Source organism: Arthrobacter sp. ISL-48, assembly GCF_018613805.1.
In the GTDB taxonomy this organism is placed as follows: Bacteria; Actinomycetota; Actinomycetes; order Actinomycetales; family Micrococcaceae; genus Arthrobacter.
In genome coordinates, this window is record NZ_JAGGPL010000003.1 from 1 (window position 1) to 229564 (window position 229564).

Consider the following 229564-nt stretch of genomic DNA (forward strand, 5'->3'; position numbering starts at 1 on the left):
GCTGGTCCATGACAGTTCTTGCTCTTCCAAATGTGGCACGAAAACCGGGCCCCTCTCTGTGCTGATGGCAGGCGGCACACAGGATCCGCGTAAAGGCACGCTGTGTGGCGCCCGCTGCGGTGTGTACCAGCCGTTCACCATCGAAACGTTGATCTTTTACTCAGCCACTGGCAGCTCCGGGAATGCGCTTTCCATTCCTTCCTTGCTGCGTGCTGATCTGGTGACAGCTTAGCTCCATTCCACTCTTCGGGCGGCGCAAATCTCACGTTTTGGACGCAATTTCAGCTTTTATGAATTGCTCTGGGCCGGGGTTGAGTTAATCTGCTCGAATCGGGCCGCGAGCAATCATGAGGGCCAATGGAGGCGGCATCTGTCCGAATTGGGCAAGGTATGATATTTGGAGGCTTATGCCGGATGGCCAGACCCTTTAGAGGGGTTGCCGGAGCCTTTCCGGCCGTTATACGGACCTCCGGAGATACGAATCTCCGGAGCGGACGGCACCAGTTTCCGTGAGTGCCGGTGTAACACCGCCGCACAAGCTGCACAGCACAGACAGAACTGCCAACAGAACGGGTGACTGCCACCGTGAGCACAACCGATACGCCGCTGAACGCTTCCCGGGCCCGAGGGGGAGCGGGATTGGCCCGTAAGGCCAAGGCGTATCTCGCCCTCACGAAACCCCGGGTCATCGAGCTCCTCCTGGTCAGCACCCTGCCCACCATGATCTACGCGGAGCGAGGCTTCCCCTCCCTCGGCCTGATCCTGGCCACACTGATAGGCGGTGCCTTTGCCGCCGGCAGTGCCGGAGCGTTCAACTGCTACATTGACCGGGACATTGACAAATTGATGCACCGGACCGAAAACCGTCCGCTGGTAACCGGAGAGGTGACGCCCCGCGAGGCGCTCATTTTCTCCTGGCTTCTGGGGGTGGCCGCCATTGTCATCCTGTGGTTCGGTGCCAACCCGCTGGCTGCCTGGCTCGGCGTGGGCGCGATCTTCTTCTACGTCGTGATCTACACGATCATCCTCAAGCGCCGCACCGCACAGAACATTGTGTGGGGCGGCGCAGCGGGCTGCTTCCCGGTGCTCATCGCATGGGCCGCCGTGACCAACTCCGTGGAGTGGCCGGCCGTCATCCTGTTCATGGTGATCTTCCTCTGGACGCCGCCGCACTACTGGCCCCTTTCCATGCGCTACGGCGAGGACTACCGCAACGCCAAGGTGCCCATGCTCGGTGCCATTGCAGGAGCGAAGGTAGTTTCGGTCCAGGTGGTCCTGTACGCATGGGCCATGGTGGCGTGTTCGCTGCTGATGGTTCCGGCCGGCCGTGCCGGGTGGGTCTACACCGTCACTGCGGTGCTGGCTGGCGCATGGTTCCTGTACGAATCGCACTCCCTGTACAACCGCGCCCACCGTGAGGACATCTCGGACAAACGCGCAATGAAGGTTTTCCACGGCTCCATCAGCTACCTCACACTGCTGTTCATTGCGCTGGCCGTCGATCCGTTCGTCGGTTCCGCAGTCATGGGCTGACCACCCCACCAAAACCCTCTCTCACCTTCCGCCCGGTTTCACCAAACCCTCTCTCAGATCCTGCAGGGTTTCACCAAACCCTCTCTCAGATCCTGCAGGGTTTCACCAAACCCTCTCTCAGATGCTGCAGGGAAATCCAAAACCCTCCTCCACCTCTGAGCTGCTCCTCGGGAGTCGGAACTGAATTTCTCAGTCCAACTTCAAGGGAGCGGTTCAAAGTCCGGGAGGGTTTTCCATGCACGCCGGAAGTGAGAGAGGGTCGCCCGCAGGCGTGCAGGAAGTGAGAGAGGGTCGCCCGCAGGCGTGCAGGAAGTGAGAGAGGGTCGGCCGCAGGGGTGCAGGAAGTGAGAGAGGGTTGCCCGCAGGCGTGCAGGAAGTGAGAGAGGGTCTTGAAGGGAAAGCACCCTGGCCCTTGGACCGGAGCGCCTCTGTTCAGGGCTATTTGCTGCGGCTACTTGACCGGGCTTGAGCGGGCGACGTCGGCGGTGTTGGTTGCCGCGCCCATCAGCAGCGCGGCCCCCAGCATGTGGGCGCCCACCAGCAGAACGGGGATGCCGTTGTAATACTGCGAGAAGCCGATGATCGCCTGCAGGACTGTCACGGCGAGCAGCATGAGCGCCGCGGCGCGAAAAGGCCCGGAGATCCGCCCGGTAAAGACCATCACCAGCGCGAAAACGGCTCCGGCGGTGATCAGGTAGGCAGGAACGGCATGAATGTGGGAGAACAGGTCCCAGCCAAGGCCGTTGCGTGGCGCATCGGCATCGCCGGCATGGGGGCCGGCGCCGGTGACTACCACGCCGAGCATCACTGCGATGGACGAGAAAAGCGCGACGGCGGCCGTCACCGGACGCAGCACCCCTGGCAGGGCGGGAAGCCGGACGGTAGCAAACCGCCCCGTCCTGCCGTAGGCGCGGTTGACGAGCAGCGTGGCTAACACCACGAGGGCCATGGACACGAGGAAGTGCAGGCCCACAACCCAGGGGTTGAGGTTGGTCAGGACGGTGATTCCGCCGATCACGGCCTGGGCGGGAATGCTGGCCAGCAGGCCCAGCGCAAGCAGGAAAAGATCCTTGCGTTCCTTGCGGAGGTTCCAGAGGTAGACCAGCATCAGCGCGGCCACGGCGGCCAGGGCAAAGGTCAGCAGCCGGTTTCCGAACTCGATGAAGCCGTGGATCCCCATTTCGGGGGTGTTGACCAGGGAGGTGTCAGTGCAGCGGGGCCAGGTAGGGCATCCGAGGCCGGATGCTGTCAGCCTGACGGCGCCGCCGGTGACCACCAGAAGGGTCTGGCCGACCAGGGATGCCAGGGCCAGGCGGCGGATCCGGATGTCGACGGTGCGGGGCAGCCTGGAGGCAAGGCGGCCGGCAAACTGGGGAAGGCGTGAAGCCGTGCTCACGGATATCTCAATTCCACTTGAACCAACGGATGGCTGCCGCCCCGGCAATGAGGGTCCAGAGCAGCAGGATAAGGGCGGCCCCGCCGTTCAGCGTTCCGTACAGGAACGCCGCCCGCAAGGCCTCGCCGAGCGCGCCGGAGGGCAGATAATGGACTACGCCCTGGGCTGCGGCCGGCAGCCGGTCCGCAGGAATGACGATCCCGCCCAGGGCGCCCAGCAGGATCCACAACAGGTTGGTGATGGCCAGGGTGGCCTCGGGGCGGACGGTTCCCGCAACCAACAACCCCAGTGCGGTGAAGGCCGCAGCACCAAGGACCAGGAGGGCCAGGCCGGGAAGCCAGCCTGCGGCCAGCGGCCGCCAGCCCAACGGCAAGGCCACGGCGGTGACCACGGCAAGCTGCACAGCCAGCACCACCAGAACAGCCAACACCTTACCCGCAATGAGGCCGGGGCGTCCCAGGGGTGTGGTGGACAGGAATCGGAGAACGCCGTACCGGCGGTCGAACCCCGTGGAAATACCCTGTCCCGTGAACGCTGTAGACATTGCGCAGAGCGCCAGGATGCCAGGGACCGCAACATTGATGCGGCTCGCCCCCATTCCGTCCAGGAAGGGGGTTACGGTGAGGCCCACCAATGCAAGGAGCGGCAGCACCACGGCCAGGATCAGCTGCTCGCCGTTCCTGAGCATCGTCACGGACTCATACTTTCCCTGCAACAGGATCCGGCGCAGCAGCGGTGCCGCCGCCTGTGGTGCAGCACCGTGAGAGGCGGACGACGGTACGGGTGGGGACGACAGCTTGCTCACCGAATGTCCTTTCCGGAAATGTCAAGGAAAACATCTTCCAGGCTGCGTGCCTCCAGGCTCATGGAGCCAGGCATCACGCCGTGGGCGGCCCACCAGGATGCCAGCGACGCGAGGTCCTGGGGCGTGAGGGCACCGGTGGCGACATAACTGCCTGCGCGTGTCTCACTGACTGCAATGGATTCGGGGAGGACGCCGGCAAAGTCCAGGCCTGCCGGCGCCTCAAAGAAGAGAGTCCTGACGTGGTCAGTGCCGGCTTCCACGACAGGGTCCCGCTGGAGGAGCTGGGACACGGTTCCTTCAGCTACGTTCCGCCCCGCGTCGATGATGTAGACGTAGTCAGCCAGCCGCTGCGCATCATCCATTAGATGGGTAGTGAGGATGATGCCCATGCCACCGGTGCGGAGTTCGGAGATCAGGTCAAACACGAGTTGCCGCGACTGGGGGTCCAGGCCTGCGCTGGGCTCATCGAGGAACAGGACTTCGGGATCGCCGATCAGGGCCGCGGCGAGGGCCAGCCGCTGTTTCTGTCCGCCGGAAAGCCGGCGCACGGTGGTCCGGCTGAAAGTGTCGATGCCCAGCCGCTGAACCAGCTCGTCCAACCGCCGGGGACGTGAGTACATGCCGGCGATGTGCTTCAGGAGGGGGATAGGACGGGCCGACGGCGGGAGGCCGCCATCCTGAAGCATGATGCCAACGCGTGACCGCAGTTCGGCGCCCGCCCGGGCGGGGTCGTGGCCCAGCAGGGAGATGCTTCCGCCGGTGCGTTTCTGAAGACCCTGGGCGCACTCGATGGTGGTAGTCTTGCCAGCTCCGTTGGCTCCAAGGAGGGCGGTGACCTGGCCGGCTTCGGCGGCAAGCGAGACGCCGCTGACCACCCTGAGCATCTTTCCATCCAGGCTGGCCAGCGGACCTACATCCTTGATTAACCCGCTGATGGACAGGACGGGGGATTCTGGGGAACGCACCCCAACATTCTACGGGATGTAGTACTAGATTCCGGATCCTGGCCCCCGACGCAGGTCAGCCTCGCCTTACTGGAATGGGGGACTAAATTACGACATGATTGTGTTGTGTATTCCATGAGCAATGCTACTGCTGTGCCTTTTGCCGGGCACGGTGCGCCACGCACCACCACTGAGCGGGGCCATCTAGGCGCCGTGCCGCTGGCGGACGCGGACGAGCGTACCCGCGACCGGGTCCTCGGTGCTGTGCTGGAGCATGGACCCATTAGTGCAGCGGAACTGGGCGACATGCTGGGCTTTACGCCCGCCGCCGTCCGCCGCCACCTGGATCACCTTTCCCGTAGTGGCGTCATCGAGGTCAAGCGGGTGGCCAGGGCCGGCGCCGGCGCGGGCCGCCCCGCGCGCCGCTATGTCCTCAGCTCGCAGGGTCAGTCCACCCTCGGTAATGACTACCTTGATATCGCAACCGTGGCGCTCAGGCAGCTCCAGGAAGTGGCCGGCGACGAAGCAGTGCGGGCGTTCGCCGTCGAGCGTTTTGCGGACATGGAGCGCCGGTACGCACCGGAGATCGAGCAGGCGGGCCCGGATATCACGGCTCGTGCGCGCGCACTCTCCGAAGCCCTCAGCCGCGACGGTTTCGTGGCGTCGGCCGCCTCGATCGAGGCGAAAGCCCCCTTGCCCGCTGCACTTTCGAGCGTCCAGCTGTGCCAGGGCCACTGCCCCATCCAGCAGCTCGCAGCCCAGTTCCCCGTCTTCTGCGACGTGGAGACAGAAGTGTTCGCCCGCCTGGTTGGCGTTGACGTGCGCAGGCTGTCCACTCTGGCGCGCGGGGGCCACGTCTGCACCACCCACATACCCACGGGCCGGCTGGCTGCCGGCGGACCAAAGGTCCCGCCTGCAGCCCCCGCCAGCCCGGATGAAGTAACCAACCATCTGCAAGAAAGGCCGTGATGACGGACCAACTATCAGAGAAAGCGGTAGCCGAAGACACTGTGATCTCGGAGATTCTGGAAAAGAATCCCGAGCTCCACGGCATCGGCACGTACGAGTACGGCTGGTCCGACAAGAACGACGTCGGTGCCAACGCCCGTCGCGGTATCAGCGACGAAGTGGTCCGCGATATTTCGGACAAGAAGAGCGAGCCGGAATGGATGCTGGACCTTCGCCTGAAGGGCCTGAAGTACTTCGATCGCAAGCCCATGCCTACCTGGGGCGCTGACCTCTCGGGCATCGACTTCGATAACATCAAGTACTTTGTCCGCTCCACGGAGAAGCAAGCCGCCACCTGGGAGGACCTGCCCGAGGACATCCGGAACACCTACGAAAAGCTGGGTATCCCGGAAGCTGAGCGCAGCCGCCTCGTCTCGGGCGTGGCCGCACAGTACGAGTCCGAGGTTGTGTACCACCAGATCCGAGAGGACCTGGAAGCCCAGGGCGTCATCTTCCTGGACACTGATACGGCACTGCGCGAGCACCCGGAGATCTTCCAGGAGTACTTCGGCACCGTCATTCCGGTGGGCGACAACAAGTTCGCATCCCTGAATACGGCCGTCTGGTCGGGCGGATCCTTTGTGTACGTGCCCAAGGGCGTCCACGTGGACATCCCGCTGCAGGCATACTTCCGGATTAACACGGAAAACATGGGCCAGTTCGAGCGCACCCTGATCATCGCCGACGAGGACTCCTACGTCCACTACATCGAAGGCTGCACGGCTCCGATCTACACCTCGGACTCGCTGCACTCCGCCGTGGTGGAAATCATCGTCAAGAAGGGCGCCCGCGTCCGTTACACCACCATCCAGAACTGGTCCACCAACGTGTACAACCTGGTGACCAAGCGTGCCATCTGCGAAGAAGGCGCCACCATGGAGTGGGTTGACGGCAACATCGGTTCCAAGGTCACCATGAAGTACCCGGCCGTGTACCTGGTGGGCGAGCACGCCAAGGGAGAGACCCTGTCCATCGCCTTCGCCGGCGCAGGCCAGCACCAGGACACCGGTTCCAAGATGGTGCACATCGCGCCGAACACCAAGAGCTCCATCATCTCCAAGTCTGTTGCCCGCGGCGGCGGCCGTGCCGCCTACCGGGGACTGGTCCAGGTCCGCGAAGGTGCCAAGCATTCAGCCAACACCGTGCGCTGCGATGCGCTTTTGGTGGACACCATCAGCCGGTCGGACACCTACCCGTACATCGACATCCGCGAGGATGACGTCGTCATGGGCCACGAAGCCACCGTTTCACGGGTCAGTGAAGAGCAGCTCTTCTATTTGATGTCCCGCGGCATGCGCGAAGACGAGGCCATGGCGATGATCGTCCGCGGCTTCATCGAGCCGATTGCCCGCGAACTTCCGATGGAGTACGCACTTGAGCTGAACCGCCTGATTGAACTGCAGATGGAAGGGTCCGTCGGATAACGATGACTGAAATCACTACTGAAAAGGCTCGCATCGGCGCGCCCTCGGCCCAGCCGTTCATTAACGGCTTCACGGAAGAGGGCGAAAGCCTGTCTCCGATTAATGCCGCCAACTCCAAGGCCCCGCTTGCCGGCGAAGCCGTCAAAAGCCATTCGCATGGCGGCGGCGTTGGCATCCCGGACAGCTCACGCGCTGGCCGCCTGACGTCCTACAACCTGGTCGACTTCAAACCCCTCACGGGCCTTGAAGAGGACTGGCGGTTCACCCCGCTGAAGCGGCTCCGCGGGCTCCACAGCGAGGTCCTTGCCGGCGCGGCCCCCACCGTCACCGTCAGCGGTCCGGACAGCATCATGGTGGAAACCGTGGGGCGCAGCGACAAGCGCATCGGCTCCGCCGGCATCCCGGAGGACCGAGTGTCCGCCAACGCCTGGGAGAACTTCCGCGAAGCCACTGTCATCACCGTTCCCACCGAATTCGTAGCGGACGCCGAGATCAACGTGGTCATCACCGGCCAAACGTCCGAAGCGGCCGCCCAGCACCTGGTCATCGTGGCGGAAAAGTTCTCCAAGTCAGTTGTGGTCCTGGATCACCAGGGTTCGGCAGTCGTCTCCGAAAACGTTGAGATCGTGGTTGAGGACGGCGCGGACCTCACGGTCGTCTCGCTCCAGGAATGGAACGACGACGCCGTCCACGCCTCCTCCCAGCAGGCAAGGATCGGCCGCGACGCCAAGCTCAAGCACGTTGTGGTCAGCCTGGGCGGGGACCTCGTCCGCGTCACACCCTCGGCGCGCTTCACAGAGCCCGGCGGCGAAGCTGAAATGTTCGGCCTGTACTTCGCCGACGCCGGCCAGCACCTGGAGCAGCGGCTCTTCGTGGACCATGCGGTGGCCAACTGCAAGTCCAACGTGCTCTACAAAGGCGCCCTGCAGGGCCGCAACGCCCACGCAGTGTGGGTGGGCGATGTCCTGATCCGCAAGGAAGCCGAAGGCACCGACAGCTACGAGGCCAACCGCAACCTGCTTCTGACTGACGGCGCCCGCGCCGACTCGGTTCCGAACCTGGAAATCGAAACCGGCCTGATCAAGGGCGCCGGCCACGCCAGCGCCACAGGCCGCCTCGACGACCAGCACCTGTTCTACCTGATGGCACGCGGCATCCCGGAGGATGTTGCACGCCGCCTGGTGGTCCGTGGCTTCCTCCACGAGATCATCCAGCACATCAAGGTTCCCGCCCTCGAAGAACGGCTGACCGACGCTGTTGAGCGCGAACTCGCCGTGACGAACAACTAGACGGCGCGGGACGACAGATGACTGAGGGGCCCAAGGGCGAATTCGTCTGCAAGGTGGATGAAATCCAGCTCAAGCAGGCACTGCGGATCCTGATCGATGACTATCCCGTAGCCATCGTCAAGGATTCCATGGGCGAGATCCACGCCATCGGGGACACGTGCTCGCACGCGGACATCTCACTGTCCGAGGGCGAGGTGGAAGGCTGCATGATCGAATGCTGGGGCCATGGCTCCCAGTTCGATCTACGAAGCGGGGAACCGCTGCAACTGCCGGCCTATGATCCCGTTCCCGTGTTCGCCGTCGACATCCGTGGCGACGAGGTCTACGTGGACTTCACCAACGTCCTCAACGGCGCCGAAGCGCCGAACTTCAGCTAGCACCACTCTTCAGCACAGCACCAGAACCAAACTTCCAGACAGAGACCGCCCGGCCGCCGGAAGGCGCGGGGCAAAGGAGAACAAGACATATGTCTACTCTTGAGATCAAGGACCTGCACGTCAGCATTGAGACTGAGCAGGGCACCAAGGAGATCCTGAAGGGCGTCAGCCTGACCATCAAGACTGGCCAGACCCACGCGATCATGGGCCCCAACGGCTCCGGCAAGTCCACACTGGCATCCACCATCGCCGGACACCCTCGCTACAAGGTCACCAGCGGCTCCATCACCATGGACGGCGAAAACGTCCTGGACATGAGCGTTGACGAGCGTGCGCGCGCCGGGTTGTTCCTGGCCATGCAGTACCCCGTGGAGGTCCCGGGCGTCAGCATGACCAACTTCCTCCGCACCGCCAAGACGGCCATCGACGGCGAAGCACCCAAGCTCCGCACCTGGACCAAGGAAGTCAAGGACGCCATGCAGCAGCTGCGCATCGACGCCGACTTCGCCCAGCGCAACGTCAACGAAGGCTTCTCCGGCGGCGAGAAGAAGCGCGTGGAGATCCTCCAGCTGGAGCTCTTCAAGCCGAAGTTCGCCATCCTCGACGAGACCGACTCCGGCCTGGACGTGGACGCGCTCAAGGTGGTCTCGGAGGGCGTCAACCGCGCCCATGCCGAGGGCAACATGGGCACACTGCTCATCACGCACTACACCCGCATCCTGCGCTACATCAAGCCTGACTTCGTGCACGTGTTCGTTGACGGCCAGGTTGTTGAAGAGGGCGGCCCGGAACTGGCTGACCGCCTCGAAGAAGAAGGCTACGACCGCTACGCCACCGGCGCCGGGGCAGCCACCATCGCTGCAGCCACAGCAGCAGCACAGGCCTAGTTAGGACTTGCCATGACCGAAATCAAAGCGGCCCGCACGGGCCTCGAGGACGTTGAAGAGGCACTCAAGGACGTCATCGACCCCGAGCTCGGCGTGAATATCGTTGATTTGGGGCTGCTGTACGGCCTCAAGTACTCGGACGACGACGGCGCCCTGCTGATCGACATGACGCTGACCACGGCCGCCTGCCCGCTCACCGATGTCCTGGAGGAGCAGGTGGGCAAGGCCCTGGACGGCGTCGTGGACGACTGGCGCCTGAACTGGGTCTGGATGCCGCCGTGGGGTCCAGAGCGGATCACCGACGACGGCAAGGACCAGATGCGGGCACTCGGCTTCAACATCTAGAACTGCCAAAAGTACGACGACGGCCGGTTACCTTCCCAGCGAAGGTGGCCGGCCGTCGTCGTTCCCCACCGGACCCTAGGTGCCACTATGTGACCTTGGAAAGGCACCTACCGAGCAATCGATGGCTAGGGAGTGGCCACCGCGAAGGTGTCGCACTGGTTGATGTCGCCGGTCTTGTAGCCCTGGGAGAACCATTTCTGCCGTTGGGCGCTGGAGCCGTGCGTCCACGCTTCCGGCGAAACCCGGCCGGTTGCTGCCTTCTGGATCCTGTCATCGCCCACCGCGGACGCCGCCGAAAGGGCATCGTTGAGATCCTGTTGCGTCAGGGGTTCCAGGAACGGCTGGCCGGTGCTGGGGTCCGCTGTCGTGCTGGCATACCGGACCCACAGGCCGGCATAGCAGTCGGCCTGCAGCTCAGTCCGCACGGCACCTGACTCAGGGCCCTGCGGATCCTGTTGGGCGCGGTCAATGGTGCCAAGCACGTTCTGGACATGATGGCCGAATTCGTGGGCCACGACGTATTCCTGCGCCAGTGGTCCGCCGGAGGAGCCGAAGCGGTCCACGAGCTCCTGGAAGAAGCCCGGGTCGAAGTAGGCGGTGGTGTCCGCCGGGCAGTAGAACGGGCCCACCTCGCTGGTGGCGGCACCGCAGCCCGTGCCGGTCCCGCCGCTGAAGATCACCGTTTCCGGCTGCGGGTACTGGACGTTGTAGTCCCGGAGGTAGGCGGGCCAGAAGGCGTTGAGGCTGTTCACCGTGCCCGTGATCCGGCAGTCCAGGCGCGCGTCGGCGTCGGCTCCGGTAGCACAAGCGGGGGCGGTGCCCTGGCTTTGGGGTTCCTGTCCCGCGCCGGCCAGGCCTTCCAGTAACTGGGGGTTAAAGCCCAGAAGGGCGGCAATGAGCAGGATGAGCCCGCCGCCGATGCCGCCGCCGACTTTTGCACCGCGGCCCATACCGCGCCGGTCCTGTACCTGGGAGGGGTCCAGCTGGACGTTGTCATTGAAGCTCATAGAGCCACAATAGCGTTCGCCGACAGGGCCGAAGCGGCGTCGGGCCGGTAAAGTTGGTTCGATGCCTTTTCTCAACAAGATCCACCGCTGGGCCGAAGAACGGCCGCAGGACACCGCCGTCGTTGTCGCCGGCAGGCGCCTGGGTTGGGCCGAACTCCGCGACGCTGCCGCGGCGGCCGTGGCCTGCTCGGACGGCGTCACGGTCCTGGCGGAAGCCAACTCCGTAGACTTCGCCGTCAGGTTCGCCGCAGCGGTAGCGGGCTGCCGGCAGTGTGCCGTCCTGGACCCGGCCTGGCCTGCCCAGCTGCACGGCGAAATCCTCCAGCGGCTGCACGAACACGTGCGGCCGGCCGCCGTATCCAGTCAGGATGCACTGGCGGACGGGCCGGCCGAATCAACCTTCCTGATCGGACTGACCTCCGGCACCACGTCGGTGCCCAAGGCGTTCAGCCGGTCACGGCGGTCCTGGCAGGAATCCTTTGACGCCTCGATTGAATTCTTCGGGCTCCGGCAGGAAGACGTAACCCTTGCGCCCGGGCCCCTCGCTGCCAGCCTTAACCTCTACGCCCTGGCGGAATGCCTGTACGCCGGTTCGGAGTTCCAGACACTGGAGAGTTTCGACGTCGGTGATGTCCACGCAGCCATCACGCACGACCGCGTAACCCGGCTGGTGCTGGTCCCCACCATGCTGCGGCTGCTCAGCGAGCGGGGGCTGACAGGCTGCGTCGACGCGTCCGGCGTGCGGACCATCATCTGCGCCGGATCCAAACTGGATGCGCGCACCCTCGAGGCGGCACGGCGCTGGGCGCCGAATGCCACGATCTTCGAATACTACGGCGCCTCAGAGCTCAGCTTTGTCTCCGGCATGGGGCTCCCTGCAGGGGGGCTGTTGGACGCTGGCGGAACGGGGATCGGCCGCCCGTTCCCCGGGGTGGAGGTCCGTATCCTGGACGACGCCGGGGCTGTCCTTCCCGACGGCGAACCGGGCAATATCTGCGTCCGCAGCGGAATGGTGAGCAACGGCTATCTTTGGGGCGATGACGGCGAAGCCCTCCGCTCCTTCGGCGGCTGGTTCACCGTGGGTGACCAGGGCTATCTGGCTGAGGGCGAGCTGCACATCCTGGGCCGGCGCGCCGATATGATCCTGACGTCGGGAAAGAACGTCTATCCGCACGAGGTGGAGTTGGCCCTTGGTTCCGTGCCCGGGGTTGCCGCCGCCGTCGCTGCCGGGATGCCCGACGACATCAGGGGCCAGCGGGTGGTCGCGGGCGTTGTGGCCTCGCACGGCGGGATCACAGCCACGCAGCTCAAAGCCGGGCTCGAAAACATTCTGCCTCGTGACAAGCGGCCCCTGCAGTACTTCGCCTTGGCCGAACTGCCCACCACCGACCGGGGCAAGGTCAGCCGGAACATCCTCCTGGACTGGATCAATTCCCAGGACAACAGGGTGCGTGCCCTTGGCCAGTAACCTCCTATCCAGTAACCTCCCGTTTGAGGCTCTCCCGGCAGACAGGCAGCCAGTGATCATCGGGGCGAGGCGAACCCCGGTCTGCCGCGCCAACGGTGCCCTGAAGGAGCTGCGCGCGCACCAGCTGCTGGCGCCTGTCCTGGCGCAGCTCCTTTCGGACAACCAGGTCCCCCCGGAAACGGTCACGGACGTCATGATCGGCAATGCCGTCGGTGGCGGTGGCAACGTTGCCCGGCTCGCGCTGCTGGAGGCCGGACTTCCCGTGAGCGTGCCCGGAGTTACCGTGGACCGGCAATGCGGTTCGGGCCTCGACGCTATTGTCCTGGCGTCCAGGCTGGTTGCCGCCGGCGGCGGCCCGGTATATCTCGCCGGGGGAGTGGAGAGCATCAGCACGGCGCCCCTACGGGCACACAGGAACGACGACGGCGATCACGAGTTTTTCGACCGGGCCCAGTTCGTGCCGCACAACTTTGGCGACCCGGACATGGGCGTCGCAGCGGAAAACGTGGCAACCCGGTTCGCCATCACCCGGGAGAGGCAGGATGCCTTTGCGCTCCGCAGCCATCAGCGCGCCGCCGCGGCAACCCGGTCAGGTTCCTTCGCCGAAGAGATCACCGCGCTGGAGACCTCCTCGGGGACCATCCGGACGGACGACGGGCCGCGCCCGCGCCTGACCGCGGGCGTGCTCAAGCGGTTCCCCGCCGCCTTTGTTGAGTCCGGGACCGTCACTGCCGGGAACTCCTGCTTCGACGCCGACGCCGCCTCCGCCGTCGTGATCACCTCCCTGCAGCGCGCCCGTGAACTCGGAGCTGTGGACGGGCTGCTGGTCCTTGCCACCGACGCTGCGGGAGTGGAGCCCCGGCTGTTGGGCATCGGTGCTGCGGCAGCAGCCGAAAGGCTTTTGGCAGCCAGGGGGCTCGTCGCAACCGATGTGGGCCTGGTGGAATTCAATGAGGCCTTCGCTTCACAGGCCCTCGCCTGCCTCGATCATCTGGGCATTGACCCGCTCCGGGTGAACGCCGACGGCGGTGCGCTGGCTTTGGGCCACGCGTACGGAGCGTCGGGGGCTGTGCTGGTGACACGCCTGTTCGCACAGGCCCGTCGGTCCGGTGAGCAGGGCCGGCTCGCGCTGGCGATGATCAGTATTGCCGGCGGTATGGGAACTGCGGCGCTGCTTCGGTACGAGAGATTGGCAGCGGCCTACTGACGAGATGCAGCCGAAGCGTGCCCTCGAGGCGGAATTCTCCTATCTTTGGAACCGCGTTGAGTAACCATTGGCGGATAGCCGGAAACTATGTGGATATCCTGCAGCTCCGGCCTTTGAGGGGGACATCGTGCTTTCCGAGCGTGAGCTGGCGTTTATCGCCATTCACAAAGACAGTTATCCGTTAGTTTTCAGATTTGTCCGGCGGCGCGTCGAATCCGTCGAAATAGCCGAGGAAATCGCTGCCGACGTTTTCCGTGTCGTGTGGCAGAAATCGCCGGAAAAGCGCCCGGAACCCGCGTGGCTGCTCACCGTGGCCCGGAATCTCATTGGGAATGCCTACAGGAGCCGCGAGAGGCAGCAAGCCCTCCACGAAAAGTTGCGGGCCGCCGTCGCGCTCCGCTTTGGCGAGGGTTCCGAGAACGTGGCTGTCCAGGACGCCATGGACCGGTTGCGTGGCCAGGAAAGGGAGATCCTCCAATTGGCCTACTGGGACGGCTTGGGATGCTCCGAAATTGCGCGGGTGCTGCAGTGCAGTGAGTCCGCGGCCAAGGTCCGCCTGCACCGGGCCAGGGCCGCGTTCCGGAAGCAAATGCCGGCTAACGCAGAATCGACCGCACAGAAGATGGGTGCCTGAAATGGATCCGATCAAGAACCAGATTTCCGGAATCGACCCGTTGAAGGTCGAGCCGCCTCTGATGCACGACGGTGAGAAAGCCCTGCACCGGATGCTGGCCGGGCCCATGGTCTTCAGTGATGGTCCGACGGCGGATGTCCCGTCGCTCGATGACCGCAGACACAGACGATTCCGTGTTGCGGGGGCGCTGGCGTTGGGAGCGGCGGCTGTCACTGGTGGCATCCTGATAGCTTCCAACTTCAGTGGAGTGCCTTCCACCCCGGCACCGGCCGCCACCGTCACTTCGACGCCATCCGCACCTTCGGCGACACCGCCAACAACTGTCGTGCAGCAAACCTTCGTCTTTCCCGACGGACACATCTCCTTCAAGTATCCGGAAGGCTGGAGCGTCAGGACCGAACAAGGCCCCTATGTGAGCGGGCAGGACAAGGCTGGGGCAGTCTTGGCCGTCGTAAGCGACAGCTCTGGCGCCGACGTGGCCAGGATCGGCAGCGGGATGTACGGCGATGGTGCGGGTGGCACGGTCAAGCGGACGGTTTTGGACCACGCCCCGGTACCGGGCATCACCGATACGTCAGGGACTCCAGTGGAGTTCGGATTCGCGTCAGACCAGGTCCTTCCTGTGCCGTACGAAGGAATGCCGGCTCCGACCGGGACTGACGACGGGCCCCTTTACTACTTCATGGATGTCCGCCGGGCCTCTGGATTCCAGTCGGGGCAGACCAATTCAGGATCCAACCAGGTTCCCCTGCCCAACGGGGCCATGTCGGCCTACGTGGTGTTCGACGGTGAGAAGCAGCCCATGACGACACCCGAGGCGGCCCGGGAGTGGATGGCGACCGAAGAGTACGCCCGGCTAAAGGCCCTGCTCCTGAGCCTGAGCTACCAGTAGCCCGAACCGGGCTGCCACGTCAGTCCTCGGCCTCGCCGAGACCGCGCGCGGCCAGGGCCTCGCCGGTCTGGCGGGCGAACGCCACGGTGGTGATGAAAACGGGCAGGACCAGGGCCCGCGGATGGCGTTCCAGCCCGCGGGCCCGGGCGGAATCCCGGACGTCCGCGAAGGTCCCGGCGATATAGGGGATGCTCCGCAGCATGATGGCGATGGTCAGGGCGAAGCGCTCCGGATCAGCACCGAAGCGGCGCAAGGGAGCCGCGAGCGAAGCCACCCCGTCCAGCAGCCGCTGCATAGGTGTGGTGGCTGTTAGCAGCGACGCCGCCACCACACAGACCAGGATGTTCAGGACAATCCGGGCCGCCGTGGGCGCACCCAACTGCCACCACTGGAACAATCCGATGACCAGCAGCACCAGGGCAAGTGGACGGACGGCGCCGAGGAGCCTGAGCGGCCCGGCGCCCGTCAGGAGAAAGACGCCGCACAGAACGGCCAGGACCATCGCGGACACCAGCCAGTCCACCACCAGGAACGACGCCAGGCCGGAGCCCAGCACCAGCAGGAACTTCAGCCACAACGGCGCGCGGTGGACCAAAGAGGTGCCCGGGACGTAGTTGGCCAGCAGGAAACCGTGTCCCCTCACGGCGCTGCCACGTCCGTGGCACACAGGGAGCGGTAGTGCTCGACGGCGGCGGCAGCGTCGCCGTCGAACGCTATCCGCCCGGCCTCCACTACAAGCACGCGGTCCATTTCGAGGGCAAGGTCGAGATCGTGGGTGGACATCACAATCTGCTGATCCAGGCCTGACAGCGTGCGGCGCAGCAGTTCCCGGTTCCGCAGATCCAGCAGCGTTGAGGGTTCATCCAGCACCAGCACGGTGGGATTGACGGCCAGCACAGCCGCAAGCGCCATTAACTGGCGCTCCCCACCGGAAAGCTCATAGATGCTCTGATCGGCCAAGGGGAGCAGACTGAAGCGGTCCAGCGCTGCCTCCGCGAGCCGGCGCCGCTCGTCTCCCTTCCGCACCGAGCGCCGCAGAGACAGTTCAACGTCCTCCCGGCCGGTGGGCATCACCAGCTGGGAAAGGGGATCTGTGAAGACGAACCCCACCTGTTGCCGGACGGGCCGCACCTTCCGGACGGTATCCAAACCGTTGACCGTAACAGTCCCCGAAGTGGGCACCACGAGCCCGTTCATCAGGCGCAGGAGGGTCGACTTGCCGGAGCCGTTGGCGCCGATCACGCCGATCCGCTGCTCCGCCAGGCTCACCGTAATGTCCTGAAGCAGCACCTTGGGGTCCGGACGGCCATCCACGGCCACCCGGACACCCACGTTGCTCAGGGAAATGACGCTCACGGCTGGATGGTGCTCTGCTGGGCGAGAGGCCGGACGCGGCGGACGAGAAGGTCCGGGAATGCCTTGTGCAAGGCCAGTGCCACGGCGACGGCCAGGACGTTCTTGATGAAGTCCCCCGGGTAGAAGGGGAGGTCAGCGAGGAACGCCTTGGAGAAGCCCAGCTTGGCGTTGATCATCATGCCGAGTACGCCGAGGGCGTGGACAACGACGACGCTCGTGAGCGTGGCCGCCGCGAAAAGAAAGACGCCGCGGTACTTCAGTGTTCGCCGGATGACGATGGCCGAGAGCCAGCCTACGGCCGCTGCTGCAAGGGGGAAGGCGATAATGTAACCGGCCGAGGGGCCGGCCAGAATTCCCAGTCCGCTGCGTCCTCCGCTGAAAATGGGGAGTCCCGCCAGCCCCAGCAGTGTGTAGAGTCCCACGGCGGCGAAAGCCCTGCCGGCGCCCAGCGCCAGGCCGGTGAGCATCACGGCGAGGGTCTGAAGGGTGATGGGGACGCCGAGGGCGCCGACGGGGATGGCGGCCACGAGTGCCGAGGCGGCAACCATCGCGGCGAAGACGGCAATCAGGCCCAGGTCGGTGGCGTTCCATCGGCGGCGTTCAGCCGGGGCGGTGCCGGTGACGGCAGTGTCAGTCTGGCTCATGGGGGTCCTGTCGGGTTTGTACAAGTGAACTGTGGGTAATCCTGACGTTACCGGGCCTGTCTGGCCGCCATTTTGTAGGGGCCCTACTAAGCGGGAGGTCCGATGGTGACGGCTGGGCACAAAAGTTCCATTTCAAGACGGCGCGAGGGCGGTTATGGCGTGAAGCTGCGGCCGGTAGACTTGTCTAGGCCGTTCTCCGGTCACTCTGCCCTGCTGCTTCCGGACGCTTCTTCCAGACGTCGTCCGTCGAGCTGCAGCGTTCCCTTGTTGTGAAAGGCCTTACCTGCTGTGATTACCGTCCAGGATCTTGAACTCCGCGCCGGCGCCCGGCTCCTTATGGACCAGGTGAGCTTCCGCATCGACAAGGGAGACAAGATCGGCCTGGTGGGCCGGAACGGTGCGGGCAAGACCACGCTGACCCGGGTACTCGCGGGAGAAGGACTCCCGGCGGCCGGAAAAGTGACGCGCACTGGGGAGATCGGCTACCTTCCGCAGGATCCGCGCACCCCGGACATGGAACAGCTCGCGCGGGACCGTATCCTGTCCGTCCGGGGCCTGGACATCGCCGTGGGCAAGCTCCGCATCGCCCACGAGGAAATGGCCAGCGAGGACGCCGCGGTTCAGCGCAAGGCGATGAACCGCTACGACCGGCTGGAATCCGAATTCCTGGCGGCCGGTGGTTATGCTGCCGAAGCAGAAGCCGCAGCGATCTGCTCGAACCTTGCCCTGCCGGACCGCCTGCTGAACCAGCCCCTCAAGACGCTGTCAGGCGGGCAGCGGCGCCGTGTGGAGCTCGCCCGTATCCTGTACTCCGATGCCGAAACCATGCTCCTCGATGAGCCCACCAACCACCTCGACGCCGACTCGATCGCCTGGTTGCGCGACTTCCTGAAGAACCACCAGGGCGGCCTGATCGTGATCAGCCACGACACGGAACTGCTGGAAGCCACCGTGAACAAAGTCTTCCTGCTGGACGCCAACCGGGCCCAGATCGATTTCTACAACATGGACTGGAAGCGCTACCTCACCCAGCGTGAAACCGACGAGCGCGCCCGGAAACGGGAACGCGCGAACGCCGAGAAGAAGGCCCAGGTACTGTTTGACCAGGCCAACAAGATGCGCGCCAAGGCCACGAAGGCAGTGGCAGCGCAGAACATGGCCAAGCGTGCCGAGCGCCTGCTGAGTGGACTGGAGGCCGTCCGCGAGAACGACCGCGTGGCTGCCCTCCGCTTCCCGGATCCGTCGCCCTGCGGCAAAACCCCGCTCACGGCCGAAGGCCTCAGCAAGTCCTATGGCTCCCTCGAGATCTTCACCGACGTGGACTTGGCCATCGATCGCGGTTCCAAGGTGGTTATCCTGGGACTCAACGGTGCCGGCAAGACCACGCTCCTGCGGATGCTGGCGGGTGTAGACAAACCTGACACGGGCGACGTCATTGCGGGCCACGGCCTGAAGGTGGGCTACTACGCCCAGGAGCACGAGACGCTCGACGTCGAGCGTACTGTCCTTGAGAACATGCGATCGTCCGCCCCGGACATGAAGGACGCCGAAGTCCGCGGCATCCTCGGTTCCTTCCTGTTCTCCGGCGACGACGTCGAGAAGCCAGCCGGAGTCCTCTCCGGCGGTGAGAAGACCCGTCTTGCCCTGGCGACCATTGTCGCGTCCAGCGCCAACGTGCTCCTGCTCGACGAGCCCACCAATAACCTGGACCCCGCCAGCCGAGCCGAAATCCTCGGTGCGCTCCGCAACTACAGCGGCGCCGTCGTCCTGGTCAGCCACGACGAAGGCGCCGTCGAAGCCCTCAATCCGGAGCGGGTTGTCCTGCTGCCTGATGGGATCGAGGACCACTGGAACGAAGACTACCTGGACCTGATCACACTGGCCTAGGAGTCATTGCCAACGGAGACCTGACCCGGGCATCACGTGATTCAGGTTTGTTCGGGAGGCTCTCCGCCCACGCTTGGCCGATCTGCCTCAACATCCGGATCCACCACCGGCGAAAGGGCATCAGCGAGGAACCCCCGGGGGCTTTCCTCATCCGGTACTTCCGGGCCATCATCAGCTGGATTATCGCTCATGCCCTCATCGTAAACCCCGTCAATCAGCCGGCCGGCACAAGGGCGCGCCTGACGTTGCTGACCGGCTCACGGAGCATTCAGAAGCCCTGGGCGTCGAGGATGGCGTCTTCCTCTTCCTCTGCCGTAGGTTTGCCGCCCCTTCGCCGTACAGGAGCGCGACGCCGGGATGCGGCGGCCGTTGAGTGCATGGGCTCCAGCCCCGCTTCTTCGGCTTCCAGGGCGTCCTGGGCATCAATCGCGGCATTCCTGGCCTGCTGCCGGGCAGCGTAGCCGAACCCCACGAACATGAGGATTCCGAAGGCGAACCACTGCAGCGAGTAGGACAGGTGTGTGCCTTCCTCGGTGGCGGGCATCGGGAAGGCGGCCGGCATGTCAGGGACGGGAGGCGTCTCGGATGCGAGCAGGCCGTAGGCACCGGTCAGGAGCGGGTAGCCGAGTTCGCTGGAGTAGGTGGGAAGGTCAATGGACGCCAGTTGCCCGTCGGGAGCGCCCCGCTGCAGCTGCGGCTCGCCGGGTTTGAGCCGGACGATGGCCGTGACCTCGCCGGCGGGAGGCTCTGGGACGGAGTCGGGATGTCCCGGGGTGTTGTTCCCGATGGGCAACCATCCCCGGTCGATCACCACGGTCTCGCCGGTGTCCAGTTTGAAGGGGACTACCACTTCGTACCCGGGCTGGCCGTTGAGGGTTCGGTTCCGGACAACCCTTTGGCCTTCGGTGGCATACCGGCCCCTGAGCTCAACCTGGGTCCATTCCTTCTCCGGATCCATTCGCGTGAATTCATCCCGGGCTTGCACGAAAGGGACGGGAGCGGCGGAGTAGTTGGACACCACGCGGTTGATTTCGGCCAGGGTCTCGGCCCTGCGGTCCATCTGCCAGCGTCCCAGGAAGACGCAGGCCGCGGCGAAGATGGCGGCCAGCAGGAGATAACCCAACCACTTGCTGGAAAAAAGGAAGCGGTACATTCAGCGGTCCTGCCCCAACGGAGTCGGCTCGGACGCCGGCACCGGTGCCAGCTCCACGGTTTCCTTCCAGAGTCCGCGCGTCTGGAGATAATCCTGAAGCCAGTCACGGTGCTCGTTGCAGGCCAGCCAGATCTTGCGCCGCTCGGGCGTATGGATCTTGGGATTGTTCCACAGGAGCTGCCAAGAGGCCTCCGCACGGCAGGCCTTCCGGGAACACGTGGCAACTGCCGGTTCGGGACCGTCCGCCCCGGCAGCCAGGTCAAAAATGTTCATGAAGCGCGCCGTTCCTGTCCGCGGTTGGGTTCGTCGTCGTCATCATCGATGAGTTCGCCCTGCACGACTGTGGAGGTGCCGCCGTCCTCCTCCGTGGTCCATTCAGGGCCCTCAAGCTCCGCCAGGGGCGCTGACTCAAGGAGCGAATCGCTATGGCTCTCCGCCTTGTCGCCGCCGTTGGCGATGATCACCGCAATCCACGGCAGGAAAACAGCACCGGCAACCATGACGATCTTGAACCAGCCGTCCACCACAAAGATGAGGATGAGGCATACCAGGCGGATTCCCATGGCCAGGGCGTACTTGATCATGCGCTTGCGCATGTCCTCTGAATGGGCTGCCGCGGCGTCGGTAATCGAGTGGACCCCGGAATCACCGGAGAACGGCTCACGGTCTCCGGGCATGGGCTGTCCGGCATGGTTTTCAAGGGTCACAGCTGATTGATCACGCTCCAAGGCTTGTCTCAATTCTCTCACCATCAGCAGTGGCGCCCAAACGGAGGCTAAGATCGGGAGGCAGCAAAATCACACCCCCTTCTTACAGCGGCGCAGCGTGCCGCAGAATCCCGGAGCCTTTTATGTCTAAAGCAGTTACCGCGGGCCGCAGCGTCCTGATCACGGGAGGCAACCGAGGCATCGGGCTGGCCATCGCTGAGGCGTTCTTGGCCAACGGCGACAAGGTTGCCGTGACGTACCGGAGTGAGTCGCAACTGCCCGACGGTATTCTTGGCGTTAAGGCCGACGTCACGGACGAAAAGTCCGTGGATGCGGCGTTTTCCGAGGTGGAAGCCGCGCATGGGCCAGTTGAGGTCCTCGTGGCCAACGCGGGCATCACCAAGGACACGCTTCTGCTGCGTATGTCCGAGGACGATTTCACGTCCGTGATCGACACTAACCTCACAGGCGCATTCCGGGTCATCAAGAGGGCTTCCAAGGGGATGATCCGCCTTCGGAAGGGGCGTGTGGTCCTGATCTCCTCGGTCTCGGGACTCTGGGGGGCTCCAGGACAGATCAACTACTCGGCGTCCAAGGCCGGCCTGGTGGGCATTGCGCGCTCCCTGACCCGTGAACTGGGGTCCCGCGGTATCACGGCCAACGTCGTGGCGCCGGGCTTCATTAACACTGACATGACCGCTGAACTGCCGAAGGCAACCCGGAAGGAACTTCTGTCCAGGATTCCGGCCGGCCGCTTTGCCGAAGCCTCCGAAGTGGCGAATGTGGTCCGCTGGATTTCCAGCGATGAGGCAGCGTACATTTCCGGGGCTGTCATCCCCGTGGACGGCGGAATGGGCATGGGCCACTAACGGCAGCCTGCGCCGTCGAAGCCCGCTCCGCAGGAGCTTCGCGGGGCGGATGCTAGCCGACCAAGCAAACTAGTTGCCCGGGGCTTTCTTTGTGGGGGTCAAACAAGCGGATCGGCGGGCTGCGCTGGCATGATGGACTGCAGACCCAGACGCACTTAGACGTTTCGAACAAAAGGAGCCCATATGGGAATGCTGGACAACAAGACGGCAATCGTGACCGGATCGTCGCGGGGAATTGGCGCCGAAGTGGCGAAGAACCTCGCCGCCGAGGGTGCCGCCATCGTCGTCAACTACCGGCAGAAGGCACCGCGCGCCAACAAGGTGGTTGCGGGGATTGAAGCCGCCGGCGGACGTGCCGTAGCCGTGGGCGCCGACCTCACCACCCAGGAAGGCGTGCAGGCCCTTGCCAGCGCGGCCATGGAGAATTTCGGCTCCCTGGACGTGCTGGTCCTCAACGCGTCCGGCGGCATGGAATCGGGCGTCGAGGACGATTACGCCCTCAAGCTCAACCGTGACGCGCAGGTGAACATGCTCAACGCCGCCGTTCCCCTGATGGGGGAGGGCTCCCGCGTGGTCTTCGTGACCAGCCACCAGGCCCACTTCATCAACTCCGTTCCCACCATGCCGGAATATGAGCCGGTCGCCCGCAGCAAACGCGCCGGTGAAGACGCCCTGCGTGAACTTCTGCCGAACCTTGCGGACAAGGGCATCTCGCTGGTGGTTGTGTCCGGCGACATGATCGAAGGCACAGTGACTGCAACGCTGCTGGACCGTTCCAGCCCGGGCGCCATCGAGGCCCGCCGCGCCGAAGCGGGAAAGCTTTACTCTGTTGAAGAGTTCGCTCAAGTGGTGGCTGGCATGGCCACGGCCGACGTCGAATCGGGCCACACCGAGTACGCCGGCGGCGCCGACTACTTCGGCAAGAGCGCCACCTAAGCCGACACCCGCCAGATGGCATTTCACGGCTTTGTCCTTCAGGCACAGCCGTGGAATGCCATCTTCCGGCCGTCAGGACATCAAACCCCGGCGATGTGACGTACGGCGTCGAGGTAAGGCATGTTCACGGCGGAATCGGCAACGGCCCGGACGGCGGGCTTGGCGTTGAACGCCACGCCGATCCCGGCCGCGCCAAGCATGTCCAGGTCGTTGGCTCCGTCGCCTACTGCGATGGTGTGTTCCATCGCGATTCCTTCGGCGGCGGCCCACTCCCGCAGGTACTTCTCTTTTGCCTCACGGTCGATGACTGCGCCGAGCACCTTGCCGGTGAGGACTCCGTCCACAATCTCCAGCTCGTTGGCGATCCAGTAGTCCAGGCCAAGGTCCTCGGCGATGGGACGGAGGATCTGGTTGAAGCCGCCTGATACCACCGCCACCACATGGCCGGCCGCCTTGAACGCTGCCACCAGTTCGGCTGCGCCCTCACTCAGTTTCACTTCCGCCCGCACGGCGTCGACGACAGCGGCCGGCAGTCCTGCGAGCACTGCCACGCGGGCGTGCAGGCTCTGGGCAAAGTCCAGTTCGCCGCGCATCGCGGCTTCCGTAACGGCTGCCACTTCCTCCCGCTTCCCGGCATAGGCGGCCAGGAGCTCAATCACTTCCTGCTGGATCAGCGTCGAGTCAACGTCCATGATCAGGAACTTGCGGGGGGCAGTCCGCAGCCCGGCCGGGACAATGGCGGTATCGAGTCCATCCAGCGAAGCCTCTGCCACCGCCCTGCGAAGGGCTGTAATGCCGGCTGTCGTGGCGTCGGCCAGGGCCAGGTCAGCCGTGTGGACCTCGTAACGGTTGTCCCCGGCCTGGGTTTCCGACTGGACGGCAGCGCCGGATCCGGTGAGAAGGGAACGCAGCTGCTCCAGCTCCGCGGGGGTCAGTTTGAGGCCATAGCTGACCGCAGTCACGTTCGAAGTCATGGCTGCAATCTTAGCCAGCGTAGGACTGCTGCCCGAATTTGTGGCGCCGCACGGACATGCCCGCAGTTCCGGGAGGGCTGCCAGGCATCAGTTATCAGTCCGCCGTCGTTTTGTCCTAGTGTCTACTCCTATGAGTGATGTTCTTGAACTGGCCGCCGTCAGCGTTGTACGCGGAGCAAAAACGCTCCTGAACAAGGTGGACTGGCAGGTCAAGGAGGGCGAACGCTGGGTCATCCTTGGCCCCAACGGCGCCGGCAAGACCACTCTCCTGCAGATCGCTGCCGCCCGGCTCCACCCCACCAGCGGCATGGCCGGCATCCTGGAAGAAATCCTGGGCGCGGTGGACGTGTTTGAGCTCCGTCCCCGCATCGGCCTCTCCTCCGCCGCCCTCGCCAACCAGATCCCGGAGCATGAGAAGGTCCTCAACGTGGTGGTGACCGCTGCCTATGGTGTGACCGGCCGCTGGCGGGAAGGGTACGAAAGGGATGACGAGCGCCGGGCTTTCTCATTGTTGAACGAGTGGGGCATGGGGCCGCTGCTCAACCGTCCGTTTGCATCCCTGTCGGAGGGAGAGCGCAAGCGAGTGCAGATCGCCCGCGCCCTCATGACCGACCCCGAACTCCTCCTGCTGGACGAGCCCGCCGCCGGCCTGGACCTGGGCGGCCGCGAGGACCTCGTGCACCGACTGAGTGAACTGGCGCGGGACGATTCGGCGCCCGCGATAGTCCTGGTCACCCACCACCTCGAAGAAGTGCCGCCGGGATTCACCCACGCCATGCTGCTCCGGGACGCCAATGTCGTCGCCGCCGGCCCCATCACCGAGGTGCTGACCGCCCAGCACCTGAGCCGGACCTTCGGACTCGACCTGGATGTGACGGTCAACGGGGGCCGGTACACCGCCACCGCGCGGCGCTAGCCGCAGCAAACCACGGTGGAGCCTCTCGGCAGCGTTATTGTCTTCTTTGCGGGCCTGTGGGCCGGCACCATCAATGCCGTCGTCGGCTCCGGCACCCTGGTGACCTTCCCGGTCCTGATCGCCCTGGGAGTCACCCCGGTCGTGGCGTCCATGAGCAACGCCATGGGACTCGTGGCCGGCACTGCGGCCGGGGCGTGGGGATACCGCCGGGAACTCAAGGGCAGGGGCGTGCAGCTGCTCAAGCTCCTGCCGGCGTCGCTGCTGGGCGGCATTTCCGGTGCGTGGCTCCTCCTGCATCTCCCCGAGATGGTCTTCCATTACGTGGCGCCGGTCCTGCTAATCCTGGCCCTGCTGATGGTGGTGTTCCAGCCACGGCTGCAGTCGTGGGTGCGCAACCGCGAAGAGAATCCCGAGCACGCCATCCGGGACAAGCGCCACGGGGTGTTTCTGGTGGTGCTCGTCTACCTGGCCGGTGTCTACGGCGGCTACTTCGTGGCAGCGCAGGGAATCCTGCTGGTGGGAATCCTGGGTGTGTTCCTCACGGGAACCATCCAGAATGCGAACGCCATGAAGAACATTCTGGTGCTGGGCGTGAACCTGGTGGCCGCCGTTTCCTATCTGCTTTTCGCCTTTGACCGGATTAACTGGCTGGTAGTGCTCCTGATCGCCGTGAGCTCCACGATAGGCGGGCTCCTCGGCTCCAGGATTGGCCGGCGGCTTTCCCCCCTGGTGCTGCGGGCAGTCATCTTCGCCCTCGGGCTGGTGGCCTTGGGCTTCATGATCGCCAATCTGCTGAAATAATCAGCCGGTGACAATCCACTACCTTGAATCCTCAGGGGACCCGCGTGTCTCCGACTACACGCAGCTGACAGACGTGCACCTGCGGAAACTCCGTGAACCGGCCGAGGGCATGTACATCGCCGAGTCTTCGCGTGTGCTCCGTCGCGCACTGGCCGCGGGCCACAGCCCCCGTTCGTTTTTCCTGGCGGAGAAATGGCTGGATGACCTGCAGGACGTCCTCAGCGCATACCCCGATGTACCGGCTTTCATCGGCAGCGCCGCCCTGCTCGAGGAGATCACAGGATTCCACCTGCACCGCGGGGCGATGGCAGCCATGCAGCGGCCTGATCCTGTGCCCCTGCACGAATTGCTCCGCGGAGCCCGCCGCGTGGCAGTCCTGGAGGACATCGTGGACCACACCAACGTGGGGGCGATCTTCCGCTCGGCAGCGGCGCTGGAGATCGACGCCGTACTGATTTCGCCACGGTGCGGCGATCCGCTCTACCGCCGGAGCGTCAGGGTCAGCATGGGTACGGTCTTCCAGGTGCCCTGGGCGCGGCTGGACAGCTGGCCGCAGGATCTGAATCTCCTCCGGGACGAGGGCTTCACCGTCGCCGCGCTGGAACTGACACCGGACGCCGTGGACGTGGATAAGCTGGCCGCACGCAACCCGGACCGCCTTGCCCTCGTGCTCGGCACCGAGGGCGCCGGCATGAGCGCAGAGACCCTCGCCGCCGTCGACCTGGCCGTTAAAATCCCCATGAGGAACGGCGTCGACTCGCTCAACGTGGCCGCCGCATCTGCTGTAGCGTTCTGGGAGCTCCGGCCCCGGCCCTAGACGGATCTCCCCGGTTCGTCAGGGTCCGCCGGATCCGCTATTATTGATAGCTGGCCGCCCTGCGTCTTCTGATGCGGGCGACTGCCATCCCATTCATACCTGGCAGCTGGCAAAATCCAGTTGTGCGAACAAAGGTCCCATTATGAAGTCTGATATCCACCCGAAGTACGAAGCTGTTGTTTTCAACGACCTGGCTTCCGGCGTCAAGTTTTTGACCAAGTCCACCGTGTCTTCCAAGAAGACCATCGAGTGGGAAGACGGAAACACCTACCCGGTCATCGACGTCGAAATCTCCTCCGAGTCCCACCCGTTCTACACGGGCAAGCAGCGCATCATGGACTCTGCAGGCCGCGTCGAGCGCTTCAACGCTCGCTTCAAGGGCTTCGGCGGCAAGAAGTAACTCGCTTCCCCAAGGTTCCTTAGAAAGCCCGCACCGGCAACGGTGCGGGCTTTTTGCGTGCCTGGTTCTGCGTCGGCGGCTGTCTGCGGCAGGATGGAAGGCATGACCCAGCAAGGCCCCGGCCCAGTACCCGGCGATCACACTTTCCGTCACAGTTTCCCGGCAAGCCACCACGGCGAGTACAAGGTCCCGGGCGGCAAGTTGGTGGTGGTTGACCTCGACGTCGTTGAAGGCGCCCTCGCCAACGTCTCCCTCAGCGGGGACTTCTTCCTGGAACCTGACGAAGCACTGCTGGACATCAACGGCGCCCTCACCGGGCTTCCGGAAACGACGACGGCCGCAGAGCTTTCTGCCGCCGTGACAGCCTCGCTGCCTCCCGGCTCCGTCCTGTTCGGCTTTTCCGCCGACGCCGTTGCCATCACCGTGCGCCGCGCCTTGGCCAAGGCCACCTCCTGGGCGGACCACCACTGGAACATCATTGCCCCCACTGTGCTGCCGACATCCGTCAACGTCGCCCTGGACGAGGTACTGACGGAGGAAGTCGGCGCCGGCCGCCGCAACCCCACTTTGAGGTTCTGGGACTGGGAAGAACCATCAGTCGTCATTGGAAGCTTCCAGTCCGTCCGCAACGAAATAGACCCCGACGGCGTGGCCCGGCACGGGATCAGCGTTGTCCGCAGGATCAGCGGCGGGGGAGCGATGTTCATGGAGGCCGGCAACTGCATCACGTACTCCCTGTACTTGCCGCAGACCCTGGTGGACGGCATCAGCTTCGCGGACTCCTACGCCTTCCTGGACGCCTGGGTGATGGCCGCACTGGAGAAGCTGGGGATTACCGCGTTCTATGTCCCGCTCAACGACATCGCCACGGAGCAGGGCAAGATCGGCGGGGCCGCCCAGAAGCGGCTTGCCAACGGCGGCATGCTGCATCACGTCACCATGAGCTATGACATCGACGCCGACAAGATGGTCGAAGTACTGCGCATCGGCAAGGAAAAGTTGTCGGACAAGGGCACGCGCAGCGCCAAAAAGCGGGTGGACCCCCTGCGCCGGCAGACCGGCCTGGCGCGCACGGAAATCATCTCCGCCATGATGGAGGTATTTACCGAAAGGTACGCGGCGACGCCCTCAGAACTCACCGAGGGGGAACTGGCTGCCGCCCGCGAGCGGGTGGCAGCCAAGTTCGGCACCGAGGCATGGCTGAACCGGGTCCCCTAAGAACCATCCGTTGCTCCCCACGGCCGTTTTGCCCTGTCAAAGGGGCAGTTACGGAGCAATCGACGGGGACTTCCGGACGACGGACTGGGCCGTGAGCGCCCGGAGGAGGTGGCTGCGCTGCTCCACAATGATCCGACGCAAGGCCCGGGGAGCGTCCGCGTTCTTGGCCAGCCAGGCATCTGTCCTGAGGATCACCGGTTGTTGTACCGGCAGCGTGCCGTCAGCGGGCAGGTCCTGCGCAAGCGGAAACATTCCCCGGACGATCCGGCTGGCGATTTCGATGCTCCGCCCGTCCCACACACTCCGAAGGCAGGTGAAATAGGGCTCCACGTAGGGTTGCAGCAGTTCGCCTGGAGCCGTCAGGAAGCCGGCAATCGTGGCGCTGAGGAGCTCGTTGGACAGTTCCTCCCCGTGGACAGCGGCATGCCAGGCCGCCGCTTTCACGTTCGGATCCGGGCGGGCGGCGAGCGCCGTAGCGTGGCCGACGCGGCCGGAAGCGGTGTTGTCCCTGGCAAGTTCGGCGTCAAGCTCCGCAGTGCCAGCCTGCCCATTGGCCGCGAGGGCGTGCCAGATGTTCCAGCGCAGGTCGGCGTCAACAGCAAGTCCCTCGGCAGCGGCAGTGCCGTCCAGGAGGCCCCGGAGGCGCGGGAGGAGGGTCGCTTCGTGCCGGCTGACCGATGCCAGTGTCCGGGCCCAGGCCAGCTGATGGTCTGAACCGGGCGCAGCCCGTATCAGCTGCGTTTCCGCGGCGGCCAGGAACGACGCCCGTACGCCCTTCCGCTCGCTCGCGGCTGTGTAACGTTCGACGGCGGTGGAGGCGTTGTCGAGGATGTTCAGCAGGACACCAATCCCGGTTTCGGAAGGCCCGAAGGCATTCACCGCGTCGACGTACCGGGAGGCGGGGCTCTCTCCGTCCCGTGCTGAGTTCCACAGGGCGGTCCAGCAGAGCGCGCGGGCCATGGGATCGGCGATCCGGCCCAGCGACTCGAGTACCGTGGCCTCTGACAACGGGTCCAGGCGTACCTTCGCGTAGCTGAGGTCGTCGTCGTTGAGCAGCAGGAGCGCGGGCCGCGGCCGGCCGGCGAGCTCCGGGACAAGCGTCCGAGTTCCGGCAACGTCAGTTTCCACGCTGCCGGTCCGGACCAGGGCACCGCCGCCGTCGTAGTCATAGAGGCCCACGCGGAGCCGGTGCGGCCGCAGTTCCTCCCGTCCGGTGACGGGGTCCAGGGCATCCTGGACGACCGACACCGCGCCGAGGACGCCGTCGTGCACTTCAATTTCCGGCGACAGGGTGGAAATGCCCGAAGTCTGCAACCACTGGGCCGCCCAGCCGGCAAGGTCCCGGCCTGAGGAGGTACTCAGCGCCTTGAGTAGATCGGCCAGGGTGGTGTTGCCGTACGCGTGGTCACGGAAGTACTGCCGCGAGCCCGCGATGAAGGCATCAAAGCCGACGTAGGCCACCAGTTGCTTGAGTACCGACGCGCCTTTGGCGTAGGTGATGCCGTCGAAATTCTGTTTGGCCGCCTCGAGGTCCGGAATGTCCGCCACGATCGGATGCGTGGTGGGCAGCTGGTCCTGGACGTATGCCCACGCCTTGCGTTTGTTCGCGAAGTTGACCCACGCGGTGTCCCAATCCGTGGCCCGGTCCACTCCGAGCGTCCCCATATAATCGGCCAGTGATTCCTTGAGCCACAGATCGTCCCACCATTGCATGGTGACCAGGTCGCCGAACCACATGTGCGCCATTTCGTGCATCAGTGTGTTGGCGCGGCCCTGGTACTGCGAGTCCGTGGCGCGGGACGTGAAGACGTAGCTCTCCGTGAACGTGACAAGGCCCGGGTTTTCCATGGCGCCCAGGTTGTATTCGGGGACGAAGGCCTGATCGTACTTTCCCCACGGGTACGGGAAATCGAAGAGACGGTTGAAGAAGTCCAGGCCGCTCTTGGTCAACGTGAAGAGCTCAGCGACGTCAAAGGACCCGGCCATGGATGCGCGGCAATAAAGTGCCAGCGGCACATCCAGCTGTGTGCCGTCATCGAGCGTCGCCTCCCACCGGTCCTGCGCGGTGAAGTACGGCCCGGCCAGGACGGTGGTGATGTACGTGGACATTGGCTTGGTAGGGGCGAAATCCCAGCGGCTGGTGGCAGGATCGCTGGTCAGCGGCGTACATGCGGACTCCTGGCCGTTTGACGCGACTTCCCAGCCGGAGGGTGCCATGACATGGAAGGTGAACTCGGCCTTGAGGTCGGGCTGTTCGAAATTGGCGAAGACCCGCCGTGCTTCGGCTGGCTCGTACTGGGTGTACAGGTAGCACTGGCCGTCGGCCGGATCCACAAAGCGGTGCATGCCCTCCCCTGAGCGGCTGTACAAAGCAGTGCCGGTGACGGACACCTGGTTCTCTGCCTGCAGGTTGTCGAGCCGGATCCGCGCACCGTCCACGATGTCGGCTACGCGCAGCCCTTTTCCGTTGAGGAAGACGCTGTGGACACCGCCGCCGATGAAGTCCAGGAAAGTGGACGCGCCCTCGGTCGCGGAAAAGTTGATGACACTGCGGCTCGTGTAGCCGGCAACGTCGGGATCTGCCGCCTGGCGCACGTCCAGCCAAACGTCATAGGTGTGGGTGGTGATCAGGGCTGAACGTTCGGCGGCTTCGTCGCGCTGCAGATTCTCATGTGGCACCCCGCTATCTAATCACGGCCCTACGCGGTCATCACCAGGGCCGCCGCGAGGCCCAGCAGGGCGATCAGCAGCCAGGCAACAAGGGCGGCCAGCAGCGCACGGGATCCTGTGTGCAGCAGCGTTCGGATCCGCACTGCGGACCCCAACCCGAACAGCGCCGCGCCCAGCAGGATGTCCTGCAGCCCGGCCCCGGCATCAAGCCAGCCGGCCGTCAGCCAGCCCGTGGACCGGAGTCCCACCATCGCCATGAAGCCAACCACGAACAATGGCACCACAGGCGGCAGCGCCGCCGCCTCCTGGGGCGCCGCCGCGCCGGCAGTGCCCGAGGCCATCCGTCGGGCCGCCTCCTCACGGCGCCGCCTGCTGGTGCTGTGCCGCTGCTGCACGCCAGCCACGGCAACCATGGGGGCCAGCAGCAGGACCCGGGTGAGTTTGACGATGACGGCGATGCCCAGTGCCGCAGTGCCGGCGGTCTGCGCCGTCGCCACCACCTGGCCGACGTCGTGGACGGAGGCGCCGGTCCAGGCCCCGAAAGCGCGGGGGCTGAGCTGCAGGGGATGCACCAGCAGCGGCAGGATTCCAATAGCCAGCGTCCCGCAGAGAGTCACGAGGGCCACGGGCAGCACGGTATCGACATCCCGGATGCGCCGCACCGCCGCCATGGCACCGATCGCGGATGCGCCGCAGATCGAAAAGCCGGTGGCCACCAGGAGCGACGTCTGCTGCGGGAGACGGAAGAGCCGGGAAATGACATACGTGCCGGCAAAGCTCGCCACCACCACGCCGGCCACCAGGACCAGCGCCAGCCACCCCAGGCCCAGGACATCCACGATGCTGACCTTGAGGCCCAGCATCACGATTCCGGCCCGCATGAAGTGCTTCCCGGCGAAGTCGAGGCCGGGCCTCGCCCGGCCGGCTATCCAGACAGCCGTGCAGGGCAGGTTTGCGGCGAGCAGGCCCAGGACGACGGCGAGTGTCATGGCGGGCAGCACGGGCACCACCGCATGGACGGCGAACGCGGCGGCCAGTGCAAGGGCCGCGGTAATCAAGCCGGGAAGGAGGCGGTCCGCACCGGACTTCCGTCCGCTGTTCTCCCCACTTTTTTCCCCACCTCCGGTGGATCCGCGGCTTATGTTCACTGGCACTCACCTACTTTGCCGGACGGGACACGGATTAGACGAACCGGAGGTACCGCCGGAACACGCCACAATGGATGGCAGTAATGATTTCGAAACAAAAAGATGGTTGGCTAAAGGACATGTCAGACCTATTCCAGGATTACTCCGAGGCCGCCGGGAGAACCGGCGCCTACGACGAGATGTTCGCCCCTGGCCAGGAAGCCCGTGATTCGTACGCCCAGGTGGCGGACGCCTTGCGCCGGCTCTCCCTGGCCGACGTCAGCGCCCGGGCGGACTCGATGGCGCGGACGTTCCTGGACCGCGGTGTGACCTTTGACTTCGCGGGGGAGGAGCGGCCGTTTCCGCTCGACATCGTCCCCCGGGTGATCCCCGCCGACGAGTGGGATGTGCTCGAGCGCGGAGTGGCCCAGCGCGTGCGGGCGCTCGAGGCATTCCTGGACGACGTGTACGACAAAATGAATGTCGTGACTGACGGGGTGATTCCGCGCCAGTTGGTCACCACCAGCGCCCACTTTCACCGCCAGGTCCATGGCTTCGAGCCGGCCGGCGGGGTGCGCGTCCATATTTCCGGCATCGACGTCGTCCGCGATGCCGCCGGCACCTTCCGCGTCCTCGAGGACAACGTACGGGTTCCCTCCGGCGTTAGCTATGTTCTGGAGAACCGGCGGGCCATGGCCAAGGGCCTGCCCGAGGCATTCGGCCAACAGCTCATCCGGCCCGTGGAGGAGTACCCCCGCCGGCTGCTGTCCGCCCTGCGCAAAACGGCCCCGTCCGGCGTCGACGACCCCACCGTCGTTGTGCTCACCCCCGGCGTCTTCAACAGCGCCTACTTCGAGCACACCCTGCTGGCCGGCCTCATGGGCGTCGAGCTCGTCGAGGGCCGGGACCTTATCTGCCGCGGCAATCGGGTCTATATGCGGACCACCGCGGGCGAACAGCGGGTGGACGTGATTTACAAACGGATCGATGATGAATTCCTCGACCCGCTGCAGTTCCGCTCGGACTCCATGCTCGGCTGCCCCGGCCTGGTAAATGCCGCACGGGCAGGCGGCGTGACCATCGCCAACGCCGTGGGCAACGGCGTCGCGGACGACAAACTCGTATACAGCTACGTCCCGGACCTCATCCGCTACTACCTGAACGAGGAGCCGGTCATCGCGAACGTGGACACGTTCCGGCTCGAGGAGAAGGAAGCCCGCGAGTACGTCCTGGACAACCTGGCGGAACTTGTGGTCAAACCCGTCGACGGTTCCGGCGGCAAGGGACTGGTGATCGGGCCTGACGCCTCCAAGGACGAACTAGAGGCGCTGCGTCGGCGGGTCATCGCCGACCCCCGCGGCTGGATCGCGCAGCCGGTGCTGCAGCTTTCCACCGTGCCCACCCTCGGTGGTGACAAGTTCGGTCCGCGGCACGTCGACCTGCGGCCCTTTGCAGTCAACGACGGCGACGACGTCTGGGTCCTGCCCGGCGGACTGACCCGCGTGGCGCTGAAGGAAGGCTCGCTGATCGTCAATTCCAGCCAAGGTGGAGGCTCCAAAGACACCTGGGTGCTGGCGGACTCGCCCCAGGTCCCGGTGGAGAGACTGCCGCGGCCGTCCATCTCCATCCGCGAGCGTGTGTCGGTCTGGCCCGTTGAAAGCAACTGGCGCGACCGCCAGTCGGAGCAGCAGCAGTGAGCCGCGGTCAACCCGGAGGTTCCATCCACACAAACTTAGGACCCGCAGGAGGTAGCCGCGAATGCTTAGCCGTATAGCTGAGTCCCTTTTTTGGATCGGACGCTATGTTGAGCGCGCTGATGGAACGGCACGCATCCTTGACGTTCACCTTGAGCGCCTGAACCACCTGCCCATGGAGGAACGCCGGAGTGTCGCGCAGGAACTCCTGGCCGTGATGGGTGCCCGGCCGCAGAGCGATGATTTCGGCCTGCCTGAGCTGCTGCACGCGCTGGCCTATGACAAGACCAGCGCAACCTCCATCGCCGGTTCGCTGGGCGCCGCGCGCGAGAACGCCCGCCGGGCCCGTGAGACAGTGTCCTCCGGCCTGTGGGAGAGCCTCAACACCACCTACTACGGGCTGAGCCAGCACCGCAAGGACGTCGTGGGGACGTACCGCTTCTGCAACTGGACCCTCGAACGGACGGCAATGGTGAGCGGCCTTGCCGACACCACGGTGAGCCACGACGAAAGCTGGCTCTTCCTGGTTCTGGGCCGGTCGCTGGAGCGCGCTGACATGACCGCGCGCATGCTCTCCACCCGGGATGTCCTTTCCGCCGGCATGTCCTGGGTCAACATGCTCCGGTGTGCCGGCGCCTACGAATCGTTCCTGCGCACCCGGCGTGCAGCTTTCGGCGACCAGCACGCCGCCGAATTCCTCCTCCTCGACCGGTTGTTTCCCCGTTCCATCGTGTACGCCCTGCGTGACGCCGACGAGTGCCTCGCCAAGCTGGACCCCTCAGCACAGCGCGTGGGCTTCATCAACGATGCGCGCCGGATCGTGGGCCAGGCCCGCACCTTCCTCGAGTTCCACCGGACGGACGATCTGATGTCCGAACTGCCGGAACACATGGAAAGGGTGCAGAAGGCCGTCTCGCAGGCCTCGGACGCGATTTCCCGTAAGTACTTCAATCAGGCAGACGAACTGGCCTGGGTGGGAGAAGTTTCATGACCCGGCTAAGTATTGTCCACAAGACGGCCTACAAGTACAACAAGCGCGTCACGCTGTCCTATAACGAGGCCCGAATGACGCCTCTGACGGACCCGCAGCAGGTGGTCCTGGAATCCGTGCTCAAGGTATCGCCGTCGCAGGCGGCAGTCGCCAGCTACCGGGACTACTGGGGCACCAGGGTGACGGCGTTCGACATGCAGATGCCGCATGATCACCTTGAAGTCGTCTCCAACATCACCGTCGAAGTGCACCGGGCGGAAAAGATCCCGTCCGACGCCGACATCGCCGGTTGGGACGTGCTGTCCGCTCCGGAGACCCTGAACACGTTCAGCGACTGGCTCCCGCAGTCACAGCTCAGCGCCCCGGGCGACGAGGTCTTGGGGATTATTCCTGGAGTGGTTGAAGGGAGGAATCCGCACGACGCCGCCCTGGCGATCTTTACGTGGATGCGCGGAGAGATGACCTATATGTCAGGCTCCACTGCTGTCACCACCAACGCCGAGGAGGCCTGGGGGCAGCGGCAGGGTGTCTGCCAGGACCTGGCCCACCTCGCCATCGGCGCGCTGCGCAGCTGCGGCATCCCGGCGCGCTACGTTTCCGGTTACCTGCACCCGCGGTCGACGGCGGACATCGGCGAGACGGTGGCCGGCCAGTCGCATGCGTGGCTGGAGTGGTGGGACGGTGGCTGGCGCAGCTGGGACCCGACCAACCACAAGCCTGCCGGCGACTACCACGTCACCGTGGCCAGGGGCCGGGACTACCGTGACGTGCCGCCGTTGAAAGGCATCCTCTCCGGCGGAGGAGGGTCGGCGCTGAGCGTCAGCGTGGAGATCACCCGGCTCGCGTAGTTCGCCGGGAGGTCGGCAGCTCGGTTCGCAGGACAGGTGTCCTCGCCCTACCAGGGGCTGGGCTTGTAATCCTTCAGGAAGACCCCGAACTGGTCTTCGCCCTGCTCACCCATGACGATGGGATCGTAGACGCGGGCCGCACCGTCAACGAGGTCAAGGGGCGCATGGAACCCCTCCTCCATGAGCCGGACCTTGGTGAAATGCGGGCGCTCATCCGTAATCCAGCCTGTGTCCACGGCAGTCATCAGGATTCCATCGGCATCCAGCATCTCCTGCGCGCTGGTCCTGGTCATCATATTCAGCGAGGCCTTGGCCATGTTGGTGTGGGGATGGCCAGGGCCCTTATAGGCCCGGGAGAACTGGCCTTCCATCGCCGAGACGTTGACGATGTACTTCCGGCGGGCCGTGGAGCGTTTCATGGCGTCGCGAAGCCTGCTGACCAGCAGGAACGGAGCGGTCACGTTGCAGAGCTGGACCTCAAGCATCTCCAACGGATCAACCTCGTCCACCACTTGGGTCCAGCTGTTGATGGCCGCGAGGTCCGGGACCAGCCCGCCGGCGTCGATGGCGGTTCCGGAGGCGATCCGCTCAAGTGAGGCGGAACCAGTGGAGAGCGCCAGGGACGTGATGGCGTCGCCGGCCAGGACAGGGTGCTCTGTGACGGTGCTGGCCAGGGCGAGGGGGTGCTTGTCGTGGGCATGGCCGAACGTCACGAGCTCCGGTCCGCCGTTGGCCGCCTCAAGCGCGGCCGGAAGTGGCTCGTCCTCTGCATCCACCAGCGGTTTGTAGGCGTTGCCCGAGCGGCGCACTGTCTGGGCCGCGTTGTTGATGATGATGTCCAAGGGGCCAGCCGCATTCAGTGAATCGGTCAGGGCCATGACCTGGGAGGGGTCACGGAGGTCTATTCCCACGATCCGGAGCCGGTGCAGCCAATCTCCGCTGTCCTCCATGGCGGCGAAGCGGCGTGCGGCATCCTTGGGGAACCTCGTGGTGATGGTGGTGTGGGCCCCGTCCCGCAGCAGGCGCAGGGCGATGTACATACCGATTTTCGCCCGCCCGCCGGTCAGCAGGGCGCGTCGTCCGGTGAGGTCCGTCCGGGCATCGCGCTTGCCGTGGTTGAAAGCCGCGCACTCGGGGCACAGTTGGTGGTAGAAGGCGTCCACCTGGGTGTAATGCTGCTTGCAGATGTAGCACGGCCGGGAACGGATGAGGTGACCGGCCACCTTGCCCGTGGCCGACGTCTCCAGCTTGTTGCCGCGGGTCTCGTCGTCGATGCGGTCCGGTGCGGCCGTGGCGGTCTGCGCTAAAACCGCCCGGTCGGCCTCAGAGATCAGATCGCGCTTGGTCACCCGCCGGTGCCGTTTGACGGCTTTGAACATTTTCCCGGTGGCACGGCGCACCGAGACGTAATCCGGGTGTTCCTCGTCGTAGGCGTGGATGCTGTTCAAAACCTTGAGGCATGCCTGGATTTCCTCAGGCGTCAGATCGGGGGAGCTCATTGTACCGATTTTACAGCCTAGGGAACTTGCGGCGTGTCGGGCCGCAACTCCCGCCCGTCAGGGAGCCCGCCGTTCAGGAACGGAGGGCGTCCTGCGGGGCCTGGGCTGCGGCAACGACCCGAGCGTCGGCCGCCTGTTCCACTGATTCCCGGAGTTCCGGATAGTTTGCGGTGGCCGCTTTGACTGCGTTGGGAACCAGGTGCAGGTTCTTGGCCGAGAGGGCGCGTTCCTCTTCTCCAGGCTCCGGGACTTCCTGGCCCTTGGACAGCACAGTGATGCCGGAGTCGGTCACCTTGAAGCCGCGGGCCCGGTCCAGGTCAGGGTCCAGCCCGATCGCCGCGCCGGCCGGGACCTTGACGTTCTTGTCGATGATGGCCCGGTTGACGACCGCGCCTTCACCGATGTTGACCTTGTCCATCAGGACGGAGTCGATCACCCGGCTTCGCGTTCCCACGAAGACATCGTGGGAGAGGACAGAGCCTTCCACCACCCCGCCGGAAATGACCACGCCGTTGGCCACAATCGAATCAAGGGCGGTGCCCACGGCGTTGTTTTCCCCACGGACGAACTTGGCAGGCGGGGAAATGGTCTGCCGGGTGTAGATGGGCCACTCCGAGTTGTACAGGTTGAACACCGGGAGCGGGGAAATGAGGTCCATATGGGCGTCATAGAAGGAGTCGATGGTGCCGACGTCTCGCCAGTAGGTGCGGTCACGCTCTGTGGAACCGGGGATGTCGTTGAGGGTGAAGTCGTAGACTCCTGCTTCGCCCTGGTTGACGAAGTACGGAATGATGTCCCCGCCCATGTCGTGCTTGGTGTCAAGGCGCTCGGCGTCGACGTGGAGGGCATCCACCAGGGCGTCGGCGTCGAAGACGTAGTTGCCCATCGAGGCCAGGAACTGGGTGGGATCCGCGGCCAGGCCAGGCGTGGTGGCAGGTTTCTCCACAAAAGCGGCGATTTTCTGTGGATCGTCCTGGTCCACCTCGATGACACCGAACTGGTCCGCCATGTTAAGCGGCTGACGCACTGCGGCTACGGTGGCCTTGGCCCCGCTGAGAACGTGCTGTTCCACCATCTGGGCAAAGTCCATGCGGTAGACGTGATCGGCTCCGACAACCACCACGATGTCCGGATTGGCGTCGCGGATCAGGTTCAGCGACTGGTAGATGGCGTTGGCGCTGCCAAGGAACCAACTCTTGCCGACACGCTGCTGGGCTGGCACGGAGGCCACATAGTTGCCCAGTTGGGTGGACATCCGCCAGGTCTCGGAGATATGGCGGTCCAGGCTGTGGGATTTGTACTGCGTGAGGACCACGATCTGCAGATAACGGGAATTCACGAGGTTGGAGAGGGCAAAGTCGATGAGCCGATAGCTGCCGGCAAACGGCACGCCGGGTTTAGCCCTGTCAGCCGTCAATGGCATGAGACGGTTTCCCTCGCCGCCAGCGAGGACAATGGCCAGGACTTTTTTATTCAACGGCATCTAATTGCTCCTGTACGCCTTCGTAACTTCCCCAACAGTCCGGCACGCCCGGACTCCTTCACACTAGAACAGTTCAACCGTAACGACTACCTTGGGTAGCGTGCGAATAGACATTGTGACTAAAGAGTTCCCGCCGGAGATCTACGGCGGTGCGGGCGTCCACGTAGCCGAGCTGAGCCGGGTCCTGGCCAGGCACGTCGACCTGCAGGTACGTGCCTTCGGCGCACCCCGCGACGCCGATTACCACGGCGCCGGGGTGACCTCCTATTCCGTGCCGGAGGATTTGGGGGCCGCGAACGCCGCAGTCCAGACACTGGGGGTAGACCTCCGGATCGTTCCGGACATCGAAGGCGCAGACCTCGTCCATTCGCACACCTGGTACGCCAACATGGCAGGGCACCTGGCGTCCCTGCTGCACGGCATCCCGCATGTGCTCAGCGCGCACAGCCTTGAACCGCTGCGGCCGTGGAAGGCCGAGCAGCTCGGCGGCGGCTACGCCCTGTCCTCCTGGGTGGAAAAGACAGCATACGAGGCCGCGGCAGCCATCATCGCCGTCTCGGAGGGCATGCGCCAGGACATCCTGCGCAGCTACCCTGACGTTGACCCCGCAAAGGTGCGCGTGGTCCACAACGGTATCGACGTCGCGCTGTGGCACCGTGATGAAGGCGAAGACGCCGTACGGGCACTCGGCATCGATCCGCACAAGCCAAGCGTGGTCTTTGTTGGACGCAACACCCGCCAGAAGGGTGTGCCGTACCTGCTCCGGGCCGCAGCCAAACTACCTGCCGACGTTCAGTTGGTGCTATGCCTTGGCGCTGCGGATACGCCAGAGCTCGCCGCGGAAACCTCTCGACTGATCCAGGAGCTTCAGAACCAGCGGACCGGCGTCGTTCTTGTCGAACGGATGCTTCCGCGGCACGAGCTCATCCAGGTACTGAGCCACGCCACGGCATTTGCCTGCCCGTCCATCTACGAACCGCTGGGCATCGTGAACCTGGAGGCCATGGCTTGCGGTGCGGCCGTGGTGGCCAGCGCCACCGGCGGCATCCCAGAGGTGGTCCAGCACGGTGAGAACGGCCTGCTGGTGGATCTGGAGCAAGTCTCCGACGGAACGGGTACGCCCCTTGACCCGGAAAAGTTCGTTACCGAGTTCGCCGCAGCTCTGACCGAGGTCGTCTCCGATCCCGCGCGGGCGCGGGCCATGGGCCAAGCCGGCCGCCGCCGTGCCGAGGAGCACTTCTCCTGGGACTCCATCACCGAAACAACCCTTGAGGTGTACCGCTCGGTGCTTTCCTAGTCCAAAGCGTTTCTGAAAAGCGGATGCATTCTCAGGCAAGACAAAGCACGACGGCGCCGCTCCCCACCGAGGGGAGCGGCGCCGTCGAGCTTGGGGCCGGCTAACGTCAGACAGCTGGCATTACTCAGCCACGGGCATTCCGGGTTCGGGCGGCCGACTTGGCTGCTGAGGCTGCGGCAGCGGTACGGGCAATGAGTACCTTCTCGTCCACCGGCGCCCGACCGCTTGCCCTCTGTGACCGCAGATAGGCGCGTGCCTCATCCTGCCGGGTCCTCTCCGCGCCCGTGGCAATCACAGCGCGGATGTGGTCCTGGCCATAGCCGAAGGCGTCCACCAGGTCCAGGGCATGCGGGCGGATCTTCACGAGCAGCCGGTTGATGTAGCCCCCCACAGTACGGGCCCTCTGCATGGAAAGCCGTCCGTTCATGAGGTACCAGGACAAGTTCTTCTCGATCAGCGAGAGCCCGAAGAGGTCCCGCAGCCACGTCAGCACCGTTCTGGTTCCCGGGTCGGTGACCTCTTGCAACGCCTCCGTGAAAGCCTCCCACTGCAGGAGCTCGGCGTGGGCCTGCGCCGCTTCAATCAGCTCGTTCTGGTGCTGGTTGAACAGTGCCGCCCCCTTCTCATGCGACAGCCGGCCGGCACCCTTCAGGGCAACGCCGGCTTCCGCCACCATGGTCTGGACACGGTCAGTCAGGAGAGCACGCTGGCCCTCCTCGTCCCTCAGCGCCAGGGCGGCCTTCTGCACTGAACCCGAATCCGCCATGAACTGGGCAACCTGCCTCAGCCCGGTGCGGTGGAAGGCCGCGTCCGTAGCCTGGCTGACCACGTAGCGGGCCAGGACACCGAAGTCGACGTTCCTGAACTCCTTGGCGTAGTCAGCGAGAAGCCTTTTGGCGACAAGCTGGAGCAGCACAGTGTTGTCCCCCTCGAAGGTGACATAGACGTCCAGGTCCGCCCGCAGTGAGGCGAAGCGGTTTTCGATCAGGAAACCGGCGCCGCCACATGCCTCCCGGCACTCCTGCAGGGTGTCAAGCGCGTGCCAGGTACTGAGCGGCTTGAGTGCCGCCGCCAGGGTTTCAAGGTCCTGCCGGTCCTCATCGGTGTCGTGCGCACCGGAAAACACGTCGTCGAACTTCTGGAGCAACTGCTCGTGCGCGAATCCGGCTGCGTAAGTGGTGGCCAACCGGGTGAACAAGCGCCGCTGGTGCCGCTGGTAGTCCAGGAGGACTTCCTCGTCCGTGTGGGACGACGCGTTGAACTGGCGCCGTTCATTGGCGTACCGGATGGCGGCGGTGAGGGCGATCTTCGACGCGGCGACTGCCGCACCGTCCAGGGACACCCGTCCCTGGACGAGCGTGCCCAGCATGGTGAAAAAGCGCCGGCCGGGGCTCGCGATAGGGGAGGTGTACGTGCCGTCCGGGTCCACATTGCCGTAGCGGTTGAGGAGGTTCGACCGGGGGATGCGAACATGGTCGAAGTGGAGCCGGCCATTGTCGATGCCGTTGAGGCCGCCTTTAACACCGTCGTCCTCGCCGCCGATGCCCGGGAGGAATTCCTTGGTTCTGGGGTCGCGGAGATCCACGTAGAACGCATGGACGCCATGGTTGACGCCATGGGTCACCAGCTGGGCGAAGACCACCGCCCCAAGTCCGTCGATGGCCGCGTTGCCGATATAGTCCTTCCACGCCGCCCGAAACGGCGTGTGAAGAACGAATTCCTGGGCTTCGGCGTCATAGGTGGCAGAGGTGGCGATGCTGGCAACGTCCGAGCCGTGGCCGGTTTCAGTCATGGCGAAACATCCCGGGATGTCCAGGCTCATGATGCCCGGGAGCCACCTGGCATGATGCTCGTCTGTGCCGAGGTGCATTACCGCCGAACCGAAGAGGCCCCACTGGACGCCGGCCTTGATCTGTAGGGAGGGGTCGGCGGTGACAAGTTCCTCGAACCCGGCAATATTGCCCCCGTGGTCATCCGAACCGCCCAGGGCCGAGGGGAAGGCCCGGTGGACAGCGTCGTTTTCCACAAGGTACTTCAGCTGGCCGAAGGTACGCGCCCGGTGGTCGGTGTGGGTCGTGCCCTCGATCTTGTGGAGTTCCGGGCGCGCAGCCAGGTCGCGGGCCTGCAGGCGGACGCCGGCCCATTTGCCCAGGAGCTGCTCGCCCAGCACAGCAACATCCACGCTGGGCCGCCCCGCTTCAGTGTTCGAGGCGCCTCCGACACTGGGCCGCTGCCCCTTGCCTGTGGGCCGGTCCACTACTTCAGTCATATCAAATGTCCTTCGCTGGTTCTGACAGATGGGTGTGTTCTAAGGGTTCGTGGTGCCCTGCGGTGGGCATTACCGTGACCCGGACGGATCAAGCTCTGGTGCGATTCCTACGCACAGCCAGTCAGTGATCTGCCGGGCCATGGCTTCCTGGTCCGGCTTCGCCGGCGATGCCGGTGTGCTGAGCCACTGTTCGCCAGCGTTCCGGACCAGGCCGATGGCGGCCGTGGGCCAGTATCCGATCACAGCCTCTTTGCCGTCGCCAAGGTGGGTCCTCATAGGAGTGGCGATCATGTCCCCGATGGATTCGAAGAAGTGGCCCAGTGCGCCTGACATGGCGGCGGAGCGCTGCGGGCTGTCCGTCTCGGCGGCTGAGTAGCGGGTCACGAAGGTGTACACGTGTGGGCTGGTCTCGGCCATCTGGAGGTATGCCGACACCATGGCAAGGAGGCCTTCCCGGGGTGTCTGGGCGCTCTGGGCAGCCTCGCCGATGCGGCGCTGCATCTGGCTGAGGACCACTTCCCCTACCGCCTGCTGGAGGCCCGCCTTGTCCCCGAAGTAGCGGTAGAAGACGGATTTCGATGTGCCGGCAGCCGCAGCAATTTCCTCCATGGAAGCGTCGCTGCCCAACGCATGGACAGCGAGCCGAGCGGACTTGATGAGTTCCCGACGCCGTTCCTCGCGGTGGGACTGCCAGCGGGCAGATCTGCCGTCGGCACTGCCAGGCACTGCCGGCGCTGCTGCTTGTGATGGGGGCTTGTTCACGATACCCAGCGTATCAGGTACGCTGGGTATCGGTAATCGCAATGACCAGAGGAGACACCCATGTCCATTGATGGACAGTCCGCCACAGGACCCCAGGATTCCAGCGCCCTTGCTGCTCCCGGAGCTACCCGGACGCTCCGCCGTGCCGTCATCGTGGGAGGCAACAGGATTCCTTTTGCCCGGTCCGGAGGCGCCTACACCAAGTCCTCCAACCAGGACATGCTTACCGCCGCCCTGGACGGTCTCATCGCCAGGTTTGGACTCCAGGACGAGCGAATCGGCGAAGTCGCGGCGGGAGCGGTCCTCAAGCATTCCAGGGACTTCAACCTCACGCGCGAAGCTGTCCTCGGTTCGGCACTGTCTGCTGAGACGCCGGCGTATGACCTGCAGCAGGCCTGCGCCACGGGCCTGGAAACCGTCCTGGGCCTTGCCAACAAAATCAAGCTGGGCCAGATCGACTCCGCCATCGCCGGCGGCGTCGATTCCGCCTCCGACGCACCGATAGCGGTCAGTGAGGGACTGCGCGAAGTGCTCCTCGACCTCAACCGTGCAAAGAGCCTCCCGCAGCGGCTGCAGGTGCTCAGTAGGCTGCGCCCCAAGGACCTGGCCCCCGATGCTCCCGGCACCGGCGAGCCACGCACCGGGCTGTCCATGGGAGAGCACCAGGCCCTCACAACGGCCCAATGGAATATTTCCCGGGCGGCGCAGGATGAGATCTCCTACAACAGCCACCGCAACCTGGCGGCGGCGTACGACGCCGGATTCTTTGACGACCTCCTCACCCCCTACCGCGGGCTCACCCGGGACTCCAATCTGCGGGTGGACACCACCCTGGAAAAGCTTGCAACGCTGAAGCCTGTCTTTGGAAAGAGCCTGGGGGCTGAAGCCACCATGACGGCGGGAAATTCCACGCCACTGACAGACGGCGCGTCCACGGTCCTGTTGGCCTCGGAAGCATGGGCAGACGCACATGACCTGCCCAAGCTCGCTACGGTGGTGGACGGCGAAGCAGCCGCTGTGGACTTTGTCCACGGTAAGGACGGGCTGCTGATGGCCCCCGCGTTCGCCGTTCCTCGGCTTCTGGCCCGCAACGGCCTGACCCTGGCGGACTTCGATTTCTTTGAAATCCACGAAGCGTTTGCGGCTACGGTCCTGAGTACGCTTGCGGTTTGGGAAGATGAGGAGTTCGGCCGCAGCAGGCTGGGCCTTGACGGAGCATTCGGCACCATCGACCGCGCCCGGCTTAATGTCAACGGCTCCTCCCTCGCGGCAGGGCATCCCTTTGCCGCTACGGGTGGCCGCATCGCAGCGACCCTCGCCAAAATGCTCCACGCAAAGGGAACCGAAAACGGCCGCCCCGCACGTGGCCTCATTTCGATCTGCGCCGCCGGCGGCCAAGGCGTCGTCGCAATACTCGAAGCACTTTAGGGGACCTGATGACAGACAAATACACGCAGTTGGTCAGCCACGGGTTGGGTAGGAACGTCGCCAGGAAACTCGGCCTGCCCCAGCCGGCACTGCTGCGCAGGTACAAGCCCGGGCAGGCCCTGATCAGCGGACCCATCCTGGTACAGGGAGCCTCTGCCGGCGCCGAGGAACTGGCTGCCATCCTGCTTTCTTGGGACCTGGATGTCCGCCGGCACGCGGTGCCCCGTGAAAAGCTCGGCGCCATCATCCTGGTGATGGACGAGCTGGCCGGGCCCGAGGATTTGGAAAAACCCGTGCTGTCAGCGGCGTCTTCGCTTCGCGACCTTGCCCCGAGCGCCCGCTTTATCACCGTGTCCCGCCCGGCGGACGGGGCCGGTACGCCATCGGGCGCTGCGGCCAGGCAGGGTGTCGACGGCTTCCTGCGCTCGTTGGCCAAGGAACTACGCGCCGGTGCTACAGCCAACGGCATCCTCCTGCCGGAGGGGGTTTCGGCCACAAGCCCGAGCGCAGTGGCCGCGCTGCGGTTCTTCCTTTCAGGCCGCTCGGCCTTCGTGGACGGGCAGTTCCTGACGGTCAGCACAGCAGAAGGCCGGCTTCCTTCGGACTTTGAAAAGCCACTGGCCGGGAAGGTCGCAGTCGTCACAGGGGCTGCCCGGGGCATCGGTGCGGCAATCGCCCGTACCCTCTACAGGGACGGGGCCACGCTGGTGCTGGTCGACGTCCCGGCAGCAGGGGACCACCTCGCCGGCGTGGCCAACGAGGTCCACGGCACGGCCCTTCAACTGGACATCAGCCGGGAGGACGCCGGCCAGCGGATTATCGACCATGCGGTGCAGCGTCACGGCCACCTCGATATCGTTGTCCATAACGCCGGCATCACCCGGGATAAGCTGCTGGCGAACATGGACCACTCGCGCTGGAGCTCGGTCCTGAATGTCAACATCGCCGCCCAGCTCAGAATTAACCAGGCCCTGATGGCGTCGGAACACTTCCGCGACTCACCACGGATTGTGTCGGTCGCTTCCACCAGCGGGATAGCCGGCAACCGCGGCCAGACCAATTACGCGGCCTCGAAGGCGGGAGTCATGGGGTTGGTCCGCGCCACGGCCCCCCTTCTGGCTCACCATGGCGGCACCATCAATGCGGTGGCGCCGGGCTTCATCGAAACGGAAATGACCGCCCGGATTCCGTTGGCACTGAGGGAAGTGGGGAGGCGACTCAACTCCCTCCAGCAGGGCGGCCAGCCAGCCGACGTCGCCGAAGCGATCGCCTTCCTGGCCAGCGACGCCGCTGGAGGCATCAACGGTACTGTGCTGCGCGTCTGCGGACAGAACGTGGTGGGGGCATGAATACCGTCCACCCGGTCATCCTGGGGGAGATGCCCTCGCTCTCCAAGCTCTACCTCAACGCCGCCGCCCAGGCGGCCCGACGCCGGGTGCTGGGCACCGACAACGGTTCCAGCCTGCCGGACGCCAGCCATGAAGTACGCGGCGTCACGGCCGACGTCGCCAAGCTCACCGCCTATCAGCATCTCATCGGGGAAACAGCAAGCGACGTCCTGCCAGCCGGCTATATCCACGCGCTCACGTTCCCACTCGCCATGAGCGTCATGAACCGTGACGATTTTCCTCTTCCTCTCCTGGGCATGATCCACCTCAGCAACCACGTGGAGCAGCGGTCGCCGGTGCTCTTCACGGAGCCATTGGACGTTACCGCGCGCGTAGAGAACCTCCGGGGCCACCGCACGGGCACGCAGCTGGATGTCGTGGCTGAGGTCCGCGGGGCGGGCGCGCCGGACATCCGCTGGATTGGCGTCTCCACGTACCTTGCGAAGGGAATGTTCCTGCCGGGCATCGACAAGCCGTCCGCACACAACGGCCAGACTCGCCACGAAGAGTTCAAGGCCCCGGATCCGACGGGACTGTGGCAGCTCGGGGTTGACACCGGCCGCGCGTACGCGGCCGTCTCCGGCGACTTCAACCCCATCCACCTCAGCGTGCTCTCCGCCAAGGCATTGGGCATGCGCCGGTCCATAGCCCATGGGATGTACCTCGCCTCGAGGGCGCTCGCGGATGTCGGGCCAGCCAGGGGCGAGTCATTTGGCTGGGACGTTGAATTCGACGCGCCGGTGTTCCTGCCAGGCCGGGTTGCCTTGGACATTAGTACGGCGCAGGGCCTGCACGGGGCATGGCAGGGGTCGGATTTTGTAGCGTGGAACCCGCGCTCGGGCCGCAGGCACTTCCGCGGCTCGGTGACGGAACTCTAGGACGCCGGCCGCACTGCCTTCAGAATCCGGTGCAGGCTCAAGAGGATGGAATCGGACGCGGTGACCGCCATTTCGTCCGGATCCCGTTCCGCTGTGGCCGCCATGCAGGCCTGTACCGCCGCTTCTGCAGCACTGTACCGTTGCCGCTGCACGGCAGCATCTTCGTCCTGGAACGAGGACAGGAGCTCGCCTGCGGCGTTCAAGGCATCGGCCAGCGGGCCACTGTCCTGGAACGGAACGGTGTACGGTACATCGTCGTCCCAGATGGCATCTGACAGTACTTGTGTCATGTCCTGGATGTGGAACGTCACACGCTCGAGCTCCCGCAGATTGCGGTAATCAAGGTCCACGTCACGGGGGTGGAGTTTCCGGCGCGGATTTGCGCGCCGGCTGGCGTCGGCTTCCTGGACCAGATGGCGTACGGTCCTTGCAGCGGCGGCCAGCTCGTCGGAGCGTCGGGACCATTCCTCATGTTCCGGCGGCCACTTCTCGTTCATCGCAGCCCCCATGTCGGTCAGCTGCTTTCCGAGAGCCAGCCGGAGCTCGCCCAGGCTGACGGCCGCCGCGTTGAAATGCAGGGGAGGAAAGACGAGGAAGTTCACCGCGATTCCGACTGCAACCCCGACCCCCATTTGGATGAGGTATCCGAAGGAGAAATCGTCCGGATGGCTTCTGCCCACGAGCAGAACCAGGAGGGCCGCTGTCGGAATCCAGTCCCGCCCCGAACCCAGGCGGGGCAGGCCGCCGAGCAGCACCCCCAAACCCATCAGAATGGCGACCGTGAGCGGGGACGGGTCACCGATGTTGACCAGCAGGAAGGCGAGCCCGATTCCCAAGGCCAGGCCCACGAGCGTCTGCAGGCCTTGCCGGACAGATCCCGCCACATTGTGGTACATGGAAACCAGGGCACCCAGGGGCGCGTAGTACGGATACTCAGCCGCGGAGCCGGGCATCAGTGGAGCGACGAGGAAGGCCAGGCCCGCCGCCAGGGCAGCCTTGGACGCCAGCTGCAGGCGCTGGGCCCTCAATGCGGCGAAGACACCTGCAATTGCATCCCTGAAGACGCGGGTCCCCCTGGCGGGCCGGGCAGCCGGCCGCGGTTGAGTATTACCCATCCGCCCTACCTTAGGGGCCGGATTCTGCTAGGACAAGGCGGACGCCGCCCGCCGGACTTCTGCAGCCAGGCGATGGGCTTTACCGGGAGTGCGGCCATCCTCCTGCCGCTGCGGAATGTAGCCAAAACCGAGGCCGTAGGCGGGGTCCGCGAACCCCAGTGCGGCATTTGCGCCCTCATGGCCAAATGCGAGGTGGCTGCCGAAGTTCCGGGAGGGATGCGGCTTCATGAAGACCACAGCAAAGGCGTTATCCAGCCCCGAGGAGCGGTCCAGTCCCCACACCTGCTCCTGTGACATCACTCTGACCGTTTCCGCGGCGAGCAGCGGAGCGTCACCGCCGACGCCGGTGGTCGCCACTGCGTAGAGCCGGGCCAGGCCTTCCGCTGACCCTACTCCGCCGGCGGCGCTCATTCCGGCCGCCCGCACAACACGCTGATTGGGGAGTTCCATGACGGTGCTGACCGGGGCGTTGCTGTTCAGTCCATCCAGGCTCAGCGGATCCAGCCATGGCTGCGGGGAATCGACGTTGTACAGGACATCCCGATAACGGGGCTCCAGCTCCTCCGGCAGGCCGAGGAAGAAGTCGATGCCGTAGGCTTTCCGGATTCGACGGTCATAGAGCTGCTGCAGTGACTCTCCGGCGACGCGCCGGCACAGCTCCTCCATCAGGATCCCGATGGTGAGGGCGTGATAGCCGAAGCTCCGGCCAGGGCGCCACGACGGCCTGGCGGAGGCCAGCCGGGCCGCTGCCTTTGGGGTAGTGAACTCCTCCAGGGCAAAGCCTCCCTCCACCCCTATGAGTCCGGCCTGGTGAGACAAGGCTTCCCGCACCAGGAGCCGGTCCTTGCCGTGGACCCCGAACTCCGGCCAGTAATGGGAGACGGGCCGGTCGAGCTCAAGCAGCCGGTCCTGGACCAGCAGGGCGATCACCATGGCGGCTACGCCTTTGGAGCAGGAGTAGGCCCCGGTAATCGACTCCGGAGTGACGTGCGGTCCTCCTGACAGGTCAACCACCTTGACGCCGTCCCGGTATGCGGCCAGCTGGGCACTGTACTGCGAGTCGTCAGCCAGCAGGGAGGCAAACAGATCACGAACGCCTTCAAAACCGGGTGCTGCAAAGCCTCGGGAAATCTCCATGGCCTTATCCTATCGGCTTAGAAACCGCTTTCCGGCCGCTGCCGCTTCCGTTGCCGGCCCCGTGGCCTGCGAGGACTTCTTCTCCCGGTTTCACGGTGCCCGGGGGAGTCCCGTCCCCGAAGGGCCGGCCGCCCAGCGATTCCCGGCCATGCGCTTCCAGCCAGCCTGAAACCTCCGGGCCCTGCGGCACGATTCCGGTGGGGTTGATGTCTTCGTGCACGATGTAATAGTGCTGCTTGATCTGGACGAAGTCGATGGTGTCGCCAAACCCGGGGGTCTGGAACAGGTCCCGCGCATATCGCCAGAGGACGGCCATCTCGCTGAGTTTCTGGCGGTTGCATTTGAAGTGGCCGTGATAGACCGCATCAAACCGGGCCAGGGTGGTGAACAGCCGCACGTCAGCCTCGGTGATCGTGTCACCCACAAGGTAGCGCTGGGTGGACAGGCGCTCTTCGAGCCAGTCGAGGGCCGCCCACAGCCGGGCATAGGCCGAGTCATAAGCCTCCTGCGAACCTGCAAAGCCGCAGCGGTAAACGCCGTTGTTGACCTCGGTGAAGACGCGCTTGTTCACGGCGTCGATTTCCGGCCGCAGATGTTGAGGGTAGAGCTGCGGTGCGCCGGGCCTGTGGAACTCCGTCCATTCGGTCGAAAAGTCCAAGGTGATTTGGGGAAAGTTGTTGGTTACCACCATCCCGCTGGCGACTTCAACGATCGCAGGAACGGTGATGCCGCGCGGGTAGTCCGGGAACCGTTTGAAGTAGGCGCTTTGAAGCCTCTCGATACCGAGCACAGGGTCCGCTCCGCCCGGGTCGAGGTCGAAGGTCCAGGACCGAGCATCGTGGGTGGGCCCCGGTTGGCCGAGGGAGATGGCTTCCTCCAGGCCCAGGAGCCGGCGGACAATGACAGCTCGGTTTGCCCAGGGGCAGGCCCGCGCCGCGATGAGCCGGTAGCGGCCGGCCTGAGCAGGCCAGCCTGGTTCGCCGTTGGCACCCGGTACGCCGTCGCGGGTGATCCTGTCCTCAATGTAGTTGGTGTCCCGGTCGAATTCCGCGCCGCCCGTGACGTACGCGCCCCGGGTGCTGTGCTCCGCGCCGTTTTTGGCGTCTGCGGTTTCCGGTGTGTGCCGGGACTGTTGGTTCATGCGGATAAGCCTAGACGCCGGCCGCCAGAATCACCGAGATGGGCTGCCAGGCAATGATCCAGGAGCCTGCCACGAGTGCCGCGAATAGGGCGATCCAGATGAATGAGGGGACGGAGGTGGCGCGATAGAGCAAGTAAGCGTCCGAAGTGGCCAGCCTGTCCCTACGGTGCAGGTGCACCTGGGTGAGCTTTAGCAGGTCCCGTACTGCAGCGACCAGCAAGGCAATGCCCAGGATGATCGCGACATGGCCGGTGAAGGCGTGCGGCACCCAGAGGATGAGTGCCGCGCCTCCGGCGATGGCGGCCGCAGTGATGAGGATGCCGGCGAGATTGCGGATGAACAGGAGGGAGGCCAGCAGGATCAGCGTACCCGCGGTGAGGGCTGCGGGCCCCCACCCGCCGAAACCAGTGGTGACCAGTGCGGCGCCGGTTATCGCAGGAACCGGGTAGCCCCAGAATCCCGACCATACCGTGGGCAGCCGGCCGCGGCTGTAACTTGTTGTTGTCCCGGAATGGTCCAGCCTGAGACGGATGCCGGCCAGTCTCTGGCCGCTCAGCACAGCGGCGAAGGCATGGCCAAGTTCGTGGGTCGCGGTGGCCAGCAGGCCAAAGTACTTCCAGGTGGCCCGTGGAATTGACAGTGCCGTGGCAATCAACAGCACCAGGGACAGTTCGACGAGGGAGACTTGGGGAATGTCCGTCCGGCTGAAGGCCTCAATGACGCGCTGCCACAGTTGCTGGGGCAGCGGGGTCATGCCCTGCCGGTCAGGGAGTAGTTATTGTCAGCCATAGACCTCTACGGTACTAGAGGGACGGTTCACGCCCGCCTGCTGCCCTCATCGGGCCGCCCTACGAATCGAGGAACATCGTGACGAGTTTGAAGGAACGCCTGCACGCGGACGTTGTCGCGCACATGAAAGAGCGGAACAAGACTGCCCTGACAACAGTGCGCAATGTCCTGGGGGAAATCGAAACACGTGAAAAATCGGGCAAAACGCCCATAGTGCTGGAAGACGCCCAAGTGACGGCTCTGCTGCAGAAGGAGGCGGCCAAGCGCCGGGACACTGCCCGCATCTATTCCGAGGCCGGCGAGCCGGAAAGGGCCAAGGCCGAAATCGAGGAGGCCGAGGTCATTGAGGCTTACTTGCCGAAGGCCCTATCCCGCGACGAGGTCGAGACAATCGTCGATGCTGCCATCGCAACACTTAGGGCTGAGGGGCAGGAGCTGTCGACCCGCTCGATTGGCCTTGTGATGAAGCCCGTGACGGCCAAGATCGCCGGGCGCTTCGACGGCAAGGCCGTCAGCGAGATCGTCCGCAGCCGCCTCAGTTAAGACGAAAGGCACGTCCACTTTCAAGTGGGCGTGCCTCGTCGTTACCTCGCCACATGGGCCGCAGCCCTTGAGTGAGGGTGTGTCCGGTGACCCGGATCAGCCTTCGCACTCCGTGCAGTAGCTATGGCCGTCCTTCTGCCGGGCGATCTGGGAGCGGTGCCGGACCAGGAAGCAGGAGTAGCAGGTGAACTCGTCTTCGGCCTGGGGGATGACCTGCACAACCAGTTCCTCGGCCACGAATTCGCCACCGGGAACGCCTGCGCCGTCGAGTCCATCGGCCTCATCCAGTTCGAGGACGACGCTGCGGGCGTCCGGCGCATTGGCGGACTGGAGTGCCTCGAGCGAGTTGTCCTGCGACTCCTTGACGTCGGAGCGGAGTTCGTCGTAATCGGTTGCCACTTAGGTGTTTCTCTTTTCTTTGGTTCTGTCTGTCGCGTATGCAACGTACAGCATCCAGCTGGTATTCCCCAATAGGCGGGAATGATGTTGTCCCTGATAGCATGCGCATCCGGTCTTTTTGTGACCAAAAGCACTCGCCGGCCCCGGGAATGTCCATGAAACAGCCCGGCGGCTGCGGGCGCCTGGTCCGAACGACTCAGTTCGCCTTCCTTCGCCGGTGCGGGAAACCAATCCGGTCAAGGTCGTTCGCCGCCAGCACCGTGGCCCCCGCCGCCCGTGCCCGGGCCTGCCCGGCGAGCGGCACAACGTCCGCGTAGCGCGAGGAGAAGTGCGTCAGCAATAGGGTTCCGGCGCCGCCGCCGGCAGCCAAAGCACCTGCCTGCCCCGCGGTGAGGTGACGGTACTGCCTGGCGAGCTCGGCGTCGTCGTCGCTGAACGTGGACTCGGCGACGAGCAGATCCACGCCGTCCGCGAGTTCCTCAGCGCCGAGGCACTGAGCCGTGTCCATGACGAAGGCGAAGCGCTGGCCGGGGCGCGGCACACTAACGTCCTCGAATCGGATCCGACCAAGGCTGCCCTCGCGTTGCAGGCGGCCGACGTCGGATCCGGCAATGCCTGTTGCGGCAAGCCGGTCCGGCAGGAGGGTGCGGCCATCGGGTTCGACCAGGCGATAGCCGAAGGTCTCGATTCGATGGTTCAGTGGCTGCACCTCCAGTCCCGGCGCGACCTCGCCACTGGCCCCGTGGGGATTCAGCCGCAGATCAAGGCCGGGCGATGCGAGAGATACGAGGGCACGGACGACGTCCTCGCCGGCAGCAGGAAAATGGAGGTGGACAGGGTGCTTCACTCCATCCAGAACCATCCGGGAAAGCACTCCCGGCAAACCGAAGCAGTGGTCGCCATGGACGTGCGTGAGGCAGATGCGCGTAATCTGGCTGGCAGAAACCCCGGCCATGATCATCTGCCGCTGCGTGCCCTCGCCCGGGTCGAAGAGCAGGCCCTGGCCATCCCACAGCAGCAGATAGCCATTGTGGTTGCGGGTCCGGGTGGGGACCTGTGAAGCAGTGCCGAGGACGACGAATTGGCGCATGACATTGAGTCTGCCACGCGTCACATCGTTACTCCGAGGACGCCCAGGATGTCCCCCCGGACAGCAGTGGCAGCAATATATAGGGACACCGGAATCGTGCTGTATATCATCGCTGGAATTGCCGGAGCAACGGGCGCCACGGTGAATGCGGCAGGGCAAGCAGTACCGGGTCCTGGCGCGATTCCCGTCTTTATAGTCCTCGCACTATGGGGACTGGCGACGATCATCCCGTCCCTGGCCCTGACGGCTCGGCGGCTGCACGACGTGAACCCAGCGGATGGCTGATTCACATCTCGGCCTAGGGCTATTCCGCATCCTGGTGATATTCACCACTGCCTGGAAGAGTACAAGAAAACCCCCGGAGTCCAATGGATTCCGGGGGTTTTTCCCATCGTGCGCGGAGGGGGACTTGAACCCCCACCCCCTTTCGAGGACTAGCACCTCAAGCTAGCGCGTCTGCCATTCCGCCACCCGCGCAGGTGGTATTCGGGACCACGTTCCCGCCTTTCAGCGGTTCGCTTTTCTCCGAAGCAGCGAGAAAAACTCTAACACGATCTTTGACGAAAGATGGAATCGGGGCGAGTGGGTAGGCTGAAGGCAGCCGAGTCCGCCCTGGTTCTTAGCAGCCGGTCCCCTGCATGAGGAGTATTCGATGTCTGACGTCCGCCCCGAGGATGAAGTTGTCCGTATCTGCCAGGAGCTCATCCGGATTGACTCGTCCAATTATGGTGACGGCTCAGGGCCGGGGGAGCGGGCCGCCGCGGAGTATGCGGCGGGGCTGATTGAGGAAGTCGGCCTGGACGCCGAGATCTTCGAATCCGCCCCGGGCCGGGCGAGCGTCGTCACACGGATGGCTGGCGAAGACCCGTCAGCCAGTGCCCTGGTGGTCCACGGGCATCTCGACGTTGTTCCCGCTTTGCGGGACCAGTGGTCAGTCGACCCCTTCGGTGCCGAACTGAAGGACGGCCTGATCTGGGGCCGGGGCGCCGTGGACATGAAAGACATGGACGCCATGATCCTCTCGGTCATGCGCGGCTTCGCACGAACGGGAAGGAAACCCAAACGGGACATCGTCTTCGCCTTCTTCGCCGATGAGGAAGCAGGCGGCGAGTACGGGGCGCGCTACGCCGTGGACAAGCGTCCCGAACTGTTCGAAGGTGCAACTGAAGCCATCTCGGAGGTAGGCGGCTTCTCAGCAACCATCGGCGGCCAGCGCACCTACCTCCTGCAGACCGCTGAGAAAGGCATTTCCTGGCTCCGCCTCGTGGCACACGGCAGGGCCGGACACGGTTCGCAGATCAACACGGACAACGCCGTCACCCGCCTCGCCGCTGCGGTGACCCGCATCGGCGAATACAAATGGCCTATCGAACTCACCCCCACTACACGGCAGTTCCTGGACGGCGTGACGGAACTGACGGGTGTGGAATTCGATCCCGACAACCCGGACAAGCTCTTGAGCCAGCTGGGGACGGTGGCGCGCTTCGTCGGGGCAACCCTGCAGAACACCACCAACCCCACCCTGCTGAAGGGTGGCTACAAGCACAACGTCATTCCCGAGTCCGCTGAGGCCCTGGTGGACTGCCGGACGCTGCCGGGCCAGCAGGACCATGTCCTTGAGATCGTGCGTGACCTCGCAGGCTCCGGCGTGGACGTCAGCTATGTGCATAATGACGTGTCGCTGGAAGTCCCGTTCGCGGGCAACCTGGTTGATTCCATGATTGATGCCCTGCAAGGGGAGGACCCGGGCGCCAAGGTGCTCCCGTACACACTTTCCGGAGGCACGGACAACAAATCGTTGAGCAGGCTGGGAATCACCGGCTACGGCTTCGCCCCGCTCCAGCTGCCCGACGAGCTCGACTTCACCGGCATGTTCCACGGAGTGGATGAACGGGTCCCCGCCGACTCGCTCAAATTCGGCGCCAGGGTGCTCGACACCCTGCTCACCAATTACTGAGCAGGTCAGGACATGACACCGGAAGAGGTCCTGCCTGAGGACCTGTTGGCTGGTATCCGCGGTCGGGCGGCCGGCTACGACCGGGACAATGCGTTTTTCCACGAGGACCTGGAGGGACTCGCCGCGGCCGGCTACCTCAAGCTTTTTGTCCCGCGGTCAGACGGCGGCCTGGGGCTTGGGCTCGAGGCCGCGGCACAGTGCCAGCGGAGGCTGGCAACGGCGGCCCCTGCCACCGCCCTCGCCGTCAACATGCACTTGGTGTGGACCGGCGTCGCGCACGTCCTTTCGGCGAGGGGCGATGACTCCCTGGACTTCGTCCTGGAGGAGGCAGCACGGGGCGAGGTCTTCGCCTTCGGCAATTCCGAAGCCGGCAATGACTCCGTGCTCTTTGATTCGCGTACTGTGGCCACCCCCTTGCCCGGCGGCTGGTACAGCTTCAGCGGGACGAAAATCTTCACCAGCCTTTCCCCTGCCTGGACTCGGCTGGGAATTTTTGGCAAGGACCCGCAGGCGCGTGAAGGGGACGGGGAACTGGTGCACGGATTCATCACCCGTGAGACACCCGGCTACACGATCCTTGACGACTGGAACGCGCTGGGCATGCGGGCCAGCCGGTCCAACACCACCGTTCTGGACGATGTTCGTGTCCCGGCAGACCGGATTTTCCGTAAGCTGCCCGTGGGTCCCAATGCCGATCCTCTGGTCTTCGCCATCTTCGCTTGCTTTGAAACCCTCCTCGCCGCCGTCTACACCGGAGTCGGCGAGCGGGCGCTCCAACTGGGCGTGGACGCCGCGAAGCGCCGCACCTCGTTCAAGAATGCAGGTAGAAGCTACGCCCAGGACCCTGACATCCGCTGGAAGGTGGCGGAGGCGGCGATGGCCATGGACAACCTCTACCCGCAGCTGTCCTTGGTGACCCGGGACGTCGACGCGTTGACAGACCATGGACCGCAGTGGTTCCCCAAACTCGTGGGCCTGAAGATCAACGCCACCGAAACGGCACGACGGGTGGTGGATCTCGCCATCAGGGTCAGCGGTGGCTCAAGTTACTTCCAGGGTTCGGAACTCGAACGGCTGTACCGTGACGTGTTGGCCGGGATGTTCCACCCGTCGGACGACGAATCAGCGCACAACACGGTGGCAAATGCCTGGCTTGGACCGCTGGAGAACTGAGCGGACGCCGGGTGGGGGATCAGACAGTCCGCTGGACCTGCATGACCCTGCGGCGGAGCCAGAAGCGCCTGCCGCCGCCCACGTAGAGCTTGCTGCGCTCCAGCTCCCACTTGCCGTACTCGGAATGTTCCACGAGCCGGCGCCTCGCTTCAGGCAGTGAATCTTCAGGGCTGACCGTCAGTACGAGGTACTCGTACTGCCTCAAGTAGTCCCGTTCCCGCTGGACCGAGCTGGTGAGAAATTGTTCCTTCATTGCTCTCCATTTTCGTCCTTTTCCAGCTAACGTGAAGTCATGAGCATCGATCCGCGTGTCGCGCTTCAGTCCTTGACCACCGCCTTGGAAGAACACCTTATCGCAGCGTCCAACCGGCGTGGCGATGGAGACCCTGCCGTGGAAGCGGCATTTTTTGCAGTTGCGGATGCTTTCGAAGTCTATGAGGACGCACTCTACGAGGCCTACAACGAAGTGACACCGCTTCAGGTCTTTGAGGACGAAGAGGACGAACAGGAAGACGGCGATGTTGACGACGACGAGGACCTGGAAATCCTGAAGGATTGACCTGCAGGCCGGCCAGGCCGCGAGCAGCCCGGGCAGGCTCAGCCCGGATCAGGACGGTTCGGACACATCCTCCAGCGCCCGGGAAATTTCCGGAGGCAAAGGGGTCAGCTGGGAGTCCAGGATCTCCTTGAGTTGAACCGGAGTCCGGGCACCTACAATGGCCGTTGCCACGCCATGCTGTGACAGCAGCCAGCTCAGCGACACGTCAAGGGACGTCCGGCCCAGGCCCTTACCGGCCATTGCTACTGCCTCGACCACCCGGGACGGCTGCTGCGACAAATAGGGCTCCACATAGGGGGCCAGGACGACGTTGGCCCCGCGGGAATCCGCCGGGATGTTGCCGCGGTACTTCCCGGTCAGGACACCGCGGCCCAGCGGACCCCAGGCCATCAGGCCCAGCCCGGCGTCCTCGACGGCGGGAATGAGTTCCACTTCCGGCTTCCGCTGAAGGAGGGAATACTCAGCCTGGGCAGCGACCAGGGGGAAGCCGGCAACAGCCGCCGCCTTGGCTGTCTGCCAGCCGCTGAAGTTGGAGACTCCCACATACCGTGCCCGCCCGCTCCGCAGCGCGAATTCAAGGGCGGAAAGGGTCTCGTCCAACGGGACGTTGCCGTCCCACGCCTGCGCAAACCAGACGTCCACGTAGTCCGTCCCGAGCCTGGCTAGGCTGGCGTCAAGCCCGGAGAGCATCGCACTGCGTGAGGTGTCCACGGTCCGCCGGCCGTCCGACGTCGTCATTCCTGCTTTGGTGGAGATGGAGATCTCCGTGCGGGAGACGACATCGCCCAGCAGGGATCCGATCATCGCCTCTGACCGCCCGTCGGCGTATGACGCCGCCGTGTCGATGTGCTTGCCCCCCGCGTTCAGGAAGGTGCGCAACAGTTCCGTGGCGTCCTGTTCGTCGGTTTCGCCGGCCCAGGACATGGTGCCGAGGGTGAGGGCGGAGACCCGCAATCCACTGTTGCCGACGTAACGCTGCTGCATAGCTGCAAGCTTACGGGGAATCGTCAGGGTCCATGACGTAGGGTCTTAGCGTGAACTGGTTTGAGGCGGCCTTGCTGGGCCTAGTACAGGGACTGACCGAATTTCTACCGATCTCATCGAGTGCGCACCTGCGGATCGTGGGTGAGTTCCTGCCCAATGCTTCCGATCCGGGCGCCGCCTTCACCGCCATTATTCAGTTGGGCACAGAAGCCGCTGTGCTTGTCTATTTCTGGCGCGACATCGTCAGGATCGTTAAGGCGTGGGCCGGTTCGCTGGCAGGCAGGGTGTCGCGGCAGGACCCGGACGTGCGCATGGGGTGGCTCGTGATTCTGGGCAGCCTGCCGATCATCGTGCTGGGGCTGCTGTTCCAGGACCAGATCGAATCGGTACTGCGAAGCCTCTGGATCGTGGCCACCACACTTATTGTCTTTGGCCTCGTGCTGGCCGTGGCAGACGCCGTCGGCAAGCAGGAAAGGGACCTTGACCGCCTTACCTACAAGCACGGCATCCTCTACGGTCTGGCCCAGGCCATGGCACTCATTCCCGGCGTCTCACGATCCGGTGGCACCATCACCGCGGGTCTGCTGATGGGCTACACCCGTGAGTCCGCCGCCCGGTATTCCTTCCTCCTGGCCATTCCGGCCGTGTTCGGAAGCGGGCTTTTCCAGCTATACAAAGTGCTCTCCAAAGAGGGCATCACTGGTCCCTATGGACTGCCGGAGACCGCACTGGCCACCGTCATCGCGTTTGCCGTCGGTTATGTCATCATCGGGTGGTTCCTCAAGTTCGTTTCCACCCGCAGCTACCGCCTCTTCGTCTGGTACCGGATCTTCCTGGGGCTCGCGCTGTACCTCCTGCTCGGTTTCAATGTCATCCACGCCTAGCACTAGGCTTGGCCTGTGAAATCCTGGATCTCCCGCCCTGTCCCTGGACTGCCTGGCAGCATGCCGGCCATCCGGCTGTTCGACACCGCCCAAGGCAGCGAAGTATTGCTTCCGGTTGACGGGGAGCAGTCGATGTATGTCTGCGGAATCACGCCCTATGACGCCACCCACATGGGGCACGCCGCCAGTTACGTGGCTTTTGACCTCCTCAACAGGGCATGGCGGGATGCGGGACAGCGCGTGTCCTACGTCCAGAACGTCACCGACGTTGACGATCCCCTGCTGGAACGAGCCACCGCCACCGGGGTTGATTGGAAAGAGCTCGCGGCCAGCCAAATCGAGCTGTTCCGGACGGACATGGCGGCCTTGAACGTGCTGGCGCCGGACAACTATGTGGGCGCCGTGGAATCCGTTCCGCTGATCGTCCCGCAGATCGAGCGCCTCGTTCGGCTCGGCCTTGCCTACAGGGTGCCGGGCGCTGCGGGGGAGCCCGACGGCGACGTGTACTACGACGTCGAAGCCGCCGGCAAGCACTCCGTCACCGCCGATGCTTGGACCCTTGGCTCCATCTCCGGCCTCGGGGAATCCGAGATGCTCGAGTTGTTTGCTGAACGGGGCGGTGATCCCGGCCGGGCGGGCAAGCGGCAAGCCCTGGATCCCCTCCTGTGGCGGGTGGCCCGTGACGGAGAGCCCAACTGGCCCGGCGGAGAGCTCGGGGCAGGCCGGCCAGGCTGGCATATTGAGTGTACGGTCATCGCCCAGAAATACCTCCCGGCCCCGTTCACTGTCCAGGGCGGCGGCTCGGACCTGATTTTCCCCCACCACGAGATGGGCGCGGGCCACGCGTACTCACTGGCAGGCGTCCCCCTGGCCCGGCACTACGCCCACGCCGGCATGGTGGGGCTGGACGGGGAGAAGATGAGCAAATCGAAGGGCAACCTCGTGCTGGTGTCCCGGCTGCGGGCAGCGGGGGAGGAGCCGGCCGCCATCCGGCTCGCCATCCTGGCCCACCATTACCGGTCAGACTGGTCCTGGACCGATTCCGGCTTCAGCCAGGCCAAGGAACGGCTCTCCTCCTGGCGCAGTGCCCTGGCCAGCGCTCCGGAGGGATCCGCCCACGGGCTCCTTGCACAAATGCGCCATGCACTGGCCGCCGATTTGAACGCGCCCGCGGCGCTGGAGGCCGTGGACCGCTGGGCGGAGCAGGCAATCGCCGGTGCAGCAGCGGGAGCCCCGGCGGCCAGTCGCCAGGATGAGGAACTCATCCGTGACGCCGTAGACGCACTTCTCGGCGTCGAGCTCTGAGGCTTCCGCTCAGGGCCTGTCCTGGCCGCGGCGTTTGAGGTACCGCTCAAACTCGCGGGCGATGGATTCACCGCTGGCTTCCGGAAGGTCGGCCGTATCCTTCGCCTCTTCCAGCTGGCGCACGTAAGCCGCAATCTCCGGGTCCTCGGTGGCAAGCTCGTCCACCCCGCGTTCCCAGGCGTCGGACTCCTCCGCCAGCTCATGGGTGTCCAGGGGCACTTGCAGGAGCTCTTCAATCCGGTGCAAAAGGGCCAGCTGCGCCTTGGGGGACGGCGCCTGGGCCACGTAATGCGGAACGGCGGCCCACAGGGACACAGTGGGTATGCCAGCCAACAATGACACTTCGGACAGAACCCCCACGATGCCGACCGGTCCCTCATATTGGGAGGCTTCAAGGTCCAGGCGCTCCCGGAGAGGAGCATCGTCCGAGGACGTGCTGACAGGGATGGGCCGGCTGTGGGGAACATCCGCCAGCAGCGCTCCCACCAGCACCACATAGTCCACCTTGAGCGCTTCGGCATGGACCAGGAGCTCAGCGGTATAGGCGCGCCATTTATAGGATGGTTCGGTGCCTTGCACAAAAATGACATCCACATTGGAATTCGGCGCACTGGCCTTATAGATCCGGGTGGACGGCCACTTGATCTTGCGTTCACCCGCCGCGTTCCGGCGCACGGTGGGTCGTGTGAACTGGAAGTCGTAGTACTCGTCCGCGTCAATGGACGCGACCTTCTTGCCGCCCCAGAGTTTGTTGAGGTACCGGAGCGAGTCGCTTGCTGCCTCCCCGGCGTCGTTCCAGCCCTCAAAGGCGGCCAACATCACAGTGACGCGCTCCCCGTCAGCCACTGGCAGCAGGAACCGGTCCGGCTCGGGCTCGGCACCCGGTTCCGCGGTGTCTCCGTCGAAGCTATTCATTTCTTCACCCTACGTCCAAGAACCGGCGTGACGCATCGAATGAAGCGCCAAAAAGGCTATGAGCGCCGCCTGGCGGTACCGGAACAGCCGATATTCGCCGAGGGCGTACCGCGGAGCTGGCGTTCAGGGTGGCACCGTAGACTGAAACAATGCGACCGCCAGCCACCGTTTCCCCGCTCCGAGCCGTTCTTTGGGATATGGATGGCACCATCGTGGACACTGAGCCGTATTGGATCGAGGCTGAACACGCGCTCGTCGAAGCCCATGGCGGATCGTGGTCACATCAGCAGGCCATGCAGCTCGTCGGGCAGTCACTGACGTTTTCCGCCGGGATCCTTCAGGAGGCAGGCGTGCAGCTCACAGTCCGGCAGATCATCGACACACTGACCGCCGAGGTCATTAACAACGTTCGGCGCAGGGTCCCCTGGCGGCCTGGTGCCCGCGAACTGTTGGATGACCTGCACCGGGCCGGCGTCCGTTGCGCCCTGGTCACCATGTCCGAGGGCCCCCTGGCGCGCGAAATAGTGGCGAGCCTTCCGCGGCCGTACTTCGAGTTCCTTGTCACGGGGGACACCGTCACCCGTGGCAAGCCGCATCCGGAGGCCTACCTCAGGGCCGTTGAGCTTTTGCAGCAGGCTGATCCGGGGCTCACCATCGATCACTGCGTGGCTCTGGAGGACTCGGCGCCTGGCGTGGCTGCGGCCGTAGCATCCGGTGTTGCCACGGTGGCCATCCCGCACATCGTCCCGCTGCCAGAAGACCCAAGGCACACCACGTGGGATTCACTCCAGGGCCGTACCGTGTCCGAGCTGGAATCGATAGCCGCCCGCGGGAGCCTTAAGACTGGCGGTGCTTCAGCGCTGCCCTCACCTGCTTCAAGGAGCCTGGCACTTGACTGAAACCAACACAACCTCCCGGCGGGAAGGAATTCCGCTGGGCAGGATCGCGGGAATTCCTGTCATTCTGGCTTACTCGTGGTTCGTCATTGCCGCCTTCACCGTGATTGCCTACGGCCCCGTGCTCCTAGACCGGAATCCGGTCCTCGGCGCCGGCGCCTACTGGGTGGCGTTTGCATATGCCGTACTGCTCTTGATCTCGGTGCTGGTCCACGAACTGGCCCACGCACTGACGGCAAAGCTGTACAGCTGGCCCACCCAGAAGATCGTCCTCAACCTCTGGGGCGGACACACGCAGTTCGAGAACTTCACGGCCACGCCCGGTCGGTCCGTCCTGGTGGCACTGGCGGGACCCGCGGCGAACTTCGTGCTCGCCGGCGGGGCCTGGCTGGTCCTAACCTCAGCCGACCTGGGCGGCGTGGCGGACATCCTGACCAACATCTTCATGTGGGCCAACTTGCTGATCGGCATCTTCAACGTATTGCCTGGACTCCCACTTGACGGCGGTCGCCTCGTCGAGTCGGCCGTCTGGAAGGCCACGGGCAGTCAGGCCAAAGGGACTGTCGCCGCCGGCTGGGCCGGACGAATCATCGTTGTGGCGTTGGGCTTCTGGTTCCTGGTCCGGCCTCTCCTGGCCGGAGAGCCACCGGAATTCAGCCTGCTCATGATCACCATCCTCGTCGGCGGCTTCCTCTGGATGGGGGCGTCGGCCTCCATCCAGCAGGGAACGATGCGTGGCCGGCTGCACCTCGTTAGCGCCGCTGCATTGGCTGTGCCGGCCGTCGGGATCCCTGGCACGGCAACGGTGGCGGACATCCTGCGCCTGTCACCGGCAGGGACGCCCTCCGTCGTGGTCTGCGGGCCGGATGGACGGCCGCAGGGCGTAGTGGACCCCGGTGCCCTTGCGGCAGTCCCCGCGAACGCTGCCTGGTCCACGCCCGCAACCGCCGTGTCCTACGCCCTGGGCGCCGGGGCCTATGTCCCGGAGTGGTCAAAAGGGCAGGAGCTCATTCAGTACCTCGCCCAGCTGGAGGGCCGTGAATATGCCGTGGTGGACCACCTCGGGAGGGTGACCGGCCTGCTCGGACAAAATGCTGTGGTGGCCGCCATGACCGGCAAGGGCGTCCGGCCCAATAGGTATCCGCAGGGCCAGAACCGGTAGAGTTACCTGCCGGTCGTGCATCGCCGCCGTATGTGGCCGAAGGGGGCCCTTGCCTGACCCGGGCTGGCTTCAGTGCGCGGCCCCACAGTTTTACAGGAGCGAGGAAAATCATGAGCAGCGAAACTGCCGCCAACGAAGCCACAGCAGCACCCGAAGCCGGTGTTGCCGCCAACGGGTTGCAGCCGGTGGGAGCGGCCCGGCGCCGGGGACCTTTCCGCGAAGGGGAGCGGGTCCAGTTGACCGACGAACGCGGCCGCATGAACACCATCACCCTGGAGAGCGGCGGCGCCTTCCACACCCACCGTGGCTTCCTGAACCACGATGAGATCATCGGCAAGGTCGACGGCTCCGTTGTAGTGAACAACGTCGGCCAGCAGTACCAGACCCTCCGCCCGCTCCTTTCTGATTTTGTCCTGTCCATGCCCCGCGGCGCTGCCGTGGTCTATCCGAAGGACGCCGGCCAGATCGTCACGATGGCCGACATCTTCCCCGGTGCAAGGGTGGTGGAGGCAGGGGTGGGTTCCGGCGCGCTGTCCATTTCGCTGCTGCGGGCCGTAGGGGACAACGGATACCTCCACTCTTTTGAGCGCCGCGAGGAATTCGCGGACATTGCGCGGGGAAATGTTGAAACCATCTTCGGCGGCCCGCACCCGGCCTGGAAGGTCTCTTTGGGTGACTTCCAGGAGGAAGTGGTCCGCAGCGAGGCGCCCGGTTCCGTTGACCGCGTGGTGCTGGACATGCTGGCGCCCTGGGAATGCCTCGACGCCGTCGCCACGGTGCTCGCCCCCGGTGGCGTGTGGATCAATTACGTAGCCACTGTCACCCAGCTGTCCCGGACCGCGGAAGCCATCCGGGCGGACGGCCGGTTCACCGAACCTGACGCGTGGGAGTCGATGGTCCGCGGCTGGCATCTGGAGGGCCTGGCCGTCCGCCCCGATCACCGCATGGTGGCCCACACCGGCTTCCTGCTGGTCACCCGCCGGCTTGCCGACGGCGTCACGGGGATCTCGGTCAAACGGCGTCCCTCGAAAACGGACTTCAACGAAGCGGACGTCAACGCCTGGACGCCCGGAGCAGTGGGGGAGCGGCTGGTGTCGGACAAGAAACTGCGGCGTGCTGCCCGGGACGCCATTGCCGGCACCAACGTCAAGGACGAGCCGGAGATCACGAACTAGTCCACATTTCGGGAGTCTTCAGCTGTACCTGCCAACTTGGGGCTAAGGTCTTAAGAAGAGCGCAGGAAGGGGCTGATGCATCATGGAGACGCCGAACCAGGACTCCGGACGCACACCGGCAGAGCAGTCTGCCGCCAACGATCTGTCCGTAGCGGACCGGCAGGTGAACATCCTGCGGGACAAACTCAGGCACATTGACCGCCAATTGGCAGCCGCGACCCAGAACAACGCCAAGCTGGTCAGCATGCTGGAAACCGCTAAAGCCGAGATCCTTCGGCTGAAAAACGCGCTTGACCAGGAGGGACAGCCGCCCTACAGCTTCGGCACGATCGTGCAGCTCAACCCCAAGCGCCAGCCGTCAGCCGGCAGCAGCGGGCAGGCGGCCACCGAGGAATCAGCGGACATCTTCAACGCCGGCCGGAAGATGCGCGTGGGGATCAGCCCCCTGGTCAACATCACCCAGCTGGCAGTCGGCCAGGAAGTGCTGCTGAACGAGGCCCTGCTGATCGTTGCCGGCCTCGGATACGAACGGGCCGGTGAGCTGGCTACGCTCAAGGAGCTACTCGGCCAGGACCGTGCGCTGGTGGTGGGCCGCGCGGACGAAGAGCGCGTCATCCGGCTTTCCGGCGCCCTCCTCACGGAAAAACTGAGGGTGGGCGACGCCCTTTCCATCGATTCGCGCACCGGCTATGCCCTGGAAAAGGTTCCCCGGTCCGAGGTGGAGAACCTGGTCCTGGAGGAAGTTCCCGACATCACGTACGAGGACATCGGAGGCCTGGGACCGCAGATCGAGCAGATCCGGGACGCCGTGGAACTGCCATTCCTGCACCCGGACCTCTACCGTGAGCACGGCCTGAAGGCGCCCAAGGGCATCCTGCTGTACGGCCCGCCGGGTTGCGGCAAGACCCTGATCGCCAAGGCCGTGGCCAACTCGCTTGCGGCCCGTGCTGCCGAGCGGTCAGGCAACACTGACCTGAAGAGCTACTTCCTCAACATCAAGGGCCCTGAGCTGCTGGACAAGTATGTCGGCGAAACCGAACGCCACATCCGGCTGATCTTCTCCCGCGCACGGGAGAAAGCTTCGGACGGCAGCCCGGTAGTGGTGTTCTTCGACGAAATGGACTCCCTTTTCCGCACCCGCGGAACGGGCATCTCCTCCGACGTCGAAACTACCATCGTGCCCCAGCTGCTGAGCGAGATCGACGGCGTGGAGCGGCTGGACAACGTCATAGTGATCGGTGCCTCCAACCGCGAGGACATGATCGATCCCGCGATCCTCCGCCCGGGCCGCCTGGACGTCAAAGTCAAGATCCATCGCCCCGATGCTGAGGCAGCGGCGGACATTTTCAATAAGTACATCACCACTGACCTGCCGTTCCACGAGTCCGACCTCGCGGAGCACGACGGCGACGTCCAGGCCACGGTGGACGCCATGATCCAGCGCACAGTGGAAGCCATGTACTCCACAGAGAAGTCCAACGAGTACCTGGAAGTCACGTACGCCAACGGCGACACCGAGATGCTCTACTTCAAGGATTTCAACTCCGGGGCCGTGGTGCAGAACGTGGTGGACAGGGCCAAGAAGTATGCCATCAAGGACCTCCTCACCCTCCACCAGAAGGGCCTCAGGATCGAGCACCTCCTCCGCGCCGTAGTCGATGAATTCCGCGAACACGAAGATATGCCCAACACCACCAACCCTGATGACTGGGCCCGCATCTCAGGCAAGAAGGGCGAGAGGATCACTTACATCCGCACCATCGTCCAGGGCAAGGCAGGCCAGGAACCCGGAAAGTCCATCGAAACGATGCCGAACACGGGACAGTACCTGTGACGCCAGCACAGCAGCCCGCCGTGGGGGGAGCGCTCCCCGCCGGCGGGGCAATGCGTGTTATGGGTGCGGAGACGGAATACGGGATCCATGCCCCGTCAGCCCCGAGCGCGAACGCCACCATGATGTCCGCCCGGGTCGTCCAGGCGTACGCCCAGGTGACTCGCCAGCGCGCAGCGGGCGGCGCCGAGACACGGTGGGACTACACCGACGAGGAACCACTGCACGATGCCCGCGGCTGGACCCTGGAACGGGGAGCGGCCCACCCCAGCCAGCTCACGGACCAGCCGCCCGTGCTCGACGCGGAAGCGGTGGCGCTGGCGTACGGCCGCGAGGAACTGGAGCTGGACGGCCAGGATGAGTCCGGCACGCTCCTGATGAACATGGTCCTCGGGAACGGCGCCCGCCTGTATGTGGACCACGCCCACCCGGAGTATTCGAGCCCTGAGGTGACCAACCCCAGCGACGCTGTGACGTGGGACGCCGCGGGCGACCTCGTGGCACTGGCCACCGTGCGGCGGCTGGCGGCGGACCCCGAACTGCCCGCCGTCAACCTCTACAAAAACAACACGGACAACAAATCCGTCTCCTACGGCTCCCACGAGAACTACCTCATGCCGCGTTCCGTCCCGTTCGGGGACATCGTGCGCGGGCTGACGCCATTTTTCGTCACCCGGCAGATCATGTGCGGCGCCGGCAGGGTGGGCATAGGCCAGGACAGCTCCACGCCCGGTTTCCAGATCAGCCAGCGCGCTGATTTCTTCGAGGCGGAAGTGGGCCTGGAAACCACCATCCGCCGGCCCATCATCAATACCAGGGATGAGCCGCACGCCACCGCCGACAAGTACCGCCGGCTGCACGTCATCATCGGGGACGCCAATCTGAGCCAGGCTTCGAACTTCCTGAAGTTCGGCACAACCGCCATGGTGCTGAGCCTCATCGAGGCGGGCCTCGCGCCGAAAGTGGAGGTGCACGAGCCGGTCTTGGCCCTGCAGACGGTCAGCCACGACACCTCGCTGACAGCCATGCTCAGGCTGCTGGACGGCCGGCGGGTCACGGCCCTGGACCTGCAGTGGATGTACCACGAGGCAGCATCCAAGCTCGCGCAGGACACCGGGGTCGGGGATGCCGTCGACGGGGACGGCCACACCCACCAGGTCCTGGAGCGCTGGGCCGCGACCCTCACCCAGCTGGACTCGGACAGGGCGGGCGCGGCCTCGTCAGTGGAGTGGCTGGCCAAGCTTTCCCTCCTGGAGGGGTACCGCGACCGGGACGGCCTGGCCTGGGATGATGCCAGGCTCGGCTTGGTGGACCTGCAATGGGCGGACATCAGGCCGGAGAAGGGCCTTTACTACCGCTTCCTCGCGAGGAACCGGATGCAACGGATCGTCGACGACGTCGACATCGCTGCGGCGGTGACCGAGCCGCCGTCGGATACGCGGGCTTTCTTCCGCGGCCGGTGCATCAGCAGCTTCGGTAAGGACGTCGTGGGGGCCAGCTGGGATTCGGTCATCTTCGATGTGCCGGGGTATGGCCGGCTCCAGCGGGTGCCTACCAGGGAGCCGCTGCGGGGCACCCAAGCCCTCACCGGTGGTCTGTTTGCGCGCCACCGGACGGCCGCTCCCTTCCTCGCGGAGCTCCTTGGCCACACGACTGCTCCGCCTGCGGCGTAAACCGCGCCAGCCGGCCCAGGTCGTGGCAATATGGGCGTATCGGAAGATCCGTCCGGATCCGATGACTCACAGAGGGAGAGATCACCATGGCAGGCCAGGAGCAGCAGCAGCCACAATCGCGCGACAGCCAGGTCGAAGAGGACGTGCCGGAGGCCCCTCCCGCGCCCCCTGAAGCCCAGGCTTCGGCGTCCACCCAGGGCGTGGATGACCTCCTCGATGAGATCGACGGCGTCCTGGAATCCAACGCCGAAGAGTTTGTCCGCGCATTCGTTCAGAAGGGCGGGCAGTAACCCGGTTCCGGATGCGGGCGGAAGCCGCGGACGGCCGAAATCTGTACAGACGTTGAAGTACCAGTTCAAGGAGTGCATCAGTGCAGGAATCAACCGCCAACCAGGTAGCCGCCAACGCGACATCGTCATTTTCGGAGCATCTGCAGCGTGACCGGCCGGACCTGCTTCCCTACGCCCGCCCGCTGCCGGCCGGATCCGGCCCGGCCACCCCGCTGCAGGTGCCCCATGCCACCACCATCGTTGCGATGAGCTATGGCGGCGGCGTGCTGATGGCCGGAGACCGGCGGGCCACCATGGGGAACATGATTGCCAGCAGGCACATTGAAAAGGTATTCCCGGCGGATCAGTACTCCGTCCTTGGCATCGCGGGCACTGCGGGAATCGCCATTGACCTAACCCGGCTGTTCCAGGTGGAGCTGGAGCACTACGAAAAGATCGAAGGCACCCTGCTCAGCCTGGACGGCAAGGCGAATAGGCTGGGCGCCATGATCCGGGGAAACCTGCCGATGGCGATGCAGGGCCTGGCAGTGATACCCCTCTTTGCCGGCTTTGACACCACTGCAGGTGTGGGCCGGCTTTTCTCTTACGACGTCACCGGTGGCAGGTATGAGGAGCGCGAGCACCATACCGTCGGCTCCGGCTCCGTCTTCGCCCGGGGCGCCCTGAAAAAGCTCTGGCGGCCAGGCCTCAGCGAGGCTGAAGCTGTTTCCGTCGCCGTGGAATCGTTGTACGACGCGGCCGATGACGATTCCGCCACCGGCGGTCCCGACCCCGTCCGCCAGCTATGGCCGGTCGTCTACACCGTAAACAGGGCCGGCGCCCGGCGCGTCCCTGAGACCGAGCTCGCAGCCGTCGCCGGGAACATCATCGAAGCGCGGTCCTCCGCCCGGCGGGAGGCCTGACATGACCCAGCAATTTTATGTATCGCCTGAGCAGCTGATGAAGGACCGTGCGGACTTCGCACGGAAAGGCATCGCTCGGGGCAGGTCGGTGGTGGTGATCAGCTGCGAGGACGGCATCGCCCTGGTGGCCGAGAACCCTTCGCCGTCGCTGCACAAGATCGGCGAGATCTACGACAAGATCGCGTTCGCGGCGGTCGGCAAGTACAACGAATTCGAAAGTCTCCGCCAGGCCGGCGTGAGGTATGCGGACGTCCGCGGATACTCCTATGACAGGGAGGACGTCACGGCCCGCGGCCTGGCCAGTGTTTACGCCCAAAGTCTTGGAGCTGTTTTCACTGCCGAGCAAAAGCCGTTCGAGGTGGAGCTCGCGGTGGCGGAGGTCGGCCCCAACCAGGAATTGGACCATCTCTATCGGCTGACTTTCGACGGTTCCATCGCGGATGAGAACGGCTTCATCGTGATGGGTGGCCAGGCGGAGAAGGTGTCATCCGCCATCGCCGAAGGCTGGCGTGCTTCGCTGCGGTTCCGCGACGCGATCCGCCTGGCGATGCGTGGCCTCATCACTGATACGGAGGCCGCGAAAGCCAAGGCGTTGCCTGTCCAAGCCGTGGAAGTTGCTGTCCTTGACCGGACGTCAGAGAGCTTCCGCGGCTCCCGGCGGGCCTTCCGGCGACTGAACGAGGCGGATATCACGGCGCTGCTTTCTGAGGAGGACTGAGATGGACAAGAGGATCTTCGGTATCGAGACCGAATTCGGCATTTCCTATTCGAGCCCGGATTCGCGTCCGCTGGCACCCGAGGAGGTGGCCCGCTACTTGTTCCGCAAGGTAGTCAGCTGGGGACGGTCATCCAACGTGTTCCTGACCAACGGCTCGCGCCTGTACCTCGATGTCGGGTCGCACCCTGAGTATGCTACGGCCGAATGCGATGACCTCGCCCAGCTCATCGCCCACGACCGTGCCGGCGAGCTCATCCTTGACGACCTCGTCGAGGAGGCGCAGACGCGGCTCGCGGCTGAGGGTTTCAACGGCACCGTGTACCTGTTCAAGAACAACACTGATTCCGCCGGAAACTCCTACGGCAGCCACGAGAACTACCTGATCCCTCGGCGGGGCGAATTCTCCAGGCTCGCTGAAATCCTGATTCCCTTCCTGGTCACGCGTCAGCTGGTTGCCGGGGCTGGAAAGATCCTCAAGACGCCGCACGGGGCAACTTACGCTTTTTCGCAACGCGCCGACCACATCTGGGAAGGCGTCTCTTCGGCCACCACGCGGTCGCGCCCCATCATTAACACCAGGGACGAGCCACACGCAGATGCGGAGTTCTTCCGCCGGCTCCACGTCATCGTGGGCGACTCCAACATGTCGGAAACCACGGCACTGCTGAAGGTAGGAACCGTGGACCTCATCCTGCGCATGATCGAGGCCGGAGTGATCATGCGCGATATGCGGATGGAGAACCCCATCCGCAGCATCCGGGAGATCTCCCACGACCTGAGTGGGCGGGCACTGGTGCGGCTCGCAAACGGCCGGCAGCTGACTGCACTGGAGATCCAGCAGGAGTACCTGACCAAGGTCACGGCCTTCGTCCAGGAGCACGGGGCACACAACCCTCATGTGCCGCTCATCCTCGACCTCTGGGGCAGGACCCTGAAGGCCATCGAAAGCGGCGACACCAGCTCGATCGACACGGAAATTGACTGGGCCATCAAAAAGAAGCTCATGGACAACTACCGCGAACGCCACGGCCTGGGCCTGGATGCCCCACGGATCGCCCAGCTGGACCTCACGTACCATGACATTTCGCGCAGCCGTGGACTCTACTACCTTCTGCAGTCCCGGGGTGCCGCCCGCCGCATCGTGGATGACACAGTCGTCAAGGACGCGGTAGACGCGCCGCCGCAGACCACCAGGGCCAAATTGCGTGGTGACTTCGTCCGCCGCGCGCAGGAATTGGGCAGGGACTACACCGTCGACTGGGTGCACCTGAAGCTCAATGACCGGGCGCACCAGACCATCCTGTGCAAGGATCCCTTCCGGAGCGTGGACGACCGCGTGGACGCACTTCTGGACTCTATGGGCTGACACCCAGCTTCAGGGGCTATTCTGGATAGGGCCGTTCCTTGGCCCCGCTGCGGTGCCGAGCCATTGATTCCGGCACCGCGTCCACCCTGCCCCGACGAAAGTTCTCTTACGTGCGCCGAATCCTAGCAATCCTTATCCCCGGTCTGCTGCTGCTTACCGCCTGTGGCGGTTCGCCCGCAGCAGCACCGGAGCCCACCAGCCAGTCCGCTGGCGATACTGCCAAGTTCGACTCCCTGAAACTGACGGACAACGGGGACAAGAAGGCTCCAGCCGTCGATTTCGCCAAGCCGCTGGACGTCTCGGAGCCCACTGTCAAGGTGGTCACCGAGGGAAGCGGCGATCCGGTCAAGGCGAACCAGGTCGCGAGTCTTTCGATCCTCGCAGTCAGCGGGACCGACGGTTCCACCCTTGAGGACACCTACGCCAAGGATCCTGAGCCGCTCGAGCTTGACGACAAACTCAAGACCGGCAACGCCATGATCTATAACGCGTTCGTGGGTGCGAAAGTCGGTTCAAGCCTGGCTCTGGCCATCCCGGGCCAGGCGGCCGCCCAAGGTACACCGGCCCAGCCGACGCAGCTTCTCGTGATCAAGGTGCTCTCCGCCTCTGATGTCACCCCTGCCCTCCAAAAGCCCGAAGGCGACGCTGTCACGCCGCCGGCAGGCCTGCCCACTGTCAAGGAGAACGACAAGGGGATTCCAGAGATCAACGTCGATGGTGTTGCCGCTCCCACGGCACTCGTGTCCCAGGACCTGATCAAGGGCAAGGGCGCAGAGGTCAAGGCAACCGACACGCTCACCGTCAATTACGTGGGCGTCAACCTTGTAGGCGGTGCCAAGTTCGATTCGAGCTTCGACCGCGGAGAAACTGCCAGTTTCGCACTGACAGGGGTCATCCCGGGCTGGACCCAGGGGCTGACAGGCAAGACGGTCGGCTCCCGTGTCCTCCTGGTGGTCCCCAAGGACCTCGCTTACGGTGATGCAGGCCAGGGCGAGGCCAAGGGCGACCTTGTCTTCGTGGTGGACGTCCTCGCCGCGCACTAGCCGCCAGTAACAACGCATCCGACTCAAGACATCACCCGCACAACAACCTAAGGAGCAACCATGTCATTTGGTCAGCGCAATTTCGACCGCCAGAAGCCGGAAATTGACTTCCCCGAAGGCGATGTCCCCACCGAACTGGTCATCACAGACCTCATCGAGGGTGACGGCGCCGAGGCCAAGGCCGGCGACACGGTGTCCACCCATTACGTCGGCGTGGCATGGTCCACCGGCGAGGAGTTCGACGCTTCCTGGGGCCGCGGCGCCCCGCTGGACTTCCGCGTCGGCGTCGGCCAGGTCATCCAGGGCTGGGACCAGGGCCTGCTGGGAATGAAGGTGGGCGGACGCCGCCGCCTCGAGATTCCCTCCGAGCTTGCCTACGGCTCCCGCGGTGCCGGCGGGGCCATCGCTCCCAACGAAGCGCTGATCTTTGTGGTCGACCTCGTGGGCGTCCGCTGACCTGTAGCTTCACAGCAGCAGAGAGCGCGGTAACAATCAGGATCTGTTTTCCTGTTGTTGCCGCGCTTTCTGCTTTCCGGAACGGATTTTAGTAACGTTGCCAGAGTGTCCGCATCCCGTACTGAACGCCTGCTCAATCTGCTGATCGCACTCCTGAACACCAAATACGGTCTGCGCCGCAGTGAGCTGCGGGAAAAGGTCTACCACGACACTTCCGGCAACGACGTGTCCTTCGGCCGGATGTTTGAGCGGGACAAGAACGAGCTGCGGCAGTTCGGCTTCGATGTGGAGACCGTTACAGACCTTGGCTGGAGCGAGGATGACCCCGCCACCACGCGCTACCGGATCGGCAAGGAGTCGAACCGGCTGCCGGATGTCCAGCTCAGCCCAGGGGAGTGGACAGTACTTCTCCTGGCATCACAGCTGTGGGAGCGCGCCGCTTTGGGAACCGCCGCCGAGAATGCGCTGCGGAAACTTCAGGCTTCCAACGGTTTGGCCGACGTCGAACTGCCCGTCGGCGTCCAGCCCCGGATCAAACCCGCAGGGCAGGCGTTCGATGACCTCGTCGCCGCCATGCATGCCCAGCACCCCGTCAGCTTCACTTACCTGGCCGGCACCACGGGCAGCGAAGAAAAGCGTACGGTGGAGCCCTGGGGCCTGGGGAGCCGCTTCGGCCAGTGGTACCTGGCGGGCTACGACCGCTCACGCCAGGCGCTGCGCCACTTCCGACTCTCCCGGCTGACGAGCGCCGTCTCCGTGCTGGACACGGAGAAATACTCGCCCCCGAAGGACTTCAATATCCGCGAAGATCTGGACAGTCTCCCGGAACTGCCGCTCCGCACCGCCGTCGTGGATGTCCGGACGGGGCGACTGCTGGGACTGCGCCAGCGCGGCCTCCCGGCGGACGGCAAGCTCAAGGGGCAGCCCGACGCCGGATATGAGCGGCTGCAGCTTCACTTCAGGGACGCGGAGGTGCTTGCCGAGGAACTTGCCTCCTACGGCCCGGACGCAATGGCGGTGGCGCCAGACGAACTCGTGGCAGCTGTGCGGCGAAGACTGCATGCCGCTGCCGATTTCTGCGCGGCTCCCGTGCCAGCATTCGAATTTGCCGATGCCCCGCGCGCCAGGGCGGCCCGAAAACGGACCTCAGAAGACCAGCTCAAACGCATGCTCCAGCTTGTGCCGTTCCTGGTCCATAACCAGGGGCTGCACATCCAGGAGGTGGCTGGGCGTTTCGGGATCACCCGCAAGGAGCTCGAGGAAGACCTGCAGATCCTCATCTGTTCGGGCCTGCCGGGGGGATACCCGGATGACCTGCTGGACATCCAGTGGGAAGACGACCACGTCTACATCACCCAGGACCTGGATCTCAAAAGGCCGGTCCGCTTCACTGTGGAAGAGGCCTGCGCGCTCCTGACGGGCCTGGAGACACTGAACGGTCTGCCCGAAATTGCCGAGGGCGGTGCCCTGGAATCCGTCACCTTGAAGCTCATGGCAGCCGCCGGGGAAGAAGGGCTCCGGGCCGCAACACTCGCTGCACCCGAGGTTGGCCCTGCGGAGTCCGCCATCGTCGAGGTTGTCCGCAACGCCATCGGCGCGCGGGCCCAGCTTCATCTGGTGTACCTGTCCCCGCAGCGGGACAAGGTTTCAGAGCGCGAAGTGGATCCGCTGCGCCTGTACTCGCTCGACAGCACCTGGTACTTCGAGGCCTACTGCCACTCCGCCCAGGGGCTCAGGAACTTCCGGCTGGACCGGGTCCAGGAACTGCATCCCAACGGGAAGCAGGCATCCACTCAGCTTGCTCCCGGCGAAGGATTTCCGGCCAAGCTATTCACCCCGAACGACGACGACACCACAGTCACGGTCCAGCTCACCAGGAAGGGCGCGGGCTTGGCGGACGACTATTACGCCGAACGCACCGCTGAACTGCCCGACGGCGGGCTGGCGGCCGAGATCCGGTTCGGTAACACGGCCTGGCTGCCCATGTTTGTTGCCCAGCACGGGGGTGCCGTCCGCATCTTGGAGCCCGCAGAACTGGCGGAATCGGCGCAGCAGTGGATCGAAGCGTCATTGGCCCGGTACGGCGGTTAGACTTCTCAGCATGCCTTGGTGGACCTGGATTGTGATCTGGATAGCGCTTGTAGCACTGTCCCTGCTGTTTTATGTCCTCTTGGGCATCCGGCTTTTCCGGCAGTTCATGGCAACGGTCAAGGACCTGGGCGCCGCGGGAGAGAAACTGGGCCACCTGGCTCCGGCTTTGCCTGAGGCAGATGCTGCTCTTGGAGCTGGTGCGGAGCAGCCCGGTTCCGCCATTTTTGCCTCGCCCGCCCGGATGCGTCATGATTACCACACATCCAAGTCATCCCGCCGGGAAGACCGACGCCAACGGCGGGTCCAGCGCAGGACCGACAGGGGCCAACCGCAGTCGCTTGGCGATCTGGACTTCACTTAGAAGTAGGATGTATTCAGAGGAAAGGAACTCCCGTGGGAAGACTCTTTGATGGCCCGTGGCCAATCGTAATCATCATCGTCGTGGCTCTGTTGCTCTTTGCTGCGCCGAAGCTGCCTGCCATGGCGCGCAGCCTTGGCCAGTCCATGCGGATCATTAAGTCCGAGGTCAAGGAAATGAAGAACGACGGCAAGACCGAATCCACCGATGCAACCGGGCCGGTGGAAGGCAGGGTCGTCAACCACCCCCAGGCCAAGCCCGGTGAGTCGACAGACGGTACTGACGTTCCGCCGTCGAACCGCGTCTAACAAACGGTGGCACTGACGAGGGGCCGTAAATCCAACCCCGAGGGCCGGATGGCTCTTTGGGACCATCTCAAGGAGCTTAAGAACCGGCTGATCAAATCGGCAATCGCGGTACTTGTTGCTGGCGTGGCCGGCTGGTTCCTTTACGACCCGGTAGTCACCAACCTTTCAGCGCCCCTGATTTCGATTGCCCATGAGACCGGGCGCACCGCCGTCCTGAACTTTGCGACCATTGCGGATCCGTTTGCGTTCAAAATCCAGATCGCCATCCAAATAGGGCTGGTCATTTCCAGCCCTGTCTGGATTTACCAGGTCTGGGCCTTTATTACCCCGGGACTGACGAAGAAAGAACGCGGCTACACGCTCGGCTTTATGGCGGCCGCGGTGCCCCTGTTCCTGGCCGGTGTGTATGTGGCTTGGTTGGTGTTCCCCACAGTGGTCCGGGCGCTGCTCCAATTCACGCCGTCGACCGGGGCCAACAACATCTCGGCAACGGACTATCTGACGTTCGCCACCCAAATGTTGCTCATCCTCGGGATCTCGTTCCTGGTCCCCGTGATACTGGTCGGCGTCAACATGGCTGGCGTGGTGAGGGGCCGGACTATCCTCAAAGCCTGGCGGATTATCGTTTTCCTGGTCTTTGTCCTGGCGGCGCTGGCCGCACCGGGAACGGACGCGTTGTCCATGTTCCTGCTTGCTGCGCCGCTGTTGATTCTGTTCTTCGCGGCCATCGCGCTCTGTATCTTCAATGACAATCGGCGTGATCGGCGGGTGGCCAAACAAGCCGCCGAGACGGAGGCCACCGCGGACGTCGCGACGCCGGGCAGCGAACTGAAGAACCTCTAGCCCACGGCGCACTAGGCTTGGTCTATGTCCTCTATTTCCGGGCCGCTCTCTTCGGGGCCATTCTCTGCCGGCCCCACCAATCCAGAACCGTTGTCGCCTGCTGAAAGTTACCGGGCCAGCGCGGAGCGCACAGCCGAGGCAGGCACGTACCTGGGCGGCTTTGCCCGCACCCTGGACTTTGAGCTCGACGACTTCCAGCGCCAGGCCTGCCTTTCCCTCCAGGCGGGCAGGGGAGTCCTTGTTGCTGCCCCCACCGGCGCCGGCAAGACAATCGTTGGCGAGTTCGCCATCTATCTCGCGTTGGAGCGGAACCTCAAAGCGTTCTACACCACGCCCATCAAGGCGTTGAGCAACCAGAAGTTTACCGAGCTCTCCGATAAGTACGGGTCGGCAAATGTAGGACTACTCACCGGTGACACGAGCATCAACGGCGACGCCCCGGTAGTGGTGATGACCACGGAAGTGCTCCGGAATATGCTGTATGCAGATTCCGATACGTTGGATGACCTTGGCTTCGTGGTGATGGATGAGGTCCACTACCTCGCGGACCGCTTCCGGGGCGCGGTCTGGGAGGAAGTCATCATCCACCTTCCCAGTGAGGTCCAGGTGGCCTCCCTGAGTGCCACCGTGTCCAACGCCGAGGAGTTCGGGGCCTGGCTGGACACGGTACGCGGCGACACGGACATTATCGTGTCCGAGCACCGGCCCGTGCCGTTGTGGCAGCACGTCATGGTGGGCCGGGAGATCGTTGACTTGTTCGCGGGCGAAACCACCTTCGACGAAATCGCGCCGCCGGCAGAGGCAGGCGATGTCTTGCCTGCCGCCATGCCGGTCCGCGAGGACTCGGCAAGGGACAGCTCCGCTCGACGCGCGTTTGAGGTGAACCCGGACCTGCTGGTGATGGCGCGGAGCGAAAGCCAGCAGAGCTTCCGCGGACGCTTCGGTCACGGGGGACGCAGCCAGCGCCGCCAGCACCGCCAGCGTGGCGATGACAGGCCGGCGCAGGGGGCCCAGCCTGTCGGCGTGCGGAGGGCCAGCCGTCCCCAGGTGATCGCAAGCCTGGACCGGCAGGATCTGCTGCCGGCGATTACCTTCATCTTCTCCCGGGCGGGTTGCGATGCCGCGGTGGCGCAGTGCGTATCATCCGGCTTGTGGCTGACCACGGAGAAGGAACAGCGCATTATCGCGCTGCGTGTTGACGAGGCCGGGCAGGACATTCCCTCGGATGACCTGGACGTCCTGGGGTTCTGGACCTGGCGGGATGGCCTGCTGCGGGGCTTCGCGGCCCACCATGCGGGCATGCTTCCAACATTCAAGGAAGTGGTAGAGAAACTCTTTGTCGAAGGTTTGGTCAAGGCCGTTTTCGCCACCGAAACCCTGGCCCTTGGGGTCAACATGCCGGCCCGTTCCGTCGTCCTGGAAAAGCTGGATAAATTCAACGGTGAAGCCCATGTAGACATCACGGCAGGGGAGTACACACAACTGACCGGCCGGGCCGGCCGCCGGGGGATCGACGTCGAAGGCCATGCCGTGGTGCTCTGGCAGCCGGGCACTGATCCGGCAGCGGTAGCGGGCCTGGCTTCGAGGCGGACCTATCCGTTGAATTCCAGCTTCCAGCCCACCTACAACATGAGCATCAACCTGCTGGCGCAATTCGGCCGGGCACGCGCCCGGGAGATCCTCGAATCCTCCTTTGCCCAGTTCCAGGCGGACCGTTCCGTGGTCGGCCTCGCCAAGCAGGTCCGCAGCCGGGAGGAATCGCTGGTGGGTTATGCGAAGTCCATGACATGCCACCTTGGCGACTTCACCGAGTATGCCCGGTTGCGCAGAGAACTGTCCGACGCCGAGAACGTCACGTCGCGCACGAAGTCCCGGGCACGGAAGTCCCTCAGCGACGACTCCCTCGCGCGGCTGCTTCCAGGCGACGTAGTGGATGTACCCGGCGGCCGGGCCCCGGGCCCTGCCATTGTGCTGAGCTCAGACCACAGCAGCCGTGAGCCGCGGCCGGCAGTCCTGACGCTGGACAACCAACTCCGCAGGATCGGCACGGACGACCTTGAAGGGCCCATAGCGCCCCTCACTCGTATCCGGATCCCCAAATCCTTCAACGCGAAGGTCCCCAAATCGCGCCGCGACCTTGCGTCTTCTGCCAGAAACGCCCTCCGGGAGAACCGTCCGCCTGCGCCCACCAGCAGCCGCAACAACGACTTTGGTTTGGCAGCTGCCCTGCCCAACCAGGAAAAGCGGATCGCCGAACTGCGCCGCGCGCTCCGGGCGCACCCCTGTCACGGCTGCAGTGAGCGTGAGGATCATGCCCGGTGGTCCGAGCGCTGGTGGAAGCTGCGAAGGGAAACCGACGCTTTGGTACGCCAGATTCAAGGGCGGACCAACACCATCGCCAAGACCTTCGACCGCGTCTGCGATGTCCTCTCCACTTACGGCTATCTGGAGCCCGCGGCGGACGGGCGGCTGGCCATCAGCCCCGACGGCCAGAGGCTGCGGCGCATTTACGGCGAGAAGGACCTGCTAATTTCGCAGTCGCTCCGGCTTGGCGCCTTCGATGACCTGGACGCCGTCGAAGTGGCCTCACTGGCAAGTATCCTGGTGTACCAGGCCAAACGTGAGGACCGTGGGCTTCGGCCCAGGATGCCCAGCATTTCCCTTGAATCGTCAGTGGACGTGGTGATCCGGGAGTGGTCCGCGCTGGAGGATGTGGAGGAGCAGAACAAGCTTCCGCTGACCGGCGAACCCGAGCTCGGACTGGTCTGGCCCATGTACAAATGGGCCCGCGGCAGGCACTTACAGGAAGTGCTGAGCGGGACTGACCTTGCCGCCGGTGACTTCGTCCGGTGGGTAAAACAGGTCATTGACCTCCTCGACCAGCTGGCCAAGATTCCGGGGCTGGAGCCTCGCCTCGCCAGGCTATGCTCCGAAGCCATCTCACTGGTCCGGCGGGGCGTGGTGGCATACTCGTCAGTCCTTTGATTCGCCCTTCCTGTTCCCCGTCCTGTACGCCCTGTCCTGTTCGCCCGTCCCTCGGGGCAGGTAGCCGCAGGCTGCCGAGCCCCACCTTCGCTGAGGAGTTTTGCCCGCCATGACCCATGCACGTTCGTCCAATCCGTCCCCGGACAAGCGGAATGTGGTGCTCTACCGCAACGGTTCTGTGTACACCGCCGCGGACCCGTTCGCCACCGCCATGCTCGTCGACGGCGACACTGTTGCGTGGGTGGGCTCGGAGCAGGCGGCATCGTCCATCGCTGACGATTCCATGGAGATCATCGATCTTCGAGGCGCTCTGGTGGCGCCGGGATTCGTCGACTCCCACCTGCACCTCACCGAAACCGGCATTGCGCTGGGCTCCCTGCAGCTGGGAGAGGTGCGCTCCGCCGGGCAACTGTTGGATGCAGTGGCGTCGTCAACGTCCGAAGGACCTGTGTTGGGGCACGGCTGGGATGAGTCCACCTGGGAAAATCCTGCCCTGCCAAGCGCCGAGGAGCTCGAGCGTGCGGCGGGTGGCAGGCATGTTTACTTGTCCAGGGTGGACGTTCATTCGGCCCTGGTGTCCTCCTCGCTTGCAGCCACTGCGGGCCTTGCCGGCCTGGATGGCTTCGCCGCCGGGAGCCAGGTCAAGCGAGCCGCCCACACTGCTGCACGCCAGTCCACACGGCGCCTTCCCGACGACGCCCTGCGGATGTACCAAAAGAACGCTCTGGGGAACGCCGCGGAGAACGGTTACGTTGCCGTGGTGGAGATGGCCGGTCCTCACATCGGAGGGCTTGCCGATCTCCGCCTGGCCGATTCCTGGAACAGCAGGCAGGACCAAGGAGCCGTCCCGGAGGTCCTTGCATACTGGGGATCTTTGGCCAACACCGAGCAGCACGCCCGGACCGTGCTGGACGAACTTGGCGTCACCGTTCAGGGCCTTGGGGGCGACTTGAACATCGACGGCTCCATTGGCTCCCGGACGGCGGCACTCCGGTCCGACTACAGTGATGCACCGGGGGAACGGGGCAGCCTGTACCTTTCGGTGGACGAGGCTGCGGCCCATCTGGCGGCCTGCTCGGTGCTGGGCATCCAGGGCGGCTTCCATGTAATCGGCGACGCCGGCCTCGATGCGGCACTGGAAGCGCTCGACCGCGCCGCCGCTGACGTGGGTGAACAGCGGATCCGTGCTGCCGGCCACCGGTTTGAACACGTCGAAATCGCCGATACCAGTGCCGTCGAACGCCTCGCACAGTACTCGGTTACAGTCAGTGCGCAGCCCGGATTCGACGCAGCCTGGGGTGCTCCCAGCGGGCTCTATGAGCAGCGCCTTGGCAGCCGCAGCGGTGCAATGAATCCTTTCGCATCCTTCTACTCCGCAGGAGTTCCCATCTGTTTCGGCAGCGACAGCCCGGTGACTCCACTGCGGCCCTGGTCGAGTGTCCGGGCCTGCCTCGAACACAACAACCATGAGCAACGGATCTCGGCGAGGGCCGCATTCCTCGGACACACTCGCGCAGGCTGGCGCGCCGCGAAGTACCATAACCCGATGGCTGGACAGCTCGTCCCCGGTGCTCCTGCCACTTTCGCGGTGTGGGACGTGGAGGAACTGATGGTTCAGGTGGCGGATGGCCGCGTGCAGTCCTGGAGCACGGATCCGCGGGCCCGCACACCGTTGCTGCCAGCCCTGGATACCGGCAAAGACCCGGTCTGCCTGCAGACGGTGCGGGACGGCGTGGAGCTTTTTGCCAGTCCAGCACTACGCGCCTGACGATGCTCCGCAGGGCGTCACCCTATAATGGGTAGTTGCGCCTGCCAGCCAGCCAACCCGCTGTCCATCAGTCGCCCCGACCGCTCCCACCCAGGAAAGGCTCCCAGTGCGCGTCCTTACCATCATTCCTACTTACAACGAGCTGGAATCGCTGCCCAAGACCCTCCAACGCCTGCGGGCAGCGGTGCCGGCTTCGGATGTGCTGGTGGTGGACGACAACAGCCCGGACGGAACCGGACAGCTGGCTGACCGCTTCGCTGCCGAAGACGCCCAGGTCCACGTACTGCATCGCCAAGGCAAGGAGGGCCTGGGCGCCGCCTACATCGCCGGTTTCCGCTGGGGACTCGACGAGGGGTATGACGTCCTGGTGGAAATGGACGCTGACGGGTCGCACCAGCCCGAGCAGCTTCCCCAGTTGCTGGACGCCGTGGAGCAGGGTGCCGACCTGGCCATGGGCTCCCGGTGGGTGGCCGGAGGCAGCGTGGTGAACTGGCCCCTGTACCGCCAGGCGATCTCCCGGATCGGCAGTACCTACTCGCGTATCATGCTGGGCCTCAAGATCAAGGACGTGACCGGCGGATACAGGGCTTTCCGCAGGACGACACTTGAGAAGCTGAACCTCGACCAGGTGGACTCGGTGGGCTACGGCTTTCAGGTTGACTTGGCCTGGCGCGTCGCAAAAATGGGGCTCAGGATCGAGGAGCGTCCCATCACCTTCGTGGAGCGCGAGCTCGGCGCATCCAAAATGAGCGGCAACATTGTTGTCGAGGCCATGATCAATGTCACCAGGTGGGGTCTGGCAGCCCGCTGGAACAAGCTGACGGGCAAGAAGCCTTCCACCGAGGCGTAATTAGCGGTAGAACGAGCTTTTGCCGTCCCGCACCAGCCGGACGGCAAAGGGCCGCCCCGCACCATGTCTATGGTGCGGGGCGGCCCTTTGCGGTTGGTGAAGCGTCAGCTAACGGGACTGCGCCATTGGGACTAGGCGCTGCGCCGTTCGCCACGGCGTTCACGCAGGATGGTCAGACGGTCCTCGAGGATCTGCTCCAGCTCCGGGAGGGAGCGCCGTTCCAGCAGCATATCCCAGTGGGTGCGGACAGCCTTTTCGTTGCTGGTATCCGGGCGTTCGCCGTCGACCAGGAGCGCTTCCTTGCCGGTCTTGGAGACCCACACCGGCGGAATCTCCGCTTCCGAGGAGAAGGTAACAAAGACCTGCTCGCCGTCCTCGCACCTGTATTCGACACGCTGACGCGGAGCTGGCTCAACGCCGGACTCGGTCTCCATGCTCTGCGCGCCAAGGCGCATACCCCGCAGGCTGCGATCGCTCATGTTTTCTCCCTCTGGTCGGTTCGCGGAGCTAGGCTCCACGCTAGCCGGCGGCGACCAAACGCCGCCGGACTACTGTGTGCACTGTGCTGCATCATAAGATTCAACGCATTGCGAAGCTTTCTTGTTCCAGCGGATCTGCTCCCGCCGGACAAATATCCCATTATACGGGTGCCCACTGGAGGGACAAAATTCTCACGCCTCAGCCGGGCGGCGAAATACACGCGAAGTGCTCACAAAACAGCGGGAGGGGTCTTCATCAAGTGAAGCCCCCTCCCAACCAGCCACAACCGATTGTCGTATCCGACTGTCCGGATTACGGCTGTTTGACCGTTTCGTCGTCGAACAATCCGCCGGCACTACCCGGATCAGGATTGGTGCCGCCCAGGGCGTTGCCTATGCCCTTAAGGGCTTCGCCAACCTCGCTGGGGATGATCCACAGCTTGTTGGATGACCCCTCGGCAATTTTGGGAAGCGTCTGCAGATACTGGTAGGCCAGCAGCTTTTGGTCTGGATTTCCCTTGTGGATGGCGTCGAAGACCTTTTGAATGGCCTGGGCCTCACCGTCGGCGCGCAGGATGGCCGCCTTGGCATCACCCTCGGCGGCCAGGATCGAGGCCTGGCGCTGGCCCTCGGCAGTCAGGATGGCTGACTGCTTCGTTCCTTCCGCGGTGAGGATTGCCGCACGGCGGTCACGTTCGGCCCGCATCTGCTTTTCCATGGAATCCTGGATGGAGTGCGGTGGATCGATTGCCTTCAGTTCCACCCGTGAGACACGGATGCCCCATCGGCCGGTGGCCTCGTCGAGCACACCCCGCAGCTGTCCGTTGATCTGGTCACGTGACGTCAATGCCTCTTCCAGGTTCAGTCCGCCCACAACGTTACGCAGCGTGGTGGTTGTCAGCTGTTCCACGGCCTGGATGTAGTTGGCTATCTCGTACGTCGCCGCACGCGGATCCGTGACCTGGAAATAGACGACCGTATCGATCGACACCACAAGGTTGTCTTCGGTGATGACCGGCTGCGGAGGAAAGGACACTACCTGCTCGCGCAGATCCAGGAGCGGCAGGAGCCGGTCCACGAAAGGGATCAGGATGGTCAGGCCGGGATTAAGCGTCCTCTGGTACTTGCCCAGCCGCTCAACAACTCCCGCCCTCGCTTGGGGAATGATGCGCACCGAGCGGACCAGAACAATAATCACGAACACAATCAGGACCACCAGCACAATGGCCACAGCGGCACCTCCAGCGTTATCCATACATCTCCTTATTCCCCAGTTGTTAGTGAAGCTGTATCTATGCCGGGTCAGCGGTTTCCGGCGGGGCGGAGACGACAGCCGTCGCTCCGTCGATTGCGGAGACCACTACTTTTTGGCCGGCGGCCAGGGCTCCGCTTGCGGAGCGTGCGCTCCAGACGTCGCCGCCGATCTTCACGAGACCGCCCGTTGAGCTGACGGCTTCCATCACCAGGGCCTGTTCGCCGATGAGCCGGTCCACATTGGTGCGTTGCTCCGACGGTCCCTTTTTCAGGTGACTGAGGGCAACCGGACGGACAAATGCAATCATCAGCAGCGACACCACGCAGAAGACGATGATCTGCAGCCAGAGGTCCGCGCCTGCAAAATCCGCCACAAGGGCGGCCAGGGTTCCCCCGCCGAGCATGATGAAGAAGAGGTCGAGGGTGATCATTTCGATCACTGCGAAAGCGAGGAAGACTGTGAGCCACAATGCCCACCAGTTCCCGCCCAGCCATTCAAACATTCCGTCCCCCTTCGCCCTCCGGAGGGCCTGCCTGCCGCGGCGGCGGGTCCTCCGGTAACTGTCCCTCCATCCTAGTCCGCAGGCTGTGACGGCGGCACAAAGCGAGGTGCCACTCCCGGATAGTGGCCAAGTCGTTACCCTGCCGGACCTGCCAGCCGGAAGACGGTAATCCTGAACCGGGCTTCCACCTCGATGACCGGGGCCAGGCCCTCCAGCTTCCCGACGATGGCTGCACGGTCCACATGATGTCCCGCCGGTCCCATGAAGGCCAGATCCGCTGCCTCGCCGAGAGTCAGCACCAAGGGGATATCCAGGTTATCGGCGGACTCGACCACGAAATGAGCTGACATCGAATCCGCCAGCCTGTCGTCTTTGTCCGCCCCGATCCCCAGCATGCCGGTCTGCCTGGCGAGGGAGGCCAGGTGGCCTGCCCTGGGAGTGACAACCACCAGTCGGCCGCCCGGCCGGAGGACCCTCGCGAATTCCGCCGCGTTGCGGGGAGCAAAAATCACGGTGACGACGTCGACCGCGGCGTCTGCCACCGGAAGCGGCTGCCACACGTCACAGGCAAGGTTGACTGCATCCGGGTTGAGGCGCGCTGCCCGCCGAAGGGCGAATTTTGAGATGTCCAGCCCGACGGCGGTGACGCCGGCAGCGGCAGCGCCCACGGTGTCCAGGAGCACCCTGAGGTAGTGGCCTGTCCCGGTTCCCGAATCCAGGATGGTGCGGTTGCCGCCGGACAGAACGGGAGCGACGGCGGCAGCAACGGCTTCCGCCAGCGGGCGGTAATGACCGCTCTCGAGAAAGGCGAACCGGGGCGCCACCATCTCGGACGTGTCGGCCTCGAAGACGGTGCCCTTCCCGACGAGCAGATTGAAATAGCCTTGCTTGGCTGCATCGAAGCTGTGCCGGGACCCGCACACCAGGGCCGGCCTTCCGGCTGCCAATACGGCGTCCCCGAAGTCGAGCGGAGCCCGGCAGATCGGGCACAGCAGCGGGAGGAAAGGGGCGGAGGGCATACGCTCCATCTTAGGGCGGTCGCGCTGGCGCATGATGAAATGGAGGCCGAACTGCGTGCCGAGTAGCTTCCCGGGAGAAAAGCGCACGTTAGGCTCACAGGGTGAAACCCGAACACCTCCCGCTGTTGAATTCCGTCTCCGCTCCGGCTGTACACCCGGACGGCAGCAGGGCTGTTATCTCGGTAACCAGGCCGGATTTCGGCACGGACTCCTATGTCGGCCAGTTGTGGACTGTCCCGCTGGACCCGCAAAAACCTCCCCGCCGGATCACGAGGGGTTTCCGGGATACCTCTCCGGCGTTCTCACCGGACGGGAGTGTACTGGCCTTCCTCCGGATAGCGGGACCGTCCGCAAAGCCACAGCTTTATCTGGTGGAGGCTGGGGGAGGGGAACCGCAGCGGCTCACCGACAGGCTGCTCGGCGTCGAGTCTTTTGCCTGGTCTCCCGGCTCCCGCCGGATCGTCTTCACTTCGCGCGAGCCGGCGGGGGGCCGCTACGGCAGGAGCGAAGGCGCCGGCCGGGAGTCGGAGGACCCGCGACTGATTACCACCTTTCAGTACAGGTTGAACGGGGTGGGCTACACGAGGGACAAGCCCGCGCAGCTCTTCATCCTGGATGTTCCCGAGCCTGGTGGCGAACCCCCGGTACTTTCCAGGGGTCGATCTGAGGAGGGCCCGCATGGCGGGACTCCTGAAGGTCCGGCCGCTCCGGACCGTGGAAAGGACTCCTTCGGCCCTGTGCCCCCAGCCCTTCACTTGACGTCACTCGAGGCCGACCACAATAGTGCGGGCTTCAGCTCCGATGGTGCCGCCGTCTTTTTCGTGGCGGCCCCGCCCGGGAATGACCCGGACCTGTCGACGACCATCTACCGGGTTCCGGCCGATGGAGGGGAACCCCGGCCGGTGATGCCGTCCGGTGATGCCCTGCGGCAGATCCAGCACGTCCGGCAGTCCAAAGACGGCAAGTGGCTCTTCTTCATAGCGAGGGAGCTGGGAGATTCGGGTACGGACTTCGTCGCCCGCAACTCCGTCCTGTATTGCATGCCGGCGGAAGGCGGCGAAGCGGCTGCGTTGACGGATCCGGAAATGATGGACGTTGCTTGCCCTGGTGGCCGGATTGAGCTTCGCGGCCCCGACGGGGCTTTGGTCCTCAACAATGCCCAGGGCACGGTGGAGCTCCTCATGCTGGGTGCGACCGGAGACCATGCCCTCCTGGTACATGGCGAGCGGGCGGTGACGGGCGCAGCGTGGGCCGGCGGTTCGATGCTGATTGCCCTCAGCGATCCGTCCACAGCGGGAGACCTCGCAGTGCTCGACGACGGGCAGCTGCGGCTCCTCACCGACTTTTCGGCCCCACTCCGGACCCAGGGGGAAATAGTGGTTCCACAGGACGTGACCTTTGAGTCGGGGGACGGCTACCCGGTCCATGGCTGGATAGTCAAGCCTGCCGGCAAAGGCCCGCATCCAGTGCTGTTGAACATCCACGGCGGGCCTTTCGCCCAATACACGGCAGCATTCTTTGAGGAAGCGCAGGTTTACGCCGAGGCCGGGTACGCGGTTCTGATGTGCAATCCCCGAGGCTCCGCGGGCTACGGCCGGGAGCACGGACTGTCTATCAAAGGCAGGATGGGAACAGTTGACCTGCAGGATGTGCTGGCGTTCCTTGAGGGCGCCCTGGAGAGATTTCCGGTGCTGGATGCCGGACGGCTGGGCATCATGGGTGGATCCTATGGTGGATACCTTACTGCGTGGGCAATATCCCAGGATCATCGGTTTAAAGCTGCAATTGTGGAGCGCGGGTTTTTGGACCCCGTCAGCTTTGAAGGTTCCGCCGACATCGGATGGTATTTCGGCATCGAATACATGGGTGCCTCACCTTCGGAGATGGCTGCCCAGAGTCCCATGGGACGCGTAGATATTGTGCAGACCCCCACCCTGGTCATCCACAGCGAAGATGACCTGCGGTGTCCGCTCGAGCAGGGCCAGCGCTATTTCACAGCCTTGAAGCGGCGCGGGGTGGAGACCGCGCTGCTGGTTTTTCCTGGTGAGGACCATGAACTGTCGCGGTCCGGGACGCCGCACCACCGCCGTCAAAGATTCGAGCACATCCTGCGTTGGTGGTCCCGCTTCCTGCCAACGGCTGCCAACCCCGCACAGCCTGGCTGGTAGATACGCCTGGCCGGACGACGGGTCAGGGGCGTTCAGTGGCTCAGGGTTCAGTGGCTCAGGGGCGTTCAGGCAGGAAGTCCAAGGCAGCACGCGCCTTGCCGATGCCCGGCTCCGCCCAGCGCGCTGCGTACTCGGCGTTGCTGCTGAGTGACCTGAGCTCGGCGCGGTCAACATAGAGGATGCCGTGCAGGTGATCGGTCTCGTGCTGCACGATCCGGGCCTGCCAGCCACGGAACTCACGTTCCGCCGGTGCGCCGCCGGGAGTTTCGAACTCGAGCAGCACCTGCTCATGGCGGACCACCACTGCCTGCAGTCCGCTCAGCGAAAGGCAGCCTTCAAAAAATGCGGCATTGTCGGTTCCAAGGGGGCGGTAACGGGGATTGAGGATCGGCAGGAAGTCCAGCGGCGTGCGGTTGCGCACCACAGCCGCCTCCGGATCGACGTCGAACTGGTCCTCCAGCACCGCAAGCTGCAGGGGAACGCCCAGTTGCGGTGCGGCCAGCCCGACGCCCGGGGCTTCATGCATGACGCGCCTCATGAGGTTAATGAGCTGCTCCAGTTCGTCGGCCCTGATCTGGCCGTTAAAGGCAACGGCGTGCTGTCGGAGCACAGGATGGCCGGCTTGGACTATCGGCGGCAGCGTTTCGGCCGAGAGGAGTTCCTGCACGGCTTCCTGGATCTGCGCCGTGCTGAAGGGCGTAGGCGGGGAGGCTGGGGTCATGGGGAAAGCCTAGCCGCGGAAGACCGGCGGCGGCCGCAGCCTTCCGCTAGTCTCGATGCCATGGCTGAACTGAATGCTGAAATGGAACTACCCGGAAAGACGCCCCTTGACCGAGTGCTGGACTTTGTCCGGACCCTGGAAGCGGGAGGAGGCGCCGACGGCATCAGGCCATTCCTCTCCGAGGATTTCATCCTGGTCGAAGCTCCGCACCTGCTGGCCCCGGAAGGCTCCACCCGCACCCTCGAACAAATGCTTGCAGGCGCGGACCAAAGCGCGCAGGTGGTCGCCGACCAGAAATTTGAAATCCGGCGCACAACGTGTGAAGCCGGCCGCGTCGTGGTCGAAGCGGACTGGTCCGCTACATCAATGATGAACCTGAAATATTGGGACGCGGGCGAGACGATCCGCGCCCGGACCTCCTCGGTGTTTGAGGTCCGGGACGGCCGGATCGTCAGCCAGGACAGCTACGATTGCTATTTCACGGGCGCCTGACCGGCCCAGCCAGCCTGAGGTGCACGTCATTGCATGGTGAACCGCCTGGCCACCAGCCTGTTTACGGCCGGGATTGCCGCAACCGCCCCGATGGCGGAATTCCGCAAACCCAGGACGGCCCCGGGCAACGGCCGGCCCAGCATCATGTTGACCTCGGACTGCCATCTCGCTACATCCGCTGCCCGCCGGCGCCGGAGCTCGAAATCCTGTAGACGGCGCCCAACGTGTGTCCCCTCCAGGGCCGCGCAGATAATCGGCGCCAGCTCCTCGGCGTCCAGCCAGCCCAGGTTCATGCCCTGGCCCCCGATAGGGCTGATTTCGTGGGCTGCGTCTCCGATCAGCGCTATCCTGCCTGTCACGAGCCTGCCGGCGATGCTTGACCGGACACTGAAGCTGCTGAGCATCGAGTTGGTCGCGGCCTCCGGAAGGACTCCGGTGCGCCGCCGCACCAGGGCAGCGAGACCGGTGGCACTGAGGGCAGCCATCGGTTCGCCGACCCGGACCACCCAGCGCCGCAGCCCACCTGGCAGCGGAAAGGACTCGACGATCCCGCCTTCCTCAAGGAACAGCACCGCGTCCTGTCCGAAGCTTCCTGCGGCGGCATAATCACCCATGACGTAGTGGTCGGGGTAGGTTTTGCTCCGGACAGGGATACCCACGAGGCTCCGCATCAGAGACCGGGAGCCATCCGCCGCCACCACCAGGGCGGCGGAGTGTTGGCAGGGGAGATACGCGGCGTCGGCCTCCACGGTGACCTTGCCGCCGTCGTCCTTTATCCCTGTTACCCGCGCCCCCCTCACCAGGGCGGCGGGGTCAAGCTCGCGGACGCGCAGCTCCAGAATTTCCTCGGTGCGGAACTGTGGAAGCGCCAGGACAAACGGAAACCGCTCGGAAACCTCCGCGAACGACAGGGAACCCACTGTCTTTCCACCGCTCACAGCGATGCCCCGCCGGATGGCTATGCCCTCGCTGACCAAAGTGGAGGCCACGCCTACGCGGTCCAGTGCTGTGAGCGCCGGCGGGTGGATGCCGATGGCGCGCGAATGCCGGTCCCGCTGAAGCCGCTGCTCCAGGACGCGTACGCGTACTCCCTCCTGCAGTAGCAGCGCCGCCAGGAACAGGCCTACCGGGCCGCCCCCCACGATGAGCACATCAGTCATCCGGACGGTCCTTGCGGAGGGCCAGCAACTGGTGGAAGGGGGAGCGGGGCTCCGAATGCCACCCAGCCGGAGCGAGCTCAGCTAGTTCAGCCGGAGTGTAGCTGCGCCGGATGGATGTCAGGCCGTCAGCCCTGATGAAGGATCCCCTGAATGGAAGTGCGGCGACGAAGAACAGGGCGTAGGCTGCCGGGCTGCGGCGGAGGTCATTGTGCAGGGCTTTCCGGCGCGCCAGCGCCCGGGAATCGGCGAGGAGCTGCTGAAGCTCCTCCGGCTGCAGGTGGTGGAGGACGTGGTTTGAAATCACGACGTCGTAGCGTCGGCCTTCCCTCAACAGGGTCGAGCTGTGTGCCTGCCGGAATTCGACGCCGGCAATGTGGGGCCTTCGGCCCGCGAACGTGTGGGCCCGGCTGTCCGGATCGATCCCGGTGACATGAAGCTTCACCTTGTCCCGGGCGGCCCAGCCAGCCAGCGTGACTGCAAGGTCGCCTCCTCCGGAGCCGATGTCCAGGACCGACGTGGTAGATTCCGCGGACAGCAGGGGGCGCAGTTCAATGGCGTAAAGCCGGCGCCAGCCGGAAAGGGCCCTGTTCACCACGGCGAACTGCCGGTAGGTCCTTTCCAGCCGGACGGGGTCGCAGTCCGGCAGGTCCATCGTTTCCACGGCGTCGGAGGCGCGCCGCCGCATCAGCAACACCGCGCCTCAGGCCAGCGACGATTCCGCCGTCGGCTGCCCTTCAGCCCGCTCCTGGTCAGGTTCCGACACTTGAGGCTTACCACCCGTAGCCTGGCGGAGCTTTGTGAAAAGGCCGGTCTCCACGGTGAGTCCGGGTCCGAAGGCCATGGAGCAGATGCGCTCGGCGCCGTCCTCCGGGGCCTGTTCCAGAATGTGCTTGAGGACAAACAGGACGGTGGCGCTGCTCATGTTTCCGTAGTTCCGAAGGGTCTCGCGGGCCGGTACGAGCTGCTGGTCTGTGAGCTCGAGCCGCGACTGGACCTTGTCCAGGATGCTTCGTCCGCCTGGATGGATGGCCCAGTGCCGAATATCGCTGTAGGGGCGGCCTTGCACGGAGGGGTCACGGGCCAGGAGCGGCTCCAGCGCCCCCACGATGTGGTCGTCGATGATGTGGGGGACATAGTTTCCGAGCACCATTTCAAACCCGTGGTCGCCGATGTTCCAGGCCATCGATTCCTCACCGACGGGCGTCAGCACGGTTTCAAAACAGTCAAGCTGCAGCAGCGCTTCCGGCGTCTCCCGTGCCGTAACGACGGCGGCGGCAGCGCCGTCCGCGAACAGTGCCGACCCCATGATGGTGTCCGGATCGTTGGAGGTGCGGACGTGCAGCGAGCAGAGTTCGGCGCAGACCACCAGGACGACGGCCTGCGGATCGGCCTCGCAGAAGGACTTGGCGGCGCGCAGGGCTGGAAAGGCGGCATAGCACCCCATAAAGCCCAGATGGTAACGCTGGACTGCCGGATCCAGCCCCAGGGCACGGACAATTTTGTAGTCAGGGCCGGGGTTGAAGAAGCCGGTGCAGGACACCGTGATCAGATGAGTTATGTCGCGTAAGTCCAGATCGGGACAGGCATCCACGGCTGCCTGCGCCGCGTTGACAAAGAGCTTGGTGGCCTCGCGTCCAAAAATGTCGTTGCGGACCTTGGTGCTGGGATTCAGGAGGAGCCCTGTGGCCGGGTCGAAGAACTGGGGATTATCCGCCCGGGAATCCATGGTCAATTCCTCGACTGCCGTATAGCGCGTATCGATGGCAGCGGAGTCGAAACATGTGCTCACGAGCCTGGAACCCAACCTGGTGAGCCCTGGCTGCGCCGCGAAAACATCCCTGGCTTCCGTCTGGATCAGCAATGTCGGCGGAAGGGCAGTTTCCAGTGAGCGCACATAGACCGTCATTCGTTCATTCTTGGCGAGCCGGGCTGATAAGACAATGGCCGGGCCGGCCAGATGGGGTTTGGACTGGGCAGACCCCTATGTTTGACCTGAGAGGTGACCAGACTGGTCAGGAATGGAGAAGCGCCGCTCACGAACCCGCACCTAGAATGACAGCCATAGACATCAGGCTCGCTGCTCGAAGCTGATTGGACCGAGGCTGATGGGACCGAGCCAGGCGACACCGACTGCGAAGGCGGGTCCGACTAACAGATGGAGACACGATGAGCATCGCCACGAGGACAGACACGCAGCCGCCTGCGCAGCACGTTGCCGACAGCCACGATCTGATCCGCGTGCAGGGCGCGCGGGAGAACAACCTCAAGGACGTCACCGTCGAGCTGCCGAAACGGCGCCTGACGGTATTCACCGGCGTCTCGGGCTCGGGCAAGAGCTCCCTGGTGTTCGCCACCATCGCTGCCGAGTCGCAGCGCATGATCAATGAAACATACAGCGCCTTCGTCCAGGGCTTTATGCCCTCGCTGGCCCGGCCCGAGGTGGACTTCCTTGAGGGACTAACGACGGCGATCATCGTTGACCAGGAGCGGATGGGCGCGAACCCCCGTTCCACGGTGGGCACCGCCACTGACGCGAACGCCATGCTCCGAATCCTCTTCAGCCGGCTGGGCACGCCATACGTCGGCCCGCCCACGGCGTTCTCCTTCAACGTTCCGACCCGCAAGGCCAGCGGCGTCATGTCCACGGACAAAGGCGGACGGGTCGAGAAGGCCGTCGTCAACCAGGCCGTCTACCTCGGCGGGATGTGCCCGCGGTGTGAGGGAATGGGCAGCGTCAATGACATCGACCTCACAGCGCTGTACGAGGACGGGAAGTCGCTCACCGACGGTGCTCTCCTTGTTCCCGGCTACTCGATGGACGGCTGGTACGGGCGGTTGTTCGAGGGTGTTGGCCTGCCGATGGACAAGCCGATCTCGAAATTCACGAAGAAGCAGCTGGACACGATGCTGTACGCGGAGCCCACCAAGATCAAGGTGGAGGGTGTCAACCTGACCTTTGAGGGGATCATCCCGAAGATCCAGAAGACGATGCTGTCCAAGGACCCCGAGGCGATGCAGCCGCATGTGCGCCGGTTTGTGGAGCGCGCGGTGACTTTCCAGACCTGTCCGGAGTGCGAGGGGACCCGGCTGACCCAGCAGGCCCTGTCCTCCAGGATCCATGGCAAAAACATCGCCGAGCTGTGCCAGATGCAGATCAGCGACCTCGCCGGGTGGGTCCGTGAGCTCAAGGACGCTTCCGTGGCACCCCTGCTCAAGGGGCTTCAGCACCTGCTCGACTCGTTCTCAGACATCGGCCTGGGCTACCTCAGCCTGGACCGGCCGGCCGGCACACTGTCCGGGGGAGAGGCGCAGCGCACCAAGATGATCCGGCACCTTGGCTCCTCGCTCACCGACGTCACCTACGTCTTTGATGAGCCCACCATAGGGCTGCACCCGCACGACATCGAGCGGATGAACCAGCTGCTGCTCCAACTGCGCGACAAGGGCAACACCGTGCTCGTGGTGGAACACAAGCCGGAGACCATTGCCATCGCTGACCATATCGTCGACCTCGGTCCCGGGGCCGGCAGCGCGGGCGGCACGGTCTGCTTCGAAGGCAGCGTCGAGGGCCTGCGGGGGAGCGAAACCATCACCGGGCGCCACCTGGGGGACCGCGCGTCCCTCAAGGACTCGGTCCGCAAGGCTACCGGAGCGCTGGAGGTCCGCGGCGCCTCGATGAACAATCTGCAGGGGGTCGACGTCGACATTCCGCTGGGTGTGCTCATCGTGGTCACCGGGGTGGCCGGCTCGGGCAAGAGCTCGCTCATCCACGGTTCGGTGGCCGAACGGGAGGGCGTGGTGGTGATCGACCAGGGCGCAATCCGAGGGTCCCGCCGCAGCAACCCGGCCACCTACACCGGCTTGCTTGAGCCCATCCGCAAGGCGTTCGCCAAAGCCAACGGCGTCAAGCCGGCGCTGTTCAGCTCGAACTCCGAAGGCGCCTGCCCCACCTGCAACGGCGCCGGCGTCATCTTCACCGAACTGGGCGTGATGGCCACCGTCGAGTCCCTCTGTGAGGAGTGCGAGGGCCGACGCTTCCAGGCTTCCGTGCTGGAGTACACGCTCGGGGGCCGCAACATCGCCGAGGTGCTGGCTATGTCCGTTACGGAGGCCGCTGGCTTCTTCGCCGAGGGCGAGGCCAAGACGCCGGCCGCGCGAACCATCCTTGAGCGACTCGCCGACGTCGGCCTGGGCTACCTCAGCCTCGGCCAGCCGCTCACCACGCTCTCGGGCGGGGAGCGCCAGCGGCTTAAGCTGGCCACCCAGATGGCCGAGAAGGGCGAGGTCTATGTCCTGGACGAGCCCACAACCGGCTTGCACCTCGCCGACGTCGAGAACCTGCTGGGCCTCCTCGACCGCCTTGTGGATTCAGGTAAATCGGTCATCGTCATCGAACACCACCAGGCGGTCATGGCGCACGCGGATTGGATCATCGACCTGGGTCCCGGCGCAGGGCACGACGGCGGCCGGATTGTCTTCGAGGGAACACCTGCCGACCTTGTCGCCGCGCGTTCCACGCTCACCGGCGAGCACCTCGCCGCCTATGTCGGCGCCTAGTTGGGCGGCGCTATTCTGAGCCGGATGCCTTCATGGGCGATCGGTCGGCCGGTGAGCGCGCCATTGCCTCGACGATGGTGGACGCTGGCGCCCATTTCGTGCGCCAAGCCTCACCCTCAATCGATGGGTGATGGAGTTCCAGGGTTGTTGGCCAGGGAGCGTTTGTAATGATCTTCGGACTGGAGAATGCAAAACAGGTTTCCGCCGGGGTCTGCCAGGACAACCCATCCCTCGTCGCCGGACTGCCCGATGTCTGCATGTGTGGCTCCGAGCTTGAGGGCGCGCCTGACACAGGCTGACTGATCCTCCGGGCGGAGGTCCAGGTGGATCGCGCCCTGTTGGATGGGGCGATCGGACGCCTGGATGAGGAGAGTTGGCCCGTCGTCGCCGACCAACTTCACCGATTCACTGTGGTTGGGCGCGATCCGATAGCCGAGTAGTTCGCGCCAGAACCGAGCGACGTCTCTCGGTCGGGCGGTCTTGATTGTGACCGTGGCGATCCAGATGGCAGACATGAGCCAATCTTCCGCGACGGGCTCCAATTGCGCCAGATCTTGTAATGGAAGCCGCCCCAGCCGGTTTGCGGCTGGGCCGGCTGCAGGTGCTGTAGACGGATCGTAGGCGCTGCCTGAGGTGGCCCGGGTGGAATGTGGTGTCTGTGGGGACATCCCACATCGTGAGTTATGTCAACTAATAGTTGATGACTCGGCTGCGCCGCGCGTCGGGGTTGGAATGGAGGCACGAGCATCCAATTCCGATCCGAACCCCCTGAAGCTGCCACAGGCCGATCCGGCTCTCGGAATTCACGGATCCCGGAGTGACGATTTTGCGTGAAACTGCCAAGCGCCAAGGATTGGGGCTAAGTGGCCGCCCCAACCGGCTTCATGCTAAACGCCGATAATGTACATTATGTCAAGTAAAGGCCAAGGGGGCGCGTTTGGTTTGAAGTCACTGCACGGCCTTGCCCTGACCATCGGCCTGTCTCGTGCGACCGGGATCCAAAAACGTAGCGTCTACTGGCGGCCTGTATTATCCGAAGAATCGTTAATAGTTGAGGTCGCGGGATGAAACCGAGAATGTCGGCGGGGCTGGAGATGCGCAGTTCGTTGTTCATGGAAATTCTCTCGTCCTTTGCTGAGGATTCTGTGGGTGGGGCGCTCGTGGTGAGTGGCCAGCTTCCCCTCTCCCCCGACGCTTCTATGTCTGTCAAGCGGGTAGAAACGGGTGCTGGCGCGGACCATAGCGGCGCGGCTTTGGTGACCGGCCAGCTTCCCCTCTCCCCCCGTTGTTTTGGCTGCTGGCGAAGCTTGCGGAGCTGTGGCCGACGGAGGCCTGTCTACCCGCAGGGCAAGGGGAGGGAAAATCCCGGAGGAGATCAGCGACGAAGGAGCGCCGCAGGGAAATTTCTGCACCGCGGGCCCCCAGTTCAGCCTGAGTATGCTCACCGGCATCGTGCAGCGTTAGAAGATGTTTTCCGCTGCGTCCTGGATAATTTTGGTTGCTTGCCTCCCAGTCGCCCCTTCGCTTTTGCGACTGCCATGCCCTCGGGGGTGCGCATCCGGATCAGATCCGCCTCAAACTCGGCCACTATCCCCAGGACGTTAAACAGCAGCCGGCCGACCGGATCAGTCGGATCGTGGATGCTGCCGCCGAGACTTAGCACCACCCCTTTGGCCGTCAGCCCATCGGCTATGTCCCGGGCATCGGAAAGGGAACGTGCCAAACGGTCCAGCTTGGTCACCACGAGCGTATCTCCGGCCCGACACGCCGCCATAGCTTCACGGAGCCCAGGGCGTACCCGGTTAGCTCCCGTCAGTCCTTGATCGACGAAGATCTGCTTCTCCTCAACTCCCAAGGCACGGAGTGCGTTTCGTTGGGCGGTCAGGTCCTGGTCGTTTGTCGAGACGCGGGCATAACCGATCTTCATTCCAGTCCTAACAAACACGGTTGCAGTAATCCCCCCCCCATCACCGTGCATATCATCGTGCGGGTCTTACGTACATCGCCTAGGCCAGCAATCGTCCGGGAACCTGCCGGCAGGTTCCCGGGGCACGGTGATCGACCGGCTTACGGGCGCGGCCTCATTCCGCATTGGATCTCCTCAGCACGGACCAGTCACCGCTGACATGTGGCCCGCTTCAGCATGCGCCCGGTACACCAACTGCAACAACAGAAGCGTTGGTACATTGCAACTATGGCTAAATCAACCCTTGCTTACACCGCCCTCTGCCCTTTCTCCCACTGGGCAACATGCACAGTTGACAAGGACGCACTGACGAGAGTTGCGGCGAGGATCCAATCGGTCGCCGACACCGACTCCGAGCGCGGCTTGCGGTGGGCCCAGGATCGCATTTTGAGAGCCACAGCATTTGAGACGGGCGCAGTAGAGAACCTGTATGACGAAGGCGCTACGTACACGGTTGCAATGGAACATCCTGGATGGGAGGAAGAGCTTGAACGTAGTGGGGACGGAGCAGCGCAACACTTTGCTGATCAGTTGGCCGCCTACTTTCAAGTCAGGGAGTGGGCTGAGACTCCCCTTGAAAGACCATTAGCAGAAGTTGATATTAGAGACCTTCACACAATTGCCACCAAATCACAAGAGATTCATCCAGTAAGAACACAATTTGGAACACAGGACCATAGATTTATTTCCGGCGCTTACAAAACTGAACTAAATGCAGTTCTGGAACGCGATGGTAATATTCATCACTATGCCCCGCCTAATCAGGTTCCGCAAGAGATGGAAGAGCTGTTAAGAACCTGCCGAAGTGAGGAGTTTATCAACGCTCACCCCGTCTTAAAATGCGCCTACGTACACTGGGTAATTGCACACATACATCCGTTCGCGGACGGAAACGGTAGAGTTGCTCGCGCCTTTAGCTCGATGCCGCTTCTTGAGAGTTATGGCGTCCCATTTGTCGTATACGCGAGTAAGAAACGTCGATACCTGCAAGCGCTTGAAGCTGCTGACAACCACCACCACCAGGAGATGGTCGACTACGTCGCAGAACGATTGGAGTCGGTACTGTCTTACCTTGCGGAATTGCTAGAGTCCGCGCGTACGGCGGAGCAGGCCGATGCTAGCCTTACTCAGATCCAGAATCTTTTGGCTTTTCAGCAAGATCGGCTCGAGACGCGCGAGGAGGCTGCTAATCGCGTCCACAAAGGTCTGGAAAAACTTCTAAGGGAAGAAGCAGCCGAACGCCTTGGCGCCCAAAGTATTCAGTCAGAGGTTGATCAGAAAGGTTACGCGTACCGACCAATATTCGGCATTAGCGGAGGGGGAAGCTATAGCCAAGTTGGTACCAATGATATCCGGTTAAGGCTGAGCGTAAATGCGGTGAGTGAACATCGTTCAGACACAGGAGTAGCGGTTGGTTACGCCACCAAGGAAAGCTCAAATGCAGTCGTGATAATCAGTGGAGACAGCACCCCGGATTTATCCTTCCGACTAGAAGACTGCAGTCCAGAACTCAGCATGGAGGCCGAGTTGAGACTTCGAAACTTTGCCATCAAGTTCACTTACGCTGCGGCGCATAAGCTTCAAGGGGAGCTTCAAGGAATTCTGAAGGAGCATGGCCGCCTGCCCACGGTGATCAGCGAAGGGGAAGCCTAAATTGGCTGCCGCAGCGTTTCGATGGAGGATCCTTCACCGGACACGGCCCGCGCCATCGACCGTTCACAGCACGCCCGTCAGGACCTCACATAGCCTTAGGGGTGTGGGGACAAATACGAGAAGTGTGGTGATGCGGGCCGTCCGGAGAAGGCCGTGCTTGCGGTAGGACTGGCAGGATTCGCAATGTTGGCCATCGGCTCCATATATGCCATACGACATCCGTGGTCCCGGGATGAACCCATCGGTCCAGTACGGGCACGGTACATCGTCTTAACTCTCGTTGGGATCGCGCTCGAAGTTGTCTACGTCGCCGTCGTTCTGTTCCAGGACACCGCAGTTCCGGTCTAGGTCGCCAGGTGGAATCGGCTGTGTCAGAAGTTTCGGACGAACACGCTGATCAGCAGTCGAGATGGAATTGCCGTATTCACGCGGCCGAAGAGAAGTGCCCGGTTAGGGATCCATCAAGGCGCACTGCGGCTTCGGCGCAGAAGGATACGGTCAGTGGATGAAAGCAGAACTTATCGACTCGCGGGATCAGACCCTCCAGGTCGCCGACCCAACGTACCGGGTCCATTTCTGGGCGGAAGGCGGTGACGCAAAAGAGGAGTGGGAGCTTTCAGGAGCCGACCTTAATGAGGTGCTCGAATGGATCCCTGCGCATTCCCACGGGCGCTCTTACAGTCTTTGGGCGGTGACGCGACTACCAGAAGAGGCGTGCTTGATTCGTCTGCTGGGCATGGACCTTGATTCTGGGTCAGCTGCGTGGCCCAGCTGGGCCACGCAAACTTACTAGTAGCGTCCGGTAAAGGATCCCCAAGTCGACGCGGCGGCGTCCGCTGAGCCACCGGCTTTCGGGCGGGTGTTTGAGCCAGGACGGGCTTACATCAACGAACCGACCAGGCAAGATAACCGGCCGGAAAGTCTCAGCCATTGACATAGGGAAGGTATCTTCCTATTCTTTGGGCATGCCCCGACGTAAAGAAGGCACGCTGCTTCCATTGGAGGTCCGTGTTCTGGAGATTGCCCAGCAAGCGCACTCAAAGCGGACCCCCATGTACGGGTTCGCGCTGGCAAGCGCACTATCCGAAGACGGCGGAAAGTCACTGACAGGCCATGGCACTCTGTACAAGGTGTTAGCCCGCCTAGCAGACGCTGGCCTGCTGGAAACGGAGTGGGAAGACCCGGACATTGCTGAGGCTGAACATCGGCCACGGCGCCGCCTCTACCGCATCTCATCCCAGGGAACCACAGCCTTGAGTGCGGCCCATAAAGCTCCAGCCACGACCCCGCACCCAATAACTATCCTCCGGCCGGTTCAGCAATGACCAGCCTCCGGGAGCTTCCAACGTCGAGAACCACCGCGGCGGTTCTCTGGTGGGTCAACTTCTACACCCAGTCCTTGCCCGGCGAGGTGGCCCAGCAGCGACGCGATGAGCTGATTTCGGACATCTACGAGCAGCTTGTCGACGGCGAACGAAGAGCACTGTCACGGGGCTCAGTGGACCGTGCCATCGCCAGTCGCGCCCTCCGCGGCCTGTCCGCTGACCTCAGCTGGAGCAGGAAACAGCAGCAACGAAAGGAAAAGACAATGAGCACCCCACAAGCAGCACCAAAACCCACCACCAGCCCGGTCACCATCCGTCTCAGCAGTCTCGGCTGGGCCATCCTTGCCCTTCTGGCAATCCTCGGTCTCGCCACTTCAATCACCGAAATTGTTGAGTACGGAGGCAATCGCTTCGGTTATGTCCCCTGGCCTGGGGCAGGAAATATCAACACAAACCTGGTCCAACTCATCTGCAGCGCCGTTCTCCTGGTCCCGGCCTCCGTCATCACCATCATGAGACTAATCCGGCACCGGGCTCGTATCGCGTAACGGATGCTGCTCTACGACCTTTCTTGGTAGCTGATCAGCAAATGGAATTCACGACCACACGGATTCCGGGGCAAACCAGCGATACAGCCACGAACGGTGCCCGCTCGTTGCCAAGCCCAACGGACCGGTTCGCTCCCTCATGACGCCCGATGTTGCGGTTCTTGGCCGTTCCCCGTTCCATTGGGAAATGGATAATCGGTGGATGAACTTGGCGGACGGCATTCGTGCCGTACTGATCAAAGAGGCTGGCGCGGCTCAGGTGGCCATTGAGCTGGTTGACGGCGGGTATTCCGGCAGCGTGGCCGGAGTCGCGGCGACTTCCACCGATTCATTCTTCTTCAAGGCAGTTGGCGTCGATTCGTTGCCGGCGAACGACTATCGAACCGAAGCACGGGTGGCTAGGGCAATCGCATCGCGTGTACCCAGCCCGCGGTTGCGGTTTGAAGAAGTCGCTGACGGGTGGATTGTTTTAGGCTTCGATGTTGCCCCAGGGATCATGCCCGCAGAACCGTGGTCAAGACGCCAGCTCAATGCCGTTCTTTCGATGCTCGACGACTTGACCGGAGTGCTCACGCCCTCCCCTGTGGCGGGACTTCCCTCGCTGGCCGACCGGATGAGGGGCCGCAGCACAACATGGGCACTGCTCGAAGGGTCAGGCCACCGCGATGCACTCACAGTTGGTGACCTTACTAAGTGGGAGCAGCAGAATCTGCACCAGTTGGCGGAGCTGGAGCGACGGTCTGACGCCCTTTTGGTTGGCGAGACGCTGCTCCATTTCGATCTCCGCCACGACAACCTCACCGTCGATGACAATGGCGCGATCTGCATACTGGATTGGGGACGGGCGTGCACCGGTCCCGCCTGGGCGGATGTGGTTTGCCTCCTTCTCGAATCGGACGCTGGGATGAACGATCTCAATCGTGCGTTTCTCGGCACAGCAAGGGGCGCGGCCGCCGATCCGGTGGCCGTGGATTCATTCCTTGCGATCCTCGCCAGCTACTGGCGTCATGCAGCAACGATGACAAAGGGCGTGCCCGGCGACCTGCAGCAACGCCGTTCGGCTTCCGCAGATTGGACGATCAAGTGGCTCAGACACCGTTTGAACTGACTGTTTCGCCCCGACCCCGCCTGGGCCAGTTGGAGGACGCACCGGGACGGACTATGGGACGGCACGAACGGCGTTGATGGTGCGATCGTCCGGTGCTTATCAACGAAATGCCCTGCCCACTGGCGGCCACCAGATCCTGGCCATATACGGGCCCACTCGTGGCCGCGTGTGGGCACTTTCTCACGGCCACCAACAAACCTTTGCCCGTAAGCCGGTCGCTGACCATGCACGCTTGAGGATCGTCAATCGTTCGGGGGCCTTACCGGCCTGACGTTGAGACTATGCTTTGTGCCATGATGACCAATCAGCGCCTCCAGCCACTGCTCGAGCAGTACGACTGGGCAACGGAGCGACTTCTCACTCGCCTCGCCGGGCCCACCAGCAACTCAGGTGATGGCAGCGACGTCGACGTACCGGTGCTAACGGACGCCGAGTACCTGTGGGAACCGGTCAACGCGTGCTGGTCGGTTCGGAGGCGCACCGATGGGCCCGGACCGGGCGCCATCAAGCTCATCGGCGCGGGGAAGTGGGGACGAGACGGCGCCCCTGAAAGTCCGTGGCCCCCGCCCCTCACGACGATCGCCTGGCGGCTCGATCACATCTCCGAGACGCTGTTGGGCCGGTCCAGCCACCTCGGGGGCGACCGGACGTTCGATCGAGCGACTTACGAATCACGACCAGATGCAGCCGGCGCCATCGAGAGGTTCCGTCACGCCGCAGCCGACTGGCGCCGAGTACTGCTCAGTGTCGACGAGTCCGACTACGACCGGACCGGACTAAGCAGCTACCCGTACGGCAGCGACGCCGAGGAGACGTTTCCGACGATCGTGTGGTGGGAGAACCAGGAGATCCTGCACCACGGAGCCGAGATCGCGCTGCTCCGCGACCTCTACGTTCACCGCGCTCAATAGCGATGAGCGTGCACCGCGGATAGCTCAGCCGGCGCAGTCTCTACGAAGTCGCGATTCCGTTAATGTTGCAAACAGCGACGGCAATGGCGGCCGTTTCGAGTCAGGATCTGTCCCAGCGATTCATCGGCTGTGACGACCAGCATTTCATTGTCCTCTGCGCTGGCGGCCATGCGTCGCGAGGCGGCATCTGCGGTTGGACTGTCGGCTTCTCCCGGGTACTGCCCGGCGTCATCCCTGTGGCTGTGACAGCCTCATTCAGGACCACCTCGCATGTGGAGTCAGGCAAGGGCAGTTGGGGGACGGTATGAGCGCAGCGAATCCTGTAAAGGTCTACCCTTTCGCTGGTGGATTTGATCACCAGCGCCCGTAAGCCGATCCCCTACCGCACGCTTATCTTTCTCGTTGGGCTTTCCCGCCCTCGCGTATCCGACAAACACGGATCCAACTATTTCTTACGTCGCCTCATGATCACGAACGCGGAAATTCCAAGAATCAACAGCAGGACGGCGGAGAAGGCCACTACGAGCACGGGGTCAAGTCCCACTCCTCCGTAGCTGGGAGCGAAAGGTGCCATCTGCAGTCCCCGTTCTGCGATCAGTGTCCGCGTCTCAATATAGCGGTTTGGAATGACCATACGATGGGGTAAGCAGCGTCAGGAATCCCTGGCAGTAAACGTTCATCCAAAGGTGACCGCAAGGGGATCCCTTATGGGACGCCCGTTCACGTCCGATAGACCACCGGCTAACGGGACGGAATGCGAGGGGCCCCTCCTGGGACAAGCATGGTGCGCTGCTTATCTGCTTCGCTGGGGCAGCTGCTTGATCCATCATCAATGTCGGCAGCCGATCAAACGTAGTGCACACTAGAGAGGGGCCCTGCTATAAACAGATGGGATTGGCTGAGGCATTCCCGACCGATTCAGCGGTCAGGATAATGTCAGGACTATGCGTGAACTTTTGTTAGTGACCCTCGGCGTGTTCTTCGTTGTCGGAGGCATAGGGACCTTTCTATGGATGCGCACGCTAGAGCGCAGGACAAGCCATCTCGGTTGGACGGACCACGTCAGGCGTTCGACAAGCGTCGCCGGATTCAGTTTGCCGTGTCCGTGGCGGCAGCCGCCGGCATTTATTTGCTTGCGGTATACGCGCTCGAATTATCTACGGGCACCGCAAACACCAACGGATTTGGGCTGGTACTCCTTCTCGTCTCTGCTATTTGGTTTACATTCCGTAAGGACATAGCGCGATATCAGTACCAGACCATCATGGCGATGTTCAACCGGAACCGACCCGAGCAGGATGAAGAGCAACGACAGGTCAAGGCTATGGAATCCCTTGGAACTGGTTTCAGCGTTTTGCTCTTCTCCACCGGGGTTCTGTTGCTCACGTTGAACTTAGTGTTTTCCTGACGCCGGCCCTCTAACTGCCCGCCCAAGGATCCTTGGGTTCTTGCGGTGATTGCAACACTTAGCGGATGGGTGTTGTCATGGCGGGGTATTCAATTCATTTGAGGCCTGATCTCTTGCAGGTTTTTTGGGCCGGGATGCAGGCCGGTGATTTCATCACGGACGCTGTGGCTCCGATCAATACGAGCCGGCGGACTGGGCGCAGGGTCCTGCTTGAGGCGGGCGGTGTCAGGCCCCGACGGGGCCGTGATCTGAAGGGCCGGTGTCTGACTTTCGGCCAGCGAGAGGAGATCGCAATACTGCGCGCCCAGGGACAATCACTGCGGCAGATCGGAGCCGTGGTCGGCAGAGCGGCCTCCACGGTGTCCCGTGAGCTGCGGCGCAACTCGGTGGCGGGATTGCCCTACCGGGCGACGTCCGCTCACGCGCTGGCCTATGAGCGGGCTTCGCGGCCGAAACCAGCGAAACTGCATACGAACCCGGTGTTGCGTGCGAAGGTGGAAGAGGACCTGACAAAGAAGTACTCACCCGAGCAGATCTCAGGACGGCTCCGGGTTGAGTTCCCTGATGAGCCGGAGATGCGGGTGTCACCCGAGACGATCTACCAGTCCCTTTACGTGCAGTCCCGCGGGGCGCTGAAGCGTGATCTGGCCGCGTGTTTGCGCACCGGGCGGGCTATCAGGCAGCCCTGCAGAAAGGCCGGCCAGCGCAAGAACCGGATCCCGGGAATGATCAACATTTCCGAGCGTCCCACCTGAGGTTCAGGACCGGGCGGTGCCAGGGCATTGGGAAGGGGATTTAATAATCGGCAAAGGCAACCTGTCCGCGATCGGGACGCTGGTCGAGCGGACCACCAATTACACGATGCTCGTGCACCTGCCAGACGGGTACAAAGCCGAGCAGATGCGTGATGCGCTGGCCGCGAAGATCAAGACGCTCCCCAAGGCACTGCGTCATTCCCTGACCTGGGACCAGGGCATCGAGATGCAGGACGGGAAAACCGTGAAGATCGACACCGGCATCGAGATCTACTTCTGCGACCCGCACTCACCCTGGCAGCGCGGCATCAACGAGAACACCAATGGCCTGCTGGAGTGGTCCCCGGAAGTTGGACACCCAATTTAGGATCCTTCTTCAGGGAGTAGTCAGATGTACTTGAGAAGCACGTTGAGTCACTCCGATGCAGTGTCGGCTATCGAGTTGTTCGAGCAAGGGCTGACTGCGAAGTCCGTCGCGCTTGCTCTTGATCTAGCACCCAACCCTGTCCAAATGTTGTATGAACGATGGCAGGTTCGAGGATCGGGTGCGCTGATGACAAGAGACCGTAAGCAGTACGACATCGAAACCAAGCTCTTGATCGTGCGGCGTCATCTTCAGGGCGTGTCCGGACGCGTCCTGGCCAAGGAGTATGACCTTCCCTCTCCCGGCACCGTCACGAATTGGACGAGAATTTACCGGCGCGATGGTGAAGACGGCTTACGCCCGAAGAAACGGGGCCGGCGACCGGTCAATCGCGAGAACGCACTTCCCGAGAGCGAGGTTGAGCAACTCCGAAGGGAGAACGAGCGGTTACGTGCGGAGGTGGCGTACCTGGGAAAATTGCGGGCCTTGAGGGCACAGGAACGACGCTGAAAGTTCAAGCGATCGATGACCTCAAGGCCCACCACCGGTTACCGCTGTTGCTGCACCTGGCAAAGATTCCGCGGTCCACGTTCTACGACCACCGCAACCGGCTCACCCGGCCCGATCGGCACGCGAAACTCAAAGAAGCCATTCGCCAGGTTTTCACGCAGGCGCGAAGCGCTTATGGGCATCGACGCGTCCTGGCCATGCTGCTGCGAGAGGGATGGACAGTGTCGAAGAAGACCGTGCTGAAGCTCATGCGCGCGCTCGGGTTGCAAAGCCCAGTGCGTCGCCGGCGCAGATATAACTCCTACCGTGGCGAGGTCGGTAGGCTGCTAAGAACGTGTTGAACCGCCAGTTCGAGACCGCGACCAAACACACCAAATGGGCCACCGACGTCACCGAGTTTACGGTTGGCGCCTCCAAAATTTATGTCTCGCCGGTCCTTGATCTTCATGACAACCGGATCGTCTCTGTCATGGCAGGTCCGTCTCCGAGCGTCAAGATGGTCACCGATGGCCTTCGCACTGCGATCAGCGGCCTCGCTCCGAACGAGCGACCCCTGGTCCATTCTGATCAGGGATTTCAGTACCGGCACACGCTCTGGCAAGACACGCTACGGGGAGCCGGGCTGACTCAATCGATGTCCCGCAAGGGCACATGCCTGGATAACGCCGCCATGGAAGGATTTTTCAGTCACCTCAAAGAGGAATGGTTCCGGATCCAGCAACCCAGCACCGTCGAGCAGTTCCACATCGGGCTAACCGAGTATCTGCGTTGGTGGAACAGCACCCGAATCCAACAAAGACTCGGCTACCTCAGCCCCGACGAGTACCTCGCCCAAACCCTCGCTACCGCGTAACGTTCAATTCAACGTCCAACTTTCGGGGACCACTCCACTGCTGGACCAATATTTCCCCAAGGGCACGGACCTGAGCATCCACAGCGCCGCCGACCTCGACTGGGTCGCCCAGGAACTCAACGACCGGCCACGCAAAAGACTAGAGTTCAGAAAACCGATCGAACTGATCGAAAACCTCCTGTTGCAATGACCGCCTGAATCCGCCGATCGGCGTACGTGCGCATGTGATCGAGCATGAAAGACTCACGTTCGTGAACACCCCTCTCAAAGGGACCCTGCACCATGTCGAGCTATGGGTCCCTGACATCGACCGCGCCAAGCAGGAGTGGGGTTGGATTCTGCCCCGACTGGGATACTCCGCTTACCAAAGCTGGGACTCAGGAATCAGTTGGCGACTTGGCCCGACCTACATCGTGGTCGAACAGTCACCAGCCTTGAGTGGCCGTGAACATGAGCGCACGGCGCCAGGCCTCAACCACTTAGCGTTCCACGCGGGAAGTAAGAAAGACGTGGATGCGCTTGTGATGGAAGGAGTTCGTTACGGTTGGAGACAGCTATTCCAGGACAAGTACCCGCACGCTGGCGGCCCTGATCACTACGCCGCTTACCTCTTCAATTCAGACGGCTTCGAGATCGAGCTCGTAGCCCCCAGTTAGGCACAATTTGGCAAGCATCCGGTGAAGGATCCTCCACCAAACACCAGGGTAATGGCACGCCAGGGACATGGGTTCAGGCCAGTTCCGGGGTGGCGTAAAGGGTGTTGAGTTGGCGGTAGAGGGTTCGGGCGATGTACCGCTTGAGGGATCTGCGGATTTCGCGGTAGCTGCGGCCTTCTTGAGTGCGTTTGGTGACGTAGTCCCGTGTTCCAGGGTCGTGGATCATCCGGGTGATGGTGATGGTGATGGTGTGCAGGGCTCGGTTGAGGCGCCTGTCACCGCCCCGGTGAGCCTGTGCCGGACAGTGTTGCCGCTTGAGGCTGGCAAGGGATTCACCCCTGCCAGAGACGCGAAGGCAGCTTCGCTGCGGACCCTTCCCGGATGCGACCAGGCTGTCAGGACCGTGGCGACTGTGACAGCCCCGGCACTTACCATCTCCAGTAGCGGCGCCGCGGGGCTTTGCTGGATCAGCTCTGTCATGCGCTTCTGATTCGCAGTCAGCTCAGTAGTCACTTCAAGGACGCGGCGCGCCAACCGGATTGCTTCCTCGCGCGCGATCGATAGTTCTATCTGCTCCTGTCGTTCCCGCCATCTGGTGATCGTGGCGATCTGGGCGGGAACCAGAGGTTTACGAGCGTCGATTCCCAGACCATGCGCCCGGAGTAGGGCGATGAGTGCATTGACGTTCATTGTCCGGTCTCGGGTCAACTGATCCCGCGCTGCGCTCAGGATCCTGAGTCCGGCACGGATTCCTTCATCCCGGCGCGGGGCTCGAAGCTGGGACTCCTCCAGGCTCAGGACAGCATTCCCGATGGCGGCGGCGTCCAGCGGATCGGATTTGCCGATCCCCCGGCGGCCCCGGGCGTTCATCCGTGGAGCTTCGGCGACGTCATAACCGGCACCCGTTATTGCTCTGGCCAGGCGTGCCCCATAAGAACCGACACCATCAACGGCCCTAGACACCCCATATCGCCGCCCGTCCGCCGGCCAGCCCAGGCAAGTGCGCGGGAAATCCCTGCTGAGGTAGTCGGGAACTGCTCGCACGCGACCTGCCGCTTGGTACTGGCTTCGATGATGGCGTAAGTGTGGGTGCGGGCGTGACAATCCACACCGATGACGAACGGGCGGGTCTGCCCAATGGTAGTCAACGAGGCCACCTTTCTTTCTTTCGAACGGGCAAGACAGGTCGCATCGCGACCGGCACTGGATCTGGGAAGGGTCACGTCGAGGCAATACTGTGATGAGCCACAACCGTGAGGGCTGGGCAAGCTTCTAATCAAGCCACCGTCGTGGGACAGGTCAACGCCGGTCACTCCACCCAGCGCGGACAAGTCGGGGGAAATGCACCCTCAACGGGGCAATTGTTTTTTCGAGTCACGCACCAGGCAGAACGACCGGCATCAACACTGCCAGCTAGTCCCAGACCAGCCACGTAAAGACTCACAGTTGTTTTTTGGTTGCTGGCGAAGCCTGCGGAGCTGTGCCCGACGGAGGCCGGTCTACCGCAGGGAAAGGGGCGGGAAATTCCCGGAGGAAATCAGCGACGCAGGAGCGCCGTAAGGACATTTCCTGCACTGCAGGCCCCGGAGTTCACGGAGGGGCTAGACGGGCCGGAGCGGACACGTACAATCCGAAGGAATCTCAATGATGTTGTCAACCGATGTTGGCGTGCCTTGCGGTTGTCCCGGCCGGTGGCGGCCGGGACAACCGCGGAGTTTCTAGTCGTCGAACCAAGGTAAGGCTTCCGGTCCTTGTGCGGCAGTTCGGCGTCGGTGGCCGTGAGGTTGTCCGGGCCGTCGGAGTGCCCCCGGGGCCAACTGGAAGAACGCGTCGGCGGTGATCGCTTCGAAGCAAGGGGGCTGCCGGCGCGATCATGAGATGGTGCCTAATTAGCTATTATGCTAATTTGCTATCATGAGTGAACGATCTGGTGATGTCTTCGCCGCGCTGGCGCATCCGACGCGGCGCCAGATTCTTCAGGACCTTCGCGACGGGGAGATGTCAGCGGGCGAGATCGTGAAGCGCTTCTCATCGAGCGCCCCGACCATCTCACGCCATCTTGGGATCCTGCGGGCCGCCGAACTCGTGACAGAGCGGCGCGATGCAAACCGCATCCTCTACTCCTTGGTCACCGACAGCCTCGCGCTCTCGGTCGGGGATTTCCTGTCCGCCGTCTGCCCTGAACAGATCGTCCTCCGGCAGGCGCGGAAGTCGAATCGAACCGGTGGCAGCCCTTCACCGCTCACGGCCGACGTGAGGTCCCCGCGATGACGCCGGCGAATGCGCTACCGGAGGGCAGGATGTGGGCGTCGTTCCTTAAGCTTGGCGCCATCGCGGGTGCCATTTCGGTGTCCGCGGCCCAACTCGGCTTCGGAATCTTTAGCAGCGCGAGCGGACTGCTATATGCGCTCTTTTTCCTTCTCTTTGAGATCCCGGTTGTCGGCTTCCTGGGCGCGGTCGCCGGCACGATAGTGGGATATTCCGTGCAGGGCTTGAATGTCAAACGTTTCCCCAAGGCGGGCCAGGTAGCCGCACTGGCAGGGCTCGGTTTCGGTGCTTCTGCCGTCGTTATGACCGTTTTTGGTTTGCTGTCGACAACTGGCGGGGCGCTTCTCTACCCGGTGCCGGTGACCGGGCTTATCGGGGCAATTGCGTTTACACCATTCGGGCTGGACATCTTGTCTGGCCGTCGAATCCGCATCGGAGCTGCATGTTCCTATGCGTGTGCTCGATTCCGGACCTAGATATTCCCTCGATAAGGCGATGACGTGGAGGTGCGGTCACCGTCTCCGGGTTCGTCGGAGTAGCTCGGTTGCTTCCCTCCGGGGGCGCCTCAAGGGCTTATCATTCCGCGGGGGAAGACCTCAGTCGGCCTTACGGGATGAGTCCAGGAATTCCCCTCTCATCAGGCCATTCTGACCCGAAAAGTCCACTATGCGCACCCGGCGAGACGTTTTATGGTGAGATGCGTTTCCGAGACATAAGAAGTCCCGCTTTTCCGTGAACTCGACCGGCTCATCCGGGCCAGGGAGGGGTGTCTTGAAAAGCTGTTGCTTTTCAAGACACCAGCAATGGGTTCATGCGGGCTGATGGTGACGCGGACACAGGTTGGTTCTTAGCTAGCGGGTCACCAGCCGCGCGGTCATGGACCCGGTCCATATGTGAGTAGCCTCTGGGCCCTGGTCCTCACGTACCGCACTGCGGCGAGCTCGCCCGGCATAAGGAAGGATCATGCCATGGAATCAATCTCGTGGCCGAAAGCGTGGCAACCGGAGGCCCGTGCCGCCTTGCTGCAATGTATCGATGCCGAGGTCCGAGTCGAGATCACAGTGGGCGAGCCCCTAATTTCAGTTGAGGGCAGTGTCATTGCGGGGTATGTCTATCTCGAAGGCACCGACCTGAGGATCATTTACGATCGCTCGGGTCGTGCAAACGTCTATCCGTGGCGCCTTCTGGCTGGCCCCGTTCTCGAAATCTTCAGTCTCTCTGGCCGTCGACGCACGTCAATCTACCGGCATCCACAGTGGACAGGACCTCGGCGTTCTTGACCACCGAAAAGGGGCGCTCAGCTCAGCCTTTGATCTGAGAGGACTTGAATTCCTTCGAGATCCTTTGCCGGGGTCTCTGTAGCTGCTGCCTCTTCGGCGGCTTGTGAACGGTTGCGCCGTCTGGCTGTCAGGACCAGCGCGGCGGCACCTATCAGCATGGCTGCGGCCAATGCGCCGAAGATTACCGGGAAGTTGGACCCGAAATTGGTTCCCGCGTTCTCGGACAAGGCCTGGGCCGTGGGTCCTGTTTCCTTGATCTCAGGCGGTCCCGCTTGTGCGTTGACCGCAGGCGGCTCGGATACGTGTAGGTCCTGGGCCGGGAAGACAGTCACAGATCTATCAGCGGTGTTGGTCACGATGACGGACCCGTTGGGAGCGACGGCGAGGTGGCCGGGGTCCTTTTCTGTGGGCAGGCCGAGTGAAACGCTTGTTCCGCCGGGCTTGATGACGGAGAGGCCGTTGGCCACGTAGAGGACGTAGACAGTGCCGTCCGCGCCCACGCTGATTTCCTTCGGTCCGCCTGGCACCGCCACGCGGTAGGCGACGGCCGAGTCTCCGGACTTGATTACCGCGACGTCGTTTGCGCTGATGTTGGTGACGTAGACGGCGCCGTCCGGGCCCACCGCGATCCCATGCGGATCACCCGTCCGGCCGGGAGTCGGACTGACATCAATGGTGCGTGAAACCGCGCTGGCACCCGGAGGGATAACCGAGACCGTCCCGTCGGTCTGGTTCGTTACGTAGGCGGTGCCGTCCTTTGCGAGGGCTACTTCCCTGGGATTCCCACCGACGACGACCTCGCGAGCCGGCGCGTCAGCTCCCGGCGGGACGACTGAGATTGTGCCGACTGCGGGATTCGGAACAAAGACGGTCCCGTCCGGCGCCGCGGCGATGAGGTGGGCGCCGGGACTGAGGGGAATGGTACGCGCCACCGCAGAGGAGCCCTTCGGTATCACGGCGAGCTTTTCCTGCTGCTGGGCGAAATCCCACCCCTCGACAAACAAGGTCCCATCTCCCGACAGAGCCATGCCGGCAGGGCTGAAACCGGTCGTCAGGGTCCTGGCTGGTTTACTCGCCCCCGCAGGAAGAACGCTTACGCCCCCGCCGTTGGAATAGTCGCCGATATAAGCGGTGCCGTCCGCGTCGATGACGACGCTGAGGGGGGTTCCCCCAACATCCACGACCTCCCCGGATGCCATTGAAGGACCAGCGCCAACCAACAAGATGCTGCCAGCGACGGCCACAGCCAGAACCGCGGTGAACCGCATTCACCCACCTCCAAACCGATGTAAGAAGAAGAAATCCTCAGATGAGCATAGTGCCGGCAGGTGTGCCGCCACTCGCCTCAAGCTGATGTCTGGCTTCACAGCGGACTGCGGGAGAATCGGGAGCAGTTTCTTTGGCCCGCTAAGCCTGTGGAAATCCCTCAACGGGCCATTTCGATCCGTCCCTGACACTGAGAGCGAGCAATTGTGGGCATCTTCAAGAGGAAGTCTTCGGAAGCGGAGGCAGCTGACTCCGATCTGACGTTCTTCACGTATTCCAAGGCAAATGAGTTCCGGGCCATTGCCCGCGAAGTCTTCGCCGAGATGGGACTTGAAGTCCAGGTCCACCCTGGTCATGCTGTCGATGACTCCGGACGGGAGTTCGGCTTCTGGAACGTTGGTGCCACTTGCTATCAGCAGCCCCAGTCCACGTGGCGCGGGGTGATCGCCGAACATCTTCGCCGCGTACTGGCAAGCTTCGAAGCACCCGATCCCTTCGACGTCCTTGCCTCTCAAGACGTACCGTTGCGGACCTTCGCACGACTTTATGACGAGACAAGCATCCCAGGGATAAACAGCTACCCACACAGGGAGCTCGCACCCGGCATCGTCGAAATGCTCGCGCTCGACCTCCCAGACACTGTTGCGGTTTTCAACCATGACAATGCCAACAAGTTCGGCGGATGGGAAGCCCTCCAAAGGCAGGGAATCGAAAACCTCCGCAGCTTAGAAATCGAACAGCTCGAAACCCTCCCCGCACCCGGAGGAGGCACCTTCAATGCCCTCCTGGGTGAATCTGTTTACACGGCGAGCCGCGCCCTGCTTCTTCCCGACTTGGCCACAGAACTCACGGGTCAGCGCGTTCAAAAAGAGTTCGGGTGGCTCATGAGCATCCCTAACCGGCACCAAGTCGCCTGGCACATCATCGAAAGTGCCGCCGTCGTCTCAGCGCTTAACGGAATGGCCCGCTTTACCGCCATGGGATACGCCGACGCGCCAGGGTCGGTGAGTCCACACGTCTTCTGGTGGAACGGCACGAGCTATGAACAACTTACCCACGTACGCGACGACGGCACGCTCACGCTTCACGTCAGTCCAGCGTTCCAGGCCGTGCTTACCTCAGTAACTGCCGACGGATAAGCGACTCACCACGAAAGGCTGTTGCATGCCATGCACACCGCTCGGCTCTTCAGGCTGCCAGCGAAACTGGCAGAGAGTAACTCGTGCCGTCGCGCAGCATCGCCCAGAGGACATTGAGCCGTCGACGGGCAAGAGACAGCATCGCCTGAATATGCGATTTCCCTTCGGTCCGTTTCCGGTCGTAATAGCCGCGTGAGGCGGGGCAGGACTTCAGAGCAGAAAGCCCTGAGAGGTAAAAGACCCGGAGCAGCCGACGATCGTAGCGTCTGGGACGGTGGTGGTTGCCGCTGATTCTTCCGGAATCCCGGGGCCCCGGAGCCAGCCCGACGACGCCGTCAAAACGGTCGGCAGACTGGAAAACAGAGAGATCCCCGCCGGTAGCACCGAGGAATTCGGCAGCAAGGACGGGCCCGAAACCTGGCATGCTCAACAACACCTGCGTGTGCTGGTGCTCGGAGACTTTCTCGCTGATCAAGGCATCGAGGTCCGCCAGTTCCTCGTTCAGGGTGAATACTTCCTTAGCCAGTGCGGCGACGATCCCCTCCCCCAAGCCCTGGGCGGGAACGATGGTGTGCTGGGATTTCGCGGACTCGACCGCAGTTGCGGCGACGGCTGCCGAGGAGCGGGCACCCTGCTTCTTCAGCCAGACGTGGATCCTGGTCTGACCCGCGCGGCGGATGCCGTCCGGTGTCCGGTATTTAGTCAGCAGCGTCAGGGCTGCTTTGGAGCGGCTGTAGTCAAAGGCGCGTTCCAGCGCCGGGAAGTATTCCAGCAGGCTGCCTGACAGGTCGGACAACGACGGAATCGATCACCCGGATGGCGTAGGGGTCGGCCGATGACTGCGCACAGGATCAGGGGTCGTGCTGCCGGTGGCGGCGAGCCCATGCCCCGGATGCGGCTCGCCCTCTCACCACGGTTTGATACGGACATCGCTGGATCTCGGCGGCCTGCCCGAGGGGGTGCGCATCGTCGGCAGGGTCACCATGGCCCTGCCCAACGGCTACTGCGGGCTGCCGCTGCAACAGGCGTGCCCGCACGCGAATGCGTGCCTGACCTGCCCGGTCTTCGTGACTACCCCTGACTTCCTGACCGAGCACCTCAAGCACTTAAAGTCCACCAAAAGACTCATCACCCAGGCACAATCTGCAGGCCAGACCCGAGTGGTCGAGATGAACCTCCGCGTCGCCACCAACCTCGAAAGCATCATCGCCACCATCCAAACTACCTCTGCTGACGACGGCGAGCACGGCGATGCGAACTGACAACACCCGACACCTACTGGCAGCCGCACGGAAAAGATCCGACACAGCGCGGCGAAGGGCAGAGCAAGCGCTGGCGCAGCTGGATCAGACCAGCCAAACCGCGACCGTCAGCGGGCTGGCCAGAACGGCCGGGGTCTCACGTTCCTGGCTTTACACACAACCGGACCTGCTGGAACAGCCGCAGGAGCGGAGCCGGCCGGGCAAAACTTCACCCACCGGATCATCTGTTCGGGCATCGGAAGCATCCATGCATCGGCGGCTTGAACTTGCCCACCAACGCATCAGGAAGCTCACCGAAGAAAACACGCGCCTGCGGGAACGGCTGGCACGCACGCACGGAGCGCTGCGCGCGGGCCGCGCCTGACCCATCGAGGGCCAGCGCACACACGATTGGTTAAGCTTGGCTGAGCCTTTGAATCAAATCGTCTGCCTGGACCACTGTCGGCACGAACCGCCTCCTCGTTCGGCGGCCGGGCACTTCGGCCAGGACCGCGACTACGACGACCGTCTGAGGACTGCCGCGGCCGGGCGGGCAGGTCTACCCTTGGTATTACGGTGATGGATCCCACCGGGACCGGTTTTGGCGTCCGGTCCGGACCGCCGATTTGGCTGATGGTTCCTGCCCCGACTGTGAAGGGCAGGAGATTCGTTATGGCAGGAAATCGGAGTGAGCCCCGGGGCAGGGAACGGGATAAGGTCACCGGCGTCTTGGTGCCCGTCGGCCCGCTGGAATTGTCTGTGGAGGAAGTGCGCCAGCTCTGGTCGTTCATCCATGGAGACATCATGGACGGAAGCATGCGCCGGTTGCTGCGCGCCTCGCTGGGGCTGTGTCCCCGGCATACCTGGGCGTACGCAGTAGTGGAGGTCGAGCTGTGGCAGGCCGGGGCGGGCGCCCGCGGAGGGCACCAGCCTTTCGATGTCACGATCCTTTACGAGGATCTCCTTGAACACGTCGCCGATGGCCTGGACCGGAAGAGCTCCCTGCTGCAGCGGCACCCGGAAGAGGTGCTGCTCCCGGTCGGACCGTGCCGGATCTGCCAGGATATGGCCTCCCCGGACCTGCCGGGTCTGCGGATGGGTTACGCGAACTCCAACACCGAAGCCCTCACCACTGAGGCAAACGCCATGGTCCACACCACAACCTGGTGCCTTGAAACCGTGGCCCTCTGGCGGGACAGAGTCTGCCCGGACTGTGATCCCGGCATGCAGGGAACCGGTGATCCGGTGTTTCTGTGCTGTTTCCACCTGTCGGCACGGCGTCCTCTGCCGGAGCAGTTCCGCCACGCGGTGGCTGCACGTCTGCGGGAGATCCGGGGCCGGATGAAGCACCTGACGGAGTCCATGACGGACTACGGGGCCCCGGCGGGCGCCAAAGAGAACACGTCCTGGATCGAGGCCATCGGCTTTTTCGCGGGCTGGGGTTTGCCCTTGTACCTGGCGACCGACCCGGAGGATGCCTGGCCCGGACCGGACAGCGCAGGCGCCGGGCAGGGAGATTGACCGCGTCATAGTGTGGCGGTTGGCGCCGCCGTGCCTGTAGTCTCTGTTCACGGTGATGGATCCCGCCGGAACACCCCGCACATTAGATTCGGGGCGTTCGAACCGCCTCTTGGCTAATGGTTCCTACCTTTGCTGATCCGAAGGTAGGTGACTCATGCCCGCACCCGGCACCCTCGTCCTGCTCCGCCACGGCCAGAGCGTTCTGAACGCCCAGGACCGGTTCACCGGCCTGCTCGACCCGCCCCTGACCCCGCTCGGGGAAGACGAAGCGGCCCGCGCCGCGGCGCTGCTGGTCCACTCATCTTTTTCCCCCGGCACGGTCTACACCTCCACGCTGACGCGCACCCGGGCCACAGCCCGCATCGTCCTGGCCATCCTTGACGCCCCTAACGTGCCGGTTCTTGCGGCGTGGAAGTTGAACGAGCGCAGTTACGGCTCCCTGACGGGCAGGGCCAGAGGCGAACTGCTCAGCGAGCTCGGGCCGGAGGTCTTCCGTTTCTGGCGCCGCTCCTACTACGGGGCACCGCCACCGATGTCACGCGCCGAGCTGGGCGCGATCCGACGCAGCAAGGCGTTCACGGGGCTGGCTCCCGAAGCTGTGCTGCCCACCGAATCGCTGTGCGGGGTGGTCAAACGCGTCCGGATCTTCTGGCACCAGCACCTTCGCCCCAGGATCCGAGCAGGAGAGGATGTGCTCGTCATCGGGCACGGTAACTCCCTTCGGGCGCTGTGCCTTGTCCTGGACGGGCTCTCCCATGCCGAGGTCGAGGCCCTGAACATCCCCACCGGGCACCCGCTGGCCTACCGATTCACCCCTAACTTCGCGCCGCTGGAGCGGGGCGGGGAGTATCTGAATCCGCTGGCGGCGCGGACCGCCGCCGCCCTGGTCGCCGCCGCCGGCGGGACCTGAGACAAGGAACGGAGAAAGTCATCATGTATGAACTGCAGCTCACCGGGGTGCGCGCCCCGCAGATCCTGGACTCCCGGGGCTACCCCACGGTCAAGGTCTGGCTGACAGACTCCACCGGAACGGTGTCGGTTGCATCGGCGCCGTCCGGGGCATCCACCGGGGCGCATGAGGCGGTCGAACTGCGCGACGGCGGTCAGGAGTACTCCGGCCGGGGCGTGCAGAAAGCCGTCACCAATGTCAGGACGGAAATGGCCGAGCTGCTCACGTCCCGGAGTTGGCAGACCTTGGCGGACCTGGACCAGGCGCTGGTCGGGCTAGACGGGACCCCCGGCCGGTCCCGGCTCGGGGCCAATGCGATCGTCGCAGTGTCGATGGCCGCTGCCAGGGCCTTCGCGACAGCGGCCGGGACGCCTCTTCATGTGTGGATCGCCCAGACCTTGGGCCGGGGCGGGCGGCTGCAGGTTCCGCACTTCAACGTCCTCAACGGCGGCCAGCACGCCGCGAACCCGCTGGAATTCCAGGAATTCATGATCGCGCCGGCCGGTGCGCCGACGTTCGCCGACGCGGTGCGCTGGGGATCGGACGTCTACCATGCACTGTCCAAGCGTCTGCAACGGCAGGGCCTCGCCACCGGTTTGGGTGATAAAGGCGGGTATGCCCCGGCCATCGCCCGCCCCGAGGAGGCGCTGGATCTGATTGTCGCCGCCATCGAGGACGCCGGCTACACCCCGGGCAGGCACGGGGTCGCGATCGCCCTGGATCCTGCTGCGAACTCCTTCTACGCCGACGGGACCTACACGGTTGCCGGCAAGGCCCACACCCCGGAGAAGATGATCTCCTACTACGACAGGCTCATCACCGATTATCCGATCTGGAGCCTGGAGGACCCGTTGGCCGAAGAAGACGCCGACGGGTGGTCCGCCCTCACCGCGGCCCTCGGGGACCGGGTACAGATCGTCGGTGATGACCTGTACGTCACCTCCGCGGCCAGGGTACGGGAGGGCATCCGGAACCGGTCCGCGACAGCGGTGCTGATCAAACCCAACCAGGCCGGAACCGTGAGTGAAACATTCGACACGCTCACGGCCGCCTCCGAGGGTGGCTTTGGTGCGATGGTCTCCCACCGTTCCGGGGAAACCGATGATACGTTCGTCGCTGACCTCGTTCTTGGATCAGGCTGCGGGCAGCTCAAATCCGGGGCCCCGGCCCGCGGGGAACGCGTCGCCAAATACAACCGGCTCCTGGAAATCACCGACGAGGACCCCTCCCTGCCTTACGTGCCCACCGGAACCTACCTCAACGACGCCAACGCCAGATGACAGGAGCGCCCATGAATGAGCCAGAGAACGAGATCCCGCCCGCTACCGGGCCGACACCGTATGTTCCGCGCCGGATCACCGGGCCTCTGCTGATGGGCGTCGTGCCCGGCCAGCCCTTGGCGGTCGCGCACCGGGCCGCGGAACTGGCCCACAGCCTGAACGTCAAACTGATCTGCGCATACGTGGACGTCACCAGTTACCTGACCGAAGAACCCGACGGCCAGGTAGCTGCCCTGCCGATTGATCCGGACGGGATCGACGACGACATCGAAGGCATCAGCGCCGGCATCCGCGAACGCCTGCAGGAGGCCCTTGACGGGAGCGGGGTCCGCTGGTCGTTCGTGACCCTCGCCGGGGACCCCGCCCGAGCCCTGGGACGGCTGGCCGAGTGGGCGGACGCCTCCATCATCGTCGTGGGCACCCGCGAACGCGGTCTCGGGGCCCGGTTCGAGGAGCTCCTCGTCGGTTCCGTGGCGGTCCACCTCACCCACCGCCAGCACCGCCCTGTCCTGGTCGTGCCGCTCGCCCCGCACACCAGGCACCATCCGAAGGAGGGCCGCTGATGGAACCGCCCACCCCCGAGACCACAGCAACCGCCCGCCCTTCCGAAAAAACCGAGACCGGAAGCACAGAGCGGTTACCCCTCGACAGTGATCTTGCAGGGACCGCAGCAGAGGACCCGGACGCCGGGACGCTCGGTGAGGTGCGCGCCCACCGTCCGGTGCACCTGCACCCGGGGTTCGTGCTCGTCGTCATCACCGGGGGCGTGTTCGGAGCCTTGGCCCGCTACGGTCTCAGCACTGTCCTGCCGTCCCCGGGCGGGTGGCCGCTGCCGACCCTGATCATCAACCTGACCGGGGCGCTGCTGCTCGGCGTCCTCCTGGAGGCCCTGGTTCGCCGTGGTCCCGACGCCGGCAGGCTGAGGATGATCCGGCTGCTCGCCGGGACGGGGTTCATGGGCGCCTTCACCACCTACAGCACCCTGGCCCTGGAAACCAACACCCTGCTCGGGACCGGACGGATCACCGATGCTTTGATCTATGTCGCCGCCACGCTGATTGGCGGCGCCGTAGCAACCGTGGCCGGGATCCGGGCCGCCGCGGGACACCACTCCAGGATGACCGCCCGGCGCCGGGCCGCGACCCTCCGCCCCGACCGGCAGGGGAGCAACCGGTGAACGCCTTGACCATTCTTTTGCTCGGACTCGCCGGCGGACTCGGGGCCGGAACCCGCTTCGTCATCGACGGGCTGGTCCGGTCAAGGCTCCGCACCGCGCTGCCCATGGGCACCATCGCCATCAACATCACTGGATCCTTCCTGCTGGGACTGGTCGCCGGGGCAGTGATCATCCATGCGGCGCCCGTCGAGGTGCAGGCCATTGCCGGCACCGGGTTCCTCGGCGGATATACGACGTTCAGCACGGCCAGCTTCGAGACCGTCCGGCTCATCCAGTCCCGCCGCACGGGACTGGCCCTCCTGAACGGGATCGGCACTGCCGTCGCCGCGGTCGGTGCCGCGGCAGCAGGCCTGGCCCTGGCAAGCCTGCTGTGAGGCAGGCATCAGCCTGAACGTGTCCATCAACCGCAGAGGGGAACCAGGATGTCGGAAATAAACGAACACCGCACAGATGCGGATCAGGCGGCGACGACCTCCCGGAACAGGCTGGGGCCCATGGGGTTCGTGCTGACCTTCGGTGTCGTGAGCATGCTCGCCGACGTCGTCCACGAAGGCGCCCGGTCCATCACCGGCCCATTCCTGGCCACCCTCGGCGCGACAGCGGTCATGGTCGGTTTCATCACCGGCTTCGGCGAAGCCGTGGCCCTGGTCCTGCGCCTGGGCACCGGACCCCTCGCCGACAAGACCCGCAAATACTGGCCGCTGACCATCGCCGGGTACGCACTGACCGTGATCGCTGTCCCGCTGCTGGCCCTGGCCGGCACCTTGTGGCAGGCATCCGCGCTGGTCATCATGGAGCGGTTCGGCAAAGCCGTCCGCACCCCCGCCAGGGACACCATGCTTTCCCACGCCGGGGCGGAAATCGGCTGGGGAAAGGCCTTCGCCATCCACGAAGCCCTCGACCAGTCCGGGGCCATGCTGGGTCCTCTGCTCGTCGGACTCATGATCGGCGTCTCCGGTTACCAGCTCGGATTCGGTGTCCTGTCCGTCCCCGGCGCAGTGGCCCTCGTCGCCGTGATCCTGCTCCGCCGGGCCGTCCCGGACCCGAAACGTTATGACACCCATGCTGTCAGCAAGCCTGTCGCCGTGCCCGGCCAAGCCAGCGTGCTGGCCCCGTTGCCAGCACGGTTCTGGTGGTACAGCGCGTTCACTGCCGTGTCGATGTTCGGGTTCTCCACGTTCGGGGTCATCTCCTACCACCTTGAAGTCCAGAAGGTGATGCCCTCGGCGCTGATACCGGTCACCTACGCCGTCTCAATGGGCGCCGCCGCCCTGGCTGCCCTGGCCTCCGGCGCGCTTTATGACCGGACCGGGCTGCGCGGTCTGCTCATCGCGCTGCCGCTGACCGCCGCCGTCCCGTTCCTGTCCTTCACCACCACACCAGCCCTGGTCTGGGCAGGTGCCGTGGTCTGGGGAGCGGCCCTGGGCATCCACGAATCCACGCTCCGCGCCGCCGTCGCCGACCTTCTCCCAGCTGCCCGGCGGGGCACCGGTTACGGCATCTTCACCGCCATCTACGGCATCGCGTGGCTGGCAGGGTCCACCATCATCGGCGCCCTCTACTCGGCCTCCCTCACCGGCCTCATGGTCTTCACCGTGACAACCCAGTTTGTTGCGCTGATCGCCTTCATAAATACTTGCCGCTCTCTCTTTCAGGGCCGCTCGTGTGCGGTCGTTCTTGGCTAGCGCTGCGGCGGTCGCGAACTCCGACCGGGCCTCCTCCGTCCGGCCCAGCCGCGCCAGCAACTCGCCGCGAACACTGGGCAGCAGGTGCGAACCGCGGAGTGTGCCACCGGAGGCGAGACGGTCCACGATCCCCAGTGCCGTTTCCGGCCCCGTGGCCATGGACACGGCAACGGCGCGGTTGAGCTCTACTATGGGGTTAGGCGCGATCTGCCCGAGTGCCTCGTAGAGCAATACGATGTGGGCCCAGTCGGTCTCCGAGATGCTTGCCGCCAACGCATGGCACTGGGCTATTGCGGCCTGCAGAGCGTAGTTCCGCCTCCCCCGGCCCAAAGCGTCGCTCCGGGCGAGCGCTTCGTGCCCCCGACCGATCTGGGTTCTGTCCCAGCGTGCGCGGTCCTGGTCGGCCAGAAGAACCGGTGTGCCATCCAGGGAGGTGCGGGCGGGGAACCTGGAAGCCTGGAACTCCATGAGGGAGACCAGGGCATGGACCTCGGCCTCGCGCGGAACCAGGCCCGCGAGCACCCTTCCAATCCGCAGCGCTTCATCTGCGAGTTCCGGACGGATCCACCTCTCCCCCGACGTAGCCGCGTACCCCTCTGTGAACATGAGGTAGATGACGCCCAGAACGGCGCCCAGCCGAGCGCTCCACTCACTCGGCTCGGGCACCTCGTAAGGCACCCGCGCCGCTGCGAGGGTCTTCTTGGCCCGGACAATCCGCTGCTGCACCGTGGCCACGGGAACGAGGAACAGGCGGGCGATCTCCTCCGTCGTGAGGCCGCCCACCACGCGAAGCGTCAGCGCGAGCTGGGCCTCACGGGAAAGGACAGGGTGGCACGCGGTGAACACTAGCCGGAGCACGTCGTCGTCCACCGGTTGCCATGCCACACTGTCCTCCACCTCCAGCCCGTGCGCGATAGCGCGGTAGTGCTCGTCGAGGCGCTCGGCCCGGCGCCATGCGTCGATGGCTTTTCGTTTGGCCACGGCCGTGAGCCAGGCCGCGGGATTGCGCGGGATGCCCGATGCCGGCCATTGCGCCAAGGCATCGGCCACTGCCTCCTGGGCAAGGTCCTCCGCCAGCCCAAAGTCCCGCGTAGCCCGGGCCAGGACGGCGACGATCCTGGCGCCGTCAATTCGCCACAGCGCATCGACCCTGCGCTGAACCGCCTCAGCGCCTTCCTGGCTGCTCATCACCGGCTCCGCCCCGCGGACCGACTTAGCCGTTCCCTGACCGGGGACCGGCGTCGTTCTGCAAGGAATCGACGTGGGCGAAGTCTGCGAAGTCCGGCATGTCGGCGAATTCGGTCACTCGCCGCACTTCCAGCTTCGATCCTGGGCCAAGCGGGCAGCGGCCTGCCCACTCAAGGGCCTCCTCCTTCGACGCCACCTGGACGATCCAGAACCCGTTGAAGAGCTCATGCGTTTCGCCGTACGGACCGTCGGTAACAATAGGCGGTTCCTCGGAGAAGTCGACGACGAAACCGGCGTCCTCGGATGTGTCAGCGAGACCCTCGCCGGCCAGCATGACCCCGGCCCTGATAAGCGAGTCGTTGTAAGCGCCCATCTGCCTAATTACCTCCTCGAAAGGGACCTCCTTGTAGGCCTCGGCTGCTTCTGCCGTGGCGCGCATGATGAACATGTACTTCATGGGATTCTCCTCGCATGCATGAGGACGCCGTATGCGTCCTGCTACTATCCTGTCGAACAAAGCGGGCGGGGATCGACAAGGTCCAGGAATTATTTCGGCTGCGAAGCTGCACCCGCGCCTAGCCTCCCCAAACCACCCCTGAAATGCACCGATACGTTCCTTGCCCTTGAATCTCCCGTATGGGCATGTGAGTATTGCGGAGGCGGGATAACGTTTTCCCCGCTGTCTCGGTCGACCACTATCGAACGGAAGTCAATGACGACGAACTATCGCCACCTTGAGTCATCCAGCAGAGCGATCTCACGCAGGTCCCTGATCGTGGGTGCTTCCTTTGCGGCACCCCTTGCAGCACTCGGCGCCGCGGGAGCCTCCGCAGCCAGGGACAAGTCACCCGGCCGCGGTCAGGGACCGCTCGCCACTGCCTCAACAACGACGTACGCGCATCCTGGACTGGTGCATACGCTGGCCGATCTCCAGCGCGTTTCGACTCAGGTTGCCGCAGGCAGCCAGCCATGGATGGGAGGCTGGAACCGCCTCGTCGCAAACGGCCGCTCAAATGCTGGCTGGGTGGCGCGCCCGCTTGAGACAGTCATCCGCGGCGGTACCGGCGAGAACTACGCCCAAATGTATCCAGACATCCATGCCGCCTACCAGAACGCCCTGCGCTGGCGAATTTCCGGCGACGCGGACCACGGGGCTGCTGCAGTGCGGATCCTCAACGCCTGGTCCGGGATGTTGACCACTGTCACCGGAAACGCCGACCGCTTCCTGGCTGCAGGCATCTACGGATACCAATTTGCCAACGCGGCCGAGCTGGTGCGGGACCATCCGGACTTCGAGTTCGAGCGGTTCCGCGGCATGCTCCTCAACATTTTTTACCCGATGAACGAGGACTTCCTCACCAACCACAATGGCGCGGTCATCACGAACTACTGGGCCAACTGGGACCTGTGCAACATGGCATCGATCCTGGCGATCGGTATCTTCGCGGACCGGTCCGACCTGGTGGACCGGGCCGTCCAGTACTTCCTGAGCGGCGCCGGCAACGGCTCACTTCCGCACGCGGTGCCCTTTGTCTATGACGACCAGGGTCTCGCCCAGTGGCAGGAGAGCGGCCGCGACCAGGGGCACACCATCATGGGCATCGGGCTCATGGGCGCCTTCTGCGAAATGGCCTGGAACCAGGGCATCGACTGCTACGGCCAGGATAACAACCGCTTCCTCAAGGCTGCCGAGTACGTCGCGAAGTACAACCTCGGGTACGACGTGCCCTTCACGCCATACACCTGGCAGTCGGGCCCGTCGACCACCGCCCCGCACGTCGGCTGGCAGACGCAGACAGTCCCTGGATCGGGCTCCCGCGGGCAGGCCCGGCCCGTGTGGGACCAGGTTCTGGGTCACTACTCCGGCCGTAAGGGACTCAGCACCCCCTGGGTCAGCCAGATCGCCGCCACCCTGCGGCCCGACGGCGGCGGCGGCGACTACGGCACGACGTCCGGCGGTTACGACCAACTCGGGTTCAACACACTGATGCAGTACCGGTAGACGCGTACGGGACGCCCCGGGCGGCGGGCTCAGCGCGGCCGCCCGGTAGGCGTTCCGGGCGAAGATGACTCTGCTTCGGCTGGGATGTGGCTGACCAGACCGACGGTGTTGCCTTCGCTGTCCCGGATGAAGCCCATCCACTCATCAGTGCCAGCCGGACCGAGGCGGTCATCGTTGTGGTGAAAGATGACGGCCGGCGCGGCGACGATTTCCACTCCCCTGTCCTGAAGCGTGATGATGGCGCCCCTGACATCGGGAACCTCCAGGTAGAGCACTGACGGCGGCGCACCCCGCTCAAGCAGGAGCCGAACCCCGTCGAGGTCAAAAAACAACAGACCCGGCGGGTCAAAGGCCCCTGAAGGTTCTGTGCCGAGCAGGTCGGAGTAGAACGCGGCTGCACGCCCGAGATCCTCAGCCCGCTGGGCAATCTGTATCAGGCGCACTTCGTCTCCTCTGGATTGCCGAACTATCCCTCCCGTCATCTTCCGCAATCCCGGATGCCGAAACAAGGACCGGCGGCGAGGCAACCACCCCGCTCACCAGCTAGGCTCGAAGGCATGATTCCAGAGACACGGCAGCCTTCCACATCCAGCAGATCTCTGGCCGTTGCAGGAGCAGCTTTGGCTGACGCCGTCCTGATCCTGCTGTTTGCGGCGATCGGGCGGGACGCGCATCAGCGGGGCGACGCCATCACCGGCGTGCTGTTCACGGCATGGCCATTCCTCGCTGGAGCGGCGCTGGCCTGGGCGGCCGCCAGGGTCTGGCGGGCTCCTCTGGCTGTGCGCAAGGCCGGCCTGCCCGTCTGGCTCGGCGCCGTTGCCGGAGGCATGGTCCTGCGCGCGCTCACCGGCCAGACGGTGGTAATCGCCTTCGTGATTGTCGCCCTTGTGAGCCTTGGGTTGTTCCTGTTCGGCTACCGGCTCCTGCTGACAGGGCTTCGCCGCTTCGGACGGCTGGAAAGCCAAGAATAAAGCCGGGATCGATGTAATAGGCTGGCAGCACTGAAGAGTCTCGCCGGGCACTGCTACGGCCAACTGATCCGGAAGGATTGATAGTGATCACCGCATTCGTTCTGATCAAAACCGACGCCGCCCGCATTCCCGAAACCGCCGAGGAGATCTCCGCCATCCAAGGCATCAGCGAGGTATATTCCGTGACCGGAGAGTGGGATCTGATTGCAGTAGCCCGGGTGGCGCGGCATGAAGACCTGGCCGACGTCATCGCAGACCGGCTGTCCAAGGTTCCGGCAGTGGTTCACACCACAACCCACATCGCGTTCCGCGCCTACTCACAGCACGACCTCGACGCTGCGTTCGCTCTGGGCTTCGAGTAGCGGGCCAGTTCCCCAGCAGGTCAGGCGCGGCTGAGGGAAACCCACTTGTCCAGTGCGGTGGACGCGGCGCCCGAGTCCACAGAGGCGGCAGCGCGGGCAAACGCCGAACGCATACGCTCCAGGAACGGTCCCTCGGCACGGACGTCGAAAGCCACCAGTCCTGCGGCCGCGTTCAGCAGGACCGCGTCGCGCGCCGCACCACCCTTGCCCGCCAGGACATCACGCACGACGGCGGCATTCGCCTGCGCGTCGCCGCCGCGGAGATCCTCCACAGTAGCCAGACGGATGCCGAGATCCGCCGGGGAGAAACTGAGATGGGTGACGGCACCGTTCCGGAATTCCCAGACCGTGGAAGGCCCGGTGGTGGTCAATTCGTCCAGGCCATCGTCGCCGCGGAATACGACGCCGCGGCTCCCTCGCCGTGCCAGGACACCTGCCACCAGAGGTGCCATCCTGGCATTGGCCACGCCCACAGCGGAGGCCTGCACCTGGGCCGGGTTGGTCAGAGGGCCCAGGAAGTTGAAGGCCGTGGGGATGGCCAGTTCCCGGCGGGGCACTGCCGTGTGGCGAAAAGACGGGTGGAAAACCTGCGCGAAGCAGAACGTGATGCCGGCTTCCTCGGCGTTGCGGGCAACCTGCGCAATGGGCAGGTCCAGCCTGACTCCGAGTGCCTCCAGGACGTCCGCGGATCCGGAGGACGACGACGATGCACGGTTGCCGTGCTTGACCACTTTGGCACCGGCCCCCGCCGCGACAAGTGCCGCCATGGTGGAAATGTTGACCGTATTCAGCTGATCACCGCCAGTGCCGACGATGTCCAGCTTCTCGCCCGAGATGGTCACGGGATTGGCATGGGCGAGCATGGCGTCCGCGAGGCCCGAGAGCTCCTCAACCGTTTCCCCCTTGGAGCTGAGGGCCACCAGGAACCCGGCTATCTGGGCTGGCGTCGCCTCCCCGGACATGATGGTGTCCATGGCCCAAGCGGTGTTGTCCGCGGTCAGGTCCGCACCCTTGATGAGCGCCGAAATGAGGCGCGGCCAGGTATTGCCTGCCGCCTGTGCGGATGCCTGTGAAGTCACCCCCTGATGCTATCCAGCGAGCGACGGCCCTGACTAATGTGACCCCACCGGGAACTTTTCGCGGCAATTTCGCGTCTTTGTAGAAAAAGTCCCCCCAAAAGGCGGTTCGCGTTGGGAACTCCGGACTTTTATAGACATAATGTCTATGTGACATCTGCGACCCATGCCCCCAGTACCCCGGCGCACCCCACGCTGAACCGCCCCAATATGGTCTCCGTCGGAACCGTAGTGTGGCTCTCCAGTGAGTTGATGTTCTTCGCCGGTCTCTTCGCCATGTACTTCACACTGCGCTCCACGAGCGGACAGATGTGGGCGGAAGAGACAGCCAAGCTCAACTTCCCCTTTGCGCTCGTCAACACCATCGTCCTCGTGGCCAGTTCCTTCACTTGCCAGATGGGTGTCTTCGCCGCCGAGCGGCTGCAGCCCCGCAAGACGGGGGGCCCGTTCCAGTTCTCCCGCTGGGGAATGAACGAATGGTTCACCTTGACCTTCCTCATGGGCGGGTTCTTCGTAGCAGGCCAGGCCACCGAATACGCCATGCTGGTTTCAGAGCATGTTTCGCTCTCATCCAACGCGTACGGCTCGGCCTTCTACATCACCACCGGGTTCCACGGCCTGCACGTTATCGGCGGGCTCATTGCCTTCCTCTTCATCATCGGCCGCTCCTTCATCGCGAAGAAGTTCGGCCACTTCGAGGCAACGTCTGCGATTGTCACCTCGTACTACTGGCACTTTGTGGATGTCGTGTGGATCGGCCTCTTCCTGGTCATCTACGTGCTCAAGTAGTCAAGCTTTGATTCATTTTCTACAAGAGGCAGAATTTCAAGTAGCGGCTCCCGGAGCCGGCGCAGCATCGAATAAAGGAACCACCACGTGAAGGCACTCTCGCAAAAGCGGCGTCACCCCCTCGCAGCCATAGCGCTGCTCCTGCTGGGACTCCTCGTCACAGGTGGGCTGTACGCCGTTGCCACCACTGTCAACCAGGCCAAGGCATCAACCACGAGCTTCAGCTCAAGTGATGTCGAGGAGGGCGGGAAGCTCTTCGCCGCCAACTGCGCGACGTGCCACGGAATGGGCGCCAGCGGATCCAAGGACGCTCCGTCCCTCGTGGGTGTCGGCGCAGCCGCTGTCGACTTCCAGGTCGGCACCGGCCGCATGCCCATGCAGATGAACGGTCCGCAGGCCTACCAGAAGCCGGCCCAGTTCAATGACGAACAAACACATCAGCTTGCAGCCTACGTGGCTTCCCTGGGAGCCGGCCCCGCGATTCCTGAAGAAAGCCTCTTGGACGAAAAGGGCGACGCCGCTGCTGGCGGTGAGCTGTTCCGGACCAACTGCGCCATGTGCCACAATGCCGCTGCAGCAGGCGGTGCCCTGACCCGTGGCAAGTTTGCACCGGCCCTGGCCGGCGTCTCTGGTAAGCACATCTACGAGGCCATGGTTTCCGGACCGCAGAACATGCCGGTCTTCAGTGACGCCAACGTCTCCCCCGAGGGCAAGCGCGACATCATCACCTTCCTGAAGCAGATTGAGACCAACGGGTCCCCCGGTGGAGCCGATCTCGGTGCCTTGGGTCCAGTCTCCGAGGGACTATTTGTCTGGATCGCCGGACTGGGCGTCATTATCGCCTTCACCATCTGGCTGACCTCGCGGACGTCCTAGGCGCACCGCTAAGACCGTAAGAACTTCTGCTGATCAGTCAGCAGTTTGAAATTGAAAAACTAACTCGGCGGAAGCCGGGACGAGAGAAGGATGAGGCGAATTATGGGCAACCATAGTGACGGCAGTCCGAACCACTCGGGCACCGTAGCTACGGCTGGTCAGAATGAGGTGGAGAAGTTCCAGGATCCTGGAATTCCCCCGCACCGTTTGCGCCTGGCTGACACGGACCCGAAGGCCGCAAAGCGTGCAGAACGGCAGGTCGCCCTACTTTTTGGCGCCTCAGTTGTCGGCACCCTGATCTTCCTGGTGGCGTACTTCGCCATCGATCTGGGCGACGACTCCAGCATCGCCACCATCCGACTGCAGAACGCCCTGTTGGGTGTCGGCACGGCGTTTGCGATGCTTGGCATCGGTACCGGCATTGTCCACTGGGCCAAGGCCCTGATGCCAGACCATGAGGTCTCGGAGGAGCGGCACGCAGTCCGCATCGAAGAGGACCGCGTGGCCGCCGTCAGGATCGTTGACGACATCGTGGAGGAGACGGGCATCAAGCGTCGCCCGCTGATCCGCAACACCCTGCTCGGCGCCGTTGCGCTGGCCCCACTTCCGGCCCTGGCAGTATTCGGCGACTTGGGCCCGCGCCCAGACAACACACTCTCGCACACCATGTGGGCACCGCAGGAAGGCAAGCTCAAGCGCCTCACGCGGGACCCCGACGGTACCCCGATCAAGGCGTCTGACGTCACGCTCGGGTCCGCCTTCCACGTCATCCCGGAAGGCCTCAACGAACTGCATGAAGGCAAGCTCAACGAAAAGGCCAAGGCCGTTGTGCTCCTCATGCGCCTGGATCCCTCGTCCCTTAACCCTTCCAAGGGCCGCGAGGACTGGAGCTACAACGGAATCGTTGCATACTCCAAAATCTGCACCCACGTCGGTTGCCCGGTTGCTCTCTATGAGCAGCAGACGCACCACCTGCTGTGCCCGTGCCACCAGTCCACCTTTGACCTCACGAACGAGTGCAAGGTGATCTTCGGCCCCGCCAGCCGCCCCCTCCCCCAGCTGCCCATCGCAGTGGATGACGAGGGCTACCTGGTCGCAACCAGCGACTTCAAAGAACCTGTTGGACCTAGTTACTGGGAGCGTGATGAGCATGAGCGCAGCATCAACAGCTGAAGCCCCCGCCTTCGTCGCCAAGACCAAAACCGGACGCATCACCGATTTCGTTGATCAGCGCGTTGGCGGTTCCGGCATTCTGCGTGAGTTCGGCCGCAAAGTCTTCCCCGACCACTGGTCGTTCATGTTCGGTGAGGTGGCGCTGTACTCATTCGTCATCCTGCTGCTGTCAGGAACCTTCCTGACGTTCTTCTTTGACCCGTCAATGGCCGAGACCCACTACGACGGTTCTTACCTGCCGCTGAAGAATGTTGAAATGTCGGTGGCCTACAGCTCGTCGCTCAACATCTCCTTCGACGTCCGCGGCGGCTTGTTCATGCGCCAGGTGCATCACTGGGCAGCCCTGCTGTTCGTGGCATCCATCGGTGTGCACATGCTGCGCGTCTTCTTCACGGGCGCCTTCCGCAAGCCGCGTGAAATGAACTGGGTTGTCGGCGGAGTGCTGCTCATCCTGGCAATGGCCGCCGGTTTCACCGGCTACTCCCTCCCCGATGACCTGCTGTCCGGCAACGGCCTGCGCATCATCGACGGCGTTATCAAAGCCATCCCGGTGGTGGGAACGTACATCTCGTTCTTCCTCTTTGGCGGCGAGTTCCCGGGCACGGCCATTATCGGTCGTCTCTACATGCTCCACATCCTGCTTGTCCCCGCGCTGATCCTCCTGATGATCGTGCTGCACCTCTTCATGGTGGTTGTGCACAAGCACACGCAGTATCCCGGCCCCGGCCGCAACGACGGGAACGTCGTGGGGTACCCGCTGGGGCCCGTCTACGCAGCTAAGGCAGGCGGCTTCTTCTTCATCGTGTTCGGCGTGCTGGCCCTGATGGCAGGCTTCTTCACCATCAACCCGATCTGGAACTACGGTCCGTACGACCCGTCTCCTGTTTCTGCCGGTACTCAGCCTGACTGGTACATCGGCTTCGTTGACGGTGCCCTCCGCCTGATGCCAGGCGTCATCGGTGACTTCCACTTCGAGTACATCATCTTCGGGCACGTCCTGACCCTGAACGTCTTGCTTCCTGCCCTGGTTCCTGCCGGCATCATCTTCACGGTGCTGTTCATGTACCCCTGGATCGAGCGCTGGATCACGAAGGACGACCGCGAACACCACGTCCTGGACCGTCCGCGGAACGCGCCGACCCGTACTGCAATCGGTGTGGCCGGGTTTACCTGGTACTGCGTGATGTGGGCAGCGGCAGGTTCCGACCTGATCGCAACTCACTTCCATGTGTCACTGAACGATGTGACGTACTGGCTCCGGACCTTGTTCTTCATCGGACCCGTCATTGCGTTCACCGTCACCAAGCGGGTGGCCCTTGCGCTCCAGCGCAAGGACCGCGAGATCGCGCTGCACGGCCGGGAGACTGGCCGCATCGTCCGACTGCCCCATGGCGAGTTCATCGAGGTGCACGCACCGCTCGATGAGTACAAGCACTACAAGCTGGTGGGCTTTGAGTCGCCGGTACCGCTTCCGGCGGTCCCCAACGATCACGGAATTGTCACCCGCAAGGAAAAGCGCCGCGCGTGGCTGTCCCGCTGGTTCTTCGAGGACCGGGTTGCTCCGGCCACGCCAGCTGAACTTGAGGCAGCGCATGGCCACCACGCCCAGCCGGCAGTGGAAGCCCGCGAGGAAAGCAAGAGCCTCAGCCACTAAGGCACCCACACGGTAGCGCAACGGGAAAGGCCCGGTCCATCTGGACCGGGCCTTTCCCGTTTACGCGGCACTTAGCTGTTCGAGGCTAGTGGTTCCGGTAGCCGGACGATTGGTTGCGTGCAGACCGGGCCCCGGGCCGCTGCAGGGGAACCCACAGCTTATAGCGGTCCGCGCGGTAGTACGAGACGGAGTAGTCCACCATAGCCCGGGCAACGAATGCGTGCCGCTGGATCTTAAGCAGTGGCGAACCCACATCGACATTCAACAGACGTGCTGTGGAAGGCGACGCTGCTGTCGCTTCAATCATGTCCTCCCCCCATTCCATGACAAGCCCGAACTGCTCGCTAAGGACGTTGTACAGGGAGGTAGGCGGTTCGCCGTCCAGCAGCCCCGGCACCTTGTGCGCCGGGATGAAGTTCTCATCCACGCTCATGGGTTCCCCGTCGGCCAGCAGGAGACGACGGAAGCGGACCAACGGCGTTCCCTCTTCCAGTTGGAGCTCGCGTGCCAGGAAGGCACTCGCGGCGATCTGCTCGAAGCTGAGGACTTTGGCCGCTGGCACCATACCGCGTCGCTGCATTTCCTCACTGTAGGAGGTCAGCTTTACCTGTAGATCGAGTTTCGGCTTGCGGACGAACGTGCCGAGGCCAACCACGCGCTCGATGACCTCTTCGCCGACAAGGGCGTCAATGGCCTGGCGTACCGTCATCCGGGCGAGGCCGAACCGCTCTGCGAGGTCGCGTTCTGACGGCAGCGCTGATCCCGGCGGACAGGAATTGGCGATGTAACCGCGAAGGATCTCCCGTAGCTGGATGTAGATGGCCGTCCCATTGCTGCGGTCTATCTCGCCTGCGACGCCGGCAGCGTTAGCAGCCATAACCGGGTGCCCCTGCTTCTATGTTCACCCTCCAATCTTAAGGCAACTGCGCAGAGGTCTAGACCAGTACGTTCTCTGGTCACTGCACTTCCGTCATCGCGGTTTCCCTGCCGCATCAGCCGACCCCGCACTCCCCCGAATACGTACTTCACGGCATCCTGCCCGCCATCGGGGCCAACGCTACCCTGTGCTTTTGCTGCTGCGCTGGTGCCCGTGTTTGCGCTGCCCCACAGGGCGTTGGCTTCTGAGTGTCCGGCAAGTCCTCACCTTATAGATCCCGGAACTGCGTTACTGTCTCACATAGGATTCGTTACCTAGACCTTGCCAACGCAGCTGCTGCCGACACCAAAAACCCTCGGCCGGTCTAAGTGGCATATGCTAAGCGCATAACAATCAGCGCGAAGGGGGAGAGCCGATGGTCCGGCGACCAACTGTCTATGATGTGGCGGAGCGCGCGGGTGTTTCGATCGCGACTGTATCGTTCACCTTCCGGCAGCCGCACCGCGTCAAGCGGTCAACAAAGGAAAACGTGCTCGCGGCGGCCAAGGAACTGGGCTACGTTCCCAGCGGTAATGCACGCGGACTGGCACGTGGCAGGACCGGCGCGCTGGGAATTTATTCGTTCGACTACTACTCCCTAGGGCCCGGTCAGGATCCAGACTCTGCAGCAGGATCCGACGGGGCCAAAGCTCCAGCCTTCGATGATTCAAACCCAGACCTTCGGTCTTTCCCCGTGTATGTTGACGAGGTGCAGCGCGGCGTGGCCTTGGAGTGCCGACGGCGGGGATACACGCTGATCGTTAGCGGTGGCAACCAGGCTGGCAGCGAGACGGCTTTTGCCGATATTGCGGGCCAGGTGGATGGGCTGGCTGTCTTTCCGCGGTCTGTGTCCGACGATGTCCTGGAAAGCATCTCCAGGATGATCCCCGTTGTCGAATTTTCAGAGCGGTCACACACGGACACGCTCAGCGGCGTCACCTGCGACAACGCGGGCGGAATGCGACTCTTGACCGAGCACCTGATTTCCACCCATGGGTTTAAGGACCTGCAGTTCGTTGGGCCGTCCCGCATATTCCCGGACTCCCTGGCGCGGTACGAGGGCTTCCAGACGCAACTTCGATCCTCTGGTTTCGCGGAACTGCACGATCCTCTGGTGGCAGAGGAAGGCGCGCCGGGCTGGCCAGAGAAACTCATGGAGAACCTCCTGGCCCAGGAATCCTTACCCGAAGTGCTGGTATGCGCCCAGGATGAAATCGCCTTGGGCCTGATGGGCGAACTCTCCGCCCATGGCATCAGTGTCCCCGATCAAATCGCCGTTACCGGCTTCGACGGAATCGCAGCAGGCCTCGTTTCCAGCCCCCAGCTGACCACTATTAAGCAGCCAATGGAGCTGATGGGCAGGACCGCCGTCGGAATTCTGCTTGATAGATTCGAACATCCCGAAACTGCCGCGCAGAGCTTGGAGTTGCCGGTTCAACTGGTGGTTCGCCAGAGCTGCGGCTGCCTGCCCCTCTGATGTGGGCAACCAAACTTTTCTTCCCTGAGCATCCTTCAACGTCGCGAGAGCGACTGGTGCGGGCAGGACAACGTCTTCCTCGCCAGGATCCCTAAGAAATATTCGGAAAAGTCTTGTACTCCGACATCAATGCGCATAGATTCTTTACACCGCAGGATGTTTAAGCGCATAGATTCGGTTTGCAAGGAGGCCTCCGAACAGGCGACTGGATCCGCAAAGCGCGCACCATCCCGCACTATGAAGATCTCCGAAAGGATCAATGATGCTCTCTCACAATGCCCGACAAATGGCAGTTCTTGGCGTGGCGGCCGCGCTTCTAATGACCGGTTGTGGACGTGATTCCGGAGCTCCAGCGGGAGCGAACGCTCCGGCTGCAGCACCGATTTCCTCAGGCCCGGCTACTGGAACCATCAACGTTTGGGCGCAGGCCGACGAAGGTGCGGCCCTGCCCACCCTGGCCAAGGACTTTGAGGCCGCCAACCCGGGCGTAAAGGTCAACGTGACAGCAGTGCCCTGGGACGCCGCCCACAACAAGTACCAGACCGCCATTGCCGGCGGTACCACCCCGGACGTGGCCCAGATGGGCACCACGTGGATGAGCGACTTCAGTGACGCCTTTGAGACGGTCCCCGCCCAGGTGGACACCTCAGGAATCTTTCCCGGGGCCCTGAAGGCAACGGAAGTCTCCGGCACCAATGTCGGCGTTCCGTGGTACGTGGACACGCGGGTGGTTTACTACCGCAGTGACCTGGCGGCCCAGGCCGGCTACGACAGCTTCCCGACCACTTGGGATGGTTTCAAATCCCTGGCCAAGGATCTGCAGACCAAGGCCGGCGCCAAGTACGGAGTGGCCCTGCCGACCGGTGTCGCGGACGACTTCCAGTCCATGCTGCCTTTCCCCTGGTCCAACGGAGCCCAGCTGGTGAACGCCGACAGCACCAAATGGACGTTGGACACCCCCGAAATGGTGGGTGCCCTGAAGTACTTCAACAGCTTCTTTGAAGATGGCATCGCCAATAAGACGCCGGCAACCGGCGCCGGCGCGGCCGAGGCGGCCTTCGTCAACGGCTCGGTGCCCATGCTGATCGCCGGCCCGTCCGAAATCGGCCAGTTGGATAAGGCAGGCGGCCCGGGTTTCGCGGACAAATACAAGGTAGGGATGATCCCGAAGGAAAAGTCCTCTACCTCCTTCGTTGGTGGGTCCGACCTGGTGGTCTTCAAAAAGACCCAGAACCGGGACACCGCGTGGAAGTTCATCCAGTACCTCTCCCAGCCCGAGGTTCAGCTCAAGTTCCACAAGCTCACCGGCGACCTGCCGGCCAAGCAGGCTGCCTGGACCGACTCGTCACTGTCCGGCGATGCCAAGCTCACCGTCTTCGGAAACCAGCTGAAGGACACAAACTCCCCTCCGGCGGTCACCACCTGGACCCAGGTTTCCGCAGCCGCTGACAAGCAGCTGGAGCAGATCGTCAAGGCCGGCAAGGACCCGGCCGCTGCGTTGAAGGAACTGCAGGCCACGGCTGATTCAGCAGGAACGGGCCACTAAGGTGACGGCGACTTCCAGCCGTCCACGTAGTGCAGCAACCAGCCGGGCCGGCGGACAGAGGACTGGATCCTCCTCCCGCCGGCGCCGGCAGGCTTTCATCGCCTGGGGCTTCGCCCTCCCGTTCGTGGCTCTCTTCGGCGTATTCATGCTTGTTCCGCTGATTTCATCCTTCGCGATGTCATTCACGGACTTCACCAGCCGGGACGTCCAGAATCCATTTTCGGTAGGCTTCGTCGGGCTGGAGCAATACAGCCGCTTGTTCGCCAACCCACAGTTCCTGCATTCGATGCTGAACACCGGCTATTTCGTTGTTGTCGGGATCCCGCTGACCATGGCGGTGGCCCTGGGCCTGGCGGTAGCACTGAACAGTGGAATCAAGCGCTTCCGGACGTTCTTCCGGGTGGGCTTCTACACTCCTGTCGTCACCAGCATCGTGGCCATCGCCGTCGTCTGGCGCTTCATCCTGCAGCCCGATGGCCTCATGAACACCGTCCTCGGTGCAGTCGGAATCCAGGGACCCGACTGGCTCAACAGCACCACGTGGGCCATGCCCGCAATGATCCTCATGGCTGTATGGCGCAACATGGGCACTTTGATGATCATCTTCCTGGCCGGCCTGCAGAATGTATCGGCCGAGATGCTGGAAGCAGCGGAGGTGGACGGTGCCAATGCCTGGCAGCGGTTCATCAGAATCACCCTCCCCACCCTCCGTCCGACACTACTGTTGGGAGCGGTCCTGCTCTCGGTGGGCTACCTGCAGTTCTTCGAGGAGCCCTTCGTGATGACCAAGGGCGGCCCGCTCGATTCGACGCTGTCCATCAGCTACTTCACGTTCAACCAGTTCGGGTTCGGACAGTACGGCCTGGCCTCCGCTGCCAGCTACGTCCTTTTTGTAGCCATCGCGCTGTTGAGCCTCATCCAGTTCCGTGCCCTCCGGTCGAAGGACTAAGGATCGCCATGACAACTCCCACCGAAACTCTGAAACCCGAATCATCGAGAACAGCAATTGGCAGCCTTCCCGGACGGAGCCGCCCGGGCAAGCGCCGCCGTCGGGTCCGTCCCAAAAACCTGACGTATGTGCTGCTCGTGCTCGGGGTCGTCGCCACCCTCTTGCCGTTCGTGTGGATGCTGCTGGGCTCGTTCAAAACCCAGGGCGAACTCCTGCGCCGGCCGATCACCTGGTGGCCGGAGGCACCCACCCTGGAGAACTACAACCAATGGTTCACCAACCTGCACATCGACACCTTTTTCATCAACAGCCTGCTCGTTGCCGTCGTCACGGTGCTGGGTAACCTGGTGTTCTGTTCAATGGTGGGCTATGCCCTGGCCAAGATGGACTTCCCGGGTAAGCAATTCCTGTTCCTGATCGTCATGGTGACCCTGATGGTTCCTGGCGTGGTTACCTTCGTGCCGCTCTTCGTGATGGTCAGCAAGCTTGGCCTGGTCAACACCTACCCGGCCCTGTTCCTGCCATTCCTTGCCGGGCCCCTTGGTGTCTTCCTCATGCGCCAGTTCATGATGGGTATTCCGGATTCAATCATTGAAGCCGCGCGAATCGACGGGGCCAGCGAACTCCGGATCTTCACTCGGGTGGTCATGCCGCTGTGCGGCCCGCCACTTGCAACCCTCGGGATTCTCACGTTCCTGACTTCCTGGAACAACTTCCTGTGGCCCCTGGTCGCGGCCCAGAGCCAAGAAAAGTACACCCTCCCGGTAGCGCTGTCCCTGTTTTCCCAGGGGCAGAACGCCACCAACTATGGATTGCTGCTGGCCGGATCGGTCCTGGTCATCGCGCCCATCATCCTGCTCTTCATCATGCTGCAGCGCTACTTCATCCAAAGCGTCGCAGCCACCGGCATCAAATAGATGCTGCCCAGTTCCATCCCCATCACACTTGTGAGGTAAACACATGCCCTATTCAGTCCAGCTGTACACCGTCCGCGATGCCGTGGAGGAAGACCTTCCGGGCGCCATCAAGCGCCTGGCGGAGATTGGCTTCACCCAGGTGGAACCGTACAACTTCGCCGCCCGCGCCGTGGAGTTCGCCTCTGCCTTCACCGAGAACGGAATCACTGCTCCTACAGGCCACGCCCCGCTGCTGCTGACGGAGGACAAGGACGAGATCTTCGCCGCGGCCAACCGGCTGGGCATCGGCACGGTGATCGACCCCTATGTCCCGGCCGAACATTGGCAGGACGCTGACTCCATCCGCTCCATCGCCGAGCAGCTCAACGCGGCTGCCAGGAAGGGCGCGGAGTACGGGATCCGCGTGGGCTACCACAACCACCAGTGGGAGTTGGAGTCCATGATCGACGGCCGCACGGCCCTGGAATATTTCGCGGACCTGCTGGACCCTGAACTGGTCCTGGAAGTGGACACGTACTGGGTTGCCGTCGGCGGCCAGGACCCCGTGGACATCCTCACCAAGCTCGGAGACCGGGTCGTGGCAATCCACATCAAAGACGGCCCGGTGGACATGGACACCAAGGCCCAGCTCCCGGCAGGGCAGGGAAAGATTCCAGTGGCTGAGGTCATAGCGGCCGCTAAGAGCCTCGAGGTGGGGGTGGTGGAATTCGACGACTACGCAGGTGACGTGTTCGACGGCGTCGCCCAGTCCCTCGCATTCCTGAACTCCCTCGAGCCCGCCTCCCAGGCGGCTGGAGCCAAGGCATGAGCGCCACGCCAGGTGACGCCGACAAGGGTTCCGCATTCTCCGCGTCGTCCCGCCGGGGGCCGGTCGGCGTCGCCGTCATCGGCGCCGGAAACATCAGCAAGCAGTACCTGGATAACCTGACCGTCTTCCCCGACGTCAGGGTGCACGTGATCGCGGATCTGTTTGAGGAGGCCGCGGAAGCGCGCGCCAAGGAGTACGGCGTTCCGGAGTGGGGCGGGGTGGGCGCCGCGTTGAACCACCCCGACGTCGAGATCATCGTCAACCTGACCATCCCGGCAGCGCACGTGGAGGTAGCCACCGCTGCAGTCAACGCCGGCAAGCACGTCTGGACCGAGAAGCCGTTCTCCCTGGACCGCGAATCCGGGATCGGGCTGCTCAAGGCTGCCGACGCCGCCGGGATCCGGCTGGGCTGCGCCCCTGACACCTTCCTCGGTGCCGGGCTGCAGACAGCCCGCAGGCTGATCGAACGCGGCGACATCGGCACCCCCCTGACCGCCCTGACTGCCTTCCAGACACCCGGCCCGGAATCCTGGCACCCGAACCCGGCCTTCCTCTTCCAGCACGGCGCCGGGCCCCTGTTCGACATGGGACCGTACTATCTCACCGCCCTGGTCCAGACCTTCGGCTCCGTACGGCGCGTGGCCGCCGTCGGCTCTGCCTCCAAGACAACCCGCATGATCGGTTCCGGACCCAAGGCCGGCGAAGAATTCGCCGTCGAAGTCCCCACCCACGTCTCCGCCATGGCGGAGTTCGACGGCGGCGCCTCCTCGCACAGTGTATTCAGCTTCGAGTCACCACGCGACCGCGCCGGCTTCGTGGAGATCACCGGCACGGAGGCCACCATTTCCCTGCCTGACCCGAACAATTTCGACGGCGACATCAAGCTGTGGCGCGACGGCGACGAGGACTGGACCACCATTCCGGCTACCGGCCCGGCCGAGGGCCGTGGCCTGGGTGTGCTGGACATCGCCCGCTCCATTCGCGCCGGATTACCACACCGGGCCACGGGTGACCTCGCCTATCACGTGCTGGACACCATGGTTTCGATCACCGAATCCACAGAATCCGGCACGTTTATCGACGTCGAAAGCACCGCCATCATCTCCCCAGCCCTCCCTGAGGACTGGAACCCCACGACAGCCACCCTCGACAACTAACCCGTGCCCGCCCCCAAACGGCGAGCCCAACGCAAAGGAGCGCTCCATGTCCACCTCCCCCTCCACTCCCGCACAACCGTCTCCACAAGGCTTCGGCCGGTTCAGCCGCCGGAGCTTCATGACCACAGCAGCCGTCGCGGCTGCAGCGGCAGGTTCAGTGTTCGCCCAGCCCGGCGTGGCGAACGCCGCCCCGAAGCCTCCCCGCGCCTCCGGCTCGGCCAAAGTGACCTGGAGCTCTGAGTCCACAGCCGCAGGCTACGCGCCAAAGAGCAGCGCCTGGTTCGCTGATCCGGCGGTCGGCCTGGCCTCAGTCCCCTACAAGCTCAGCCAGCGCAGCGACATCGCCCTGGCCGCCTCAGGCAGAAACTCCGGAACGATAATCACGGTCGACGCGGCGAAGTCGTACCAGAGCATGCTCGGCATCGGCTGCTCGATGGAGGACACGACCATCCACAACCTGGCGCTGATGAGCAAGAAGACGCGGTCCCAGGTCCTCCAATCGCTCTTCGACCCCGCCAGTGGCGCCGGGTTCGACCTTGTCCGCATCTGTTTCGGCTCCTCCGACTTCAGCCATTCGGAGTTTTACACGTACGACGACGGCGCGGCCGATCCGACCCTGTCGCGGTTCTCCATCCAGAAGGACGTGGACAACAACATCATTTCCACCCTTCAGGACGCGCTCAAGATCAACCCGAACCTTGCCATCTGCGGCACCGCGTGGAGCGCCCCTGCCTGGATGAAGGACAACAACAGCCTCATCGACGGCCACCTGCTCGACGAGCACGTTCCCACCCTCGCCCGCTACTACCGGATGATCATGCAGGCCTACGCCCAGCAGGGGATCACCATCCACGCCGTGACGCCGCAGAACGAACCCGGCTGGCCTGCCGGCCACTACCCGAGCATGCTGGTATCGGGGCAGCAGCAGAAACAGCTCATCAACGCCATGCGCGCCGAGTTCGACGCGCATGGCATCACCACGCAGATCTGGGCCTGGGACTGGAATTTCGGCGACACCGGGAGCTACATCACCGACGCGCTCGGCAACAGCAAGTCCGGATACACCGACGCATACCACAACACCAAAGGCATCGCCTGGCACGACTACTCAGGTGACCCCAGCACGATGTCCCTGGCGAAGACCGACTACCCCGACCTCGACATGGTCATGACCGAGCGGATGTGGTGGGGCACGGCGGGCGCGGACCGGATCGCACGCTACATGCGCTGCTGGTCGACGGGCTACATCTCATGGGTCACGATGCTCGACCAGAACAGGGACACCCAACAGTATGGTGCGCCGGACCCCTCGCCTCTCATCCAGAACCCCGACGACCGCAACACCTACTGGGCCCTGCCGGAGTACTACCTGTTCGCCCAGTTCTCGAAGTTCGTCCAGCGCGGCGCCAAGCGGATTTGGAGCGATTACGGCAGCACCGACACCGTCACCACTGTGGCCTTCCTCAACCCTGACGGCACGGTGGCGACCATCGTTGTGAACGGAACCTCCACGCCCCAGGACTTTACTCTCCGTGGTGGGCAGCAGCAGCTCATTGACACCCTCCCGGCGAAGACGGTCGGAACCTATGTCTGGACACCCTCGGCAGCGCCCGCCGGTATAACCGACGCGTACAGCCCGATCCAGGCGGAGGCATACAGCACTGCCGCTGGCGTCGGCGTTGAGGCCACCGGTGACAGCAGCGGCGGCGAGGACATCAACTATGTTGGCAACGGAGACTGGGTCGAATACGCCAACGTGGCTTTTGGTGCCCAGACCCCGACCCAGTTCCTGGCCCGGGTCGCATCCGGCGCCGCCAGCGGTGTCAGCGGCCGGATCGAAGTCCGGGTCGACTCGCCCACCAGTAACCCGATCGGCAGCATCGCGATAGAGAACACCGGCGGCTGGCAGACCTGGACCACGAAAATTGCCAACGTCTCCGGCGTCACCGGCACCCACAATGTCTACCTGACCTTCGCCAGCGACGGAGCGGACGACTTCGTCAACCTCAATTGGTTCACGTTCACCCATGACACCGGCACCGATGCGTACGGCCCGATCCAGGCCGAGAAGTACCTCAACGCTTCCGGCGTCGTCATCGAGGGCACCGGCGACACCGGCGGCGGGCAGGACATCGCCTGGGTCTCCCCCGGTGACTGGGCCGAGTACCCCAACGTCGTGTTTGGTGCCCAGGCTGCCACCCAGTTCCAGGCCCGGGTGGCATCCGGCGCCGGCGCAGGCGTCACCGGCCTGATAGAAGTCCGGCTCGACTCACCCTCAAGTACCCCTGTAGGCAGCATCCAGGTATCCAACACCGGCGGCTGGCAGACCTGGACCACCAAGTCCACTGCCATCACCGGCATCACCGGCACCCACACCGTCTACATAACCTTCAAGAGCGACCAAACCTCCGACTTCACCAACCTCAACTGGTTCACCTTCACCCACTGACCCTTTCTCGGGGCGGACGCCAAGGTATGTGAGAATCTTGGCGACCGGCCCGGGCAGGCAGAACTCCGGGGTCGCCCTCGAGCACATGCTCGAAGGCGGCCCCGGAGTCGCTTTGGCAACGATCCGGGGACAACTTTCCCGCCTCAGCAGCCGCCCATACGCACGCCACCATAATGGGAAGATGGCACACCACCCCAGGTATCCTGCTCCAAAACGCAGTGGGGTATTCTCATCGTTCTCTGCCGTCAGTGTCGCCCTGATGGTTGCCTTTTCGGCGGGTTGTGCTGCTTCCTCCGGCGGAGAACCGCCCTGTTTACCGCCCCCGTATTCGGTGGACCCGCAGACGGCGAAAGCGGGCGAGACGGTGACGGTCCGGGCACAGGACGCGGACTGTAATCCCCGGTATGGCGCGAACGCGCTCATCCAGGTGACGGTCACTGACGCGACTGGCACGCAGGTCATCAACACAACCGCGCCGATGAATGATGCCGGCGGCTTCGTCTATGCCTTTGACGTCCCACCGCAAACGGCCGTCGGCGACGCAACAGTGGAAGCAATACCGCACAACGTCGATTGGTGCGACGACACTGGCAGGAACAACCGCGTCCAAGGGGCACCAGTTGCTCTGGAACGGACATCATGTGTTGCACGAACAGAGACCCTAAGCATCACCCGCTAGACGCGGTCAATCCCCGGAAGATGCCGAAGCTCACGGGGCGCCTAGATTCGCGTCAGTCGCGAAGCGGCGACCCGACAACATTGAATCTAAACCCTCCGAACGTACCGGACAGCAGCGGACGCGCGGCCGCTATGGATGCCTGGACCTCGGGCAACGCAAGGGAAGACCGGTGGGCCTCCGCACTGTCCCACAGCTCCACCACGAACACGGTGTCCGGGTCGTCGTCGTTAACTCCAACCTCGTAAGCAAGGCAGCCGATCTGCCGGAGTGTCTCGCTGCGCTGAGTCAGGTGTTCCACCAACTCGTCGCGCTTGCCTGAAACAGCGCCCAGGGTTCCTACATTCGCAAAGGTCATAGCCCTACCGTAGTAGGACAATGCGACATTCACTGTGCTGGCAAGCCGAAGACTGCAGGTTCGGTATCCGTGCCCCACGCCCGATATATTTGGACAGGAAAATCAGACTGACGGTGGGGGCCGTTGAGACAAAAGGAGTCCCGTTGCCAGTTCGCAAGGCCGTGGTGTCAGCCTCGATAGGCCTGCATGCGCGCCCCGCCGCTCTGTTCGTCAGAGCCGTGACCGACACGGGGCTGCCTGTCATTATTCGAAAGGCCGGAATCCAGGGCGTCGACGCCCGATCCCTGCTTGAAGTGATGACGGCCGATTTCCACCATGGCTGCGAGGTTGAACTCTCCATTGCGGACTCCGCCACCAGTGGCGCCTCAAACCATCAGTCAGCTGGGGAGGCGCTGCGGATGCTGGCGGAGCTGCTGGAGTCGCAGGCGGCCCGTTAGAACCTGCTGCAGGCCGCTCTGGTCTTCCGGGGCAGAACCCGTACTGAGACAAACGACGTCGGGCCCCACCGTTTGGTGGGGCCCGACGTCGTTTTTTCCGGTCAAAGAAGGCGGTTGCCGGTGCCTAGTGGGCGTGGTCCCCACGGCTGTATTCATAGACCCAGCCGACGAGGGCGACGACTGCGAGTCCGGCGCTGATGAAGAGAATCCAGAAGCCGACGGCCAGGCCCAGGAATCCGCCCGCGCAGGCGAGCCCCAGGACCAGCGGCCACCAGCTCCAAGGGCTGAAATGCCCCTGCTCGCCGGCACCCTCGTGGACCTCTGCGTCGCTGCGGTCCTCAGGACGGAGGCCTACGCGCTTTCCGGTGAAGCCCAGGTAGCCGCCAATCATTCCGGCCAGTCCGCCGACGAGGAGAATCCCCAGCGTGCCGACCCATTCATGCCAGTTGGTCAGGAACCCGTAAACCAGGGAGACCGGCACGAAGAAGAAGACTCCGGCTCCAAAAATCCATGATTCGATCTTCACTTGGCGGTGTCCTTCTGATCGGCGTTACCTAGCACTGCAGCAGCCGGAGCTGGTTCCTCAACCGTGTGCACCTGCGACAGCTCCGGGTGGTGCAGGTCCAAGGCGGGCCGCTCGGAACGGATCCGGGGCAGCGACGTGAAGTTGTGCCGCGGCGGCGGGCAGGACGTGGCCCACTCCAGCGATGCACCAAAGCCCCAAGGGTCGTCCACCTCTACCCGTTCCGCGCTGCGCCAGGTGATGTAGACGTTCCAGAAGAACGGAATCAGGGACGCTCCGAGTACGAACGAGGAGATCGTGGAGAACTGGTTCATCCACGTGAAGCCATCCTGCGGCATGTAGTCCGCGTACCGGCGGGGCATGCCCTCCACTCCCAGCCAGTGCTGGATCAGGAAGGTGCCGTGGAAGCCCAGGAACAGCATCCAGAAGTGGATCTTGCCCAGGCGTTCGTTGAGCATCTTGCCGGTGAATTTCGGCCACCAGAAGTAGAAGCCGGCGAACATCGCGAACACCACGGTGCCGAACACCACGTAGTGGAAGTGCGCCACTACGAAGTAGGAGTCAGAGACGTGGAAGTCCAGCGGCGGCGACGCCAGGATGATGCCGGTCAGGCCGCCGAAGAGGAACGTCACCAGGAAGCCAAGGCTCCACAGCATCGGGGTCTCGAACGTCAGGGACCCCCGCCACATGGTGCCGATCCAGTTGAAGAACTTCACCCCGGTGGGTACCGCGATCAGCATGGTCATGAAGGCGAAGAACGGTAGCAGCACCGAGCCGGTCACGTACATGTGGTGTGCCCACACGGTGACGGAGAGGGCGGCGATCGCGATCGTTGCGTAGACCAGGCCCTTGTAGCCGAAGATCGGCTTGCGGCTGAAGACCGGGAAGATCTCGGACACGATGCCGAAGAACGGCAGCGCGATGATGTAGACCTCCGGGTGGCCGAAGAACCAGAACAGGTGCTGCCACAGGACCGCTCCGCCGTTTTCCGGGTCGAAAATGTGGGCACCGAAACGCCGGTCAGCGCCGAGGGCGAAGAGGGCTGCGGCAAACGGCGGGAACGCCATGAGGACCAGGATGGCCGTTACGAGGGTGTTCCAGGTGAAGATCGGCATGCGCCACATCGTCATGCCGGGTGCGCGCATGCAGATGATGGTGGTGATGAAGTTGACGGCGCCAAGGATGGTGCCGAAACCCGAGAGCGCCAGGCCGAAGGTCCACAGGTCCCCGCCGATGCCGGGGCTGAAGGTGGTGTTGTTCAGCGGCGCGTAGGCGAACCAGCCGAAGGACGCAGCGCCCTGTGGGGTGATGAAACCCGAGACGGCAATGGTTGAACCGAAGAGGAAGAACCAGAAGGCCAGCGCGTTCAGCCGCGGGAAGGCGACGTCAGGTGCGCCGATCTGCAGCGGCATGATGACGTTCGCGAAGCCGGCGAAGAGCGGGGTGGCGAACATCAGCAGCATCACGGTGCCGTGCATGGTGAACAGCTGGTTGTACTGTTCCTTGGTCTGCAGGATCTGCATGCCTGGTTCGAACAGTTCAGCCCGGATCAGCAGCGCCATCACGCCGCCGAGGCAGAAGAATATAAACGACGCGATCAGGTACATGTACCCGATGGTCTTGTGGTCTGTGGAGGTGATCCAGTTGACGACGATGCGCCCCTTGGACCTAGGAACTACGGGAGCCTCAAGGATCCCGGCGGATTGAGTGTAAGTAGCCACGTCGCTCCCCTTACTTTATTTCGTTCAGGTTCGGGTTGCGGTCATACTCTTCGCCGAGGAGCCCCGTGTTGCCAGAGTCCTTCAGTTCAGTGATGTGGGCCTGGAATTCAGACTCCGACACTACCTTGACGCGGAACAGCATTTCGGAGTGGTACTCGCCGCAGAGCTCGGCGCACTTGCCGTCGTACGTGCCCTCTTTAGTGGGGGTGAACCTGATGTAGTTGGTCTTGCCCGGAATCATGTCGCGCTTCTGCAGGAAGGCCGGAACCCAGAACGAGTGGATCACGTCGCGTGAGTTCAGCTCCAGGTCAACGGACTTTCCAACGGGCAGGTAAAGGGTGGGCAGCTTCTCCTTGTCCACGGCATTGCCTGTCAGGTGCGCCTGGACTCCTGCTTCATGGACGTCTTCGGAGATCACGTCGCCGGACTTGTAGTTGAAGTCCCAGGCCCACTGCTTGCCGCGGACGTCAACGACGACGTCGGCCGGCTGCGAGCGGTCGTCGATCGCCTGCTGGTCACGGTCGGTGAAGTAGAAGAACACCAGGACCATGAACAGCGGAATGGTCAGGTAAAAAACCTCAAGCGGAAGGTTGAAGCTCGTCTGCTTCGGAAAACCTATGGTTCCCTTGCGCCGACGGTAGGCAACCAGGCACCAGACGATCAAACCCCAGGTAATGATGCCCACCACAAGGGCGGCAATCCATGAGTTGACCCAGAGGTCCATGATGCGGTCGGTGTTACTGGTGGTGCCCCGCTCGGTGGGGAGCCACCCCTTCTCTACCTCTGGCGAACATCCAGTCAAAACCAACGCGCCGGCAACTGCCAAGCCTGAGATCGATGTGATCGTTTTGCGTCGGCTGCCGGTTCGGTTCTGCGAACTCACAGACGGCCCTTCCTACTTGTTGCTGTTGCCCGGGCAGCCGTCGGCTACCGCGGGCACACTAAAAGTTTTACTACTCGGTGTAGAGCTTACCGCTCTGCCGGGCGTTTCGCCCACATGTCGGCGCCGTCGTGCCGTGCCGTTCTGGCACACGGACTGGAGGCGCCGGCATCGGGCGAAAAGACCGGGTCAGTGGAACGAATCTCCACAGGCGCAGGAACCGCCGGCGTTCGGGTTGTCGATGGTGAAGCCCTGCTTCGAGATGGTGTCCTCGAAGTCGATGCTCGCGCCGCTGAGATAGGGCACGCTCATCTTGTCCACTACAACTTCAACGCCGTCATAGTCACGGACAGCGTCGCCATCAAGGAGGCGCTCGTCGAAGTAGAGCTGGTAGATAAGGCCGGAGCAGCCGCCGGGCTGTACGGCGACGCGCAGGCGCAGATCAGTCCGGCCTTCCTGCTCGAGGAGGCTGCGTACCTTGCCTGCGGCGACGTCGGTCAGCTTGACCTCGTGGGCAGCCAGTTCGTCGCTGGCAGCGCTGGTGGTTTCGGTGCTGTTCTCATTGGTTGCGGTGCTCATTTGGCCTACCTTCTTAGGATGGTCCTGGCGGCGCCGCGCGAGCGGTGCCTACCCCTACGGAAACGGTGTGGGCTATAGCTACATGCTACGTCGGTCAGACGTATAGCTCTAACTTCAAACGTAACCATGCGTGCTCCCTCCTTGTTCCCCGCGCCTATGTGCTGGACGTCGTGCAGCCGACAGGCTTCAGGCGAGGCCGTCAGCGTTCAGCCTGGCCAACAGCAGGGCTTCGGCCACCACGGCGTTCCGGAAGTCTTCGATGTGCAGGGACTCGTTGGCGCTGTGCGCGCGGGAATCCGGATCCTCAACGCCGGTCACGAGGATCTGCACGTCGGGATAGACCTCGGTGAGGTCGGCAATGAACGGAATTGAGCCGCCGATGCCCATTTCCACCGCGGGCACGCCCCAGGCCTCCCCAAGGGCCCATAGCGCCAGCGAAGCGGCCTGGGAGGACGTGTCTGTGAGGAATGAGCTTCCGCTTTCACCTGGCGTGAACACCACGGCCGCACCAAACGGCGCGTGGGCTTCAACGTGCAGGCGCACAGCCTCCATGGCGTCGGAGGGCACCTGCCCCGGCGCCAGGCGAAGGCTGAACTTTGCCCGTGCCCGCGGCAACAGGGTATTCGATGCCACATCCACTGCCGGCGCGTCGATGCCAATGATGGACAGGGCGGGTTTGGTCCAGAGGCGCGAGGCGATGCTGCCCGATCCTGCCAGCCGGACGCCGTCGAGCACTGAAGCGTCGGCCCGGTATTCGGTTTCGGAAAGATCCACGGTGACGTTGTCGCTGGACACGAGGCCCTCGATGGCCACGTTGCCGTCGGCATCGTGCAGGGTAGCGATCAGCCGCGACAACAGTGTCGGGGCGTCCAGCACCGGACCGCCGTACATGCCCGAGTGGACTGCATGCTCCAGTACCTGCACCTCAATGGTTCCGTCCACAAGTCCGCGGAGGCTCGTAGTCAGGGCCGGAACGCCCACCTTCCAGTTGCTGGAGTCCGCCACCACGATCACGTCTGCACGGAGAAGCTCACGGTGGGCTTCAAGGAAGGAGCGGAACGTCGGAGATCCCGCTTCCTCCTCCCCCTCAAAGAAGAAGGTCACGCCAAGGCCCAGTTCCGACCCCAGGACCTCCGCGACGGCAGAGTAGGCCGCCACGTGGGCCATGATTCCGGCCTTGTCGTCGGCGGCGCCGCGCCCATACAGCCTGCCGTCTTTTTCGACGGCGGCGAACGGCTCGGTCTGCCAGAGGGCAGGATCGCCGGGCGGCTGGACGTCGTGGTGCGCGTAGAGCAGGATGGTCGGCTTCCCCTCGGCCGCTTTCCGGCGGGCGACGACGGCGGGGCCGCCGGGGGTGCCGTCCTCCTTGTCACACCGCAGAACCTGGACATCCTCCAGGCCGGCAGCGCGAAGGAGGTCCGCCACAGCATGGGCGCTACGCTCCAGTGGGGCAGGATCGAAACTCGTCCAGGCGATGCCAGGGATAGCCACCAGTTCCGCGAGCTGTACAAGCGTGCCGCCGAAGGACCGGTCGATTGCGCTCCGGAGTCCCTGCGCGTCGATGGCACCGGGCGGGCTGCTGGCCTGACGGCTGCCGGAATCGTCTGGGGTTGCCGCTGGAGTTGACGTCATGGCGAAAACAATACCGGCGCTGCCTTGCTGTGGCATCCGCCAAGACCTGACGGGGCTGGCGCGGCTGGCGTCAAATCCAGGCGTCCCCGGCAGGCGGCGGCGCAGGTGCCGCCGGGCAGCCACGGGGCTAGGGCCCGCTCCGCCGCAAGGTATTCTGTTCAGGTGTTCGGACGTAAAAAGGAAGCGCCATCGGCGCAGGAATCAATAGACCAGCAGGCCGCTGAAGCGGCCGCCCGGCAGGATGTCGCAGCCGGCAAGGGCGTACCCACACCCAAACGCAAAGCCCAGGAGGCGGCCCGCAAGCGCCCCCTGGTGCCGGAGGACCGCAAGGCTTCCAAGGTGGCGGAACGCCAGGCAATCCAGGACCAGCGGCTGAAAATGCGCCAGGCGTTGGATACCGGCGACGAAAAGTTCCTGCCGCTCCGGGACAAGGGCCCCCAGAAGCGCTTCGCGCGCGACTACGTGGATGCCCGCTTCAGCCTTGGCGAGTACCTGATGTTCGGTGCGCTCGTCTTCGTGATCATTTCCCTCCTGGTGCCGGCTTCCAGCGAACAAATGATTTACGTCCTGGGCGGGTTCTGGGTGATGTTCCTCGCCGTTTTCGTGGATGTGTTCATTCTGTCCCGCAAACTCCGCAAGAGGCTGACGGAGAAGTTCGGCGAAGTTGAGCGGGGCACCGTTTGGTATGGCTCCATGCGGTCGCTTCAGTTCCGCAAGCTGCGGCTCCCCAAGCCGCTCGTCAAGCGCGGCGACTACCCCGCCTGACTGGTCCGCCGCTGCACCTGCACAGCGGATGACTTTCCTACAGCAAACCCCGGCGGTCCTACCGCCGGGGTTTTGTGTTCTGCCTCTGTATACCGCGGAGGGTCAGCCGCGGCGGTTCTCCGCCAATTGGCGGTTGATCCGGGCTGCCCAGAAGGGACCCTCATAGAGGAAAGCCGTATACCCCTGGACCAGAGCGGCTCCGGCATCCAGCCGGTCCTGGACGTCCTGGGCGTTCTCCACGCCGCCGACAGACACCAGGGCGAGGGCGTCCCCGGTTGCAGCCTTGAGCCGGCGGAGGACTTCCAGGGACCGCTGCTTCAGGGGCGCCCCCGACAAGCCGCCTGCTCCGCACTTTTCGACGGCTTCGGCCGCTGAGCTGAGCCCGGTCCGGCCAATAGTGGTGTTGGTGGCAATGATGCCGTCCAGGTTAAGGTCCAGCGCCAGCCGCGCGACGTCGTCGATGTCTTCGTCGCTCAGGTCCGGGGCGATCTTGACCAGCAAGGGAACGTGCCGGCCTGCAGACCTGTCAGCCTCCTCCCCCACCGCCGTCAGCAACGGGCGGAGGGTCTCAACGTCCTGCAGGAGGCGGAGACCTGGAGTATTGGGTGAGCTCACGTTGACCACCACGTAGTCCGCGGCCGGCGCGAGGCTTCGTGCGCTGGTCAGGTAGTCGCCCGCAGCGTCTTCCAGTTCAACCACTTTGCTCTTCCCGATGTTCACGCCGATGACGGGACGCACACCGGGGTGCCGGCGCTGGAGGGCGGCACGCGCCGCCTTTAGCCTGGGCTCGACTGCCGCCGCCCCGTCATTGTTGAAGCCCATCCGGTTGATCACGGCACGGTCCTTGACCAGCCTGAAGAGGCGCGGCTTCTCATTCCCCGGCTGGGGCTGGCCGGTGATGGTCCCCACTTCTACATGGCCGAAGCCCAGTTCAGTAAGAGCCTCGATGCCGTGGCCTTCCTTGTCAAAGCCCGCAGCGAGGCCGAAAGGAGACGGGAACGTCACTCCGAAGGCCGTGGTCTGCAGGGATGGGGCAGGCGCCGTGAACTTCTGCAGCAGCCGGGTAGCGCCAGTGGCATGCGCGAGCCTGATCCCCTTGAATCCGATCTTGTGGGCGCACTCGGCGTCCATCCATGAAAAGGCCAGCCTGAAGAATGTGGGATATACGCGCATGCCCCTAGTTTTCCGTCTCGCGCAGCACAGACCAAACCCGGGCCCGCAATAAGCCGTGGGAGAGCATCCTACTCAGGCGTAGATCGGCCGGACTAGCATGAACCCATGAAGTGGGAGCCGGACATCCTCGGTGAGGGGTTTGATGCGTGCGCGTTCCAGGCGTCAGGTGCCGACGGAGTGCAACGCACCGCCACGCTGGTACGGTTCCGGCCGCCCGGCGAGGAGCCTCCGCCACCTGCCGGCCGCTGCAGGACGGTCCTGTTCCTTCACGGCTGGAGCGACTACTTCTTCAACGTGGATTTGGCACAGTTCTGGACACGCAGCGGCTACGAGTTCTACGCACTGGACATGCATAACCATGGACGGAGCCTCCGCACTGATTCGCCCGGCGGCTATGTGGCCGACCTGGCTGACTACGACGCCGAGATCAGCGAGGCAATCGGCCTGATGGGACTGGACCGCATCCCCGCAAAGAACGTGTCCCCGGGCGTGCCGGCCGACACGGCGCAGCAGGACGACCTGCCCCTGCTCCTCCTGATGGGCCACTCGACCGGTGGCCTGGTGGCGGCCCTGTGGGCAGACCGGCACCCGGGCGGCGCCTCGCAGCTGGTGCTGAACAGCCCCTGGCTCGAAATGCATGGCAGTTCGCTGGTGCGGCGGGCAGCATCCACGATGGTGGGTCCCGTGGCCCGCTTCCGTCCGGAGGCCGTCCTCCGCCTTCCAGAGCGGGGCTTCTACTGGCGAACCATCAGCAGTTCTGCCGAAGGCGAATGGGCCCTGGACGACCGCTTCAGGCCGCCCATGGCCTTCCCGATGCGGGCCGGCTGGCTAAGCGCCGTGCTCTCCGGCCAAACCAAAGTGGCCCGCGGGCTGCGCATCGAGATCCCTATCCTGGTCCTGCTGTCGCGGGGCAGCGCCAACGGCCCCTTCTGGACAGAGGAAATGCGACGGACAGACGCGGTGCTGGACGTCAACATCATCGCGCTCCGGGCCCTGGCCCTTGGCCGTACGGTGACGGTGGAACGGATCGACGGCGCATTGCACGACGTCTTCCTCTCGCCCTCGAAGGTACGGGCCGATGCCTATGCCCGGTTGTCACGGTGGCTGCGCGGTTACGCGGATCCCGGGGCCGACGAAACCGGGGCCGCATCCACCGCTCCACCGTAGCGCCGGTCCCGCTGGGCATAAATTTCCACTGCCTCCCACAGAGTCCTGCGATCCACGTCCGGCCACAGCGTGTCCATGAAGACAAACTCAGCGTACGCAGACTGCCAGAGCAGGAAGTTCGACAGCCGCTGCTCGCCTGAGCTGCGCAGGAAGAGGTCCACATCCGGCAGGTCCGGCTCGTCGAGGTACTTCTGGATGGTCTTCTCCGTGATCGCCCCTGGCTTGAGCCGGCCTGCCGCCACCTCCACCGCGATAGCGGAAACAGCGTCTGTAATTTCGGCGCGGCCACCATAGTTGACACACATGGTCAACGTGCAGGTGCTGTTGGCGGCGGTGTACTCCTCTGCCTCTTCAAGTTCCCGGATCACCGAGCCCCACAGCCTGGGCCGGCGCCCGGACCACCGCACCCGCACCCCCCACTCGTCCAGCTGGTTCCGCTGGCGCCGTAGCACATTCTTGTTAAATCCCATCAGAAAGCGCACTTCCTCCGGTGAGCGGCGCCAGTTCTCGGTGGAAAACGCGTAGACGCTGACGTATTCGATGCCGAGCTCAATGGCTCCGGCCACCACGTCCAGCAGCGCGGGTTCACCGGCCTTGTGGCCTTCTATTCTCGGCAGCCCGCGCTGGTTGGCCCAGCGTCCGTTGCCGTCCATCACGATGGCGACGTGCCGTGGTATGAATTCGGCGGGGATGTCCGGTGCTGCGGCGCCGGAAGGATGGGGATACGGGGCAACCACGGGGGCGGTCCGCCGCGAAGAGTTGTTCTTTTTTCCCAAGGCCACTGTCAGGTACGCTCCACATGTTTGAGTGATTTCAGGACACGCTCCAGGTGCCACTGCAGGTAAGCGGCGACGAGCCCAGCGGCCTCCCGCTGGTGGACGGGCAACGATGCGTCCGCCGTCGGCCAGTCTCCCATCAGCAGCGCACCCAGCAGAATCACGGTCTCCGCAGCCGGAGCAGGCGAGCCGGGCGGCCGGCAGTCACCGCAGACCATGCCGCCCAGCGGGGCCGAGAACGCCGTATGCGGACCGGGCCTGCCGCAGCGCGCGCAGTCCGTGAAGCTCGGGGCCCAGCCACCGGTGGCCAGGGCGCGCAGGAGATATGAATCCAGGATCAGACCAGGAGCGTGTTCGTCCCGGCTCAGGGATGCCAGGGCACCAACCAGCAGGTTGTATTGGGCGGTCCCGGCTTCGCCGTCGACGTCCGTGAGCTTCTCGGCGGTCTCCGTCATGGCCGCGGCCACCGTGTACCGGCCGTAGTCGGCGGCGATGTTGCCGCCATAGGCGCCCTTGGCGACAGCCTGCGTGACGATGTCCAGGGTTCGCCCGGACACCAGCTGGAGATCGGCGACCATGAAGGGCTCCAGCCGGGCGCCGAAACGGCTGGTGGTCCGCCGGACCCCCTTGGCTACCGCCCGGATCTGCCCGTGGTGCTTGGTGAGCAGCGTGATGATGCGGTCTGCCTCGCCCAGTTTATGCGTGCGCAGCACGACGGCGTCATCCCGGTACGCGCGGGCGGCAAATGATTGTTGGACCACACTTAATCTTCGCACTGTCTTCCGGAAAGCTGATCATCCGTCCGGGCGGGCGTTGCGCGCCGGCAAAGCCCGGCGCGCAACACTCCAGGATCAGGCGCGGGAATCCCGGATAGCGCGGTTGACCGCGGAGATCACGGCTTTCAGGGATGACATGCTGGTGTTCGCGTCGATGCCGATGCCCCACAGGACGCGTTCCCCCACGGCACATTCCACATACGCTGCGGCCAGGGCGTTGCCGCCTTCGGAGAGGGCGTGCTCGCTGTAGTCCAAAACCCTGACATCCACGCCGTCTTCCCTCAAAATGCTCAGCAGCGCTGCAATGGGGCCGTTTCCGGTGCCTGTGCGGCGCACCTGCACCCCGTCAACGGTGAGGGACGCATGCAGCGTCATGCCGCCGTCTTCATCGGTTTCGGTGCTGACTGAACCAAGCGAGTAACGGCCCCATTGCCCGTCCACCTTGCCGGAGGGCAGGTATTCGTCCTGGAAGTGGTGCCAGAGCTGGGCGCCGCTGACTTCGCCGCCCACTGTGTCCGTCCGCTGCTGGATGACGCCGGAGAATTCAATCTGGGCGCGCCGGGGCAGGTCCAGGCTGTGTTCGTTCTTGAGCAGGTAGGCGACACCGCCCTTGCCGGACTGCGAGTTAACCCGGATGACGGCCTCGTAGCTGCGGCCCAGGTCCTTGGGGTCCACGGGCAGGTACGGGACCTGCCAGGTGAAGTCGGCAACGTCCTTGCCGGCGGCGGCGGCGTCGCGCTCAAGCGCCTCGAAGCCCTTCTTGATGGCGTCCTGGTGGGAGCCGGAGAATGCAGTGAACACGAGGTCGCCACCGTACGGGGACCGCTCGGCAACCGGCAGCTGGTTGCAGTACTCAACCGTGCGGCGGATTTCATCGATGTCGGAGAAATCGATCATGGGGTCGATGCCCTGGACGAACAGGTTCAGGCCCAGCGTAACCAGGTCCACATTGCCCGTGCGCTCGCCGTTCCCGAAGAGGCAGCCTTCGATGCGGTCAGCACCCGCCATGTAGCCCAGCTCTGCGGCCGCCACGCCGGTGCCGCGGTCATTATGCGGGTGCAGCGAGAGGATGATCCCTTCACGCGGGTGCAGGTGCCGGCTCATCCATTCGATGGAATCGGCATAGACGTTCGGGGTGGCCATTTCCACCGTGGCCGGCAGGTTGATGATGACCTGGCTGTCAGCGGAGGCCTCGAAGACATCAGCGACGGCGTTGCACACCCGCACGGCGTATTCGAGCTCCGTGCCCGTGAACGACTCCGGGGAGTATTCGTAGGTGACCTGCGTGTCCGCGAGGGTTTCCTCGTACTTTTTGCACAGCCGCGCACCCTGGAGCGCAATGTCCAGAATCCCGTCCTCGTCCTGGTTGAACACCACGCGGCGCTGCAGGACGGAGGTGGAGTTGTACAGGTGGACGATGGCCTGCTTGGCACCTACCAGGGACTCATAGGTCCGCTCAATCAGGTGCTCGCGGGCCTGCGTCAGGACCTGGATGGTGACATCGTCCGGGATGTGGTTGCCTTCGATGAGCTGGCGGACGAAGTCGAAATCAGTCTGCGAGGCCGAAGGGAAGCCGACCTCAATTTCCTTGTAGCCCATCCGGACCAGCAGGTCGAACATCTTCATCTTGCGGGCTGGGCTCATCGGGTCGATGAGAGCCTGGTTGCCGTCACGCAGGTCCACGGCGCACCAGCGCGGGGCCTTGGTGATGACCTTGTCCGGCCACGTGCGGTCCGGGAGATCGACAGTGATCTGATCCTGGAACGGGCGGTAGCGGTGGACGGGCATTCCTGAGGGCTTCTGTGCGTTTCGCATTACTTTCGGGGCCTTTTCTGTGGTTCTTATCTGAAAGGGTGGCCGGGCAACACAAACTCCGCAGCGAGGATGGGCCTTGCGCTAGGTAGCGTCTGAGGCCTCGCCGCGGCAGCTAAGAAGAAGGAGCTCTGCGCGCACCTTTTGAGAGTAACACGGGTGCGTAAGATGAAGGAGCAACACCTGCCGTAACGTCCACCATGCAGACGCCGCACCGGTTCCAGCGCCGGCCACGGCACCTCATACGAAGGAGTTTCCGTGCCCATTTCGGGGATCGACCTGTCCAACATAGATCACACCGTCCGGCCGCAGGATGACCTGTACCAGCACGTGAACGGAGCATGGCTCAAGGCCACGGAAATCCCCGACGACCGGCCGCTTGAGGGAACTTTCACAGCCCTGCGCGACGGCGCCGAAATAGCGGTTCGGGACATCATCGAGGAAGCCGCCGGCAAGGGCGCCGCGGCCAGCGGGATTGAACGGAAGGTCGGCGAACTCTACAACAGCTTCATGGATGAAGCCGCCGTTGAGGCCAAGGGCATGGAGCCCATCCGGGACCGGCTCACAGAGGTCTTTGCCACGGAATCCGTTCGAGAACTGATGTCGCTGGCCGGCCGGCTGTTCCGTTCGGATGTGGGCGGCCTCTTCTACATCTACCCGGCACCCGATGCTGGGAACCCGGACCGGATACTCCTCTACACCGGCCAGGGCGGGCTGGGATTGCCCGACGAGTCGTACTACCGCGAAGAGAAATTTGCTCCGATGGTCAAGGCCTACGGCAACCACGTGCAGACCATGTTCGCCCTCGCCGGCCTGGACGACGTGGAGGCCGCAGCCGGGCGGGTAGTCGCCCTCGAGACCAGCCTGGCATCCCACCACTGGGACAACGTCACCTTGCGGGATCCACAGAAGACTTACAACCTCAAGACGGCGGACGAAGCCCTTTCGCTGTTCCCCTTGCTGGGCACATGGTTCGAGGCCGCAGGCATTGTCGAGGACAAGCGCCGGGAAATCGTCGTGAGTACCCCTGACTTCTTCAGCGGGGCGGCCGCGCTGCTTGAGTCGGAACCGCTGGCGATCTGGCAGGAATGGCTGGCCATGAGGGTTATCAGCGCCGCCGCCCCGTATCTTTCCTCCGCGTTCGTGGACGCCAATTTTGCCTTCTACGGCACCACCATCAGCGGCACGCCCCGGAACAAGGACCGCTGGAAGCGGGCCGTCGGCGTCGTCGAAGCGGCACTGGGCGAAGCCGTGGGGCAGATCTACGTCTCACGGCACTTTCCTGAATCCCATAAAGCACGCATGCAGACCCTCGTGGACAACCTGATTGAGGCGTACCGCCAGAGCATCACGGGCCTCGAATGGATGGGTGAAGCGACGAAAGCCGAGGCGCTCCGGAAGCTGGGGGCATTCCGCGGCAAGATCGGCTACCCGGACAAGTGGATTGATTACTCCGCGGTGGAGATCGACCCTGCCGACCTGCTGGGGAACATCGAGCGGGCCCACAATGCCGACGTCGACCGCCACCTCGATGAGGTGGGCAAACCGGTGGACCTCAACAAGTGGCTGATGACGCCGCAGACGGTGAACGCCTACTACCACCCCATGCTGAACGAGATCGTCTTCCCGGCAGCGATCCTGCAGCCGCCGTTCTTTACCGCCGACGCCGACGACGCCGTCAACTACGGCGGTATCGGCGCTGTCATCGGCCACGAGATCGGCCACGGTTTTGACGACCAGGGCTCACAGTTCGATGGCGGCGGCGCCCTCCGGAACTGGTGGACCGAGGAGGACCGTAAGGCGTTTGAAGCACTAACGGCCAAGCTGATTGCCCAGTTCGATGTCCTTTCCCCGTATGCGGCTCCCGGGCACAATGTCAACGGCAAGCTCACGCTGGGGGAGAACATCGGCGACCTGGGCGGCCTGACCATCGCTTACAAGGCCTACCTCCTCAGCCTGGACGGCAAGGAGCCGGAGGTGCTGGACGGACTCACGGGCCAACAGCGCTTCTTCGCCTCCTGGGCCGCCGGCTGGCGCCAGGTGATCCGGACAGAGGAAGCCATCCGCCGGTTGGCCACCGATCCGCACTCCCCCAACGAGTTCAGGACCAATGCCATCGCCAGGAACCTCGACCCATTCCACGAGGCCTTTGGCGTGACTGAACAGGACGGCATGTGGATGCCGCCGGAGGAGCGCGTCAGTATCTGGTAGCGGCGAGGAATGGCCGGACGGGGATGTTCCATATATCCAACAACGCGTACTCTCCTCGGAATGTTCGACATCTTGAACATTTGGAATTACTACCCGTATGATCAATATATGGAACATCCTTCGGCCACTCCCTTTTACCGCGCTGTCGATGCCGCATCGCTCGGGCGGTCAATTGCGGATGCCCGCAAAGAAGCAGGCCTGACCCAGCAGCAATTGGCTGAAACGCTGGGAGTTACACGGGGCAGCATCGTCAGGCTGGAACACGGCCAGCCCGTGTCGACCGTTGTAGCCATGAAAGCCATCCGGGCAATTGGCCGCGACGTCGCGCTGGTCCCCCGATTCGCCAAGCTTCAGGTCAAGCAGTGAGACGCCAAACCCTCGAAGTGTTCCTGCACGGGCGCCACATCGGCGTGCTTTCCGGGACGTCGCTGCGTCTGTCCTTCCAATACGACCGTGAAGTCGTCGCGGAATACGGCGTGTCCTCCATCCTGCTGTCGTTGGCGCTGCCCGTGGACCGAAGAAAGATCGCCGACACGCCGGTGTTCAATTACTTTGACGGGTTGCTTCCGGAGGGACAGGTCCGCTCCCACCTGGCCTCCCAGAACGGGCTTGCCACACCTGATGCCATCGGCTTGCTCCGGGTACTCGGCGCCGACTGCGCCGGCGCCGTCCAGGCACTGCCGGAAGGAACGTCACCCGACGTGCAGGGGGAAGCAATCCCCATGACCGAAGAGGACGTCGCGAATGTCGTGGAAGCATTGCCCACCTGGGACCTGCCCGACGACTTCGCGGTCACTGCCTCCTTGGGCGGGATACAGTCGAAGGTCCTGCTGAGCCGGCACGGCGACCGTTGGACGTGGCCAGGCCGCGGAGCCGTGTCAACCCACATCATCAAACCCGAACCCCTTGATTCGCCCATCCCCCATCTGCTGCCAGCGGAGGACTGGGCGCTGAAGGTTGCCGCTGCGGCCGGACTGCCCGCCGCAGAGGCCCGGCTTGAAACGTTCGGCGCCCGCCAGGCGATCGTCGTGACCCGCTACGATCGAACACCGGACGGCGGCCGGCTGCACCAGGAGGACTTCACCCAGGCGCTGGCCCTGGGCAGTGAGGCCAAATACGAAGGCACGACGGCGCCCCCGTCCAGGCTGACCCGGCTGGTCTTTACCGCGGCGCCGCACACCCGTGACGACAACGAATTCCGGCGTGACCTGCTGCGGGCCGTCACCTTCAATCTCGTCATCGGAAACGGCGACGCACACTCGAAGAACTACTCGCTGCTCATCCGCGATGGCGGTGAGGTGCTGCTCGCACCGCTGTACGACGCGGCTCCTACGCTGCTTCTCTACGCGCCAAGCAAAAACGCCGGCCATACACTCGGCGGGCAGGCTGGGTTGAACCACCTGACGCTGGAGCACGTGATCAAGGAAGCCACAGCTTGGGGCCTGGACCCGGACGACGCGCGGGCGACCGCTGCTGCCGTCCTGGAAGCAGTGGCCGGCGCAGCCACAGCCACACCGGCGCAGGACGTTATCGCGTTCCTGAACCAGCTGGTTCCCGCACGCGCCGAAGACCTCCTGAACGGCCAGACAGCCCGTCGCACCCTTGGTAATCAGGCCGCCTCACGAACCTGACAGTACAGGCACCCGCTCCGGTTAACCCCGGACGATCAGCAATGGATTGGCCTGCTGGCAGACAGTGTCCCCGGCCGTCTGATTAACGATGTCGTTCGGCAGCGTAGCGGCTCCATAGGTGGTGCCCTTGGAAAAGTCCTCACCAAGGTAGACCTGGACCCCGGGGAAGGCAGGAGCCGGAAGCACCTGGGCGGCCGGGATCCCCAGCATCGCCGCCACGTCTGCGCCAACGTTGGCGAACTGCGTTCCGTAGTACACCACGGACTGCGCAACGGGTTGGGCCTCCAGCTGGCCCAGCTGCGTAAAGCCACCCGCCTTCAACACCTGGGCGATCTCCTGGGAACGCCCCGCCACACCCGATCCGTTGGCCACGGAGATGGGCTGCGCCGCCTTGTCATAGGGTGGCACCGCGGGCGCTGTCGTAGTCGGGGCGGGAGCGGGAGACGCCGTCGTACCGTCAGTCGGCGACGGCGACGGCGTGGGTGCTGTGGGATCGGTCAGGTCCACGTCCTTGCGGAGCGCCGAAAACAATTGTGATCCGGCAGGCTCGGCGACCTGGAGGCGGTTAGCGTCGCTGACCGCGGTGGTGGTGGGGACGGCGACGAACGCCACCTTGCTAATGTCGATGGTTTTCAGCCGGTTCCCGATGGTAAGGAGTGACGGAACTGACGCCAGGCCATCATCGACCGTGAGGTTCTGGGTGACGACATCGGCGATCTTCAGCATCTTGGCGGGATCCGACAGCGTGCCGTCGTCCTTGATCTTACGGGTGAGCGAGGAGAGGAAACCCTGCTGGGCCTTGATGCGGCCCAGGTCCCCGCCGTCGGCGAATGCATGCCGCGTCCGCAGGAAGGCCAATGCCATCTCGCCTTCCACGGCAGACGTTCCCTTGGGCAGGCGGAGGCGTGAATCGGGATCATAAACGGCGTCGCTGATGCAGACATCCACGCCGCCCACGGTATTGGAGAGCTCCTTGACGGCGTTGAAGTCCGCCATCATGAAGTGGTCGACCTGCAGCCCGGTGAGCTTGTTGACGGTGTCCACGGCGCAGCCAATGCCGGCCTGCGCCATGGCCTCATTGATCATGACCCCGCTGCGGGCCGGAAATACCTGCTTGGTTTTCGGGTCCTTGCACTCGGGGATGTCAACGAGGAGGTCGCGCGGGAAGCTGATGACGTTGACGCGCTTGTTGTCCGCCGAAATGTCCATCAGCATCATCACGTCCGATTGCCCGTAGCCGCTGGATTCTGCTGCGGTGCCGTATTCGGAATTCTTGCCATCCCGCGTGTCCGAGCCAAGGATGAGGATCTGCATCCTGTCAGTCGAGTCGTTCACTGCGCTCTGGGTGGAGCCGTTGCCAGCGCTCAGCGGCGCCCGGGAGATGTTCGACTGCAGCCGGAAGTACCAGAAGCCGGCAAAGGCAAGGCCCCCTACCACCAGGATGGAGACAATGGCAGTGGTCACTTTCACCCATTGCGGCATCCGGCGCTGTAAGCCCAGATGGCGGGCGGATCCGACGGCCGCATCTTCCGCGTGACGGGAAACTGGCCCCGAACCGGCTGACAGGTCAGCTCCATACTCGCGCTTATCGCGGCCTCGCACCACTGGGTGTACCTTCCTTTGAAATCCGAACCCGGCTCATTTTAGTAGTCCAGGCTGGGAAAATGCCGATTGGAGTGCCCGGGCCTGCGGTGCGGGGGCGTCAGAAGCCGAGCTTTACCAGCTGTTTGGGGTCCCGTTGCCAGTCCTTGGCCACCTTCACGTGGAGGTCAAGATAGATGCGCGTGCCCAGCAGTGCTTCGATGCCCTTCCGGGCGTTGGTGCCCACTTCGCGCAGCCGGCTGCCACCCTTGCCGATGATAATGGCCTTCTGGGAGGGGCGTTCCACGTAGAGGTTGACCCGCACATCCAGGAGCTGGTTGTCTTCGGCGCGGCCTTCGCGGGCCACGATTTCATCAACAACCACCGCCAGCGAATGGGGCAGTTCGTCGCGGACCCCCTCCAAAGCAGCTTCCCTGATCAGTTCGGCCACCATCACGGCTTCGGGCTCGTCCGTCAGCTCACCGTCCGGGTACAGCGGCGGCGACGGCGGCATGTGGCTGATAAGAACGTCGGCCAGCGTTCCCACCTGGAAACCGTCGGCTGCCGATACCGGGACGATATCCTTCCAGCCATCCTCCCCGAGTACTTCACGGCCAAGGGCAGCAACCGCAAGGAGCTGTTCCGTCAAGGCCTGGCGGTCCACCAGGTCAGCCTTTGTGACGATCGCGATGACTGGCTTTCGCCCGACGGCGGCCAACTGTGCGGCAATGTATTTGTCACCGGGGCCGATTTTTTCGTTGGCGGGCAGGCAGAAACCAATCGCATCAACCTCGGCGAGGGTGTCTGCGACGAGGTCATTGAGCCGTTTGCCCAGGAGCGTACGGGGACGGTGCAGGCCCGGGGTGTCCACCAGGATCAGCTGGGCGTCGTCGCGGTGGACAATTCCACGGATAGTGTGGCGGGTGGTCTGCGGCTTGGCGGACGTGATGGCCACCTTCTTGCCCACCAACGCATTGGTGAGGGTGGATTTGCCGGCATTGGGGCGTCCCACCAGGACCGAGAAGCCTGCACGGAAGCCGCCAAAGTCCTCGGTGCCGGAATCCAGGTGGACTTGGGGCCTATTTTTCTTGCTCACGTGGAACTCCCTGCTGGGTTGTTTCCGCCTCATGGAGGAGGTCTTCAAGGTCAGTGTCTACTTTTGGTGGGTGCGCCGCAATGATGTGGCTGACCCGGTTCCGGCGGCCTTCGAGCCGCTCGGCCCGCAACGAAACACCGTCCACTATCACGGTGCTCCCCACGATGGGGACGCGGCCGAGCGCCTTGGCCATCAGCCCGCCCACGGTGTCTACCTCGTCGTCGTCGAGCTCGATGTCGAACAGTTGCCCGAGGTCGTCGATGCTCATCCGCGCGCTCACCCGGAAGGACCCGGCCCCGAGTGCCACCGCCTCTGCGCTTTCGGTGTCATATTCGTCCACGATCTCGCCGACAATCTCTTCAATGAGGTCCTCCAGCGTGACGAGGCCCGCCGTACCGCCATATTCGTCGATGACGATGGCCACGTGGGTGGATTCCTTCTGCAGTTCCTTCAACAGATCGCTGACAGGCTTGGATTCGGGGACATAGCGGACTTCACGGGCAATGGATTCGACGAGGGGCGGGGCTTCGTCCGGGCTTAGTTCGTGAAGGGCCGCGGCGACGTCCTTGAGATACACGATCCCGAGGATTTGGTCCGTGCTGTCTCCGATCACGGGAATCCGTGAGTAGCCGGACCGCAGGAAAAGTGACATAGCCCGCCTGAGGCTCGAACCGGCATCGATGCTGACGATGTCCGTCCGGGGAACCATGACGGCGCGCACCAGCGTGTCGCCGAAATCAAAGACGGACTGGATCATCTCAGCCTCAGTATCCTCGATCACGTCCGATTCGCTGGCCCGGTCAACGAGTTCGCGGAACTCCTGTTCGCTGACGAAGGCCTCGTCGCCTCCGGGAGCCCCTGGGGCTGCCGCGCTCCCGAGCGCCACTAGCCAGGCCGGGATAGGCCCGAGGAGCCGCGTCAGGAACCCGATCAGCGGTGCCGTGAACCGTACGACGTCCGCAGAATGGAGCCTGCCGAGCTGCCGCGGGGAGACTCCCACGATCACGAATCCGAGGAGGGCCATGATGCCGGTGGCCGCGAGGCCGGCGAGCCATACGTTCGCCAGCAGGCTGTGCAGCAGGACTGCCACTGCCACCGCCGAGGCCATCTCGAACCAGATCCGCCAGAACCTGAGCGCCCGGATGTGCGCCACCGGTTCCGCAAGGATGCTTTTCATGGCGTTTCCACGGCTGGTGAGAAGCGCTTCCTCGGCGTCGTGGCGGGGAAGGAACGTGAACGCCGCCTCGGCGGCTGTCAGGAGCGCCGCAATGCTGAGGAAGGCCAGGGCCATGAAAACAAGAAGCAGGGGCGTCACTGCGTGGTCTCGGCGGGTGCTTCTTTGCCGGTGAAGCCGGATAGCAGTTCGCGCTGAAGGCCGAACATCTCGGCCTTTTCCTCCGGCTCGGCGTGGTCATAGCCCAGGAGATGGAGTATGCCGTGGGTGGTCAGGAGCAGCATCTCATCCTGCAGGGAATGGCCGGCATTCCTGGCCTGGACCTGCGCAACCTGTGGGCACACGGCGATGTCCCCCAGCATCCCCTGCGGAGTTGGCCGGTCCGGCGTACCCGGAGTCAGTTCATCCATCGGCACGGACAGCACGTCGGTGGAGCCGGGCTCGTCCATGAGCTCAATGTGGAGCTTCTCCATGGCGGGCTCGTCCACGAGGAGAATGGACAGTTCCGCCTGGGGGTGGATGTAAAGCTGTTCAAAAACGTACCTGGACAGCGCCACAAGCTCCGCCTCGTCCACCTGGATCCCGGATTCGTTGTTGACCTCGATGCTCACGCGTGCTCCGCCCGCTTTTCCCGGCCCACTGAATGCTTGACCCGGTTCCGCTGGACGTCGTCCCAGAGGCTGTACGCCCGAACGATGTCACCGACCAGGCGGTGCCGGACCACGTCGGTGGAATCCAGGACGGTGAAATTCACATCTTCGATTCCCTGCAGGATCTCCTCCACAATGCGCAGCCCGGACCTTGTGCCAAACGGAAGGTCAACCTGCGTGACGTCTCCAGTGACCACCATCTTGGAACCGAAGCCCAGGCGGGTCAGGAACATCTTCATCTGCTCGGGCGTCGTGTTCTGGGCCTCGTCAAGGATGATGAAAGCGTCGTTGAGGGTCCGGCCGCGCATGTAGGCGAGGGGCGCCACCTCAATGGTTCCTGCGGCCATCAGGCGCGGGATGGATTCGGGGTCCATCATGTCGTGCAGGGCATCGTAGAGCGGGCGCAGGTAGGGATCGATTTTGTCGCTCAGCGTGCCAGGCAGGAATCCCAGCCGTTCGCCGGCTTCGACGGCGGGCCTGGTCAGGATGATCCGGCTGACTTCCTTCTGCTGCAGGGCCTGGACTGCCTTGGCCATGGCGAGGTAGGTCTTGCCGGTTCCCGCGGGGCCGATACCGAAGATCACGGTGTTGGCGTCGATCGCGTCAACATAGTTTTTCTGGTTCAGGGTCTTGGGCCTGATGGTTTTGCCGCGGCTCGAGAGGATGTCATGCGTCAGGACGTCCACCGGGTTCTGCAGCGACTGGCTGCGGAGCAGGGCTACAAGCTGTTGCAGGACGGCAGGGCTGATGACGGTGCCCCGGGCCACCAGACCGCGGACTTCGTGGAGTAGCCGCATGATCCTGGGAACGTCGCTGGCGGGTCCACTGATGGAAAGCTCGTTTCCGCGGACATGGAAGTTGACCGCCGGGAACTGTTCCTCAATGAAACGCAGGGCCTCATCATGGCTGCCGAGCGATTGGACCATCTGATCGGAGTTGTCAAAGAGAACCACCTCCGTCCGAATGCCGGGAAGGGTGTGGGGGAATTCTCCTGCGGTGCGCTCCCCGGTATTCAGCCGGCGCTTTCCGTTCGTTGATTCAGTCATGGTGCTGGCCCGCGGGCCTGGGGTCCCCCTTCAGTTCCAATCAACAGCGCGGTTGACGCTGCTGGTGACGCTGGTGACACCGGAGCGGCCCGGCAGTTGCCGAGCCCGCCGATACTCACCGGATTCCTTCCATCTTACGCCAGCACGCTGCCGCAGCAGGCCCGCGGGGGCCCTCTATGAACCTCCGCGTTCATAACGCAAGCCCGCCCACTCACGACAGAAAGGCCTCCCTCGGAAAGGGTTTCCCGTCTTTTGGTATCAACTTCATATCGGCCTCATATCGTTCCCGTTGCAGTTGCCCGCGAACTCGGAATTGGGGTCCGCCGGCCAACTGCCCTGTGTAATGCTGGAAAGCCAGCAAAAGCTGGAGATCCAGGCCGTCCGGGGACCGGCCCATCACGCTGCAGGAAGGACAGGGCCATCACAGTGCCGGGAAGAGCAACGCCCCCCGCCGCGGGCCGTGCCTTGGGACACGTCCGTACCAAGTGCCTCTTTGGCCTCCTGCCTGTAGTCCTGGTCCTCTCCGGCTGCATCGCGGACCCGGGACCCGGTCCGACAGTAGCCTTGAGCACAGCCGCACCCAGCCGCTCCCCCTCAGCCCCCAGCACGAGCGCACCGCTGGAGACCACCCAGTCGACCAACAAGGCACCCGTCTATTGGATCGGCCGTAGCAACGGCAACGTCTTCCTGTACAGGGAGTTCAGGGACGTACCGGAACAGGAAAACCCGGTCACCCGTGCGCTGCACGCCATGATGTCGGACAAGCCCCTTGATCCGGATTTCTTCACCCCCTGGCAGAACCCCAAGAAACTGGCAACCTCGATCTCCGGCAAGAACGTCATCACCGTGGATGTTTCGGAGGATGCCTTCAACAGCAATCTCGACGGCGATATGGCCACCCGCGCCATCCAGCAACTCGTGTACACGGCCACCGCCGCCGCTGCCAGTTCGGGCCTTATCGATTCCGGCCAGCAGATCCAGGTGGTGGTTCTGGTTGACAGCCACACCGATTACCTCGCGTTCGGCCATGTGCGGCTCGGGGCGCCGATGTCCCGGGCTGCGGGTATGGTCGCACCGGTCTGGATTATCGATCCCCAGGAAGGTGTGGACGTGCCCGGCGGCAGCGTCAAGATCACCGGCCGCAGCACACTTCCAGGCGGCAAGCTGCACTGGCAGATCCTGCAGGCGGAAGCCAACGGCGACAAGAAGCCGTTCCTGACCGGTGAAACCACGGCCGCGGCGGACGCGGCGCAGTCCGGGGTGTTCACTTTGAACCTGACCCTCACGCCTGGCAATTACGAACTGCGGGTTTCCCAAGAAGACGCGTCCGGTGACCAGCAGGACCTGAACGTGGACACCCGCGGCTTCAGCGTCCGGTAGCGCCCCTAACCGGAAGCTGGGGTCCAGCGGCCCAGCACGTCGCTCGCCAGCACCACGGCTGCCGGCCCCGCGGTGGAAGACCGGAGAACGTGGTGGCCCAGGATCGCCGTCACGGCCCCTGCGCCGCAAAGCCGGGTGACTTCGCGCGGGCTGATGCCACCCTCGGGTCCAACAATAAGCAGGACTTCACGGGCACCTGTTGCGGCCCCGGAAATACGCCAGGATTCCAGGACGGAACGCAGCGGCCGCACAGCATCCTCGTGGAGGATGATGGCAAGGTCAGCTGCGGCAACGGCAGCGGCCAGGCTGGCCGTGTCGACGGCGGCCCGCACTTCCGGGATCCAGGCGCGGCGGGCCTGTTTGGCGGCGGCCGTGACCACGGACTGCCACTTGGCGTGCGCCTTCGCCGCGCGCTCTCCCTTCCACCGCACGATGGACCGTTCGGACTGCCACGGTATGACGGCGTCAATGCCCAGTTCAGTGGCCGTTTCGGCCGCCAGTTCATCGCGGTCGCCCTTAGCCAGTGACTGGACGAGGACCAGCCGGATATCGGGCCTCGCCTCCTCTTCCAGCGAGGCGCACTCCACCGTCAGTTCGGCAGGCGACGAAGAAACAACCGTCCCGGTGAGCCTCTTTCCAGCACCGTCCGCGATGTCCACGGATTCACCGGGGCCCAGCCGCTTGACAGTGACCGCGTGCCGGGCCTCCGGCCCGTCCAACACAAACCGGCCGCCGGGGACAACATGGTCCAGGGACCCGGCGGGGCTGAAGAAGACCGGATTGCTCACTGCTAGAGGTTACCGAGCCGGTCCCGGAGCTTGGCGAAGACACCGCCGCTGGCAGCCAGCTTCCCCTCGGTGAACTGTTCGCCGCGCAGCTTCGCCAGCTGCCGCAGGAGGTCCTCTTGTGCTGAATCCAGTTTTGAAGGCGTTTCGACCTGAAGATGGACTTTCAGGTCGCCGCGGCCGTAGCCGCGCAAGTGGGTCACGCCCAGGCCCCTGAGGGTAATGATCTCTCCGGACTGGGTACCCGACTTCACGTCGATCTCCTGCATCCCGTCGAAGGTATCCAGCGTGAGCTCTGTTCCCAGGGCAGCCGCGGTCATTGGAATATTGAGGGTGGCGTGGAGGTCGTCACCGTCGCGGACGTAGGTGGCGTCGTTGTTGACCCGGATTTCGACATAGAGGTCACCGGAGGGGCCTCCTGCCGGACCTGCTTCGCCCTGGCCGGAAAGCTGGATGCGCGTGCCCGTGGCTACACCGGCGGGAACCTTGATGGTCAGGGAACGCCTGCTGCGGATCCGGCCCTGCCCGCTGCATTCGTTGCACGGGTCCTTGATGACCGTTCCGAATCCTTCGCAGGTACCACACGGAGCAGCTGTCATGACCTGGCCCAGGATGGAGCGCACCGCGCGCTGGACCTGTCCGCTTCCGCCGCAGATGTCGCAGCGTTCCGGGTGGGTCCCCTCGCGGCAGCAGGAACCGTTGCAGGTAGGGCAGGTGACGGCCGTATCTACCTCGAGCTTTTTGTTGACGCCGAACACGGCATCCCGGAGCTCGATCCGGACGCTGATGAGCGCGTCCTGTCCACGCCGGACACGCGACGCGGGGCCGGACGATCCACCGGCACCGAAGAAGGTGTCGAAAATATCCTGGAAGGCGAAGCCCTGGCCTGAGTACGCTCCCCCGCCAAAGCCATTGTCCGTACCGTTCTCATTGCCCGTGGTGTCATAGACCCGACGCTTCTGCGGGTCGGAGAGCACCTCGTAGGCGTGGGTCACGGCCTTGAAGCGGTCCGATGCATCATCTCCGGGGTTGACGTCCGGATGAAGAGTGCGGGCCAGCTTGCGGTAGGCCTTCTTGATCTCTTCTCCGGTGGCTTCCGGCGAGACGCCAAGGACGTCGTAGTGGCTGCTCAAAGTTCGTTTCTCTTCCTAGTCGTAGTGCTTGCAGTTGTACTGCCCGCACTGCTCTTCGTGTCTGGATCCTGAATCAGTACCGTCACGGCGTGTGCTGTCACGGACCCAGGATCCTGGAAAGGTAGCGGGCTACTGCCCGGACGGCAGCCATGGTGGTGGGATAGTCCATCCGGGTGGGACCCAGCACGCCGATCTTGGCGGTACTGTCAGGTCCGTAGCCGGTGGCCACAACCGACGCTTCTGCCAGGCCGTCGTAGGGATTTTCACGGCCGATGCTGACGGTCACACCCCTCGGATCCTGCGCCATGTCGCTCAGCAGGCGCAGCATCACCACTTGTTCCTCAAGTGCTTCGAGCACCGGACCGATACTGAGCGGGAAATCCACGTTGGACCTGGCAAGGTTGGCCGTCCCTGCCATGACCATCCGTTCCTCGCGACTGCTGTGGGCCAGGGTTTCAAGCCCGTGCGACAGGGCCTGCGCTGCTTGCCGCTGGCCGGAGCCGACGGCGGACACCACGCCCGGAAGGGACCGCGTGAGCTGGCTCAACGGTGTCCCGGAAAGCGAACCAAGGAACCTGGCGCGCAAGCCCGCGAGGGCTTCGTCGCTGAGTTCCTGGCCGACGTCGATTACCCGCTGTTCCACCTTACCGGTGGTGGCAATAAGAACCACGAGGACCTGCCGCGGCGCCAGGAGCACGAATTCGATGTGCCGGATGGTGGCGCGGCTCAGGTGGGGGTACTGCACAACGGCCACCTGGTTGGTCAGTTGGGATAACAACCTGACTGTACGGTCCAGGACGTCGTCCAGGTCGTCGGACCCCTCCAGCAATGACTGGATGGCCCTCCGTTCCGCCGGCGAGAGCGGTTTTACTGCGGAGATCTGGTCGACAAACAGCCGGTAACCCTTGTCGGTAGGGATGCGTCCTGCGCTCGTGTGGGGCGCAGTGATCAGCCCTTCGTCTTCGAGTGCTGCCATGTCGTTCCGGATGGTGGCGCTGGACACGCCCAGATGGTGGCGTTCGACCAGGGCCTTTGAACCGACAGGCTCACGGGAGTGCACATAGTCCTCCACAATGGCACGCAGTACTTCCAGCTTGCGCGGTTCGCTCACACTCCACCTCCATCTGCGGTCACAGGCCGTCCGCCCACACGGGCGGGAATTCCCTCTTGGCGCACCGCGCTCGTTCCAACACGGCTTAGCACTCGACATGCCTAAGTGCTAACAGTCTAATATGTCTGACCGCGTTGTTAGCATTGGTACCGCTCCGGGCGAACATTCCGGGTCACGATCTAGCGCAAGGCGGAGTCAATCCATGCAGTACCAGAACTGGGGCCCGCAGGAAATTTCCGCCCCCGCCCGAAGCGAACTGCCTGAAGTTCCGGTGGAACGCGGGATGGTGCTGGAGGACGTCCAGTCGGGCTGGGTGGGCGCCGTGACGCGCGTGGAGAAGTCCGGCGGCATGCATGTCGTTGCCCTGGAGGACCGGCGAGGCAAGTCGCGGTCCTTCCGGCTGGGGTTCGGTTTCCTCCTTGAAGGCAGGCCCATCCGGCTCATGCCGCCCGCTCCCCGGCAGGCCGCCGCGGCCGCCTCTACACCAGGGCGGACAGCTTCCGGCTCCGTCCGGGTGGCCGGTCAACGCGCCCAAATCGCCAAAGCGAGCCGAATCTGGGTGGAGGGAAAGCACGACGCCGAACTCGTGGAAAAGGTCTGGGGCGACGACCTCCGGGTGGAAGGCATCGTCGTCGAACCTTTGCATGGAATTGATGACCTGGCGTCCGCTGTCGCCGATTTCGGCCCCGGACCAGGCCGCCGGTTGGGTGTCCTGGTTGACCACCTTGTGCCGGACTCCAAGGAGTCCCGGATTGCCGACACCGTCATGGCCTCCCCCGGCGCTGCCGGGAACGTCCTCATCGTTGGCCACCCCTACGTGGACGTGTGGCAGGCCATTCGCCCGGCGGTGCTTGGCATCGATCAGTGGCCCGTGGTTCCCCGCGGGCAGGACTGGAAGACCGGCATCCTGGCCGCGTTCGGCTGGCCGCACGCCACCAAGGAGGACATTGGTCTGGGCTGGCAGAAACTGCTGGGAGCAGTCCGCAGCTACGCGGATCTGGAGGCATCGCTGCTCGGCAGGGTGGAGGAGGTCATCGACTTCCTGACAGTGCCGTAACCACCCGCGGCAGCGGCTCTTGCAGCTCCTGCTCTGGAACGGTCAAGGCTGCATTCCGGCGCTGAACCAGTATTCTTGGTACTGCGGAGCCTGTTTCACTTCAGTTCGGCACCTCCATTACCAGCACCATTGCACTTTCGAAGGAAGACACCGTGGCAGATAACGCACGTGAACACACGGACAACCAGGGCGGCCCAGGCCGTTCCGAGTACCATGGCGTTCCGGCAAATGCACTGCCACTGACGGCGAGCGAGGACCGCCAGTGGGCCACGCTGGCCCACTTCGGGGGGATCTTGGGCTGCGTCCCGTCCCTGCTGATCTACCTCATCTTCCGCGACCGCGGGCCGTTCACGGCGCAGGAGTCCAAGGAAGCGCTTAATTTCAGCCTGCCGCCCACCATCGCCGCGGTAGTGGCAAACATTCTGGTTTTCATCCCCGTGGTGGGCAACATGTTTGCCGTCATCGCCACTCTGATCTGGATCGCGCTGACCTGCTACTCGGTTGCGGCGGGCATCCACGTGAACCGGGGCCAGCCGCACCGGTATCAGTACAACCTCCGCTGGATTAAGTAGCGGCAGCAAGATGGGCCCCGCCCACAGGGCTCCCTGGCCGAGCTTGCGGGGTTAGGGTGCGGGTGGGGACTAGTCCGGCAGGATCCTGCGGACTACTGCGTCGGCCAGCAGACGGCCCTTGAGGGTCAGATGCAGGCGGCCGTGGAACGCAGCGGGCGCGTCCACCAGACCGTCGGCGATCAGCCCGGCAACAGCATGCCGGCCCTGCTCCCCGAGTGATTCGATGCCAAGGCCAGAAACAAGCCTGGCCTCCAACATGATGCGTTCCACGTTGCGTGTTTCGGCGTCCAGGGTCTCCCTGCCCGCAGCCGGAGACACGGCTTGGGCCAGCCGCCCGGCATACGCTGTCGGATGTTTGACGTTCCACCAGCGCACTCCGCCGACATGGGAATGGGCGCCGGGACCGATGCCCCACCAGTCGTCGCCGCGCCAGTACGCCAGGTTGTGCCTGCACGCCTGCTCCGGTGTCCGCGCCCAGTTGCTGACCTCGTACCAGTCCAGTCCGGCGGCAGAGATGAGCTGGTCCGCGAGTTCGTACTTGGCCGCGTGGTCGTCATCGTCAATGCCTGGCACGTCGCCGCGGCGGATCTGAGCGGCAAGTTTGGTGCCGTCCTCCACGATCAGCGCGTAGGCGCTGATGTGGTCCGGCTCATAGGACAGGGCCGTCTCCAGCGAATACCGCCAGTCGTCCAGCGATTCCCCGGGCGTGCCATAGATGAGGTCCAGGCTCACGGCCAGGCCGGCGTCCCGTGCCCATTGCACCACCTGAGGTACCCGGCTGGGGGTATGGGTACGGTCCAGGACCTTCAGGACATGCGGAACGGCTGACTGCATGCCAAAGGACACCCTGGTGAAACCAGCGTCCTTGAGCAGCGCGAGGGATTCGGGGGTTACGGAATCCGGGTTGGCCTCGGTGGTCACTTCGGCCCCCGGCTCAATCCCCCACTCGTCGATGGCAGCGCCGAGAATACGCGCCAGGTCCTCCGCCGGAAGAAGCGTCGGCGTGCCGCCGCCGAAGAACACCGTGCGCAGCGGGCGGGGCGGCAGGCCGGATGCCTTAAGCGCCCGCGCGGCCAGCTTCACTTCGGAGACGGCGGTGCTGGCATAGGCGTCCTGAGAAGCTCCGCCGCCCAGTTCCGTGGCGGTGTACGTGTTGAAATCGCAGTAACCGCACCGGACCGCACAGAACGGAATATGAACGTACAGACCAAAGGCCCGGTCCGCCGCACCGTCTACTACCTGCGGAGGCAGCAGACCGTTCGACGGCGCCGGGTCGCCGAGGGGAAGAACGCTAGGCACTGGTGCGGCCTCCGGTGGTTCCGGCCACGGTCATCACTACTTCTTGGCCTTGTCCTTGGACTCGTCCGTGGTCAGGGCGGCAATGAAGGCCTCCTGCGGAACCTCCACGCGGCCCACCATCTTCATGCGCTTCTTGCCTTCCTTCTGCTTTTCCAGAAGTTTGCGCTTACGGGTGATGTCACCGCCGTAGCACTTGGCCAGCACATCCTTGCGGATGGCCCTGATGCTTTCGCGGGCGATAATCCTGGAGCCGATGGCTGCCTGGATCGGGACTTCGAACTGCTGCCTCGGGATGAGTTCACGCAGCTTGCCGGTCATCATGACGCCGTACGCATACGCCTTGTCGCGGTGCGTGATGGCAGAGAAGGCATCAACCTGCTCGCCTTGAAGCATGATGTCCACCTTGACGAGGTCCGCAACCTGGTCGCCGTCGGCCTTCCAGTCCAGCGAGCCATAGCCGCGTGTCTTGGACTTGAGGATGTCAAAGAAGTCGAAAACGATTTCGGCCAACGGCAGGCGGTACCGAATTTCCACCCGGTCCTCGGAGAGGTAATCCATGCCGCCCATCACGCCGCGCCGGCTCTGGCACAGCTCCATGATTGCCCCGACGAACTCGTTGGGCGCGAGGATGGTGGCGGAAACCATGGGTTCCCGGACCTCTGCAACTTTGCCCGTGGGGTATTCGCTGGGGTTGGTGACGTGGACGACCTTCTTGTCCTCCAGGGTCACCTCGTATTCCACGTTGGGGGCCGTGGAAATCAAGTCCAGGTTGTATTCGCGTTCCAGTCGCTCGCGGGTGATTTCCAGGTGCAGCAGGCCCAGGAAGCCGACGCGGAATCCGAAGCCCAGCGCCGCCGATGTCTCGGGCTCGTACACCAGCGCCGCATCGTTGAGCATGAGTTTCTCCAGCGCATCACGGAGTACCGGGTAGTCCGTGCCGTCCAAGGGATAAAGGCCGGAGAAGACCATGGGCTTGGCGTCCGCGTAGCCACTCAATGACTGTGCGGCAGGCTTGGCCAGATTCGTCACCGTGTCGCCGACCTTGGACTGGCGGACGTCCTTCACGCCGGTAATGAGGTAGCCGACCTCGCCGACGCCCAGTCCCTTGGATGGGGTTGGCTCCGGTGAGCTGACACCGATTTCCAGGAGCTCGTGCGTGGCACGGGTGGACATCATCTGGATTTTCTCGCGGGGGTGCAGCATGCCGTCGACCACCCGGACGTAGGTGACCACGCCACGGTAGGTGTCGTAGACGGAGTCAAAGATCATGGCGCGGGCCGGAGCATCAGGGTTGCCCACGGGCGCTGGAAGGTCGCGCACGATCTTGTCGAGCAGGACCTCGACGCCGGCCCCTGTCTTGCCGGAGACGCGAAGCACGTCGTCGGGATCTCCGCCGATCAGGTTGGCAAGTTCAGCCGCGTACTTTTCGGGCTGGGCGGCCGGGAGGTCGATTTTATTGAGGACCGGGATGATGGTGAGGTTGTTTTCCATCGCCAGGTAGAGGTTGGCCAGCGTCTGGGCCTCGATGCCCTGGGCAGCGTCTACCAGCAGCACGGCGCCTTCACAGGCTGCCAGCGAACGGGAGACTTCGTAGGTGAAGTCAACGTGCCCAGGGGTGTCGATCATGTTCAGTGCGTAGCTGGTGCCGTCCAGTTCCCAGGGCATACGGACAGCCTGGGACTTGATGGTGATGCCGCGTTCGCGCTCAATGTCCATGCGGTCCAGGTACTGGGCCTTCATGTCGCGGGACTGAACGACCCCGGTGAACTGCAGCATCCTGTCGGCCAGGGTGGACTTACCGTGGTCAATGTGCGCGATGATGCAGAAATTCCGGATGATGGCCGGATCTGTCGCGGCGGGCACCGGGGCGGTGCGGGCCATGGGAGACACGCAGGGTCCTTACTGTTGGCATTCACTGATGGCTTCATGCAGCCGGGCAGGACACAGCGAAGGCACCCTGCGGAACGACCGCACATGTGGAACCTCCAGTGTCCCACGTCCGGGCGGATCGCACTGCATTCGGCGGGCAACTCACTGCGCCGTTGCCACCGCACCGTTTTCGCTCCCCATCACAGGAGCGTCCGCCTTGCGTGGGCCGCAGGCCGGGGCTGACGACCGGAGCCGGACGGGGCCGGCGATAGGGTTGCCCCATGTCAATAAACTTCCGCTCACTGGCCAGCGCAGTCCGGACGTCCCTTCGGGTCCTGCAAGGGTTCTGGTCGGGCACTTCCCGTTCTCCGGGAACCGCAGAAAAAGGCGGCGCACGGGCCGGAACCAAAGTGCCTCAGCGTCCTGCCCCGCAGCAGCGGGCTCCCGGCGCTTCTTCCCGGCCTTCAGCGCGGACCGACCCTGCCGCGTATCCCGGAGACTTCACAGGCGTCGCGACTGTCCGCTACGCGCCCCAGCCCGACGGCGAGCCGGACCCCGGCGAGGTGGTGTGGACGTGGGTGCCGTACGAGGAAGACCCTGCGCTCGGAAAGGACCGTCCGGTCCTGGTGATCGGACACAACGGGCCTTACCTGCTGGGGCTGATGCTCACGAGCAAGGACCACAACCAGGACCGCAACGGACGCAGTGACTATGTGGATATCGGAACGGGAGGCTGGGACCGCCAATTACGGCCGAGTGAAGCAAAGCTCGGAAGGATCCTTCAGGTAAACCCCGACAATATCCGGCGCGAGGGCGCAGTGCTGGACCGGGCCCATTTTGACCTGGTCGCCGAGGGACTCCGCCGCCGACACGGCTGGAAGTAGCCTGCCAAATGGCCAGCCTGTGGACCAATCTGCTATTCTTTATAGCTGTGTGTCCGTGCAGGTCGACGGCCACTGATGGTTGGCCGCCATAGGTATCCCCACGCCGCTCAGTCAATGGCCAATCTGAAAGCCCTCTAGACCATTTCCGCATTAAAAAGAGAGTTCACACGTGGCGAATATCAAGTCCCAGAAGAAGCGCATCCTCACCAACGAGAAGGCACGCCTGCGCAACAACGCAGTCAAGTCTGAGCTGAAGACGGCCATCCGCGCCGTCAACACCGCCGTTGAGTCCACCGACAAGGATGCAGCTGCTGTTGCCCTGGTTGCTGCCAGCCGCAAGCTGGACAAGGCTGTCAGCAAGGGTGTTCTGCACAAGAACAACGCAGCGAACCGCAAGTCGGCGATCTCCAAGAAGGTCAACGCACTGTAAGGTTTCCAGTTCGCTTGAACTGATGGTTGTGGCCGGCACCCCGGGGTGCCGGCCACACATCTTTAAACCGGCGGGTAGCCGGTGGCTTGCAGGGGTCAGCGTCCCTGGACGGACATGGCAATAACCGTCACAGCATGCTCCACGGCGTAGACCGGATCCCGGGAGAGGCCCTTGACCTGGGCGTCAGCTTCGGCGGTGGCCTGAATCGAGCGGACCAGCCCGTCCGGCGTCCACCTGCGGACGTCACGCTGGGCCTGTTCAACGAGCCAGGGCTGCATTCCCAGGTCCCGGGCAATCTGGGCCGGGGAGCCCTTGGCGCCGGCCACTTTGGCCACCGTCCGTAGCTTTGCTGCCAGAGCTGCCACGAGCGGAACGGGATCGGCTCCGGTTGCCAGGGCATGGCGAAGCATGGAGAGCGCGGCAGGCCCGTTTCCCGCCATCGCTGCATCCGCGACCTTGAACGCCGTGGCTTCGATCCGGCCACCGTAATAGCTGTCCACCAGCTCCGGCGTCACGGGTCCGCTGGCATCTGCGATCAGCTGGCTGCAGGCCGCCGCAAGTTCCGAAAGGTTGGCGCCGACGGCGTTGACCAGCGACTGCACTGCATCGGAATTGATCTTCCGGCCGGCAGCCCTGAATTCGGCAGCGACGAAGGCCGCCTTGTCGGCGTCCTTTTTCAATGGCTGGCAGTCAACCAGGGGCCAGCCGCCGGCCTTGACCGCGTCGAGGAGTTTTTTGCCGCGGACTCCCCCGGCGTGGCGGAGGACCAGGACGGCGTCCGGCTCCGGCCGCTCCAGGTAGGCGAGGGCATCAGCCAGGAAGGCGTCATTCATGGTTTCAAGGCCTTCGACCTCGATCAGCTTGCTCTCGCCGAACAGGGAGGGGCTGATGTTCATGGCGAGTGTCCCGGCCTCGTAGCTGCCGGCGTTCAACCGGGTGACCTCGACGTCGGGGGAAGCCGCACGCACCAGCGACCTGACACGGTCCATGGTCCTGATGCCGAGGTATTCCTCCGGCCCGCTGACCAGGACAACGCCGGCAGGGGCTACGTCCCGCCAGGTGGCGGTGTTGGCAGTGTTGGACGCAGATGTCCGGTTTCGCGTGGTTGGCGCAGCGGCCATTCTGCATTCCTCCTGGAAGTGTTGGTGCGGTATCCAAGCCTGCCACGGCCGACCCGTGGCACAAAGCCGTGCCGGGCGCGCGGCCTGCGCCCTGCCCGGTATCCCAGTATGTGCCGTTCCGCCAGCATAAGGAATTCCTCGATGCGGCGGTGCAGCCCTTGAGCCAGGTCAAGGCTCTGCCGCGGCCGGAGAGCCATCCGGACGACAACCAAAGTAAGCGCGGACAACAGCACCATGGTGAGAAGTCCGTAGACCCCCTCAGTCCAGGGCAGCGAGGCCCCCGGGAGGGCGGCCATGAACCTGGCGACCCCGGCTACCCCCGCGCTGAAGGTGCCTGCCACGGCGATCAGAACGACGGCGGCCCAGGGCGCAAGGACCACCAGTGGCACCGCTGCCGTGCCGAGCAGCGTAACGGGTGCAACCAGCGGTGCGGCCACCACATTCGCCAGCAGGGAATAGGCCGAAAATTGTGGCTGCAGAAGCACAATGACCGGGCCGCACAGCAGTTGGGCGGACAACGGCACGGCGAAAGCGGCCGCCACCCAGCGCGGAACGACGGCCGGGGTCCAGTCGACCATCCGTTGTCCGAGGACGATGATTCCGAGGGTTGCCAGCACTGACAGCAGGAACCCGAAGCTGGTCCCCAGCCCGGGATCATAGAGGAGCAGGCCGATCACAGCCAGGCAGAGGAAGCTGAGGCCGCGGCCGGACCGGCCGCCCGCCAGCGACCCGAGGGCGATCGAGCCCATCAGGGCCGCACGCAGGACGCTGGCATCCGGCCCGACCATGAGCACAAACAACCCCAGACCGCCCAGCGCCAGCGCGGCTGCCGGCACTCTCGGCAACCGCAGGCTGCGGGCCGCCAACAGCAGGGCGCCCAGTACAAGGCTGCAGTTTGCCCCGCTCACCGCAGTCAAGTGGGTCATCCCAACACTTTTCATTGCCGCGTTCAATCCCTCGTCCAGGGCGCTCGTGTCGCCCGTGACCATGCCGGGCAGCAGGCCGCGGGCGTCAGGTGCGAGGAAGGAGGAAGCGGCCACGTAGCCACCGCGAAGGTCCTTGGCGCCAGCCTGCCAGCCGGAGGCGCCCGAAAGGATCATAGGGGCTGATGCCGCCAGAACCCCGGCCTCGGTCTGCCCTGCGTCCGAGGGCTTCAGCTTGCCCGTGGCCCGGACCACCTGGCCCGGCACCAGCTCCCCCCAGGCGCCCCCGCCCATCACCAGCAACTGCGCGCCGGCATGGATGACGTTCCCGTCCGCTATGACCTCCACGGTGACGACAGTCGCCGACCAACGATCCGGCATCCCTGCGTGCCCGGATGGTGAAACGGAGCGGGGAGATCCGGCAACTTCAAGGACGGCGACGACTGACTTTCCCGACGAGACAGCCTCCGCGAAAGGACCATCGTGCCGCTGGGACGACGAAACGGCTGAGTGTGCTGCGGCAGCCACGGCCAGCATCAAAGCGACGGAGCTGGTCATCAGCAGGCTTCGCCGGCCACGGGCGCCACTGGCCACAAGCAGAACGGCGACAAGTGCGAGGCCGCAGCACAACGCCACCAGCGCAGCCGGCGTCAGCCACACTCCCGCAATAGCTGCGCTCCACACCAGCAGCGCAGGGAGGGCCAGCCTCACATCTGTCCGGCGTTGCGGGGCATTAACCCGCGCTGCCTTGGGCTCCTGGCTGCGCAGCATCTTCCCGAAACGTTCGCGCACCATTACCCCGGCCTGATACGTCGAGCCGGGCAGGCCAGCGTCGTCCGGCCCGTCCGCTTTGAGGCCGTCACTGCCGGAGCCGGATCCGTCATGCTTCCGTACCGCCGACTCCACATAGCGGCTCCAGGGACTGTGGCTGCTCAATTCTCCACCTGCCCGCTGGCTTCTGCCTTCACTGGGGACCTCACGTCAGACCCCCAGCAAGGGAAGCAGCGTCTCGAGCATCTTCGGCCCGACACCGTCCACCGCATCAAGCTCCTCCACTGTTTTGAACGGCCCGTGTTCCTTCCGCCAGTCCACGATGCGCTGGGCCAGGACCGGACCCACCTTGGGCAGCGCGTCAAGTTCTTCCATGCTGGCAGTGTTGAGATTGGTCTTGCCGCCGGCAGCCGCGGCAGAACCCCCCAGGCCCTCGCCACTCCCGGATGCGCCTGATGACGCTCCTGAGGAATCGGGCGGCAGGAACTCACCCGGCAGCGGGACATAGACCTTCTGGCCATCCAGCACCACCGCTGCAAGGTTGAGGCGGTTCAGATCCGCCGTCGGAGTGCTCCCGCCGGCAGCTGCGACGGCCTCGTGCACCCGGCTCCCGGAGGGCAATTGCACGACGCCTGGCCTGGCCACTGCACCTGCGACATGGACAACAATGCCGGCCGCCACACCCGGTGATCCTTCGGATTGACCTGGATCTGCGGGCTCCGGCCCCGCGGGCTCCCCGGCCGCCGACGGGGCGCCGGACGACGTGACATCGCTCAGCGGAACCACCTCCGGCCGGCCCGCGGAGACCTGCCACCAGAACCAGGCGCCAGCCGCGACTGCAACGATGCCTATGAGAACGGCAACCCGACGACCAAGACGCCATCTCAGGGCTGGCCCAACGCGGCCCGCGCCAGGAAGCGGCGGCCCGGGGTTGCCGTCAGCGCGATCCTTCCCGCCCAGGCCTTCGCTCCCACCAACCTGGTCTCCGCCGTCGTACTGGAAAGCCTCCCCGCCCCTGTCCGAAAGAAGTGCCGTTCGGGGCCCGTCCCCCAGAGTGGCCTGAAGCCGGTCCCTGGCATGGCGCGCCCCGTGACGTGTAGCTGTTCCAGCGTCCAGACGTGACATATCCCCACGCTAGGCAGGCAGCGCCCGAAGTGGCAGGGCCGGCATTCGCTATGTGGAAAGCCCCGGCAGGTCCACCGCATCAGCGGGTGGAACGCTTTCCCCCAATATGCCGCTCTCGCCTACGATCACGGCCAGCACCCCCAGCCCGGCATGCGCGGCGAGGACGGCCGGCAACGAACTGATCTGGGCCGGCGGGCAATGGGGCATCGCAGCGGCCAGCCTTCCCGCGAGCCCTTCCGCCTCTGCAGGGTTGCCGAAGTGATGGACCGCAAGGAGGGCCTTGCCGTCCGGGCGGGAGGCTGCGTCGGCGGCCGCTATTTCCTCCAGCCGGGCTACGGCCCTGGCTGCTGAGCGGACCTTTTCGAGCGGCACGATCTTGCCGCCGTCGACGGCCAGGATCGGCTTGATCGAGAACATGGTTCCGAGCAGGGACGCAGCGGCCCCGACTCTTCCGCCGCGGCGGAGTTGTTCAAGGCTGGGAACATAGAAGTACACCTTGGTCCGTGCCAGCTGTTCCTCGGCGACGGCGCGGACGCCGGCTGCGTCCTGGCCGGCAGCGGCGGCCACGACGGCCGCCTGCACTCCCATCCCCTGGGCCATACCCACCGTCCCGGAATCGACGACCTCAACACTGATGCCCACCTTGCCGGCGGCCAGCCTTGCCGCATCGGCGGTCCCGGACAGTCCGCCGGAGATATGGATGGACACCACAGCTTCGTAACCCCGGCGCTCGGCAGCCAGAAACGCCTGCTCAAACTGGCCCGGCGATGGCCGGGAGGTCTTGACCGGGGTGCCGGCCGCCAAGGCCAAAGCAATGGTTTGGGTGATGTCGTCCTCACCCTCGCCGTAGATTTCCTCGCCCACCATCACGGGCATGGGAATCACGGTCAGCCGGCCATCGCCGGAGAATGCCCTCACCCAGTCAGCCGGCAACGCGGCCGCGGAGTCGGTCACGACGGCCGCGCGGACGACCGGGGAAGGCACGCCAGCGGAGGTGCCTGGCCGCGGTGCCAGACGGAGGGCAGCAAGACGGCCCCGAAGCCAGAGCCAGGCAGCGGCATCACGGTCGGGCAAGCGTGCCTCCTGGAATCATGGGGGGCCGCCGGAAAGGCCCGGCGGCCCGAACCGGCTATGCCGGGACGATGTTCACCAGTTTAGGCACGCGGACGATCACCGTGCGGATGCCGCGGCCGTCAAGTGCACGCTGGACATTTTCCGAGCCCAGCGCAAGCTCGCGGAGCCGGTCCTCGCTGATGTCAGGCGCGACCTCCAGGCGGTCCCTGACTTTGCCCTGCACCTGAACGACAGCTGTGACGGTGGCCTGGACCAGCAGGGACTCGTCGTGCGCAGGCCAGCCCGCGTTGGCGACGGAGGCTTGATGGCCCAGGATATTCCACATGTCCTCCGCCGTGTAGGGCGCAAAGAGGCTGAGGATGACGGCGACCGCCTCCGCGGCCTCCCGTACGGCCGGGTCCGCAGCGCCCGCGCCGGAGTCAATGGCCTTGCGGGTTGCATTGACGAGTTCCATGAGCTTGGCCACCACAACGTTGAACTTGTTGTGGTTCAGCAGCTCCGCCGCATCCGCGATGGTCCGGTGCGTCACAGACCTCAGCGCGCGGTCACCGGCAGTGAAGTCGGCTCCGGGGAGGCTGGCCACGTCCTGGGCCAGGCGCCATGCCCGTGCCAGGAACTTCGCAGAGCCCGACGGCGAGACGTCCGCCCAGTCCACGTCATCCTCTGGCGGGGAGGCGAAGATCATAGTCAGGCGCACGGCGTCCACACCATACTTATCGAGCTGTTCGCCAAGGTCCACGCCGTTGCCCAGCGACTTGCTCATGGCTTTGCCGCCATTGAGGACCTGGCCCTGGTTCAGGAGTGCACTAAAAGGCTCATCAGTGTCGATCATGCCCAGGTCGTGGATGACCTTGGTAAAGAACCGTGCGTAGAGCAGGTGCAGGATGGCGTGCTCCACGCCGCCCACGTACTGCCCCACCGGCATCCAGTCGTTGATCTTCTCGGGATCGAAGGGACCTTCGGTGTACTGGGGCGAAACAAACCGCAGGAAGTACCAGGACGAGTCAACAAACGTATCCATTGTGTCGGTGTCGCGCTTGGCAGGACCGTGGCAGTTGGGGCACGCAACGTTGACCCAGGCTTCGGCAGCCGCCAGAGGCGACGTGCCTTTCGGAGACAGGTCTTCGCCGCGCAGGTCCGCCGGCAGGGTGACGGGCAGCTCGTCGTCAGGCACCGGCACTTCGCCGCAGTCAGGGCAGTGAATGATCGGGATGGGCGTCCCCCAGAACCGCTGGCGGCTCAGCAGCCAGTCCCGCAGGCGGAAGTTGACGAACTTTTCGCCCGTTCCCTGCTTTTCCAGGATGTCGATCGCCGCCGGAATGGCCTCCGCCTTGAGCAGGCCGTCCAGGACGCCGGAGTTGATCAGGGTACCCTCCCCTGCTGTGGCCGTGCCTGAGACGGCGGGGTCCTCCTCGCCGGTGTCCAGTACGGCTCGGACGGGCAGGTCGAAGGTCTTCGCGAAATCGAGGTCGCGCTGGTCGTGCGCCGGAACGGCCATGATGGCCCCGGTGCCGTAGTCGGCCAGCACGTAGTCGGCAGCCCACACGGGCAGCTTCTCGCCGTTCAGCGGATTGACGGCGTACCTGCCGGTGAACACACCTGTCTTTTCGCGCTCAGTGGACTGGCGTTCGATTTCGGTCAGCGCCTTGACCTGTTCGCGGTAGGCATCCAGGGCAGCCCTGTGCTCGTCCGTGACCAGCTCAGCCGCCAGCGGCGCATCGGCGGCCACGACGAAGAATGTGGCGCCGTAGAGGGTGTCCGGGCGCGTGGTGAAGACGGTGACGTCCTTGGCGGGCCTGCCGCCGTCGGCCTCGATCACAAAGCTGACGTGCGCGCCTTCGGAGCGGCCGATCCAGTTCTTCTGCATGGCCAGGACACGTTCGGGCCAGTGTCCGCGCAGCTCGTCCATGTCATCCAGCAGCCTGTCGGCGTACTCGGTGATCTTGAAATACCACTGGTTCAGTGACTTCTTGGTGACAGGGGTGCCGCAACGCTCGCAGGCGCCGTTGACCACTTGCTCGTTCGCCAGCACCGTCTGGTCCTTCGGGCACCAGTTGACCGGGGAATCCTTGCGGTAGGCCAGGCCGCGCTCGTAGAAACGCTTGAACAGCCACTGGGTCCAGCGGTAGTAGCCGGGGTCGGAGGTGTGGAGCCGGCGGGACCAGTCCGCCGAAATCGCGTACCGCTTGAAGGACGCGGCCTGCGTATCGATGTTGGCGTAGGTCCACTCGCTGGGGTGCGCATTGCGTTTGATGGCGGCGTTCTCGGCAGGCAGGCCAAAGGAGTCCCAGCCAATCGGGTGCAGCACGTCATAGCCCTGCTGGCGCAGGTACCGCGCCACCACATCACCCATGGCAAAAGCCTCGGCGTGGCCCATATGGAGGTCACCGGATGGGTACGGGAACATGTCCAGCACATAACGGCGCTCGCGGGACCCGTCATCAACGGGGGTGAAGACCTTCAGGTCTTCCCATACCTGTGGCCATTTGGCCTCCATCGCGGCGAAGCTGTAGGTGCCTTCCTCAGGACCGCCCGCTGCCACTGCTGATGTTCCGGTTTCTGTCTCCGGCTGAACGCTCACTGCTGCCCTCTTCTGTTCTGTCATCGCATCGGTGCTGCCATGACGGTCTGATCCTCCTGCCGCTGGCCGTAAACAGGCCCGGACACACAAAAGCCCCTCTCCATGGAGGGGCGGCCGCACGGCGATCCGTTTGTTTCCGGATACCGGGCGGCTAGCTAAGCAGAAGGATCGCACGCATAGGACTACTTTAGCGCACCGGTCCCTTCACATAAACGTAAGTCGCCACGAGCGGCTGGATAGGACGGGTATTCGACGAGAGGGGCCGGTGACTCCCCGCCATGGTGTGGTGGGCACCGCGAAGCGGGCGGGCGGGAGTCACCGGCCCCTCTCATTCAACCCGGGACTATTTCACGTCCTCGTCGACCCAATCCATGGACTTGGTGACTGCCTTCTTCCACAGCCGCATCTGGCGGTCCTGCTCTGCCTGGTCCATCTTTGGTTCCCACCGCTTGTCCTCGGACCAGTTAGCGGAGAGTTCCCCCAGGTCCTTCCAGAAGCCGACGGCGAGACCCGCGGCGTAGGCCGCACCCAGTGAGGTGGTTTCCACAACCTTGGGCCGGATCACCGGAACACCAAGGATGTCCGCCTGGAACTGCATCAGGGCATCGTTAGCGACCATGCCGCCGTCGACCTTCAACTCTGTCAGCGGAACGCCTGAGTCTGCGTTGACCGCATCCAGCACCTCCCGCGTCTGGAACGCCGTGGCCTCAAGTGCTGCGCGGGCGATGTGGTTCTTGTTGACGAACCGGGTGAGGCCGACGATGGCCCCGCGGGCGTCCGAGCGCCAGTACGGCGCAAACAGGCCGGAGAACGCCGGAACAATATACACGCCGCCGTTGTCCTTGACTGAGGCCGCCAATGATTCCACCTCGGGTGCGCTGCTGATCATGCCCAGGTTGTCGCGCAGCCACTGGATCAGGGAACCAGTGACCGCGATGGAGCCTTCCAGCGCGTAGTGCGGTGCTGCGTCGCCCAGTTTGTACCCCACTGTGGTCAGCAGGCCGTTCTTGGAGTGGACGATTTCCTCACCGGTGTTGAAGATCAGGAAGCAGCCTGTCCCGTACGTATTCTTCGCTTCGCCGGTCTCGAACGCAGCCTGGCCGAAGGTCGCGGCCTGCTGGTCACCGAGGATGCCCGCCACGGGAACCTCGCGCAGCAGCTGCGAGGTGTGGACGGTCCCATAGACCTCCGAAGAGGACTTGATTGCGGGCATCATGCTGAGCGGCACTCCGAAGATCCCCAGGATCTCCTCGTCCCAGCTCAGGGTCTCCAGGTCCATGAACAGGGTGCGGGAGGCGTTGGTGACGTCCGTGACGTGCACGCCGCCGTCAACACCGCCCGTCAGGTTCCAGAGAACCCATGCATCGGTATTGCCGAACACCAGGTCACCGGCTTCCGCTTTTGCCCGGGCGCCCTCGACGTTGTCCAGGATCCATTTGATCTTGGTGCCCGAGAAGTACGTGGCTAGCGGAAGGCCCACCTTCTGCTTGAACCGCTCCGGGCCGCCGTCCCTGGACAGCTCATCCACGATGTCCTGCGTCCGGGTGTCCTGCCACACGATCGCGTTGTAGACGGCTTCACCTGTGGTCTTGTCCCACACGACGGCCGTTTCGCGCTGGTTGGTGATGCCGACGGCGGCAATATCGTGCCGGGTCAGGTTCGCCTTGGACAGGGCTGAGGCGATGACCTCACGGGTGTTGTTCCAGATCTCGGCGGGGTCGTGCTCCACCCAGCCTGCCTGCGGAAAGATCTGCTCATGCTCCATCTGGCCGGAGGACACGATGTTGCCGCTGTGGTCAAAGATGATGGCCCTGGAACTGGTGGTGCCCTGATCGATGGCGATTACGTACTGGTTCATGATGATGACGTCCTTGTCTGTATGCAGGGATGGTTGTTCGAAGAGGATCGGTCAGGAGGCGGCAGCTGCGGCGATGATGGGAACGATCCTGGCGACAACCCCGCCCAGGGCGCCACCAACGAGCGGACCGACCACAGGGATCCAGGAATAGCCCCAGTCGCTCGATCCCTTTCCCCTGATGGGAAGCAGGGCATGCGCGATCCGGGGGCCCAGGTCACGGGCCGGGTTAATGGCGTAGCCGGTCGGCCCACCGAGGGACACGCCGATGCCAACCACCAGCAGGGCAACCGCCAGCGGGCCCAGGCCGGAGGGTGTTCCACCGAAGGTCAGGATGACGAACACAAGGACAAAGGTGCCGATAACCTCGGTGGCCACGTTCCAGGGTGCGGAACGGATGGCCGGACCGGTGGAGAAGACAGCCAGCTTGCTGGCGACCTCAGGCTCGGCGTCGAAGTGCTGCTTGTAGGCAGCCCAGCAGACCACCGCACCAAGAAACGCGCCCAGCAACTCGCCACCGAAATAGGTCAGCGTGGAGACTGCGTCGACGGGGACGCCCGTGGCATACTCGGCCTTGCCGTTAACCAGCAGGCCCAGCGTGACGGCCGGATTCAGGTGTGCACCGGACTTGGCGGCCACGAAAACACCCGCGAAGACGGCGATGCCCCATCCCCAGGTGACCATCAGGAATCCGCCACTGTTGCCTTTCGTCCCCCTCAGCGCAACGTTGGCCACGACGCCGCAACCCAGGAGGGTGAGCATCGCTGTTCCGAACACTTCGGAAAGGAATACAATTCCAAGAGACATCTTTGACTCCTCTATTTTCTGTTGTCAGTCCTTCGCGGGTTGAAGGACCGTTTGGCCGGAAGCGCGTTGACGCCCCCGGCCGCCAGCCTGGTCCGCTAAACGACCAGACTGTGGATCTGTACGCGGTGGAAGCGCTCGAGCACTTCCTGCGCGCGGTGGATTTCCGCAGCCTTGGCGGCCGCATCCCAGCCCAGTGGTGCGGCCAATACATCGGAAATCTCGTGAAGCAGTTCGCCAGTCACCAGGCCCCTGAACGCGAGAGAGGTCCGGCGGACCAGGACATCGATCAGATGCCCGATCTGCTCGTGCCCCGCCATGAATTCCAGCTCACGGACGCTGAGTTCGCGGGTGGAGCGCAGGAGCCGGTCCGGGCCCGCGTCGAGGTAACTGATGACCTCCTCCGCCCGGGTACCGTAGCGGGTCAGGAGGACAGCGGTCCGGTCAGCATCCCGTCCGGCCGACATATGCGCCTTGATCCACTTCTGGACACCGGCCTCGTCCGCCGGGAAGCCGGCACCGCCGCCGATGGCGAGCTTCGCCGTCGAGACCTTCCGGGGCGTGCCAAGTTCGGCGAGGACGTCGTTTGTCATGTGCTCTGCCAGCGCCCGGAAGGTGGTCCATTTGCCGCCGACCAGGCTGAGTACGACGGCGGCGCCCGCTCCGGGTGCCCCGGCCAGGGGTGTGTGGCGCTCGATCCGGTAGTCGCGGGAGACGAATCCGGGCTGAGTCGCGTCGTGCCTGGGCAGCGGACGCACGCCGGAGAAGGTGTAGACAATCTGGTCCCGCTGCACGGTGATGGCGGGGAACACATGGCCGATCAGGTCAAAGAAGTAGTCGATTTCCTCGTCCGTGCAGACGGCGTCCTTGGACATGTCCGCGTCAACGTCGGTGGTGCCCACCAGGACCCGGTCCCCCATGGGGTAGATCAGGACGATCCGGCCGTCCGTGTGTTCGAAGAAGATTTCCCTGCCCTGGCATGCCTCAAGGAGCCCGGGGTGGTCCAGGACGATGTGGGAGCCCTTGGTTCCGCCCATGAACGCTGATGCGGTGCCTAAGGCCTGGTTGGTGAGATCCACCCAGGCACCCGTGGTGTTGACGATGACATCGGCGGTGAAATCGAACAGCTCACCGGTCAGCTCGTCGCGGAGCTGGACGGTGCTGCCTGTTCCGGTATTGGAAACGCCAGTCACCGATTGGACCGACAGGTAGTTGCTGGCGCGGGCGGTGCCGCTCCCCGGTCCGGTGCCGTTCGCCTTGCCGGCCCTTTCGCCGTCCTGGAGGACATCGAGGGTGAGCCTTTCAGGATTGTGCACGGAGGCGTCGAAGTAGGTGGCCGCGTATTTGATGCCGGGGTGGAGCATCGGAAGTTCCACGAGTGCCCGTTTGCGGCCGGCGAACTTGTGCCGCGGCACGCTGCCGCCGTCCCGGGAGAACGAGTCGTACATGCTTAGGCCCAGCTTGATGAGGAAGGCGCCCCGTTCCTTGGGCTTGCCCTGCTGCTTGTGGGTCAGGAACCGCAGGGGCGCGGAGAGCACGCCGGAGAAGGTGCTGAAAATGGGGATGGTGGTCTGGAGTGGCTTCACATAATGCGGCGCGATGCGCAGCAGGCGGTTCCGCTCGACGACCGACTCCTGGACCAGGCGGAACTCGCCGTTCTCCAGGTAGCGGATTCCGCCGTGGATCATGTGGGACGAAGCACCGCTGGCGCCCTGGCAGTAGTCTCCCCGTTCTACGAGGGCCACGTCCACTCCCTGCAGTGCGAGGTCGCGAAAAGTCCCCACGCCGTTGATTCCGCCACCGATAACCAACACCTTGGCGTGGGGGCGCCGCCGCAGGCCCTGCACTGAAGTGCGGGCCAAAGGCATGTGTGCTGAAGTGGCCCGATTATGGCCGGATGAATCCTTGAGTCCCAAAACAACTCCCTTGGGTTTGGTCCTTTGCAGCCACCATTGCAGGTCAACCGCGGTTCTTCAACTATTCTTTGGAGTAATGGAAAATGGAGTCAAGCACTATGCACAAACGTGCAAAAAGGATTCGCGATGACACGCACCCGCCATTCAGACGCCCTTCGCGCTGCGCAGATGTATTACCTCCAGGACCTGACCATGGACGCGATCGCGCGGGAGCTCAGGACGTCCCGCTCCACGGTCTCCAGGCTCCTTTCCTCGGCGCGCGATTCGGGGCTGGTGCAGATCCAGATCCGCAATCCGCTGGATACGGGACCGGAGCTGGAAGGAATGATCCGGAGCCACTACAACGTGGATGTGCACGTTGTCCCCGTGCTGGAAACCCTGAACGAGGCGGAAACACTGGACCGCGTAGCGATTCAGGCCGCCCGCACTATCGGCCCGCTGGTGGACTCCAATGCGATCATCGGGGTGGCCTGGGGCTCGACGCTCAGCGCTGTCAGCCGGCACCTCACCCGGAAAATCACCCACGACAGTGTGATCGTGCAGCTCAACGGTGCCGGAAACATGCACACGACCGGCATTACGTACGCCAGTGACATCATGCGCCGCTTCGGGAGTGCCTACGGTGCGCGTGTTGAGCAGTTCCCCGTTCCCGCCTTCTTTGACCACGCAGCTACCAAGACCGCCATGTGGAATGAGCGCAGCGTGCAACGGATCCTTGACCTCCAGGCGCGGATGAGCATTGCCATCTTCGGCGTGGGATCAGTCGACGCTGATTACCCCAGCCATGTGTACGCCGGCGGCTACCTCGATGAAAGCGACCTGAACATCCTGGCCAATTCCGATGTGGTGGGGGACGTTGCCACGGTCTTTTTCCGGGGCGACGGTTCATCGGACGGCATCGTCCTGAACGAAAGATCAACGGGACCTGCCTTCGCGCAGCTGCGGGAAGTGCGGCGGCGGATCTGCGTGGTATCCGGCGCCTCCAAGATCAACGGCCTGCGCGGCGCGCTCACGGCAGGACTGGCAACGGACCTGATTCTCGACGAAGCTACCGCGCGCCGCCTGGTGAGCTTCAACGGCCGCTCCTGACTCAGTGGGTAGAGTCGTTGGTATGAAACTTTCACCCCGGCTCAGCCTGAACAACGGCGTGCTGATCGACCAGTTGGGCCTGGGACTGTACAAGGTTCCGGCAACGGAAGCTGCCGGGCTGGTTGTCATGGCGCTGGCCGCAGGGTACCGGCACTTCGACACGGCAGCGATGTACGGCAATGAAACCGGGGTTGCACGTGGCATCAGCTCACTTTCCGGTTCCGACGGCGGCAGCGGCGGCTCGGGGGAATCCTCACCCGGGATGTCACGCGAGAACGTTTTTATCACCACAAAGGTCTGGAACGAGGACCAGGGGTATGACAGAACCCTCAGGGCTTTCGATACCTCCATGATTAACCTTGGCCTGGACTACGTGGACATGTATCTGATCCATTGGCCTTGCGCCAGGCGGGGGTTGTTCCTCGAAACGTACCGTGCCCTCGAAACGCTGTACCGCGAAGGGAAAGTGCGTGCCATCGGAGTCTGCAACTTCCAGCCCACGCATCTGGACCAGTTGCTACAGAAGGCCGAAGTGGTCCCGGCGGTGAACCAGATCGAACTGCATCCCTGGCTCCAGCAGGCTGAACTCAGGGAGAAACACAAGGAGCTCGGCATCCGGACCGAGGCCTGGAGTCCGCTGGGGCGGGGACAGGTCCTGGCCGATCCGGTTGTCCAGGCCTGCGCTGCCGAACACCACAGGACTCCCGCCCAGGTCATCCTGCGATGGCACATCCAGCTCGGTCATATCACCATCCCGAAGGCAAGTTCGGAGGCCCGGATCAGGGAAAACCTGGACATCTTCGGGTTTGAGCTCTCGGACCGGGATATGGCCGCCCTCGCGGAGTTGGACCGTGGCCACCGATCCGGTTCCCACCCCGACAACGTCAATTAGGACCAGGGTAATGAAAACAGCGGACCCCCGACCTTCCACCACGCCCTCCTACTTCAGCCCGGAGCTTGCCGCACGGACCACGGCATCAGGCATCGAGCTCGGCGACGGCAATGTGGCCTACTGGACGTACGAACCAGTCCGGGTGGTGCCGGAGACCCGAACGATCCTGGTCATCCACGGCTTCCGCGGCGACCACCACGGCCTGCTCAGGGTGGCCGACCAGCTTCCGGAGATGCGAATCATCATGCCTGACCTCCCTGGTTTCGGCAGCTCCGGCGCCTTTGCCTCAGGTCAGCACACAGTGGAGAACTATGGCCGGTTCATCGCCGATTTCATGGCGGCCTTGGGCCTCGGCGCGGACACTGTGCTGCTGGGCCACTCCTTCGGTTCGATCATCGCTGCCCATTTCGTAGCAGCCAACCCCGGCGCCGTTACCCCGCTGATCCTCATCAATCCCATTGCCGCGCCCGCCCTTGAGGGCCCCAAGGGCATCATGACCAAGCTGGCCGTCCTCTATTATCGGCTCGCCGCCCGGCTTCCCCGCCGCCTGGGGCTGGCCCTGCTCCGGAGTCCGCTGATTGTCCGGGTGATGAGCGAGGCCATGGCCAAGACTGACGACAAGGAACTGCGCCGCTTCATCCATGGCCAGCACCATGCCTACTTCAGTGCGTTCGCCAACAGGGAAAGCCTGCTCGAATCGTTCACGGCATCAGTGAGCGGGCATGTCGCCGAGGTGGCCGGAAAGCTCACGCTGCCGGTCCTGCTGGTTGCCGGTGAAAAAGACGAGATCGCCACCTTGCCGGACCAGCACCGCCTGGCCACGCTGTTGCCGGAGGGAATGCTCCAGGTAATTCCCGGCGTCGGACACCTGATCCACTACGAAACGCCGGAGCAGGCCGCCGGCTTCATCCGCAGCTTCCTTAAGGACCACCCCGCGTGAAAATAGTCATCGATGCCCGATTCACCCGGACCGACCACCACGACGGCATCAGCCGTTACGGGGCCAGCCTCATCGCGGCAACCGCCAGGATCGCTGACGTCTCCATGCTCATCAGCGACCCCCGCCAGCTGGAACTGCTGCCGGACGTCCCCTATACGCTCATCAACAGCCCGCTCTCCCCCATGGAGCTGTTCGTGGCCCGCAAGGTGAACCCGCTCGGCGCGGACGTGGTGGTCTGTCCCATGCAGACCATGGGCAGCTGGGGGCGGAAGTACGGACTGGTTCTGACCCTCCATGACCTCATCTACTACGAACACCCTGCTCCCCCGGGATTCCTCCCCGCGCCGGTGCGGGTGCTGTGGCGCCTCTACCACAAGGCCTTTTGGCCGCAGAGGCTCCTCCTTAACCGCGCGGACACCGTGGCCACCATCAGCAGGACCACTGAAGCCCTGATGGCGAAGTACCGCCTCACGCGGCGCCCCGTCAGAATTGTCAGCAATGCACCACAACCGGACTTGGAGCCGCGTGATCCGGGCGCCGGGGCCGACCATGTGCTGGTCTATATGGGCTCGTTCATGCCTTACAAGAACGTGGAAACCATGGTGGCCGGGATGGCCGAGCTGCCGGACTTCACCCTTCATCTGCTGAGCAGGATCACCCCGCAGCGGCGGGCAGAGCTGGAAATCATGGTCCCGCCGGGCGCCAAGGTGGTCTTCCACAACGGCATTACGGACGGGGAATACGCAACCCTGCTGAAGCGGGCAACGGCGCTGGTGAGCCTTTCCCGCGCTGAGGGATACGGCCTTCCCCTCGTCGAGGCGATGGCACTGGGCACACCCGTGATTGCCAGCGACATTCCAATCTTCCGGGAGGTGGGAGGCAAGGCGGCGTCATATGTGGATCCGGCCTCGGCCGCGGAATTCGCCGCCGCTGCAAAGAAACTGCGCGACGACGAACTCTGGCAGGAGGTTTCCCGCCTCTCCGTCGCGCGGGCCCGTGAATTCAGCTGGGATGAATCCGCGCGGCAGCTGGTGGACGTGGCCCACGATATCGTGGCGATGCGCTCCCGCCCGGGACGGTCAAGCTAAAGCACGGCGCACACTAAAGGACGTCCACGCCGTCCAGCCGGACCTGTACAGGTTCTTCGCTCCGCCTGGCTGCGGCTGCAGCCCTGGCAGCCCTGAGGACCCTGGTCACCGTGGCTGCCTGCCCGTACGGGAAGAACAGCAAGGTGCGGACATCCTCCCCGGCGCGCCTGGGCATGGCAGGGCTGCCAAGGAGCAGGGGTGCAGGACCGGCGGTCCGCAGAGTGACGCCGGACGTTTCCAGCTGCCTTTCCACACTCTCGGTGAAATGCTCGACGGCGGTGCGTGGGCCTGTCACCGACGCGATCCGGACAGCGGGCGGGAGCTGGAGCTCCATCCGAAGGGACAGCTCCCGTTGCGCGTAGCCGGCCGGATCCCAACGGAGCAGTGCGCCGACAGCGCCGCTGTCTGTCGCGGTGATGACGACGAGACCGTCCTCCGACGCAGGGCGTACGAGGGCCGCGGCGTTGAACCAGCGGCGCACAGTGTCCTCTCCGGCCCGGAGGTTTTCGCGCCGAAGCAGGGAGTCGCCGTCGAGGAGCAAGGCAGCTGCGTATCCGCCGTCCGCGACGGGTTCGGCGCCCACAGTGGCCACCACCAAGGCCTTGGCGTTGGCCACATCCGCCTTGACGTGGTCGCCGGAGGACGTGATGACAGTCTTGCCAGGGAAGGCCCGGCCGAGCTCTTCGGCCGTCCGCAGAACCCCGGTGGCACCCTTGCGGAGCGTCCGCCCGGTGCAGTGGACGCATTGCCAGTCCGGTGCCGGCGTTGAGCACCAGCGGCATTGCGGAATGGATGAACTGCCGCTGGCGCCGGCAATTGCCAAGGGGCCTTGGCAGGCGCCGCACCTGGCAGGTTCGCGGCAGGTTTGGCACACGAGGGACGGTGCGTAGCCTGCCCGCGCCACCTGAACCAGGACGGGTCCGCGTTCCAGTCCTTCCTTGGCGGCCCGCCAGGCTGCCCCAGGAAGCCGTGCAATCCGGGCGAGCGGGTCACGTTCCTGCTCAAAGCTGTCTGCGGTGTTGAGCACCCGGGGCACCGTCCGGCGCACCACGGCCCGGTCCGCGTCGACAGGCATGGCCCAGCCTGTTTCCACCAGACGTTGGAGCTCGGTGCTGCGGGTGTGGCCGGCCATCAGGCAGGCAGCCCCTTCCTGCTCCGCGCGCAGTAGGAGCACGTCCCGCGTGTGGGCGTAAGGAGCGCGCTGCTCGATGTGCAGGTCATTGCCGTCATCCCAGCAGGCCACGAGGCCCAAGTCCCGTACGGGGGCAAACGCGGCCGACCTGGTGCCGATGGCCACCCGCGCCGACCCGTCCAGGAGGCGCAGGAAGTTTCGGTAGCGAGGGGTGGGCCCGTCATCGGCCGTCAGCCGGGCAATGTCTTCCGCGGGCAGCAGTTCACCCAGGGCCGCTTCCAGCCGCTGGAGGTCGCGGTAGTCAGGGAGAACCACGAGCGCACCACGGCCGGATCCGCGCACGGCAGCCACCGCCTCCGCGACGAGTTTGGGCCACGCGGCGATGCCGAAACCCTGGAGCGGACTGAAGACAGCACGCGGAGCCCCGCCGTCCCGAAGGTGCCGGACGAAGGCGGGACCATTGCGGTAGGCCTTCCAGCGCGTATCCGGTTCGCTGGCCGATTCGGAGACAGGGCCGGCGGGATGGTCCATGGCCTCCGGATTAGTCCCCGGGTCCGCAATTTGACCGGTCCCGGCGCCGGCCATGAATTCCTTCTCCAGGCGGGCCACCCGCGGTGGAACTGCGACGCGCAGGACATCACTTACCGTCCCGGCGTAGCGGGCCGCCACGGCAGACGCCAGCTCACGGACTGCCGGCGTGAGGACGGAAACCGGAGAGACCACCTTTTGCAGGGGAACCAGGGCGTGGCCGGCGTCCGACTCAGCGACGCGTTCCAGAATGAAGCCCGCCAACTCCTGGCCGTTGAAACTGACCTTGACGCGCACCCCGGCTTGGGCTGAACCGTCCAGCCCTGCAGGCACGCTGTAGTCGAAGGGACGGTCAAGATGCGGCAAGGAGGACTCCACCAGTACCCGGGCAACCGGAAGCTGTGCAGCAAGCGCCGGGCCGGCCTGCGGGGCCTTGGCCGGGAACCCTTGCAGCAGGGACATCTGCCCTGAAGCCATGGTTGCCACCCCCTTGTCAGGCTGTTTCATCCTCCACTGGTTTCTTCCTCCACTGGATACGACCAGCCAACCACTTGCCCCCGACATTTTCCATTTTCAGCGGGCAGGCTGGAGGGATGCGCTAGGCGTTGAAGAAAGCCTTCAGGTCATCCACGCGGTCCAGGCGCTCCCAGGTGAAGTCGGGATCATCGCGGCCGAAGTGGCCGTGCGCGGCTGTCTTGGCGTAAATGGGGCGCTTGAGGTCCAGGGCGTCGATGATGGCGCGCGGGCGGAGGTCGAAGATCTCGGCGATCGCGGCACTGATCCGCGCCGGATCCACCGTTTCCGTTCCGAAGGTTTCCACGTAGGTACCGACCGGGCGGGCCTGTCCGATCGCGTAGGCAATCTGGATTTCGGCGCGTTTTGCCAGGCCGGCGGCCACCACGTTCTTGGCAACCCACCGCATGGCGTAGGCCGCCGAGCGGTCCACCTTGGACGGGTCCTTGCCGGAGAAGGCTCCGCCGCCGTGGCGGGCCATACCGCCGTAGGTGTCGACGATGATCTTGCGTCCGGTCAGGCCGGCGTCACCCACAGGTCCGCCGATGACGAATTCCCCTGCGGGGTTGAGGATGTTGGCTGCCCGGGAAATGTCCAGGTTTGCACCTGCCAGCACGGGCTCGATCACCAAGGACGCCAGGTCTGCGCGCAACCGGTCCAGGCTGGCTCCTTCGGCGTGCTGGCTGGAGATCACCACGGTTTCAACCGAGACAGGAACATCGCGGTCGTAGCCGACTGTCACCTGGGTTTTGCCATCGGGCCGGAGGTAGGACAGTTCACCCGACTTGCGGACCTCAGTGAGGCGTTCGGACAAACGGTGGGCGATCCAGATCGGCGTAGGCATATAAGACGGTGTCTCGTCACTGGCGTAGCCGAACATGAGGCCCTGGTCACCGGCGCCCTGGAGGTCGTAGTCGTCCTCCTGGCGGCCCTCCCGGGCTTCGAGCGAGTTGAATACTCCGCCGGCGATGTCGTTGGACTGCTGGCCGATGGATACCGACACGCCGCAGCGGGCGCCATCGAAGCCGTTGGCCGAGGAGTCGTAGCCGATGCCCAGGATGGTCTCCCGGACAATCTGCGGAATCTCGACATAAGCGTCGGTGGTGACTTCACCGGCAACGTGGACCAGGCCCGTGGTGGCCATGGTTTCCACTGCCACACGGGACTCCGGATCCGCCGCGAGCAGCGCGTCCAGGATGGCGTCGCTGATCTGGTCGCAGATCTTATCCGGATGGCCTTCAGTGACCGACTCCGACGTGAAGAGCCGGAGCGCGGAGGGCGTGGCCCCCTGGGCGTGGGGAATATGCAGCGGTAAAGTCACTCAACTACCTTACTGGTTGGGAATCGGACGTCCGGCACCATATGTCCCCGTGCTAAGAAACACGGCGGGGGCCTGGCGTCAGGCGCGGGGCGAAACGTGGTTCAGCTCGAAGCCGACCCGGCTAATGACAGCGCCTGAAACCTCGCTTTTGGTTCCTGACGCCAGCTGCGGCTCCGAGCCGGAGCGGGCCAGGATCACTACGGAGTTGGTGTCCTGGCCAAAAACCTTGTCCGTCCCCACATGGTTCACCACCAGCAGGTCGCAGCCCTTGCGTCTGAGCTTCGCTTCCGCGTACGCCAGCACGTCCCCCCGGCCGTCCCCGGTCTCCGCTGCGAAGCCGACAATCAGCTGACTTCGATCAGATACATCCCGGAGCTCCACGAGCTCCTGCAGGATGTCCGGATTCCGGACCAGCGTTATGACCGGATCCGCGGTGTCATCGCGTTTCTTGATCTTTGTGTCGGAGATCTCGGCAGGACGGAAGTCCGCTACAGCGGCAGCCATGATCACGACGTCGGAATCCGCCGCCGCTGCCAGCGCGGCTTCCCGCAGCTGCAGGGCAGTCTCCACCGTCACAACCTCGACGCCGGCGGGTGGCGGCACCTCCATGTGGGCGGCCAGCAACCGGACGGACGCACCGGCGTTGCGGGCCGCGACAGCCAGGGCAACGCCCTGCTTGCCCGAGGAACGGTTGCCAAGGAAACGCACGGGATCCAACGGCTCGCGGGTCCCGCCCGCACTGATGGTGACGGTCCGCCCGGCCAGCGGAAGCTGGTAGTCGGACCGGCCTTGGCTCAGGGCCATTGCGGCATCAAAGATAGCCTCCGGCTCGGGGAGGCGGCCAGGCCCTGAGTCGGCACCCGTGAGCCGTCCGCTTGCCGGATCCAGCACGGCGATGCCGCGCCCGCGAAGCGTTTCCACGTTGGCGCGGGTGGCGGCGTGCTGCCACATCTCGGTATGCATGGCGGGGGCAAAAAGAACCGGCCCCCGGGCCATCAGCAGGGTGTTGGTGAGGAGATCGTTCGCCTGCCCGGTGGCCGCGCGGGCAATGAGGTCCGCTGTCGCCGGCGCCACCACGATCAGGTCTGCTTCATGGCCGAGCCGTACATGGTTGACCTGGTGGACGTCGTCGAAGACGCTATTGCTGACAGGATTGCCGGACAGCGCCTCCCACGTGGCGACGCCGACAAAGCGGGTGGCAGCCTCAGTGGGGATCACCGTGACGTCGTGGCCTGCTTCAGTAAAAAGCCGGAGGAGCGATGCCACCTTGTAGGCGGCAATCCCTCCCCCGACTCCGAGGACTATGCGCACGTGACCTCCGTCAACAGGCAGTCTGCTTGGTTTACTGCTGGACTGCTGTTTACTCTGCAGCTTCGATCGGCGTGGAAACGAGCTTGCCTTCGTTGATCTCGCGCAAGGCGATGGACAACGACTTCTCGTTCAGCTTGGTGTCAACCAAGGGGCCGACGTACTCGAAAAGGCCCTCGTGCAGTTGGGCGTAGTAAGCGTTGATCTGACGTGCACGCTTGGCGCCGAAGATCACCAGGCCGTACTTGGAATCGGCTGCCTCAAGCAGCGAATCGATCGGCGGGTTGATGATGCCTTCAAGGTTCGTGGACACGAATTCTCCAAATTCTAACGGGCTGGTGCGTTCCAGTGCTTAGCGCGGGTTCGGGGTCAGCCCCATGAGTGAAACAAGCTCGTCCGCTGCCCGGCGAACGTCATCATTGATGACGGTATGGTCAAACTCCGGTTCAGCGGCCAATTCCAGTTTAGCGGTTTCCAGCCTTTGCTGCTGTTCCTCGGCCGTTTCGGTGCCGCGGCCCACCAGCCGGCGCACCATTTCTTCCCAGCTGGGGGGCGCCAGGAAGACGAACTGGGCATCCGGAACGGCTTCCTTAACCTGACGTGCGCCTTGGAGGTCGATCTCCAGCAGGACGGACCGGCCATCGGTAATCGCCTGGTTCACGCTGCTCCGGAGGGTGCCATAGCGGTTCTGGCCATGGACCACAGCCCACTCGAGCAGTTCACCGTCTTTAATCAGCCGGTCGAATTCGTCCGCGGTTTTGAAGAAGTAATGCACTCCGTCCCGCTCTCCTGGCCGCGGTGCGCGGGTGGTGGCTGATACGGACAGCCAGACGCCGGGGTAGTTATCCCGGATGTAAGTGGACACGGTGCCTTTGCCAACAGCCGTCGGACCAGCGAGGACTGTCAGTCCAGGTTTCTTGCTCACGTATTCCTTTGCGGCGGAGTTCGGGGATGGGCGGTACGGGTCCGCCCTACTTCTCGTCTATAAAATCTACCAGCGCCTGGCGCTGGTGGATGCCCAGTCCGCGGACCCTGCGGGATGTTGCAATCCCCAATTGCTTCATAATGGCAGCCGCCCTCACCTTTCCGATGCCCGGAAGCGCCTCCAGCAGCTCCGCAACCCGCATCCTGGCAAGGGCGTCGTCAGCGGTGGCAGAGCTGATGAGGTCCCCGGCCGTTGTCTCCCCGTTCTTCAGGCGCTCTTTCGCCGCCGCCCGGGCGGCCCGGGCGGCAGCAGCCTTGTGCAGCGCATCAGCGCGTTCCGACGCGGATAAGGGTCGCAGGGCCATGGAGAACACCCCCGGATTCGTCGGTCTGTCCACGGCATATGCCGTTGGACTTTTCCTGAAACCTACTCTTTGGTGAGCAGTGAATCAATGCATGCTGGAAACGGATACCTACTCCCCTCGGAGCCCGTCAAGCGTACGCAGCGCCGCCTCGCGGACTCCCCGGGCTGACGGTCCTGCCGCGAGGATTTCCCGGCTGGACGTTCCCAGCACCTGAGGGTACGCGGACCCGAAGGTCTTGCGCAGATCAGCCGGAGTCGCCCCCTGGGCACCGAGCCCGGGAGCTAGGATGGGGCCGCGCACGGCCTGCAGGTCCATGCCCAGTTCGGACAGCGCGGGACCAACGGTGGCCCCCACGACGAGCCCCACCGAGCCGAGCGGGCCCGGATACCGGCGGTTCTCCGCTGCCGCCGCTTGGGTGATCCGCCGCGCCACGGAGTCGGTTCCGCCAAGGTGCTGCACGGAGGCCCCTTCCGGATTGGACGTCAGCGCCAGGACAAATACACCGCGGCCGCTTTCTGCCGCAAGGTCCAGGGCCGGCCGGAGCGACTCAAAGCCCAAGTACGGGCTCAAAGTCACCGAATCAGCCGCCAGCGGTGAACCGTCCCGCAGCCACGCATCCGCGTAGGCAGCCATGGTGGATCCGATGTCCCCGCGTTTCGCATCCGCGATGGTAAGGACCTGTGATTCCGCGGCGGCTGCCAGAACTTCTTCCAGGACAGCCATCCCGGCAGAACCGTGGCGCTCATAGAGTGCCACTTGCGGCTTGACCGCGGCAGCGAGGGTACCCACGGCCTCCAGGACCGCCAGCGAAAAGCGTTTGAGCCCGGCGGCGTCGTCGTCCAATCCCCAGCTCTGAAGCAGCGCCGGGTGCGGGTCAATGCCGACGCACAACGGGCCGCGGGCAGCCATGGCGGCCCCGAGGCGGGAGCCGAAGGACTCCCGCCTCGGGTTGGGAGCAGCGGCTGCAGCCTCAGGCATTCTGGGCGACTGCGTTCTCCCGCGCCGCGTGCAGTGCCGCTGCTTTCTCCGCCGCTGCCTCCTGCGAAGCCTTCAGGGCTGCCGCGTGCTCCTGCAGGCTGGTCACGGACCATTCGTAGGTGCGCATGGCCTCGATAGCCTGGACGGCAGCATTGAACTCGGCCACCGTAGTGATGCACGGAATCCCGATGGACGTCGCCGCGGCCCGCAGTTCATAGCCGTCGCTGCGGGCTTCGCCGCCCGAGGGGGTGTTGAAGACCATATCGATTTCGCCTGCGACGACGAGGTCGGCGATGGTGCCTTCACCCTCTGCGCTGCTGCCCTCGGCCACCTTCCGCACCGGTGTGGCCTGGATGCCGTTGCGGCGCAGCACGTCAGCCGTGCCACCGGTCGAGACAATTTCAAAGCCGAGGTCGGAGAGCCGTTTGACGCCCATGATCACCGAACGCTTGTCCCTGTTGGCCACGGAGACAAAGATCTTGCCTTCCGTGGGCAGCGCGTTGTTGGCCGCGGCCTGGCTCTTGGCGAAGGCGGTGTCGAAATGCTTGTCGATGCCCATGACCTCGCCCGTGGAGCGCATTTCCGGGCCCAGCAGCGAGTCGACGACCTTGCCCTCCGGCGTACGGAACCGGCTGAACGGCAGTACGGCCTCCTTGACGGACACGGGGGCGTCCAGCGGGAGGGTGGAACCGTCGCCCGTTTCCGGCAGCATCTTGTAGGCGCTCCGGAGCTGGCCGATGGTGACCCCGGTGCCGATCAGCGCCGCGGCCTTGGCCATTTGGACACCGGTCGCCTTGGACACGAACGGAACGGTGCGGGAGGCGCGCGGGTTCGCTTCGAGGACGTACAGGACGTCGGAGGCGAGGGCGAACTGGATGTTGATCAGTCCTCGCACACCTACGCCTTCGGCGATGGCGCGGGTTGCGGTGCGCACCCGTTCCAGGACGTTGGTGCCGAGGGTGATGGGCGGCAGGACGCAGGCGGAGTCACCGGAGTGGATGCCGGCTTCTTCGATGTGCTCCATGATGCCGCCCAGGTACATGTCGGTGCCGTCAAAGAGGGCGTCAACGTCGATTTCGACGGCGTCCTCAAGGAAGCGGTCGATCAGCACCGGGTGATCAGGGGTAATTTCGGTCGCGTTGGCGATGTAGCGGGAAAGGTTGGGCTCGTCATAGACAATCTCCATGCCGCGTCCGCCCAGCACGTAGGACGGGCGGACCAGGACCGGGTAGCCGATCTCGTCAGCGATCTTCTTGGCGTCCTCGAAGGACACGGCAGTGCCGTTCTTCGGGGAGATCAAGCCGGCCTTGTCCAGGACCCGTGAGAAGGCTCCACGGTGCTCGGCGAGGTCGATCGCTTCAGGGGACGTTCCGAGGATCGGCACGCCGGCGTCGGCCAGCTGCTGGGCCAGTTTGAGCGGGGTCTGGCCGCCGAGCTGGACGAACACACCCATCACGCCGCCGGTGCGTTCCTCGGCCGCGATGACCTCCAGGACGTCTTCGAGCGTCAACGGCTCGAAGTACAGGCGGGTGGAAACGTCGTAGTCGGTGGACACGGTCTCCGGGTTGCAGTTGACCATCACTGTCTCGTAGCCGGCCTTGCGCAGCGCCATGGAAGCGTGGACGCAGGAGTAATCAAACTCGATGCCCTGGCCAATGCGGTTCGGGCCGGAGCCGAGGATCAGGATGGACGGTTTGGAGTGCAGCGCTACCTCGTCCTCCTCGTCATAGGACGAGTAGTGATACGGAGTGTAGGCCGCAAACTCGGCAGCGCAGGTGTCCACGGTTTTGTAGACGGGGCGGATACCGAGGGCCTGGCGGACACCACGGACCACGGCCTCAGAATTGTGGGTCAGGGCGCCGATCTGCTCATCAGAGAAGCCGTGCCGCTTGGCGCGCTGGAGCATCTCCACGGTCAGGGTGCCGGACTGGCGGATCTCGTGGGAGATTTCGTTCAGCAGCTGAAGCTGGTCAAGGAACCAGGGGTCGATCTTGGTGGCCGCGTAGAGGTCCTCCACGCTGGCACCGCCCAGGAGGGCACGCTGGACCTGGTGCAGCCGCTCGGTGGTAGGCCGCTTGGCCTTTTCGATGAGCTCGGGGACTTCCCACTCGGGCACGGAGCTGAAGTCCAGCTGCGATCCCTTCTGCTCCAGCGAACGCAGCGCCTTCTGCAGGGCCTCGGTGAAGTTGCGGCCCATGGCCATGGCTTCGCCGACCGACTTCATGGTGGTAGTCAGCGTGGGGTCGGCTGCCGGGAACTTTTCGAAGGCGAATCGCGGAACCTTGACGACAACGTAGTCCAGGGTGGGCTCGAACGACGCGGGCGTCTTCTGGGTGATGTCGTTCGGGATCTCGTCCAGTGTGTAGCCGAGGGAGAGCTTGGTGGCGATCTTGGCGATCGCAAAGCCGGTGGCCTTCGATGCCAGGGCCGAGGAGCGGGACACGCGCGGGTTCATCTCGATGACCACGACCCGTCCAGTGTCAGGCTCGATGGCGAACTGGATGTTGCAGCCGCCGGTGTCCACGCCGACTTCGCGGATCACGGCGATGGAGATGTCGCGCAGCCGCTGGTATTCCCGGTCCGTGAGGGTAAGTGCTGGCGCCACCGTGATGGAGTCCCCGGTATGGACGCCTACGGGGTCGAAGTTCTCGATGGAACAGACAACCACCACGTTGTCGTTCTTGTCCCGCATCATTTCCAGCTCGTATTCCTTCCAGCCGAGGATGCTCTCTTCGAGCAATACCTCGCTGGTGGGGCTGTATTGCAGGCCCTGGCCGACGATGCGCCGGAGGTCATTTTCGTCGTACGCCAGGCCGGAACCGAGCCCGCCCATGGTGAAGGAGGGCCGGACCACCATGGGGTAGCCCAGGTCCTCGGCGGCCTTAAGTGCCTCATCCATGCTGTGGATGATGTGGCTGCGCGCAGATTCCGCGCCGCAGCGCTCCACGACGCCCTTGAACTTTTCGCGGTCCTCGCCGAGCTCGATCGCGGCGATGTTGGCGCCGATGAGCTCCACGTTGTACTTCTCGAGGACGCCATTCTTATCGAGCGCGATCGCGGTGTTCAGCGCCGTCTGTCCGCCCAGGGTGGGAAGGACGGCGTCGGGCCGTTCCTTGGCGATGATCTTCTCCACCACCTCGGGGGTGATGGGTTCAATGTAGGTGGCGTCTGCGAACTCAGGATCGGTCATGATGGTGGCCGGGTTGGAGTTCACCAGGATGACCCGGAGGCCCTCCTCCTTAAGGACACGAAGTGCCTGGGTGCCGGAGTAGTCGAATTCGGCGGCCTGCCCGATGACGATCGGTCCTGAACCGATGACCAGGACGCTCTTGAGGTCAGTTCTCTTGGGCATTACTTCTTGTCCTCAGTGTTGTTGTCGTTGGTGTCCGAATTCACGGGATGCGCGGAGTCCACAGGTTCTCCGGACAGGTTGGCGCTGCGGCCGTCCCGGGTGCCCTCCATCAGGTCGATGAAGCGGTCGAACAGGTAGGCGGCGTCGTGCGGGCCGGCCGCTGCCTCAGGGTGGTACTGGACCGAAAAGGCCGGGATGTCCAGGCACGCGAGCCCTTCCACGACGTCGTCGTTCAGGCTGATGTGGCTGACCTCAACGCGGCCGTACCGCTCCTCCGGAGCCTGGGTGGCGCCGTCGAGCGGTGCGTCCACGGCGAAACCATGGTTCTGCGACGTAATCTCCACCTTCCCCGTGCGGCGGTCCATCACGGGCTGGTTGATGCCGCGGTGGCCGTATCGCAGCTTGTAGGTACCGAACCCGAGCGCGCGGCCCAGGATCTGGTTGCCGAAGCAGATGCCGAAGTACGGCAGCTTCTCGTCCAGCACAGACCGCAGAAGCTTCACCTGGGCATCGGCCGTGGCCGGGTCGCCCGGGCCGTTGGACATGAAGAAGCCGTCCGGGTCGACGGCTTTGACGTCTTCCAGGGTGGCGGTTGCCGGCAGGACGTGGACGCGGACCCCGCGCTCGGCAAACCGGATGGGCGTCATTGCCTTGATGCCGAGATCCACGGCGGCTATGGTGAACCGCGCATCGCCGTCCCAGCCGTGATCGGCCGGCTCCACCACATAGGCTTCGTCAACACTGACTTCCTCGGCCAGCCGCGCGCCTTCCATCGGTTCGCTGGCGAGCACGAGGTCCACAAGTTCCTTCTCCGTGGCCCGGGCGGCGTCGCCTGAGAAGATGCCGGCCCGCATGGTCTTGTGTTCTCGCAGGTGCCGCGTGATGGCGCGGGTGTCAACGCCCTGGATGCCGATGATCCCCTGCTCCACGAGTTCGTCGTCGAGACTGCGCTCAGACCGCCAGTTGGAGGGGCGGCGGGCGGCGTCGCGGACGATGTAGCCGGCAACCCAGATGCGGCGGGACTCGGCGTCCTCGCTGTTGACGCCGGTGTTGCCGATGTGCGGCGCCGTCTGGACCACCAACTGCCGGGCGTAGGAGGGGTCCGTGATGGTCTCCTGGTAGCCCGTCATACCGGTGGCGAAGACCGCCTCGCCGAGGGCAGTGCCCTGGGCGCCGTAGCTGCGGCCGCGGAAAATGCGGCCATCCTCCAGTACCAGCGCCGCTGGGGTGGAAACTGCGCGGGCCTCGGGAGCTGCGTTTGCTGTCACTTCTGTTGCTGTCACTGTCTTACTTTCCACTATGGGGATCTGCCCGGGGGGCTGCGGAGATCAATTGCTGAAGGGATTCGTAGAGGTGGGCCTTTTCGGCGGCGCGCCTCGTCCGGAAGCCGGTGTCCAGTTCGTGGCTGCCCAGCTTCCAGCTAAGCACCAGGAGGCCGTCCTTTTCCACGAACTTCCCGGCCATGCCGCTTTCCTGCCGGACGGCGGTCAGGTCCGCCGCCGGAACGTAGACGGCCGGCGCCCCCGATCTGTCGAAGAGAACACCGTGGGGATACACGTTGAGGACTGCGTTTGTCCGGATGCCGAGGCTGTGGACGGCGATCCGGTCCAGCCAGTCACCGGCAGTGGTGGAGGCAACGTACTGGCCTTCTGCGCTGCCGAGCGGCACCCCGGGCGCCTCCGGCAGGGCAGGCAAGCGTTCGACGTCGGACTGCCGCCTGAGGCGGCTGCGCCAGCCAACCCAGATCAGGCCCAGGACGACGGCGATAAGCGGCACGGTGATGAGCAACGTGAGGGTCTTGTTGTCCATCAGGAAGCGCCCGCCGGAGAGGGCGCCCGGTACCGGTAGGGCGTGTTGAGCTTTCCGTCCAGGACCGTGGGGTGGCCCTTGAAGAAGGTGGCAACCACCTTACCGGGGAGCTCCCTGCCGGCGAAGGGTGAGTTGCGGCCCATGGTGGCCATCTTGGAGGGGTCAACGGTCCAGCGCGCGGCCGGGTCTACCAGGATGATGTTGGCAGGTTCTCCGGCTTCCAGCGGGCGCCCCTGGTCGGCAAGCCGGCCGATCTGCGCCGCAGCGGTGGACGTTACCCGGGCAAAGTCCGCCCAGGTCATCAGCCCCGTTTCGATCATGGTGTGCTGCACCACCGAAAGTGCGGTCTCCAGCCCGGTCATGCCCATGGCAGCCTGCGCCCACTCGCATTCCTTGTGCTCGCTGGGGTGAGGGGCGTGGTCGGTGCCCACAACGTCGATGGTGCCGTCCGCCAGCCCGGCGCGCAGGGCCTGCACATCGGCATCCGTGCGCAGCGGCGGGTTGACCTTGTAGACAGGATCGTAGCTGCGGACCAGGTCATCCGTGAGCAGGAGATGGTGCGGCGTAACTTCGGCGGTGACGTTGATGCCGCGTTCCTTGGCCCAGCGGACGATCTCCACCGAACCGGCGGTGGAAACGTGGCAGACGTGCAGCCGCGAGTCCACGTGCTGCGTCAGCAGGACGTCGCGGGCGATGATGCTCTCCTCGGCCACGGCGGGCCAGCCTGTCAGCCCCAGGACAGCGGAAACTTCACCTTCGTTCATCTGTGCCCCGGCGGTAAGGCGGGGTTCCTGCGCGTGCTGGGCCACCACGCCGTCGAACGCCTTGACGTACTCAAGGGCCCGGCGCATCAGCACAGGATCGTGAACGCAGATGCCATCGTCCGAAAACATCCGGACGCGGGCGCGGGAATCCGCCATGGCGCCGAGTTCGGCGAGCTGCTCCCCCGCCAGGCCAACCGTCACGGCACCTACCGGGCGGACGTCGACCCAGCCGGCGTCCCGGCCCAGGCTGTACACCTGCTCCACGACGCCGGCGGTGTCTGCCACCGGCGTGCTGTTGGCCATGGCGTGCACGGCCGTGTAGCCGCCCAGTGCCGCGGCGCGGGTTCCGGTCTCCACGGTTTCGGCGTCCTCGCGGCCGGGTTCGCGCAGGTGCGTGTGCACGTCCACCATGCCCGGCAGTGCCACCAGGCCGGACGCGTCGATGACCGTGGCTCCGTCAGCAGCGCCGGTACCTGCCAGGTCCGTGCCACGTTCAGCGATCAGGCCGTCGCGGATGAGCAGGTCCTCGGCGCCGGCGCCCAGGATCGCTGCGCCGCGGATCAGGTACGTTCCGTTGTTGTCTGCCATCAGTTGCTCTCCTTGGGATTGGCGGCTGGTTCGCGGGTGTCCCCGGAGAGCAGCAGGTACAGGGCGGCCATCCGGACAGACACACCGTTGCGCACCTGTGCAAGCACCGTGGAGCGGGGTGAGTCGGCAGCGGCGGCCGAAATTTCCAGGCCCCTGTTCATGGGGCCCGGATGCATGATGATGGTGTCTTTCATGCCCACGCTGTCCAGTGTCCGGAGGCGGTTGTCATCGAATCCCCAACGGCGCGAATATTCACGCGTGGTGGGGAAGAACGAGGCGTTCATACGCTCGCCCTGGACACGGAGCATCATCACGGCGTCAGCGCCGCGTTCCAGGGTCTCGTCCAGGTTGTAGCTCACCTTGCACGGCCACTTTTCGACGCCGATGGGCAGCAGAGTGGGCGGCGCCACGAGCGTTACCTCCGCGCCGAGGGTACGCAGCAGCCAGACGTTGGAACGGGCCACCCGGGAGTGCAGGACGTCGCCCGCGATAACCACCCGCATGCCCTGAAGGTCCTCCCCGATAGATCCGGTTCCGGACAGTTTTGACCAATGCCGCCGCATGGTGAAAGCGTCAAGCAGTGCCTGGGTAGGGTGCTCGTGGGTTCCGTCTCCGGCATTGATCACCGCAGCGTCAATCCAGTCCGTGGAGGCCAGCCGGTGCGGTGCGCCGGAAGCCCAGTGGCGGATCACGACGGCGTCGGCGCCCATCGCGGAAAGGGTCTGGGCTGTGTCCTTGAGGGACTCCCCCTTGGAGACAGAGGAACCCTTCGCGGCGAAGTTGATGACGTCGGCAGACAGCCGCTTTGCCGCCGCCTCGAAGGAGATCCGGGTGCGGGTTGAATCCTCAAAGAAGAGGTTCACCACAGTGCGCCCCCGCAGGGCAGGAAGCTTCTTGACCTCCCGGTCCCCCACTGCCGCCATTTCCTCTGCGGTATCAAGGATGCGGACCGCGTTGGCCAGGCTGAGGTCTTCAGTGGAGAGCAGGTGCTTCATGCGCCACCCTCGATGACAACTTCATTGACTGCCGAGCCGTCTGCAGCGGTGTCCGTCTCTTCGAGGCGGACGCGGACCTTCTCGACGGAGGACGTCGGCAGGTTCTTCCCCACGTGGTCGGCCCTAATGGGAAGTTCACGGTGGCCGCGGTCGATCAGGACGGCGAGCCGGACGATGCGCGGGCGGCCCAGGTCGACGATGGCGTCCAGGGCGGCCCGGATGGTGCGGCCTGAGTACAGGACGTCATCGATGAGCACCACAACCTTGTTGTCGATCCCCGTGCGCGGCAGCTGGGTGGGGTACGGCGGCCGAGTGGGTTGGTGGGAGAGGTCGTCGCGGAACATCGTGACATCCAGCTGGCCGACGATGGCGGCAGCCTCGACCTCAGGATCCGCTGCGGAAATCTTCTGTGCCAGCCGGACTGCCAGCGGGTAGCCGCGGCGCGGAATGCCCAGAAGCACCAGGTCCTTGGAGCCCTTGTTAGCCTCGAGGATCTCATGGGCGATACGAGTGAGTGCACGGTCAATGTCAGCCTGGTTGAGGACAACCCTGGCTGGAACCGGTGCGTTGGTGACAGAAGTCAACGCTCGTCTCCCCTTTCCCCGCCTCACAGGACGGAATTAAAAAAGGATCATTTGCCCTTAAAAATTACCACACGGTCTGCTTACCGCAGGTGTTCAGGCAGGGCGTTGATAGTCACACTCCTGCACTGGGCGGCGTGCGCGGCCTTGGACACGGGGTGGGGGCACCATAGGCTTTCTGCTATGTCGATGCACCCTCATCAGCCGCCACATGAGCCGTCCGGCCGGTCCGGGCCACGGGCTCCGCTGCCCGGGCCGGCCAACCCCAGCTGGATGGGCCATGTAGAGCCGGAAAATTACCGCCCGGCGCTGGTGAAAAGCGGTGGACCCGTCCATGCCCTGCCTGTACACGCCATGCCTGTCAACGTCGGGGGGCCGCAGGGCGGCGCCGCCCGGGGCGCCGCGGGCCGGCGTTCCGCAGGGCTCCTGGCGCTGGGAATTGGCGGCGGTGGCCTCGCATTCCTGAGCCTCTTCCTGGTGGTGCCGTTCCTTCTGGCAAACACAGGACCTGCAGGTTTCCTGGCCGGATTCGTCGTCTCCCTGATCCCGCTCTCCGCCGTACTCCTCGCCGTCCACGTGATCGACCGCTGGGAGCCGGAGCCCAGGCGCCTGCTGTTCTTTGCTTTTGCGTGGGGAGCCGCGGTGTCCGTTGCGGTCACGCTCCTGGTCCAGCCGTTCTTTGTGCTGACCTTCCAGTTCTCCGGCGAGGCGGACTTCCAGACCTACATGGCCACCGTCCAGGCCCCGGTGGTGGAAGAGTCCGCAAAGTCGTTGGGCCTGCTGTTGCTCCTGCTTCTGGCCCGTAAGCATTTCGACGGGCCGGTGGACGGCGTGGTATTCGCGTTCACCATCGCCGGCGGCTTCGCGTTTTCGGAAAACATCCTGTACTTCGGCCGGGCGATCGCCGAATCCGCGAGTCCCGCCACTGATCTGGCCCAGATCTTCCTGCTCCGCGGTGTGATGTCCCCGTTCGCCCATGCGCTCTTTACTGGCACTACGGGACTGATCATGGGCTTCGCCGCGCGCCGCTGGCACCTGGGCGTCTCCGTCGCGGCGTACTTCATCGGGCTCCTGCCTGCCATGCTCCTGCACAACAGGTGGAACAGCATGGGGCAGGGTTTCCTGGCCGATTACGTCCTCATCCAGGTCCCCATTTTCGTGCTGGCCATCATCGGGATTGTCCTGCTCCGGGTTGCCGAAAACCGGCTTACCCGCCAGCGGCTCCTGGAGTATGCCGCCGCCGGCTGGTTCACTCCTGCTGAAGTGGCCATGCTTGCCACTCCAAGCGGGCGCCGGACTGCGTTGGCCTGGGCAGGCCGCTACAACCGCAGGCGTCATATGAAGGCCTTCGTGACGGCAGCGACGCAGCTCGCCTTCACGAGGCAGCGCATCCTGAGCGGCCGGGATGTCCGGCAGCACCAGGCCGAGGAGCACCAGCAGCTCCAACGCATTCTGTCGCTGCGCGCGGCCGTCGCGGGCTAGGGCCGACTCGCCATGATTCCTCAGCTTGTCCGCGAATCCTGGCCATCAAGGCTCGGATCCGCGGACAAGCTCAGGTAGGGCGAATGCTTCGCAGTCGTTCAGGCACCAGGCTAGGCGAGCAGCGACGGCTTCAGCTGCTGGAGGCGTCCGAGGAGGCCATTGATGAACGACGGCGACTCATCAGTTGAGAGCGTCTTGGCCAGCGCCACGGCCTCACTGACAGCGACGCCGTCGGGGACGTCGTCGTTGTACAGGAGCTCCCAGGTGCCGATGCGGAGGATGATCCGGTCCACGGAGGGCATGCGCTCCAGGGTCCAGCCCTGCGAATACGTCTCCAGGAACTCGTCGATGGCAGTCTGCTGTGAGACCACGCCTTCGACGATTTCCAGGGTGTAGGGATTGACGATCTGGTCGGTCTTTTCCCGGCGCGCCCGGAGCACATCGAAGGCGGAGACTGAGCGCTGCTCGGCTTCAAAAAGTACGTCCAGTGCCCTGTTGCGGGCCTTACCGCGTGCGCTCACTACTCGCTGACCCGGCCAAGGTAGCTGCCGTCGCGGGTGTCGACCTTGACCTTGGTGTTGTTCTCAACGAACAGCGGGACCTGGATCTCGTAGCCCGTTTCCAGCGTTGCGGGCTTGGTGCCGGCCGAGGACCGGTCGCCCTGAAGGCCCGGTTCAGTGTAGGTGATTTCGAGGACAACGCTGGGCGGCAGCTCGATGTACAGCGGAGTGCCATCGTGGATGGCGATGTTGACCAGCTGGTTTTCAAGCATGAAGTTAGTTGCATCGCCGACGGTGGCACCGGAGACGGTGATCTGGTCGTAGTCCGAGGTGTCCATAAACACGAAGTCCGCGCCGTCCTGGTACAGGTACTGGTAATCGCGGCGGTCCACGGTTGCAGTCTCGATCTTGAGGCCGGCATTGAACGTCTTGTCCACAACCTTGCCGGACATCACGTTCCGCATCTTGGTCCGCACAAAGGCACCGCCCTTGCCGGGCTTGACGTGCTGGAATTCGATGATGTTCCAGAGCTGGCCCTCAAGCTTAAGGACTGTTCCGTTCTTGATGTCGTTAGTGGTTGCCACTGTTTCCTCTGGTTTCTATCTGTCTGGTCGCTTTGTCAGACGTTCTATGCCGCCCCGGCATGCCAAAACGGCCGGCCAGCGCGTGTTTATCAAAAATCCAAGAACCATTCTACCGGTAGGATGGCAGGGCTCCTGCCCGGACGCCTGCTTGGGCTGTTACGGCGGCAGTCAGCAGGCGAGGTCCAGGACGTCGCGCGCCCGCTGCAGGGCCACCGCTGACGAGTAGATCAGGGCAGCGTCGGCTGATTCTGCGACGCGCAGATCGAGTGCACGGGCAAAGGATTCAACCGCAGCCGAGGTCTGACCGGCGGTGTATTGGGTTTTGCCCAGGAACTGAAGCACGAGCGCTTCGCGCGGGGTTCCCTGGACTTCGGCAAGCAGCTGACGGAACAGCTCCACAGCACGGTCCGGCCGGTTGGTGACGCGCAGTACTTCCGCCTCGAAAGCCCGCAGCCGGAACGATTCGGGGTCCTTGAATCGCTCTTCAGCCAACAGCTCAGCGGCCTCTGAGGCGTGGCCTTCCACCAGCAGGACAAAGATGTGGTCAGCGGGATCGGTGGAGGCGGCCAGTGCCGCCTGGCAGGCGTCCTCGTTGACGATCTGGGGAAGCAGGGACTCCGGGTTGATCCGGATTCCGGGGAAGCCTGCCTCCGGCCAGTCGCTGGTTCCCTCCAGTGCGCCCTGCATCAGGAGGCGATTTCCTGGTAGGCCGCGAAAAGCAGCGAGGTGTCCGGCACGTCCAGTATGCCGGGTTTGGCGACGCCGTCCAGGACGACAAACCGGAGGAGGTCGCCGCGGGACTTCTTGTCGCGGCGCATCCCGTCCAGCAGCCCTTGCCAGCGGTCGCGCCGGTAGGTGACGGGAAGGCCGAGCGTCTCCAGGATGGTGCGGTGCCGGTCGGCGTCGGTGTCGCTGAGCCTGCCCACACTGCGGGCAAGCTCCGCTGCGAACATCATGCCCACCGAAACGGCCGCACCATGGCGCCAGGAGTACCGTTCCACCAGTTCGATGGCGTGGCCCAGGGTGTGCCCGTAGTTCAGGATTTCGCGGAGGCCGGATTCCTTCAGGTCTTCGGAAACGACTTTTGCCTTGACGGCAATGGCCCGCTCGATGAGCTCCCGCAGCACCGCGGACTGCGGATCCACCACCGCTTCCGGGTCCTTTTCTACGAGGTCCAGAATGGTTGGATCCGCGATGAAGCCACACTTCACCACTTCGGCCATTCCGGAAATCAGTTCGTTGCGGGGCAGGGTGTTCAGGGTCTCAAGATCCACCAGCACTCCGGCTGGCGGGTGGAAGGAACCGACCAGGTTCTTACCCTCGGCGGTGTTGATGCCGGTCTTGCCTCCCACGGAGGCGTCCACCATCCCCAATAGGCTGGTGGGCATATGGATGACCTTGACTCCTCGAAGCCAGGTAGCCGCGACAAAGCCGGCCAGGTCGGTCACGGCACCGCCGCCTACGGCTACGATCGCGTCGGAGCGGGTGAAGTCGTTCTGGCCCAGGACCTGCCAGCAGAAGGCAGCCACCTGGATGTGCTTGCCTTCCTCGGCATCGGGGATTTCCGCGGTGAGCGAGGTAAAGCCGGCCGCGGCCAACTCGTCCCGGACCGTGTCTCCGGTGAGCCGCAGGGCCCGGGGGTGGATGACGAGTACCCGCCGGACCCTCTCCCCCAGCAAGGCGGGAAGGCTTGCCAGCAGGCCCCGGCCGACGACGACGTCGTAGTTCTGGGCCGCGGACTCGCCGGTGACCTTGATGACTGTTGATTCGACGCTCAATTTTCAACTTCCTGTTTGGCAACTGCGAATTCCCGCAGTGCTTGTTCCAGCCGGCGTCCCAGTTCGGCGACGGAACCGTGGCGGACGTCCAGGACCACGTCGGCCAGGCGTTCGTAGACCGGCTTCCTGGTCGCGAACAATGACGACCAGCGGGCCATGGCGTCACCTGCAAGCAGCGGGCGGCCGGAGTTCCGTGCAATACGGCTGGCTACCGTTTCGGCATCACATTCCAGGTAGACAACTGTGCAGCGGTCCAGCAACTGCTGCGTCCCCGAGTCCAGGACGGCGCCGCCGCCCAGTGAAATCACCGTGGCGGAACCTTCCGCTTCCTCCACGACACTGGCCACCGTCCTGGCCTCAATCTCCCGGAATGTGTGTTCACCCCGGCCCGCGAAGATGTCGGCGATGGAGCCATGGTTTCCCACAATGACAACGTCAGTATCCACGAAGGGCGCGCCGAGTTGCTGTGCCAGCTGGTAACCAATGGCTGACTTACCGACCGCCATGGGACCGATCAGTACGACAGGCCGCTGGCCAGGCGCACCGGTCTTGCTGCTGCGGGGCACTACTGGCCGATCGAGTCCAGGGATGCCGGAATGTTGTCCAGGTAGCCCTTGATGTTGCGTGCAGTCTCCGCGACAGAGTCCCCACCAAACTTTTCGGTGACGGCTTCCGCCAGCACCAGTGCAACCATCGCTTCCGCGACTACACCGGCAGCCGGAACGGCACAGACGTCCGAACGCTGATGATGTGCCTTGGCCGCCTCGCCCGTGCTCACATCGATGGTCTTCAGTGCCCGGGGAACGGTGGCGATTGGTTTCATGGCGGCGCGCACCCTCAGCACGTCGCCAATGCTCATGCCGCCCTCGATACCGCCGGCCCGGTTGCTGGTCCTGATGATCCTGCCGTCCGCGTCCTTGACGATCTCGTCGTGTGCGGCCGAGCCGCGGCGCGCGGCAGTCAGGAATCCGTCGCCCACTTCGACACCCTTGATGGCCTGGATGCCCATGAGGGCAGCGGCTAGCCGTGAATCGAGCCTCCGGTCCCAGTGGACGTAGCTTCCCAGCCCCGGCGGAAGTCCGTACGCGAGCACCTCCACGACGCCCCCGAGGGTTTCGCCTTCTTTGTGGGCGGCATCCACTTCGGCCACCATGGCATCGGAGGTTTCGCGGTCGAAGCAACGCAGCGGGTCCGCGTCCAAGGCGATAACATTTGCCGGAACCGGCAGCGGGCGTCCCTCCGGCACGGTCACGCTGGCGATGGAGACTGTGTGGCTGACGAGTTCGATCCCCAGCTGCTTCAGGAACTGGGACGCTACCGTTCCCATGGCCACGCGGGTGGCGGTCTCCCGGGCGCTGGCGCGTTCAAGCACGGGCCGGGCCTCGGAAAAGCCATACTTCTGCATGCCGGTGAAATCAGCGTGGCCGGGACGGGGGCGGGTAAGAGGGGCGTTGCGCGCCTGGTCGGCGAGGATTTCGGGGTCAACGGGGTCCGCTGACATGATCAGCTCCCATTTGGGCCATTCGGTGTTGCCCACCTGGATGCCCACCGGGCCACCCTGGGTCAGCCCATGCCGTACACCGCCGAGGATGGTAACGACATCCTGCTCGAATTTCATCCGGGCACCGCGGCCGTAACCGAGGCGCCGGCGTGCCAATGAGTCGGCGATCTGCCCGCTGGTGAGTTCCACACCGGCAGGGACGCCTTCAATAATTCCCATCAGGGCCGGACCATGGGATTCACCGGCAGTCAACCAACGCAACATAATTTCCATCCTGCCACGTATGGCGGTCAGAACGCCCGTCGGGGAAGGCCGACTGCGTCACACATCACATCTATGACGGCTGCATTAACTTCCTCCTCCAGCCGGGAGAAAAGGCGGACCTGTTCCACCGCCTGATAGAGCAGCATTTCCAGGCCGGGAACCACGGAGCCGCCGTTTGCCTGCCAGGCCGATGCGATCCTGCTGGGCCAGGGGTCGTAGGCCACGTCCAGCAGCACTCCGCCCGTTCGTGCCCCGATTCCAGCCAGTTCACCGGCAAGTCCGTCGGCAGCGCGCGGCGGCAATGTCGAGATAACGACGTCGGCACTTGCCGTATGCGCGGCGGCCTCTGCCAGAGGCCTTACGTCGATTCCCAGGCCCACGGCAGCGGCGGCGGTGCGGGCTTCCACGGCCCGTCCGGTATCCCGGACGAAAATCTGGACGGACTCCGCGCCCAGGTCCTTGAGCGCTGCCACCGCGGCTGCCGATGTTCCTCCCCCGCCCAGGATCACGGCGGCCGGGGCCGGAACCGCCCCGGCATTCCGGACGGCGTTGACGATCCCCGCGACGTCGGTGTTGTAGCCGATCCTCCGGACAGCGTTGCTGGCATCGTCGCCCTCGAACGCGACAGTGTTGACGACGCGCAGTACGCTGGCCACGCCGCGCACCTCATCCACTTCGGACATCATGGCGGTTTTCAGGGGCATGGTGACTGACAGGCCCCGCCATCCGTCCTTGGCCCGAACGTCCCGCATGAAGTCCGGCAATGCCTGCGCCGTGACGTCAACGGCCGTGTAGCTGATGTCGATCCCCAGCTTGCCGTAGGCCGCCAGGTGCAGGGCTGGTGACTTCGAGTGGCTGATCGGATGGCCCAGGACTGCAGCCCGCAGCCTCATGAACAGCGGCCCGTGTGCGCCTGACACCAGCTGTTGTACTGGGCTACGTACGTGTTGTGTTCGGCCAGCGTCTTGGAGAACTTGGTCTCCTTGGTATCCAGGTTGATGGTCACCCAGAAAAGGTAGTCGTTGGCCTTCGGCTTGGCCGCGGCGTCAATGGCCGTCTTGCCGGGCGATCCAATGGGCCCGGGCGGCAAGCCTGGGTTGGCGTAAGTGTTGTAGGGATTGGACTTGTCTTCGCGCTCGGCGTCGGTGAAGTTGAAGCTCCTGGTGCCAAGGCCGTAGGTGACCGCGGAGTCCACCTGAAGGAAGCCGCCGGTCTGGTCGTTGGGCTTGAGTCGGTTGTAGATGGCACCGGCAACGTCGCCGTAGTCCGCTTGGCCGCCTTCCGCCTGCACGATGCTCGCAACGATCAGGGCCTCGTACTGTTTCGTGGGGTCCGTAATGCCCTGTGACACGAGCTCGTCCAGTGTCGATTTGACCAGGGACTGGAGGATGTCCTTTGCGGGGGTCCCCAGCGGGAATCGGTATTCACCCGGGGCCAGGAAGCCCTCAAGGTTCTTGGCGGCAGCAGGAACGCCGAACTGCCCCGGGGAATCGCTGAGTGCCTTGAGCTGTGCCAGCGGCACTCCGGATCCTTCAGAGATTGCCTCCAGGGACTCGCCGATCCTCAGCCCGGCACTCAGGGCGAAATAAATGACCTTGCTCTTGTCCTTGCCGAGCAGGACATTAACGGCGTCGGCGTTTTTCATCTCCATCTTGAAGGTGTAATCCCCCGGCGCCAGGGTTCCGCCGGAGGCAGTGAACGCCTGCAGGAAGGTGTCCGCATTCGCAACCACCTTTCCACTCTCCAGGGCGGTGGCTACCGCCCGGGGGCCTTCGCCGGCCTGGACGGTCACCTGGACCTCGCCGGTGCCGGGACCGGGGTAGTCGCTTGCTTTGTCGTTTCCGAGCAGCGGCTTGAGGAACTGGGCGCCGACGGCAACAGCGGTAACAAAAACTGCAAGGGTCAGCACCAAGGCCAGGAAGCGGCGCCGACGGCGGACTTTTTTGGAGGGACCGCGCACTACTGAAGCCGCTGAAGCACCGGTGAAGAGGCCGGCGTCGTGCGGATGATGATCCTCGGGGTGGTGATCCTCAAGGGGGTGGGCTCCGTCGTAGTAAGGGCCGCCGTGCTCGATCTCGTAGGAGGCGCCGTCAACGTGGAGTCCTTCATGATGATCCTGGCCGAGGTCCGCGTCGTGGTGGTAGATATCTTCAGGGGCGGGCTCCTCGTGGTGCACCGGTTCCTGGTGCAACGGTTCGTGGTGCACCGGTTCCTGGTGCAACGGTTGGTGGTGGAGGGTTTCGTAGCGATTGGGGGCGTGGGCCTCTTCATGGGCGGTGTGTTCGTGTACGCCGCGCCCTACGTAGGCCGGCTCGGCCGCCTGGATCGACGGCGGCGTATCGGGCGCCGTCGGGATGGAAGAGGCAGCCGTACCAGCAGGTGAAGCCTCCGCGGCGGTCATGGGAAAGTCATCGCCTGTTTCGTACGCCTGTTCAGGAACGAGGCTGTTGCTTTCGGTGTGCCGGGACTTTTCCCGCGCGCGGAGCTCCTTGCGGGTCAGCGGCCTGGCCGCACCGCTGTCGGGGCTGCCGGAGGAGTCGTCATTGTTGGCCGGGCTCACTATAGCCTTCCGTTATCTGAAGATCGGGTCTTGTCCTCCGGGGTCTGCCCACGCGTTACCGGCGCAGTGTCCCCGGAACGCCACGGACGGGCGGGCGCAGTCACGCGGCTGCCAACGTCCGTTCCCCTGGCTTTTTGCATGTCGATGGCGTGCTGGAGGATTCCAGCCGCCGCGACCTGATCCACTACTTTACGGTGATTCCGGCTGCTCATGCCAGCTTCGTGAAGGTTCCGGTGGGCGGAGACGCTGCTGAGGCGCTCGTCAACGAGGTTCACGGGCACGTCCAGGCCGCGCGTTTCCAGCTCGCTGGCAAGCAGCCGTGCATACTCGGTTGCCATCCGCGCAGAGGCGTGTTCCTCGCCCTTCATGGTGCGCGGGAGCCCGACGATCACCTGGACGGCGCCGAGTTCCTCAGCGATTGACGCGATCACGCGGACGTCTGAGTTTTTCTTCGGGTTGCGGTCCAGGGTCTTGAGCGGCGTCGCCAGGATGGCGTCAGGGTCGCAGACTGCGACGCCCACCCGGACGGTGCCAACGTCCACCCCCAGTTTGATGCCCTGGGGGTAGGCGCCGGCTGCAGCAGGACTGGTCATAGGATGCTTTATCGCCGGGAGATGGCGTCCACGACGGCGTCCAGCGCCGGTGTGACCTTGCCTGCGTCGGTACCGCCGCCCTGGGCGACGTCGTCCTTGCCTCCGCCGCCGCCCCCAAGGATCCCGGCCGCGAGGCGGACGAGGGCTCCGGCCTTGACGCCGGCCTCCCGCGCAGCCTCGTTGGTGGCCACAAGGATCATGGGACGGTTGTTGCTGACGCCTGCCACCGCCACAGTTGAGGGGGCGGAACCCAGCCGGTTCCGCAGGTCCAGGGCCAGTCCGCGGAGGTCGTCGGCACCGCTGACCTGGCCGGCATCGTGGGCTATGACGCTGACCCCGGCCGCGTCCTTCGCCGTTCCCGCCAGCTGGCCGGCAGCGGCCGCCAGCTGTTCCTTGCGGAGCCGTTCCAGTTCTTTCTCCGCTGACTTGAGCTTCGCCAATGTGGCGGCGATCCTGTCGGCCAGCTGGCCGGAGGGCACCTTGAGCATGTCTGTCAATTCGGTCACCAGCGCCCGTTCAGCAGCCAGGTGCCGGAAGGCATCCATCCCCACGAAGGCCTCGACGCGGCGGTTGCCTGAGCCGACAGACTGTTCGCCCAGGAGTGAGAGGCTGCCGATCAGGGACGTGTTGGCCACGTGCGTGCCACCGCACAGTTCACGGGACCACGCGCCGTCGATCTCCACCACACGTACTTCGCTGCCGTAATTCTCGCCGAAGAGCGCCATTGCGCCAAGCGCCTTGGCTTCTGCCAGTCCCATCACCTTGGTCTCCACCCGGAAGTTATTACGGATGGCCAGGTTGGAGACTTCCTCGACTTCCGAGCGGGTTGCCTGGCTGAGGCCTTCACCCCATGCGAAGTCGAAGCGCAGGTAGCCAGCCTTGTTGTAGGAACCGCGCTGGGTCGCCTGCGGGCCGAGAATCTGGTGCAGGGCCGCGTGCACGATGTGCGTGCCGGTGTGCGCCTGCTCGGCAGCGTGGCGCCGCTCCCGGTCCACAGCTGCCCTGACGAGGGCGTCGGAGCCGATCTCACCCTCACGGACGATTGCCTTATGGACGCTGAGCCCCTTGAGGGGCCGCTGGACGTCCAGGACCTCGACGACGAACCCGTCCCCGGTGATGAGGCCGGTGTCAGCTGCCTGGCCGCCTGCTTCGGCGTAGAAGGGAGTCTCTGCTAGGACAAGCTCGATCTCCTCCCCCGTGGAGGCCTGGCCAACCTTCTGCCCGCCGTTGAGGATGCCGCGGACGCGGGACTCGCCATCGAGTTCGGTGTAGCCCGTGAAGACCGTCTCACCCTGTGCCAGGAGTTCCTGGAAGGCGCTGAGGTCTGCGTGGCCGCCTTTTTTGCCCTTTGCGTCCGCCTGCGCGCGCTGGCGCTGTTCCAGCATGAGCCTGCGGAACTCGGGCTCGTCCACCTTCAGCCCGGCCTCCTCGGCCATCTCCAGGGTGAGGTCGATCGGGAAGCCGTAGGTGTCATGGAGCGCAAAGGCATCGGCACCCGAAAGCGGCGTACCTGCTGCCTTGGACTCGGTGACGGCGTCCTCAAGCCGGGCGGTACCCGAAGCGATGGTGCGGAGGAAGGCCTTTTCTTCTGCATAAGCGATCCTGCTGATGCGGTCGAAATCCGTCTCCACGATAGGGTAGACGCCCTTCATCGCATCGCGGGAGGCGGGCAGCAGGTCAGGCAGGCACGCCTTTTCGACGCCGAGCAGCCGCATTGAACGCACGGCCCGGCGGATGAGGCGGCGCAGGACATAGCCACGGCCTTCGTTGGAGGGCGTCACGCCGTCGGCGATCAGCATCAGGGCGGAACGGATATGGTCCGCAACAACGCGCATCCGGACGTCATCGGTGTGGTGTGGATCGTCAGGCGTTTCGGCCGATGTGTATTCCCTGCCTGACAGTTCCGCAGCCTTGTCGATGACGGGACGGACCTGGTCGGTCTCGTACATGTTTTCGACGCCCTGGAGGATCATCGCGAGGCGCTCCATGCCGAGCCCGGTATCGATGTTCTTCTTTGGCAGCTCACCCACGATGTCGAATTCGTCCTTCGAGCGGACGTTGTCGATCTGGTACTGCATGAACACGAGGTTCCAGATTTCGACGTAGCGGTTCTCGTCCGCAATGGGGCCGCCTTCAACACCGTAGGCCGGGCCGCGGTCGTAGTAGATCTCAGAGCAGGGGCCGGCAGGGCCCGGCTGGCCGGTGTGCCAGTAGTTGTCGGCCTTGCCCATGCGCTGGATGCGCTCAGCGGGGACGCCAGTGTTCTTCAGCCACAACTCCTTGGCTTCGTCATCTTCTTCGTAGACAGTCACCCACAGCAGTTCGGGCGGAAGGCCATAGCCGCCGTCGTCCACGCTCTTGGTGAGCAGTTCCCAGGCGAACCTGATGGCGTCTTCCTTGAAGTAGTCGCCGAAGGAAAAGTTGCCGCACATCTGGAAAAAGGTCCCGTGGCGGGCAGTCTTGCCCACTTCCTCGATGTCACCGGTGCGGATACACTTCTGCACGCTCGTGGCGCGGGCATAGGGGGCTTCTTCGCGCGCAGTCAGGTAAGGGATGAACGGGACCATGCCGGCGACGGTGAACAGCAGGGACGGGTCGCTGGAGACCAGCGACGCGGAAGGAACCGCGGTGTGGCCCTTGCTGACAAAAAAGTCCACCCAGCGCTTTGTGATCTCCTGCGACTTCATGAGCTGATTACATACCCTTCTTGGTTCACGCTTTTTCTGGCGCGTGACAGTTTGATTCAGATGGCAGCTCCGGCAAGCGGACGCTGCTGGTTAATTCTCCCGCGGCCGCAGGCTAACGGCGCGCAAGGTCCTGGGATTCGACGCCGAGCGCGGTGCGCAGATCTGTCTCGCGTTCGCGCATTCCGGACCGGACAGCATCCGCGAAGTCGTAGAGGCCGTCCGTGAGCCGGCCCACGGCCCGGTTCAAGCCGGCGGGCCCCAGGCTGGCTTGGGCCTCGGTGACCTTGCGGAAGGCGATGACTCCGATTGCCACGCCGATTCCCATCCAGACAAGTCGTTTCATGTTCAGTTCTCCGGGTGGCTTAGCGGCTGCGACGGCCGGCGGTGGGCTTCTTGCGGTTGGCCAGGGCTGTGCGGACGCCGTAGCTGAAGGCTGCCACCTTGATCAGCGGCGAGCCGACGGTCGCGGCAACCAATGAGGACAGCGCGGAGATGTTCGCCGAGGCATCCGAGACGTTGGAGGCAATGCCGTCCACCTTTTTCAGCTGCTGGTTGGTGGTGGACACGGTCGCCGTGACTTCGTCCATGAGAGGTGTCGCGCCGTCGCTGATGGACCGGATGGACGTCCGTATCTCGTCGAACACCTTGCCGAGCTTCAGGATCGGTACGGCGAGCAGCAACACCAGGAGCGCAAACACCCCGGCAGCGATCAGGCCGGCAATATCGCCACCAGACATAGACGTTCATCTCCTCGAAATTCTGTGAATCTGTTTAATCGGCGCGCGCAGTCTTCCTGCGTCCCGCAGATGCCCCCCAAGTACCTTACATACAAAGAAGCCCGCGGCGCTTGCCACGGGCTTCTTTGGATACGCTGCTGGGATTTAGCGTGCGTAGAATTCGACGACGAGCTGCTCTTCGCAGGTCACGGGGACCTCGGAGCGCTTCGGGCGGCGGACCAGGCGGGCCTGGAGGGCGTCAAGCTTGACGTCCAGGTAGGCCGGAACCTGGGGCAGGACGTCGCGGTGTGCACCGGCTGCGGCAACCTGGAGCGGAACCATGGTTTCGCTGCGGCTGTGGACGTGGACCAGCTGGCCTTCGCTGACGCGGAAGGACGGGCGGTCAACACGGATGCCGTCAACCAGGATGTGGCGGTGCACCACGAGCTGGCGGGCCTGGGCGATGGTGCGGGCGAAGCCTGCGCGCAGCACGAGGGCGTCGAGACGCATTTCGAGCAGTTCGATCAGGTTTTCACCGGTCAGGCCCTTGGTGCGGCGTGCTTCTTCGAAGGCACGGGTCATCTGGGCTTCGCGGATGCCGTACTGGGCGCGCAGACGCTGCTTTTCGCGCAGCCGTACGGCGTAGTCGGAGTCCTGCTTCTTGCGGGCACGGCCATGCTCGCCGGGGCCGTACGGACGGCGCTCCATGTACTTGGCGGCCTTAGGGGTCAGAGCGATGCCGAGTGCACGCGAGAGGCGTGCTGTACGGCGAGCACGAGTGTTGTTAGCCACTTGTGTCCTTCCAATATCTGCGGTGTGTCAGTGTTACTGGCCTCCACGATGGAGAGCATCGGCCAACCGCTGCCTTTTGCTACTGGGCGCCGGGCGCAGCTCACCAGATAATTCAGATCAGCATAAAATACTGAAATTCGCGGGAGTGTGCGTCCGTGCCTTGCCAGACAACGAACAATCTTACCAGTTGTTCCCCTACTTCCCGCACTTTCCCCTCCGGGGGCGGGAATCAGTTTCCGCGGATGATCTTCCGCAGCCGTTCAAGCCTCACAGCAATGTCCCGTTCTGCGCCGTTGGCCGTGGGGTCGTAGTAGTCCTTACCCACAAGGTCGTCGGGCGGGTACTGCTGGGTGGCCACGGAGTGCGGCGCGTCGTGCGCGTACTTGTAGCCCAGCCCATGACCCAGCTGCTTCGACCCCGGGTAATGCGCATCGCGCAGGTGCGCCGGAATTCCGTTGCCCAGTCCTGCGCGGACGTCCGCAACGGCTTTGTTCAATCCCATATAGGCGGCGTTGGACTTCGGGGCCGTGGCGAGATGGACCACAGCTTCGGCCAGGACGATGCGGCCTTCCGGCATGCCGATCAGCTGCACCGCCTGGGCAGCGGCCACGGCTGTCTGGAGGGCCGTAGGGTCAGCCATACCGACGTCCTCGGCCGCGGAAATCACGATGCGCCGGGCAATGAAGCGCGGGTCTTCTCCCGCCTCGAGCATCCGGGCCAGGTAGTGCAGGGATGCGTCGACGTCGGAGCCGCGGACGGACTTGATGAAGGCACTGGCCACATCGTAGTGCTGGTCGCCGGCCCGGTCATAGCGGACGGCGGCAACATCCAGCGCGCGCTCGGTGTGCTTAAGCTCAACGGTGACTGGAACGGCGTCTGCACCGTCGGCATCATCCGCATCGCCAAACGCCACTCCGGCGGCAGCCTCCAGCGCCGTCAGTGCCCGCCTGGCATCCCCGCCGGACAGCCTCACGAGGTGGGCGAGTGCTTCATCGCTCAACTCCACCTTCCCGTTCAGCCCCCGGACATCGGCCACCGCCCGCCGGACCAGGCCTTCGACGTCGGCATCCGTGAGCGGTTTCAGCGTCAGCAGGAGGGATCTGGACAGGAGGGGCGAGACCACCGAGAACGACGGATTTTCCGTGGTTGCCGCCACCAGGACCACCCAGCGGTTCTCCACCCCCGGCAGCAGCGCGTCCTGCTGGGCTTTGTTGAAGCGGTGGATTTCATCCAGGAAAAGGACCGTGGTGGTCCTGTAGAGATCCCGCGCTGTCAACGCTTCATCCATAACGCGGCGGACGTCCTTGACGCCTGCCGTGATCGCGGACAGCTCCACGAACTTCCGTCCCGGCCCCCTGGCGATCACGTGGGCCAGGGTGGTCTTCCCTGTCCCGGGAGGGCCCCACAGGATCAAAGAGCTTGGGCCGGCGGGTCCGCCTGCGTCAGCCCCGGCGGCCAGTTGCCGCAGTGGTGACCCCTGTCCGAGGAGGTGCTGCTGGCCCACCACGTCGTCCAGGGTGCGCGGCCGCATGCGGACGGCAAGTGGGCTCCGCGGCGAGGCCGTACTGCCCGGCGTAGCCTTGCCGGCCCCACTCTTGCCCGGCACGGTCCCGCCAGCTGGCGACGGAACGATCCCGCCGTCGTCGTCATCGTTGCCGGCCGCTTGGCCGAAGAGATCATCCACATAGATAGGCTACTCATAGTTCACCGTCCGGTTTCGCCTACCGGTCACGTCCATCAAACAAAGGATCGCCATGTCCGAACGCGCCGCGGCCCGCGGAGCCGGCCCGGTGTCCGTGCGGACCGCCTTTGTGCCGGGAGCGCGGCTCCCCGGTTGGCTGGAAAGGTTCGCCGCAGCACACGGCGGCTTCCGGCCCAGCGACGACGACGACGGCGTGCGGCTCGTCGGAGCCGACGGCACCACCGCCCTTCTCAAGGCCCCATGGCCGGTGGACGGCCGGCCGGGCCGGGGCGCCGATCCGCTGGAACGGCTGGCGTCCATCGCCTGCCAGCCAAGGACAACCGGCCTGGTATTAGTCAGGCGCGGCGGCTTTGGGGTGGCCGTTGCCAGGGAAGGCATCATTCTGGCTTCCAAGACCGGATCCAAGTATGTGCAGTCACGGACAGCGGCAGGAGGACAATCCCAGCAGCGTTTCGCCCGGCGCCGAGCCAATCAGGCCGATGATCTGGTGGAAGCCGTCGCGGGACATGCCGCAAGGACCTTCACTGGCCACCTGATCGAATACCTTGCGCCCGGCGGGGACAGGGCCCTCGCCGGGCTGGTCCTGGCGGAGCCCGCCCTGAAAGAATTCTCGGGGTCCCCGCGGCTGGCCTTCCTGGATGTCCCCGATCCCAGGGCTGCGGTACTCAAGAAGGCGGCAGCGGATGTTTGTTCGGTGCGGATTACAGTGACGGACGCCACGGGCTAATAACAGGTCAGCAACCCGTCAAGGCGCGCTTCGGCCTCTCCTGGCGGTAGGAGTAGCGGCCGGTTTCCCCAAAGCCGGCCTTGGCGTAAAGGGCCCGGGCGCCCTCGTTGGAGGCCATGACCAGCAGCCAGAGCCTGTCCGTTCCTGCCGCCGCTGCTCCGTTAATCAGCGATTGCAGCACCAGCCCTGCGAAGCCCCGACGCCGGACGGCGGCCCGGGTGGCCATGCAGTAGATTCCGCCGTGACCGTCCACCAGGGCGAGGCGACCGACGGCGGCGGGGACGCCGTCGTCGGACCTCACCAGCGCGTACAGCGACGGACACCCGGTCAGGATGCGCCGCGCCGTTTCCAGTTCCTCAGGTCCGCCGCGGCCGTCTACGCTCCACCACAAGTCCAGCCACTCGTCGGTGGGAAGGTCCGCCAGCTCAGCCACCCCTTGGGCTGTGGCGGGCGGAGCAGTGGCGGCAGCGGTGGCCCTCCCCATGATGAGGGTTTCCGACTGGCGGGTGTAGCCCTGCGTGTCCAGCAATGCGTTCAGGGCAGCGTTGCCAGGCGTGTCCGTGATCTGGTAGATCGACGGCAGCCTGCGGCTGCGGTACCATGACGCGGCATCCCGGACGGCGGCCACCGTATCGCGCGGCTCCGTACGCGGCCAGACGGAGTTGGCGCGCTGCGTCACTCCGTCCGCCGCCCGGAGCACCCATTCCCCCGTGTCGTACCGTTCCGGCGCAGGCCAGGCGGCATCCATGAGGGCCTCGTAGGCGTCGATCCCCGGCTGCATGGCCTACGCCTTCTTGGCCTCCGGCTTGAAGTCCACGCCGGCTTCCTTGCGCTGCTGCGGCGTGATGGGTGCGGGTGCCTGCGTCAGGGGGTCGTAGCCGTTGCCGGTCTTGGGGAAGGCAATGACGTCACGAATGGACTCGACCCCTGCCAGCAGGGCTACGACACGGTCCCAGCCGAAGGCAATGCCGCCATGCGGAGGGGCACCATACTTGAACCCTTCGAGCAGGAAGCCGAACTTGGTTTGGGCATCCTCCCGGGCCAGGCCCATCAGTTCGAAGACGCGTTCCTGGACATCCCGCTCGTGGATACGGATCGACCCGCCGCCGATTTCGTTGCCGTTGCAGACGATGTCGTAGGCGTAGGAGAGTGCGGACTCGGGATCCTTGTCGAAGGAGTCCAGGAACTCAGGCTTGGGCGAGGTGAACGCGTGGTGCACAGCGGTCCACTGACCTCCGCCCACAGCCACATCCCCGGACGCTACAGCTGCGGAAGCAGGTTCGAACATGGGGGCGTCAACCACCCAGCAGAAAGCCCAGGCTTGAGGATCGATGAGGCCGGTGCGGTGGCCGATCTCCACGCGGGCAGCGCCCAGGAGGGCGCGCGCCGCGGACTTCTCGCCTGCTGCGAAGAAGATGCAGTCGCCTGGCTTGGCCCCAACGGCGTCGGCAAGGCCTGCCCGTTCAGTGTCGGTCAGGTTCTTGGCAACCGGGCCGGCCAGTTCACCGTCTTCCTTGAACAGTACATACGCCAGCCCCTTGTGGCCGCGCTGCTTGGCGAACTCCTGCCAGCCGTCCAGGGTGCGGCGCGGCTGGGACGCGCCGCCCGGCATCACGACGGCGCCAACGTACGGGGCCTTGAACACGCCGAAGCCGGTGTCCTTGAAGAACTCGGTGAGCTCGGTCAGTTCCACTTCGAAACGCAGGTCCGGCTTGTCCGAGCCGTACCGTGCCATGGCATCGGCGTACGTGATGCGCTGGATGGGCGTCGGAATCTCGACGTCGATCAGCTTCCAGAGGGCTTTGACGATGTTTTCGCCCAGGGCAATGATGTCGTCCTGGTCCACGAAGCTTGCTTCGATGTCCAGCTGCGTGAATTCCGGCTGGCGGTCCGCGCGGAAGTCTTCATCCCGGTAGCAGCGGGCGATCTGGTAATACTTCTCGAAGCCACCCACCTGAAGGAGCTGCTTGAAAAGCTGGGGGGACTGCGGCAGCGCGTACCAGGAACCGGGGGCAAGGCGGGCGGGAACCACGAAGTCCCGGGCGCCTTCCGGCGTCGAACGTGTCAGCGTGGGGGTCTCGATCTCCACGAAGCCATCCTGGTGCAGCAGTTCGCGTGCTACCCGGTTGGCTTCGGAGCGCAGCCGGAGGTTGCGGCTGGGACCAGGCCGACGGAGGTCGAGGTAGCGGTGCTTCAGGCGTGCTTCCTCGCCCACCTCGACGTGTTCGTCGATCTGGAAGGGCAGCGGTTCGGAGGTGTTCAGGATGACCACCTTGTCAGCCATGACCTCGATCTCGCCCGTGGCCAGCGCCGGGTTCTCGTTGCCCTCGGGCCGCTTGGACACCGTGCCGGTGACCTGCAGGACATACTCGTTGCGCAGACCGTGGAAGACCTCTTCCTCACGGACCACAACCTGGGCCACGCCCGACGCATCGCGCAGATCCACGAATGCGACACCACCGTGATCACGACGGCGGCCCACCCAGCCAGCCAGGGTTACGGTTTGTCCAATGTGCTCGGAACGAAGGGATCCGAGGTCATGTGTGCGCAGCACAGCACGCCTTTCTGAAGACAGCAGGAAAACAGAGTGAAATTGAATAGGATCGTTCCGGGAACGATCCTGTCTGAGTTTACCCGTTGGAAAGGGAGTCTCTCCGCCATGAGGCCTCATCGGCAACTTCAACGGAGGCTGGGCGTATTCGATGCCACCTCCATCGGTCTCGGCTCCATGCTGGGGGCGGGCGTCTTCGTCGTCTTCGCTCCGGCCTCGGCCCTGGCAGGAAACTTCCTTGTTTTGTCCGTCCTGGTCGCGGGCGCCGTAGCCTATTGCAATGCGGTCGCGTCGGCGGAGCTGGCTGCCAGGTATCCCGCCAGCGGCGGTACGTATGTGTACGGCCGGAAACGGCTCGGCGAATGGCCTGGCTTCCTGGCCGGCTGGGGGTTCGTCACCGGCAAGACAGCATCCTGCGCAGCCATGGCCCTGACTTTCGGACACTACGTTGCCCCGGACTACCCTGTCCAGGTGGCCGTGGCCGCGGTGGTGGCGCTGACAGCCGTCAACTTGCTGGGTATCACCCGCACGGCGCTGCTGACCAGGATCCTGCTGTGTGCTGTGCTCGCCACCCTGATATTTGTCGCGGCCGCCGCCATTGTGGGCCCGCACTCCGAAGGCGGGACTGGTGGACTCTCCCCCGGCAGCGCCGCAGGGGTGCTGCCCGCCGCTGGCCTGGTGTTCTTCGCCTTTGCCGGCTACGCACGGATTGCGACGCTGGGCGAAGAGGTCAAGGACCCGGCCAGGACCATTCCACGTGCCATCCTCGCTGCCCTTGCAGGCGCCTTCGGAATCTACCTTGCCCTGGCGCTGCTCCTGCTTAATCACCTGCCGGACGGCGAGCTCGCCGCGACCACCACTCCCCTCCTCGAAGCCGTCGTCCACTCACGGCTCAGTGCGGGCGCTCCCCTCGTGCAGGCAGGTGCGGCCGCCGCCTGCCTCGGCGCCCTCCTGGCGCTGATCACGGGAATCGGCAGGACTGCCCTGGCGATGGCGCGGGAACGGGATCTGCCCGTAGCCCTGGCACGAGTCGGAGGCAGGCACACCGTTCCGTTCGCGGCGGAACTCGCGGTGGCCGCCGTCGTCATTGTCCTGCTGCTGACCACGGACGTGATGACTGTAGTGGGCTTCTCCAGCTTCGGAGTCCTGATCTACTACGCGGTGGCCAATGCGGCGGCCTTTACCTTGCCTGACCATCCCGGACACGCACCCAAGTGGCTGAACGCCGTGGGCTTCTGCAGCTGCCTTCTCCTGGCGTTCACCTTGCCGCCGGTTTCAGTGCTGGGCATGGCAGCCGTCCTGGCGGTCGGAGCCGCCGGCCGGTTCCTGGTGCTCCGGTTCCGGCGCTAGCGCCGCGGGCCCACAGGCCGGGTCAGTCGGCCCGTGGCGCCCTGCCGGCTTTTGTCAGGCCGGCAGTGCCGCGGCCGTCTTCACCTGGACGGAAAGGTCTTCCGACGGCGGCGTCCACCGCACGGGATCGGCATCGGCCTGGTCCCCGGACCGGATGTCCTTGACCTGGTGATTGCCGTCGTCGTCCGTGAACCAGACAAAAGGGATCCCCCGGCGGTCCGCGAACTTGATCTGCTTGCCGAACTTCTCTGCCTTCGCCGCCACTTCGGTGGCGATTCCGCGGCTGCGCAGTTGCGCCGCGACGTCCTGCGCGGCTCCCCAGCTGTCGTCGTTGGTGAGGGCAACCAGGACCACTGTAGGAACGGAGCGCGAGGCCTTGGCCAGGTCCTGGCTCAGGATTCTGGAGACCAGCCGCGTGACCCCGATTGACAGTCCAACGCCCGGAAACTTCCGGTTGCCCTTGGACGCGAGGGCGTCGTAACGGCCGCCCGAGCAGATCGAACCCAGCTGTTCGTGCCCCACCAGCACGGTTTCCACGACGGTTCCGGTGTAGTAGTCAAGGCCGCGGGCGATGCTGAGGTCCGCCACGACCTTGCCGGGCGCGCGCTGCACGGCGGCTTCGATGACCTGTTCCAATTCGCTGAGGCCCTCTTCGAGCAGCTCATTGCTGACACCAAGGGCACGGACCTGCGCCACGAAGGAGGTGTCCTCGGTGCGGATCCCGGCCAGCTTCAGCGCGGCCTGGGCCTGCTCGTCGGTGGCGTCCAGCTCGGTCTTCAAGAGCTCAGCCACCTTGGAAGGGCCGATCTTTTCCAGCTTGTCGATGCTGCGCAACACCCCTGCCGTGTCATCCAGGCCAATGCCACGGTAAAAGCCTTCGGCAAGTTTCCGGTTGTTGATCCGCAGCCTGAAGTCCGGAATGGGCAGGGCACTGAGAGCCTCGGCAATCACCAGGGCTATCTCAACGTCATAGCGGAACGGCAGTTCACCGTCACCCACAACATCGATGTCCGCCTGGGTGAATTCGCGGGCACGGCCCTCCTGCGGGCGTTCGCCGCGCCACACCTTCTGGATCTGGTAGCGACGGAATGGGAAAGCGAGGTAGCCCGCGTTCTCCACCACATAGCGGGCAAACGGCACCGTCAGGTCAAAGTGCAGGGCAAGGGCATGTGGATCGTGTTTCCCCGCTTTGGAGCTGTCCGTTCCAGCATCGGTCTCGTCGTCCTGAAGGCGGCTCAGTCCGTAAACCTCTTTATCGATGTCGCCCTTGCGCAGCAACTGCCCGACGGTCTCCACGGCACGGGTTTCGATGGACCCGAAGCCGTGCAGCTCGAAAACCCGGCGCAGCGTATCCAGCACATGCAGCTCCACCAGCCGCTCCTCGGGAAGCCACTCGGGGAATCCGGACAGGGAGGCGGTGCGTGCCATGGTGGAAATTCTCCTCTTGATGAACGGTGCCTGGGACTTTGCCCGGCATTCCGCCCGAAAGGGGCAGGGAAACAGCGGCAGTCCAGCCAGTCATGCATAAACTATGTGCGGCAGTCAGTTTATGCTTCATCTGTCCCCATCTCTAATGCGGCGGACAATGGCCCGCACGGCTGCCGCCAGACAACTGCGGACGGTAGCCTCCAATCGGGCCGCCCGCAGCACGACATAGAGGAGGACCCTTGGCGGCCAGTACACGCAACGCCCGCGAAGCGAAACGGCGCATCCAGCAGATGGAAGCGAAGCGCGAGCTCCGGCGGGAGCAGGAAACGCGGCGCAAGCGGGACAACATCATCGCCGTCGCTGCCGGCACCGCCGCCGTGTTACTCGCCGTCGTACTCCAGCTCACCACCTTCTCGGGGAACCCCACCGAGGAGGAGTTCGCGGCGGCCGAAGCGGGGCTGAGCAGCCCATCGGCGTCGGCCACGCCTACAGCCCCAGCCACCAACGGCCCCAATATCCCAGCAGCGGACACTGCCGCCGGCAAGGTGTTTACGGGCGAACTGAAGCTGAACACCGGGACGATCGGGGTGGAATTGGACGGCAGCAAGGCTCCCCAGGCTGCCGCCGTCTTCAAGTCTCTAAGCGACCAGGGGTACTACGCGGGTTCCACCTGCCACCGGCTGACCACCGGCGAAACGTTCGGCCTCCTGCAGTGCGGCTCCAAGACCGGAGACAGCAGCGGTGACCCCAACTACAACTGGGGCCCGCTGGAAAACACACCCACTGACAACACCTATCCAGCCGGAACAATTGCCGTGGCCAGGACCGGAGACAACGCGTACGGAAACGGCACGCAGTTCTTTGTTGTCTACAAGGACACCGTGATACCTGCCGATTCCGCGGGTGGCTATACGGTGGTGGGCAAGGTGACATCGGGACTGGACGTGGTGACCAATATTGCCGCTGCCGGAATCACGCCCGGCGCTGGCGCCACAGACGGCGCGCCCGTGGAACCAGTCACGATAGACTCGTTTTCTCTGAAGTAGGAAGCCCGGTCCCAGAGGCCGCGGTGCGGTACGTGAGTATTTCCCTCCAAGCGAAAGACTTTTAGCGGTGACAGACAGTCAGAAATCCGACGAAACAGCGGCGACAGACTTGACCGAAGCAGCAGCCCCCGCGGCTGATGACACGGTGGTTGAAGACGCAGTAGCTGAACAGGCCCCGGTTGAAGCGGCCACGGCCGAACAGGCGCCCGCCGAGCAGGCACCGGCCGAACAGGCACCGGTTCAAGGGACCCCAGTCGAAGAGGCTGTAGCCGACGAAGCTGCCGCTGAAGAGGCTGTAGCCGACGAAGCACCAGCCGAAGAGGCTGTAGCCGACGAGGCCGCCGCTGAAGAGGCTGTAGCCGAAGAGACCCCAGAAGCTCCTGCCTCTGCTGCACCGGTTCCTTCACCAGCACCACGCCCGGCACCGTCCCCTGCAGCCTTCGCCGCACGCCCCAAGCCTGCAGCGGCAGCCCCCGCGTCGGCGCCCGCCCCCGTCGCTTCCGCGACGTCGCTGGAAGAAGCCGCCCGCTGGGGGCGAGTGGAAGGTGACGGCCACGTCTTCCTGAAGATCGACAACGACGAGCACCCGGTGGGCCAGTACCCGGGCGTCAGCGATGACGAAGCCCTCGCGTACTTTGCCCGGAAGTACGACGACGTTGTCGCCCAGATTGTGCTGCTGGAGCAGCGCGTCGGCTCCAAGGCCCCCAGCACTGACATGCAGAAAACCGTGACCCACCTGCGCGAGCAGCTGGCTGAGCGGAACATGGTGGGCGACCTGCGCGCTGCCGAAGCGCGCCTGGATACCCTGTCTGGCCAGATCACGGAACTCGAAAAGGCTGAAAAGGCAGAGCATGAGGCCGTCAGGACCGCGGAACTCGCCGCCCGCGAGTCAATCGTGTCAGAAGCTGAGGAAATCTCCGGCCAGGATCCCTCACAGATCCAGTGGAAAACTTCCAGCGCCCGGATGAACGAGCTTTTCGAAAGCTGGAAGACAGCCCAGAAGAGCGGCGTACGGCTGGGCCGCAGCAACGAGGACGCCCTGTGGAAGCGCTTCCGTGCTGCCCGCACGGTCTTTGACCGGCACCGCCGGGCCTACTTCTCCCAGTTGGACAGCAACAACTCGGCTGCGAAGTCAGCCAAGGAGAAGCTCATCGCGGAGGCCGAGACCCTGTCCACGTCCACGGACTGGGGCTTCGCCGCCGGGGAATACCGCCGCCTGATGGACGAATGGAAGGCCTCCCCGCGCGCCAGCCGCAAGGACGACGACGCCCTGTGGGCCCGCTTCCGGGCCGCACAGGATGTCTTCTTCACCTCCAGGCAAGCCGCCAACGAGGAGATCGACCAGGAGTATGCGGCGAACCTCACGGTGAAGGAAGCCCTCCTGGCCGAGGCAAACACCATCCTGCCCGTCAAGGACCTGGCTGCGGCAAAGAAAGCGCTCCAGTCCGTCCGTGACCGCTGGGAAGAGGCTGGCAAGGTACCCCGGGCGGACATGGGCCGCATCGAAGCCGGCCTCCGAAAGGTGGAGGACGCCGTCCGGCACGCCGAGGAGGAAAACTGGCAGCGGTCCAACCCCGAGACGAAGGCCCGGACCAACAGCGCACTGTCGCAACTGGAATCAGCCATAGCTGGTCTGCAGGATGATCTGGCCCAGGCAGAGAAAGCCGGCGACCAGCGCAAGATCAAGGCGGCCCAGGAAGCTCTCGAGGCCAGGCAGGCCTGGCTGGACCAGATCCAGCGATCTGCCAGCGAGCTCTCCTGACCTGAAACCCCGCAAGTAAGCCTCTACAGTTCCGGCCCCGGTTATCCACATATCCGGGGCCGGATCTGTACTCGTTTAAAGCCGCCGCGGCAAGATGGCTGAATGGCCACATCGTCCCCTCCCCAATTCCCAGAGCTGTACTCGCCGGGGCGGCCGTTTGCCTGGCCCGAACTCCAGTCCCTCGCAGCAGATGGCCTGCTCATACGGCTGCACCAGCGTGGCTATACGCTCCCGGAGGTTCCGCCTTCGCCGCAATTGAGGGCAAGGGCGGCTGCCAGCGCCGTGCCGGAGGGCATCCGGCAGCGGGTCGTCGCCGGGCGGATGACCGCTGCATGGATCTACGGCTGCGCGGAGGAGCCGGACCGGCTGGCGCTCCTGGTGGACGTGAAACGCCGGATTTCGAGTCTGCGCAGTACCCGGGGCTGCACGCTCCACGAGGTCAGGCTTGGACCCTTCGACGTCGTCAGTATGGGCGGGCTGATGATCTCCAGCCCACTGCGCACGGCCCTGGACATTGCCCTCCATGTTGACGCCGCCCGTGCCGTACCTGCATTAGCGGCGCTGCTGGCCCGTCCGGAAAGGGACGTCCGGCTGCGGCTGCTGGTCCTGGCAATCGAGTCCACTCCCCGGGTGCCGCACAAGAAAGCCGCACTCGAGAAGCTGGCCCTGCTAACTCCGGCGTTTGTTCCCGGTGGTCCTGTAGACGTCAAAAACGCCGTCGATCCTCCGGACAGCGCTGAGGACGTGGCTCAAGTACTTAGGGTCGCCCATCTCGAAGGCGAACCGTGAGATCGCCACGCGGTCCGTCGAGGTATGCACGCTGGCGGCCAGGATGTTCACATGGTTTTCGGACAGGATGCGTGTCACGTCGGACAGCAGCGACTTCCGGTCCAAGGCTTCCACCTGGATCTCCACCAGGAACACGCTTGATTGTGTCGGTGCCCACTCCACATCGACAATCCTGTCGGGCTGGTCCTTGAGATCGGAGACGTTGGTGCAGTCCGTGCGGTGAACCGAAACACCAGAGCCGCGTGTGACGAACCCTAGGATCGGATCGGGGGGAACCGGGGTGCAACAGCGCGCCAGCTTCACCCAGACGTCGCCGACGCCCCGCACCACTACCCCTGAATCGGAGAAGCGGGTCTTGGCAACATGGGTAGGAATGCTGACTTCTGTAATATCTTCGTCGGTGCTCTCGTTGCCGCCGAGGCTTTCAACGAGCTTCTCCATCACGGACTGGGCGGAAGTGTGACCGTCGCCCACCCCGGCGTAGAGGCCCGAGATGTCGACGTACTTGAAGTCCTCGGCCACCGCCGCCAGGGCCTCGTGAGTCATGAGGCGCTGCAGTGGGAGGTTCTGCTTCCGCATGGCCCTGGTCAGCAGGTCCTTGCCGCGGTCGATCGCCTCTTCCCGGCGCTCCTTGCTGAACCACTGGCGGATCTTGTTCCGGGCGCGGGCGCTCTTGACGAAATGCTGCCAGTCCTGGCTGGGGCCGGCGCCTTCGGCTTTGGACGTGAAGATCTCCACCCAGTCGCCGTGGTTCAGTTCGCTGTTCAGAGG

Annotated in this window: 216 protein-coding genes, 1 tRNA gene, 5 pseudogenes and 2 riboswitches (1 of these 224 cut by a window edge); of the genes and pseudogenes, 116 read left to right on the forward strand and 106 right to left on the reverse strand. The window is 64.3% G+C overall.

From position 1 onward, the window contains the following. Both J7E83_RS03755 and J7E83_RS03760 read left to right on the forward strand, forming a co-directional pair. A partial coding sequence (locus J7E83_RS03755) for a hypothetical protein (RefSeq protein WP_214959226.1) occupies positions 1-232 on the forward strand: 232 nt, incomplete at its 5' end. 341 nt (positions 233-573) lie between these two features. Further along, positions 574-1533, forward strand: coding sequence for a heme o synthase (locus tag J7E83_RS03760; protein ID WP_214959228.1), 960 nt, complete (start codon positions 574-576; stop codon positions 1531-1533). Between the two features lie 451 nt (positions 1534-1984). Here J7E83_RS03760 and J7E83_RS03765 read toward each other — a convergent pair whose 3' ends face one another. Genes J7E83_RS03765 through J7E83_RS03775 form a run of 3 tightly spaced genes read right to left on the reverse strand, consistent with a single transcriptional unit; the run spans position 1985 to position 4699 of the window. Beyond that, entirely contained in the window at positions 1985-2929 is a 945-nt protein-coding gene (locus J7E83_RS03765) for a COX15/CtaA family protein (RefSeq protein WP_214959230.1), read from the reverse strand. Positions 2930-2936: 7 nt separating this feature from the next. Next, entirely contained in the window at positions 2937-3734 is a 798-nt protein-coding gene (locus tag J7E83_RS03770; RefSeq protein ID WP_396020478.1) for an ABC transporter permease, read from the reverse strand. Next, entirely contained in the window at positions 3731-4699 is a 969-nt protein-coding gene (locus J7E83_RS03775) for an ABC transporter ATP-binding protein (protein WP_214959233.1), read from the reverse strand. The genes J7E83_RS03770 and J7E83_RS03775 overlap by 4 nt, the downstream gene beginning before the upstream one ends. A 114-nt stretch (positions 4700-4813) precedes the next feature. On the opposite strand from J7E83_RS03775, the gene J7E83_RS03780 reads away from it, so the two are divergent. From J7E83_RS03780 to J7E83_RS03805, 6 genes are all read left to right on the forward strand, one after another. Continuing rightward, positions 4814-5647: a metalloregulator ArsR/SmtB family transcription factor gene (locus tag J7E83_RS03780; RefSeq protein ID WP_214959235.1), complete on the forward strand. Its 834-nt coding sequence runs from the start codon at positions 4814-4816 to the stop codon at positions 5645-5647. After that, a complete protein-coding gene (gene sufB / locus J7E83_RS03785) occupies positions 5647-7110 on the forward strand; it encodes a Fe-S cluster assembly protein SufB (RefSeq protein ID WP_214959237.1) in 1464 nt (487 codons plus the stop codon). The genes J7E83_RS03780 and sufB overlap by 1 nt, the downstream gene beginning before the upstream one ends. A 2-nt stretch (positions 7111-7112) precedes the next feature. After that, positions 7113-8399 carry a Fe-S cluster assembly protein SufD gene (sufD, locus tag J7E83_RS03790; RefSeq protein WP_214959239.1) on the forward strand — a complete coding sequence of 429 codons (1287 nt, stop codon included), beginning with the start codon at positions 7113-7115 and terminating at the stop codon, positions 8397-8399. Between the two features lie 17 nt (positions 8400-8416). Continuing rightward, complete coding sequence (locus J7E83_RS03795; RefSeq protein WP_214959241.1) at positions 8417-8776, forward strand: non-heme iron oxygenase ferredoxin subunit; 360 nt, start codon at positions 8417-8419, stop codon at positions 8774-8776. A gap of 89 nt (positions 8777-8865) precedes the next feature. After that, a complete protein-coding gene (gene sufC, locus J7E83_RS03800; protein WP_214959243.1) occupies positions 8866-9663 on the forward strand; it encodes a Fe-S cluster assembly ATPase SufC in 798 nt (265 codons plus the stop codon). Positions 9664-9675: 12 nt separating this feature from the next. Continuing rightward, the gene (locus tag J7E83_RS03805; protein ID WP_214959245.1) at positions 9676-10008 is read left to right on the forward strand and encodes a metal-sulfur cluster assembly factor; all 333 of its coding nucleotides are present in this window, start codon (positions 9676-9678) and stop codon (positions 10006-10008) included. A 125-nt stretch (positions 10009-10133) separates the two neighbouring features. Here the strand turns inward: J7E83_RS03805 and J7E83_RS03810 are convergent, their stop codons facing one another. Further along, a complete protein-coding gene (locus tag J7E83_RS03810; protein ID WP_214959247.1) occupies positions 10134-11015 on the reverse strand; it encodes a neutral zinc metallopeptidase in 882 nt (293 codons plus the stop codon). A 61-nt stretch (positions 11016-11076) separates the two neighbouring features. On the opposite strand from J7E83_RS03810, the gene J7E83_RS03815 reads away from it, so the two are divergent. The 4 genes from J7E83_RS03815 (at position 11077) to J7E83_RS03830 (ending at position 15216) form a co-directional block, all read left to right on the forward strand. Beyond that, positions 11077-12483: a class I adenylate-forming enzyme family protein gene (locus J7E83_RS03815; RefSeq protein ID WP_214959249.1), complete on the forward strand. Its 1407-nt coding sequence runs from the start codon at positions 11077-11079 to the stop codon at positions 12481-12483. Next, positions 12467-13690: a thiolase family protein gene (locus tag J7E83_RS03820; protein ID WP_396020479.1), complete on the forward strand. Its 1224-nt coding sequence runs from the start codon at positions 12467-12469 to the stop codon at positions 13688-13690. Before J7E83_RS03815 ends, J7E83_RS03820 begins: the two co-directional genes overlap by 17 nt. Positions 13691-13817: 127 nt before the next feature. Continuing rightward, a complete protein-coding gene (locus J7E83_RS03825) occupies positions 13818-14324 on the forward strand; it encodes an RNA polymerase sigma factor (protein ID WP_214959251.1) in 507 nt (168 codons plus the stop codon). Position 14325: 1 nt separating this feature from the next. Further along, on the forward strand, positions 14326-15216 hold the full coding sequence (locus J7E83_RS03830) for a hypothetical protein (protein WP_214960915.1): 891 nt from the start codon (positions 14326-14328) through the stop codon (positions 15214-15216). Positions 15217-15235: 19 nt separating this feature from the next. Here J7E83_RS03830 and J7E83_RS03835 read toward each other — a convergent pair whose 3' ends face one another. Genes J7E83_RS03835 through J7E83_RS03845 form a run of 3 tightly spaced genes read right to left on the reverse strand, consistent with a single transcriptional unit; the run spans position 15236 to position 17216 of the window. Continuing rightward, positions 15236-15859, reverse strand: coding sequence for an energy-coupling factor transporter transmembrane protein EcfT (locus J7E83_RS03835; RefSeq protein ID WP_214959253.1), 624 nt, complete (start codon positions 15857-15859; stop codon positions 15236-15238). After that, complete coding sequence (locus J7E83_RS03840) at positions 15856-16572, reverse strand: energy-coupling factor ABC transporter ATP-binding protein (RefSeq protein ID WP_214959255.1); 717 nt, start codon at positions 16570-16572, stop codon at positions 15856-15858. The genes J7E83_RS03835 and J7E83_RS03840 overlap by 4 nt, the downstream gene beginning before the upstream one ends. After that, a complete protein-coding gene (locus tag J7E83_RS03845; RefSeq protein ID WP_214959258.1) occupies positions 16569-17216 on the reverse strand; it encodes a biotin transporter BioY in 648 nt (215 codons plus the stop codon). Before J7E83_RS03845 ends, J7E83_RS03840 begins: the two co-directional genes overlap by 4 nt. A 288-nt stretch (positions 17217-17504) precedes the next feature. Here J7E83_RS03845 and J7E83_RS03850 point away from each other — a divergent pair, with 288 nt between their 5' ends. Beyond that, the gene (locus tag J7E83_RS03850; protein ID WP_214959259.1) at positions 17505-19103 is read left to right on the forward strand and encodes an ABC-F family ATP-binding cassette domain-containing protein; all 1599 of its coding nucleotides are present in this window, start codon (positions 17505-17507) and stop codon (positions 19101-19103) included. A gap of 41 nt (positions 19104-19144) precedes the next feature. On the opposite strand, the gene J7E83_RS03855 is transcribed toward J7E83_RS03850, so the two are convergent. The 4 genes from J7E83_RS03855 to J7E83_RS03870 all read right to left on the reverse strand — a co-directional run bounded on the left by J7E83_RS03855 (position 19145) and on the right by J7E83_RS03870 (position 20963). Beyond that, positions 19145-19294, reverse strand: coding sequence for a hypothetical protein (locus J7E83_RS03855; protein ID WP_214959261.1), 150 nt, complete (start codon positions 19292-19294; stop codon positions 19145-19147). A gap of 77 nt (positions 19295-19371) precedes the next feature. Then, the gene (locus tag J7E83_RS03860) at positions 19372-20256 is read right to left on the reverse strand and encodes an SURF1 family protein (protein WP_214959264.1); all 885 of its coding nucleotides are present in this window, start codon (positions 20254-20256) and stop codon (positions 19372-19374) included. After that, positions 20257-20529: a hypothetical protein gene (locus J7E83_RS03865; protein ID WP_214959266.1), complete on the reverse strand. Its 273-nt coding sequence runs from the start codon at positions 20527-20529 to the stop codon at positions 20257-20259. It lies immediately after the preceding gene. Further along, complete coding sequence (locus J7E83_RS03870; protein ID WP_311379575.1) at positions 20526-20963, reverse strand: DUF3099 domain-containing protein; 438 nt, start codon at positions 20961-20963, stop codon at positions 20526-20528. Before J7E83_RS03870 ends, J7E83_RS03865 begins: the two co-directional genes overlap by 4 nt. 143 nt (positions 20964-21106) lie before the next feature. Here J7E83_RS03870 and J7E83_RS03875 point away from each other — a divergent pair, with 143 nt between their 5' ends. Together J7E83_RS03875 and J7E83_RS03880 are read left to right on the forward strand one after the other, a co-directional pair. Beyond that, positions 21107-21832: a beta-ketoacyl-ACP reductase gene (locus J7E83_RS03875; protein ID WP_214959268.1), complete on the forward strand. Its 726-nt coding sequence runs from the start codon at positions 21107-21109 to the stop codon at positions 21830-21832. Positions 21833-22015: 183 nt separating this feature from the next. Further along, entirely contained in the window at positions 22016-22768 is a 753-nt protein-coding gene (locus J7E83_RS03880; RefSeq protein WP_214959270.1) for an SDR family oxidoreductase, read from the forward strand. 80 nt (positions 22769-22848) lie between these two features. Here the strand turns inward: J7E83_RS03880 and serB are convergent, their stop codons facing one another. Then, complete coding sequence (serB, locus tag J7E83_RS03885) at positions 22849-23742, reverse strand: phosphoserine phosphatase SerB (RefSeq protein ID WP_214959272.1); 894 nt, start codon at positions 23740-23742, stop codon at positions 22849-22851. A gap of 130 nt (positions 23743-23872) precedes the next feature. Here serB and J7E83_RS03890 point away from each other — a divergent pair, with 130 nt between their 5' ends. The 5 genes from J7E83_RS03890 to J7E83_RS03910 all read left to right on the forward strand — a co-directional run bounded on the left by J7E83_RS03890 (position 23873) and on the right by J7E83_RS03910 (position 27894). Further along, positions 23873-24658 (forward strand): ABC transporter ATP-binding protein, encoded by a 786-nt coding sequence (locus J7E83_RS03890; RefSeq protein ID WP_214959273.1) that lies wholly within the window; start codon positions 23873-23875, stop codon positions 24656-24658. Positions 24659-24673: 15 nt separating this feature from the next. Next, positions 24674-25459 (forward strand): sulfite exporter TauE/SafE family protein, encoded by a 786-nt coding sequence (locus J7E83_RS03895; protein ID WP_214959275.1) that lies wholly within the window; start codon positions 24674-24676, stop codon positions 25457-25459. Positions 25460-25466: 7 nt separating this feature from the next. Then, entirely contained in the window at positions 25467-26276 is an 810-nt protein-coding gene (locus tag J7E83_RS03900; RefSeq protein ID WP_214959277.1) for an RNA methyltransferase, read from the forward strand. A gap of 142 nt (positions 26277-26418) precedes the next feature. Continuing rightward, positions 26419-26676 (forward strand): type B 50S ribosomal protein L31, encoded by a 258-nt coding sequence (locus tag J7E83_RS03905; RefSeq protein WP_028267311.1) that lies wholly within the window; start codon positions 26419-26421, stop codon positions 26674-26676. Positions 26677-26778: 102 nt separating this feature from the next. Next, on the forward strand, positions 26779-27894 hold the full coding sequence (locus J7E83_RS03910; protein ID WP_214959279.1) for a biotin/lipoate A/B protein ligase family protein: 1116 nt from the start codon (positions 26779-26781) through the stop codon (positions 27892-27894). Between the two features lie 48 nt (positions 27895-27942). Here J7E83_RS03910 and pepN read toward each other — a convergent pair whose 3' ends face one another. Beyond that, on the reverse strand, positions 27943-30573 hold the full coding sequence (gene pepN / locus J7E83_RS03915; protein ID WP_214959281.1) for an aminopeptidase N: 2631 nt from the start codon (positions 30571-30573) through the stop codon (positions 27943-27945). A 20-nt stretch (positions 30574-30593) separates the two neighbouring features. Beyond that, positions 30594-31622, reverse strand: coding sequence for a YeiH family protein (locus J7E83_RS03920; protein ID WP_251043508.1), 1029 nt, complete (start codon positions 31620-31622; stop codon positions 30594-30596). Positions 31623-31831: 209 nt separating this feature from the next. Here J7E83_RS03920 and J7E83_RS03925 point away from each other — a divergent pair, with 209 nt between their 5' ends. The 3 genes from J7E83_RS03925 to J7E83_RS03935 all read left to right on the forward strand — a co-directional run bounded on the left by J7E83_RS03925 (position 31832) and on the right by J7E83_RS03935 (position 35224). After that, positions 31832-33388 (forward strand): circularly permuted type 2 ATP-grasp protein, encoded by a 1557-nt coding sequence (locus J7E83_RS03925; RefSeq protein WP_214959283.1) that lies wholly within the window; start codon positions 31832-31834, stop codon positions 33386-33388. A 61-nt stretch (positions 33389-33449) separates the two neighbouring features. Then, positions 33450-34376 (forward strand): alpha-E domain-containing protein, encoded by a 927-nt coding sequence (locus J7E83_RS03930; protein WP_214959284.1) that lies wholly within the window; start codon positions 33450-33452, stop codon positions 34374-34376. Beyond that, the gene (locus tag J7E83_RS03935) at positions 34373-35224 is read left to right on the forward strand and encodes a transglutaminase family protein (protein WP_214959286.1); all 852 of its coding nucleotides are present in this window, start codon (positions 34373-34375) and stop codon (positions 35222-35224) included. The genes J7E83_RS03930 and J7E83_RS03935 overlap by 4 nt, the downstream gene beginning before the upstream one ends. Before the next feature lie 47 nt (positions 35225-35271). On the opposite strand, the gene J7E83_RS03940 is transcribed toward J7E83_RS03935, so the two are convergent. Next, the gene (locus J7E83_RS03940; RefSeq protein WP_214959288.1) at positions 35272-36723 is read right to left on the reverse strand and encodes an SDR family NAD(P)-dependent oxidoreductase; all 1452 of its coding nucleotides are present in this window, start codon (positions 36721-36723) and stop codon (positions 35272-35274) included. Positions 36724-36796: 73 nt separating this feature from the next. Beyond that, a complete protein-coding gene (glgC, locus tag J7E83_RS03945) occupies positions 36797-38206 on the reverse strand; it encodes a glucose-1-phosphate adenylyltransferase (RefSeq protein ID WP_214959290.1) in 1410 nt (469 codons plus the stop codon). Between the two features lie 100 nt (positions 38207-38306). Here glgC and glgA point away from each other — a divergent pair, with 100 nt between their 5' ends. Then, the gene (gene glgA / locus J7E83_RS03950; protein WP_214959292.1) at positions 38307-39503 is read left to right on the forward strand and encodes a glycogen synthase; all 1197 of its coding nucleotides are present in this window, start codon (positions 38307-38309) and stop codon (positions 39501-39503) included. Between the two features lie 124 nt (positions 39504-39627). Here the strand turns inward: glgA and J7E83_RS03955 are convergent, their stop codons facing one another. After that, positions 39628-41772 (reverse strand): acyl-CoA dehydrogenase, encoded by a 2145-nt coding sequence (locus J7E83_RS03955; RefSeq protein ID WP_214959294.1) that lies wholly within the window; start codon positions 41770-41772, stop codon positions 39628-39630. Between the two features lie 69 nt (positions 41773-41841). Continuing rightward, on the reverse strand, positions 41842-42534 hold the full coding sequence (locus tag J7E83_RS03960) for a TetR/AcrR family transcriptional regulator (RefSeq protein ID WP_311379576.1): 693 nt from the start codon (positions 42532-42534) through the stop codon (positions 41842-41844). Positions 42535-42594: 60 nt separating this feature from the next. On the opposite strand from J7E83_RS03960, the gene J7E83_RS03965 reads away from it, so the two are divergent. The 3 genes from J7E83_RS03965 to J7E83_RS03975 are packed head-to-tail and all read left to right on the forward strand — an operon-like array spanning position 42595 to position 46228. After that, positions 42595-43962, forward strand: coding sequence for an acetyl-CoA C-acetyltransferase (locus J7E83_RS03965; protein WP_214959298.1), 1368 nt, complete (start codon positions 42595-42597; stop codon positions 43960-43962). Positions 43963-43970: 8 nt separating this feature from the next. Beyond that, positions 43971-45311 (forward strand): 3-oxoacyl-ACP reductase, encoded by a 1341-nt coding sequence (locus J7E83_RS03970; RefSeq protein ID WP_214959300.1) that lies wholly within the window; start codon positions 43971-43973, stop codon positions 45309-45311. Then, entirely contained in the window at positions 45308-46228 is a 921-nt protein-coding gene (locus J7E83_RS03975; RefSeq protein ID WP_214959302.1) for a MaoC/PaaZ C-terminal domain-containing protein, read from the forward strand. The genes J7E83_RS03970 and J7E83_RS03975 overlap by 4 nt, the downstream gene beginning before the upstream one ends. Here J7E83_RS03975 and J7E83_RS03980 read toward each other — a convergent pair. The 4 genes from J7E83_RS03980 to J7E83_RS03995 form a co-directional block, all read right to left on the reverse strand. Beyond that, positions 46225-47277, reverse strand: coding sequence for an aromatic acid exporter family protein (locus tag J7E83_RS03980; RefSeq protein ID WP_396020515.1), 1053 nt, complete (start codon positions 47275-47277; stop codon positions 46225-46227). The genes J7E83_RS03975 and J7E83_RS03980 overlap by 4 nt on opposite strands. Before the next feature lie 93 nt (positions 47278-47370). Then, positions 47371-48480: a serine hydrolase domain-containing protein gene (locus J7E83_RS03985; RefSeq protein WP_214959306.1), complete on the reverse strand. Its 1110-nt coding sequence runs from the start codon at positions 48478-48480 to the stop codon at positions 47371-47373. Between the two features lie 4 nt (positions 48481-48484). Continuing rightward, on the reverse strand, positions 48485-49621 hold the full coding sequence (locus J7E83_RS03990) for a glutathione S-transferase family protein (RefSeq protein WP_214959308.1): 1137 nt from the start codon (positions 49619-49621) through the stop codon (positions 48485-48487). Between the two features lie 10 nt (positions 49622-49631). Then, on the reverse strand, positions 49632-50375 hold the full coding sequence (locus tag J7E83_RS03995; RefSeq protein ID WP_214959310.1) for a M50 family metallopeptidase: 744 nt from the start codon (positions 50373-50375) through the stop codon (positions 49632-49634). Between the two features lie 113 nt (positions 50376-50488). On the opposite strand from J7E83_RS03995, the gene J7E83_RS04000 reads away from it, so the two are divergent. Further along, a complete protein-coding gene (locus J7E83_RS04000; RefSeq protein ID WP_214959312.1) occupies positions 50489-50953 on the forward strand; it encodes a GatB/YqeY domain-containing protein in 465 nt (154 codons plus the stop codon). 96 nt (positions 50954-51049) lie between these two features. Here the strand turns inward: J7E83_RS04000 and J7E83_RS04005 are convergent, their stop codons facing one another. Continuing rightward, positions 51050-51352 carry a DUF4193 domain-containing protein gene (locus J7E83_RS04005; RefSeq protein ID WP_214959314.1) on the reverse strand — a complete coding sequence of 101 codons (303 nt, stop codon included), beginning with the start codon at positions 51350-51352 and terminating at the stop codon, positions 51050-51052. 196 nt (positions 51353-51548) lie between these two features. Beyond that, positions 51549-52442: a ribonuclease Z gene (locus J7E83_RS04010; protein WP_214959315.1), complete on the reverse strand. Its 894-nt coding sequence runs from the start codon at positions 52440-52442 to the stop codon at positions 51549-51551. A 48-nt stretch (positions 52443-52490) separates the two neighbouring features. On the opposite strand from J7E83_RS04010, the gene J7E83_RS04015 reads away from it, so the two are divergent. Beyond that, a complete protein-coding gene (locus J7E83_RS04015; protein ID WP_214959317.1) occupies positions 52491-52727 on the forward strand; it encodes a DUF805 domain-containing protein in 237 nt (78 codons plus the stop codon). A 109-nt stretch (positions 52728-52836) separates the two neighbouring features. Here J7E83_RS04015 and J7E83_RS04020 read toward each other — a convergent pair. Next, a tRNA-Leu gene (locus J7E83_RS04020) sits at positions 52837-52919 on the reverse strand. A gap of 175 nt (positions 52920-53094) precedes the next feature. Between J7E83_RS04020 and J7E83_RS04025 the strand changes: the two genes are divergently transcribed. Together J7E83_RS04025 and J7E83_RS04030 are read left to right on the forward strand one after the other, a co-directional pair. Further along, positions 53095-54399 carry a M20/M25/M40 family metallo-hydrolase gene (locus tag J7E83_RS04025; RefSeq protein ID WP_214959319.1) on the forward strand — a complete coding sequence of 435 codons (1305 nt, stop codon included), beginning with the start codon at positions 53095-53097 and terminating at the stop codon, positions 54397-54399. 12 nt (positions 54400-54411) lie between these two features. Further along, positions 54412-55572, forward strand: coding sequence for an acyl-CoA dehydrogenase family protein (locus J7E83_RS04030; RefSeq protein ID WP_214959321.1), 1161 nt, complete (start codon positions 54412-54414; stop codon positions 55570-55572). Between the two features lie 19 nt (positions 55573-55591). Here J7E83_RS04030 and J7E83_RS04035 read toward each other — a convergent pair whose 3' ends face one another. Continuing rightward, positions 55592-55825 (reverse strand): DUF5703 family protein, encoded by a 234-nt coding sequence (locus J7E83_RS04035; RefSeq protein ID WP_102975559.1) that lies wholly within the window; start codon positions 55823-55825, stop codon positions 55592-55594. A 39-nt stretch (positions 55826-55864) separates the two neighbouring features. On the opposite strand from J7E83_RS04035, the gene J7E83_RS04040 reads away from it, so the two are divergent. Then, complete coding sequence (locus J7E83_RS04040; protein WP_214959323.1) at positions 55865-56131, forward strand: hypothetical protein; 267 nt, start codon at positions 55865-55867, stop codon at positions 56129-56131. 48 nt (positions 56132-56179) lie between these two features. On the opposite strand, the gene J7E83_RS04045 is transcribed toward J7E83_RS04040, so the two are convergent. Continuing rightward, positions 56180-57115 (reverse strand): aldo/keto reductase, encoded by a 936-nt coding sequence (locus J7E83_RS04045; RefSeq protein WP_214959325.1) that lies wholly within the window; start codon positions 57113-57115, stop codon positions 56180-56182. 50 nt (positions 57116-57165) lie between these two features. Here J7E83_RS04045 and J7E83_RS04050 point away from each other — a divergent pair, with 50 nt between their 5' ends. After that, positions 57166-57999 (forward strand): undecaprenyl-diphosphate phosphatase, encoded by an 834-nt coding sequence (locus J7E83_RS04050; RefSeq protein ID WP_214959327.1) that lies wholly within the window; start codon positions 57166-57168, stop codon positions 57997-57999. A gap of 15 nt (positions 58000-58014) precedes the next feature. Continuing rightward, entirely contained in the window at positions 58015-59304 is a 1290-nt protein-coding gene (gene mshC, locus J7E83_RS04055; RefSeq protein WP_214959329.1) for a cysteine--1-D-myo-inosityl 2-amino-2-deoxy-alpha-D-glucopyranoside ligase, read from the forward strand. A gap of 9 nt (positions 59305-59313) precedes the next feature. Here mshC and J7E83_RS04060 read toward each other — a convergent pair whose 3' ends face one another. Beyond that, entirely contained in the window at positions 59314-60219 is a 906-nt protein-coding gene (locus J7E83_RS04060) for a PAC2 family protein (protein ID WP_214959331.1), read from the reverse strand. 197 nt (positions 60220-60416) lie between these two features. Here J7E83_RS04060 and J7E83_RS04065 point away from each other — a divergent pair, with 197 nt between their 5' ends. The 18 genes from J7E83_RS04065 (at position 60417) to J7E83_RS04150 (ending at position 80934) form a co-directional block, all read left to right on the forward strand. Beyond that, the gene (locus J7E83_RS04065) at positions 60417-61118 is read left to right on the forward strand and encodes an HAD family hydrolase (protein ID WP_396020516.1); all 702 of its coding nucleotides are present in this window, start codon (positions 60417-60419) and stop codon (positions 61116-61118) included. Continuing rightward, a complete protein-coding gene (locus J7E83_RS04070; RefSeq protein WP_214959335.1) occupies positions 61111-62277 on the forward strand; it encodes a site-2 protease family protein in 1167 nt (388 codons plus the stop codon). The genes J7E83_RS04065 and J7E83_RS04070 overlap by 8 nt, the downstream gene beginning before the upstream one ends. Before the next feature lie 110 nt (positions 62278-62387). After that, positions 62388-63452, forward strand: a complete 1065-nt coding sequence (locus J7E83_RS04075; protein ID WP_251043437.1) for a tRNA (adenine-N1)-methyltransferase — start codon at positions 62388-62390, stop codon at positions 63450-63452. 82 nt (positions 63453-63534) lie between these two features. After that, on the forward strand, positions 63535-65286 hold the full coding sequence (gene arc, locus J7E83_RS04080) for a proteasome ATPase (RefSeq protein ID WP_214959337.1): 1752 nt from the start codon (positions 63535-63537) through the stop codon (positions 65284-65286). A 50-nt stretch (positions 65287-65336) separates the two neighbouring features. Then, positions 65337-66956, forward strand: coding sequence for a depupylase/deamidase Dop (dop, locus tag J7E83_RS04085; RefSeq protein WP_214960923.1), 1620 nt, complete (start codon positions 65337-65339; stop codon positions 66954-66956). An 86-nt stretch (positions 66957-67042) separates the two neighbouring features. After that, entirely contained in the window at positions 67043-67246 is a 204-nt protein-coding gene (locus J7E83_RS04090; RefSeq protein ID WP_214959339.1) for a ubiquitin-like protein Pup, read from the forward strand. A gap of 80 nt (positions 67247-67326) precedes the next feature. Then, a complete protein-coding gene (gene prcB, locus J7E83_RS04095; RefSeq protein ID WP_214959341.1) occupies positions 67327-68148 on the forward strand; it encodes a proteasome subunit beta in 822 nt (273 codons plus the stop codon). Between the two features lies 1 nt (position 68149). Beyond that, entirely contained in the window at positions 68150-68866 is a 717-nt protein-coding gene (prcA, locus tag J7E83_RS04100) for a proteasome subunit alpha (RefSeq protein ID WP_214959343.1), read from the forward strand. Position 68867: 1 nt separating this feature from the next. Further along, positions 68868-70232, forward strand: a complete 1365-nt coding sequence (gene pafA / locus J7E83_RS04105; RefSeq protein ID WP_214959345.1) for a Pup--protein ligase — start codon at positions 68868-68870, stop codon at positions 70230-70232. A gap of 110 nt (positions 70233-70342) precedes the next feature. Then, positions 70343-71275, forward strand: coding sequence for an FKBP-type peptidyl-prolyl cis-trans isomerase (locus J7E83_RS04110; protein WP_214959347.1), 933 nt, complete (start codon positions 70343-70345; stop codon positions 71273-71275). A 60-nt stretch (positions 71276-71335) separates the two neighbouring features. Next, positions 71336-71731 (forward strand): FKBP-type peptidyl-prolyl cis-trans isomerase, encoded by a 396-nt coding sequence (locus J7E83_RS04115; protein ID WP_214959349.1) that lies wholly within the window; start codon positions 71336-71338, stop codon positions 71729-71731. Between the two features lie 105 nt (positions 71732-71836). Further along, a complete protein-coding gene (locus J7E83_RS04120; RefSeq protein WP_214959351.1) occupies positions 71837-73822 on the forward strand; it encodes a YafY family protein in 1986 nt (661 codons plus the stop codon). Between the two features lie 10 nt (positions 73823-73832). Further along, positions 73833-74183: a hypothetical protein gene (locus J7E83_RS04125; protein WP_214959353.1), complete on the forward strand. Its 351-nt coding sequence runs from the start codon at positions 73833-73835 to the stop codon at positions 74181-74183. A gap of 32 nt (positions 74184-74215) precedes the next feature. After that, positions 74216-74488 carry a Sec-independent protein translocase subunit TatA gene (gene tatA, locus J7E83_RS04130; protein WP_214959355.1) on the forward strand — a complete coding sequence of 91 codons (273 nt, stop codon included), beginning with the start codon at positions 74216-74218 and terminating at the stop codon, positions 74486-74488. A 48-nt stretch (positions 74489-74536) separates the two neighbouring features. Further along, complete coding sequence (gene tatC, locus J7E83_RS04135) at positions 74537-75331, forward strand: twin-arginine translocase subunit TatC (RefSeq protein ID WP_214960925.1); 795 nt, start codon at positions 74537-74539, stop codon at positions 75329-75331. Positions 75332-75355: 24 nt separating this feature from the next. After that, entirely contained in the window at positions 75356-78316 is a 2961-nt protein-coding gene (locus J7E83_RS04140) for an RNA helicase (protein WP_214959356.1), read from the forward strand. 109 nt (positions 78317-78425) lie between these two features. Beyond that, positions 78426-80084, forward strand: coding sequence for an amidohydrolase (locus tag J7E83_RS04145; RefSeq protein ID WP_214959357.1), 1659 nt, complete (start codon positions 78426-78428; stop codon positions 80082-80084). A 106-nt stretch (positions 80085-80190) separates the two neighbouring features. Further along, a complete protein-coding gene (locus J7E83_RS04150; RefSeq protein ID WP_214959358.1) occupies positions 80191-80934 on the forward strand; it encodes a polyprenol monophosphomannose synthase in 744 nt (247 codons plus the stop codon). Positions 80935-81065: 131 nt separating this feature from the next. Here J7E83_RS04150 and J7E83_RS04155 read toward each other — a convergent pair whose 3' ends face one another. The 4 genes from J7E83_RS04155 to J7E83_RS04170 form a co-directional block, all read right to left on the reverse strand. After that, complete coding sequence (locus tag J7E83_RS04155; protein ID WP_003802221.1) at positions 81066-81413, reverse strand: RNA polymerase-binding protein RbpA; 348 nt, start codon at positions 81411-81413, stop codon at positions 81066-81068. A 313-nt stretch (positions 81414-81726) separates the two neighbouring features. Continuing rightward, on the reverse strand, positions 81727-82668 hold the full coding sequence (locus J7E83_RS04160; protein WP_214959359.1) for an SPFH domain-containing protein: 942 nt from the start codon (positions 82666-82668) through the stop codon (positions 81727-81729). 37 nt (positions 82669-82705) lie between these two features. Continuing rightward, positions 82706-83170 (reverse strand): NfeD family protein, encoded by a 465-nt coding sequence (locus J7E83_RS04165; protein WP_214959361.1) that lies wholly within the window; start codon positions 83168-83170, stop codon positions 82706-82708. 134 nt (positions 83171-83304) lie between these two features. Then, complete coding sequence (locus J7E83_RS04170) at positions 83305-84189, reverse strand: methyltransferase domain-containing protein (RefSeq protein ID WP_214959363.1); 885 nt, start codon at positions 84187-84189, stop codon at positions 83305-83307. Positions 84190-84290: 101 nt separating this feature from the next. On the opposite strand from J7E83_RS04170, the gene J7E83_RS04175 reads away from it, so the two are divergent. After that, on the forward strand, positions 84291-86357 hold the full coding sequence (locus J7E83_RS04175; RefSeq protein WP_214959365.1) for a S9 family peptidase: 2067 nt from the start codon (positions 84291-84293) through the stop codon (positions 86355-86357). 55 nt (positions 86358-86412) lie between these two features. Here J7E83_RS04175 and J7E83_RS04180 read toward each other — a convergent pair whose 3' ends face one another. After that, a complete protein-coding gene (locus J7E83_RS04180) occupies positions 86413-87078 on the reverse strand; it encodes a peptide deformylase (protein WP_214959367.1) in 666 nt (221 codons plus the stop codon). 60 nt (positions 87079-87138) lie between these two features. Here J7E83_RS04180 and J7E83_RS04185 point away from each other — a divergent pair, with 60 nt between their 5' ends. After that, entirely contained in the window at positions 87139-87570 is a 432-nt protein-coding gene (locus J7E83_RS04185; RefSeq protein ID WP_251043438.1) for a nuclear transport factor 2 family protein, read from the forward strand. 26 nt (positions 87571-87596) lie between these two features. On the opposite strand, the gene J7E83_RS04190 is transcribed toward J7E83_RS04185, so the two are convergent. Genes J7E83_RS04190 through J7E83_RS04200 form a run of 3 tightly spaced genes read right to left on the reverse strand, consistent with a single transcriptional unit; the run spans position 87597 to position 90636 of the window. Continuing rightward, a complete protein-coding gene (locus J7E83_RS04190) occupies positions 87597-88730 on the reverse strand; it encodes an NAD(P)/FAD-dependent oxidoreductase (RefSeq protein WP_214959369.1) in 1134 nt (377 codons plus the stop codon). Beyond that, positions 88723-89415: a class I SAM-dependent methyltransferase gene (locus J7E83_RS04195; protein WP_214959371.1), complete on the reverse strand. Its 693-nt coding sequence runs from the start codon at positions 89413-89415 to the stop codon at positions 88723-88725. Before J7E83_RS04195 ends, J7E83_RS04190 begins: the two co-directional genes overlap by 8 nt. Before the next feature lie 15 nt (positions 89416-89430). Next, positions 89431-90636, reverse strand: a complete 1206-nt coding sequence (locus J7E83_RS04200) for a type III polyketide synthase (protein ID WP_214959373.1) — start codon at positions 90634-90636, stop codon at positions 89431-89433. 260 nt (positions 90637-90896) lie between these two features. Between J7E83_RS04200 and J7E83_RS04205 the strand changes: the two genes are divergently transcribed. Then, the gene (locus tag J7E83_RS04205) at positions 90897-93287 is read left to right on the forward strand and encodes an excinuclease ABC subunit UvrA (RefSeq protein ID WP_214959375.1); all 2391 of its coding nucleotides are present in this window, start codon (positions 90897-90899) and stop codon (positions 93285-93287) included. A gap of 116 nt (positions 93288-93403) precedes the next feature. Here the strand turns inward: J7E83_RS04205 and J7E83_RS04210 are convergent, their stop codons facing one another. Next, positions 93404-93802, reverse strand: a complete 399-nt coding sequence (locus J7E83_RS04210; protein WP_214959377.1) for a VOC family protein — start codon at positions 93800-93802, stop codon at positions 93404-93406. Positions 93803-94493: 691 nt separating this feature from the next. Continuing rightward, positions 94494-95214: pseudogene (locus tag J7E83_RS04215) on the reverse strand (recombinase family protein). A gap of 267 nt (positions 95215-95481) precedes the next feature. Between J7E83_RS04215 and J7E83_RS04220 the strand changes: the two are divergent. The 5 genes from J7E83_RS04220 (at position 95482) to J7E83_RS04240 (ending at position 100798) form a co-directional block, all read left to right on the forward strand. Next, positions 95482-96906, forward strand: coding sequence for a Fic family protein (locus J7E83_RS04220; RefSeq protein WP_214959379.1), 1425 nt, complete (start codon positions 95482-95484; stop codon positions 96904-96906). 965 nt (positions 96907-97871) lie between these two features. Next, entirely contained in the window at positions 97872-98231 is a 360-nt protein-coding gene (locus J7E83_RS04225) for a PadR family transcriptional regulator (RefSeq protein WP_214959381.1), read from the forward strand. Beyond that, complete coding sequence (locus J7E83_RS04230) at positions 98228-98779, forward strand: hypothetical protein (RefSeq protein ID WP_214959383.1); 552 nt, start codon at positions 98228-98230, stop codon at positions 98777-98779. The genes J7E83_RS04225 and J7E83_RS04230 overlap by 4 nt, the downstream gene beginning before the upstream one ends. A 202-nt stretch (positions 98780-98981) precedes the next feature. Then, a complete protein-coding gene (locus J7E83_RS04235) occupies positions 98982-99887 on the forward strand; it encodes an aminoglycoside phosphotransferase family protein (RefSeq protein WP_214959386.1) in 906 nt (301 codons plus the stop codon). 293 nt (positions 99888-100180) lie between these two features. Next, a complete protein-coding gene (locus J7E83_RS04240) occupies positions 100181-100798 on the forward strand; it encodes a DinB family protein (RefSeq protein WP_251043439.1) in 618 nt (205 codons plus the stop codon). Positions 100799-101243: 445 nt separating this feature from the next. On the opposite strand, the gene J7E83_RS04245 is transcribed toward J7E83_RS04240, so the two are convergent. Continuing rightward, positions 101244-101372, reverse strand: coding sequence for a PEP-CTERM sorting domain-containing protein (locus tag J7E83_RS04245; protein ID WP_214959388.1), 129 nt, complete (start codon positions 101370-101372; stop codon positions 101244-101246). A gap of 435 nt (positions 101373-101807) precedes the next feature. Here J7E83_RS04245 and J7E83_RS04250 point away from each other — a divergent pair, with 435 nt between their 5' ends. The 8 genes and pseudogenes from J7E83_RS04250 (at position 101808) to J7E83_RS04280 (ending at position 105344) form a co-directional block, all read left to right on the forward strand. After that, positions 101808-102206, forward strand: coding sequence for a hypothetical protein (locus tag J7E83_RS04250; protein WP_251043440.1), 399 nt, complete (start codon positions 101808-101810; stop codon positions 102204-102206). Between the two features lie 113 nt (positions 102207-102319). Further along, a complete protein-coding gene (locus J7E83_RS04255; RefSeq protein WP_214959390.1) occupies positions 102320-102961 on the forward strand; it encodes a helix-turn-helix domain-containing protein in 642 nt (213 codons plus the stop codon). A gap of 16 nt (positions 102962-102977) precedes the next feature. Further along, complete coding sequence (locus J7E83_RS04260) at positions 102978-103328, forward strand: IS30 family transposase (protein WP_214959392.1); 351 nt, start codon at positions 102978-102980, stop codon at positions 103326-103328. A 24-nt stretch (positions 103329-103352) separates the two neighbouring features. Then, positions 103353-103835 carry a helix-turn-helix domain-containing protein gene (locus J7E83_RS04265; RefSeq protein WP_214959394.1) on the forward strand — a complete coding sequence of 161 codons (483 nt, stop codon included), beginning with the start codon at positions 103353-103355 and terminating at the stop codon, positions 103833-103835. A gap of 47 nt (positions 103836-103882) precedes the next feature. Beyond that, entirely contained in the window at positions 103883-104176 is a 294-nt protein-coding gene (locus J7E83_RS21575) for an IS3 family transposase (RefSeq protein WP_214959396.1), read from the forward strand. Next, the gene (locus J7E83_RS04275) at positions 104170-104688 is read left to right on the forward strand and encodes an IS3 family transposase (protein WP_214959399.1); all 519 of its coding nucleotides are present in this window, start codon (positions 104170-104172) and stop codon (positions 104686-104688) included. Before J7E83_RS21575 ends, J7E83_RS04275 begins: the two co-directional genes overlap by 7 nt. A 28-nt stretch (positions 104689-104716) precedes the next feature. After that, positions 104717-104878, forward strand: a pseudogene (locus J7E83_RS21035) (IS30 family transposase); the annotation flags it as partial. Between the two features lie 61 nt (positions 104879-104939). Further along, entirely contained in the window at positions 104940-105344 is a 405-nt protein-coding gene (locus J7E83_RS04280) for a VOC family protein (RefSeq protein ID WP_214959401.1), read from the forward strand. Between the two features lie 73 nt (positions 105345-105417). Here J7E83_RS04280 and J7E83_RS04285 read toward each other — a convergent pair. Further along, a pseudogene (locus tag J7E83_RS04285) lies at positions 105418-106492 on the reverse strand (IS110 family transposase). 766 nt (positions 106493-107258) lie between these two features. Here J7E83_RS04285 and J7E83_RS04290 point away from each other — a divergent pair. Next, positions 107259-107615 carry a metalloregulator ArsR/SmtB family transcription factor gene (locus J7E83_RS04290; protein WP_214959403.1) on the forward strand — a complete coding sequence of 119 codons (357 nt, stop codon included), beginning with the start codon at positions 107259-107261 and terminating at the stop codon, positions 107613-107615. Then, a complete protein-coding gene (locus J7E83_RS04295; RefSeq protein WP_214959405.1) occupies positions 107612-108088 on the forward strand; it encodes a hypothetical protein in 477 nt (158 codons plus the stop codon). Before J7E83_RS04290 ends, J7E83_RS04295 begins: the two co-directional genes overlap by 4 nt. Before the next feature lie 821 nt (positions 108089-108909). Here J7E83_RS04295 and J7E83_RS04300 read toward each other — a convergent pair. Beyond that, positions 108910-110160 (reverse strand): YncE family protein, encoded by a 1251-nt coding sequence (locus tag J7E83_RS04300; protein WP_214959407.1) that lies wholly within the window; start codon positions 110158-110160, stop codon positions 108910-108912. A 204-nt stretch (positions 110161-110364) separates the two neighbouring features. Between J7E83_RS04300 and J7E83_RS04305 the strand changes: the two genes are divergently transcribed. Further along, on the forward strand, positions 110365-111297 hold the full coding sequence (locus J7E83_RS04305; protein ID WP_214959409.1) for a hypothetical protein: 933 nt from the start codon (positions 110365-110367) through the stop codon (positions 111295-111297). Between the two features lie 49 nt (positions 111298-111346). Here the strand turns inward: J7E83_RS04305 and J7E83_RS04310 are convergent. Then, positions 111347-112054 (reverse strand): annotated as a pseudogene (locus J7E83_RS04310) (transposase); the annotation flags it as partial. Positions 112055-112214: 160 nt separating this feature from the next. Between J7E83_RS04310 and J7E83_RS04315 the strand changes: the two are divergent. From J7E83_RS04315 to J7E83_RS04350, 9 genes are all read left to right on the forward strand, one after another. Then, positions 112215-112559 (forward strand): hypothetical protein, encoded by a 345-nt coding sequence (locus J7E83_RS04315; protein WP_214959411.1) that lies wholly within the window; start codon positions 112215-112217, stop codon positions 112557-112559. Continuing rightward, positions 112549-112923, forward strand: a complete 375-nt coding sequence (locus J7E83_RS21580) for a DUF6262 family protein (protein WP_396020481.1) — start codon at positions 112549-112551, stop codon at positions 112921-112923. Before J7E83_RS04315 ends, J7E83_RS21580 begins: the two co-directional genes overlap by 11 nt. A 181-nt stretch (positions 112924-113104) precedes the next feature. Beyond that, positions 113105-113188: riboswitch (Fluoride riboswitch) on the forward strand. A gap of 22 nt (positions 113189-113210) precedes the next feature. After that, positions 113211-114059 (forward strand): hypothetical protein, encoded by an 849-nt coding sequence (locus J7E83_RS04320; protein WP_214959413.1) that lies wholly within the window; start codon positions 113211-113213, stop codon positions 114057-114059. 42 nt (positions 114060-114101) lie between these two features. Next, positions 114102-114192: riboswitch (Fluoride riboswitch) on the forward strand. A 21-nt stretch (positions 114193-114213) separates the two neighbouring features. Beyond that, positions 114214-114969 (forward strand): 2,3-diphosphoglycerate-dependent phosphoglycerate mutase, encoded by a 756-nt coding sequence (locus J7E83_RS04325; protein WP_214959415.1) that lies wholly within the window; start codon positions 114214-114216, stop codon positions 114967-114969. 23 nt (positions 114970-114992) lie between these two features. Next, positions 114993-116288 (forward strand): phosphopyruvate hydratase, encoded by a 1296-nt coding sequence (eno, locus tag J7E83_RS04330; RefSeq protein WP_214959416.1) that lies wholly within the window; start codon positions 114993-114995, stop codon positions 116286-116288. An 11-nt stretch (positions 116289-116299) separates the two neighbouring features. Continuing rightward, a complete protein-coding gene (locus tag J7E83_RS04335; protein ID WP_214959418.1) occupies positions 116300-116851 on the forward strand; it encodes a universal stress protein in 552 nt (183 codons plus the stop codon). Continuing rightward, entirely contained in the window at positions 116851-117465 is a 615-nt protein-coding gene (locus tag J7E83_RS04340) for a CrcB family protein (protein ID WP_214959420.1), read from the forward strand. Before J7E83_RS04335 ends, J7E83_RS04340 begins: the two co-directional genes overlap by 1 nt. 5 nt (positions 117466-117470) lie before the next feature. Beyond that, entirely contained in the window at positions 117471-117839 is a 369-nt protein-coding gene (locus J7E83_RS04345; RefSeq protein WP_214960931.1) for a CrcB family protein, read from the forward strand. A gap of 48 nt (positions 117840-117887) precedes the next feature. Beyond that, a complete protein-coding gene (locus J7E83_RS04350) occupies positions 117888-119150 on the forward strand; it encodes an MFS transporter (RefSeq protein WP_214959421.1) in 1263 nt (420 codons plus the stop codon). Here the strand turns inward: J7E83_RS04350 and J7E83_RS04355 are convergent. Together J7E83_RS04355 and J7E83_RS04360 are read right to left on the reverse strand one after the other, a co-directional pair. Further along, positions 119097-120338: pseudogene (locus J7E83_RS04355) on the reverse strand (RNA polymerase sigma factor); the annotation flags it as partial. The gene J7E83_RS04350 and the pseudogene J7E83_RS04355 sit on opposite strands and share 54 nt — an antisense overlap. A 25-nt stretch (positions 120339-120363) precedes the next feature. Beyond that, positions 120364-120795, reverse strand: coding sequence for a YciI family protein (locus J7E83_RS04360; protein WP_214959423.1), 432 nt, complete (start codon positions 120793-120795; stop codon positions 120364-120366). 255 nt (positions 120796-121050) lie between these two features. Between J7E83_RS04360 and J7E83_RS04365 the strand changes: the two genes are divergently transcribed. Further along, positions 121051-122340 carry an alginate lyase family protein gene (locus J7E83_RS04365; RefSeq protein WP_214959425.1) on the forward strand — a complete coding sequence of 430 codons (1290 nt, stop codon included), beginning with the start codon at positions 121051-121053 and terminating at the stop codon, positions 122338-122340. A gap of 29 nt (positions 122341-122369) precedes the next feature. Here the strand turns inward: J7E83_RS04365 and J7E83_RS04370 are convergent, their stop codons facing one another. After that, the gene (locus J7E83_RS04370; RefSeq protein ID WP_214959427.1) at positions 122370-122783 is read right to left on the reverse strand and encodes a VOC family protein; all 414 of its coding nucleotides are present in this window, start codon (positions 122781-122783) and stop codon (positions 122370-122372) included. A 114-nt stretch (positions 122784-122897) separates the two neighbouring features. Between J7E83_RS04370 and J7E83_RS04375 the strand changes: the two genes are divergently transcribed. Both J7E83_RS04375 and J7E83_RS04380 read left to right on the forward strand, forming a co-directional pair. Next, positions 122898-123311: a DUF3054 domain-containing protein gene (locus J7E83_RS04375; protein ID WP_214959429.1), complete on the forward strand. Its 414-nt coding sequence runs from the start codon at positions 122898-122900 to the stop codon at positions 123309-123311. Between the two features lie 83 nt (positions 123312-123394). Next, a complete protein-coding gene (locus tag J7E83_RS04380) occupies positions 123395-123673 on the forward strand; it encodes an Lrp/AsnC family transcriptional regulator (protein ID WP_214959431.1) in 279 nt (92 codons plus the stop codon). 20 nt (positions 123674-123693) lie between these two features. Here the strand turns inward: J7E83_RS04380 and trpD are convergent, their stop codons facing one another. Next, positions 123694-124752, reverse strand: a complete 1059-nt coding sequence (trpD, locus tag J7E83_RS04385; RefSeq protein WP_214959433.1) for an anthranilate phosphoribosyltransferase — start codon at positions 124750-124752, stop codon at positions 123694-123696. Positions 124753-124899: 147 nt separating this feature from the next. Here trpD and J7E83_RS04390 point away from each other — a divergent pair, with 147 nt between their 5' ends. The 4 genes from J7E83_RS04390 (at position 124900) to J7E83_RS04405 (ending at position 129241) form a co-directional block, all read left to right on the forward strand. Then, positions 124900-125538, forward strand: a complete 639-nt coding sequence (locus tag J7E83_RS04390) for a heme-copper oxidase subunit III (RefSeq protein ID WP_214959435.1) — start codon at positions 124900-124902, stop codon at positions 125536-125538. Positions 125539-125625: 87 nt separating this feature from the next. Next, positions 125626-126414 carry a c-type cytochrome gene (locus J7E83_RS04395; protein ID WP_214959437.1) on the forward strand — a complete coding sequence of 263 codons (789 nt, stop codon included), beginning with the start codon at positions 125626-125628 and terminating at the stop codon, positions 126412-126414. A 102-nt stretch (positions 126415-126516) separates the two neighbouring features. After that, positions 126517-127587: a ubiquinol-cytochrome c reductase iron-sulfur subunit gene (locus J7E83_RS04400; RefSeq protein ID WP_214959439.1), complete on the forward strand. Its 1071-nt coding sequence runs from the start codon at positions 126517-126519 to the stop codon at positions 127585-127587. Next, positions 127565-129241 (forward strand): cytochrome bc complex cytochrome b subunit, encoded by a 1677-nt coding sequence (locus J7E83_RS04405; RefSeq protein ID WP_214959441.1) that lies wholly within the window; start codon positions 127565-127567, stop codon positions 129239-129241. Before J7E83_RS04400 ends, J7E83_RS04405 begins: the two co-directional genes overlap by 23 nt. An 85-nt stretch (positions 129242-129326) precedes the next feature. Here the strand turns inward: J7E83_RS04405 and J7E83_RS04410 are convergent, their stop codons facing one another. Then, positions 129327-130118, reverse strand: a complete 792-nt coding sequence (locus tag J7E83_RS04410) for a GntR family transcriptional regulator (protein ID WP_214959443.1) — start codon at positions 130116-130118, stop codon at positions 129327-129329. 415 nt (positions 130119-130533) lie between these two features. On the opposite strand from J7E83_RS04410, the gene J7E83_RS04415 reads away from it, so the two are divergent. From J7E83_RS04415 to J7E83_RS21040, 8 genes are all read left to right on the forward strand, one after another. Next, a complete protein-coding gene (locus tag J7E83_RS04415; protein WP_214959446.1) occupies positions 130534-131634 on the forward strand; it encodes a LacI family DNA-binding transcriptional regulator in 1101 nt (366 codons plus the stop codon). 286 nt (positions 131635-131920) lie between these two features. Beyond that, complete coding sequence (locus J7E83_RS04420; RefSeq protein ID WP_251043444.1) at positions 131921-133180, forward strand: sugar ABC transporter substrate-binding protein; 1260 nt, start codon at positions 131921-131923, stop codon at positions 133178-133180. A 1-nt stretch (position 133181) separates the two neighbouring features. Beyond that, a complete protein-coding gene (locus J7E83_RS04425) occupies positions 133182-134129 on the forward strand; it encodes a carbohydrate ABC transporter permease (protein WP_396020482.1) in 948 nt (315 codons plus the stop codon). Between the two features lie 8 nt (positions 134130-134137). Then, positions 134138-135046, forward strand: coding sequence for a carbohydrate ABC transporter permease (locus J7E83_RS04430; protein WP_214959448.1), 909 nt, complete (start codon positions 134138-134140; stop codon positions 135044-135046). 43 nt (positions 135047-135089) lie between these two features. Further along, positions 135090-135854, forward strand: a complete 765-nt coding sequence (locus J7E83_RS04435) for a sugar phosphate isomerase/epimerase (RefSeq protein ID WP_214959450.1) — start codon at positions 135090-135092, stop codon at positions 135852-135854. Next, positions 135851-137011, forward strand: coding sequence for a Gfo/Idh/MocA family protein (locus J7E83_RS04440; RefSeq protein ID WP_214959452.1), 1161 nt, complete (start codon positions 135851-135853; stop codon positions 137009-137011). Before J7E83_RS04435 ends, J7E83_RS04440 begins: the two co-directional genes overlap by 4 nt. 46 nt (positions 137012-137057) lie before the next feature. Further along, on the forward strand, positions 137058-139460 hold the full coding sequence (locus tag J7E83_RS04445) for a carbohydrate-binding protein (protein WP_214959454.1): 2403 nt from the start codon (positions 137058-137060) through the stop codon (positions 139458-139460). 181 nt (positions 139461-139641) lie between these two features. Beyond that, complete coding sequence (locus J7E83_RS21040) at positions 139642-140139, forward strand: hypothetical protein (RefSeq protein WP_251043445.1); 498 nt, start codon at positions 139642-139644, stop codon at positions 140137-140139. Between the two features lie 52 nt (positions 140140-140191). On the opposite strand, the gene J7E83_RS04455 is transcribed toward J7E83_RS21040, so the two are convergent. Next, positions 140192-140494, reverse strand: coding sequence for a putative quinol monooxygenase (locus tag J7E83_RS04455; protein WP_214959456.1), 303 nt, complete (start codon positions 140492-140494; stop codon positions 140192-140194). 143 nt (positions 140495-140637) lie between these two features. Here J7E83_RS04455 and J7E83_RS04460 point away from each other — a divergent pair, with 143 nt between their 5' ends. Next, positions 140638-140931, forward strand: a complete 294-nt coding sequence (locus J7E83_RS04460) for an HPr family phosphocarrier protein (protein ID WP_214959458.1) — start codon at positions 140638-140640, stop codon at positions 140929-140931. A gap of 124 nt (positions 140932-141055) precedes the next feature. Here J7E83_RS04460 and J7E83_RS04465 read toward each other — a convergent pair whose 3' ends face one another. From J7E83_RS04465 to J7E83_RS04485, 5 genes are all read right to left on the reverse strand, one after another. Further along, positions 141056-141457 carry a cytochrome c oxidase subunit 4 gene (locus J7E83_RS04465; protein ID WP_214959460.1) on the reverse strand — a complete coding sequence of 134 codons (402 nt, stop codon included), beginning with the start codon at positions 141455-141457 and terminating at the stop codon, positions 141056-141058. Then, a complete protein-coding gene (ctaD, locus tag J7E83_RS04470; RefSeq protein WP_214959462.1) occupies positions 141454-143175 on the reverse strand; it encodes a cytochrome c oxidase subunit I in 1722 nt (573 codons plus the stop codon). Before ctaD ends, J7E83_RS04465 begins: the two co-directional genes overlap by 4 nt. A gap of 10 nt (positions 143176-143185) precedes the next feature. Then, positions 143186-144058 carry a cytochrome c oxidase subunit II gene (gene coxB, locus J7E83_RS04475; RefSeq protein WP_214959464.1) on the reverse strand — a complete coding sequence of 291 codons (873 nt, stop codon included), beginning with the start codon at positions 144056-144058 and terminating at the stop codon, positions 143186-143188. A 186-nt stretch (positions 144059-144244) separates the two neighbouring features. After that, entirely contained in the window at positions 144245-144634 is a 390-nt protein-coding gene (locus J7E83_RS04480; RefSeq protein WP_066291471.1) for an iron-sulfur cluster assembly accessory protein, read from the reverse strand. 186 nt (positions 144635-144820) lie between these two features. Next, the gene (locus J7E83_RS04485; protein WP_214959466.1) at positions 144821-146266 is read right to left on the reverse strand and encodes a dipeptidase; all 1446 of its coding nucleotides are present in this window, start codon (positions 146264-146266) and stop codon (positions 144821-144823) included. A gap of 162 nt (positions 146267-146428) precedes the next feature. Between J7E83_RS04485 and J7E83_RS04490 the strand changes: the two genes are divergently transcribed. Then, positions 146429-147031: a DUF3043 domain-containing protein gene (locus tag J7E83_RS04490; protein ID WP_214959468.1), complete on the forward strand. Its 603-nt coding sequence runs from the start codon at positions 146429-146431 to the stop codon at positions 147029-147031. 102 nt (positions 147032-147133) lie between these two features. Here the strand turns inward: J7E83_RS04490 and J7E83_RS04495 are convergent, their stop codons facing one another. Further along, positions 147134-148204: a quinone-dependent dihydroorotate dehydrogenase gene (locus tag J7E83_RS04495; RefSeq protein ID WP_214959470.1), complete on the reverse strand. Its 1071-nt coding sequence runs from the start codon at positions 148202-148204 to the stop codon at positions 147134-147136. A gap of 105 nt (positions 148205-148309) precedes the next feature. On the opposite strand from J7E83_RS04495, the gene J7E83_RS04500 reads away from it, so the two are divergent. Next, positions 148310-149371 carry an alpha/beta hydrolase gene (locus J7E83_RS04500; protein WP_214959472.1) on the forward strand — a complete coding sequence of 354 codons (1062 nt, stop codon included), beginning with the start codon at positions 148310-148312 and terminating at the stop codon, positions 149369-149371. Here J7E83_RS04500 and J7E83_RS04505 read toward each other — a convergent pair. The 3 genes from J7E83_RS04505 to leuA all read right to left on the reverse strand — a co-directional run bounded on the left by J7E83_RS04505 (position 149317) and on the right by leuA (position 152738). Then, the gene (locus J7E83_RS04505; RefSeq protein ID WP_214959474.1) at positions 149317-150153 is read right to left on the reverse strand and encodes an isoprenyl transferase; all 837 of its coding nucleotides are present in this window, start codon (positions 150151-150153) and stop codon (positions 149317-149319) included. The genes J7E83_RS04500 and J7E83_RS04505 overlap by 55 nt on opposite strands. A gap of 2 nt (positions 150154-150155) precedes the next feature. After that, positions 150156-150908: a DNA repair protein RecO gene (gene recO, locus J7E83_RS04510; RefSeq protein ID WP_214959476.1), complete on the reverse strand. Its 753-nt coding sequence runs from the start codon at positions 150906-150908 to the stop codon at positions 150156-150158. 90 nt (positions 150909-150998) lie between these two features. Further along, positions 150999-152738 carry a 2-isopropylmalate synthase gene (gene leuA, locus J7E83_RS04515; protein WP_214959478.1) on the reverse strand — a complete coding sequence of 580 codons (1740 nt, stop codon included), beginning with the start codon at positions 152736-152738 and terminating at the stop codon, positions 150999-151001. A 255-nt stretch (positions 152739-152993) separates the two neighbouring features. Here leuA and J7E83_RS04520 point away from each other — a divergent pair, with 255 nt between their 5' ends. Genes J7E83_RS04520 through J7E83_RS04530 form a run of 3 tightly spaced genes read left to right on the forward strand, consistent with a single transcriptional unit; the run spans position 152994 to position 156577 of the window. Then, the gene (locus tag J7E83_RS04520) at positions 152994-154946 is read left to right on the forward strand and encodes a M13-type metalloendopeptidase (protein WP_214959480.1); all 1953 of its coding nucleotides are present in this window, start codon (positions 152994-152996) and stop codon (positions 154944-154946) included. Between the two features lie 60 nt (positions 154947-155006). After that, a complete protein-coding gene (locus J7E83_RS04525; protein ID WP_214959482.1) occupies positions 155007-155312 on the forward strand; it encodes a helix-turn-helix transcriptional regulator in 306 nt (101 codons plus the stop codon). Beyond that, the gene (locus J7E83_RS04530; RefSeq protein ID WP_214959484.1) at positions 155309-156577 is read left to right on the forward strand and encodes a HipA domain-containing protein; all 1269 of its coding nucleotides are present in this window, start codon (positions 155309-155311) and stop codon (positions 156575-156577) included. Before J7E83_RS04525 ends, J7E83_RS04530 begins: the two co-directional genes overlap by 4 nt. A gap of 21 nt (positions 156578-156598) precedes the next feature. Here J7E83_RS04530 and J7E83_RS04535 read toward each other — a convergent pair whose 3' ends face one another. From J7E83_RS04535 to J7E83_RS04555, 5 genes are all read right to left on the reverse strand, one after another. Then, positions 156599-158059 (reverse strand): LCP family protein, encoded by a 1461-nt coding sequence (locus tag J7E83_RS04535; RefSeq protein ID WP_214959486.1) that lies wholly within the window; start codon positions 158057-158059, stop codon positions 156599-156601. Positions 158060-158279: 220 nt separating this feature from the next. Then, positions 158280-159254: a GTPase Era gene (gene era / locus J7E83_RS04540; RefSeq protein WP_396020483.1), complete on the reverse strand. Its 975-nt coding sequence runs from the start codon at positions 159252-159254 to the stop codon at positions 158280-158282. Next, on the reverse strand, positions 159238-160569 hold the full coding sequence (locus tag J7E83_RS04545) for a hemolysin family protein (RefSeq protein WP_214959488.1): 1332 nt from the start codon (positions 160567-160569) through the stop codon (positions 159238-159240). Before J7E83_RS04545 ends, era begins: the two co-directional genes overlap by 17 nt. Beyond that, the gene (ybeY, locus tag J7E83_RS04550; protein ID WP_214959490.1) at positions 160566-161039 is read right to left on the reverse strand and encodes an rRNA maturation RNase YbeY; all 474 of its coding nucleotides are present in this window, start codon (positions 161037-161039) and stop codon (positions 160566-160568) included. Before ybeY ends, J7E83_RS04545 begins: the two co-directional genes overlap by 4 nt. Next, positions 161036-162124: a PhoH family protein gene (locus J7E83_RS04555; RefSeq protein ID WP_214959492.1), complete on the reverse strand. Its 1089-nt coding sequence runs from the start codon at positions 162122-162124 to the stop codon at positions 161036-161038. Before J7E83_RS04555 ends, ybeY begins: the two co-directional genes overlap by 4 nt. A gap of 465 nt (positions 162125-162589) precedes the next feature. Between J7E83_RS04555 and J7E83_RS04560 the strand changes: the two genes are divergently transcribed. Next, positions 162590-163504: a GerMN domain-containing protein gene (locus J7E83_RS04560; RefSeq protein WP_214960941.1), complete on the forward strand. Its 915-nt coding sequence runs from the start codon at positions 162590-162592 to the stop codon at positions 163502-163504. A 5-nt stretch (positions 163505-163509) separates the two neighbouring features. Here the strand turns inward: J7E83_RS04560 and J7E83_RS04565 are convergent, their stop codons facing one another. The 3 genes from J7E83_RS04565 to hrcA all read right to left on the reverse strand — a co-directional run bounded on the left by J7E83_RS04565 (position 163510) and on the right by hrcA (position 166533). Then, positions 163510-164292: a 16S rRNA (uracil(1498)-N(3))-methyltransferase gene (locus tag J7E83_RS04565; RefSeq protein WP_214959495.1), complete on the reverse strand. Its 783-nt coding sequence runs from the start codon at positions 164290-164292 to the stop codon at positions 163510-163512. A 2-nt stretch (positions 164293-164294) separates the two neighbouring features. Beyond that, on the reverse strand, positions 164295-165422 hold the full coding sequence (gene dnaJ, locus J7E83_RS04570; protein WP_214959496.1) for a molecular chaperone DnaJ: 1128 nt from the start codon (positions 165420-165422) through the stop codon (positions 164295-164297). Between the two features lie 97 nt (positions 165423-165519). After that, positions 165520-166533: a heat-inducible transcriptional repressor HrcA gene (gene hrcA, locus J7E83_RS04575; protein ID WP_214959498.1), complete on the reverse strand. Its 1014-nt coding sequence runs from the start codon at positions 166531-166533 to the stop codon at positions 165520-165522. 202 nt (positions 166534-166735) lie between these two features. Between hrcA and J7E83_RS04580 the strand changes: the two genes are divergently transcribed. Together J7E83_RS04580 and J7E83_RS04585 are read left to right on the forward strand one after the other, a co-directional pair. Then, complete coding sequence (locus J7E83_RS04580) at positions 166736-167590, forward strand: DUF3097 domain-containing protein (protein ID WP_214959500.1); 855 nt, start codon at positions 166736-166738, stop codon at positions 167588-167590. Between the two features lie 152 nt (positions 167591-167742). Then, a complete protein-coding gene (locus tag J7E83_RS04585; protein ID WP_214959502.1) occupies positions 167743-168162 on the forward strand; it encodes a DUF4870 domain-containing protein in 420 nt (139 codons plus the stop codon). 69 nt (positions 168163-168231) lie between these two features. Here J7E83_RS04585 and hemW read toward each other — a convergent pair whose 3' ends face one another. Both hemW and lepA read right to left on the reverse strand, forming a co-directional pair. Then, positions 168232-169461 carry a radical SAM family heme chaperone HemW gene (hemW, locus tag J7E83_RS04590; protein WP_214959504.1) on the reverse strand — a complete coding sequence of 410 codons (1230 nt, stop codon included), beginning with the start codon at positions 169459-169461 and terminating at the stop codon, positions 168232-168234. A 36-nt stretch (positions 169462-169497) separates the two neighbouring features. Then, positions 169498-171351: a translation elongation factor 4 gene (gene lepA / locus J7E83_RS04595; protein WP_214959506.1), complete on the reverse strand. Its 1854-nt coding sequence runs from the start codon at positions 171349-171351 to the stop codon at positions 169498-169500. Positions 171352-171611: 260 nt separating this feature from the next. On the opposite strand from lepA, the gene J7E83_RS04600 reads away from it, so the two are divergent. Both J7E83_RS04600 and rpsT read left to right on the forward strand, forming a co-directional pair. Continuing rightward, complete coding sequence (locus J7E83_RS04600; RefSeq protein ID WP_214959509.1) at positions 171612-172214, forward strand: type II toxin-antitoxin system PemK/MazF family toxin; 603 nt, start codon at positions 171612-171614, stop codon at positions 172212-172214. Between the two features lie 169 nt (positions 172215-172383). Then, positions 172384-172644, forward strand: coding sequence for a 30S ribosomal protein S20 (gene rpsT / locus J7E83_RS04605; protein WP_066291556.1), 261 nt, complete (start codon positions 172384-172386; stop codon positions 172642-172644). 95 nt (positions 172645-172739) lie between these two features. Here the strand turns inward: rpsT and holA are convergent, their stop codons facing one another. The 8 genes from holA to J7E83_RS04645 form a co-directional block, all read right to left on the reverse strand. Further along, on the reverse strand, positions 172740-173765 hold the full coding sequence (holA, locus tag J7E83_RS04610) for a DNA polymerase III subunit delta (protein WP_214959511.1): 1026 nt from the start codon (positions 173763-173765) through the stop codon (positions 172740-172742). Further along, entirely contained in the window at positions 173690-175624 is a 1935-nt protein-coding gene (locus J7E83_RS04615; protein ID WP_251043447.1) for a ComEC/Rec2 family competence protein, read from the reverse strand. The genes holA and J7E83_RS04615 overlap by 76 nt, the downstream gene beginning before the upstream one ends. 45 nt (positions 175625-175669) lie before the next feature. After that, entirely contained in the window at positions 175670-176584 is a 915-nt protein-coding gene (locus J7E83_RS04620; protein ID WP_214959513.1) for a ComEA family DNA-binding protein, read from the reverse strand. Between the two features lie 48 nt (positions 176585-176632). Beyond that, the gene (locus J7E83_RS04625; RefSeq protein ID WP_214959515.1) at positions 176633-177658 is read right to left on the reverse strand and encodes a DegV family protein; all 1026 of its coding nucleotides are present in this window, start codon (positions 177656-177658) and stop codon (positions 176633-176635) included. A gap of 55 nt (positions 177659-177713) precedes the next feature. Next, on the reverse strand, positions 177714-180239 hold the full coding sequence (leuS, locus tag J7E83_RS04630) for a leucine--tRNA ligase (RefSeq protein WP_214960950.1): 2526 nt from the start codon (positions 180237-180239) through the stop codon (positions 177714-177716). Between the two features lie 343 nt (positions 180240-180582). Then, positions 180583-182097 (reverse strand): glycerol kinase GlpK, encoded by a 1515-nt coding sequence (glpK, locus tag J7E83_RS04635; RefSeq protein WP_214959517.1) that lies wholly within the window; start codon positions 182095-182097, stop codon positions 180583-180585. A 51-nt stretch (positions 182098-182148) separates the two neighbouring features. After that, positions 182149-182901, reverse strand: coding sequence for an MIP/aquaporin family protein (locus J7E83_RS04640; protein ID WP_214959519.1), 753 nt, complete (start codon positions 182899-182901; stop codon positions 182149-182151). Between the two features lie 95 nt (positions 182902-182996). Further along, positions 182997-184766 (reverse strand): glycerol-3-phosphate dehydrogenase/oxidase, encoded by a 1770-nt coding sequence (locus tag J7E83_RS04645; RefSeq protein ID WP_214959520.1) that lies wholly within the window; start codon positions 184764-184766, stop codon positions 182997-182999. 174 nt (positions 184767-184940) lie between these two features. Between J7E83_RS04645 and J7E83_RS04650 the strand changes: the two genes are divergently transcribed. Genes J7E83_RS04650 through J7E83_RS04665 form a run of 4 tightly spaced genes read left to right on the forward strand, consistent with a single transcriptional unit; the run spans position 184941 to position 188823 of the window. Beyond that, entirely contained in the window at positions 184941-185903 is a 963-nt protein-coding gene (locus J7E83_RS04650; protein WP_214959522.1) for a sugar-binding transcriptional regulator, read from the forward strand. 22 nt (positions 185904-185925) lie between these two features. Next, a complete protein-coding gene (locus tag J7E83_RS04655; RefSeq protein WP_214959524.1) occupies positions 185926-186795 on the forward strand; it encodes an aldo/keto reductase in 870 nt (289 codons plus the stop codon). 10 nt (positions 186796-186805) lie between these two features. Next, a complete protein-coding gene (locus J7E83_RS04660) occupies positions 186806-187735 on the forward strand; it encodes an alpha/beta fold hydrolase (RefSeq protein ID WP_214959526.1) in 930 nt (309 codons plus the stop codon). Then, a complete protein-coding gene (locus J7E83_RS04665; RefSeq protein WP_214959528.1) occupies positions 187732-188823 on the forward strand; it encodes a glycosyltransferase family 1 protein in 1092 nt (363 codons plus the stop codon). The genes J7E83_RS04660 and J7E83_RS04665 overlap by 4 nt, the downstream gene beginning before the upstream one ends. 13 nt (positions 188824-188836) lie before the next feature. Here J7E83_RS04665 and J7E83_RS04670 read toward each other — a convergent pair whose 3' ends face one another. From J7E83_RS04670 to pyrR, 13 genes are all read right to left on the reverse strand, one after another. Then, the gene (locus J7E83_RS04670; protein ID WP_251043449.1) at positions 188837-190960 is read right to left on the reverse strand and encodes a primosomal protein N'; all 2124 of its coding nucleotides are present in this window, start codon (positions 190958-190960) and stop codon (positions 188837-188839) included. Between the two features lie 121 nt (positions 190961-191081). Beyond that, positions 191082-192317 carry a methionine adenosyltransferase gene (gene metK / locus J7E83_RS04675; protein WP_214959532.1) on the reverse strand — a complete coding sequence of 412 codons (1236 nt, stop codon included), beginning with the start codon at positions 192315-192317 and terminating at the stop codon, positions 191082-191084. A gap of 78 nt (positions 192318-192395) precedes the next feature. Further along, positions 192396-193628 (reverse strand): bifunctional phosphopantothenoylcysteine decarboxylase/phosphopantothenate--cysteine ligase CoaBC, encoded by a 1233-nt coding sequence (gene coaBC, locus J7E83_RS04680; RefSeq protein ID WP_214959534.1) that lies wholly within the window; start codon positions 193626-193628, stop codon positions 192396-192398. Positions 193629-193677: 49 nt separating this feature from the next. Further along, positions 193678-193938 carry a DNA-directed RNA polymerase subunit omega gene (gene rpoZ, locus J7E83_RS04685; protein WP_003800778.1) on the reverse strand — a complete coding sequence of 87 codons (261 nt, stop codon included), beginning with the start codon at positions 193936-193938 and terminating at the stop codon, positions 193678-193680. A 39-nt stretch (positions 193939-193977) separates the two neighbouring features. Then, the gene (gene gmk / locus J7E83_RS04690) at positions 193978-194550 is read right to left on the reverse strand and encodes a guanylate kinase (protein WP_214959536.1); all 573 of its coding nucleotides are present in this window, start codon (positions 194548-194550) and stop codon (positions 193978-193980) included. Positions 194551-194596: 46 nt separating this feature from the next. Continuing rightward, a complete protein-coding gene (gene mihF, locus J7E83_RS04695) occupies positions 194597-194914 on the reverse strand; it encodes an integration host factor, actinobacterial type (RefSeq protein WP_214959538.1) in 318 nt (105 codons plus the stop codon). Between the two features lie 108 nt (positions 194915-195022). Further along, a complete protein-coding gene (gene pyrF / locus J7E83_RS04700; RefSeq protein ID WP_214959540.1) occupies positions 195023-195892 on the reverse strand; it encodes an orotidine-5'-phosphate decarboxylase in 870 nt (289 codons plus the stop codon). Beyond that, a complete protein-coding gene (gene carB / locus J7E83_RS04705; RefSeq protein ID WP_214959542.1) occupies positions 195885-199244 on the reverse strand; it encodes a carbamoyl-phosphate synthase large subunit in 3360 nt (1119 codons plus the stop codon). Before carB ends, pyrF begins: the two co-directional genes overlap by 8 nt. Beyond that, positions 199244-200551: a glutamine-hydrolyzing carbamoyl-phosphate synthase small subunit gene (carA, locus tag J7E83_RS04710; protein ID WP_396020517.1), complete on the reverse strand. Its 1308-nt coding sequence runs from the start codon at positions 200549-200551 to the stop codon at positions 199244-199246. Before carA ends, carB begins: the two co-directional genes overlap by 1 nt. Continuing rightward, positions 200532-201053 (reverse strand): hypothetical protein, encoded by a 522-nt coding sequence (locus J7E83_RS04715; protein WP_214959544.1) that lies wholly within the window; start codon positions 201051-201053, stop codon positions 200532-200534. The genes carA and J7E83_RS04715 overlap by 20 nt, the downstream gene beginning before the upstream one ends. Then, positions 201053-202405, reverse strand: a complete 1353-nt coding sequence (locus tag J7E83_RS04720) for a dihydroorotase (protein ID WP_214959546.1) — start codon at positions 202403-202405, stop codon at positions 201053-201055. The genes J7E83_RS04715 and J7E83_RS04720 overlap by 1 nt, the downstream gene beginning before the upstream one ends. Beyond that, positions 202405-203400: an aspartate carbamoyltransferase catalytic subunit gene (locus tag J7E83_RS04725; protein WP_214959547.1), complete on the reverse strand. Its 996-nt coding sequence runs from the start codon at positions 203398-203400 to the stop codon at positions 202405-202407. Before J7E83_RS04725 ends, J7E83_RS04720 begins: the two co-directional genes overlap by 1 nt. Then, on the reverse strand, positions 203397-203984 hold the full coding sequence (gene pyrR, locus J7E83_RS04730; protein ID WP_214959549.1) for a bifunctional pyr operon transcriptional regulator/uracil phosphoribosyltransferase PyrR: 588 nt from the start codon (positions 203982-203984) through the stop codon (positions 203397-203399). The genes J7E83_RS04725 and pyrR overlap by 4 nt, the downstream gene beginning before the upstream one ends. Positions 203985-204164: 180 nt before the next feature. Here pyrR and J7E83_RS04735 point away from each other — a divergent pair, with 180 nt between their 5' ends. Then, a complete protein-coding gene (locus J7E83_RS04735) occupies positions 204165-205463 on the forward strand; it encodes a PrsW family intramembrane metalloprotease (protein WP_214959551.1) in 1299 nt (432 codons plus the stop codon). Between the two features lie 110 nt (positions 205464-205573). On the opposite strand, the gene nusB is transcribed toward J7E83_RS04735, so the two are convergent. From nusB to J7E83_RS04805, 14 genes are all read right to left on the reverse strand, one after another. Further along, positions 205574-205984 carry a transcription antitermination factor NusB gene (gene nusB, locus J7E83_RS04740; protein ID WP_066291630.1) on the reverse strand — a complete coding sequence of 137 codons (411 nt, stop codon included), beginning with the start codon at positions 205982-205984 and terminating at the stop codon, positions 205574-205576. Beyond that, positions 205984-206547 carry an elongation factor P gene (efp, locus tag J7E83_RS04745; RefSeq protein WP_214959553.1) on the reverse strand — a complete coding sequence of 188 codons (564 nt, stop codon included), beginning with the start codon at positions 206545-206547 and terminating at the stop codon, positions 205984-205986. The genes nusB and efp overlap by 1 nt, the downstream gene beginning before the upstream one ends. A gap of 168 nt (positions 206548-206715) precedes the next feature. After that, positions 206716-207234 carry a tetratricopeptide repeat protein gene (locus tag J7E83_RS04750; RefSeq protein ID WP_214959556.1) on the reverse strand — a complete coding sequence of 173 codons (519 nt, stop codon included), beginning with the start codon at positions 207232-207234 and terminating at the stop codon, positions 206716-206718. Continuing rightward, a complete protein-coding gene (gene aroB, locus J7E83_RS04755; RefSeq protein ID WP_214959558.1) occupies positions 207234-208325 on the reverse strand; it encodes a 3-dehydroquinate synthase in 1092 nt (363 codons plus the stop codon). Before aroB ends, J7E83_RS04750 begins: the two co-directional genes overlap by 1 nt. After that, positions 208322-208831, reverse strand: a complete 510-nt coding sequence (locus J7E83_RS04760) for a shikimate kinase (protein WP_251043450.1) — start codon at positions 208829-208831, stop codon at positions 208322-208324. Before J7E83_RS04760 ends, aroB begins: the two co-directional genes overlap by 4 nt. Positions 208832-208890: 59 nt before the next feature. Then, the gene (gene aroC, locus J7E83_RS04765; protein WP_214959563.1) at positions 208891-210090 is read right to left on the reverse strand and encodes a chorismate synthase; all 1200 of its coding nucleotides are present in this window, start codon (positions 210088-210090) and stop codon (positions 208891-208893) included. A gap of 26 nt (positions 210091-210116) precedes the next feature. Next, entirely contained in the window at positions 210117-210983 is an 867-nt protein-coding gene (locus J7E83_RS04770; RefSeq protein ID WP_214960954.1) for a shikimate dehydrogenase, read from the reverse strand. Further along, positions 210980-212650 (reverse strand): endolytic transglycosylase MltG, encoded by a 1671-nt coding sequence (gene mltG / locus J7E83_RS04775; RefSeq protein ID WP_214959565.1) that lies wholly within the window; start codon positions 212648-212650, stop codon positions 210980-210982. The genes J7E83_RS04770 and mltG overlap by 4 nt, the downstream gene beginning before the upstream one ends. Then, positions 212650-213243 (reverse strand): Holliday junction resolvase RuvX, encoded by a 594-nt coding sequence (gene ruvX, locus J7E83_RS04780; RefSeq protein ID WP_214959567.1) that lies wholly within the window; start codon positions 213241-213243, stop codon positions 212650-212652. Before ruvX ends, mltG begins: the two co-directional genes overlap by 1 nt. An 8-nt stretch (positions 213244-213251) precedes the next feature. Further along, positions 213252-215930 carry an alanine--tRNA ligase gene (gene alaS / locus J7E83_RS04785; RefSeq protein WP_214959569.1) on the reverse strand — a complete coding sequence of 893 codons (2679 nt, stop codon included), beginning with the start codon at positions 215928-215930 and terminating at the stop codon, positions 213252-213254. A 112-nt stretch (positions 215931-216042) separates the two neighbouring features. Further along, a complete protein-coding gene (locus J7E83_RS04790) occupies positions 216043-216273 on the reverse strand; it encodes a DUF6167 family protein (RefSeq protein WP_214959571.1) in 231 nt (76 codons plus the stop codon). 19 nt (positions 216274-216292) lie between these two features. Then, entirely contained in the window at positions 216293-216667 is a 375-nt protein-coding gene (locus tag J7E83_RS04795) for a DUF948 domain-containing protein (protein ID WP_214959573.1), read from the reverse strand. 144 nt (positions 216668-216811) lie between these two features. Continuing rightward, positions 216812-217438, reverse strand: coding sequence for a 30S ribosomal protein S4 (gene rpsD / locus J7E83_RS04800; protein ID WP_214959575.1), 627 nt, complete (start codon positions 217436-217438; stop codon positions 216812-216814). Between the two features lie 229 nt (positions 217439-217667). Further along, entirely contained in the window at positions 217668-219122 is a 1455-nt protein-coding gene (locus tag J7E83_RS04805; protein WP_214959577.1) for a replication-associated recombination protein A, read from the reverse strand. A 70-nt stretch (positions 219123-219192) separates the two neighbouring features. Here J7E83_RS04805 and J7E83_RS04810 point away from each other — a divergent pair, with 70 nt between their 5' ends. After that, positions 219193-219867: an acVLRF1 family peptidyl-tRNA hydrolase gene (locus J7E83_RS04810; RefSeq protein WP_214959579.1), complete on the forward strand. Its 675-nt coding sequence runs from the start codon at positions 219193-219195 to the stop codon at positions 219865-219867. Between the two features lie 7 nt (positions 219868-219874). Here J7E83_RS04810 and J7E83_RS04815 read toward each other — a convergent pair whose 3' ends face one another. Together J7E83_RS04815 and aspS are read right to left on the reverse strand one after the other, a co-directional pair. Continuing rightward, positions 219875-220648, reverse strand: a complete 774-nt coding sequence (locus J7E83_RS04815) for a GNAT family N-acetyltransferase (RefSeq protein WP_214959581.1) — start codon at positions 220646-220648, stop codon at positions 219875-219877. 3 nt (positions 220649-220651) lie between these two features. After that, entirely contained in the window at positions 220652-222421 is a 1770-nt protein-coding gene (gene aspS, locus J7E83_RS04820; protein ID WP_214959583.1) for an aspartate--tRNA ligase, read from the reverse strand. Between the two features lie 105 nt (positions 222422-222526). On the opposite strand from aspS, the gene J7E83_RS04825 reads away from it, so the two are divergent. Beyond that, positions 222527-223768: an APC family permease gene (locus tag J7E83_RS04825; RefSeq protein ID WP_214959585.1), complete on the forward strand. Its 1242-nt coding sequence runs from the start codon at positions 222527-222529 to the stop codon at positions 223766-223768. A 54-nt stretch (positions 223769-223822) separates the two neighbouring features. Here the strand turns inward: J7E83_RS04825 and hisS are convergent, their stop codons facing one another. After that, positions 223823-225196: a histidine--tRNA ligase gene (gene hisS / locus J7E83_RS04830; RefSeq protein ID WP_214959587.1), complete on the reverse strand. Its 1374-nt coding sequence runs from the start codon at positions 225194-225196 to the stop codon at positions 223823-223825. A gap of 239 nt (positions 225197-225435) precedes the next feature. Here hisS and J7E83_RS04835 point away from each other — a divergent pair, with 239 nt between their 5' ends. From J7E83_RS04835 to J7E83_RS04845, 3 genes are all read left to right on the forward strand, one after another. Then, the gene (locus tag J7E83_RS04835) at positions 225436-226242 is read left to right on the forward strand and encodes a peptidylprolyl isomerase (protein ID WP_214959589.1); all 807 of its coding nucleotides are present in this window, start codon (positions 225436-225438) and stop codon (positions 226240-226242) included. Positions 226243-226309: 67 nt separating this feature from the next. Next, positions 226310-228004, forward strand: coding sequence for a DUF349 domain-containing protein (locus J7E83_RS04840; protein WP_311379580.1), 1695 nt, complete (start codon positions 226310-226312; stop codon positions 228002-228004). A 102-nt stretch (positions 228005-228106) separates the two neighbouring features. Then, positions 228107-228793 (forward strand): type IV toxin-antitoxin system AbiEi family antitoxin, encoded by a 687-nt coding sequence (locus J7E83_RS04845; protein WP_214959591.1) that lies wholly within the window; start codon positions 228107-228109, stop codon positions 228791-228793. Here the strand turns inward: J7E83_RS04845 and J7E83_RS04850 are convergent. After that, on the reverse strand, positions 228674-229564 hold the final stretch of the coding sequence (locus J7E83_RS04850; protein ID WP_214959593.1) for a bifunctional (p)ppGpp synthetase/guanosine-3',5'-bis(diphosphate) 3'-pyrophosphohydrolase. It continues 1503 nt past the right edge of the window; 891 of the gene's 2394 nt are visible here — the last part of the coding sequence; the start codon falls outside the window, past its right edge; it ends in the stop codon at positions 228674-228676. The genes J7E83_RS04845 and J7E83_RS04850 overlap by 120 nt on opposite strands.

What these genes read in the sequence shown, in the direction of transcription:
- J7E83_RS03990 (WP_214959308.1), bottom strand. Translation starts at nt 49,621, where the DNA reads ATGAACCAACAGTCCCGGCACACACCGGAAACCGCAGACGCCAAAAAC.
- glgC (WP_214959290.1), bottom strand. Translation starts at nt 38,206, where the DNA reads ATGCCGTTGAATAAAAAAGTCCTGGCCATTGTCCTCGCTGGCGGCGAG.
- J7E83_RS03815 (WP_214959249.1), top strand. Translation starts at nt 11,077, where the DNA reads ATGCCTTTTCTCAACAAGATCCACCGCTGGGCCGAAGAACGGCCGCAG.
- J7E83_RS04420 (WP_251043444.1), top strand. Translation starts at nt 131,921, where the DNA reads ATGGCAGTTCTTGGCGTGGCGGCCGCGCTTCTAATGACCGGTTGTGGA.
- J7E83_RS03955 (WP_214959294.1), bottom strand. Translation starts at nt 41,772, where the DNA reads ATGACTGAAGTAGTGGACCGGCCCACAGGCAAGGGGCAGCGGCCCAGT.
- J7E83_RS04620 (WP_214959513.1), bottom strand. Translation starts at nt 176,584, where the DNA reads ATGTCACGTCTGGACGCTGGAACAGCTACACGTCACGGGGCGCGCCAT.
- J7E83_RS04325 (WP_214959415.1), top strand. Translation starts at nt 114,214, where the DNA reads ATGCCCGCACCCGGCACCCTCGTCCTGCTCCGCCACGGCCAGAGCGTT.
- J7E83_RS03940 (WP_214959288.1), bottom strand. Translation starts at nt 36,723, where the DNA reads ATGAGCTCCCCCGATCTGACGCCTGAGGAAATCCAGGCATGCCTCAAG.
- J7E83_RS04230 (WP_214959383.1), top strand. Translation starts at nt 98,228, where the DNA reads ATGACCAGCCTCCGGGAGCTTCCAACGTCGAGAACCACCGCGGCGGTT.
- J7E83_RS04415 (WP_214959446.1), top strand. Translation starts at nt 130,534, where the DNA reads ATGGTCCGGCGACCAACTGTCTATGATGTGGCGGAGCGCGCGGGTGTT.
- pyrF (WP_214959540.1), bottom strand. Translation starts at nt 195,892, where the DNA reads ATGCCTGAGGCTGCAGCCGCTGCTCCCAACCCGAGGCGGGAGTCCTTC.
- J7E83_RS04160 (WP_214959359.1), bottom strand. Translation starts at nt 82,668, where the DNA reads ATGGATAACGCTGGAGGTGCCGCTGTGGCCATTGTGCTGGTGGTCCTG.
- J7E83_RS04375 (WP_214959429.1), top strand. Translation starts at nt 122,898, where the DNA reads ATGATTCCAGAGACACGGCAGCCTTCCACATCCAGCAGATCTCTGGCC.
- J7E83_RS04790 (WP_214959571.1), bottom strand. Translation starts at nt 216,273, where the DNA reads ATGAAACGACTTGTCTGGATGGGAATCGGCGTGGCAATCGGAGTCATC.
- J7E83_RS04195 (WP_214959371.1), bottom strand. Translation starts at nt 89,415, where the DNA reads ATGCGGCGGCGCGCCTCCGACGCCGTGGAAACGATGGACCTGCCGGAC.
- pafA (WP_214959345.1), top strand. Translation starts at nt 68,868, where the DNA reads ATGGACAAGAGGATCTTCGGTATCGAGACCGAATTCGGCATTTCCTAT.
- prcA (WP_214959343.1), top strand. Translation starts at nt 68,150, where the DNA reads ATGACCCAGCAATTTTATGTATCGCCTGAGCAGCTGATGAAGGACCGT.
- J7E83_RS04015 (WP_214959317.1), top strand. Translation starts at nt 52,491, where the DNA reads ATGTCCCCCCGGACAGCAGTGGCAGCAATATATAGGGACACCGGAATC.
- J7E83_RS04810 (WP_214959579.1), top strand. Translation starts at nt 219,193, where the DNA reads ATGTCCGAACGCGCCGCGGCCCGCGGAGCCGGCCCGGTGTCCGTGCGG.
- J7E83_RS04240 (WP_251043439.1), top strand. Translation starts at nt 100,181, where the DNA reads ATGATGACCAATCAGCGCCTCCAGCCACTGCTCGAGCAGTACGACTGG.
- J7E83_RS04535 (WP_214959486.1), bottom strand. Translation starts at nt 158,059, where the DNA reads ATGCCGCAATGGGTGAAAGTGACCACTGCCATTGTCTCCATCCTGGTG.
- tatC (WP_214960925.1), top strand. Translation starts at nt 74,537, where the DNA reads ATGGCTCTTTGGGACCATCTCAAGGAGCTTAAGAACCGGCTGATCAAA.
- J7E83_RS04410 (WP_214959443.1), bottom strand. Translation starts at nt 130,118, where the DNA reads ATGGCTGCTAACGCTGCCGGCGTCGCAGGCGAGATAGACCGCAGCAAT.
- J7E83_RS04210 (WP_214959377.1), bottom strand. Translation starts at nt 93,802, where the DNA reads ATGTCTGCCATCTGGATCGCCACGGTCACAATCAAGACCGCCCGACCG.
- sufB (WP_214959237.1), top strand. Translation starts at nt 5,647, where the DNA reads ATGACGGACCAACTATCAGAGAAAGCGGTAGCCGAAGACACTGTGATC.
- J7E83_RS03970 (WP_214959300.1), top strand. Translation starts at nt 43,971, where the DNA reads ATGACAGACAAATACACGCAGTTGGTCAGCCACGGGTTGGGTAGGAAC.
- J7E83_RS04040 (WP_214959323.1), top strand. Translation starts at nt 55,865, where the DNA reads ATGAGCATCGATCCGCGTGTCGCGCTTCAGTCCTTGACCACCGCCTTG.
- J7E83_RS04815 (WP_214959581.1), bottom strand. Translation starts at nt 220,648, where the DNA reads ATGCAGCCGGGGATCGACGCCTACGAGGCCCTCATGGATGCCGCCTGG.
- J7E83_RS03935 (WP_214959286.1), top strand. Translation starts at nt 34,373, where the DNA reads ATGACCCGGCTAAGTATTGTCCACAAGACGGCCTACAAGTACAACAAG.
- J7E83_RS04845 (WP_214959591.1), top strand. Translation starts at nt 228,107, where the DNA reads ATGGCCACATCGTCCCCTCCCCAATTCCCAGAGCTGTACTCGCCGGGG.
- J7E83_RS04555 (WP_214959492.1), bottom strand. Translation starts at nt 162,124, where the DNA reads ATGACTGAATCAACGAACGGAAAGCGCCGGCTGAATACCGGGGAGCGC.
- J7E83_RS04010 (WP_214959315.1), bottom strand. Translation starts at nt 52,442, where the DNA reads ATGCGCCAATTCGTCGTCCTCGGCACTGCTTCACAGGTCCCCACCCGG.
- J7E83_RS03910 (WP_214959279.1), top strand. Translation starts at nt 26,779, where the DNA reads ATGACCCAGCAAGGCCCCGGCCCAGTACCCGGCGATCACACTTTCCGT.
- holA (WP_214959511.1), bottom strand. Translation starts at nt 173,765, where the DNA reads ATGGCCGCTGCGCCAACCACGCGAAACCGGACATCTGCGTCCAACACT.
- J7E83_RS03830 (WP_214960915.1), top strand. Translation starts at nt 14,326, where the DNA reads ATGGATCCGATCAAGAACCAGATTTCCGGAATCGACCCGTTGAAGGTC.
- J7E83_RS04300 (WP_214959407.1), bottom strand. Translation starts at nt 110,160, where the DNA reads ATGCGGTTCACCGCGGTTCTGGCTGTGGCCGTCGCTGGCAGCATCTTG.
- glpK (WP_214959517.1), bottom strand. Translation starts at nt 182,097, where the DNA reads ATGAACCAGTACGTAATCGCCATCGATCAGGGCACCACCAGTTCCAGG.
- J7E83_RS03930 (WP_214959284.1), top strand. Translation starts at nt 33,450, where the DNA reads ATGCTTAGCCGTATAGCTGAGTCCCTTTTTTGGATCGGACGCTATGTT.
- J7E83_RS04720 (WP_214959546.1), bottom strand. Translation starts at nt 202,405, where the DNA reads ATGGCAGACAACAACGGAACGTACCTGATCCGCGGCGCAGCGATCCTG.
- J7E83_RS04400 (WP_214959439.1), top strand. Translation starts at nt 126,517, where the DNA reads ATGGGCAACCATAGTGACGGCAGTCCGAACCACTCGGGCACCGTAGCT.
- sufC (WP_214959243.1), top strand. Translation starts at nt 8,866, where the DNA reads ATGTCTACTCTTGAGATCAAGGACCTGCACGTCAGCATTGAGACTGAG.
- J7E83_RS04435 (WP_214959450.1), top strand. Translation starts at nt 135,090, where the DNA reads ATGCCCTATTCAGTCCAGCTGTACACCGTCCGCGATGCCGTGGAGGAA.
- J7E83_RS04670 (WP_251043449.1), bottom strand. Translation starts at nt 190,960, where the DNA reads ATGGCTTCAGGGCAGATGTCCCTGCTGCAAGGGTTCCCGGCCAAGGCC.
- J7E83_RS04180 (WP_214959367.1), bottom strand. Translation starts at nt 87,078, where the DNA reads ATGACCCCAGCCTCCCCGCCTACGCCCTTCAGCACGGCGCAGATCCAG.
- J7E83_RS04430 (WP_214959448.1), top strand. Translation starts at nt 134,138, where the DNA reads ATGACAACTCCCACCGAAACTCTGAAACCCGAATCATCGAGAACAGCA.
- J7E83_RS04060 (WP_214959331.1), bottom strand. Translation starts at nt 60,219, where the DNA reads ATGAATAGCTTCGACGGAGACACCGCGGAACCGGGTGCCGAGCCCGAG.
- alaS (WP_214959569.1), bottom strand. Translation starts at nt 215,930, where the DNA reads ATGAAGTCGCAGGAGATCACAAAGCGCTGGGTGGACTTTTTTGTCAGC.
- J7E83_RS04735 (WP_214959551.1), top strand. Translation starts at nt 204,165, where the DNA reads ATGTCGATGCACCCTCATCAGCCGCCACATGAGCCGTCCGGCCGGTCC.
- J7E83_RS03905 (WP_028267311.1), top strand. Translation starts at nt 26,419, where the DNA reads ATGAAGTCTGATATCCACCCGAAGTACGAAGCTGTTGTTTTCAACGAC.
- J7E83_RS03925 (WP_214959283.1), top strand. Translation starts at nt 31,832, where the DNA reads ATGTCAGACCTATTCCAGGATTACTCCGAGGCCGCCGGGAGAACCGGC.
- J7E83_RS04350 (WP_214959421.1), top strand. Translation starts at nt 117,888, where the DNA reads ATGTCGGAAATAAACGAACACCGCACAGATGCGGATCAGGCGGCGACG.
- serB (WP_214959272.1), bottom strand. Translation starts at nt 23,742, where the DNA reads ATGACTTCGAACGTGACTGCGGTCAGCTATGGCCTCAAACTGACCCCC.
- J7E83_RS04090 (WP_214959339.1), top strand. Translation starts at nt 67,043, where the DNA reads ATGGCAGGCCAGGAGCAGCAGCAGCCACAATCGCGCGACAGCCAGGTC.
- J7E83_RS04320 (WP_214959413.1), top strand. Translation starts at nt 113,211, where the DNA reads ATGGCAGGAAATCGGAGTGAGCCCCGGGGCAGGGAACGGGATAAGGTC.
- J7E83_RS21580 (WP_396020481.1), top strand. Translation starts at nt 112,549, where the DNA reads ATGCGAACTGACAACACCCGACACCTACTGGCAGCCGCACGGAAAAGA.
- J7E83_RS04760 (WP_251043450.1), bottom strand. Translation starts at nt 208,831, where the DNA reads ATGGCGGTCGGTAAGTCAGCCATTGGTTACCAGCTGGCACAGCAACTC.
- dop (WP_214960923.1), top strand. Translation starts at nt 65,337, where the DNA reads ATGCGTGTTATGGGTGCGGAGACGGAATACGGGATCCATGCCCCGTCA.
- J7E83_RS04170 (WP_214959363.1), bottom strand. Translation starts at nt 84,189, where the DNA reads ATGCCCTCCGCCCCTTTCCTCCCGCTGCTGTGCCCGATCTGCCGGGCT.
- J7E83_RS03805 (WP_214959245.1), top strand. Translation starts at nt 9,676, where the DNA reads ATGACCGAAATCAAAGCGGCCCGCACGGGCCTCGAGGACGTTGAAGAG.
- J7E83_RS04660 (WP_214959526.1), top strand. Translation starts at nt 186,806, where the DNA reads ATGAAAACAGCGGACCCCCGACCTTCCACCACGCCCTCCTACTTCAGC.
- J7E83_RS04580 (WP_214959500.1), top strand. Translation starts at nt 166,736, where the DNA reads ATGCAGTACCAGAACTGGGGCCCGCAGGAAATTTCCGCCCCCGCCCGA.
- J7E83_RS04335 (WP_214959418.1), top strand. Translation starts at nt 116,300, where the DNA reads ATGAATGAGCCAGAGAACGAGATCCCGCCCGCTACCGGGCCGACACCG.
- J7E83_RS04445 (WP_214959454.1), top strand. Translation starts at nt 137,058, where the DNA reads ATGTCCACCTCCCCCTCCACTCCCGCACAACCGTCTCCACAAGGCTTC.
- J7E83_RS04190 (WP_214959369.1), bottom strand. Translation starts at nt 88,730, where the DNA reads ATGACTGATGTGCTCATCGTGGGGGGCGGCCCGGTAGGCCTGTTCCTG.
- J7E83_RS04655 (WP_214959524.1), top strand. Translation starts at nt 185,926, where the DNA reads ATGAAACTTTCACCCCGGCTCAGCCTGAACAACGGCGTGCTGATCGAC.
- J7E83_RS04220 (WP_214959379.1), top strand. Translation starts at nt 95,482, where the DNA reads ATGGCTAAATCAACCCTTGCTTACACCGCCCTCTGCCCTTTCTCCCAC.
- J7E83_RS03865 (WP_214959266.1), bottom strand. Translation starts at nt 20,529, where the DNA reads ATGAACATTTTTGACCTGGCTGCCGGGGCGGACGGTCCCGAACCGGCA.
- J7E83_RS03875 (WP_214959268.1), top strand. Translation starts at nt 21,107, where the DNA reads ATGTCTAAAGCAGTTACCGCGGGCCGCAGCGTCCTGATCACGGGAGGC.
- arc (WP_214959337.1), top strand. Translation starts at nt 63,535, where the DNA reads ATGGAGACGCCGAACCAGGACTCCGGACGCACACCGGCAGAGCAGTCT.
- eno (WP_214959416.1), top strand. Translation starts at nt 114,993, where the DNA reads ATGTATGAACTGCAGCTCACCGGGGTGCGCGCCCCGCAGATCCTGGAC.
- J7E83_RS03795 (WP_214959241.1), top strand. Translation starts at nt 8,417, where the DNA reads ATGACTGAGGGGCCCAAGGGCGAATTCGTCTGCAAGGTGGATGAAATC.
- J7E83_RS04125 (WP_214959353.1), top strand. Translation starts at nt 73,833, where the DNA reads ATGCCTTGGTGGACCTGGATTGTGATCTGGATAGCGCTTGTAGCACTG.
- J7E83_RS04825 (WP_214959585.1), top strand. Translation starts at nt 222,527, where the DNA reads ATGAGGCCTCATCGGCAACTTCAACGGAGGCTGGGCGTATTCGATGCC.
- J7E83_RS04025 (WP_214959319.1), top strand. Translation starts at nt 53,095, where the DNA reads ATGTCTGACGTCCGCCCCGAGGATGAAGTTGTCCGTATCTGCCAGGAG.
- J7E83_RS04185 (WP_251043438.1), top strand. Translation starts at nt 87,139, where the DNA reads ATGGCTGAACTGAATGCTGAAATGGAACTACCCGGAAAGACGCCCCTT.
- J7E83_RS03975 (WP_214959302.1), top strand. Translation starts at nt 45,308, where the DNA reads ATGAATACCGTCCACCCGGTCATCCTGGGGGAGATGCCCTCGCTCTCC.
- J7E83_RS04770 (WP_214960954.1), bottom strand. Translation starts at nt 210,983, where the DNA reads ATGAGGCTGCGGGCTGCAGTCCTGGGCCATCCGATCAGCCACTCGAAG.
- J7E83_RS04290 (WP_214959403.1), top strand. Translation starts at nt 107,259, where the DNA reads ATGAGTGAACGATCTGGTGATGTCTTCGCCGCGCTGGCGCATCCGACG.
- J7E83_RS04640 (WP_214959519.1), bottom strand. Translation starts at nt 182,901, where the DNA reads ATGTCTCTTGGAATTGTATTCCTTTCCGAAGTGTTCGGAACAGCGATG.
- J7E83_RS03860 (WP_214959264.1), bottom strand. Translation starts at nt 20,256, where the DNA reads ATGTACCGCTTCCTTTTTTCCAGCAAGTGGTTGGGTTATCTCCTGCTG.
- J7E83_RS04030 (WP_214959321.1), top strand. Translation starts at nt 54,412, where the DNA reads ATGACACCGGAAGAGGTCCTGCCTGAGGACCTGTTGGCTGGTATCCGC.
- J7E83_RS04115 (WP_214959349.1), top strand. Translation starts at nt 71,336, where the DNA reads ATGTCATTTGGTCAGCGCAATTTCGACCGCCAGAAGCCGGAAATTGAC.
- J7E83_RS03985 (WP_214959306.1), bottom strand. Translation starts at nt 48,480, where the DNA reads ATGGAGATTTCCCGAGGCTTTGCAGCACCCGGTTTTGAAGGCGTTCGT.
- J7E83_RS04145 (WP_214959357.1), top strand. Translation starts at nt 78,426, where the DNA reads ATGACCCATGCACGTTCGTCCAATCCGTCCCCGGACAAGCGGAATGTG.
- J7E83_RS04065 (WP_396020516.1), top strand. Translation starts at nt 60,417, where the DNA reads ATGGATGGCACCATCGTGGACACTGAGCCGTATTGGATCGAGGCTGAA.
- J7E83_RS04045 (WP_214959325.1), bottom strand. Translation starts at nt 57,115, where the DNA reads ATGCAGCAGCGTTACGTCGGCAACAGTGGATTGCGGGTCTCCGCCCTC.
- hisS (WP_214959587.1), bottom strand. Translation starts at nt 225,196, where the DNA reads ATGGCACGCACCGCCTCCCTGTCCGGATTCCCCGAGTGGCTTCCCGAG.
- J7E83_RS03855 (WP_214959261.1), bottom strand. Translation starts at nt 19,294, where the DNA reads ATGAGCGATAATCCAGCTGATGATGGCCCGGAAGTACCGGATGAGGAA.
- J7E83_RS04495 (WP_214959470.1), bottom strand. Translation starts at nt 148,204, where the DNA reads ATGCGCGTATATCCCACATTCTTCAGGCTGGCCTTTTCATGGATGGAC.
- J7E83_RS04340 (WP_214959420.1), top strand. Translation starts at nt 116,851, where the DNA reads ATGGAACCGCCCACCCCCGAGACCACAGCAACCGCCCGCCCTTCCGAA.
- J7E83_RS04405 (WP_214959441.1), top strand. Translation starts at nt 127,565, where the DNA reads ATGAGCGCAGCATCAACAGCTGAAGCCCCCGCCTTCGTCGCCAAGACC.
- J7E83_RS04165 (WP_214959361.1), bottom strand. Translation starts at nt 83,170, where the DNA reads ATGTTTGAATGGCTGGGCGGGAACTGGTGGGCATTGTGGCTCACAGTC.
- J7E83_RS04245 (WP_214959388.1), bottom strand. Translation starts at nt 101,372, where the DNA reads ATGGCACCTTTCGCTCCCAGCTACGGAGGAGTGGGACTTGACCCCGTG.
- J7E83_RS04295 (WP_214959405.1), top strand. Translation starts at nt 107,612, where the DNA reads ATGACGCCGGCGAATGCGCTACCGGAGGGCAGGATGTGGGCGTCGTTC.
- J7E83_RS04225 (WP_214959381.1), top strand. Translation starts at nt 97,872, where the DNA reads ATGCCCCGACGTAAAGAAGGCACGCTGCTTCCATTGGAGGTCCGTGTT.
- J7E83_RS04795 (WP_214959573.1), bottom strand. Translation starts at nt 216,667, where the DNA reads ATGTCTGGTGGCGATATTGCCGGCCTGATCGCTGCCGGGGTGTTTGCG.
- J7E83_RS04725 (WP_214959547.1), bottom strand. Translation starts at nt 203,400, where the DNA reads ATGAAGCACCTGCTCTCCACTGAAGACCTCAGCCTGGCCAACGCGGTC.
- J7E83_RS04200 (WP_214959373.1), bottom strand. Translation starts at nt 90,636, where the DNA reads ATGACGGTCTATGTGCGCTCACTGGAAACTGCCCTTCCGCCGACATTG.
- carB (WP_214959542.1), bottom strand. Translation starts at nt 199,244, where the DNA reads ATGCCCAAGAGAACTGACCTCAAGAGCGTCCTGGTCATCGGTTCAGGA.
- J7E83_RS03965 (WP_214959298.1), top strand. Translation starts at nt 42,595, where the DNA reads ATGTCCATTGATGGACAGTCCGCCACAGGACCCCAGGATTCCAGCGCC.
- J7E83_RS04645 (WP_214959520.1), bottom strand. Translation starts at nt 184,766, where the DNA reads ATGCCTTTGGCCCGCACTTCAGTGCAGGGCCTGCGGCGGCGCCCCCAC.
- sufD (WP_214959239.1), top strand. Translation starts at nt 7,113, where the DNA reads ATGACTGAAATCACTACTGAAAAGGCTCGCATCGGCGCGCCCTCGGCC.
- mihF (WP_214959538.1), bottom strand. Translation starts at nt 194,914, where the DNA reads ATGGCCCTGCGACCCTTATCCGCGTCGGAACGCGCTGATGCGCTGCAC.
- J7E83_RS04715 (WP_214959544.1), bottom strand. Translation starts at nt 201,053, where the DNA reads ATGGACAACAAGACCCTCACGTTGCTCATCACCGTGCCGCTTATCGCC.
- J7E83_RS03995 (WP_214959310.1), bottom strand. Translation starts at nt 50,375, where the DNA reads ATGACCCCGCTGCCCCAGCAACTGTGGCAGCGCGTCATTGAGGCCTTC.
- J7E83_RS04265 (WP_214959394.1), top strand. Translation starts at nt 103,353, where the DNA reads ATGTACTTGAGAAGCACGTTGAGTCACTCCGATGCAGTGTCGGCTATC.
- J7E83_RS03780 (WP_214959235.1), top strand. Translation starts at nt 4,814, where the DNA reads ATGAGCAATGCTACTGCTGTGCCTTTTGCCGGGCACGGTGCGCCACGC.
- J7E83_RS04235 (WP_214959386.1), top strand. Translation starts at nt 98,982, where the DNA reads ATGAACTTGGCGGACGGCATTCGTGCCGTACTGATCAAAGAGGCTGGC.
- J7E83_RS04075 (WP_251043437.1), top strand. Translation starts at nt 62,388, where the DNA reads ATGAGCAGCGAAACTGCCGCCAACGAAGCCACAGCAGCACCCGAAGCC.
- J7E83_RS04155 (WP_003802221.1), bottom strand. Translation starts at nt 81,413, where the DNA reads ATGAGCGATCGCAGCCTGCGGGGTATGCGCCTTGGCGCGCAGAGCATG.
- J7E83_RS04525 (WP_214959482.1), top strand. Translation starts at nt 155,007, where the DNA reads ATGTTCGACATCTTGAACATTTGGAATTACTACCCGTATGATCAATAT.
- ruvX (WP_214959567.1), bottom strand. Translation starts at nt 213,243, where the DNA reads ATGACCAGTCCTGCTGCAGCCGGCGCCTACCCCCAGGGCATCAAACTG.
- J7E83_RS04600 (WP_214959509.1), top strand. Translation starts at nt 171,612, where the DNA reads ATGTCAATAAACTTCCGCTCACTGGCCAGCGCAGTCCGGACGTCCCTT.
- J7E83_RS04205 (WP_214959375.1), top strand. Translation starts at nt 90,897, where the DNA reads ATGAGCATCGCCACGAGGACAGACACGCAGCCGCCTGCGCAGCACGTT.
- J7E83_RS03845 (WP_214959258.1), bottom strand. Translation starts at nt 17,216, where the DNA reads ATGAGCCAGACTGACACTGCCGTCACCGGCACCGCCCCGGCTGAACGC.
- J7E83_RS04650 (WP_214959522.1), top strand. Translation starts at nt 184,941, where the DNA reads ATGACACGCACCCGCCATTCAGACGCCCTTCGCGCTGCGCAGATGTAT.
- J7E83_RS04440 (WP_214959452.1), top strand. Translation starts at nt 135,851, where the DNA reads ATGAGCGCCACGCCAGGTGACGCCGACAAGGGTTCCGCATTCTCCGCG.
- aroC (WP_214959563.1), bottom strand. Translation starts at nt 210,090, where the DNA reads ATGTTGCGTTGGTTGACTGCCGGTGAATCCCATGGTCCGGCCCTGATG.
- J7E83_RS04500 (WP_214959472.1), top strand. Translation starts at nt 148,310, where the DNA reads ATGAAGTGGGAGCCGGACATCCTCGGTGAGGGGTTTGATGCGTGCGCG.
- J7E83_RS04480 (WP_066291471.1), bottom strand. Translation starts at nt 144,634, where the DNA reads ATGAGCACCGCAACCAATGAGAACAGCACCGAAACCACCAGCGCTGCC.
- J7E83_RS04035 (WP_102975559.1), bottom strand. Translation starts at nt 55,825, where the DNA reads ATGAAGGAACAATTTCTCACCAGCTCGGTCCAGCGGGAACGGGACTAC.
- J7E83_RS21040 (WP_251043445.1), top strand. Translation starts at nt 139,642, where the DNA reads ATGGCACACCACCCCAGGTATCCTGCTCCAAAACGCAGTGGGGTATTC.
- leuA (WP_214959478.1), bottom strand. Translation starts at nt 152,738, where the DNA reads ATGCGAAACGCACAGAAGCCCTCAGGAATGCCCGTCCACCGCTACCGC.
- J7E83_RS04140 (WP_214959356.1), top strand. Translation starts at nt 75,356, where the DNA reads ATGTCCTCTATTTCCGGGCCGCTCTCTTCGGGGCCATTCTCTGCCGGC.
- J7E83_RS04365 (WP_214959425.1), top strand. Translation starts at nt 121,051, where the DNA reads ATGACGACGAACTATCGCCACCTTGAGTCATCCAGCAGAGCGATCTCA.
- J7E83_RS04455 (WP_214959456.1), bottom strand. Translation starts at nt 140,494, where the DNA reads ATGACCTTTGCGAATGTAGGAACCCTGGGCGCTGTTTCAGGCAAGCGC.
- J7E83_RS04485 (WP_214959466.1), bottom strand. Translation starts at nt 146,266, where the DNA reads ATGACGTCAACTCCAGCGGCAACCCCAGACGATTCCGGCAGCCGTCAG.
- J7E83_RS03880 (WP_214959270.1), top strand. Translation starts at nt 22,016, where the DNA reads ATGGGAATGCTGGACAACAAGACGGCAATCGTGACCGGATCGTCGCGG.
- J7E83_RS04360 (WP_214959423.1), bottom strand. Translation starts at nt 120,795, where the DNA reads ATGAAGTACATGTTCATCATGCGCGCCACGGCAGAAGCAGCCGAGGCC.
- J7E83_RS04250 (WP_251043440.1), top strand. Translation starts at nt 101,808, where the DNA reads ATGGATGCGCACGCTAGAGCGCAGGACAAGCCATCTCGGTTGGACGGA.
- J7E83_RS04750 (WP_214959556.1), bottom strand. Translation starts at nt 207,234, where the DNA reads ATGCAGGGCGCACTGGAGGGAACCAGCGACTGGCCGGAGGCAGGCTTC.
- J7E83_RS03810 (WP_214959247.1), bottom strand. Translation starts at nt 11,015, where the DNA reads ATGAGCTTCAATGACAACGTCCAGCTGGACCCCTCCCAGGTACAGGAC.
- J7E83_RS03890 (WP_214959273.1), top strand. Translation starts at nt 23,873, where the DNA reads ATGAGTGATGTTCTTGAACTGGCCGCCGTCAGCGTTGTACGCGGAGCA.